Source organism: Streptosporangium becharense (genome assembly GCF_014204985.1).
GTDB classification, from domain to species: Bacteria; Actinomycetota; Actinomycetes; order Streptosporangiales; family Streptosporangiaceae; genus Streptosporangium; species Streptosporangium becharense.
In genome coordinates this window covers 2,525,719-2,756,404 of sequence record NZ_JACHMP010000001.1, presented here as the reverse complement: position 1 = coordinate 2,756,404, position 230,686 = coordinate 2,525,719, and the positions used below count along the sequence as shown (strand labels likewise).

Genomic DNA, 230,686 nt, shown 5'->3' with positions numbered 1-230,686 from the left:
GCAGGAAGTCGACGAGGTCGGCGCGGGTGGCGACGCCCAGGGCCCGCCCCGCGATCCGCGTCAGGCGGGTGACGCACTCGGTGTCGGACGGCTCCTCGGCGAGCAGGTGCGCCGGGAGCGCGCGCTCGGCCAGGTCGTAGACGCGGCGCCAGCCCACCCGGCGGGTGCAGACGACCTCGCCGGTGTCGAGCAGCCACTCGATTGCGATCTTGGAGTCCGACCAGTCCCACCAGGGGCCGCCGTTCTTGGCGCCGCCGATGTCGGCGGTGGTCACGGGCCCCTCGTCGCGGACCAGTTGAAGGATCTTGTCCACGCTGTCGGGCACGTCGTGCCAGCGGAACTTCCGGTCGCGGTAGTAGCGGCGCCGGAACGTGTACAGCGGCCAGTCCTCGATCGGCAGGACACAGGCCGCATGGCACCAGTACTCGAACGCCCGGGCCGGGTCGTCCCAGTAGGCCCGCTCGATCTTCTGCCTGCCGACGGCGCCGAGGCGGGAGTAGGCGACCAGCTCGTGCGAGCGGGCCAGCACCGAGATCGTGTCGAGCTGGACCGCTCCCAGCCTGCGCAGCATCGCGGGGGCGCCGCCGCGGCGGGCCTCCGCGCCGAGGAAACCCTGGGCGCGGAGGATGATGCGGCGGGCCTCGTCGGAGGAGAGGGCGAGCGTCATGCCCGCCCCCGGGGGAAGCAACACGTCAACATGAGGCCGAGATTAACGGCTCGAACCGACGAAAGGGCTACGGCGGTGTCGGTCGATCCTGGTCGGGGCGGTCCTGGTCGGGTCGGTCCCGGTCCGGTCGGTCCCGGTCCCGGTCCTGGTCCGCTCGGTCCCGGTCGGTGTCGGTCGGATCCGGCGGGTCCGGTCCCGTGCCGGGCCGCGTCCACCGGAGGGCGTGATTCCCCCTCCCGGTTCGCCGACCGGCCGGATCCGGTGCCGATCCGGTCCCGCCTGCCCGCCGGACCCGGCCTCCTCAGCCGGGCGTGTTCCGGCTCGTCCCGGCGTGCATCGTGCGGGGAGCGTCGAGGACAACGTCCTGGAAGACCCCGAAGACCAGCACGAGGATTCCGCCCATGGCGCAGGCGCCGGCCCCCATCCAGAACACGAACCAGTTGGGGCCCATGCACAGGGCCACCCCCGCGATGCCGAAACCCAGCAGGAGGACGGTCACGGCCAGCCAAGACGACGCCCTGCCTCCGTGGTTGACGTTCGCCTGCCGCGTGTCGTCCACCATTGCGGCCACTCCTTCCGAACACGGCGACGCGCCCGCGCGGTGATTTCCGCGCGGGCGTGCCGCGGGCGACATACCCCTTGAATCTGGTCGTACTCTCTCAAAAAAGGGGGCAAGGAACTCCATTCGCGACCGGAGCGTCATCGAGGGTGGCTGTGTCAGGCGGTGGAACCGCCTACGATGGCAGCGGAGAACCATGTCTCGTCCTCAGCCGGGCGGTCCGGCCTCGGAAGACCTGCGAGGAGCTTTAGCTAAAGTGCCAGCCTTTCTCGACAAGATTCTTCGCGCAGGCGAAGGCAAGCTTCTGCGTAAGCTCAAGCGGATCGCCGACCAGGTCAACTCCATCGAAGACGACTTCACGAGTCTGACCGACGCCGAACTCCGCGCGCTGACCGCGGAGTACAAACAGCGTCACGCCGACGGAGAGTCTCTCGACGACCTGCTGCCCGAGGCGTTCGCCACCGTTCGTGAGGCCTCCCGGCGGGTGCTGGGCAAGCGCCACTTCGACGTGCAGCTCATGGGCGGGGCCAACCTGCACATGGGCAACATCTCGGAGATGCGCACCGGTGAGGGCAAGACCCTGACCTGTACGCTCCCGGCCTACCTCAACGCCATCTCGGGCAAGGGCGTCCACGTCGTCACGGTCAACGACTACCTGGCCAAGCGCGACGCCGACGAGATGGGCCGCATCCACCGCTTCCTCGGCCTGGAGGTCGGCGTCATCCTGGCCAACATGCCGGCCGACGAGCGCCGCAGGCAGTACAACGCCGACATCACCTACGGCACGAACAACGAGTTCGGTTTCGACTACCTGCGCGACAACATGGCGTGGTCGCTGGAGGAGTGCGTCCAGCGCGGCCACAACTTCGCCATCGTCGACGAGGTCGACTCCATCCTCATCGACGAGGCCAGGACGCCGCTGATCATCTCCGGCCCCGGCGAGCAGTCCGGCAAGTGGTACGCGGAGTTCGCCAAGATCGTTCCCAGGCTCCGCCGGGGCGTGGAGGGCAAGGACGGCGAGGAGAACACCGGCGACTACGCCGTCGACGAGAAGAAGCGCACCGTGGGCATCTTCGAGGCCGGCGTGCAGAAGGTCGAAGACTGGCTCGGCATCGACAACCTCTACAAGCCCGAGCACACCCACCTGGTGGGCTTCCTCAACAACGCGTTGAAGGCCAAGGAGCTCTACAAGAAGGACAAGGACTACATCGTCGTCGACGGCGAGGTCCTGATCGTCGACGAGTTCACCGGTCGCGTCCTGCACGGCCGCCGCTACAACGAGGGCATGCACCAGGCCATCGAGGCGAAGGAAGGCGTCAAGATCAAGGACGAGAACCAGACTCTCGCCACGATCACGCTGCAGAACTACTTCCGCCTCTACGAGACGCTCTCCGGCATGACCGGTACCGCCGCCACCGAGGCCAACGAGTTCCACCAGACCTACAAGCTCGGCGTCGTCCCGATCCCGACGAACCGGCCGATGGTCCGTAAGGACCAGGCCGACGTGGTCTACAAGACCGAGGACGCCAAGTTCCTGGCGTGCGTGGAGGACATCAAGGAGCGCTACGAGAAGGGCCAGCCGGTCCTGGTCGGCACCACGAGCGTGGAGAAGTCCGAGCGCCTGTCCAAGGAGCTCAAGCGCAAGGGCGTCAAGCACGAGGTCCTCAACGCCAAGAACCACGCGCGTGAGGCGGCGATCGTGGCCGAGGCGGGCCGCAAGCACGCGGTCACCGTCGCCACCAACATGGCCGGTCGAGGCACCGACATCATGCTCGGCGGCAACCCCGACTTCCGCGCCGACCTGGAGCTGCGCAACCGCGGCCTCGACCCGGTCGAGACCCCGGAGGAGTACGAGAAGGCCTGGCCCGAGGCGCTGGAGAAGGCCAAGGAAGCGGTCAAGGCCGAGCACGACGAGGTCACCGAGCTGGGCGGCCTCTACGTCCTGGGCACCGAGCGCCACGAGTCGCGGCGCATCGACAACCAGCTGCGCGGCCGTTCCGGCCGTCAGGGCGACCCGGGCGAGTCCAGGTTCTACCTCTCGCTCGAGGACGACCTGATGCGCCTGTTCAACTCGGCCAGGGTCGAGATGATCATGACCAGGCTGAACATCCCGGACGACGTCCCGATCGAGTCGGGCATCGTCTCCAAGGCCATCGCCTCCGCACAGCACCAGGTCGAGCAGCAGAACTTCGAGATCCGCAAGAACGTCCTGAAGTACGACGAGGTCATGAACCGGCAGCGCAAGGTGATCTACGCCGAGCGCCGCCGGGTGCTGGAGGGCGCCGACCTCCACGAGCAGATCCGCGGCTTCGTCAACGACGTGATCGACGACTACGTCGCGGGAGCCACCGCGGAGGGCTTCGCCGAAGAGTGGGACCTCGACAAGCTGTGGAAGGCCCTCGGCCAGCTCTACCCGATCAGCATCACCGTCGAGGACGTCGTCGGCAAGGGCACCGTCGAGGAGCTCACCGCCGAGCAGCTCGGTGAGCAGATCAAGGCCGACGCGGGCGCCGCCTACGACCGTCGCGAGGAGGAGCTCGGCGCGGAGGCCATGCGCGAGCTGGAGCGGCGGGTCATCCTGTCGGTCCTCGACCGCAAGTGGCGTGAGCACCTCTACGAGATGGACTACCTGCAGGAGGGCATCGGCCTGCGGGCGATGGCCCAGCGCGACCCGCTGATCGAGTACCAGCGTGAGGGCTTCGACATGTTCTCCCAGATGCTGGAGGGCATCAAGGAGGAGTCGGTCGGCTACCTGTTCAACCTCGAGGTCGAGGTGCAGACCAACCCGATCGTCGAGGAGACGGAGACCGGCGAGGACGCGGCGATCGCGGAGACCCGTTCGATCATCGCCCGCGGCCTGCGCGGCCCGGAGCGTCCCGCCGAGCTGGAGTACACCGCGCCCGGTGAGGGTGGCGAGGTCGAGCACACCAGGGTCAGCAGCCGGGCCGAGCGCGACGCCTACGGCAACGTCGAGCGCAATGCCCCGTGCCCCTGCGGTTCGGGCAAGAAGTACAAGCGCTGCCACGGCGATCCCAAGCACACCGAGGTGTGACCACACCCGCAGGGCCCGCACTCCGGTGCGGGCCCTGCGGCATTTCCGGCCTCCCGCGGTCCTCGTCGGCGGCTGCGGCCTCCATGGTCCTCGGCATCCGCGGTCCCCACGGCCCTGTGGCCCTGTGGTCCACAGGCGCACGGCCTCCGGCCCTGTGGTCCCCCGGCCTTGTGGCCTCCGCACCCCCGGCGTTCACGGTCCCCCGGCCCTGTGGCCTCCGCGGCCCCCGGCCCTGTGGTTCCCGTGGTGCCCGCCCTGTGGTCCCCAAGCGACAGCTGGCGCGTGTGCTCAGGGCGCCGTCTCGACGTCGGTGCACAGCCAGCGCACGCCCCTGCGTTCCAGTCTCAGCGCGAGCACGCGCGAGCGGTCGCCGCAGTCGACCACGGCGCACATCTCGATCACCCCGTCTCCGGGCTGGGAGACGTGCACCCGGCCGGCCCGCGGCGGCCGGGTGCTGTCGATGACCTTTCCGCTTCTGACCAGTTCGGCCTGGGCCCGGCCGGTCAGATGGCAGGCGACGCTCGCCGGGGGCCGCCTGCCGGAGAGGGTCTCGGCGACGGCCTGGACCAGGGCCCGCAACCGCCGCTCGTCGGGGGGTGAACCCGGCGGGCCCCAGATCAGCGGATGCCGGGCGTGCCGGACCGCCGCCGGGGAGCCGCCGGCGGGCCCGGGGCCGGGGGCGGGGCCGGGGTCTATGGCGAGGGCGAGCGTCCCCTGGACGTACGGCGGGGCGGCCGGGGTGTGACCAGCCGCGCGATCGTCGTCGTAGGGAGGTTCCGCGGCAGGGGAGGGGGCGACCCGGGGGAGCGATACCGGCCGTCGAACGGGCGACATGGGCGACTCCGATGGTGCTGAACTGCTGGTTGGCATGAGTGATGGTTAAGGAGTTTCCGGTCCGTCGTCCGGATACGTACTCCGCCAACTTCTGTGGAAATCCCGGTTGGTTCGCCCGCTTGGAGAGGAAGATGACCTCCACTTGGAGTGGTTCGCCACCGTGGACGGCGGGTTCCGGCCGGAACGGTGAAAACCGGCGGCCCAGCCGAAACGCGACTCAGGAGGTGGCCGGACCGGTCTCCGGCCCGTCCTGCGGTGTACCGGTCCGTCCCGGGGGAGGTTCCGCGGATGTGGTGCCCGCGCCGGATCCGGTGCCGGACGTTCCGGGCGTGTCGGGCAGGGTGCCCGTGCCGGACGCGGTGCCCGTGCCGGACGTGCCGATGGGGGTTTCGGCGTCCTCGGGCTCACGGCCGGGGGTGGCGAGGCCGAACTTCCTGATCATGAACGTGAACAGCAGGTAGTAGATCACGAAGTAGAGCACGCCGTAGCCGATGATCAGCCCGAGCCCCCTGGTGTTGGCCTTGCCGGCGTTGAGGAGCATGTCGATCGCGCCGGCGGAGAAGGTGAAGCCGAGGCGGGCCCCGAACTCGGCCATCAGGGCCATGGACAGCCCGGTGAGGAGCGCGTGCACCACGAACAGCGCCGGGGCCACGAAGACGAACGCGAACTCGATCGGCTCGGTGATCCCGGTGACGAAGGCGGTCAGTCCCGCCGAGAGCATGATGCCGCCGACGGCCGGGCGGCGGTGCGGCGGCGCGGCCCGCCAGATCGCGATCGCGGCGCCGAGCAGGCCGAACATCATCACCGGGAAGAAGCCGGTCATGAAGATCCCGGCCCCTTCCTGGCCGGCGAAATAGCAGTTCAGGTCGCCCGCCGCGTTCCTGGTCGCGCCGTCGACCCCGGCCTGGCACTCGGGCAGGGTGAACCAGACGATCGTGTTCAGGAAGTGGTGCAGGCCGATGGGGATGAGGAGCCGGTTGGCGACGCCGTACACGCCCGCCCCCAGGGTGCCGTGGACGGAGAGCCAGTCGCCCACCCCGGCCAGCCAGTCGCCGACCGGCCGCCACAGCAGCCCGAACAGTACGCCGAGGAGCAACGCGACGACGGCGGTGACGATCGGGACGAACCTTCGCCCGCCGAAGAAGGCCAGCCAGGAGGGCGGCTTGAACCGGTAGTACCGCTGCCAGAGCAGGGCTGCGGTGATGCCGATGACGATGCCGCCCAGGACGCCGGTGGGGTTCTGCACCCCCAGGTTGAGCGTGGGCACGGCCTGCCCGTCCGGGCCCACCACGTTCTGGGTGACCTTCTTGTAGACCTCCGACTCCGGCGCGGCGGTGAAGAAGACCGTCCGGCTGACCCGGTCGAAGACCAGGTAGCCGACGAGCGCGGCGAGCGCGGTGGAACCGTCGGCCTTGCGGGCGAACCCGATGGCCACGCCGATCGCGAACAGCAGCGGCAGGTTGTCGAACAGGGCCCCGCCCGCGGCGGCGAAGATCCCCGCCACCTGGTCGAGGAAGGCGTTGTCGGTGCGGCCGAGCAGGTCCTCCTGGCCGAACCGGAGCAGCAGGCCGGCCGCGGGCAGCACCGCGATCGGCATCATGAGGGAGCGTCCGACGCGTTGCAGGACCGCGAAGGCGGACGACCAGACGCTCGGACCGCGCTCCGCCGCTGCCGTGCTCATCCTCGACCCCCCGGGATGCCGTGCTCTGCGGGGGATGAACGGTATGTACCACCCGGTGCGCCGAATACACAACGGTGACCGGCCTGTCGCCGTGGGACGCCCGTCCCGGCCGGTATGTGCGGTGAGGCGGCGGGAGAGCCCGCGTCCGCCGAGGAAGAACTCATCGGACTTTCCTCCAGAGGCTGGGAAGAGGGAGGAGGCCGGGTACGCGGAGACGGCCTCGGCCCGGGTGGGGGACGGACCCGTGCCGGCAGGTGCGGCGGGGCGGGCGCCCCGGGGTCAGGACCGGCGGGTCGGGATCTCCAGGATCGTGCGGAGCTGGTAGCGGTCGGCCCGGTAGGTGGAGACTCCGAGCTCGGCGCAGACGCCGCCCGCGAAGGAGCGGCGTTGCAACAGCAGCACGGCCCCGCCGCGCGGCAGCTTCAGCAGGTCGGCGTCGCCGGGGTCGGCGACGCCGCCGTCGATGGTGAGCTCGCCCGCGTCCAGCACCAGGCCGTAGCGGGTCTCCAGGAGGGCGTACAGGGAGCGGCCCGTCAGGTCGTGGGTGTCGAGGTCGGGTGCGAGGGAGACGGGGATGTGGGCCCGCTCGATGCACATCGGCTCTCCGGCGGCGGTCCGCAGCCGCTCGATGAAGTGCACCTCGTCACCGGGCCGGATACCGAGCTCCCTGGCCAGGTGGGCACTGGCCCGGACCACCCGGCGGTCCAGGTCGCGTGAGCCGGGTTCCATGCCCCTGGCGCGCATCTCGTCGCTGAAGGAGGTGAGCCGGAGGGCCATCTCGATCTTCGGCCGGGCGACGAAGGTGCCCTTGCCCGCCACCCGCTGCAACCTGCCCTCGGAGACGAGGTGGTCGACCGCCTGCCGCACGGTCATCCGGGACAGGCCGAACCGCTGGCAGAGCTCACGCTCGGACGGGATCGCCGTACCGATCGTCAGCTCGTTGCTTTCGATGAGGTCGAGCAGGATCTCCCGCAGTTGGAAGTACTTCGGCACCGGGCTGTCCGGGTCGATCTGGGCCATGGGATCTCCTCCCCTCGATCTGAGCTGTGTCATGGGTTATGGTTCGTACTGGTCTAGTCCGGACTAGACCACAGGCCGGAAAAGGGTGTCAATGTGCGGACCGGCGACGGATCGATAACGGCCCGATCTCGTCCATCCTCACCGGAGTCCGTTCGAACCGAAGGATGAGCGCGAGATGACCACCAAGATGCGCAGCGAGATCGTCGAGCAGCCCGCGGCGCTGCGAGCCACACTGGACGCCCTCCTCCCCCGGGTCGGCGAGATCGAGCGGCTGGCGGGGCAGACCCGGCAGCTGTTGTTCATCGCCCGCGGAACCTCTGACAACGCCGCAGTCTACGGCCGTTACCTCGTCGAGACGCACGCGGGACGACTCTCCACGCTCGCCGCGCCTTCGGTCGCCACCACCTACCGGCGCAGGCTCGACCTCGACGGGGTCCTCGCCGTCGGCCTCTCCCAGTCGGGACGGACCGAGGAGATCGTCGAAACCCTCACCTGGGCCAAGGACTGCGGCGCGAAGACCGTGGCCATCACCAACGGCGGAGAGCGGAGCCCCCTGGCTCAGGCCGCCGACCTCGCCCTGTGCACCGTCGCCGGGGAGGAGAAGGCCGTCCCCGCCACCAAGACCTACACCACCCAGCTCGCCGCGCTGGCCGTGCTCGCCCTCGGCCTGGGGGCGGACGTCGACGTCGACGGCCTGCGCCGGGCGCCGGACGCCGTGGAGAAGCTGATCGACGACCCGGGCGACCTGGAGGCGGTCGTCGAGGGCCTGGCCGACAAGCCCGGTGCCGTGGTCTCCGGTCGCGGCCTGGCCTTCTCCACCGCCCTGGAACTGGCGCTCAAGCTCAAGGAGGCGTGCTACCTGCACGCGATGGGCCTGTCCTACGCCGACCTGCTGCACGGCCCGATCGCCGTGGTGGACGAGGACACCCCGGCCATCCTGGTCGCGGCGGGCGAGGGCCCGACACTGGCCGGAACCGTCGCGCTCGCCGAGCGGGTCACCGGCGCGGGCGCCGCCGCCTTCACCGTCGGCGGCGGAACCGCGCTGTCCGCGGCCGCCACCGCCGCCCTGAACGGTCCCGACCTGCCCGAGTGGGTCGCGCCGCTGGGCCTGATCGTCCCGGGGCAGCTCCTCACCGAGGCCCTCGCGCGCCGGCTGGGCATCGACCCCGACGCCCCCCGCGGCCTGAACAAGGTGACCCAGACCGACTGATCGCACCACGTCCCTTAGCCTAGTCATAGCCCTGGAGAAAGGGCTGGTCACAAGTGGGAGGGCCAGATGGCGGCCGACGCTGACGCGATCATCGCCGGACTCGGTGGCGCGGACAACATCATCGAGATCGAACCGTGCATCACCCGGCTCCGCACCGAGGTGCGCGACGCCTCCAAGGTCGACCAGGAGGCGCTCAAGGCCGCGGGCGCGCACGGCGTGATGGCGGCGGGGAACATCGTCCAGGTGGTGGTGGGGCCCGAGGCCGACACACTCGCCGACGACATCGAGGAGATCATCGGCTGATGGGGCCGGGGGGGCGTCCCCGCCCTCTGCGGCGGGGACCTGCCGAGGGGGGTGCGATGACCACAGTTCTGGCACCGGTCGCGGGGGCGGCCGTGGGGTTGGAATCGGTGCCCGACCCGGTCTTCGCCGAGGGCCTGGTGGGGCCGGGCATGGCGATCGAACCCGACCGGGCGCCGGGCCGGGCGCTCTCCCCCATCACGGGCACCATCGTCAAGCTGCACCCGCACGCGTTCGTCGTCGTGGACGACGACGGCCGCGGAGTCCTCGTCCATCTGGGCATCGACACCGTCCAGCTGCGGGGCGAGGGGTTCGAACTGCTGGCCGCCGAGGGCGACCGGGTGAGCGCGGGCCAGCCCGTCGTGGCCTGGGACCCGGCGCTGGTCGAGGCGGGCGGGCGTTCCCCGGTCTGCCCGGTCGTCGCCCTGGACGCCCCGGCGGGTGCCGTCACCGGCCTCGCCGAAGGGTCGGTGGACGCGGGAAGCGAGCTTTTCGAGTGGAGATGACCTGATCCAGGAGTCAACCGTGTGGAATCGGTGAGGACTCAGGACAGAATCATGATCACGACAACGGCACGGAGGCTGGTTCGGGCATGGACGCGGCGGCGCTCTTCGATCTCGACGGCACACTGATCAACACCGAGCGGCGGAGCCTCGCGATGTGGGCGATGCTGCTCGAAGCCCACGGGATCGTCCACGACGAGGCCGAGCTGCGGGCGTTCATGGGGCGGCGCGGACGCGACGTCCTGGCGGAGAAGGCGCACCTGTTCCCCGGCAGGGAGATCGAGGACCTGATCACCCAGGTCTTCTCCTTCAACGACCATCCCGACCTCCCCGACATCGTGCCCGTCCCGGGGGCCGCGGAGCTGGTCCGCCGGGTCGCGGCCCACGGGTCGCCGGTCGCGGTCGTCACCTCCGCCGGACGGGACTGGGCGGAGGAACGGCTGACCGAGGTCGGGGTGCGCGACCTGGTGGACACGCTGGTGACCGCCCAGGACGTGACCGTGGGCAAACCGCATCCCGAGGGTTTCCTGCTCGCCGCCGCGCGGCTGTCCGTCGATCCGGCACACTGTGTGGCGTTTGAAGATTCAATCGCCGGGATCGCGGCGGCCAAGGCGGCGGGCATGTCCTGCGTGGGAATCGCGACGACCCACACGGACGCCGAGCTCACCGGGGCCGATCTCGTGGTCGCGGACCTGACGGGGGTCGACTGGCCCCTGTCGACCCGACAATGAACCGGGCGGTCCAGCCGTCCGGCCGACTCTTCCAGGAGGATTCCGTGGCCGAGCGCCAAGTCACCGTTGCGTCCGAGGTCGGCCTGCACGCCCGCCCCGCGGCCACCTTCGTGCAGACCGCCGCCAAGGCGTCCCTGGACGTCACCGTCGCCAAGGGGAGCGGCAAGCCGGTGAACGCCAAGAGCATCCTCGCGGTGCTCTCACTCGACGTCCGCCAGGGCGACACCGTGGTGATCAGGGCGGAGGGTGAGGGAGCCGACGACCTGGTCGACCAACTCGCCGGTATCGCATCGGCACCATGACCGCGCTCACGGGGGTGGGGGTCAGCCCGGGGGTGGGCGTCGGCCCGGCGTACGTCCTGTCGTACGAGGTCGTCGTCCCGTCCCCGGACGCCCGGCACGACGGGGACGCCGCGGCGGAGCGGGCCAGGGCCGGGGCGGCGCTGGAGCGGGTCGCGGCCGACCTGGAGGAGCGGGGCGTGCGGGCGGGCGGGGAGGCCGAGGGCATCCTGGGCGCCCAGGCCATGATGGCGCGTGATCCGGGCCTGGCCGCCGAGGTGGCGCAGTCGATCGACGGGGGTGCCGCCGCCGCCCGCGCGGTCTACGAGGCGTTCGGCCGTTACCGTGAGGCGCTCGCCGGGGCCGGGGGGTATCTCGGCGCGCGCGTCGCGGACCTGGACGACGTCAGGGACCGGGCCGTCGCGGTCCTCGAAGGGCGGCCCCTTCCGGGTGTGCCCGCCCGCGCCGCCGAGCCGTACGTCCTCGTCGCCCACGACCTGGCGCCCGCCGACACCGCGCTGCTCTCCCGGGACGTGGTCGCGGCCTTCGTCACCGAGGAGGGCGGGCCGACCAGCCACACCGCGATCCTGGCCCGCGCGATCGGCGTGCCGGCGGTCGTGGCCTGTCCCGGGGCGACCTCGATCGCGGCGGGCACCCGGGTGCTGGTCGACGGGACCGGCGGCGTCGTCCGCGCCGGGCCCACCGACGGCGAGGTGGCCGGGGCACTGGCCGCCGCCGCGGCGTGGGGGGCCGCGCTGGCCGCCGCCACCGGGCCGGGAGCCACCTCTGACGGGCACCGGGTGCCGCTGCTGGCCAACATCGGCGGGCCGCGCGACGTGGCCGCCGCGCTGGAGCACGGCGCGGAGGGCGTCGGGCTCTACCGGACCGAGTTCCTCTTCCTCGACCGGGCCTCGGCCCCCTCCATGGAGGAGCAGGAGGCCGCCTACCGGGAGGTGCTGAACGCCTTCCCCGGCGGCCGGGTGGTCGTGCGGACGCTCGACGCGGGCGCGGACAAACCCCTCGCGTTCCTGCCGCCGGGGGGCGATGAGCCGAATCCCGCGCTGGGGGAGCGGGGGCTCCGGCTCTTCCGGACGCACCCGGAGATCATGGACACCCAGCTCACCGCACTGGCCCGAGCGGCTTCCGGAGCCCCGTCGAGAGTCGAGGTGATGGCGCCGATGGTGGCCGGTGTCGAGGAGGCCGCCTGGTTCGCCGCCGCCTGCGGTGCGGCGGGGTTGCCCTCGGCGGGAGTGATGGTCGAGATACCGTCGGCGGCGCTGCGGGCCTCCGACCTGGCCGCGACGGTCGACTTCCTGTCCCTCGGCACCAACGACCTGGCCCAGTACGCCTTCGCCGCCGACCGGCAGGTGGGTGCGCTGGCCGCGCTCCACGACCCCTGGCAGCCCGCGCTCCTCGACCTGGTCGCGCTGGCCGCGGAGGGGGCCGGGGAACACGGCAAGCCCTGCGGCGTGTGCGGTGAGGCCGCCGCGGACCCGGCCCTCGCCTGCGTGCTGGTCGGGCTGGGCGTCACCTCGCTGTCGATGTCCCCGCCCGCGCTGCCCGCCGTCCGGGCCGCGCTCTCGCGCCACAGCCGCGAGGAGTGCGTCCTGGCCGCCCGCGCCGCGCGGGGGACCGCGTCGGCGGCGGAGGCCCGCGCCGCGGCCCGCTCCCGCCTGCCGGGACTCGCCGCCCTGGCCCTGTGACGGGGCTCCGGCTCCTCCCCGGGATCCGGGCACGACGGGGACGCGGACGGCGGGGGGTGGCGTGTCGGGTCGCCCGCGCGGATAGCGTGGGAGTCATGGCTCGGTGGATGCGTGCGACGGGGATGGCAGTTATCACGACCGTGGTGGCCGGGTGCGCCGCGTCGGGAGCGGCGGCTCCGGCCGCGTCCGGTCCGGCGAGGAAGGACCGCGCCGCGGACGCGGCGGTGACGTCCGCCCCCGCGGCCCCCGCCACCCCGGCGGCGCCCTCGACGCCCAAGCCCTCCGGGGTGGAGGCGGTGCTCGCCTCGATGAGCGTGGAGGAGAAGGTCGGCCAGCTCTTCATGCCCGTGCTGTACGGGGCGGCGGCCGAGGAGACGTCGGGGGAGAACCAGGCGCGCTTCGGGGTCGGCACCCCGGCGAAGATGATCGCCAAGTACCGTCCGGGCGGCGTGATCCTGTTCCCCTGGGCGGGCAACGTCAAGAACGTCCGGCAGGTCGTGGCGCTGACCAACGGGTTGCAGAAGGCGTCGCCGGAGATCCCGCTGCTGATCGCCGCCGACCAGGAGAACGGCCGGGTGTCCCGGCTCGCGCCGCTGGTCAGCGACCTGCCGGGGGCCTCGGTGATCGGCTCGACCGGTGACCCGTCGCTGGCCCGCAGGGCCGCCGAGGCGACGGGGGTGGAGCTGCGTGCCCTGGGGGTCAACCTCGACTTCGCCCCGGTCGCCGACGTCAACGTCAACCCGCGCAACCCGGTGATCGGCCCGCGCGCCTACGGCTCCGACCCGCGCAAGGTCGCGCCGATGGTCGCCGCCGCGGTGCGCGGCTTCCACGACGCCGGCATCGCCTCCACCGCCAAGCACTTCCCCGGACACGGCGACACCTCCGTCGACAGCCACACCGGCCTGCCGGTGATCAAGCATTCCCGCGCTCAGTGGGACAGACTCGACGCCCCGCCGTTCGCCGCCGCGATCGCCGAGAACGTCGACGCGATCATGAGCGCTCACGTCGTCATGCCGAAGCTCGACCCGTCCGGTGATCCCGCCACGCTGTCCAAGCCGATCCTGACCGGGCTGCTGCGCAAGAAGCTCGGCTTCGACGGGGTGGTCTCGACCGACGCGCTGGACATGGCGGGGGTGCGTGAGAGGTACGGCGACGGTGAGGTGGCCGTGCGGGCGATCCTGGCCGGGGCCGACCTGCTGCTCATGCCGCCGGACTACCCCAAGGCGTACCGGGCGGTGCTGGAGGCGGTGAAGTCCGGGAGGATCCCCGCCGACCGGCTCGATGAGTCCGTCCGGCGCCTGCTGACGCTCAAGGACGCCCGCGGCCTGCTGGAGAAGGCCCCGGTGGCCGACCCGGCCGAGGCCGAACGCGTGCTGCGCTCGGAGGAGCACCGCAAGCTGGCCCGGCTGATCAACTCCCGCGCCCGCTGATCGACTCCTGCGTCCGCTGACGGCGTGCCCGGCTTCGGGACGCGCCGTCAGCGGAGCCCCCGGGACCCCAGGGAGAGGTCCCGGGGAGTCCCCCAGGAGTCCTAGGAGAGGTAGGGCTTGAGCTCGCGCCGGGCGACGGTGCGGATGTGCACCTCGTCCGGGCCGTCGAAGATGCGCATCGCGCGGGCCTGGGCGTACATCATGGCGAGCGGGACGTCGTCGGAGACGCCCATGCCGCCGTGGACCTGGATGGCCCGGTCGATGACCTCGCAGGCCATCCGGGGGGCGACGACCTTGATGGCGGAGATCTCCGAGGCGGCGGCCCTGGTCCCGACGGTGTCGATCATCCAGGCGGCCTTGAGGGTCAGCAGCCGGGCCTGCTCGATGGCCAGGCGCGACTCGGCGATCTGCTGCTGCACGACGCCTTGCTGGGCGAGCGTCTGGCCGAACGCCACCCGGTTGGCGGCCCGACCGCACATCAGCTCCAGGGCCCGCTCCGCCATGCCGATGGCGCGCATGCAGTGGTGGATGCGGCCGGGGCCCAGGCGGGCCTGGGCGATACGGAAGCCGTCGCCCTCCTCGCCGACCAGGTTCGCCGCGGGCACCCGGACGTCGGTGAACACGATCTCGGAGTGCCCGTGCTGGTCCTGATAGCCGAAGAGGGGCAGATGCCGGACGATCTCCACGCCGGGGGTGTTCACCGGAACGAGGATCATCGACTGCTGGCGGTGCGGTGGCGCGTCCGGGTCGGTCTTGCCCATCACGATCATGATCTCGCAGCGCGGGTCGGCCGCCCCGGTGATGAACCACTTGCGGCCGTTGATCACGTACTCGGAGCCGTCCCGCCGAATGGAGGTGGCGATGTTGTTCGCGTCGCTGGAGGCCACCGCGGGTTCGGTCATCGCGAAGGCCGAGCGGATCTCGCCGTCGAGCAGGGGCCGCAGCCAGCGCTCCCGCTGCTGCGGCGAGCCGAACATGTGCAGGACCTCCATGTTCCCGGTGTCGGGCGCGGCGCAGTTCAGCGCCTCGGGGGCCAGATCGATGGAACGGCCGGTGACCTCGGCCAGGGTGGCATAGTCGAGCACCGACAGGCCGGACTCGTCGGGCAGGAACAGGTTCCACAGGCCGCGTGAGCGTGCCTCGGCCTTGAGTTCCTCCACCACGGGGGGCAGTTCGTGGTTGTCGTGGCCCTTGTCGCGTCGCCACGCGTGGTACACCGGCTCCGCCGGGTACACATGCGCATCCATGAAATCGGTCAGGTTGGCGAGGTATTCCTGCGCCTTGCTGCTGAGCGCGAAGTCCATGGCGGCCAGTCTCGCACCACCCCCTCCGCGGTCCTGCACCGGCCACGCCTACTCTGGAACCCGTTCCATCGAGGAGGCGGGATGCTCAAGGGAGTGCTGATCGACTGGGGCGGGGTGCTCACCGTCGGGCTCTCCGAGGCCGTCGCGGAGTGGATCGCCGCCGAGCGGCTCGACCCCGACCACTACCGGGGGGTGATGCGCGAACTCGTCGCGAACGCGTACGAGGGCTCCGCCGAGGGGGAGAACATGATCCACGCTCTGGAGCGCGGTGAGATCTCCGCACTGGACTTCGAACGCGGCCTGGCCGCGCGGCTGGTCACCATGGACGGCGTGCCACCGGTCGCCGAGGGGCTGCTGGCCAGGATGTTCTCCCGGTTCCACCGGGTCGAGCCGATGTACGAGATGCTGCGCGAGGCCCGCGCCGCCGGGGTGCGGACCTGCCTGCTGTCCAACTCGTGGGCCAACGAGTACCCCCGGGACGGCTGGGACGACGTCTTCGACGAGGTCGTCATCTCCGGGGAGGTGGGCATGCGCAAGCCCGAGCCGAGGATCTTCCGGCACGCGCTGGGCAGGATCGGCCTGTCCGGGCGGGAGTGCGTGTTCGTCGACGACGTCGAGGCCAACGTCCGCGCCGCCCGCGGGCTCGGCATCGTGGGTGTGCACCACCGCGACCCCGAGACGACCATCTCCGAACTGGAGACCCTTCTCCGCGTCCCCCTGCGCTGACGGCGGGCGGGTGAACGCCTCCCGGCGGGGGCCGCCCGCCGGGAGCGGAAGACCTCTCGCAGGGAGGGGCGGTCCGCCGGGCGTGCGCCGCGGCGGGCCGGTGAGTGTGCGCCGCGGCGGGCCGTCCGCCGGGCGTGGGCCGCGGCGCGCGGGCAATCTCCCTGCGGGGCCGCCGGGGCTGGCACACTCGTGGGTGAATCGGCGCCGAACCGGCGCCGATCGTGGAGAACAAGATCGAGGCATGGATGCGCGTCTACCTGCCGTGTACGCTCCCGGCGCTGGCCCGCGTGGCCGCAGCGGGGGAGGTGGGCCCGGCCCCGTTGACCGGTTACGCGGTGACCCCCGCGTTGATCGAGTGGTACGTCTCGGGTGACACCGAGGAACTGGAGTACGTCGCCCTGACCGAGGCGGCCAGGGAGTCCCTGCGGCTGATCGCCGCCGACCGCGCCGACGGGGCGGAGGTGGCCGCGCGGCGGGTGGTCCTCGCGGCCGACGTGCCGGACGGCGACGTCAGCGGCGGTGTCGACCTGGAGGAGCGGGCCCGGGTGCGGCTCGCGGCGCCGGTGCCGATGGCGAAGATCGCCGCGGTCCACGTGGACGACCCGTCGGCGGTCAAGGACGTCGAGGCCGCCGTCGCGGCGCTGCCCGCGGCCGACCTGGGCGACGACGACGCCCGGTTCACCGTGGACGGGGCCGAGGCCAACGAACTGCTGTGGTACGCCACCCAGGAGATCCCCGACCTGGTCGGCTGATCCCGGACGGCCCCGTGGGGACCGGCCGGAGACGGATCAAGCACTTTAAAGATAGCTATTTCGCCATTTTTACGATCAAGTCCTTTTGGGGTTCCTCGGGCGGTTTCATCATGGGGACGTCGGTGTCAGAAGGTCCAGGGCTGTGACCGTGGGAGCGGTGGCCGTCCCTGGGCCTCCGCGTCCGGCGCCTTGTGTGTCGTATGCGGCGGTTGGCTACGCTTGAGGGGATATGACTAAGCACATCGTCTGGGACTGGAACGGCACTCTCTTCCACGACATCGAAGCCGTGGTCGGGGCGACGAACATGGTGTTCGAGCCCTACGGGCTGGGGTCGTACGACGCCGACGGGTTCCGCGCCGTCTACACACGCCCGATCTGGGCCGCCTACGAGCGCATGCTCGGCCGCTCCCTCTACGAGGGGGAGTGGGAGCGGCTCGACTTCGCCTTCCACGAGCACTACCACCGGCTGATGCTGGAGTGCGGGCTCGCCGCCGACGCGCTGGCGAGCCTGGAGAGCTGGAAGGACGCCGGAGGTCGGCAGTCGCTGCTGTCCATGTGGGCACACGAGCGGCTGGTTCCCAAGATCACCGAGTTCGGCATCGACCACTACTTCACCCGCGTCGACGGCCTGCGCAGCGCCACGGGCGGGCCCAAGGCCGAGTGGATGGTCGCCCACCTGGCCGCGCTCGGCGTGGACCCGGCCGACGTGGTGGTGATCGGCGACAGTCTGGACGACGCGCACGCCGCCCAGCACGTCGGAGCGCGTGCCGTCCTCTACAGCGGGGGCATGACGAGCCGGGCGGACCTGCTGGCCTTCGGAGGGCCGGTCGTCGACACCCTGGCCGACGCCCTCGACTACGCCGCCTAGGAACCACCGGCGGCGCCGTCCGGGAACACCCGGCGCAGGCCTCTCCGGCCGGTGCGGCATCGGGCGGGGTCGCCCCGGCAGGCCCGGACCAGACGGTTCCGGCATCGATGGTGATCCCGGCGCGTGCCGCCCTTACCCTGGGCATCCCCCCTCACCCCAGGAGGCCATGATCAACCGCCTCGTCCTGTGGAACATCGATCTCACCCTGGTCGACGTGTCCATCGTCACCCGTGAGGCGTACGCGGAGGCGTTCCGCGAGGTCACCGGCAGGCCACTGGTCAAACTGACCCCGCCGAACGGACGACCGGACTCGGAGATCGTCTTCGAGATGATCGCCCTCAACGGGATCGTCCCCGACGACGACCACCTGCCCCGGTTCCTGCACGCCCTGGCCCGTTCCTTCGGGGCCCGGCGTGAGCGCCTGGCCCGGGACGGCCGGATGATGGCCGGGGCCCGCGAGGCGTTGCGGGCCGTGGCGGAGCTCGACGGCACCGCCCAGTCGGTGCTCACCGGCACGATCAGGAGCAACGCGGTGCACAAGCTGGCCGCCTTCGGCCTGGACGGGTACGTCGACTTCGAGATCGGCGGTTACGGCGAGGAGGTCTACCCCAAGGCCACCCTGTTGCAGGTCGCGCAGGGCCGCGCCGGGCGGAGGCACGGTGTGGTCTTCGACGGCGGCAACACGGTGCTGATCGGCGACTCGGCCCGCGACGTCCAGGCCGCCAGGATCGCCGGGGTCGCGATGATCGGGGTCGCCTCCGGACGCTCCCTCCCGGCCGAGCTGCGCGAGGCCGGCGCCGACCTGGTCCTGCCCGACCTGGGCGACCCCTCCCGGGTGGCCGCCGCCGTCGTCGCTCTCACCTCCCCCGCCCGCGCCACCGGCCACGGCTCCGCCTAGGAGGCTGTCCGGGAGTCCGGATCATGAGGCTGCGAACGCTCCGGCGCGGTGATGCCCGTTGTGTGGGAGGGCCGCCGGGGCGTGCGTGGCCGCTCCACACCGTTCACGGGGAGGGTGTGTGGGTGCGGGGGATGACATTCCCGGCGGGCGCCGAGAGGATGGGGCCATGGTTGAGGAAGGTGCGCTGCTCTGGGAGCCCTCTCCGGAGGTCGTGAAGAACGCCAGGATCACCCGCTACGCCGAGTGGCTCGGCCGGTCGGCCGACTACGAGTCGCTGTGGCGGTGGTCGGTGGACGCCCCCGCCGAGTTCTGGACGTCGATCTGGGACTACTTCGGCGTCGTGGGGGAACGCGGCGACGGCCCGGTGATCTCGGGTGAGATGCCCGGCACCCGGTGGTTCGAAGGATCGACGCTCAACTACGCGGCCAACGCGCTGCGCGGGGCCGCCGCCGACCCCGACCGGCTCGCGGTCGTCTCCCGTGACGAGGCGGGCGGGCGGCGCACGCTCACCCTCGGCGAGCTGGCCGAGGAGGTGGCGCGGGTCCGCGCCGGCCTGGCAGCCCTGGGCGTCGGGCGGGGCGACCGGGTCGCCGCCTACGCGCCGAACATCCCCGAGACGCTGGTCGCCTTCCTGGCCACCGCCTCCCTGGGAGCCGTCTGGTCGTCCTGCTCGCCCGACTTCGGAGCCCCCAGTGTGATCGACCGCTTCACCCAGATCGAGCCGAAGGTGCTCGTCGCGGTCGACGGCTACGATTACAACGGCAGACGGTTCGACCGCGCCGAGGTCGTCCGCGACATCGCCTCCCGGCTGCCTACCCTGGTCGCCCTGGTGCGCGTCGGCGGGCCGGACGCGGCCGGGCGGGACGCGGAGCGGGAGTCCGGCCCCGAGGGCGGCGTCGCCACGGTGTCCTGGGAGGAGTTGCGGGCGGACGCCGGGCCGCTCGACTTCGAGCCGGTGCCGTTCGGGCACCCGCTCTGGATCGTCTACTCCTCGGGCACCACCGGGCTGCCCAAGCCGATCGTGCACGGCCACGGCGGCGTGGTCCTGGAGCACCTCAAGGCGCTCTCCTTCCACCAGGACCTGGGCGAGGACGACGTCTTCTTCTGGTACACCACCACCGGCTGGATGATGTGGAACTACCTCGTCGGCGGCCTCCTGGTCGGCGCGACGGTGGTGCTGTACGACGGGTCGGCCACCCACCCGGAGACGGACGCGCTGTGGCGGCTGGCCGCCGAGGAGGGCGTGACCTACTTCGGCACCGGCGCGCCGTACCTGATCGCGTCGATGAAGGCGGGGCTCGAACCGGCGGGCCTCGACCGGCTGCGCGGGCTCGGCTCGACCGGTTCCCCGCTGCCTCCGGAGGGGTTCGCCTGGGTGCACGACGCGCTGCCCGACGTGCAGCTGGGTTCGTTCTCCGGGGGCACCGACGTCTGCACCGGCTTCGTGGGCGCCGTCCCGCTGCTCCCGGTCCGGGCCGGGGTGATCCCGTGCCGCTGCCTGGGGGCGAAGGTGGAGTCGTTCGACCCGTCGGGAGCGCCGCTGGTCGGCGAGGTCGGCGAGCTGGTGCTGACCCTGCCGATGCCGTCGATGCCGGTCATGTTCTGGAACGACGCCGACGGGTCACGCTACCGGGAGAGCTACTTCGCCGAGTTCCCCGGCGTCTGGCGGCACGGCGACTGGATCAAGATCCTGCCCGACGGGGGCTGCGTGATCTACGGCCGTTCCGACTCGACGCTGAACCGGGGCGGCGTCCGCATGGGCACCAGCGAGTTCTACCGGGTGGTGGAGCGCTTCGAGGAGATCGCCGACAGCCTGGTGATCGACACCGGCCAGCTCGGGCAGGAGGGCAGCCTGCTGCTCTACGTCACCATGGCCGAGGAGGCGACCCTGACCGACGACCTGGTGGCGCGCCTGCGCGCTGACCTGCGGGAGGCGCTCTCCCCGCGCCACGTGCCGAACGAGATCATCGAGGTGCCGGGCATCCCCCGCACGCTCAGCGGCAAGAAGCTGGAGGTCCCCGTCCGCAAGATCCTCCTCGGTGTCCCGCCGGAGAAGGCCGCCAACCTCGACGCCATGGCCAACCCCGAGGTCCTGCCCTACTTCACCCGGGGAGACTGAGGACACCCGAACGGTCCCGATGCGGCCGGGTGTCCCCGCCGGGGAGACCGGAGACACCCGGCCGGCCTGTCCCGGTCCGGGCGGGCGTTCCTCCCGGGAAGAGGGGGACGATCGCCCGAGCGTCCCGGGACGGGTTGCCGGTTGGCTGGACGGGTGTTGAGAAAACCTGACGCGTTTCGCAGGGTGGCCGCCGGGGTCGCCCTGTTCGCCTGGCCGGCGCTGGCGTTCCTGGCCTTCCTGACCTCGCCCCCCGGCGCCGACCACGACCCCGGGATCTTCCGGACGCACGCGACGACCGTGCAGGTCAGCGCGCTGCTCTACATCTGGGCGACACTCGCTCTCATCCCGGTCGTCCTCGCCCTCGGGCACCTGCTGCGTGAGCGGGCCCCGGTCGCGGGCGGGATCGGGGTGGTGTTCGGGCTGATCGGCGCCGGCCACGGGCTGACGCTCTTCACCACCGACTTCTACGACCTGGCACTGGCCCTGACGCTGCCCGATGAGCAGGCCGAGGCGGTGACGGAGCGGGCCGGGGAACTGCCCGGTTTCCTGTTCGGCATGCTGCTGCCTGGCTTCCTGCTCTACGTCGGGCTGTTCCTGTTGCTCATCACGCTGGTCATGGTCCGGACCATCCCCTGGTGGGTGCCCGTCGTGGCGCTCGCGGGAACGGTGGTGCCGTTCATGACCAAGGAGCAGCCGCCCGTCGTGCAAGCGATCGGCCCGCTGGTGCAGCTGGTCGCCTACGGCTGGATCGGGCTGCGCGTGCTGCGCATGTCGGACGCCGAGTGGCGTGACGGGATCAGAGGCCCGCTTCCCGCGCACGCATGATCGCCTGTGCCCGGTCGGTCACCTGGAGCTTGGTGAGGACGGCCGACACGTGGTTGCGGACCGTCTTCTGGCTCAGCCCGAGCCGGGTCGCGATCTGCTGGTTGGTCAGGTGCCCGGCGAGCAGCCCGAGGATCTCCCGTTCCCGCCTGGTCAGGTCGGGCAGCGCGGGCTCGGCGCGCTGCCCGGCGGAGAAGTAGCCCACCAGCCGGGAGGCGAGGGCGGGACCGAAGACGGCACCCCCGTCGGCCACCGTCTGCACCGACCGGACGAGCTCGGCCCTGCGGGCGCCCTTGAGGACGTACCCGCGGGCCCCGGCCCGCATGGCGGCGAACACCGAGTCGTCGTCGTCCGACATGCTGAGCACGATCACCTTGATGTGCGGGTGGTCGCGGGCCAGGTGCTCGATCGCCGCGATCCCGCCCATGCCGGGCATCGCCAGGTCCATCAGCACCACGTCCGGCTGGGCCGACCCGACCAGCGCGAGTGCCTGCTCTCCGCTGCCCGCCTCGTCACGGACCTCGATCCCCTCGGCCGTCGACAGGAGGGTCCGCAGCCCCGCGCGGAACCCCGGGTGGTCGTCGACCACCAGGACACTGATCACTGCGGTTCCTCCTCTCACCCGCGGGCAGTTCCACCCTGACGAGTGTCCCGCCTCCCGGGCGTTCCTCGAACGTGCACGACCCGCCCAGCTCCACGGCCCGTTCGCGCATCGACGCCAACCCGACCCCGGTGCCCCGGGGCCCGGCGTCCCCGGCCCCGGTGCTCCCGGCTCCGGTGTCCCCGATCCCGGCATCCCCGGCCCCCGTGCTCCCGGCTCCGGTGTCCCCGATCCCGGCGTCCCACGACCGCGCGGCAAGCCCGTGCGGTCCGATCCCGCGGCCGTCGTCGGAGATCTCCAGCCTCAGCGTCCCGTCCACGGCCTCGATCCGCAGCTCCGCACGGGTCGCGCCGGCGTGCCGACGCGCGTTGGCCAGCGCCTCGCCCGCGATCCGGTAGGCGGCGACCTCGGTGGCGGCGGGCAGTGCGGGCAGGTCGTCCGGGGCGTGCACGTCCACCCGCAGCCCGGACGGCTCCCGGGTCGCGTGGACGCGCAACGCCCCGGTCAGCCCCAGGGAGTCCAGCGCGGGCGGGCGGAGCCCGTCCACCAGGGTCCGCACGTCGGCCAGCGCGGCCTCGGCGTCACCGACGATCTCGGTGAGCAGCCGCCGCGCACGCTCGTCGGCGACCAGGTCGTGCGCCGCCTCGGCCCGCATGGTCAACGCCGCCAGGGTGGGGCCGAGCCCGTCGTGCAGGTCGCGCCGGAGCCTGCGCCGCTCCTCCTCCCGGGCCATCACCAGCCGTTCCCGGGAGCGCCGCAGGTCGGCGGAGAGCCGTACGGCGTGCACGGCCACCGCCACCTGCCGGGCCAGGTCGCTCAGGACGCGCAGGTCGCGGGTGCCGAAGCGGCTCTCACCCGGCCGGGGTGACAGGACCAGGGCACCGACCCGCTCGCCGTTGTGCGTCAACGGCAGTCGCACCGGGCCCGCCCCGGCCGCCTCGGCGAGCCCGGCCGTGCCGTGCGCGTACCGGTCGCCCCCGGCCGTCTCCACCGCCGCGTACGGCAGTCGCAGCGCCTCGGCGACCGAGCGTGCGACCCCCGGCAGCACGGTGTCGGGGTCCGCGGTGCTCTCCAGCCTGCGGCCCAGGCGGGTGAGCGCCGCGTACGGGTCGTCGCGCTCGCCGTACACCAGCAGGTTGACCCAGCTCTGCAGCCGCCGCCGCAGCGGCGCGAAGACCAGCGCCACCAGCCCGGCGGCCAGCACCGGGACCGTCGGGCCGCCGGTGGGGAGCACCGTGCCCAGGTAGCCGACCGCGAGGACGTAGCCGCCGGTCACGCAGCCCGACAGCAGCCCGTAGACCAGCGTCCGGTTGATCACCAGGTCGATGTCGAAGAGCCGGCGGCGCAGGACGGCCGCGCAGATGGCGACCGGGATGAGGGTGGCCCCCGAGGCGCCGACCAGTTCCCAGACGATGTCGGTCGCGGGCCAGACGGCGTCGGGGACGTCGTCGGTGAGCCCGGCCGTCAGCCTGGCCCCGATCACGGCCGTCTCGATCGCGACCACGTAGACCAGCCACACGATCTGGCGGCGTCCGATCTCCCCGCTCCGCCACGCCCGCACGGCCAGGTCCACGGCGCCGGTGACGAACACCAGCGGGAGCAGGACCGTCAGCACCGCCTCGGGGATCGGCGCGAGGCCGGCGAGGGCCGGCACACCGAGCGGGTTGGGCAGGCCGGTGCCGACACCGACCTGGTGGTTCTCGCCGGGGGTTAACGCGCTCACCGTCGCGGCCGCCGCCGCGACGGCGACCGCCCCCGCGACCAGCGGACGCAGCGCGGGGGAGGAGAGCCGGCCGCCGGGGAAGAACAGCGGGATCAGGGTGGGCGCCAGGTTGGCCGGCACCCAGAGCCAGGTCTGCGGCCAGGCCAGCGCGCCGGTGAACGGCAGTCCCGGACGGGCGAGGCCGAGGAGCGCGTAGTGCCCGCAGGCCTCCATGAGCGCGAAGCAGAACGCGCTCAGCGCGAGCAGCCGGCCCACCGCGTGCCCGGGGCGGTGCGCGCAGACGAGCCCGCCCGCCAGCGCGCAGGCCGCCACGAACAGCAGGTGGACCACCGACAGCGGGGCGGTCCCGTCGGCCGTGGCCAGGGCGACGGCCGCCGCCGCGAGGGCCAGGGTCAGCGCGCACCACGACCACGCGAGGCGTGCCGCTGTCACCACTGTCCCTCCCGAGCCGGTCGCCACACCGTACCCGCCCGCCCGCACCCGCCCGCCCGCGTCCGGGCGGTGCCGGTCAGACGGCCTGGGGCATCCGGAACAGGCGGCCGGGGTCGTAGGCGGCCTTGACCCGGGCCAGGCGGGCGGCGTTGGGCCCGTAGTAGGCCGAGCGCCAGCCGGAGAGCCCGGCGTCGATGTAGTTGACGTAAGCGTGGTCGCCGAAGTGGGGCCGCATCGCGGCGCGCGCGTTCCGGGCCCAGCGGGCGGCTCCGGCCCGGTGGGCGTAGTACTGCACGCTGTAGAGGGCGGCCCGGTGCGGGAAGGCCGTCGCGTCCGGCCGGACCCGGCCGACGGCGCCGCCCAGGGCGTCCAGGAGCACGGTGTGGTCGCCCGCCCGGGAGACCTCGGCGACCAGGGTCCTGATCCCCGTCTCGGAGAGCGGCCGGTAGGCCAGGTGCGACGTGGCGGCGAAGGTGTCGCGGGACAGCCGGCCGGCGCGGGTCTGCCCCGGTAGGGAGCCGCCCAGGTGGCACTGGGCGACCGAGAGCGAGCCGCAGCCCGCCATGAGCATCATGGCGTGCCGGTAGGAGGTCTGGTCGACCGTGCTCCGCGACGGCGACCCGGCGGCGGCGGTCAGCCGGTCGAGCAGCCGTTCGCAGTCGGCCCGGCCGCCGAGGTGGAGCCCGACGACCTGCACGTCCGTGCCGTTCTCGTGGGTGAGGTGCATGCCCGACCACAGGGCGTCGGGGGCCGAGGGGCCCCACGCCTGCCAGGCGCGCAGCACCCTGGCCGCCTTCGACCAGGGCCAGTGCAGGAAGAACACCGTGACCTCGCGGACGGGGTGGGTGCGGAAGCCGAAGGAGACCGCCACCCCGAAGTTGCCCCCGCCGCCACCCCGACAGGCCCAGTACAGGTCGGCGTCGTGGTCGGCGTCGCAGGTCAGCAGCCGTCCGTCGGCGGTGACGATCTGGACCGACTCCATGACGTCGCAGGTCAGGCCGTACTTCCTGGACACCACGCCGATCCCGCCGCCCAGCGCCAGCCCGCTCACCCCGACCGTGGCGCAGGTCCCGGCCGGGATGGAGACCCCGTCGGCGGCCAGGCGATCGTAGACGTCGACGAGCTTGGCGCCCGCCCCGACGATGGCCCGTCCCGAGGAGTGGCGCACCGAGCTCATCGGGGAGACGTCGACGACCAGGCCGGTTCCGGTGGACCAGCCCGCGTAGGAGTGCCCGCCGGACCGCACGGCCAGCGGCAGCCCCGTCCGACGGGCGAAGGTGACGCATTCGGCGACGTCGGAGGGGTTGGCGCAGTACGCCACGGCCGCCGGGCGTACCGAGTCGTAGGCCGGGTTGAACAGCCGTCGTGCCCTGTCGTACGCGGCGTCGCCGGGTCTGACGAGCCTTCCCTCCAGCCCGGCGCCGAGAGCGCGCCAGTCGCCGGGGCCGGGAGCGCTCCGGGCACCGGACGCGCCGGCCGCACCCGCCGCGTGCGGAACGGATGCGCGCGCGGCGGGGCCGTTCGCACCCGTCCCGGCGGATGCGGGCGTGCTCGCGGCGGCCGGGCGGGCGGTGGCCCCGGCGCTCCCGGCGCCGGCGGCCAGGACGGACAGGCCGCCGATCCTGAGGAACGCCCGCCTGTCCGGAGGGGTGCTCATGCTCGTTCTCCCTCGGAGGTTCTGTCACGTCTGCCCGGTGAGACGCGCGGGCCGCCCGTCCGGTTGGTAACGGTCGGGTCACTCTTCGGTGCCCGGCGCGGACGGTCGCGGGAGGGAGCGGCGGACGCCGCGAGGTCGGCGGACACGTCCTCCCGGGTGGCCGTACGATGGGCGTGGCGGCGGAGATTCCCGTTGACGTTTCGCGGCTTTTCAGGTGATATCAGGAACGGTGGCATGCTTCGCTGCGGTCAACGGGGACCGGAGCAGTCGGCCACTGGAGGTGTCGTGCCGCGGGCCATGCCCGACGGGCGGGACGCGTGCCGGACGGCCGTCCCCGCCCTGCCGTGTGCCGAGGTCGGCGAGCCCAGACTCGCCCGGCCGAACCGCGGCCTTTCCGGGCCCGCCCTGTGGGATGATTGCCATACCGCCCCCTCCCAGCGCGAATCCGCTGTCTCCGACCACGAGACCTGCCGTTTCCCGCTGACGGCGGCGCCCGTTCCGGGCGCCCGGGCACGAAGGGCGCTCGCGCCCGCATCACCTCCTCCTCCACGGGAACTATGAGTTTTAGCCGTAGATCCCACCAAATGTGCAAAATCCCTCACAAAGGAGTGAGAGCGACATGCCGCTCGACGAGGCAAAGGACGAGCTGCTGAGGAGTGCCGCGGAGATGTGCGCGCACACACCTGGCAGCGATCACGTGAGCGTGGAGGAGGCGCTCGGCTTTCTCAGGCTCTACTACCGGCATGTCGCCCCGGAGGACCTGCTCGACCGCAATCCGGTGGACGTCTACGGCCCGGCGATGGCCCAGCGACAGCTCGCCGACCGGCGGCCCCAGGGCCGGGCCCTGGTGCGCGCCTACACCCCCAGCCTGGAGGAACACGGCTGGGACCCGGGATTCTCCGTGGTCGAGATCGTCACCGACGACATGCCCTTCCTGGTCGACTCGGTGACGATGGAGCTCGACCGCCACGAGATCACCACTCACCTGGTCGTCCACCCGCAGATGCGCGTGCGCAGGGACATGACGGGCAAACTGCTCGACCGCGGGCAGGAGGACGTCACCGGTCAGATGCTCGCCGAGTCCTGGATGCACTTCGAGATCGACCGGCAGGCCGACTCGGCGAGGCTCAAGGAGCTGGAGGGCGACCTGCAGCGGGTGCTGGAGGACGTGCGCAGCGCCGTCGAGGACTCCGCCAAGATGCGCGCGCTGGCGCTGCGGACCGCCGAGGACGTCTCGGCCAACCCGCCGCCGCTCGACCCCGCCGGAGTGGAGGACAGCCTGGAGCTGATGCGCTGGCTGGCCGACGGTCACTTCACCTTCCTCGGCTACCGCGAGTACAGCCTGGAGGAGAGCGAGGAGGGCGACCGGCTGCGTCCGGCACCCGGAACCGGGCTGGGCATCCTCCGTCACGACCGGCCGGGCTCCGACAGCTTCGCCGCGCTCTCCCCCGAACTGCGCGCCAAGGCCCGTGAGAAGCAGCAGATGCTGATCATCACCAAGGCCAACACCCGCGCCACCGTGCACCGCCCCGCCTACCTCGACTACGTCGGCGTCAAGCTCTTCGACGCCGCGGGCGAGGTCGTCGGCGAGCGGCGTTTCCTCGGCCTGTTCACCCACGTCGCCTACAGCGAGTCGATCTCCCGCGTCCCGGTGCTCCGGCGCAAGCTGGCCGCCGTGCTCGACCTCGCCGGGCTGGCCGCCGACAGCCACGACGGCAAGGATCTGATCGAGATCCTGGAGACCTTCCCCCGCGACGAGCTCTTCCAGACCTCCGTCGAGCAGCTGCTGCCCATAGCGCTCGGCGTGCTCAGGCTCCGTGAGCGCAAGCAGGTCAAGCTCTTCCTCCGCGCGGACGACTACGGCCGCTACATCTCGTGCCTGATCTACCTGCCGCGCGACCGCTACACCACCAAGATCCGCATCAGGATGCAGGAGATCCTGCTCAAGGCGCTCGGCGGCACCTCCCTCGACTACAGCGCCATGATCGGCGAGTCGGCCCTGGCCCGGCTGCACGTGGTCGTCCGCGGCGAGCGGGGCAGGCCGCTCGACGGGGACGCGGTGAACGTGGAGGAGCTGGAGGGCAGGCTGGCCGCCGCCGCCCGCTCCTGGGAGGACGACCTGGCCGCCGCGATCACCGAGCTGAGCGCCGAGGACGAGGCGCCGGGCCTCGTGCGGCGCTACGCCTCGGCGTTCCCCGAGGGGTACAAGGCCGACTTCCCGGCCCGGATGGCGGTGGCCGACCTGCGCCGCCTGGAGGCGCTGGCCAACTCCTCCGACGAGATCGGGATGAACCTCTACGAGCCGTACGATGCGCCGGAGGGCGAGCGCCGCTTCAAGCTCTACCGCATCGGCGCTCCCGTCTCCCTGTCGCGCGTGCTGCCGCTGCTGCAGCGGATGGGCGTGGAGGTGGTCGACGAGCGGCCGTACGAGATCGACCGCGACAACATCCCGGAGACCAAGGACGCCTGGATCTACGACTTCGGCCTGCGCTACAAGCCCTCGCCCGAGGTCGACCGGGACGAGTTCAAACGGCTCTTCCAGGACGCCTTCGGAGCCCTGTGGACCGGCCGGGTGGAGAGCGACGGGTTCAACGCGCTCGTCCTGGCCGCGGGGCTGACCTGGGAGCAGGCCGAGATCCTGCGCGTGTACGCCAAGTATCTGCGCCAGGCCGGCACCACGTTCAGCCAGGAGTACATCGAGCGGGTGCTGCTGGGCAACGTGCGGCTCGCGCGGCTGCTGGTCCGGCTCTTCGAGGCCAGGCTCGACCCCCGGCGCCCGGAGGAGGTCCGCGCCGAGCTGGCAGACGCGCTCCAGGAGGAGATCCTCGGCGCGCTCGACGACGTCGCCTCCCTGGACGAGGACCGGATCCTGCGGGCCTACCTGGAGATGATCCGCGCCACGCTCCGGACCAACTACTTCCAGACGGTCGACGGCCGGCGCAAGCCGTACATCAGCCTGAAGTTCGACTCGCCGTCGATCAGCGTGCTGCCGCTGCCCCGGCCGAGGTTCGAGGTGTTCGTCTACTCGCCGCGGGTCGAGGGCGTGCACCTGCGCTTCGGCAAGGTCGCGCGCGGCGGCCTGCGCTGGTCGGACCGGATGGAGGACTTCCGCACCGAGGTCCTCGGCCTGGTCAAGGCCCAGATGGTGAAGAACACCGTCATCGTCCCCACCGGTTCCAAGGGCGGCTTCGTGGTGAAGAACCCGCCCAGGTCGGGTGCGCGCGAGGACGTGCTCATCGAGGGCATCGCCTGCTACCGGACGTTCATCTCCGGCCTGCTCGACATCACTGACAACCTCGTGGACGGCGAGGTGGTCCCGCCCGCCGACGTGGTCAGGCACGACGGCGACGACACCTACCTGGTGGTCGCCGCCGACAAGGGCACCGCCACCTTCTCCGACATCGCCAACGGGGTGGCCAAGGAGTACGGCTTCTGGCTGGGCGACGCCTTCGCCTCCGGCGGCTCGATCGGCTACGACCACAAGGCCATGGGCATCACCGCCCGCGGCGCCTGGGAGTCGGTCAAGTACCACTTCCGCACGATCGGCGTCGACATCCAGAGCACCGACTTCACCGTGGCCGGAATCGGCGACATGTCCGGTGACGTGTTCGGCAACGGGATGCTCCTGTCCCAGCACATCCGGCTCGTCGCCGCCTTCGACCACCGGCACGTCTTCGTCGACCCCGACCCGGACGCCGCGCGCGGCTACGCCGAGCGTGCCCGGCTGTTCGCGCTGCCCCGCAGCTCGTGGGCCGACTACGACGCCTCGCTCATCTCCAAGGGCGGCGGCGTCTGGCCGCGTACGGCCAAGTCGATCCCGGTGTCCCCGCAGATGCGCACCGCGCTGGGCATCGCCGACGACGTGACGTCGCTGGCTCCCAACGACCTGATCAGCGCCATCCTGCGGGCCCCGGTGGACCTGCTGTGGAACGGCGGCATCGGCACGTACGCCAAGGCGACGAGCGAGTCGCACGCCGACGTCGGCGACAAGGCCAACGACGGCCTGCGGGTCAACGCCTCCGAGCTGCGCTGCAAGGTGATCGGCGAGGGCGGCAACCTCGGGTTCACCCAGCTCGCCCGGATCGAGTTCGCGCTCAACGGCGGCCTGGTCAACACCGACTTCATCGACAACTCCGCCGGGGTCGACACCTCCGACCACGAGGTGAACATCAAGATCCTGCTGGACCGGGCCGTCCGCGACGGCGAGCTGACCGACAAGCAGCGCAACCAGCTCTTCCTCGACATGACCGACGAGGTGGCCCAGCTCGTCCTGCGTGACAACTACGACCAGAACGTGGTGCTCGCCGCGGCCCGCGCGCAGGCCGCCGACATGCTGCACATCCACGCGCGCCAGCTGCGCAAGCTGGAGCGCGACGGGCTGCTCAACCGGGGGCTGGAGTTCCTGCCGTCGGACAAGACGCTGGCCGAACGGCGTCAGGCGGGGCTCGGGCTGACCGCGCCGGAGTTCTCGGTGCTGCTGGCCTACACCAAGCTGGTGACGGACGCCGAGATCCTCGCCTCGGACCTGCCCGACGACCCCTACCTGGTCTCCTGGCTGGTGTCCTACTTCCCGTCGGCGCTGCGCGAACGGGTGCGCTCCTACATGGACAGCCACCCGCTCCGCCGGGAGATCATCACCACCGGCGTGGTGAACGACCTGGTCAACTCCAGCGGGACCACCTTCATGTTCCGGCTCGGCGAGGAGAGCGGCGCCTCCGCCCCGGACATCGTCCGCGCGTACCTGGTCACGCGCGAGGTCTTCGACCTGCCCACCCTCTGGCGCCAGATCGAGGAGCTGGACAACAAGGTCGACACCGCGACGCAGATCGCGATGGAGCTGGAGGCCCGCAAGCTCGTCGAGCGGGGCACCCGCTGGCTGCTGGGCAACCGGCGGGCCCCGCTGGACCTGGCCTCCACGGTCGGCTTCTTCGCCAAGGGCATGAACGGGCTGCTGCCCCACCTGCCCAAGCTGCTGGCCGGCGCCGACCTGGCCGCGTTCGAGGAGCGGCGGGACGGGTTCGTCGCCCGGGGCGTCCCGCCGGAGCTGGCCGAGCGCGTCGCCGCCATGGTGCCCGCGTACTCCACCTTCGATCTGGTCGAGGTGGCCTCGCGCACCGGCCGCCCGGTGCACGAGGTGGCCGAGGTCTACTTCGACATGGCCGACCGGCTCCAGCTCTCCAGGCTGCGCGAGCGCGTCGTCGCGCTGCCCCGCAACAGCCGCTGGAACTCCATGGCGCGGGCCGCGCTCCGCGACGACCTGTACGCCGCGCACGCCGCGCTCACCCACGACGTGCTGGTGCACAGCACGCCGGGGCTGCCGCCAGAGGAACGCCTGGCCCGCTGGAACGAGGCGAACGCGGCGGCGGTCTCCCGGGCCCGGCAGACACTGTCGGAGATCTGGGAGAGCGACACCTTCGACATCGCGACCCTGTCGGTGGCGCTGCGCGCGATCCGCACGCTGGTGGCCAACATCAACCTGCCGCGCGACGAGTCGTGAGGGCGGCGGGCCGGGCGGCGACGCCCGGCCCGCGGGTCCGCCCGTGGCCCGGCCCCTCGCGGTCCGGGCCACCCGGCGCGGGGCACCCGGTGCGGCCCCTCCCGGTGCGGGCCACCCGGCCCGGCCGGCTGAGCGCCGGGCCCACCCGGGGCGGTCTCAGCTCGCGGTGACCTTGGTCAGCCCGCCGAGGTAGCCGATGACCCTGGCCGGGCGCCCGCTGTCCTTGGGCGGCACCGTGCTGACGTACTGCTGTGTCTCCACCGTCCGCAGCTCCTTGCGGATGAAGTCCTCAGAGGTCAGCTTCCGCGCGTCCGGCGGGATCCGCACGTCGGACGCGCACGGCTCGACCTTGATCGTCCGGGTCGTGGTCCTGATCAGGGAGTACAGGACGAGCGCGCCGCCGTCGGCGGTGCGCAGCGCGTGCACCGGGTAGTTGCTCGCCGCGAAGATGGAGTCGTAGCCCAGGCACTCGCTCTTCTCGTTCAGGCGCCGCTCGGCGATCTCCTCGGCGTAGCCGGTGGTGTGCGGGCCGTCCCCGATCAACCCGGCGGCGAACCCCCGGTCGCCCTCCTCCGCGGAGGTGGCGTGCAGCGGGGCCATGAGCCGCGGGCTGATCGCCACCGTCATGTCCTCGCCGCCCAGGGCGGTGGCGTACCCCTCGGCGTCCTTGGCGACCTGCGGCATCCGCTCCCCCTCCTCCAGCAGGGCGGTCGAGCTGAGCCGCCAGCCGTCCCCGCTCTGGCGGACCAGGGTCAGCACGGCGGTGCGGGTCTCTCCGGCGGGATCCCGGCGTTCGGCGACCGCGGCGAACCAGGCGGGCTCCCGCGGCGGGTCGGGCAGGCGCGGCACCAACAGCTCGGGCGTGCCCCAGGTGTAGCCGGAGGGCGGCGCCTCGTCCGAACCGTTGAAGGCCGCCGTGGTGAGCGCCAGCTGGCCGTCGCGGGTCTGCGCCAGCATGTTCCTGCGGTCGGCGTCCACGCGCGGCGTCGCCGCACCCAGCACCCCGTCGGCGTTCATGACGCCCGCCAGCACCTTCGCCGCCTCGGCCAGGGTGACCCCGGGCGTGGCGGTGGGGGACGGCGTGGCGGTGGGGGACGGGCTCCGGGTGGGGGCGGCGTCACCGGCGCCGGAGCACGCGGTGACGGTCGCGGTCAGCGCCGCGGCGAGCGCGAGCAGCCCTCGCCGCGCATGTCCTCGCACGTCCGCCTCCCCGATGCTCCCCGATGCGGGCAATGCTAGCCACGGCGGGGTGCGGGGCGTACACCACAGGGCTCGGAGGTCGCGTACCCTTTACAGACGTGGCACTCATCGACCCGGCAGAACAGATCAACGAGCTTACCGGCACGCTCAACGGCATCAAGGACGTGCTCGACCTCGGCGCGATCCGCAAGCAGATCGAGGAGCTCGAGGATCAGGTGGCCGCACCCGACTTCTGGAACGACCAGGAGCGGGCCCAGAAGGCCACCAGCAAGCTCTCCTACCTCCAGGGCGATGTCAACCGGATCGAGTCGCTGGGGCGGCGCCTGGAAGATCTCGCGGTCCTGTACGAGCTCGCCGCCGCCGAAGACGACGCCGACACGCGCGAGGAGGCCGACCGGGAGCTGGAGGCCCTGCGCGCCGACATCGACGCGCTGGAGGTCCGCACGCTCCTGTCGGGCGAGTACGACGCCCGCGAGGCGGTCGTCACCATCCAGTCCCAGGCCGGTGGCGTCGACGCCGCCGACTGGGCGCTGATGCTCCAGCGCATGTACATCCGGTGGGCCGAGCGCAACGGCTACCCGACCGAGATCTACGAGACCTCCTACGCCGAGGGGGCCGGCATCAAGTCGACCACCTTCGCGGTCAAGGCGCCCTACGCCTACGGCACGCTCCGCGGCGAGCACGGCACCCACCGGCTGGTCCGGATCAGCCCCTTCGACAACCAGGGCCGCCGCCAGACCTCCTTCGCGGGCGTCGACGTGGTCCCGGTCGTCGAGACGACCGACCACATCGAGGTCAACGAGGACGAGGTGCGCGTCGACGTCTACCGCGCCTCGGGGCCGGGCGGCCAGGGCGTCAACACCACCGACTCGGCGGTCCGGCTGACCCACCTGCCCACCGGCATCGTCGTCTCCTGCCAGAACGAGCGTTCCCAGCTGCAGAACAAGGCGACCGCGATGGCGGTCCTGCAGGGCAAGCTGCTGGAGCGCAAGCGGCAGGAGGAGGCCGCGGCGCTGAACGAGATCCGGGGCGAGGCGACCACCTCGTGGGGCACCCAGATCCGCAACTACGTGCTGCACCCGTACCAGATCGTCAAGGACCTGCGGACGGGCGCCGAGGCGGGCAATCCCAGCGCGGTGCTCGACGGCGAGCTCGACGGCTTCATCGAGGCCGAGATCCGCTGGGCCCGCCGTCAGGAGTCGGGGGCCGACGCCTGACCCCGGGGCATGGGCGGCCTGCCGTGCCCTGCCGTGCAGGGGCGGCGGGATGCCTGCCTTCCCGGTCCTTCGCCGCGCGGCCCGTGCGAGCCGCCGGGCCCGCGGCCGGTGTCCGGCCGCCGCGACGCGGGTCGGCGCCGCTCTGGGCCGGTCAGGTTCCGGTGAGGTGCCTCAGGGCCAGGGTGAGGAAGAACAGCGCGATCAGTGCCAGCGAGACGAGCGCGGGGGTCATGCCCCCCAGCCCGTTCTGGTGCATCCGCTCGCGGTTGGCGCGGCACATGGGGCAGCGGCCCTCGGCGACGGGGTGAGCGCACCCCGCGCAGACCAGGTCCTCACAACTCATGATGTCCTCCCTCTTCGAGGTCAGAACCACTTTATGTGGTCGTTACCGGGCGCCGAATCGTTTTGTTTCCGTTATGGACGTTCCATGCCAGTCTTCCCCCTAGACTGGGCTCCGGCCAACCGGAACGTCGATCATTGGTAAAGAGCGGCGCTCTCCGGCCGGCGAGAGGCGGAAGTGGCCCTCTGCCACTCCTGCGACCGTCCTAACCCCTAGACTGGCATGCCGTGATGCGCCCGTGATCCATTTTGATAATGTCACCAAGGTCTACGCGAACCAGAACCGGCCCGCGTTGGACCACGTCAGCGTCGATGTCGACAAGGGCGAGTTCGTGTTCCTCGTCGGCCCCTCGGGCTCTGGGAAGTCGACCTTTCTCCGGCTGGTCCTCAAGGAGGAGCGCCCCGACTCGGGCGCCATCCATGTGGCCGGCAAGGATCTCGCCCGACTGTCCAACTTCAAGATCCCGCACTTGCGCCGCCGGATCGGCTGCGTCTTCCAGGACTTCCGGCTGCTCCCGAACAAGAACGTCTACGAGAACGTCGCGTTCGCGCTGGAGGTCATCGGCAAGCCCCGGCGGTTCATCCGTAAGGTGGTCCCCGAGGTCGTCGAGCTCGTAGGCCTGGAGGGCAAGGCCCACCGGATGCCCGACGAGCTGTCCGGTGGTGAGCAGCAGCGGGTCGCCATGGCTCGCGCGTTCGTCAACCGGCCGATGATCCTGCTGGCCGACGAGCCGACCGGGAACATCGACCCGGCGACGAGCATCGGCATCATGAAGGTGCTCGACCGAATCAACCGGACCGGCACCACGGTCGTGATGGCCACGCACGACGCGGCCATCGTCGACTCCATGCGCAAGCGCGTAGTGGAACTGGAGGACGGCAAGATCGTCCGCGACCAGTCGCGTGGCGTGTACGGCCAGGCGTACTGACCCCAGGACCGGAAACAGCGACAGGAAGAGCATGCGGGCAAACTTCATCTTCTCCGAGGTCTGGATCGGCCTCCGCCGCAACCTCACGATGACCATCGCGGTCATCGTGACCGTGGCGATCGGCATGGCCCTGCTGGGTGTCGGTCTGATGATCAGCTCTCAGATCTCCAGCATGAAGGACTACTGGGCGGACAAGGTCGAGGTCTCGGTCTTCCTGTGCAGCAAGAACAGCCCGTTCCCCAGCTGCAAGGGCAGCGGCGGCGTGACCGCGAAGGAGCGCGCCGACCTGGAGGCGACCATCAAGGGCATGCCCCAGGTGGAGTCCGTCCAGTTCGAGAACGCCGACGCCGCGTACAAGAACTTCCAGGAGCAGTACAAGAACAACACGGTGTTCCTCTCCGCCATCCAGGTGGAGGACATGCCGGAGTCGTTCCGGGTCAAGCTCAAGGACCCGGAGACCTACGGGGTCGTGATCGAGGCGCTCTCGGGCGCCCCCGGGGTCTCGAACGTGGTCAACCAGAAGGAACTGCTGGAGAAGTTCTTCGACCTGCTGGAGAAACTCCGCTGGGCCGCCCTGGTGATCGCGATCATCCTGGTCTTCGCGGCGACGCTCCTGATCGGCAACACCGTCCGGCTCTCGGCCTACAACCGCAGGCGCGAGACCGGGATCATGCGGCTGGTCGGCGCCTCCAACCTCTACATCCAGCTGCCGTTCGTCATGGAGGGCGTCATCGCCGGTCTCATCGGCGGTGTGGTGGCCGCGGTCATGCTGATCGTCAGCAAGGTCTTCCTCTTCGACAGCGTCCAGCTCAGCCTGGCCGCCACCGGTGAACTGTCGTGGGAGACCCTCGCCTCGGTGATCAGCCTCACCATGGTCATCGGCGTGCTCATCTGTGTGCTCGCCTCGTTCTTCACGCTCCGCCGCTACCTGCGGGTGTGACGGGCCCGTGATCCCGTTCGCCGTGCCCGCCGGGGGCTCCGTGCCCCCGCCGGGCACGCCCGCGCCGCGCCACACGCCCGTCTCGTCCGGGTTCTCGGGCGCGGCTCGCGGTTCCGGTCCCCGGTAGGCTCCAGGCATGCCACGTGAGACCGGGCGGAAGGTGATCGCCCAGAACAAGCGTGCCTGGCACGACTTCCACATCGAGGACACCTACGAGGCGGGGCTCGTGCTCCAGGGCACGGAGGTCAAGTCCCTGCGGCTGGGCCGTGCCTCCCTTCTCGACGGGTACGCCGTCGTCAAGGACGGCGAGGCCTGGCTGATCAACATCCACATCCCCGAATACACCATGGGGACGTGGACCAACCACGCCGCGCGACGCACCCGGAAGCTGCTGCTGCACCGCAAGGAGATCGACAAGCTGGTCGCCAAGACGAAGGAGACCGGCCTCACCCTGGTGCCGCTCTCGTTGTACTTCAAGGACGGCAAGGCCAAGGTCGAGATCGGCCTGGCCAAGGGTAAGAAAGACTGGGACAAGCGGCAGACGCTGGCCGAGAAGCAGGCCAAGCGGGAGATGGCGCGCGCGCTCAGACACAGGAACAGGTGACCGTGACGGGGAAGGCTCGGCGCGCCGTCGCCGCCGCGCTCGCGCTGGCGGCGACGGCTCCCATGCTGTCGGCGTGCTTCGAGGAGCCGTCGGCCCACGAGGCCGTGCGGGACTTCCTCGTCGGCTGGCAGACGGGCGACTACGCCGCCGCGGCCAGGCGCACCGACGGCGACGAGAAGGTCGTCAGGAAGGCCCTGGAGGACGCCAAGCTCCAGCTCGACGCGGCCTCGTTCCGTTTCGACGTCAAGGGCATGCGGCGCGCGGCGGACGAGGTCGAGGCCGACTTCGAAGCGGAGGTCGACCTGGGGGAGAACAACCCGCTCTGGGAGTACGAGGGCAAGCTCCCCCTGCACCTCGTCGACGGCCGGTGGAAGGTGCGCTGGTCGCCCGGTGTGCTCCATCCCCGGCTGCGTGAGGGCCAGCGGTTCGCGGTGGAGGTCGTCTCCAAGGGGCGCCAGCCGATCCTCGACCGCACCGGCGACTCGCTGCAGCAGGAGGCGACCCTGCATGTGGCGTACGTGATCCCGGCGAACCTGAAGAACGCCGACGAGTTGTGCGAGCGGCTCGCCAAGGTCACCGGCTTCCCGCAGGACCGCCTGCTGAGCCGGATCCGCTCCGCCCCACCCAACGTCCAGGTGCCGCTCGTCACCTTCGGCCGGACCCGTTTCGCCCAGCTCCGCGACCAGCTGACCGCCATCCCCGGCATCCAGCTCACCGAGCAGAAGCAGGCTCTGGCCCCCGACTCCCCCGAGCAGATCGTCGGCACCGTCACCGCGGTCACCGCGGAGGCCGTGCAGCAGCTCGGCGGGCCGCAGCGGGCCGGAGACACCGTGGGCCGGACCGGCCTGCAGAAGGCGTACCAGGAGCACCTGACCGGCTCGACCGACACCCGCGTCATCACCGTCGACCTCAAGACGATGCAGAAGACCGAGCTCAAGAAGTGGGAGCCCGGCCGGTCCACCTCCTCGATCCGCACCACGCTCGACCGGGCCACCCAGCGGGCCGCCGACACGGCGCTGACGGCCGGGGCGTCGCCGGGCATGCTCGTCGCGGTCCAGGCCTCGACCGGCGAGGTGATGGCCGTCTCCAGCACCAAGGAGTACCACCAGGAGAAGGACGCGCTGGCGGGCAGGTTCTCCCCCGGCACGGCCTTCTCGATCATGTCCGTCGAGGGCATGCTCAAGGCCCGGCTCAGCCCCAAGCAGAAGATCGCCTGCCCCGCCGAGCGGAGCGTCGCCGGGGCCGGTTTCCGTCAGGTGGGCTCGCCCGCGGGGATGACCCCGACCCTGCAGGCCAACTTCGCCACCGGCTGCGTGACCGCGCTCACCTCGCTGGCCCGCAGGATCGACGGCGCCGACCTGGAGGCCAGCGCCGCCAGGTTCGGCATCGAGTCGTCGTGGACCCTCCCGCTGAAGGGGTTCAGCGGTTCGATGAAGCCGCTGAAGAACGACGCCGCCACGGCACAGGCCATCGCCGGGCAGAACGTCTCGGTCAGCCCGCTGTCCATGGCCCTCGTCGCCGGAGCCGTCGCCAGCGGCACCTGGCGTCCGCCGGTGCTGGTCACCGACCCGCAGACCTTCGACCCCTCGGCCGAGGTCGACCCGGCCAAGGCGGTCAAGCAGCCCAACCCCGTCAAGATCCCCGAAGAGACGGTCTCCACGCTGCGGACCTTCATGCGGGCCGGTGTGGTCGGAGGCTCCGCGCGGGCCGCCGCCGCCCCCGGCGACCCGGTCCACGGGATCACGGCCGCCGCGGCGGAGGGTCAGAAACCGCTGGCCTGGTTCGTCGGCTGGCAGGGGGACATCGCGGTGGCGGTGCTGGCGCAGAGCTCCGACCCCACCGCGGGCGCGGCCGTTGCCGGCCGGTTCTTCCGGGGGCTCAACGCCGATCTGTGACCCTTCGGGTTATTGTTCTCACCCTGAGCAACCATCGGGCGTCTGTTTGGCGTCTTTCTCAGTGACCGGGCACCGTTTGGGGGTTGCGGGCCCGGTCGTTGTGGCGGGACAGGGCCTCATCTCGGGGGAAGCCCTGACCGCCCGGACCGGCTCGACCCTGCCGGTCAGCCCCGGGGACGCGTGCCGTCGCACGCGTCCCCGGGGTCGTGTTCCCCGGGAATTCGATTGGCGTCAGCCCCGTTGTAACAGGTATCTTCGGATCGCTCACCCCTTCGGGGGCGGGTTGACAACTCAACAGGGGGGTGACTGGTTTCGACTTTGACTTTGCAAGTCAGGGGAAGCGGGTCGAGGACTGCGGACATAACCTCGTTAACACTGTGACCGCGACCAATAAGTGCCAATAAGACGCACTCCGAAGTCAGCCAGGGCAACCTGGCCCTCGCCGCCTAAGCAGCGAGTGACTTCTGCCGGCCCGGGAGCGCCTCCGGCCCGGATCCGGCATCGCTAGGAGGCTCAACCGATCGACCCGGCCACGGGGGCGATCGGGAAAACTCACAGTGGCTGAGCCCGTCGGCGACTCGCCTGTGTGATCGCCGGGGCTGAGAAAAGCACAACAGGCTGCACCCGGAGAAGCCCTGTCTTGGAGTTGAAGGACGCGGGTTCGATTCCCGCCACCTCCACCCCCGTTCCGCGGCGAACCCGCGGAACAGATCGTCGAAGGGCGGTCGGGCCGGCGATGTCGCCGGCCCGACCGCCCTTGGTCTTTCCGGGTGACACCGCGTCCGGTGGAGGCCGTACCCTCGTGTCCCTGTCGCCGCCTGCCGTGTCCTGGTCGCCCTCGGTGGCTATCCGCCCAGCGTCCGGAGCCGTTTGGCGATCTCCGCCACGTCGTCCAGCTCCCCGGTGGTGACGGCGATCACCACGGCTTCGGCCGCGTCGGCGTCGGTTCCGCTCAGTGTCTCGCCGTTCAGTTCCAGGAAGACCACGGCGGAGGTCCAGCCGAGTCTTTTGTTGCCGTCCACCAGTGGATGGCCGATGATCAGGCTCTGCATCAGGGCGGCGGCCTTGGTCCAGAGGTCGGGGTAGGCGTCCTCGCCGAACACGCTGGTCTGCGGCCGGAGCACGGCCGCGTGCAACTGGCCGCCGTCACGCAGGCCGACCGTCGGCAGGATCTCCTCCGCGATGGCCAGTATGTCCGTCTTGGTGAGGTGGCCGGTCACTTGGAGAGCCGGTCCAGCAATTCGGCGTCACGCTTGGCCACCTTGCGGGCGATGGCTCGCACGGCGCTGGTCTGCCTGCGTTCCAGGTATTCCTCGATGGCGACGACGATCTCGGCGTTGAGGCTGGTGTCGTCCTCGTCGGCGACGGCGCGCAGCCTGCGGTGGGTCTCGTCGGGCAGTCGGAGTCTGAGGTCCATGACGCGATGGTATCAGCAAGTGGTACCGGAAAGTGGTGCCAGACACGGCGGCCAGCGCGGTCGTCTCGGCCACGACCGGCCGGGAGACGGGCACGCCGAGCAGGTCGGCCTGGATCTGCATGCACAGGTCGTTGGCGGTGACGCCGCCGTTGTCCTCGACCTGCCGGGCGAGCGACTCGCTCTGCGCCGCCCCGGAGATGATGCCGAGCTGGTCGCGTATCGGGTGAGACTCCTCGCCGCCCAGCTCTCATCTGGGGCGGGTCACCGGGATCACGGCGACAAGATGATCCAACCCTTTGAAGTCCTTCGGGTTGCAGGTGTAAAGGGGAAGCCGGTTGGCGATGGCCACACAGGCGATCATCAGATCGGCGGTTCTGGGGCGGGGTTTCCGTCCTGAGGCCATGACGGCGGTCCAGAGCCGGCCGTACTCGCGAGCGGCGGCATCGTCGAAAGGCAGTGGGTCGAACTCGGCCTCGACGGTCTGCAGGATCTTCATCCGCTGGGCGAGTTCCTGAGGTCCCGACGCGACCAGCACGCCCACTGACAGTTCCGCCGTGGTGATCGCACTGATCATCATCTCGTCGGGTGGTTCGTCGAAGTCGATGCCCGCGCGCAGGATGAGGATGTCGGTGTCGAGCAGCCCTTGGGAATGAGTCACTGCGCGTCCTCGGCGAACTCACCTCTACCGTAGGCCCGGTCGTAGGGGTCGTAGAGGCCGTCGTCGGCATGGCGATCCATGTCCTCGCGGTACTTCTCGTCGTCCAGGCGTGGCATGCCGCGGGAGACGGCGGCGAACTCGGCGCGGGAGACGGCCCGTCGCCGGCGGCGGATGGGCATCAGATCGCCGATGTGCCGGCCGTGACGGATGACGGCGAACCGCTCTCCGCGTTCCAGGCCATCCATGATCTCCGCTGACCGGTTGCGCAGGTCACGCTGGGAGACCTGATGAGGAGGATCAGGCTGGGAAACGCTCATGGACTTAACTGTGGGCCGATTGTGCTACATGGTGCTACCGGATAGCACTCATTCCTTGCCCGGTGCGGCGGCCGGGTGCGGGGCGTCTCCCAGCCCGCACCCGGCCACGCGCGTCGGGAGGGCTCAGGAGACGTCGACCCAGTCGAGGGTGCGGCTGACGGCCTTCTTCCAGCCGGCGTAGCCGGCCGCCCGCTGCTCGTCCGACCACTGCGGCTCCCAGCGCCGGCCCTCCTGCCAGTTCTGCCGCAGTTCGTCGGTCGACTTCCAGAAGCCCACCGCCAGTCCGGCCGCGTAGGCGGCGCCCAGCGCGGTCGTCTCGGCCACGACCGGCCGGGAGACGGGCACGCCGAGCAGGTCGGCCTGGATCTGCATGCACAGGTCGTTGGCGGTGACGCCGCCGTCGACCCGCAGGACGTCGAGGGTGACGCCGGAGTCCTGCCGCATCGCCTCGACCACGTCGCGGGTCTGGTAGCAGATCGACTCCAGGGTGGCCCGCGCGATGTGCGCGTTGTTGTTGAAGCGCGACAGGCCGACGATGGCACCCCGGGCGTCGGAGCGCCAGTACGGGGCGAAGAGACCGGAGAAGGCGGGCACGAAGTAGACGCCGCCGTTGTCCTCGACCTGCCGGGCGAGCGACTCGCTCTGCGCCGCCCCGGAGATGATGCCGAGCTGGTCGCGCAGCCACTGCACGGCCGAGCCGGTCACCGCGATCGAGCCCTCCAGCGCGTACACCGGCGGTTCGTCGCCGAAGCGGTAGCAGACGGTGGTGAGCAGGCCGTGCTTGGAACGCACCGGCTCGGTGCCGGTGTTGAGCAGCAGGAAGTTGCCGGTGCCGTAGGTGTTCTTGGCCTCGCCGACCGCGAAGCAGACCTGCCCGACGGTGGCGGCCTGCTGGTCGCCGAGGTCGCCCGCGATCGGGACCTCGCCGCGCAGGGGACCCGCGGCCCGGGTCGTGCCGTAGGCGCCGGGGTGGGAGGAGGGCACGATGGCCGGCAGCATCCGGCGCGGAATGCCGAAGAACGACAGCAGCTCGTCGTCCCAGTCGAGGGTCTCCAGGTCCATCAGCATCGTGCGGCTGGCGTTGGTGGGGTCGGTGACGTGCAGGCCGCCGTCCGTGCCGCCGGTGAGGTTCCACAGCAGCCACGTGTCGGTGGTGCCGAAGATCGCCTCCCCGGCCTCGGCCGCCTCACGCACCCCGTCGACGTTCTCCAGGATCCACTGGACCTTCCCGGCGGAGAAGTAGGTCGCCGGGGGGAGCCCGGCCCGGCGGCGGATGACGTCGCCTCTGCCGTCGCGGTCGAGGGCGGCGGCGATCCGGTCGGTGCGGGTGTCCTGCCAGACGATCGCGTTGTGGTACGGGCGGCCGGTGGTGCGGTTCCACACGACCGCGGTCTCGCGCTGGTTGGTCACGCCGAGCGCGGCGAGGTCGGAGGCGGACAGGTCGGCCCGGTTCAGCGCGGTCTCGATCACCGCCCGGGTGCGCTCCCAGATCTCCGTCGGGTTGTGCTCGACCCAGCCGGGCCGCGGCAGGATCTGCTCGTGTTCGAGCTGGTGGCGGGCGATCTCGTTGCCGCCGTGGTCGAAGATCATGAATCGGGTGCTCGTCGTTCCCTGGTCGACTGCTCCGACGAAGTCAGGCATGGGCGGGCGCCTCCTTGTGCGGGCCTCTGTGCGGGGGTCGTGCCGCGGGCTGGTCCGGGTGGTCGTGCGGTGTGTTCAGCCGGCCTGGGCCGGGTGGTCGTGCGGTGCGTTCAGACCGCCTCGTAGTCGGTGCGGGACGGCACCCGCCCCGCCTCGGGCTCCTCCTCGGCCGGCAGGAACCTGGCCACCATGATCTGGTATACGGCCGCGCCGATCAGCCCCCCGATGAGGGGGGCCACGATCGGAACCCAGAAGTAGAGCTGCCCGTGCTGGTCCTGCCAGGCGGTCTCGTACCCGGTGAGGAACGAGGCGAGCCTCGGCCCGAAGTCGCGGGCCGGGTTGATGGCGTAGCCGGCGTTCGTCCCCCAGGCCATGCCGATGGCCACGACCACCAGTCCGACCACGAAGGGGGCCAGGTTGGCGGCGGGGGCGGAGTTGCGCGCGTCCGAGACGGCCAGGATCAGCAGGAGCAGGATCGCGGTTCCGATCACCTGGTCGCGGAAGGCGCCCCAGGTGCCGACGGGCAGGGTCCCGTTGCCCGGCAGGGTCGAGAAGACCCCCTGTGTCTTGATCGTCAGTCCGGGGTCGGCCGTGGTGAGCACCTCGGCGTAGTTGAGGCGGACGATGAGTGCCGCGACGAACGCGCCCGCGGTCTGCGCCAGGGAGTAGGGCAGGACCTTGCGCCACGGGAAGCCCTTGAAGGCCGCGAGCGCGACCGTGACGGCGGGGTTGAGGTGGGCCCCGCTGATCCGGGCCGCGACGTAGACGCCGAGGGTCACCCCGAGCCCCCAGGCCCAGGCGATGCTGTCGTGATCACCGATTCCGGCGGCGGTGACCTGGGCCACCACCGCCACCCCGAACAGAATCAGGATCATGGTTCCCGCGAACTCGGCCGCCATCTCGCCGAGCAGTGCCCGCCGTTTCGGGCGTTCCGCCATGTCTCCTCCTCACCGTGCCTCCGGCTGTCCGGGACGGTAGGCGGGAAACGGGGGCCGGTCAACGGCCGCATGACGACACCTCCGGACTCTGGTCAGGGACGCCTGTCGGTAGTACCATCCGCCGGTCCCGGGGGTCGCGACCGGCCGATACGGTACGAACCTTTGCCCGGAGCGGAGGTCGTTTCGAAGATCGGCAGGGGATGAGAGAGACCTAGGTCGGCGCGCGGGGAGGATGCGATGGGCCGTATCAGTGTGGCTGGAGCGGGTGCGGTGGCGATCGCGGCGGGGGTCGCGCTGGCCGGATGCTCGGCGGGGCAGGAGCAGGACGACCAGGCGGCCAGGGTCGCCGCCGCGGTCAAGGCGTCGGCCGACGCGGCGGCGCAGGCCGACCTCCGCAAGGCCAAGGTGGCGGCGGCGGCCAAGGTAAAGGCCAACGAGCTGGGGCAGATCCCCGTCCTGATGTACCACCGCGTGGTCGACAAGCCGACGACCCAGGACGACCGCACCCCCGAGCAGTTCCGCACCGAGCTGGAGCGGCTGGCGAGGGAGGGGTACGTCCCGGTCACCGCGGCCGAGTACGTCACCGGACGCATCGACATCCCTGCGGGCAGGCACCCCGTCGTGCTCACCTTCGACGATTCCTCACCCTCGCAGTTCGACCTGGACGGGACGGGAGCACCCCGGCCCGGCACCGCCGTCGCGATCCTCCAGGAGGTCGCCAAGGCCAACCCCGGCTTCCGCGCGGTCGGCACGTTCTACGTGACGCGCGACCTGTTCGGCAAGGCGACGCCGGAGGAGAAGGCACAGATGCTCCTGTGGCTCGGCGAGCACGGCTTCGACGTCGGCAACCACACCCGTGACCACCTCAGCCTGCGCGGCAAGCCGAAGAAGGCGGTCAACGCCGAGGTGGTGGCGGGCCACCGGCTCATCACCGACCTGACCAAGACCGACCCGGTCACGCTGGCGTTGCCGTACGGCAACCAGCCGGACCGCAAGGAGTGGGGGCTCAAGGGTTCCTCGGGAGGTGTCTCCTACGACTACGGCGGGGTGTTCCTCGCCGGTTACACCCCCGCGGCGTCGCCGTTCAACAAGAACTTCGACCCGGTGGGCATCCCGCGGATCCGCTCGATGGACAAGACCGGCGACTGCGCCAAGTTCTGTTCCACGGCCTGGCTCGACTGGCTGAAGGCGAACGCCGACGAGCGCTACACCTCAGACGGGGACCCGAAGACGGTCGCCTTCCCGAGCTTCAAGAAGCCCTTCCTCGCCAAGCGCTTCACCGACCGCGTCCTGGCCTATTGAACCCGGCCCGCCCGCCGCCCGGTCACCCCGGGCGGCGGGCGGTCGCGTTCCGGCCGCCCGGTGTTCCGCGTCGTCGGGGGCGGCCGACCGATCACCCGTGGGCCGGCCGGTCGGGGTGGCCGGCCGGTCCGTGGGTGATCGGCCCCGGGGAGCCGTTCCGGGCGGTCAGCCGCCGGGGAGCTCGCCGAGGGTGACGGCGACGGTGTCGGTGGAGCCGCCGGGGCGGAGGATCTCCACCTTGGCCTCGTCTCCGGGCCGCAGGGCGGCCAGCGCCTCCGACAGGTCCTGGGTGGTCGGGGTGGGCCTGCCGTCGACCGAGGTGATCACGTCTCCGGCCTCGATCCCGGCCTTCGCGGCGCCGCTGCCGCGTGACACGCGCACCACGCCGACCCCGGCGGGCCTCCCGCTCGTGTCGATCACGGTCCGGACGGTGACGCCGAGGGCGGCCCGGCGGGTGTTGACGACCCGGCCGTCCCTGATGATCTGCGTGGCGACGTCCTTGGCGGTGTTGGACGGGATCGCGAAGCCGATGCCCGGTGCGGGGGCGTTGCCCAGCTCGGGATTGACCGCGGTCAGGGTCGGTACGCCGATCACCTCACCGGCCAGGTTGACCAGCGCGCCGCCGCTGTTGCCCGGGTTGATCGACGCGGAGGTCTGGATGGCGCCGGCGATCGTCGCCCCGGGTGAGTCCCCGTCCGAGGGTTCACTGACCGTGCGGCCCAGCGCGGAGACGATGCCCTGGGTGACGCTGCCGGACAGGCCCAGCGGGTTGCCCATGGCCAGGACGATCTGGCCGACGCGGAGTCTGGAGGAGTCGCCCATGACGGCGGGGGTGAGCCCGGCCGGGTCGTCCACCTTGATCACGGCCAGGTCGCCCGCCTCGAACGAGGCGACCAGCCGGGCCGGCCGGGGGGCGCCGCCGGTGGCGAGTGTCACCTCGAACCGCTCGGACTCTCCGACCACATGTGCGTTGGTAATGATGTGGCCGTCTTTGTCATAGATGATCCCTGAGCCCAGGCCGCTGCCGGTGGTGATCTGCACGATGGACGGCAGCACCCGGTTGATGACCTGCTCATAGGCCCGCTCCAGGTCGGCCGGGGCGCCCCCGGGCCCGGCCGCCTCCCCCGGCGGGGAGGCGGGGGTGGCGGGGGCGGCGGTGGAGGCGGCAGGGCCGGTCGGGGTGGCCGGGCCGGCCGGCCCGCAGCCCGCGAGTGTCACGGCGACCGCGGCCAGCAGCGCGGCGCCCGCTTTCGATGCCCACATGCGGGAGTACCTTCCCCGCCGGGGCCGACTCAGGCCGGCAGGTACGCCTCCCGCAGGCTGCTGCGGCTGAGCTTGCCGGTGGGCGTGCGCGGCAACCGGTCGCGGTACTCGACCGTGCGCGGGTGCTTGAGCCGGGCCAGCCGGGACGCGCAGTGCGCCAGCAGCTCGGCGGTGAGACCGGGACCGGGCTCCACGCCCGGCGCGGGCTGGACGAGGGCCACGACCCGTTGACCCCACTCCGGGTCCGGCACGCCGATCACGGCCACGTCGGCCACCGCGGGGTGCTCCAGCAGCACCGCCTCGATCTCGGCGGGGTAGACGTTGACGCCGCCGGAGATGATCAGGTCGGTGCGCCGGTCGCACAGGAACAGGTAGCCGTCCTCGTCCAGGTAGCCGATGTCTCCCGGGGTGTAGAGGCCGTCCCGCATGGTGCCGGCCGTCTTGGCCGGATCCCCGTGGTACTCGAAGCGGTTGACGCCGCCGATGTAGACCAGGCCGGGCTCGCCGGGCGGCAGCTCGGCGCCGTCGTCGCCGAGGATCCTGAACTCCAGGCCGTCGATCGCCCGGCCGACCGTGCCCGGCCGCTCCAGCCACTCCGCCGAGGAGACCATGGTGGCCACCGCGGACTCGGTCGAGCCGTAGTACTCCCACAGCACGGGCCCGAGCCAGTCGATCATCGCCCGTTTGACGGCGGGCGGGCAGGGGGCGGCACCGTGGTACAGGTGCGTCAGAGACGACAGGTCGTGCCCGGTCCTGGTCGCCTCGGGCAGGGCCAGCAGCCGGTGGAACATGGTCGGCACCATGAACGCGTTGGTCACCCGGTGCCGCTCGACCAGCTCCAGGGTCTCGGCGGCGTCGAACCGCTCGGTCACCACGACGGTGTGGCCGAAGTTCAGGGCCATCATCGTCTGGCCGTACGGCGCGGAGTGGTAGAGCTGGGAGAGCAGCAGGTGCACGCCGTCGAACGGCAGCCCGAAGTGCCGCCAGCCCTTGCGCATCAGGATCGGGTAGAGGTCCTCGGGGCTCAGGTCGAGCAACCGCCGCCGCACGCCCTTGGGCCTGCCGGTGGTGCCCGAGGTGTAGAGCATCATCGACCCCGCCCGGCGCCCCTCGGGCGGGGTGACCGGTCGTCCCCCGGCGAGCTCGCCGGGTTCGGTGAAGCCGCCCGGCACGGCGTCCCCGTACCGTTCGGTGGCGACGACCGTCCGCGCGTCGCAGTCGGCGACGATGTAGCCGATCTCCTCGGCGGTGTAGTGCCAGTTCACCGGGACGTGGTAGGCGCCGATCTGATACGTGGCCAGCATCATCGTGACCGCCTCGACGCCGTTGGGCAGGACCGTGACCACCGGGTCGCCCGGGCGGACGCCCCGTGCCAGAAGGCCGTGGGAGACCTGGTTGACCCGTTCGTGCAGCTCGCCGTATGTCACGGTGCCGTCCGTGACGACGGCGGCCCGTCCGGGATCGGCCGCCGCGATCTCGTAGAAGCCCCTCATAGCCGCGACCTTACAGAGCGAGATTCTGTTCGGGGAAGGCGAGGCGTCATGGACTGGGCTGATGCACAGCCCGTAGCCGAAGCGTAATAACCCCCGATGCGTCGAATCTTCCCCAGGTGACATAGCCTGACGCCTATGGCGGACGTCGGCGACAACTCCTCCGGGGGTTCTGACGAGGGATACATCCCGTCCTACGAAGCACCCACGGCTCCCATACCCGTCGTTCCCGCCGCCGACGGCTCGGGCATCGGTTCCCGGGTCCCCCGCGGGTTCCCCATCGGCGACGGCGAGGAGACCCCGTTGGTCTCCCGGACCAAGCGGCCCGGACCGTTCCCCCCGCCCTACGAGTCGGCCGCCGCGCAAGGCGCGGCGGCCGGTCAGGACGACGGCGTGGACGATCCGACGCCGCCCTTCGGGCGCCCGCAGGTGTGGGAGTCACGGGGCCCGGGAACCGTGCCGTTCCGGCAGGTGGGCGGGGCGAGCCGCCCGTGGTCGGAGCGGGCCGGGGCACCGGGTGCGACGGAGCGGCGGGCCGGAGCGTCGGGTGCCGCGGACGTGGAGAGCCCTTCCGCTCCGGCGGACCCGCCCGGTACGGCGAAGCCGTCCACTCCGGCGGGACCGGTCGGTGCGGCGAGGCCGTCCGCCGCGGTGGGGCCGGTCGGCGCGAGGAGGACCTCGGCGCTGGCGGGCCTGGCCGGTGCGGGCGACCGCCCCGGTGCGCCGGATGCGGGCGGGCGGCGCGGCGGGCCGGTACCGGCGGGTGCTCCGGGGGCGTCCGGCGTGGGCCCGGCGGGCGTGGCGAGTCCTTCTGGCATGCCCGGGGCCGCGACTCCGCCGGGAGCGCCGGGCCCGGTGGGGGTGACCGGCGCGAGCGGTTCGGCCGCTCCGCTGGGGCCCGCGGGCCGGCCGGGAGCGACCGGGATGCCCGCGCCGTCCGGCGGGCTGCTGGCGCGGATCGGCGACATCCCGATCCGGGTGGCCTACAGCCTCGGTGCCGCCGTGGTCACGGCCGTCATCGTGGTCCTCATCTTCACCCTGTTCTCCGGTGACGAGCCGGCCGACCCGGTGGTGAGCTCGCGGGCCGACACCTCCACCGCGTCCCCGCCGCCGGTCACGCTGCCCGACCTGCCCGCGGCGACGGCGCTGAAGGTCCTGGCGGGCACGCCGAGCACGGTGATCGGCACGGTGACCGACTCCCGGTCCGCGATCACCTACTCCAGGCTGGGCAAGCCGTGGGCGACGAAGAAGGCGGCCCCCCTCTCGGCCGCCCAGCAGGCGGGTGCGGACGGCCTGCCGCGCACGTTGATCGCCTCCGGCCCGCTCCCGGGCGCGGCCAGGGCACCGAAGACCGACGCCGAATACCGCAAGGTCGCGCTCAGCGCGGTCAGGTGGACGATCCGCCACCACCACCCGGCGGGCAGCAAGGTCACCTGGACCGCGTCGCAGCGCCCGGTGGGAGGCGTCAAGGGCTGGGTCCTCGGCTACCAGGTGGCGTACGAGATCGACGGCAAGGCGCGCACCTCCCAGGCGGCGCTCGCCCTCCTCGACGTCGGCCGCAGCAAGCCCGCGATGCTCTTCGTGACCGTGCCCGACTCGCAGAAGCAGCTCTGGGCCGACATCGCCCCCCTGATGAGGAGTGTCCGCACCCTGTGAGCCATGCGTTGTGCCTTTGGGCCATGCGTTGTGATGGAAGCACCTTCTAGAATATGGTTCTGCCAAGAATCGTGTCTGGAGGGTGCTATGGCCATCGGGTTGAGCGAGGAGCACGAGGCGCTCCGGGAGTCGGTGACCGGCTGGGCGGAGCGGAACATCCCGGCCCAGGTCGTACGGGCCGCCGTCGCGGCCGACGCTGAGGAGCGTCCCGGCTTCTGGTCCGGGCTGGCCGACCAAGGGCTGCTCGGCCTGCACATCCCCGAGGAGCACGGCGGCAGCGGCTACGGCCTGCTGGAGGCCGCCGTCGCCGTCGAGGCCCTCGGCGAGTACGCGGTGCCCGGCCCGTACGTCCCGACCGTGCTCGCCGGCGCGGTGATCCTCGCCTCCGACGGCAAGGCTCACGCCGAGCTGCTCCCCGCCCTCGCCGACGGCACCCTGACCGGCGCGGTCGCGTTGACCGGCTCGATCACCGCCACCCGCGGCGAGGACGGCGCTCTGACGGTCACCGGCACCGCCGAACCCGTCCTGGGCGGCTCCCTCGCCGACGTCCTGGTGCTCCCGGTGAGCACCGGCCAGGGTGAGGAGTGGGTCGCGGTCGACGCCTCGGCGGCCACCGTGACCCCGGTCAAGGCACTGGACCTCACCCGTGGCGTGGCCAGGGTCGAACTGGACGCGGTGAGCGTGCCCGCGGGGCGGGTCCTCGGCGGGCTCCGGCGCGCCGACGTCCTCAACCTGGCCGCGATCCTGCTCGGCGCCGAGGCCGCCGGCGTCGCGTCGTGGTGCGTGACCGCCGCGGCGGAGTACGCGAAGATACGCGTGCAGTTCGGCCGCCCGATCGGGCAGTTCCAGGGGGTCAAGCACAAGGCCGCCCGGATGCTCGTCGCCCTGGAGCAGGCCCGCGCGACCGTGTGGGACGCCGTCCGCGCGGCCGAGAAGCGGGCCGAAGGCGACGCCGCCGCCCGCGAGTTCGCCTACGCCGCCGCGATCGCGGGTGTGACCGCGCCGGACGCCGCCGTGCTCTGCGCCAAGGACGCCATCCAGATCTTCGGCGGCATCGGCTACACCTACGAGCACGACGTCCACCTGTACTACCGTCGCGCGCTCACCCTGCGCGCTCTGCTCGGCGCGTCGACCGAGTGGGCCGAGTCGGTCGCCGGGCTGGCGCTGGACGGCGTGCGCCGGGACCTGGAGATCGAGCTGCCCGAGGACGCGGCCGGGCTGCGCGAGACGATCCGGGCGGAACTCGCGGAGATCGCCACCCTTGAGGGCCGGGAGCAGAAGCGTGCCCTGGCCGCCGCCGGGTACGTCATGCCGCACCTGCCCAGGCCGTGGGGACGCGACGCCAAGCCGCTGGAGCAGGTTCTCATCTTCCAGGAGCTCAAGGCCGCCGGCCTCAAGCTGCCTCAGATGATCATCGGTGCCTGGGTGGTGCCGTCCATTGTCACCTACGGCACCCCCGAGCAGCAGGAGCGCTTCCTGCCGCCCACGCTGAGCGGTGAGATGATCTGGTGCCAGCTCTTCTCCGAGCCGGGGGCCGGCTCCGACCTCGCCTCCCTGCAGATGCGCGCGGAGCGGGTCGAGGGCGGCTGGCGGCTCAACGGCCAGAAGATCTGGACCTCCGTCGCCCATGTCGCCGAGTGGGGCATCTGCATCGCCCGCGACTCCGCCGAGGGGTCCAAGCACGAGGGCATCACGTACTTCCTCGTCGACATGAAGGGGCTCGGCGTCACGGTGCGGCCGCTCACCGAGATGACCGGCGAGAACCTGTTCAACGAGGTCTTCCTGGACGACGTGTTCGTCCCGGACGAGCTGGTCGTCGGCGAGGTGGGCCAGGGTTGGAAGGTCGCCAGGAACACCCTGTCCAACGAGCGCGTCTCGCTCTCCTCCGGCTCGGGCGGCACCGGCGCGTCGGTCCCCGACCTGCTCGGCCTGGCCGGGCGCCTCGGCCGTGAACTGACCGCGGCCGAGCGGCAGGAGGTGGCGCGCGTGGTCTGCGAGGGGCACTCGATCGCCGCCCTCGGCCTGCGGGTGACGCTGAAGCAGCTGACGGGGGCCGAGCCCGGAGCCGACGCCTCGGTCCGCAAGCTGCTGTCCACCTCGCACGCCCAGCACGTCTCCGAGTGCGCGGTCTCGCTGCTCGGGCCCGCCGCCGTCACCGCCGCCGACATGCGGCTCGGCGACGCCGGCTACTGGAACCGGGCCGTGCTCTCCACCCGTGCCATGACGATCTACGGCGGTACCACGGAGGTCCAGCTCAACATCATCGGCGAGCGCATGCTCGGCCTGCCCCGCGACCCCGAGCCGGGTAAGTAGGACGGGCCCCGCGGGTCCGCGGCCGGTCGGCGGCGGACCCCCGGCGGGTCCGCCGATGATCCGGGGGTGCCCTCGGGGGCCGGTGCGCAGTTGTGCTCCCCGGTCCCGTACCGGGCCCGGCGCTCGTTAGGGTCTGGCGATATGCGGGCGAAACGGGGTGAGACGGCGGGGCGGTTCGCGTCCGTCGCGTCCGTCGCGCCCGTCGCGCCCGCTGTGCTCGGGCTGCTGCTCGGGCTGCTCGCCCTCGGCCCCGCGCTGGGGCCGGGCTTCGTGCTCCGCTACGACATGGTCTTCGTGCCCGACCCGCCGCTGACGCTCCCCGGGGAGGGCTTCCCCAGGTCGGTGCCCAGCGACCTGGTGGTGGCGCTGCTCGCGCAGGCGGTTCCCGCGCAGGTGGTGCAGAAGGCGGTCCTGCTGGGCGTCTTCGTGCTGGCCGCGTCCGGGGCCGCCGCGCTGGTCCCCTCGGACCGGCTCGGGCCGCGCCTGGCCGCGGCGGCCTTCTACGCCTGGAACACCTACCTCGCCCAGCGGCTCCTGCTCGGCCAGTGGGCCCTGCTGCTCGGCGTCGCCGCTCTGCCCTGGGCGGTACGGGCGGTGGTGCTGGGCGGCCGGCTCCGGCTGGTCGCGGCGCTGTTGCCGGCGGCGGCCGGCGGGTTCCAGGCGATGCTGCTCTCCGCCCTGACCGTCCTGGCGACCGCCGTCACCGCCCCCGCGGGGGCGGTGACCCGGCTGCGCCGTACGGCGGAGGCCGGGGTGGTGCTCGGAGCGCTGAGCCTGCCGTGGCTGGTTCCCGCGCTTCTCAGCGGGGCCTCGACCGATCCGGCGGGAGTGACGGCGTTCGCGGCCAGGGCCGACGGGCCGTTCGGCACGGTCGGCAGCCTGCTGTCGCTCGGCGGGGTCTGGAACGCCCACGCGGTCGTCCCCGGGCAGCAGGGGTGGTGGTCCGCGAGCGTCCGGCTGGTCCTCGCCGGGGTCGCGGTCTGGGGGTTCGTCCGGCTCCGCGGCGGCCCCGCCGGACCGGGCCCGGCGGTGGCGACCGGGATGGGCTCGGCGGTGGCCGGTACGAGTCCGGCGGCGACGGCCGGAGTGGGTCCGGCGGTGACAGGCGGACCGGCTCCGGCGGTGGCTGGACCGGGCCTGGCGGCGGTGGCCGGGATGGGCCCGGCGGTGGCGGCCAGGGCGGGGTTGGCGGTGGCGGCCGGAGCGGGGCTGGCGGTGGCGCTGGCCGGCGCGTTCGCTCCCGGGGTGCTGGGCGGACTGATCGCCTGGTGGCCGGGGTTCGGGCCGTTCCGCGACGGGCAGCTCTACCTGGCGCCGTTCGCGCTGCTTCAGGCGGTGGGCCTGGCCGGGGCGGTCGCCGGGTGGCACTCGCGGGCGGTGGCGGCGGTGGCGGTGGCCGTGCCGGTGCTGGTGCTGCCGACGTTCGCGCTGGGGGCGTTCGGCCGGCTGGCGGCGGTCGACTACCCCGGCGAGTGGCGGCGGGTGCAGGCGATCGTGAACGCCGACCCGGCCCCGGGGGCGTTGCTGTCGTTGCCGTGGGGTGCCCACCGGGCCTTCGCCTGGAACGGCGGGCGGGTGGTGCTCGACCCGGCGACCAAGATGTTCGCCCGTCCGGTGGTCTGGAACGACGCGCTGGTGGTGGGGCTGCCCGGCGGCGGGAGGCTGCGGCTGGCCGCGGAGAGCCCGCGGGCGGCGCGGGCGGAGGCGGCCCTGCGGGCCGGCCCGGACCTGCGGGCGCGGGCATTGGCGGGGCTCGGTATCCGCTATGTGCTGGAACAGTCCAACGAGAACAAGTTCTATGATGGCGTGGTCGTTTTCCAAGGTCGTGAGCTGCGTCTCTTACGCCTCTCCGGTTCGGAATGATCGCTGTATAACTGCAGCTCCTGGCAGTACCTAACGGTAACTTCTTTTGTCACGGTTTTACTAAAGCTATGGCTTATGGTGTGTATCGCGTTCTAGTCTCGACGCACTGTCCAATAGCTGGAGGGAGAGCTCAGTGATACGAGTTATCGCTGCCTTGGCCGTCGGAGCCATCCTGGCGGTGGGGGCCTCCGTGGCAGTGGTGAACGTGGCCTCGCCCTCGCCGGAGCCGCCGAACCGGCCGCTGTACAACTACGGCGACAGGTGACCCGCAGGGTCTGCTGACCGGGCCCTCCGGGCCTTCTTCGCCGGCCCGGACGGGCCGGCCACCACTCGTCGGAACGGGACGCGGCTCCGCCGTGTCCCGATTCAAGCGTGCGTCGCCGTAGCGGACCGAGGAGAGAGCGTGGTTCTGTCCAGTGGCAGTACGAGCGCCGGGTCCCGTTCCCTGCCGCCGTCCCCGGGGCCGGCCACGGGGCCGGACGCGGCGGTTCACGGGGAGCCCGAACCGGCCCTGGCCGGGGTGCGGGTGGCGGTGCTGAACTTCCGCGAGCCGCAGCAGTCGGCCGCCGGAGGCGCGGAGGAGTACGCCTGGCAGGTCAGCCGGCACCTGGTCGCCCAGGGTGCCTCGGTGCACTTCCTCACCGCCCGCGAGCCCGGTCAGACGCCGGCTGAGCGGCGCGACGGCATCGAACTGCGCCGGATGGGCAACCGCTACCTGGTCTACCTGCTGGTGCCGCTCTGGCTGCTGTTCCACCGTCGCCGCCTCGACGTCGTCATCGACTCCATGAACGGCATCCCCTTCTTCTCCCCGCTCGTGGTGCGCCGCCGCACGGCGGTCATCTGCCTGGTCCACCACGTGCACGACCGGCAGTTCCACGCCTTCTTCCCCACCTGGCTGGCCAGGACCGGCTGCTTCGTGGAGAGCCGGGTGGCGCCGCTGCTCTACCGGAACCGCACGACCGTCACGGTCTCGGAGTCGTCCCGCGAGGATCTGCGTACCCGGCTGCGCTGGCTCGCCCCCATCCAGGTGGTGCCCAACGGCAGCCCGGCGGAGCGTCCGGTCGCCCCCCGCCCGGTGCCCGGCGACCCGGCCGTGGTCTACCTGGGCCGGCTGGTCGGTCACAAGCGGGCCGAACGGGTGGTCGCCCTCGCCGCCGACCTGGAGGGCACCCGCCCCGGCCTGCACGTGCACGTCGTCGGGCGTGGTCCGGAGTCCGCCGCGCTCGCCGCCCGCGCCGCCGAGCTGGGCGTCGCCGACCGGGTGCACCTGCACGGGTTCCTCGCCGAGCCGGACAAGAACGCGGTGCTCGGCGCCGCGCTGCTCAACGTGACCGCCTCCGAGTTCGAAGGCTGGGGGCTGACCGTGATCGAGGCCGCCGCCTTCGGTGTGCCGACCGTCGCCTACGACGTCGCCGGGCTGCGGGACTCGGTCAGGGACGGGGTGACCGGCTGGCTGGTGCGCGACGGCGAGGAACTGGCCGACGTGGTCGACCGCGCCGTCGAGGAGCTGTCCGACCCGGTGCGGCGGGCCGAGGTCCAGCGGGCCTGCCGGGCCTGGGCGGCCGAGTTCACCTGGGGGAGAACCGGCGCTACGATGACCAGGCTCGTCGCCGCGGAGCTCCCCTCGGACGCCACCGCCTCGCCGGCCAGGACCCCCGATCTCCGTCTCGCCGTAGGTGAGACCGACCCCACTTGAGCGCCGCATTGACCCCTGACCGCACCGACACCGGGCCCGCGCGGTTGCGGCACCGGCTGCGCCTCCTCGCCGGATGCCTCCTGCTGGGGGCCGTGGCGTTCAACACCTCGCCCGGCCAGGTGATCGCCGAGACCAAGCTCGACATGGCGCTCAACCCGCTGGGGTTCCTGTCCCGCGCGCTGCACCTGTGGGACGGGGCGTTCTTCGGCCACCTGCAGAACCAGGCCCACGGCTACCTGTTCCCGATGGGCCCCTTCTACGTGCTCTTGCGCGCGCTGGACATGCCCCCGTGGAACATCCAGCGGCTGTGGATGACCGTCGTGCTGTGCGCGGCGTTCCTCGGCGCCGAACGGCTGGCGCGGGCCATGGGGATCGGCACCCCCGGCACGCGGATCGTGGCGGGGCTGTCCTACGCGCTGGCCCCGCACGCCCTGGCGCTGATCGGCGTCAACTCCTCGGAGTTCCAGCCGAGCGCGGTGCTGCCGTGGATCATGCTGCCCCTGGTGCACGGGACCCGGCCGGGTGCGAGCCCCCGCCGGGCGGCGGCGCTGTCGGCGCTGGCGTTCCTGTTCGCCGGGGGTGTCAACGCGGTGGCCGAGTTGGCCGTACTAGTCGTCCCCCTGCTCTACCTGCTGACCCGGCGCGGCGGGCCGCGCGGGCGGCGGCTGATCGCCTGGTGGCTGGGCTGCGTCGCGGCGGTGTCGATGTGGTGGCTGCTGCCGCTGCTGCTGATGGGCCGCTACATCTTCTCCTTCCTGCCGTTCATCGAGACGGCGGACGCCACCACCGGGGTCACCTCGCTGCTGAACGCCCTTCGGGGCACCTCCAGCTGGATCTCCTTCCTGCCGGTGGACGGCCGGCCGTGGCTGCCGGCGGCCTTCGAGCAGGCGACGGCGCCGGTGATGATCGTGCTGACCGCGCTGGTCGCCGGGCTCGGCATCGCCGGGATCGCCCGCCCGGCCACCCCGGAGCGGGGGTTCTTGACCCTGTCCCTGGTGGCCGGGGTGGTGATCGTCACGGCCGGGCACGCCGACGCGCTCGCCCACCCGTGGACGGGGCAGGTCAGGGACCTGTTCGACGGGCCGCTCGCCGCCTTCCGCAACCTGCACAAGTTCGACGCGCTCATCCGGCTCCCGGTCGCGCTCGGCCTGGCGTCCCTGCCCCTGGCCTGGCCCGCCCGGCTGCGGCGTCCGGTCCAGGCCGTCTGCGCCGGGCTGGTCGCGCTCACCGCGCTGCCCGTCGCCACCGCCGGGGTCACTCCCGCGGGCGCGTTCGCCGACGTGCCCGCCCACTGGCGCGAGGCCACCGCCTGGCTCAACCGCAACGCCGGGGACGGCATGGTGCTGGCCGTGCCCGGATCACGACGCGGTGAGTACCTGTGGGGCCGGCCGATGGACGAGCCCATGCAGTCGCTGCTCACCGTGCGCTGGGCCACCCACACCAACGTGCCCTGGGGCTCGCCGGGGCTGGCCCGGTTGGTCCAGGCGGTGGACGAGCGTTTCGCCACCGGCCGCGGCTCGCCCGGCCTGACCGCCGCGCTGCGCCGGATGGGCGTCAGCCACGTACTCGTCCGCAACGACCTCGCCCGGGAGACCTTCGGCACCGCCTGGCCCGCCCGGGTCCACGAGACGCTCGCCGAGTCCACCGGCCTGCGGCGGGTCGCCGCCTTCGGGCCGGGGGTGGGCGTGAGCCCCTCCACCACCGCCTCCGGCTGGGTCGACCAGCCCTACCCCGCGCTGGAGGTCTACGCCGTCCCCGACCCCGCCCCGCTGGTCGCGACCGTGCCGAGGGAAGACGCGTTGCGGGTCACCGGGGCACCCGAGGCGACGCTCGCCCTCGCCGAAGAGGGGCTGCTGGCGGACGACCGGCCCACCCTGGTGGGCGACGAGCCCGGCGCCGCCGCCACGCCGCCCTCCGCCACGGTGGCCACCGACACGCTGCGCCGTCGCGAGATCGTCTTCGGCGACCTGCGCCGCATCGCGACCGCCACGCTCACCGAAGATCAGCCGCCGCAGCGCGACGGGCCCTCCGACCTCACCGACCCGGCCTGGACCCCGGCCACCGTCACCGCCCGCTACACCGGGATCAACGACGTGCGCGCCTCCTCCTCCGAGGCGGGCGTCACGGCGGCCGTGGGGGCCCGCGACCCGGGCCGGGGGCCGTACGCGGCGCTGGACGGCGACCCGCGCACCGCCTGGCGCTCCGACGGCTGGAACGGCGCGGTCGGCGAGTGGCTGGAGATCCGTTTCGTCGCGGGCGTCGACATGCCCGCCGTCACCGTGGCGTTCGAGAAGGCCGGTCTCGGGCCGCCGGTGGCGGAGGTCGCCCTGGAGACCGCCGCCGGCACCCGCCGGGTCCCGGTCGCCGACACCGCCGACCCGCAGTATCTGCGTCCGCCCGAGGGCAGGACCACCTGGTTGCGCGTCCGCGTCACCAAGCTCGCCTCCGAGCCCAGGTCGCCGGTCGGCACCCGGGTCGGGATCAGCGAGATCGCCGTCCCCGGCGTGCGGGCGACGCGGACCCTCGATGTGCCCGCCGCCGGCGAGGAGGACCCCGGCACGGTGCTGCTCACCCGGCAGGGGTCCGCGTCCGCCTGCATGCGCGGGTCCTTCGCGTGGACCTGCCGCCCCTCCCTGGAGATCCACGGCGAGGACGGCTCCGGCTTCGACCGCACCTTCGTGGTGCGCCGGGACGGCGAGCGCGTCGTCACCGGCCGCGCCGTGCTCACCGACCCCACCTCGGCGCGGCTGCTCACCACCGTTCCCGGCGTCTTCCCCCAGGTCACCGCCTCCTCCACGGCGGTGGACCACCCGGCCGTGCTCGGCCGGGCCGCCATGGACGGCGACCTGGCCACCGTCTGGTACGCCCAGCCGTTCGACCGCAGGCCCACCCTCACCGTCCGGCTCGGCAAGAAGACCAGGATCTCCCGGATCATGGTGTTGTTCCCGGACTCGTTCCTGGGCCGGCCCCCGGTCCAGGTCAGCGTCACCGGCGGCGGCCGGACGACACGGAGCTGGGTCGGCCCGGACGGGCAGGTCGAGTTCGCGCCGATCCGCACCGACCGGCTGGAGATCGCGTTCACCGCTCCCGCCTCACGTGCGATCGAGGTCGCCGAGCTGACCATCCCGGGGGTCGAGCCGCTCGGCTCGCTCGCGTCGTTCCCGCTCCGGCTGCCCTGCGGGTACGGCCCCACGTTCACCGTGGACGGCAACAAGGTGCACACCGAGGTCGTCTCGGGCACGCTGGACGACGTGGTCAACGGCCGTCCCGTCGGTTACCGCGCCTGCGAACCGGTCGAGCTGAGCATCGGCCGGGCGCGCTTCGCCGTCGCGCCGAGCGACGCCTTCCGGGTCGAGTCGGTCGTCGTGCGGACTCCCGGACGGGCCTCGGGGGACGCCGGGAGCGCGAAGGGTTCGGGAGGCGCCGGGAGCGCGGAGGGCTCCGAAGACGCCGGGAACACCGTGGACGCCGAGGACGCCGTGGTCACCGCCGTGCCCGCCGTCACGGAGGCGTGGGGGCCGGGGGAGCGCCGGGTGCGCGTGTCCGCCGCGCGGCCCTCGTATCTCGTGGTGAACGAGAACCACAACGCGGGCTGGCAGGCCCACCTGGGCGGCACCCGGCTGAAACCGGTCCGGCTGGACGGCTGGCGGCAGGCATGGGAGCTGCCCCCGGGGCAGGGGGTGGTCACCCTGCGCTACGAGCCCGACGCCCTCTACCGCGCGTCCCTGGCCGCTGGAGGGCTGCTGGTGCTGCTGGTGCTCGCGCCGGCGTTCGTCCGCGTCCGGCCGGTGCCGCTTCCCGGGGCCGGACCGGCCCGGCTCCGCCGATCCTGGGCCTGGCCGCTCGCCCCGCTGGCCGGGCTCTGGGCCGGCGGGTTCGCCGGTGTCGTGATCCTCTCCGCCGCGGTCCTGCTGCTCGGCTGGCTGGGCACCGTCGCCGAGGCCAGGCACGCCCGCTCCGGCCCGCTCCCCAGGGCGGCCGGCGCGCTCACCGCGCCGTGGGTCCCCGCCGTGCCGCTCCTCCTGGCAGGTCTGTCCCAGGCCGCCGGCACCGCGTACGGGGGGACCGGGCAGCTCGCCGGGGCGTTGGCGGGTGTCGTGCCGCAGGTGCTGTGCCTGCTCGCGGTGGCCTGGCTGCTCGCGACCGCCCCCGAGCGTTCCCCGGCGCCTCCTGCCCCGCTCCGGACGTCGCGGGCCCGGCCGGAACCGCTGGCGGTGGGGCGGTGAGGCGGCCGCGGATCTCCCGCGTCGCCGTGCTCGCCGGCGTCGGCGCGTTCCTGCTCACCTTCGCCGCCCTGCTGCGCTTCTTCGTCTACGAGGGCGTCCTGGCCCTGCCGTTACAGCACAACAGGACGTACCGCCTCGAATCTCCGGTGTCGACCTTTCTCGACACCGGCACCCTCGTCTCCTACGACCGCGTCCCGCTGGTCTCCACCACGACGCTGAGCGGCGACGCCGCGGCAGGGGACGGGAACGTCGCGGTGTGGACCGAGTTCACCACGCTCGACACCCCCTTCGGCGAACGCGTCGCCTACCACGAACGCCGCACGGCCTTCGACCGTCGCACCGGCCTGGCGGTCGACTGCTGCGACGGGTACGTCGACGACGATCCCGGTGCCCGGCAGACCGGCCTGGCCTTCCGCCTGCCGTTCCGGGCCCAGCCGCGCGTCTATCCGATGTACGACACGGTGCTGCGCCGGCCGGTCCCCCTGCTGTTCGAACGGGAGGAGGAGGTCCGGGGCCTGCGGACCTACCGCTACGCCTACCGGACCGGCTTCATCAAGATCGAGGACCTGCCGGGGAAGCTCCCCGGCAGGCTGCTGGGCCTGCCCGGGACGCGCTCCGTCGCCGTCGCCCGGTACGCGCAGGTCAGCCGGACCCTGTGGGTCGAACCGGAGAGCGGCCTGACGGTGCGGGCACAGGAGCAGCACCGCCAGGAGTTGCGCACCTCCGACGGCCGGGGCCGCCGGGTGAGCCTCCGGGCGGACCTGGTGACACCGGCCTCGGAGGTCGCGGGCATGGTGGCCGAGGCCCGTGCCTTCACCCGGTGGGTTCTCGTCGTCCGCGACGCGCTGCCCGGCTTCCTCTTCGCGGTCGGCCTGGTGTTCCTGCTCCTGGCCGTGCGGCCGCTCGAACGCCTGCGCCGGACCTCCTCCACCCCCGGCCCCGAGCCTGACCCCGAACCCGCCCGCGAGCCCGATGCGGAGCCCGGTCCCGAGCCTGACCCCGCATCCACCCCCGAACCCGGCTCCGGAACCGGGGCCGATTCCCCTCCGAAGTCCGAAACCGGCCCCGAGCCCGGCTCCGGAACCGTCCCGGAGCGGGCGGGGGCATGAGCGGCGGGACACGCCGTACGGGACGGTCAGCGCTTGCGCAGCACGAGCAGCAGGTTCCAGCTCACGATCTCGCGCAGGCCCGGGACGTGGATGACCGGGGCGGCCCAGCGGGGGTGGTAGCGGGGCAGGGCGTCCAGCACCGTGACGTCGGCCCGGCGCCGTGCCCAGCGCAGCGCGGCACCGATCGAGACCGGGTGGAGGCTCTCGCCGTAGAGGTTCTTCGGCCGCCTGCCGTGCACCCGGGTGTAGCGGGCCGCGGCCCGGTGCCCGCCGAGGTAGTGCCAGGGGGAGGTCTCGTGGCCGCCCCACGGCGACAGCCAGTTCGTGAACGACAGGTAGACCACGCCGCCGGGCCGGGTCACCCGGACCATCTCCGCACCCATCCGCCACGGGTCGGGCACGTGCTCCAGCACGTTGGAGGAGAAGCACACGTCCACCGAGCCGGTGGCCAGCGGCAGGTCCAGCGCGCTGCCCAGCACCGCCCCGTCCGGGGCCGCGCCGTGGCGGGCCATCATCTCGCCGGCGTCGCAGTCGACGCACACCGGCCGGGCGCCGGCCGCGCGCAGCACGTCGGTGAAGTAGCCGGGGCCGCCCCCCACGTCGGCGACCAGCGCTCCGTCCAGCTCGGTGTAGGAGGCGAGCTGGGCGACGGTGTCGCGGGCCAGCATGCCGTAGAAGAAGTCGGGGTCGGTCTGCTCCTTGCGGAAGGCGCCGAACAGTCGTACCGACCTGCCCAGGGTCGCCCGGAACGGTGCCTGCGGAGTCTCCAACGCTGCTCCTCACCGGAGGGGAACACGACGGGTGCGCCGGAGCATAACACCGCATTGCTCGCTTTCTTCTGGATCCCATACGGTGTTCGCCCGTGACGGAGGGAGAATCCCGGTGAGGTTCGGCGCACTCCCGCGTGTCCCGGCGGTGTCCGGCGCGTTCCTGCGCAGCCCGGTGACACTCGGCGCCACCCTGCTCGTCGTGGCGTCGCTGGCGTTGCGGGTGCTCATCCTGCGCGACTCCCACTTCGTCGAGGACGACCTGCTGTTCGTGGGCGACGCCTACGAGAACGATCTCACACTCGGCTTCGTGACGCGGGTGCACAAGGGCCATCTCATGCCCGGTGCGATCGCGCTGACCTGGGTGCTGTCGCGTCTCGCGCCTTACGACTGGCTGCTGGCGGCGGGTGTCACCCTCGCCGCCCAGGCGCTGCTGTCGGTGCTGGCGTTCCGGCTGTTGCGGCTGCTGTTCGGCGACCGCCCGGCGATCCTGCCGCCGCTGGCGGTGTTCCTGTTCTCGCCGCTGACGGTGCCGGCGTTCGGCTGGTGGGCGGCGGCGATCAACGCGGTCCCGTTCCAGCTCGCGCTGGTGCTCGCGCTGACCTGTCAGGTCCGCTTCGCCCGCGGCGAGGGCACCCGGTACGGCTGGCGCGCGCTGGGCTGGACCGTGTTCGGCATGGCCTTCAGCACAAAGGGCGTGTTCGCGGTCTTCCTGCTGTTCGCGCTGACCACGGCCTTCCTCGGTGACCGGGAGGCCGGCTGGGGCCGGTCCGTGCTGCGCGAGGTGCGGCGGAACCGGCGCCTGTGGGCGGCGTACCTGGCGGTGATCGCCGCCTACACGACCGTCTACCTCCTGCGGGCGGGGGCGGCCTCCACCGACCGGCTTCCGGCGCCGAAGGTCGATGTCGCCCTGGACCTGGCGGGGCGGCTGCTGGGCCGCACCTTCCCCGGCGGCGCGGTCGGCGGGCCGCTCACCTGGTCTCCGGTGACCCCCACCGGGGGCCTGGCCGGGCCGTCCGACGCCGTCGTGGCCGTCGCCTGGGCGGTGCTGGCGGCGGTGGTGCTGGTCAGCGTCGTCCACCGGCGCCGGGCGGTACGCGCCTGGATCGTGCTGGCCGCCTACCTGGTGTTCGCCGACACCGTCCCGACCGTGATCGCGCGGGGTGGCTACACGTCGCTGGTGGGGGCGGAGACCCGCTATGTCGCCGACGCCGTGCTGGTGCTGGCGGTCGTGCTGGGGCTGGCGCTGCTGCCGCTGCGGGGGGAGGAGGACGCCTACCGCAGGCCGCTGCCGCGGCCCTCGTGGCGCGTCCCGGTCGTCGTGATCGTCACGGGGGCCTACCTGGCCGCCTCGGTCGTCTCCGTCGAGACCTACCGGCAGACCCTCAGCGGCGACCGGGTCCGGACCTACCTCGGCACGGTGGCGCGGCAGCTCGCCGCCGCCCCGGACGACGTGGTCATCTACCCCACCCCGCTGCCCGACGACATCGTGCTGCCGCTGAACGGGGACCGGCGGCTCAGCCACCGGTTGCTCGCCCCGCTGGCCCGTCCGGGACTGCGGATCAGGATGGCCTTCCCGCAGCCCTCGTACGACGCCCGGGTCTTCGACCGGAACGGCCGGCTCGACCGGATGAGCGTCTTCGGCTTCCTCGGCGCGCCGCGGAACGGCGAGCGTTGCCTGCCCGTGGCCGACGGCGCGCTGCACTTCCCCGACGCCGTCTCGTTCGGCGGCCCCGCCACCGCGGGTGCGATCGCCTACGCGGCGGAGCGGCCCGTCCCGGTGACCGTCGAGGTCGGCGAGGAGCGTGTCCTGCTCACCCTGCGGGCGTCGGACGGCGGGCTGATCCACTTCCCGGTGCGGGGGGTCAGCCGGGGCATGCGGATCGTCCTGGACGACCCGGCGGCGGAGGTGTGCGTGACGGGCGTGGCCCTGGGCGCCCCGATCGCCGAGAGCGAGCAACCCCGCTGACCCGCGGAACCGGCCGGGCCCGTCACGGGTGTACGCGGCCGGGTCAGCGCACCAGGCGGTTCAGGCGGAGGGCGGGTCTCTCGACGTACCGGTGGGTCAGGACGGCCAGGAGCAGGGTGAGGGCGGTGATCGGCACCAGGTTGAGCAGGAAGCCGCCGGTGAAGGGCCGCTGCCCGGTGAAGTCGTACCACAGGTGGATCGCCACGAACTGCCACAGGAAGACCCCGTAGGAGACGCGGCCCAGGAAGCCCATGACGCGGTTGCCGAGCACGCGCCTGAGCGGGGAGTCGCCGGGAGGCGGCAGGGTGGCCGGGACCAGCAGGCACACGGCCACGACGGTGTACAGGACGATCTCGAAGACGCCCGACCAGAGGCCGTCGACGCCGAAGAAGCGGGTGCCGGTGACGGGGGAGGCGGCGACCGCGTACGCCAGCGCGCCGACCAGCAGCCAGGAGCCCGGCGAGCCCTCGACCGCGCGGCGGAAGCGGCGGGCCGGGGAGTCCTCGTCCGGGTCGGCCTGGATCCAGGCGACCACCACGGCCATCGCCATCCCCGCGGCGAAGAAGATCGCCGACCGGGGCGGCCAGATGTTCAGGTAGGGCCGGTGCTCGGGGTAGTAGGTCAGCACCGTCCAGGGCAGCGACACCGCCCCCACGGCGCCGACGCCGGTCAGCAGCCGGTGCGCGCGGCGGCGCACGTCGTCCCCGCCGCGCCGGGCGAAGGCGGCCAGCCCGGCGGCGATCAGCGGCAGCAGCAGGTAGAAGGCCGCCTCCACCGACAGGCTCCACATCTGCACCAGTCCCTTGGGGCCCAGGGCGTACCACCAGGGGGTGAGATCGTAGTTCTGGCCGAGAAGCAGCAGCTGGATCCAGGTCCACGCCTCCGAGACGTGGTCACGCGACCACAGGAGCATGGCGGTGACCACCACCAGCCAGTACGCGGGTAGGATGCGGACCGCCCGCCGCCACAGGTAGGCGCGGACGCGCACCGGCGGGCCGCCGCGCAGCGCGTGGAGCGCGTACGGGCGGTAGAGCAGCAGGCCGGAGAGCGCGAAGAAGATCGGTACGGCCACGTCGCCACGGGCGAGCAGAGCGCCGGCGAAGCCCTCCCGGAGGGAGGTGGCGGTCTCGGCGGCCACGTGGAAGACGAGGACCGCGAAGGAGGCGATCGCGCGCACGCCGTCCAGGGTGTCCAGATGTCCGCCCGGTCCGGCCCCACCCCGCGCGGGGGCGGCGACGGAAGCTGAGGTAGAACCTGTTTCGGTCACTTTTCCGCATTCCCTGATGACGTGGGTGATCGGCCTCATTAACATACTGGCCAGTAGCACGTGATTTAAGTACATTTCACCCCCCATGAGAACCTGCCTTCAGCGGGAGCTCCCCCCCAGGAGGATCAATGCGGCGCATCGTCGGAGTCGTTCTCTTAGCCGTCGGGGCCTTCCTCGTCGTCCTCGCCCCGCTCGTACGCTTCCACGTCGCGGACCAGCTGATCGCCGCGCCCGCCAACCAGTACAGCGTCACCACCCTCCAGGCGGACGACGCCCAGTACTTCAACCGGGGGAAGCTGAAGGTGCTCACCGGCGATCTGTCCATCACGGTGACCACCCGAGGTGACGTCTCGCAGGCGTCCGGCAACCGGGTCGTCTGGGACGAGGTCGTCGCGGTCAACGACGTCACGAACGCCAGCCCGCTGGTCTCCCTCAACGAGCGCCGCAGCGCCTTCGACAAGTACACGGGCGTGGGCATCGACTGCTGCGCCGTCAACGTCGACAAGAAGCCGGTGAGGATGGAGGGGCAGATCTACAAGTTCCCCTTCGACGTGGAGAAGAAGACCTACAAGTGGTTCAACTCCGTCACCGGCGCGGCCTACGACGCCAGGTTCGTCGGCGAGGACGTCGTCAACGGGCTGCCGGTCTACCGGTTCGAGCAGACCGTGCCGGCGACCACGACCGAGACCATCGCCGCGCCCGCCTCGGTGCTCGGCATGGACGAGACCGGCGACGTCCAGGTCGACCGGGTCTACGAGGGCACCAACACCGTCTGGATCGAGCCCGTCTCCGGCTCCCCGGTCAAGCAGGAGCAGCGGCGCAACGAGGTCCTCAAGACCCAGGACGGCATCGAGCGCTCCAAGGCGTTCGTGGCCACCGCCAAGATGACGCCCGAGAGCGTCGACACCCTGGTGAAGAGCGCCGTCGAGGCCAAGGGCCAGATCACGCTCATCAGGACCACGATCCCGCTGGTGCTGCTCGTGGTGGGCGTCATCCTGCTGGTCGCCGGTTTCCTCGTGGTCCGCGCCTCGGGGCGGGTACGGTCCTGAACCGTGGATGAGGCCGCGGTCGCACGGCCGCCTTCGGACCCGTCGGCGGACCCGTCCCCGGATCCGCCCCCGGACCCGCCGGCGGCCGTGCGCGGTGGGCCCCCGGACCCGCCGGCGGCCACCCGCGCGGACCGTTCCTCGGACCCGGCGGAGGACACGCCCCCGGACCGCCCCTCGGATCCGGCGGGGGACACGCCCCCGGGCCCGCCGGCGGCCGTGCGCGCGGACGGGGTGCGGCCGGCCGCGGTCCGGATGGCAGTCGGATTGCTGCGGGCCTGCCGCCCCCGCCAGTGGCTGAAGAACGTCCTGGTCTTCGCCGCCCCCGCCGCCGCGGGCGTGCTCGGCTCCGCCGAGGGGGTGCTCGCCGCGCTCGTCGTCTTCATCGCGTTCTGCGTGGCCTCCGGCGGCACCTACCTGCTCAACGACGCGGCCGACGTCGAGGCCGACCGGCGGCACCCGCGCAAGCGGCACCGGCCGGTCGCCGCCGGGCTGGTCCCCGTGGCCGTCGCCCGGGTCGCCGGCGTCGTCCTGATGGCGGCCGGTCCGGCGGTCGCCTGGACGGCCGGCGGCTGGCGGCCGGCGGCCGTCGTGACCGGGTACCTCGCGCTCACCCTCGCCTACACGTTCTGGCTCAAACACCAGGTGGTGGTCGACCTGGTGGCGGTGGCGGGTTGCCACGTGATCCGCGCACTGGCCGGGGCGGTCGCGGTGGACGTCCCCGTGACCGCCTGGTTCCTGATCGTCGTCTCGCTGGGCTCGCTCCAGCTCGTGGCGGGCAAGCGCGAGGCCGAGCTGCGGGCGCGGGGTGCGGGCGACAACGGCACGCGGGCGATCCTGGCCGCCTACACTCTCGGCTACCTCGCGAACGTGCGGGCGATGTCGTCCGGGGCGATGATCGTGACGTACTGCCTGTGGGCGCTGGAGGAGCATCCGGGGCTGTTGCGCGGGCTCAGCATCGTGCCGTTCGTGCTGGTCGTGCTGCGGCACAACCTCCTGGTCGACCGGGGGGTGGGGGAGGAGCCCGAGGAGATCGCCCTGCGGGACCGCCCTATGCTGCTGTCCGTCGTCGTTCTCCTCGCTCTCGTACTCGCTGGGATCTACCTGCCATGACCTTCCTGACCGGCTGGGGCCGCACCGCGCCGACGCCCGCCCGCGTGATCCGCCCGCGGTCGACCGGGCAGGTGGCCGAACTGGTCGGCGGGGCGGGGGGCCGGGGAGTCGCGGCCCGGGGTCTCGGCCGGTCGTACGGGGACGCCGCGCAGAACGCCGGCGGCCTGGTGCTCGACTGCACCGGCCTGACCGGCTGGACCCTCGACGAGACGACCGGGACGGTCACCGCCGCCGCCGGCGTCGGCCTGCACGAACTGCTGGCCGGGCTGGTGCCGCGCGGCTGGTTCCTCCCGGTCTCACCCGGCACGCGGCACGTCACCGTGGGCGGGGCGATCGCCGCCGACGTGCACGGCAAGAACCACCACGTGGACGGGTCCTTCGGCGCGCACGTGCGGTCGCTGACCCTGGTCACGGCGGACGGCGCGAGCCGCACGCTCGGGCCGGACGACCGGCTGTTCTGGGCGACCGTGGGCGGCATGGGGCTGACCGGGGTGATCACCGAGGCCGTGTTCCGGTGCGTGCCGATCGCGACCTCGCGGATGCGGGTGGACGTCGAGCGCACTCGTGATCTCGACCACACCCTGGAGACGATGACGGCCACCGACGACCGGTACCGCTACACGGTCGCGTGGATCGACCTGCTGGCCCGCGGCGCCCGGACCGGCCGCAGCGTGCTCACCCGCGGCGACCACGCCGCCCCGGGCGAGCTGCCGCGCGGTGCCGATCCGCTCGCCTACGCGCCGTCGGCCCGCCTGGCCGCTCCGCCGTGGGCACCGAACGGCCTGCTCAACCCGGTGACCGTGCGGGCCTTCAACGAGGTCTGGTACCGCAAGGCGCGGCCCAGGACCGGTCTCGTCCAGCGCATCGCGCCGTTCTTCCACCCGCTGGACGCGATCGACGGCTGGAACCGGATGTACGGTTCGCACGGGCTGGTGCAGTACCAGTTCGCGGTGCCGTTCGGCGGGGAGGGGACGCTCCGCAGGGTCGTCTCCCGGCTCTCGACGGACGGCGTGGTGTCCTTCCTGACGGTGCTCAAGCGCTTCGGGCCGGGCACGCCGGGGATGCTCTCGTTCCCGCTCCCCGGCTGGACCCTGGCCCTGGACATCCCGGCCGGATGGCCCGGACTGGCCGGGCTGCTGCGCGAGTTCGACGGGTGGGTCGCCGAGAGCGGCGGCCGGGTCTACCTGGCGAAGGACTCGCGGATGTCGGCCGCCTCGGCCGCCGCGATGTACCCGCGGCTGCCGGAGTGGCGTAAGGTCCGCGACGAGGTGGACCCGGACGGGGTCTTCCGCTCGGACCTGGCGAGGAGGCTCGCGCTGTGAGCGACGCGCGGGCGGGGAGGCTTGCACCGTGAGGAACGCCCTCGGCGAAGTGGACACCGTGCTGCTGCTCGGCGGTCGCAGTGAGATCGGCCTGGCGATCGTGGAGCGCCTGCGGCCCCGCAGGGTCGTGCTCGCGATGCGCGGCGGGGACGAGCCGCCCGTGTCGGCCGGAGCCGAGGCGCACGTGCCGGCCGGGACCGAGGTGCATGTGCTGGAGTTCGACGCGGCCCGGCCGGAGACCCACGCCGGGGTGATCGAGGCCGCCGCCGGGCTGGTCGGCGACCTGGACGTGATCATCCCGGCCTTCGGCGTGCTGGGCAGCCAGGCCGTCTACGACGCCGACCCGGTGGCCGCCGCCGAGGCGGTCGCCGTCAACTACGGCGGGCACGTCTCCGCCGGTCTGGCCGCCGCCCGCAGGCTGCGCGAGCAGGGGCACGGCACGCTGGTCGTGCTCTCCTCGGTGGCGGGCGTGCGGGTGCGCAGGGCCAACTTCGTCTACGGCTCGGCCAAGGCGGGCCTGGACGGCTTCGCCCAGGGCCTGGGGGACGCCCTGTACGGCAGCGGGGCCCGGGTGATGGTCGTGCGGCCGGGTTTCGTCATCGGCCGGATGACCCGGGGCATGACGCCCGCCCCGATGGCCACCACCCCGGCCGAGGTCGCCGCCGCAGTGGCCGCCGGGCTCGCCTCCGGAGCGGAGGTCGTGTGGGTCCCCGGGCGGCTGCGCGTCCTCTTCGCGGTGATGCGGATCCTGCCCCGCGCGATATGGCGGAGAATGCCGCGTTAAAACACGTTCTTATTATTGTTACTAGCCAGTACATATCGAATATTCCGCACTAGAACCTGTTGCAGTTAGCGGATTCGGGATCGTACCGTGAGCGCATGCGGACACGTGTCACCGACATGCTCGGTATCGAGTTCCCGATCTTCGCCTTCAGCCACTGCCGGGACGTCGTCGCCGCGGTCAGCCGCGCCGGCGGGATGGGCGTACTCGGCGCGCTCTACTTCAGTCCCGAGGAGCTGGAGACGGAGCTCAAGTGGATCGACGACCACGTCGACGGCAGGCCGTACGGCGTCGACGTGGTCATGCCCGCCTCCTACGCCGGGGCCGACCTGGACGTCGACTCGCCGGAGGATCTCGTCCAGCGGCTCCAGGGAATGATCCCCGAGGGCCACCGCAGGTTCGTCGAGGACCTGCTGGCCGGGCACGGTGTGCCGCCGCTGTCGGGCGACGGCGACGCCGGGAAGGTGCTGCTCGGCTGGACCGACGCCACCGCCCGTCCGCAGGTCGAGGTCGCGCTCAGACACCCGATCGCGCTGCTCGCCAACGCGCTCGGCCCGCCCCCGGCCGACGTGGTCGAGGCGGCCCACGCCAAGGGCGTGAAGGTCGCCGCGCTCGCCTCCACGCCCCGGCACGCGACCAAGCAGGTCGAGGTCGGGGTGGACATCGTCGTCGCGCAGGGCACCGAGGCCGGCGGCCACACCGGTGAGATCTCCACCATGGTGCTGGTCCCGCAGGTCGTGGACGCCGTCGACGTACCCGTCCTGGCCGCGGGCGGCATCGGCGACGGCCGGCAGATGGCGGCCGGGCTCGCCCTCGGCGCCGAGGGCGTGTGGACCGGCTCGATCTGGCTCGCCGTGGAGGAGGCCGACACCCCCGTCCTGGCCAGGGAACGGATCCTCCGGGCCACCTCGCGTGACACCGTCCGCTCGCGCTCCTGGACCGGCAAACCCGCGCGACTGCTCAGGAACGAGTGGACCGACGCCTGGGAGTCGTCCGAATCCCCCGGCACACTGCCGATGCCCCTGCAGTTCATGCTCGTCTCCGAGGCGCTCCGCCGCATCGGCCGCTCGGACGCCGCGGAGCTGGCGACCTTCCCGGCCGGCCAGATCATCGGTGCCGTGAAGCGGGTCAGGGCGACCAGGGATGTGATGTTCGACCTGGTGGAGCAGTACGTCGAGGCCAAGGAGCGGCTGGATCGCATCACCGGTGCCTGACGGCCGGGTCCGGGTCCGCCGGATCGGACCTGGATCCGGCAGACCGGACCGCCCGGACCTGCGGCGGGCCCGGCGACCGGGCCGGGGGGGCGACCGGTGCAGGGCTCTGCGGGGTCCGGTCCGGCCGGAGTACGGCGAACCGGGTCGTACGCGGGTCGTACGCGGGTCGTACGCGGGTCGCGCGCGGACCGGAACGGGTCAGGCACCCCGGTAGACCGCCGGACGCTTCTCCCGGAAGGCGCGTGCCCCCTCCTTGGCGTCCTCGGAGCCGATCACCGGCCAGCCGATCCCGTCGGAGACCTTCAGCGCCTCGGGCTCGGGCAGGCCGACGGTCTCCCGGTAGGTGCGCAGGATCGCCCGCACCGCGAGCGGGCCGCACTCGGCGACCCCGGCGGCGAGCTCCAGGGCGACCGGCAGGGCCTGGCCGTCGGGGACGACCCGGTTGACCAGGCCCATGGTGAGCGCCTCCCCGGCGGTGACGGCGCGGCCGGTCAGCAGGAGGTCCATGGCAAAGGCGTACGGGATCTGGCGGGGGAGCCGGACGGCGGAGCCGCCCATCGGGAACAGTGCCCGGCGCGCCTCGAACAGGCCGAGGGTCGCCGACTCGGCGACCACGCGCAGGTCGGTGCCGACCAGCAGCTCGGTGCCCCCGGCCACGGCGTACCCCTCGACCGCGCACACGATCGGCTTCGTCGGCAGCGCGCCGGAGTCGCGGAGCAGGCCCTTCCAGTGGTAGTCGGGGATCGCCGCGGCCCGCTCCCTGACCCGGGGGTCCGCGGACGGAGAGCCCATGGCCTTGAGGTCGGCGCCCGCGCAGAACGTCCCGTGCGCACCGGTCAGCACCGCGACGCGGACCTCCGGCTCCGCGGAGACGTACGCCCACGCCTCGGCCAGGCCGACCAGCATGTCCGTGGAGAGGGCGTTCCTGGCCTCCGGCCGGTCCATGGTGACGACGACGACGTGCCCGTCGCGCTCGATCCGGCAGTGCGGGGTGCTGATCGGCAGAAGCTCCATGGACTACCTCCGCTAGTTAGCCAAGCGCTTGTTGGGTAATCCTAGATCTCGCGACGGGCCGCCGCACCTCAGATCTCCTTGAGGAACCCGGAGTCGACGGCGAAGTCCGCTCCGGTCGTGCTCGCCGAGCGGGGCGAGACGAGCAGGGCGACCACGTCGGCGACCTCCCGCGGCTCGACGAGGCGCCCCGTGGTCAGCGCCATCATCTCCGGCGCGACATCGTCCATCACGGTGTCGCGGTCGGTGCCGGTCACGCCGGCGAGGATGTCGGCCGCACCGCCCTCCTCGGTCCACCACGCGGTGCGTACCGGGCCGGGGGAGACGGTGTTCACGCGGATGCCCCGGGAGGCGAACTCCTCCGACAGCGCCTTGGTGAGGTTGTTCATGCCGGCCTTCGCCGCGTTGTAGTCGACGTTCATGGGGGCCGGTCGGCGGGCGCCGCCCGAGGAGACGTTGACGATCGCGCCGCCTCCGCGCGCGAGCATCGCCGGGATGGCGGCCCGGATGGCGCGCACGGCGGAGAAGAGGTTGAACTCGAACATCGCCCGCCAGTCGTCATCGGTGGGGGTCAGGAACGACATGCGCGGCAGGCTCACCCCGGGCGGCGGGCCGCCGGCGTTGTTCACCAGGATGTCCAGCCCGCCGAAGACCTCCGTCGCGCGGGCCACGACCAGGCCGGGCGCCTCGGGGTCCGTCAGGTCGGCGGGGACGTGGACTAGGTCCGGCCCGGCGAGGGCGTCGAGTTCGGGGCTGCTGCCGCGGGAGGCCGCCACGACCTGGGCGCCTTCCTCCAGCAGCGTGCGGGTGACGGCCAGCCCGATGCCCTTGGAGGCGCCGGTGACGACTGCGACGCGTCCGGAAAGCTGCAGATCCATGATTTTCCTTTTCGTGGTCTCCTTTCCGGCCGACGGGACGGAAAGGAGAGGGCTTCGACGTGTGTTCGAAACTAGTTCGAATGGAGGGCTGGGGCTGGCGGGATCCGGACCGGCAGTTCCAGCGGAATTCGGCCCCGCAAAAGGCGGTTCGCGATCATCCAGGCGGAGTACTTCGGCGGTGTCGGCGGTCAGTGGGCCGCGGCGTTCGCCGGTGAGAGACGGCTGACGGCCGACGGGGCGTCGATCAACGAGGCGCTCGCCGCACTCGGCGTGCGGGCGTCCGCTCCGATGGACGAGTTCGACACGATCGGTCTCGGCACGTTCCGGAGCAACCCGGATCACCGTGACCGCTACATCGAGCTGTGTGACGAACTCGGCGTCTGAGGGTCCGCCCGGACGGGCACAGGCGGCCAGTACGGGTTCGAGGGGCGGCCGGAGCGGCCGGGCACAGGTGGACGGTACGGGTTCGAGGGGCGGCCGGCGCCCCGGCTCGCCGCAGACCGTGACCGCCCGCCGGCCGCGCGACCGGTAAGCGGGGGCTCCATGTCGGGGGGCCCAGTTTCAGATCAAGCGATTGCTCGGTATGCGGCCACGGGTTAGTCTGCCCATGCGTACGAGAACAGATTCTCGTTTCATCCCTCCCGTACCACCGGGCCTTGTCTCGAAATAGAGAACGTGATTCAGTCCGGTGGGCGGGGCCTTCGAGCGGAGGGGATCGTCGATGGGCACGCTCGGTTTCTGGCGACTGACGCAGGCGGACCCCGAGTGGATCGCCGCCGTGGATCCCGACGGCACCGAACACCGCGCCGGAGACCTGCTGGAGCGGGCCAACCGCCTCGTCCACGGGCTACGGGAGCTGGGCCTGCGAACCGGTGACGGAATCTGCGGCCTCGTCCCCAACGGCGCCGACGGGCTGCTCCTCTACCTGGCCGCCCTCCAGGCCGGGTGGTACTACACCCCGATCAACTGGCACCTCACCGGTCCCGAGATCGGCTACATCGTCGCCGACAGCGAGGCCCGCGCGTTCTTCGTTCACGAACGCCACGCGGAGGAGGGGATGCGCGGGGCCGTCGGGTCGGGCATCGCCGCCGACCGCGTCTTCGCGTTCGGGCACGTGCCCGGAGCGCGTCCCGTCACCGAGCTGACCGCGGGCCGTTCCGGCGCCGCCCCCGCGGACCGGACGGCCGGCGCCACCATGCACTACACCTCGGGCACCACCGGCAGGCCCAAGGGCGTGCGCCGGCCGCTGAGCGGCATGGACCCCGACGACGCCGCCGAGCTGATGACGTTCCTGCTCACCCTGTTCGGCATCACCCCGGGCAGGGAGAACGCCCACCTGGTCACCTCGCCGAACTATCACACGGCCGTCACCCAGTTCGGCGGGACCGCCCTGCACATGGGCCACACGCTCGTCTACATGGACCGGTGGGACGCCGAGGAGATGCTCCGGCTCTGCGACAAACACCGTGTCACCAACTCCCACCTGGTCCCCACCCACTTCAAGCGCCTGCTCGCCCTGCCCGGCGAGGTGCGGGCCAAGTACGACCTGTCCTCGCTGCGGTGGATGATCCACGCCGCCGCGCCGTGCCCCGTCCCCGTCAAGTGGGCGATGCTCGACTGGTGGGGCGACTGCGTCTACGAGTACTACGCGGCGACCGAGGGCGGTGGCACCATCGCCACCCCGCAGGACTGGAAGAGGTATCCGGGCACGGTCGGCACCGCCTGGCCGATCAGCGAGATCCTCGTCGTCGACGAGAACCTGGAGCCCGTCCCGGCCGGAACCCCCGGCACGATCTACATGAAGATGCGGGGCGTCGCCTTCGAGTACAAGGGCGACCGGGCCAAGACCGAGGCCGCCCGGCTGCGCGACCACTTCACCGTCGGCGACATCGGCTACCTGAACGAAGAGGGCTTCCTCTTCCTCTGCGACCGCAAGGCCGACATGATCATCTCCGGCGGGGTCAACATCTACCCGGCCGAGATCGAGAACGAGCTGATGGTCCACCCCAAGGTCGCCGACGTGGCGGTGTTCGGCGTCCCCGACGACGAGTGGGGCGAGCAGATCAAGGCCGTGGTCGAGCCGGCCGCGGGTCTCGCCCCCTCAGCCGAGCTGGCCGAGGAGATCCTCGGCTCGCTCCAGGGCCGCCTGTCGCGGATGAAATGGCCCAGATCCATCGACTTCATCGCGGAGATGCCGCGCGAGCCCAACGGCAAGCTCCTCAAACGCAAACTGCGCGACCCGTACTGGGAGGGACACGACCGTGCCATCTAGCCCATCCAGCCCGCCGACCGGCCGGTCGTCCGGCGGGACCGAGGCGCCCGGAAGGCGCCGATGACGCCGGACGTGCGGAACACGCAGGCCGAGCACACGCTGGAGTTCCCCGGCGGCTACACCCGCAGCACCGGACCGGTGATCGGCCGCTTCCTCACCGAGTTGCGCGACGGGCGCCTGGTCGGGGTGCGGACGGCCGCCGGGCGGACGCTCGTGCCGCCGCTGGAGTACGACCCGGAGACCGGCGACGCCGTCACCGGCGAGTTCGTCGAGGTCGGCCCGGCCGGGACGGTCGAGAGCTGGGCCTGGGTGTCCTCCCCCCACGCCGGCCACCCCCTGGACCGGCCGTTCGCATGGGCCCTGATCCGGCTGGACGGCGCCGACACCGCGCTGGTGCACGCCGTCGACGCCGGGGACGCCAAGGCGATGCGTCCCGGCATGCGCGTCCGTCCCCGCTGGCGGGCCGAGCGCGCCGGGCACGTCACCGACATCGAGAGCTTCGTCCCCGACGTCACCATGATCATCTCGAAGGTCCGCACCGAGTACCGGGTCAAGCCCGGCCTGTCGCTGGCCCGGTTCCTCGAAGGCGTCGCCGAGGGCGTCCTCGTCGGCTGCCGGTGCGGCTCCTGCGGCAAGGTGTACGTGCCCTACCGGCTCTCCTGCCCCGAGTGCGGGGTGGCCGTCACCGAGGAGGTGACGCTCCCGGACACCGGAACCGTCACCACCTTCGCCATCAACAACCTGCCCGACCCGCGAGCCCCCGAGGTGCCGTTCGTCTCGGCGTACATCCTGCTCGACGGCGCGGACATCCCGCTGATCGCCCTGGTCGGCGGGGTCCCCGCGCACGAGGTGCGGCAGGGCATGCGGGTGCGGGCGGTGTGGGTCCCCGAGGAGGAACGGACACCGTCGATGTCGAACATCAAGTGGTTCGCCCCCACCGGCGAACCGGACGTGGAGCTGTAGATGCCGGACACCCGGACGGGGAGCCGCGGATGCGCCAGGTAGCGGTCGTCGCGTTCGCGCAGACCCGGCACAGCGCCGACGACGAGGGGCTGAGCGAGCCCGAGATGATCCTGCCGGTCCTGGACGAGGTCAGGGAGCGGACGGGCCTGCGCAGGTTCGGCTTCACCTGCTCGGGGTCGTGCGACTACCTGGCGGGAGCGCCGTTCTCCTTCGTGTCCGCGCTCGACGCGCTCGGCGCGTGGCCGCCGATCTCGGAGAGCCACGTCGAGATGGACGCCGCCTGGGCGTTGTACGAGGCGTGGGTCCGGCTCCAGCACGGCGACGTCGACTCGGCCCTGGTCTACGGGTTCGGCAAGTCGTCCCAGGGTGACCTGCGGGAGATCATGACGCTTCAGCTCGACCCGTACTACCTGGCGCCTCTCGGCCTCGACCAGGTCTCCTTCGCGGCCCTCCAGGCGCACGCGGCCGGCGCGGACCGGGCCGCGCTGGACGGGATCGTGTGGCGCAGCCGCCGCGACGGCCGGGCCAACCCGTACGCCCTCGACCTGCCGGACCCGGAAGGCGAGGAGCCCGAGGTCGGGCCGCTGCGGCCCTACGACATCGCGCCGATCACCGACGGCGCCGCGGCGGTGGTGCTCGCCGCCGGTGACCTGGCCTGGGAGCTGTGTGAGAGACCGGCCTGGATCTCGGGCATCGCCCACCGCATAGAACCCCATTACCTGGGCATGAGAGACCTCGCCCGGTCGGCCTCCGCCGCCGATGCCGCACGAGCGGCGGGGGTCGGCAAGGGTCATGTCGACGTGGCCGAGCTGCACGCCCAGTTCAGCCACGAGGAGATCATCCTGCGCGAGGCGCTGGAGCTCCCCGACGGCACGGCCGTCAACCCCAGCGGCGGTCCCCTGGCGGCCAACCCGGTCATGGCCACCGGCCTCATCCGGATCGGCGAGGCGGCCCGGCGCATCCTGGACGGCACCGCGGGCCGCACCGTCGCGCACGCCGCGAGCGGCCCCTGCCTGCAGCACAACCTCGTCACCGTCATGGAGGGCCAGTCGTGAGGCGAGTCAGGAACGGTGAGCGACCATGAGCGGGAATCCGTGTGCGGTCATCGGGGTCGGCCAGACCCGTTACACGACCAGGCGGCGTGAGGTCTCCATCGCCGGGCTGGTCCGCGAGGCTGCGCTGCGTGCCCTGGAGGACGCGGACCTGACCTGGAAGGACATCGACGCGGTCGTCATCGGCAAGGCCCCCGACCTGTTCGAGGGCGTGATGATGCCCGAGGCGTACCTGGCCGACGCGCTGGGCGCCGCGGGCAAACCCGTGATGCGGGTGCACACCGCCGGATCGGTCGGCGGGTCCACGGCGCTGGTCGGCGCCTCGCTGATCCAGGGCGGCGTGCACGACCGGGTGCTGGTGGTGGCCTTCGAGAAGCAGTCGGAGTCGAACGCCACCTGGGCGCTCTCCACGCACCTGCCGTTCAACGCCTCGCTGGTGGTCGGCGCGGGCGGCTACTTCGCCCCGCACATCCGCGAGTACATCCGCCGCTCCGGCGCCCCCGCGCACGTCGGCCATCTGGTGGCGGTCAAGGACCGGCGCAACGCCCTGCGCAACCCGTACGCCCACCTGAGGATCCCCGGCATCACCGTGGAGATGGTCGAGTCGACCCCGATGCTCTGGGAGCCGATCCGCTACCTGGACACCTGCCCGTCCTCCGACGGCGCCTGCGCGATGGTCCTGGCCGCCGGGCACCGGCTCACCGGCGGCACCCCGGCCTGGGTCCTCGGCGCGGCGATGCGCTCCGAGCCGATCTCCCGCGCCGACCGCGACACGGTCAGCCCGCAGGCGGGCAAGGACTGCGCGGCGGACGTCTACCGGCAGGCGGGCGTCACCGACCCGCGGCGGGAGATCGACGTCGCGGAGGTCTACGTGCCCTTCTCCTGGTACGAGCCCATGTGGCTGGAGAACCTGGGGTTCGCCGCCGAGGGGGAGGGCTGGAAGCTCACCGAATCCGGGGCGACCGCCCTGGACGGCGACATCCCGTGGAACCCGTCGGGCGGCGTGCTGTCGAGCAACCCCATCGGCGCCTCCGGGATGATCCGCTTCGCGGAGGCGGCGCTCCAGGTCAGGGGCATGGCAGGGGAACACCAGGTGGACGGGGCCCGCCGGGCCCTGGGACACGCCTACGGGGGAGGCGCGCAGTTCTTCGCGATGTGGATGGTCGGCAGCGACAGACCCTGACCTCTCGGAGGGACCCGATGGAGTTCAACCACGCAGATCTGTTCGAGGGCCTCGCGGACGCCATCGGGGAGCGGACCGCCGTCGTCTGCGGCGACCGCCGCCTGACCTACGCCGAGCTGGACGCGCACGCCAACCGGCTCGCCCACCACCTCGAAAGCCGCGGGGTGCGGGCCGGGCAGCACGTGGGCGTGCACCTGTACAACGGCGTCGAGTACGTCGCCGCCCTGCTGGCCGCCCTCAAGATCCGGGCGGTGCCGGTCAACGTGAACTACCGCTACGTCGAGGCGGAGCTGCTCTACCTGTACCGGGACTCCGACATCGTGGCCCTGCTGTTCGACGTGGAGTTCGACGACCGGGTGGCGGCGGTCGCCCCGCGGGCCCCCGCGCTGCGGCACCTGATCGCGGTGGGCGGCCCGTCCCGGGTCGAAGGCGCGGTGCCGTACGAGGAGGCGCTGGCCGGGCAGCCGGAGACGCGCGGGTTCCCCCGCAGGTCGGGCGACGACCTGTACATCATCTACACCGGCGGCACGACGGGCATGCCCAAGGGCGTGATGTGGCGGACCGAGGACCTGTTCTTCGCCTTCGGCGGCGGGAACCCCTACGGCGAGCCGCGTTCCACCCCGCGCGAGGTGATCGAGGCGGCCGCGGCCTCGGGAGAGATGACCATGCTGGCCGCCGCCCCGCTGATGCACGGCGCCGCGCAGATGGCGACCTTCATCACCTGGTGCCTGGGCGGCACGATGGCGTACGTCCGCACGTTCGACGCGGCCGAGGTGCTGCGGACGATCGACCGGGAGCGGGTCCTCACGGTCAACATCACCGGCGACGCGATGGCCCGCCCGCTGGCCGACGAGATCGCCACCGGCGCCTACGACCTGTCGTCGCTGGTGGTGCTCAGCTCCACCGGCGCGATCCTCACCGGTTCCGTCCGCGACCGCCTGCTGGAGCTGCTGCCCGGCCGGATGATCGTCGACAGTTTCGGCTCCACCGAGTCGGGCTACACCGCCTCGGCGGTCCCGGGCTCGTCCCCCGAGACGGGGCTGAGGTACCGGGCCAACCCGCACGCCGGTCTGGCCGTGCTCAACGAGCTCCTGGAGCCGGTCGAACCGGGCTCGGGGGAGCTGGGCACGGTCGCCAAGGCCGGCCGCATCCCCTTCGGCTACTACAAGGACGAGGCCAAGACCGCCCGCACCTTCGTGACCGGCAAGGACGGCGTGCGCTGGCTGCTCACCGGGGACATCGCCAAGGTCGAGGAGGACGGCACCATCACCGTCTTCGGCCGGGGATCGGTGTGCATCAACACCGGCGGGGAGAAGGTGTTCCCGGAGGAGGTCGAGGCGGTGCTCAAGGGGCACCCGGCGGTCTTCGACGCGGTGGTCACCGGCATCCCGGACGAGCGGTGGGGCAGCAGGGTCGCCGCCGTGGTCGAACTCCGCCCCGGCGCGACGCCCTCGGCCGGGGAGCTCGACGCGTACTGCCGCAGGAGCATCTCCGGCTACAAGGTGCCGCGGACCTTCGCCTTCGTCGAGGAGATGGTCCGCTCCCCGGCGGGCAAGGCCGACTACCGCTGGGCCCGCCAGGTCGCCGAGGCGGCCGCTCGGGCCTGATCGCCGTAGCTTGGCCCGATGGCCTGCACGGATGCGCGGAGTCGGCATAAGGTCTTCGCGGCATGCCTCGATGTGGACGGGCCGCATCCGGGACTGCGAGACGGGGAGAGGAGGCCACAGGCGTTCGGAAAATCGCCTTGTTCAGTTGCCGATGGACGTATGGTGTTTCCTGAACATGGCGAGAGTGAGGCTGGCATGGAGGCATTGCCAAGACCGCAGAATGAGGCGGATGCTCTACGAGCAGGGATGACCGTGCTGGTCAGTCGGCTGCCGGCTGGCTGGACGATCCAGCCGTTGAAGGACACGGCGCTTTCCGATCACGGTGTCGACGCATCTGTGACGGTAATGGCACCAGACGGGGCCTCGGCCATCTTGGTGCTGGAGGCCAAACGCGTGGTGGAGGGGCGTGATGTCGTTGCCGTCCGAGATCGGCTGGCGCGCTTCACACGGCGGGCGCCCGGCAGTCGCGGCGTGGTCATTGCCGGGTACCTGTCGCCACCGGTACGCAAGCGCCTCTCTGACGCGGGTCTGTCCTATATCGACGCGACGGGGAACGTGCTTCTGGATGTGTCTCGCCCCGGACTGTACATAGCGACTCAAGGGGCCGACCGTGACCCGTGGCGTGGTCCCGGCAGGCCGCCGGGAACTTTGAAGGGCGCTCCGGCTGCGAAGATCGTGCGCGCATTGCTGGACTACGACAGAGCGTGGAGGATTCGCGAACTGGTCGACGCCGCCCGTGTTTCCACGGGATCGACCTATCGCGTGATTGAGTTCCTGAAGAGTGAAGGGCTGGCGGTGCGCGGCGAATCGGGCATGGTGACCGTCCCTGACTGGGTCGCCTTGCTGCGGCGCTGGAGCGGCGACTACGGGTTCGTGAGAAACAGCCGTGTCACGCGATGGATAGCACCGAGAGGGCTGCCGGACATCGTGAAGCGTGCCGCAGGCAGCCCCGTCCGATATGCCGTGACAGGGACTTTGGCCGCCGCTGAATGGGCTGCATACGCGCCGGCTCGCTCTGCGATGATCTACACGGCGGATGCCGGACGGACTGCACAGCTATGGGGGCTTCGTGCAGCCGAAGCCGGGGCGAATGTGATGCTGGCCGAACCCGGTATCGACGTCGTCTTCACACGTACCGTCGTCACCGCGTCCGATCTCACGATTGCGGCCCCGGCGCAGGTCGCCGTCGATCTCATGACCGGCCCCGGGCGTAGTCCGTCCGAAGCCGAAGAACTCATCGAATGGATGATCCGGAATGAATCCTCCTGGCGTAGGTAACAGGGATCTTCTCGTCCGATCCCGCTCTGCCCTTCTCGACGCGCTGGAAGCACTGGACGCTCATCGTGACGCAGTGATCGTGATCGGTGCTCAGGCTATATATCTACACACCGTAGGAACCCCCGTCGCGCTCGCCGAGGCGACCAAGGACAGCGATCTCGCGCTCGATCCGAGGAAGCTCGATGACGATCCACTCGTGGAGGAGGCCATGAGCAGTGCGGGCTTCTACCGTGACACCGCTACCGGACAACCTGGTGCATGGCTGAACGCCGAAGGAGTCCCCGTCGACCTGATGGTGCCCGAAGCCCTGGCTGGGCCAGGTTCGAAAGACACGCGTGGAGCCCGCATACCACCGCATGGCCGCCGGGTCGCCCGCCGTGCCCGCGGTCTCGAAGCTGCCATGGTCGACAACGCGGTCATGGAGGTCGCCGCCCTTGACCCGGACGATCCACGTACGTACCGAGCCAGGATCGCGGGGCCCGCTGCGTTGCTGGTCGCCAAGCTCCACAAGATTTCTGAACGCGCCACCGGGTCACCGCACCGGTTGCATGACAAGGACGCCCACGACATATACCGCATCCTGATTGACGTCGACACCGTCGAGTTGGCATCTTCCTTCAACCTTCTGCGCCGTGCCTCCGTCAGCAGTGAGACGACGGGCCAAGCCGTCAAGCACTTGGTTGACTTGTTTGCGACCGGACCGGACGCGCTCGGTGCGTCAATGGCCGGACGTGCGGAGGAGGGAATCGGTGAACCCGAGACGGTCGCCCTGTCGGTGTCCCTCCTGGCAGCCGATCTCATTCAGGCGCTGGAGCATGTCCGATGAGCGGCTGATCGTTGCCCGACGGCGTCGGTACCCGGCCTTGTGACATCTGGTGGCGGTAGACGTAACCTCACTGCGAAAAGCGCTTGTCGTCTCCGCGAGAAAAGCCTCAGCCGGTGTACGGCGGGAACAACCGCTCGGCCGCCTCGCTCAGCCGGGCCACCTCCTCGGCGCTCAGCCGGCCGGTGCCCCGGGTGATCCAACCCCGCACCTGGGAGGCCCGCAGCAGCGGCACACCCTCCACCCGGATGACCCGCAGCAGGGGGACGTTCGGGCCGTGGATCGCCAGCAGCGGGGTGACGTCGACCGGACGGCCGGTCGCCCGGCCCAGTACCTCGGCGACGCGCCGCGACTCGTACCGGACCGACCGCACGGCCTTGTCCCCCCAGGTCCCCCCGATGTGGACGTACCGGCCGCGCCGGGTGACCCGCCTGTCCTTCCTCCAGTTCTTTGTGTCCACGACGAACACGCCCGTGCTCCCGATCACCAGGTGATCCACGTTCGCTCGGGACGACGGCAGGGCCCGATCGTGCAGCACCGTGTATCCGCGCCGCCGCAGAGGCCGCAGCATCCGCGCGGTCCTGCGTTCCCCCTGTGCGCCTTTGCGCCATGTCCGCACCGCCTCATGGCTCCGCCACCGGTGCACGGTGTCGGCCAGGGCCACGACCGCCGCGACCACCGCGGCCGCCCACCAGTTCCACAGCCATCCCACCACCAGGAAGGCCGCCAGGGTCAGCGCCGCCCGCACGACGAGTCGCCGGCGGCGGCCCTCGGCCCACAACTCGCGGTAACGCTCCTGCGCCGAGCTTCCGGCGCCGTCGGAGAGCCCGGGACGGGAAACGGCCATCGGTCGACCTCCGGAGGGGAACGGAGACGGGCACGAGGGAAGCACTTCCACAAGCACCTTCACCGTACGCGCCGACCTCCGGCGCCGCGGGTCCGGCCGCTCTTCGTCCGGATGCGGCCACCGCCGGAGCGGGTGACGGCCGGCTGTCCCGCATTCCGGATCGGGCCGGGTGGCCCTCGCGAAAAGTCGTACCGTATGGGGGTGATTCAGCACGCGTCGGCGTGGTCGTAGACGGTGATGAAAGGCTCTTTCCTTGATCCACTCATTCAATCCCCGAACCGGCGAGTCCTTCGGAGACCCGTTCCCCCTGACTTCGGACGACGAGGTCGACGCGACCGTCGCGGCGGCCCTGACCGCGGGCGCGGCCTGGCGGTCCGCGGACCGGGCCGCGACGCTCGACGCGGTGGCGGCGGTGCTGGAGGCGAACGTCGAGGAGCTGTGGCAGACGGCCGACGCCGAGACGGCGCTGGGCGAGACCCGGCTGCGCGGTGAGGTGGCCCGTGCCGCCGGGCAGTTCCGGCTCTTCGCCCAGGTGCTGCGCGACGGCGGCTACCTGGAGGCCGTCATCGACCACGCGACACAGCAGCCGCCCGTCCCCGACCTGCGGCGGATGAACCACCCGTTGCCCGGGGTGGTCGGCGTCTTCGCGGCGAGCAACTTCCCCTTCGCCTTCTCGGTCGCGGGCGGTGACACCGCCTCCGCGCTGGCCGCCGGATGCCCGGTGGTGGTCAAGGCCCACGACGGTCACCCGCGCACCTCGGAACTGTCGGCGGAGATCGTCCGGGGAGCGCTGCCCGACCCGGCGCTCCTCGGCATGGTCCGGGGGCTCGACGCGGGCAAGCGGCTGGCCCGGCACCCCTCGGTGGCGGCCGTCGGGTTCACCGGTTCCATCCCGGGCGGCAAGGCCATCCAGGAACTCATCAACGAGCGCCCCGATCCCATCCCCTTCTACGGCGAGCTGGGCAGCGTCAACCCCGTCGTCGTGCTGCCCTCGGCCTCCCGCGACGGCCTCGCCCAGGGGTTCGCCGCCTCGCTCACCCTCGGCGTGGGCCAGTTCTGCACCAACCCGGGGCTGGTGTTCGTCCCCGACGACGTCGAGCTGCTGACCTCGCTCGCCGAGGCGGTCACCGCCACCACCGGCGGGCCGATGCTGACCGAGCGCATGCACGGCGGCTACCTGCGCGGCCTGACCAGGCTCGGCAAGCTCACCTCCCTGGCCGAGGGGCAGCCGGGTGAGGGGGCGTTCGCGGTGGCCCCGCAGGTGTTCGTCACCGACCTGCCGTCGTTCGCCGCCGACATGGCCGAGCTCGCCGAGGAGTGCTTCGGCCCGGCGGCGGTCGTGGTGGTCTACGGCGACCCGGCGGAGCTGCCCGCCGTCCTCGACCGCCTGGACGGGTCGCTGACCGCGACGATCCACGCGACCGACCCGGACGAGGCGCGCGCGTGCGCCGAGGTGCTGCTGCGCAGGGCGGGCCGGCTGATCTGGAACGGCTGGCCGACCGGCGTCGCGGTCCGCTGGGCCATGCACCACGGCGGTCCCTGGCCCGCCAGCACCGCGGCCGCGCACACCTCGGTGGGCGCCGCCGCGATCCGCAGGTGGCTGGTCCCCACCACCTACCAGGACTGGCCGGCCGAACTGCTCCCGCCCGCCCTCCGCGACGACAACCCCCTCGGCATCCCCCGCCGGGTCGACGGAGCCCTGGCCGGCTGAGCCCGGACGCGGCACTGACATGGTGATGTATCGTCTGAGACAAAGATGTCTCAGACGATGCGGAGCTGTCCGATGGCTGTGAGCCGCGACCAGATCATCGCCGCGGCGATCCACCACCTCAACCGAGATCCGGCCGCGTCGATGGCCGAGCTCGCCGAAGCGGCCGGGGTGAGCCGTGCCACGCTCCACCGGCACTTCGCCGGTCGGGAGGAGCTGCTGCTGGCCCTCGGCCGCCGCGCGCTGGACCGCTGGGAACAGGCCCAGCGCGTCGCGGGGGTCGAGGAGGCCGCGGCCTCGCGCGACCCGTCCCGCATCTCCGCGGCACTGGGCAGGATGCTGGTCGAGCTCATCGACGAGGCGGAGGAGTACGACTTCGCGCTCACCGACATCGCGATGAACGAGGCGCCCGAGCTGCGGGAGCGCAGCGACGTGCTGGAGGCCAAGGAGCTCGAACTGTACCGGGCGGCGCAACAGGCCGGTGTGCTCCGGCCGGACCTGCCCGTCCGGTGGATCAGCAACACCGTGTACGGCCTGCTGCTCGCCGTACGGGACAGCCTGCGCCGTGGCGACGTCGCCCGGCGGGACCTGCCGCAGGTGCTGCACGAGACCTTTTTCCACGGCGCCGCCGCCCGTGACACGCGGGACGTTGCCCGTGACACGCAGGACGTTGCCCGTGATGCGCGGGACGCCGTCCGTGACACGCGGGACGGGGGGACGGCATGACGCTCGCCTCGGCGGCCGGGCCGGTCACCGGCCCGGCAGCGCCGCACCCCCGGCGGTGGGCCGGGCTGGCCGTGCTGTCGGCGAGCCTGCTGCTCGTGGTCATGGACATGACCATCCTCAACGTCGCCCTGCCCGCGATCTCCGCCGACCTGCGTCCCGGCGCGGTCGAGCTGCTGTGGATGGTGGACGTCTACAGCCTGGTGCTGGCCGGCCTGTTGGTCACGGCGAGCGCGCTGGGCGACCGGTGGGGCCGCAAGAAGATGCTGCTCACCGGCTTCGCGATCTTCGGTCTGGCGTCCACGACGGTGCTCTGGGCCGGTTCGCCGGCCCAGGTGATCGCCGTGCGGGCACTGCTCGGCGTCGGCGGCGCGATGATCATGCCGTCCACGCTCTCCATGATCCGCACCCTGTTCCCGGACGCGCGGGAACGGGCCACCGCGCTGGGCGTCTGGTCCGCCATGGCGTCGCTCGGCGCCGCGCTCGGGCCGATCCTGGGCGGGTTGCTGCTGGAACACTTCAGCTGGCACGCCGCGTTCCTGGTCAACGTGCCGGTGATGGCGGTGGCGGTCGCCGCCGGTCTCTTCCTCCTCCCCGAATCGCGCAACCCCGCCCCGGGCCGCTGGGACGCGGCCGGTACGGTGCTCTCGATCGCCGGTATGGTCGCGCTGGTCTACTCGATCAAGCAGTTCGGCAAGGAGGGCGTGGCCGTCCCCGGAGCCTGGGTCGCCCTGGGCGTCGCGGCGGTCACCCTCGGCTGGTTCGCGCGGCGCTGCCTGACCCGGCCCGACCCGTTGCTGGAGGTACGCCTGTTCCGCAGCCGCCCGTTCAGCGCGGGTGCCCTGGTCGCGGTGACCACCTCGGTGGCGATGGCGGCGATGATGCTGCTGATGGCCCAGTGGATGCAGCTCGTCCAGGGGTACTCCCCGCTGGAGACCGGGGTGCGGCTGTTGCCGACCGCGGTGGGTGCGCTGCTGGTGTCACCGGTGGCGCCGGCGCTGGCCTCCCGGATCGGGACGCGCGCGGTGCTGTCCGGTGGCCTGGCGGTGTCCGGGCTGGGCTTCGGGATGCTGGCGGTGGCGCCCATGACCTACCCGTGGGTCGCGGCGGCGCTGTTCCTGGTCGGCCTCGGCATGGGGTCGCTGGCCATCGCCTCGGCGGCCATCATGGCGGGTGCCCCGCCGGAGAAGGCGGGCAGCGCAGCCGCGGTGGAGGAGACCTCCTACGAGCTGGGCGGCCTGCTCGGCGTCGCGGTGCTCGGCAGCGTCGCGGCCGCCGTCTACCGAGGTTCGCTGCCGCAGGCGCCCGTGGAAGGCGTCCTCTCCGGTGCGGCGGCCGACGCGGTCCGCGAGTCGCTGGGCGGCGCGCTGGAGGTCGCCCAGCGGGCCGGGACGGCGGGGGCGGAACTGGTCCGGCAGGCGAAGGCGGCCTTCAGCCTGTCACTGGAGGTGACCGGCCTGGCCGGAGGCGGGCTCATGCTGGTCGCCGCGCTGGTCGTCTGGTGGCTCGTCCCCCGCGACCTCGACGTCACCGCGGGCCACCACTGAGATCTCGCCGCGGATCACCACCGGGCGTCGCCGCGGGTCACCACTGAGACGTCGCCGCGGGTCGCCACCGAGCGCCACCGCAGACCGTCGCGGCCATCACCGCCGGGAGGCGCCGGGAAACGCCAGGCCAACACCGGAACGCCGCCGAGCCGCCGGGCCGGCGGGCCAACACCGCAACACCGCCGAGTCGCCGGGGTGGCGGGGACTCACCGTGAGCCCTCCGCCACCCCGGGATCGCGCTAGCGGATCTCGCCGACGCCCGCGTGGCGGGAGACGGACCGGCGCACCGACTCGGCCGGGTCGATCCCGGTGTGCAGGGTGGGCGTCCAGCCCGCGTCGGCACCGAGGTCGGGGTCGTTGGCCGCGTTGTAGACGGCGACCAGGTCGATCGGGCCGACCTTGCCGCCGACGCGCAGCACGTCGCCGCGCGCGGTCAGCGAGGTGCCGCCCCAGTTGTACAGCAGCTTCGCCGGGTCCACCGCCCGGCTCAGGCGGAAGAAGTTGTTCTCGGCGAAGATCTGCGACTGCACGCCCACGCCGAGCGCGTACTCGAACGTCGAGGCGTCCGGGATCTCGTAGTAGTTGTTGTAGACGTGCACCTGGCCGAAGCGCACGCGCGGCAGCCGCTGGAGCACGTCGTCGAAGTGGTTGTGGTGCACGGTGACCTTCAGCTTGCCCGCGTCGGTCGCCGGGTTGTTGGTCGAACCGATCAGCATGGTCTTGTCGTGGCCGGAGAACCGGTTCCACGAGGCCGTGACGTAGTTGGACCCGGAGGTGATGTCCAGCTGCCCGTCGTGCACCTGGTACGGCCGGCCGAAGTGGAGCGGCTGACCGGAGTCGGGGTTGTCGCCGTCGGTGAAGGTGTTGTGGTCCACCCACACGTGCGTGGAACCGGTGACGGAGATGTTGTCGTAGAGGGAGTTCCAGTTGCCCTCGGCGCCGTCGGTCGGGTCCCACTGCGGGAAGCAGTCGGCGGAGTCCTCGAAGGTGATGTTGCGGATGATGACGTTGTCGGCCTTGTCGACGTGCAGGTTGATCCCGCGGATGACCGCGTTCCCGCCGAGGCCGACGATGGTGGTGTTCGAGCGGACCTTGAGCTTGATGTCCTTCGTCTGGTTGGCCGCGGAGGCGGCCCGCGCGTCCTCCAGCGGGCCCGACGGCTCGGCGTCCCTGCCCCACACCGCCGGGTCGTAGGCGGCGAGGTAGGCGTCCAGGCTGTAGCCGGCCGCCGTGTAGTCGGCGCAGGTCTTGGCAGGCTCGACCGTCCCCTTCACATAGATGATCTTCGGTGACGGGGCGGCGAGCGCGGCGGCCAGTTCGTCCCGGGTGGACACGGTGTACACGTTCGACGCGGGTGCGGCGGAGCCACCGGTGGTGCCGGTGCCCTCGGCGGCCCAGCCGTCGTTCGCGGGCAGGGTCCGGCGGCCGAGGTCTGTGCCCGGTCCGCCTGCGGAGAGGCCCGGGGGGAGGGGATCGGCGGAAGCGGAAGCGGCCGGGGCGGTGAGGACCGCGAGAGAGAGCAGGGTGGTGAGCGCGACGGCTCGTTTCATGGGGGGTTCCTCCGCTGGTTCAGGTGGGGAGGGAGAGGCTCGGCGCGGCCTCTGGTTCAGGTGGGGAGGGGAGGACTCGCGTGGCCTCCCGGAAGGCGGAGGCGGGCACGCCCGGTCAGGAGGGAGCGCCCGCCCACGGCTCAGGTGCGGCTCAGGTGCCGCTCAGCCGCCGTTGCGCTGCTTGTACGACGCCTGCGCCTCGGTCAGCTTGGCCGCGAAGGCGTCCAGGAACGCCTTGGCGGTCAGGTTGCCCTGCAGCACCTTCTGGAACTCCGGCTCCATGTCGGTCTTGGTGATCGCGTTGAACTCCGGCAGGTGGTAGGGCATCTGGACGACCTTGGTCGCCGGGTCGTTGAGCACCTTGACCGCCGTGGAGATGTGCTGCAACCCGTCGATCCACGGCTCGTCGTTGACCTCGGTGTTGGCCGGCAGCACACCGGTCTTCTCCGCCCAGTAGCTGTTCATCGCCTTGGAGGCGGCGAACTCGGCGAACTTGTACGCGGCGTCCTTCTTCTCACCGGCCGCGAACACGCCGATGCCCGAGACCGGGTTGGACAGGATCGCCTGGACGCCGTTGTCGGCCTTGGGCACGGCCATGGCCGCCACCTTGTCCGCGCCGAGCGTCTTCAGGTGGTCCTGGTACGACCCCAGGTTGTGCTGCATGATCCCGATGTTGCCGCCGTCGAACTGGGCGACCATCTTCGCGTAGTCGTTGCTCACGTCGGCCTCGGGCGTGACCTTCTTGTACAGGCCCGCGAGCCGCTCCAGGGCCGCCACGTTCTTCGGGTCGTTGACCGTGGCCTTGCCGGAGGCGTCGAAGATCTCGGTGATGCCCGACTGGCCGTACACGACCTCCAGCATCTGCGCGATCGAGCCGGCGCCGCCGCGGATGGTGAAGCCGTACCGGTTCTTGGCGGTGTCGGTCAGCTTCTCGGTGGCGGAGAAGAAGTCGTCCCAGGTCTTGGGTGCTTCGAGCCCGGCCTCCTTGAACCAGTCCGTCCGGTACCAGAAGATCCCCATGTTGGTGGACATCGGCACCATGTAGGTCTTGCCGTCCGGCACGGTCGCCTTGACCGTGTTCACGACCTGCTCGTTGAGCTTGCCGTTCAGCGCGCCGCCGGAGATGCGGTCGTCCACCGGGTCGAGCGCCTTCTGCGCCACCAGGCTCGACAGCATCGCGGTGGAGACGCCGCCCACGTCGGGCAGGCCGCCGCCGGCGATGGCGGTGTCGTACTTCTGCTGGACCTGGGCGATCGGGATGCCGACGTACTTGACCTCTATCGTGGGGTTCGCCTTCTGGAACTCGGCGATGATGTGCTGCCACACCGGGGTCCGCGCGGGACCGCCGTTGTCGTCCCAGAAGGTGATGCTGGTCTTGCCGCCGGAGGACCCGCCGTCCGACTCCCCGGAGCCGCAGGCGGCCGCTCCCGAGCCGAGCAACAGTGCCGTGGCCAGGACCGCCAGGCGCTTCGAGCGTGTCGTCATTGCTCTCTACCTCTCTGTGTCATGTCCCCCGACTCCGCTGTGACGGTGAATCCGCCGAACTCCGCGTGGTCTGTCGTGCCGTCGGCGAACAGCGCGAGCACCGCCCCCACCCAGGCGCCAGGGGTGGCCCGGAAGGCCGGGCCGATCTCCCCCCGGTCGGTCCCGAACCGGCAGAGCGCGCCGGGCCCGACCGTGACGCTCAACCGCGCCGCGGCCTCCGGCACGGGGATCGGCGGCGCGAGGTCCGCTCCGTCCGCCCGGCAGACCAGCCGGGGTCCGCCGGGCGTGTTCTCCAGGCCCACCCAGGCGTAGGTCCCGCCCAGTACGGCGAGTCCGGCGCGCTCGCCGGTGAGCCGCAGCGTCGTGCTCGCCGTGAACGTCTCCGCGGGGAAGCGCTGGGTCAGCACGTCCCCGCGCAGCCGTGGATCCTCCGGGCCGGGGCGGCACTCCAACCGGAGCCTCCCGCCGTCGAGCGCCCACCCGGCGGGATCGGGATCGGCGTTCCAGCTCCACTGGAGCCCGAGCCCCGGCCCGGAGAAGTCGTCGTCGGTCTGCGGCGCGGTGACACGCCCGCCGGCCACCGGCTTGCGGTACCCGGCCACCGGGCGGCCGCGGTCGCCGATCACCGGCCAGCCGTCCTCGTCCCACCGCATCGGCTGCAGGTGGACCACCCGCCCGTACGGCCCGCGGTCCTGGAAGTGCAGGAACCAGTCGGTGACGGGCCCGCCGCCGTCCGCCGCCGGGTGCCCGGCGTCCGCCGTGCCGGGCGCCAGGGTGACCCACCCGCCCTGGTGCGGCCCGTTGACGCCGGTGTCGCCCTGCTCCAGCACGACCCGGTGCTCGTAGGGGCCGGTGATGCGACGGGAGCGGAACGCCGACTGCCAGCCGGTCGCCACCCCGCCCGCCGGGGCGAAGATCCAGTACCACCCGGCGTGCCGGTAGACCTTCGGGCCTTCGAGCGTGTGACAGCCCGGGATCAGTTCGCCGTCGACGACCACCTCCCCGTCGTCGAGCAACCCGGCGGCGTCCCCGGTCATCCGGTGCAGGGTGAGCCGGTTGTTCACCCCGGCGCGGCTGCGTGCCCAGCCGTGCACGAGGTAGGCCCGGCCGTCGTCGTCCCAGAACGGGCACGGGTCGATCAGGCCCCGGCCCTTCTTCAGCAGGTGCGGTTCACGCCACGGTCCGGCCGCGTTCTCGGCCGTGGTGACGTATATCCCCTCGTCGGGGTCGCCGTAGAAGATCCAGAACATGCCGTCGCGGTACCTGATCGACGGCGCCCACACCCCGCGGCCCGGCCTCGGTTCGGCGGGGCCCCGCAGCAGCGCGTGACCGATGATCTCCCAGTTGACCAGGTCCCGCGAGTGCAGGATCGGCAGCCCGGGGACCTTGGAGAAGCTGGAGGCCGTCAGGTAGAAGTCGGTGCCCACCCGGATCACGTCGGGGTCGGAGAAGTCGGCGTTCAGCACCGGGTTGCGGTAGGTGCCGTCGCCGTTGTCGGCGACCCACGGCCGGCCGGTCACCACGGGACCTCCGCCGCGAGCGCCGCCGCACCGGCGCGGTCCAGCGGCCCGTCCACGACGACGGTGACCACCCGCCGGGTCAGGGTGTCCCCGACGAGCAGCGGGGTCTCCCAGGCGAGCGCGGGGCCCACGCCCGGGTAGTCGGTGACCCGGACGAACCAGGGGTCGATTCCCCCGCCGGAGAAGGCGGCTACCCCGTCGGCCTCCGGCCGCGGGCCGCCCCCGCCCGGGGCCGGTGGCTGGAGGAAGAGCAGCGTCCACTCCGGCGACGTCATGGCCAGCCAGGGGGCGGTCGAGCCGTGCACCGCGTCCTCGCCCTCCGCGTCGCGGGTGAGGACCCGCCGCTCTGGCGCGGACCCCGGCGCCCGCCAGAAGAAGCCGCCGTACCCGGCGCCGGCCCGCCCCTTGGTGGCCGAGCTCCTGACCGGCAGCGGCCGGCCGGTGAGGTTCGTCAGGGTGAAGGAGACGTCGAGTGCCCAGCACCCGTTCAGCTCCACCGCCCGGACGGTTCGCTCCTCGCGGGCGATCTCGGTGCCGTCCGGCCCCTCCCAGGCCAGCGACGCGCCGAACCCCGAGTCGTCCCGCCAGGAGAATCCCAGGTGGCGCTGGGTTCCGTGGTCGCCGAGCCAGGCCGGTCCGCGGTCGCGGACGTACGTGCGTCCGCCCCAGAAGTTGCTCCCGCCCAGGTCGGAGATCGCGATGCCGGCCCCGAGGTGGTGCACGTGGTCGGCGGGGGCGACCTCGGTCACCACCGTCCCGCCGAGCGTCCGCACCGGGTGCAGGTACGGCCGGGGGGAGGACGTCCGCGGCACCTCGGGTGCCACGACGTACTCGGCGACCGGCCGCCCGTGCGCCAGCAGCACCGGCCGCGGCGACCTCGCGCCGCCCGCGCCGCCTGCGCCGCCCATGCCGCCCGCGCCGCCCGTGTCGGCGACCCCGGGCAGGTCGCGGGTCCACGGGACACGGAGCTCGGAGTAGAGCGCCAGCCGTTGCGCGCTGGCCGCCGTCACCTCGGCGATCCTGGGCAGCACCCGCCGCTCGTCGCCGATCTCCTGGAACAGGTCGGGGATGCGCCGGGGTGCCGGCGCGAGCCGCACCGCCTCCAGCACACGCATGAAACCGGCCGTCCGCTCCAGCGGGACGAGCAGCTCCGCCCCCCGCCGGACATGCGCGACGAGGTTCTCCAGCAGGTCGGTCCTGGGGTACACCGTGGAGGTCCCGGCGAACTCGACCCGGTCCTCGGTGTAGGTCAACCGGATCCGCCCGGTCGTACCGTGCACGATCAGGTACGGTTCGTGCCGCCGGTCCGCGCACAGGGAGACCGCGACGGTCACCGTCGTCCCGTCGTTCAGGCGCACCCGCGCGCACGAGGTGTCGTCCGCCTCGATGTCGTTGGCGCGGTAGAGCTCGACCCGGACGTCCGCGACCTCGGCGCCGGAGACGGCCAGCGCGGTCGCCGTCGCGTGCGCGAGCGGGTTGGTCAGCACGCCGTCGACCACGGGCACGCCGTCGATCTCGCGCCGTCCCGCCCAGGGCACCCGGCCGTAGTAGGAGTAGGGACGCTCCCACGCCCCCGCGGCCCCCACCCCGGTGACCTGGCCGATCACCCCGTCGGCGACCATCTTCCTGATCGCCGGGATCGCCGCCGAGCCCAGGCTCTGGAACCCCACCTGGCAGGCAAGCCCGGTCTCCCGGACGGCCGCGGCGATCCGCTCGTAGCCGGCGTACGTGGCGGCGGGCGGTTTCTCCAGCAGCAGGTGCGACCCGGCGCGCAGCGCCCGCTCCGCCAGGTCCGCGTGGGTGTGGATGGGTGTGCACAGGATCGTCACCTCGGCGCGGACCCGTTGGATCAGCCCGTCCAGGTCGCCGTCACCGGTGAACTCCACCCCGGCGGGCAGGTCGTCCACCGGCCGCACGTCGCACACCCCGGCCAGCTCGACCAGCCCGGCCTCGGACAACCGCCGCAGGTTGTCCAGGTGCCACCAGCCGTGCCCGTGTGCCCCGGCCAGCACCACGCGAACCGGTTCCATCACACCGTCTCCCATCGAAGTCCCAGGCCGCGGTGGTCGCCGGCGCGCAGCTCGCCCGCCTTCACCGAGATCGGATACGGCTCGGAGATCAGGCCGAGCGCCGCGAAGGACGCGTCCTCGACCTCCTCGGCCATGCACGGCAACGGCAGGGCCAGGGCGAGCTGCCCGGAGACCTCCGGCAGCAGGTGCGGGTAGACCGGCACGCCGAACGTCCTGGCCAGCTCGGCGATCCGCAGCAGCGGGGTGATCCCGCCGACCCGCACCACGTTCGGCTGAAGGATGTCGCACGCCCCCGCGGTCAGCAGGTCCCGGAAGTCGTAGACGGAGTAGGCGCTCTCCCCGACCGCGATCGGCACCCCGGCGGTGGCCCGCAGCCGGGCGTGGCCCTGCACGTCGTCGGCGGGCAGCGGCTCCTCCACCCAGTGCAGCCCGAACTCCGCCAGCGCCGCGATGGCCCGCCGCGCCCGGGGCAGGTCCCAGCGCTGGTTGGCGTCCACCATGAGCAGGGTGTCCGGCCCGATCACCTCGCGTACCGCGGCGACCCGCGCCACGTCCTCCTCCAGCGCGTCCCGGCCCACCTTGACCTTGACCGCCGGGTAGCCCGCGGCCCGCCACCGGCCCGCCTGCGCGATGAGCTCCTCCAGCGAGTAGTGCAGGTTCACGCCGCTGCCGTACACCGGCACGCTGTCCCGGCGCCGGCCGAGGGTGTCGACCAGGCCGTCCTCACCGCAGCGCAGGTCCCACAGCGCCAGGTCCACCCCGGCCATCGCGATCGTGGTCAGCCCGCCGCCGCCCGCCTCGCGCAGGTGCCGCCAGAGCCGGTCCCAGACGACCTCCGGATGCGGCTCCAGACCGACGACGGCCTCACGGATCTCGCCGTCCAGCAGGGCCCGCACGGCGCGGGCCCCGATCTGCGGGGTCCACGAGAACCCGGTCCCGGTGCGCCCGTCGGACAGGGTCAGCGTGACGACCACGACGTGGTTGGCGGGCACGTCGGCCCCCCACGGCCGCGGCAGCGCCACGGTCCGCGCCGTCGTCTCCAGCGCGGTGATCACCGGCCGCCCACCGCGCACCGCCCGTCCGCTGCTCACCGCCCGTCCACCGCCCGTCCACCGTTCATCGGCCATGTGCCACTCACCGGCCGTCCGCCGTTCTCCGGTCGCGCGCCGTTGCCCGCCCGTCCGCCGTTCACCGCTCTACCAGCGCCAGCCCGGCTTTGATCAGGCGGGCGAGTTCCTCCTCGTGCTCCGGGGAGGGGTCCACCAGCGGCGGGCGGACCCCGCCGACATCGAGGCCGCGCTGCCGCACCCCGGCCTTGACCAGGGAGACCGCGTAACCGGGCACCTTGCCGCGGAGCCGGACCAGCGGGGCGTAGAACTCCTCGATCAGGCGTTCGTCGCCGTTCAGGTAGGCGGTGGCGATCTCAGGGGCGAAGCAGAAGACCGCGCTGGAGTACAGCTCCACACCGATGCCCCGGTAGGCGGGCATGGTCAGCTCGGCCGTCGGCAGGCCGTTGAAGAACAGGAAGTCCGGCCGCTCCGCGCGCACCGCCAGCACCGTGCGCTGCATGAGGTCGATGTCGCCGATCCCGTCCTTGATCCCCACCACCCCGGGCAGGTGGGCCAGCTCGACCGCCTGCTCCGGGTCGAGCACGACCGAGCCGCGCTGGTAGACGATCACGGGCAGCACCTCGGCGACCGCCGCCACGTAGGCCGTGTACCCCTCCCGCGGTCCGGCGGCCAGGTAGGGCGGCATCAGCAACAACCCGTCGGCGCCGGCCTCCCTGGCCGTGCGGGCCTGCGCCAGCGCGGTGCCGATGGGCCCGCCCGCCCCCGCGAGCACGGGCACCCGGCCGTTCACCGTCTCGGCCGCGACCCACACCGCCTCGGCGTGCTCGGCCTGCGACAACGCGGAGAACTCACCGGTGCCGCAGGCCACGAAGACCCCGCCGGGACCGTGTTCCAGCCCGCGCCGCAGGTGTTCGGCCAGCGTGTCCGCGGCCAGTGTCCCGTCGGCGCGGAACGGGGTGACCGGAAAGAACAGCACTCCACTCAGGTCCATCACACGGCTCCAATCTCTGTGCGCCAGCTCCTCTTCGCCTGCCAGCCGAGCAGTCGTCCCGCTTTGGCGGAGGAGAAGGCCGGCGCCGTACCGGTCAGTCCGGCGGCGTGATCCGCGGTGGCGGGGTTGGTACGGGGGAGGAGCTCGGCCAGCGGCTCACGGGCCAGGGCGTCGGCGGCCCCCGCGAAGAACACCTCACCGTTGGGAAGTTCGGGCAACCTGTTCAGCAGGGTCAGCACCAGGTCGGCGGCGTCGCGGGCGTCGATGTAGTTGAACAGCGACACCGAGGCGAGCTCGGGCCGGTCCAGCCGCTCCAGGATCGTGTGCCCCGACTGGGTGGGGGCTCCCGCCCACTCCTCGGGCGGGACGACGAAACAGGGCCGCACGGCCGCGAACCTCGTCCTGGAACTGCGCGCGAACGTGGCCATCACCTGCTCGCAGACCAGCTTGGACAGGCTGTAGGCGTTCCACGGGGCGGCCGGGTGCTCCTCGTCGATGGGCAGGTAGGAGGGGGCCCAGCCCTCCGTGCCGTACCCGATGACCGTGGGGCTGCTGGCCACCACGACCCGTTCCGTCCCGACCCGGCTGGCCGCCTCGCAGACGTTGAAAACCAGCTGGGTGTTGACCCGGTAGGTGAAGGCGTCGGTCCGGCTGAACGGCGTGGCGATCGCGGCCAGGTGCACCACGGCGTCCGGACGGAAGCGCGACATCACCTCGAAGGCCTCGCCCAGGTCGGTCAGGTCGGCGGGCAGCACCTCGGCGGCCTCCGCGGGGGTGCCCGGGGCGGTGTCCACGCCGATCACCTCGTGCCCGGCGTCGGCCAGCGCGGTGACCACGCTGCGGCCCAGCCGTCCGGCGCTCCCGGTGACGAGAGTTCGTGTCATTGCTCGCTCAGCGCTCCTTCTCCATCGCTCGGTCCGTCCCCGGACGCGTCAGACGCCCCTCGCCGATCACCCGGTCCGTCCTCGGACGTACCAGGACCGTCATCCCTTCACGGCTCCCGCCGACAGGCCCTGGACCAGGTACCGCTGGATGACGGCGAAGACGAGCACCACCGGCACCGCGGCCACGACGCCTCCGGCGGCCAGCGCGCCGAAGTCCACGCTGAACTCGCCGAGCGTGTACGACAGGCCGACCGGCACCGTGAACTTCTCCTGCTCGCTGACGAACATCAGCGCGAACAGGAAGTTGTTCCAGCTGTGGATGAAGGCGAACGAGCCGACCGCCACCAGCGCCGGCCGCAGCAGCGGCAGCACCACGGCGAAGAAGCCGCGCAACCTGGTGCAGCCGTCCACCCAGGCGGCCTGCTCCAGCTCCACCGGGACGTTCTTGATGAAGCCGCTGATCAGGATGAGGGAGAGCGGGAGCTGGAAGACCGTCTCGGCGATCACCAGGCTCCACAGCGAGTTGACCAGGCCGAGGGCACGGAAGATCTCGAACAGCGGGATCAGCATCATCGCGCCGGGGATGAACTGGGTGCAGAGCATCCCGATCATGAACAGCCGCTTGCCGCGGAACTCGTAGCGGGCCAGGGCGTAGCCGCCCGCCAGCGCGACCACCGTGGTCATGACCAGTGAGGCGATGCCGACCATCAGGCTGTTCTTGAAGAACAGCGCGAAGCTGAGGTCGTTCCAGACCGTCTCGAAGTTCTCGAACGTGATCGGCCACGGCAGCAGCGACGTCGATCCCCGGGGCCGGAAGGCGAACACCAGCATCCAGTAGAAGGGGACCAGCGTGAACAGCAGGTAGAGCGAGAGCGGGACCCAGATCTGCCAGCGGCTGACCCGGTCTCTCTCCTTGCGGCCCGTCCGCGGCACCTGCGCGGTCGGGGCCAGGCGTGGCCTCTCGGCCGTCTGGAGTGTCATGTGGTGGCTCCGAACTTGCTCAGCCGCAGGTAGGCGATCGAGAAGAAGGTCAGGATCAGGAAGGCGGCGGTGGTGAGCGCCGAGCCGTACCCGAAGTCGTGCGACTGCACGGCCTTGGCCGCCACGTACAGCGGCAGCGTGGTCGTCGCGTGCGCCGGGCCACCACCGGTGAGCGTGTAGAGCAGGTCGACGTTGTTGAACTCCCACACGCAGCGCAGCAGCGTGGACAGGATGATCGCGTCTTTCAGGTGGGGCAGCGTGATGTGGATGAAGCGCCGGCGGCGCGAGGCGCCGTCCACCGAGGCCGCCTCGTAGAGCTCCTTGGAGATGCTCTGCAGGTCGGCCAGGAGCAGGATCGCGAAGAACGGCACCCCGCGCCAGAGCTCGGTGAGCACGGCCGCCCAGAAGACCGTGTCGGGGTTGGCCAGCGGCGCGGCGCCGTACTGCATGAGCCCCAGGTCGGCGAGGTAGCGCGAGACGCCGGTCGTCGGGTTGTACAGCAGCACCCAGATGCCGGTGGTCAGCACCCCCGACACCGCCCACGGGGAGAAGACCATCGCCCGCGCCAGACCGCGGCCGACGAAGGTCTCGTTGACGATCAGCGCCAGTGCCAGGCCGAACAGCAGCTGGAGGAAGACCTCCACACCGACCCACTTCACGCTGAAACCGAGACTCTGCCAGAACAGCGGGTCCTCGAACAGCAACCGGCGGAAGTTGTCCAGCCCGGCGAAACCGTTGTCCCAGGGCTTCGTGACGTTGTAGTGCTGAAGGCTGTAGTAGAGGACGCTGGCCATCGGATAGACGAGAAAGCCCAGCATCGCGATCACCGCGGGGGCGATCAGCAGGTAGGGGGTCCTGGCGGCGCGGCCTGGACGGCGGCGGACCGGGAGATCCGCCGTAGTGATTGCCATAGCCGGCAACTCCTTCCGATTCGGCGTCACGGGCTGCAACCGGTTGCATGAAACATTGCGGACATCCCTGCGCAACGTCAAGGGCTCAATTTGGTAAACGCTATCCGGGCGGAAATTCATCGCTATTCGCGCCTTCTGAGCCTTGCAAGCGGTTCCAGTGTGCTTCGATCGTCAAGGGCTGGCGTTGACAGAGCTGCAACCGTTTGCACTAATGTGCTGGAAGAAGCGATGAAGGAGCAGCGTGGCAGCGACGATCAGAGACGTGGCGCAGGCGTCGGGAGTGCACGTCTCGACGGTCTCCCGCACCTTCTCGGCGCCGCACCTGGTGAACCCCGAGACCCGCAACCGCGTGCTCGCCGTCGCCGAGGACCTCGGCTACCGGCCCAACCGCGCCGCGCGGGCGCTGACCACCGGCCGGACCCACAACATCGGTCTGATCGTCGCCGACATATCCAACCCGTTCTTCCCCCCGCTCATCAAGGCGGCCCAGGCGCAGGCCAGGGCCCGCGACTACCACGTGTTCGTCGCCGACACCGACGAGGACCCGCAGGTCGAGGAGGAGCTGATCCAGACCCTCACCAAGCAGGTCGACGGGGTCCTGCTCTGCAGCCCGCGGCTGTCCAACCGGGCCATCGAGAGGCTCCACGCCGACGTGCCGTTCGTGGTGGTCAACCGCAGGGTCAAGGGCATGCCGACCGTCCTGATGGACGTGGGCCAGGGGGCCCGGCTGGCCATCGACCACCTGACCGGGCTCGGGCACCGCAGGATCGCCCTGGTCTCCGGCCCGAGCGGCTCGTGGACCAGCGGCGAGATGCGCGCCGCCGCGACCGCGGTGGAGGGCGTCGACCTGGTCATCATCGGCCCCAATGCCCCTACCGAGCAGGGCGGCCTGGCCGTCGCCGCGGAGGTGGTCGCCTCCGGCGCGACCGGTGTCCTCGCCTACAACGACCTGGTGGCCATCGGCCTCATCGAGGGCCTGTACGAGCGGGGCGTGCGCGTGCCCGGCGACGTCAGCGTCGTCGGCGTCGACGACATCGTGCCCGGCCGGCTGAACCGGCCCAAGCTGACCACCGTGGCCATGCCCGCCGTCGCCGCCGGGCGGATGGCCGTGGACCTGCTGCTCCAGTCGGTCTGCGACGGCGCCGCCCCGACCCTGGCCACCCTGGAGACCAGCCTGGTCGTCCGCGAATCCACCGGAGAGGTGCGAAAGTGAGCTTCGGAACCGCCCCGTCGGGCGAGCAGGTCGAGCGGCACGTGCTGACGGACGGGCGGATGCGCGCCGCGATCCTCAGCTACGGGGCCGTCCTCCAGTCGCTGGAGGTCTCCGGCGTCGACGTCGTCCTCGGCTACCCCGCCCTGGACGACTACCTGACCCGCAGCCGCTACTTCGGCGCGGTCGTCGGCCGCTACGGCAACCGCATCGCGGGCGGGCGGTTCACCCTCGACGGCGTCACCCACCGGCTGCCCGTCAACAACGGCCCCAACAGCCTGCACGGCGGCGTGAACGGGTTCGACAAGCGGGTCTGGCGGGTCACCGACGTCTCCGGCTCCGCCGTGACCCTGGAGTACGTCAGCCCCGACGGCGAGGAGGGCTACCCCGGCACGCTCACCGTCCGCCTCACCTACACGCTGACCGGTGACGCGCTCCGCCTCGACTACCGGGCCACCACCGACGCCCCCACCGTGCTGAACCTCACCAACCACTCCTACTTCAACCTCGCCGGGGGCGGCGACGTGCTGGGGCACGTGATCCGCATCGACGCCGACCACTACCTGCCGGTCGACGCCACCCAGATCCCGACCGGGGAGCTGGCCCCGGTCGCCGGAACCCCGTTCGACTTCACCACGCCGCACCCGATCGGCGAGCGGATCGCCGACCCCCGGCTCGGCGCCGGCTACGACCACTGCTACGTCCTGCGCGGCGACATCGAGGTCACCGACCCGGCCGGCGGGCTGACCATGCGGGTCACCACCACCGAGCCGGGCGTGCAGTTCTACACCGGCAACCTCCTGGACGGAGTCGCCACCGCCTTCGGCAAGCACGCCGGCCTGTGCCTGGAGACCCAGCACTTCCCCGACTCGCCCAACCGGGAGCACTTCCCCTCCACGGTGCTGCGGCCCGGTGAGGAGTTCACCTCCACCACCATCTACCGCTTCTCCTCCCTCACCGAGCCGGTTCAGGGCGTGACGGGCCAGAAGTAGAACGTCAGGCGGGGGCGCCGCGGGTCGCCTCCCACCGCGATCAGGCCCAGCCTGACCGCGACCCCGTGGGCGGCCGTCGCCTCGCGCAGCCGCAGCAGCGGACCGAGGTCGTGGTCGAACTCCCGGTGCAGCAGGCCCAGCAGCGCCGAGAGCCCGTCGGGACCGTCCCACCCCCATGCCGAGCAGAAGAAGAACACCTTCTGCCGCGTTCCCGCCGGGCCGTGCGTGACCTGTAAGAAGAGCGACCGGTCGGAAGGACGCGGCCGTGCCGCCGAGACGAAGCGGTCGTGCACCCTCCGGGCGGGCAGCAGGTCGGGGTGCGTCCCGGCGAGGTCGCCGAGATCGCGGCCCGGCGCCGCGGGAAGCCACCGGTAGCTCTTCCAGCTCGTCAGCTCACCGTCCACCAGGTCGTAACCCAGCACCTCCACGCTCGCCGGCAGCCCGCTGCCGTACCGGTGGTCGGCCTCCCGGAGCGTCTCCATCCGCAGCGGGAGCCGGGCGGCGAGCTCGTCCGGATCGAGCCAGCTCGTTCTGAAATAGACCGTTCCGCGGCTGCGTCCCCCGGTCCCGTGGCCGAGACCGAGCATCACCGGCGCCGGCAGGTCGGCCGGCGCGCCGGTCAGGTGCGTCCGGAACAGGTCCGCCAGGCAGGCGTCGTGCTCGACGGTGCGGCAGCCGGTCACGGAGCGGGCCTGCTCCAGGGAGGGCCCCCAGTCGTCCGGCCGGTGCCCGAGCAGGTCGACGACGCAGCGCAGGGACGGCGTCCCCCGCTCGTCGAGTTTCACGGAAACCTCAACCGGCACGGCGGAGTCGGTGAGAATGGAGTGCCGGTGCGGCTCCCCGGTGATCCGCAGCAGCTCCTCCGCCGTGGTGGCCGGGTCGTCGCGGACGCCCAGCCGTACGGCCAGGTCGCCGAACGCGGCGGCCAGCCGCGTCGTCGGGGTGGGGTTCGTGGCGGCCACGGTCGTCTCCTTCGGGCAGGTCGATCAGGTGGTGCGGCGCCCGGCACGGGGCACGGCGAAGCGGAGGCGGGCCGGGGCCGATGTGCCGGGTCGGGCCCGGTACGGAGTGCGGTGCAACGGAGCGGGCCGGGACGATCCCCGGCCGACGGGCGTGCCAGGACGTGGCCGGGGTGCGGGGCCACAGGCCGGACGAAGGGCGGGTGGGGACGCGATGGCGGCCGGAGCGACCGACGTGGTGGTCATCGGAGCCGGCGTCGCCGGGCTCGCCTGCGCGCGGGAGCTCGCGGCACGCGGCCTCGGCGTCGCGGTGCTGGAGGCGCGCGACACCGCCGGCGGCAGGGTGCGCACCCTCCGGGCGAGTCCGGGCGACCTGGTGGAGCTGGGTGCCCAGGTGGTGCACCGGGTGGACTGCGACGCCTTCGACGACCTGCTCGGCCGGGCCGGCATCACCACCGCCCCCATGGAGACGGGCACCGGGCTCGTCGTCGTCTCCGGCGGCGTCCACTGGGACCCCGCCGCCCTCGCCGCGCGGGTATGGCCGCTGCCCTGGGTCGTCGAAGCCGGCCTGTACACCGCCGGCCCCTTTCCAGGCCCCTCTTCGGGCCCCTTTCCGAGCACTGTCGACCGGGCACTGTCCGGTCTCGCCCCGCGGGCACGCGCGCTCGCCCGGTGCTGGATCGAACAGGTGGTGGGGGAGGACCCGGCACTGCTCGACCTGGCGGCCCTGGCCACGACCTACCACGGCCGGGGACGGGGCGGTGAGCGCGTCGTCGCCGCCGGGTTCGACGGCGTGGTCCGGGCCCTCGCCGAAGGGCTCCCGGTCCGTACGGGCTCCCCGGCCGAGCTGGTGCGCTGGAGCCCGGCCGGGGTGGAGGTCGTGACCCCCGCGGGCACGGTCCGCGGGCGCGCCGCCGTCGTGACCGCCGCCCCCTCGGTGGTCACCGGGGGCGGTCTCGTCTTCGAGCCGCCCCTGCCGCCGGGCAGGACCGGTGCCGGGGCCGTCCTCGCCTCGTGTGACGCGGTCGCGGTCGTCCTGGTCACCGCCCGCCCGGCGCCGCGCTCCGGCTGGCTGCTGCTGGCCGACCCGCCCGGCGGCCTGTGGACCGTCCGGGCCGGTTCGCGCCTGGTGACCGGCCACGTCAAGGGCCCCTCGGCGGAAACGGCCCGCCGGCCGGGCTGGGAACGGGACCTGCTGCGGATCCTCCGCCCCCGCCTCGGAGCCGTGGACGACGTGCTCGTCACGGACTGGGGACGCGACCCCTGGGCCCGCGGCGCCTACAGCGTGCCGGTTCGCGGCGCCGACGACGCCTCGGCCGTGTGGGCCGCCCCGCTCGGCGGGGTCGTCTTCTTCGCCGGGGAGGCGTCGGCCCCGCCCGGGCTGCGCGGTCTCGTCCAGGGAGCGCTGGCCAGCGGACGCAGAGCCGCCGAAGAGGTGGCGCTCGTCCTGTCGGGACATGACGGGACGGGGCACGACCGGTGCGGTGGCGGTGACGCCTGACCGTACGGAACGGGTCACGGTGACGGACCGCGGCCGCGGGAGACGGGTCACGACCAGCGCAGCGGCAGTGACGCGTAGCCGCGCGGCACGGTCCCCGGCCGGTGGAACGCGGGCCCGCCCCCGGGCCGCGGTTCGGCCGTGCATTCCCGCACCGCGGTGACCAGCAGCCGGCCGACCATCCGGACGAGGGGAGCGCCGAGGCAGGCGTGCGGGCCCGCTCCGAAGGACAGGTGCGGGTTGACGCGGCGGCGCAGGTCGAGCCGGCCGGGCCTGGTGAACCTCGCCGGGTCGCGGTTGGCCGCGCCGAGGAGCGGCACGACCCCGTCACCGCGGCGGATCGACCGGCCGCCGACGACGAGGTCCTCGGTGGCGGTGCGGGCGGTGAACTGGATCGGCGGGTCGATCCGCAGGAGTTCCTCGGTGGCCGTCCTGGCCGGTGCCGCACCGCTGCCGGCCAGGTCGCGCCACCGCCCCGGGTCGGCCAGCATCGCCGCGACGGCGTTGACGATCATGTCGCCGAGTGGTTCGACGCCGCCGACGACGAGCAGGCCGGCCGTGGCCATGGCCTCCGCCGGGGCGAGGGTCCCGTCGGAGCAGGCCCCGGCCAGCACGGTGAACGCGTCCGGCCGGGGGGCGGTGAGCCTTGAGAACAGGTGGTCGGCGAACCGGTCACACATCGCCGCCATCGCGGCCTCCCCACCCCCGGCGGGGGCGGCGAACGGGTCGAGGTTGCCCGCGACCGCGCCGGCCCAGCCGTCGAAGTCCGGCAGGTCCTCCTCCGGCAGCCCCAGGAGGCCGGCGACCACCCGCAGCGCCAGGGGACGGGCGAACTCGGCCGCGAGATCGACCTCGCGGCCCGCCCGCGCCGCCTCGCGGACCCGGCCCATCCACGCGCCGACCAGCGGGACGAGCCAGCGGCCGTGCTCGCGCAGCGCCCGGGGACGGAACGCCGGCGCCGCGGCCCGCCGGAGCCTCGTGTGATCGGGCGGATCGGTGTTCAGCATCGAGGTGGGCAACGCCGTGTCACGCCGCCGCAGCCGCTGCCCGTGCCGCGCCGAGAGGCGCGGGTCGCAGAGCACCGCCAGGCAGTCGCTGTGCCGGGTAAGGAACCACACCCGGGCGCCCGGCACGAAATGCACCGGATCGTGCTCCCGCAGGGCCTCGTAACCGGGGTAGGGGTCGGCGTGGACCCGCGGATCGCGGGGGTCGTAGGAGAGGCTTCCCATCGGCGTCAGTGCATGGTCAGGCCACCGTCGACCGTGAGCACCTGGCCGCTCATGAACTCCGACTCGGCGGAGCAGAGGAACAGCATGGTGCCCACCAGGTCACGGGGGTGCTGGTGCCGTTTGACCGACTGGTACTGCAGGATCTCCTCGACGGCCTCCCTACCGGCCGGGCTGAGCCGCCGATCGGGCAGGTCGGGCACCACCGCGCCGGGGGCCAGCGCGTTCACCCGGACACCGTGCTCGCCGTACTCGCGGGCCAGCGCCTTGGTCAGCCCGATCACGCCCGACTTGGCGGCGATGTAGTGGGCCATGTTGGCCAGCCCGGACCACACCAGGTTCGTCGCCACGTTGACGATCGCCCCGCGGCCCTGCTTCACCATGACCGGCAGCACCGCCCGGCAGCAGAGGAAGACACTGTCGAGGTTGAGGGTGATCACCCGCCGCCAGGCGTCGTGGTCGATGTCCTCGAACGCCACGTGCGGGTAACTGCCGGCGTTGTTGACCAGTACGTCGATCGCGCCGAACCGGGCCATCACGGTGGCGGCCATGTCGGCGGTCCGCTCGGGTGAGGTGACGTCGACGCAGAGGGGGTACGCGCGTTCCGCGCCGGCCCGGTCGTTGAGCCAGCCGGCGAAGTCGGCCGCGCCCGGCCCGTCGATGTCGCACACGACCACCCGCGCACCCTCCAGGGCGAGCGCGGTGCAGTACCACCGGCCGATGCCGTTGGCCCCGCCCGTGACGATCACGACGTTGTCGTCCAGTCTGCCCATCAGATCTCCTCCCGGTGATCCGGCTGGTAGAACATCAGCCGGTTGCCGTCGATGTCGCACGCCTCCAGGAAGCGCGCGACGCCCGCGACGGCGCGCATCCGGGCAGGCGGGGTGGCCGTGTCCCGGTCGAGCAGGTCGCGGGTGTGTTCCAGGTCGTCCACCTGGAAGTCGAGCACCGCCCCGCCGGTCACCCCGGGGCTGGGGACCTCCGACAAGCCGATGCTCACCCCGGGCACCGGGGAGTCCAGTTCGATCCAGCCGAACTCCGGGATCGCCGCCAGCACCCGGCAGCCGAGCACCCGCCCGTACCACTCCGCGGCCGTCCGGGCGTCCGCCACGGTCAGCACGCACTGGAGCCTGCGGTCGTCGTCCCCGGAGACGGCGGAGGCGGTCTGCGCGGCCATCCGCGTGGCGGCGGTGCCGGCAAGGCCGCCCGGGGAGCCGGAGGCCGCGGTGGCGAGCAGGGCGGCGAGCTCATCGCCGTCCAGCGGGAGCGCCCGCAGCTCGGCGATGAGCTCCTCGCGCCGGTCCAGCAGGAAACGGGCGGCCTCACCGGGATCCCCACCGGAGGCGGGGATCCCGGAGCGCCACGCCTCCCGCTCCCGCAACCGGGATCCGGCGGCGTCGGTGAGGAGCCTCAGCACGTCCGCCGGGGCGAAGGAGATGTTGACGGCCAGGGAGTGGCCCACCGCCTTGGCGCTGTGCCAGGTCCCCGCCGGCAGGCACAGCACGTCACCCGGGCCGAGCAGGATCTCCGCGAACTCCTCCTCGACGATCTCCGGGCGTTCCCACGGCCGCACCGAGCTGGGAGCGCGGCCGATGTAGCGGACGTTCCCCTCGGCGTCGGCGAAGGCGTTGCCGAGGGGGAACGGCACGCCCGGCGTCCGTGACACCCGCCACCGTTTGTGCCCGTCGAGCTGGAGCGTCGTCACCACGTGGGCGTCGAAGTGGGTGTTGAAACCGTAGCCGTGCGGCGACAGGTAACACTTGACGCCGGTGTCACCGTGGTGACCGAGCTCGCTCTTGAGGCGGGCGGCCAGCTCCGCGACGCGGGGTGCGGCCCGCTCGATCGGCTCCACGCAGATCGAGGCGCCGCGTCGCAGGTGGGCGGCCACGTCGGGGGCCTCCACCGCGACGTGTGCCCCGGCCGCTCCGCCGTCGCCCTCGTGGTCGCCGCTGACGCGGATGAGCAGGCCGAGCTCGTGCTGGCGGGCGATCGCCTCGCGCAGGTCCGCCATGGTGAACAGGTCGCGGAAACGGTCCGGTGGCCCCTGGACGTGCAGCGGCCTGCGCTGCCAGTACGCGGTGCGGAAGGCGCCGGGGTCGATCGGATGCACCAGCGAGGCCAGCGCGGAGGCGTCGTCCCGGGCGGGCCCGGGGGCGGTGACGGTCAGCGGCCACGCACCGTTCACCCCAGGTGGCGGGACAGCGGTCACTCCGGCTCCCGGGGGCCCAGCAGGAGGGTGTAGACGACCGACTCGTGCAGCCCGTCCAGACCCATCAGCGCGTCGAGCTCGCGGTCGAAGTAACCGCCGACCGGCACCGCCGCCAGGCCGCGCCCGCACGCGGCGAGCACCGCGTTCTGCACAGCGTGCCCGGCCTCGATGAGCACGAAGCGGTAGCCGCGCTCACCGTACTTGTAGGCGGAGCGCTGGAAGATCGCCGACACCAGCACCACGGCCGGTGCCGCGGCGACCAGGTCCTTCTGCACGAAACAGCCCCCGGCCTCGAACGGGCCCAGGTCGTGCAGCTCGTGCGTGGTGGGGTCGTAGTGGTGGAGCCCGCGGCCCAGCCCGGTGACGTCACGTGCCCAGACGTACAGTTCCAGGGGGTAGAGGGCTCCCCCGGACGGGACGGTACGGAAGGGACGGGGGTAGGTGCCGTCGGCGTTGGACCTCGTCACGCCGTACGCGCAACGCAGGACCTTCGCCACGTCCGCCGTCGCGATCGGCCCGGGGCCGAACCCCCGGGCCGACTCGCGGCCGGTCAGCGCCTCGTCGAGGTCGATCTCCGAGCCCGGCAGGTCGTAGGGGAGGGCGATCCGGGGGCGGTCGCGGTGCGGTTTCGTCTCACGCAGCCGGTTCATCATCGCCACGACCGTGCTGTCGGAAGGGTGCCGGTCGAAGTACAGGTGCGGGGTGGCACGACTCGTCTTGGAGTTCTCGTGGTAGCTCTCCCAGACGGCCTCCTCGCTCTCCTCCAGCAGGAACGCGTCAACCGGATGCATGACGGCTTTCCTCTCCGTGGGTTCTCCCTCGCCGGGGCCCGCGGACCCCGGCGGGTGACCGGGGTTGCGCGCGGGACGTTCCGGGCGTCTCCCGTCAGGGGAACGGGTGGGGGTGGGGGTTGTCGGTGGCGGGTGACCAGCCGGGGACCGCCGCCAGCCGCCGGCCGCCCGTCGCCCGGTTGGAGTGACCCATGTGCAGCGGGTGCAGGCCCGGCACGACCACGCGCACCACCGACAGGCCGAGCTCGGCGACGTCCGGTGTGGTCAGGTCACAGGCGACGACGTCCTCGCCGGTCGCGGCCACCGCCGAGACGAGCGCGGCGAGGGAGAGGTCGCGACCGGCGGAGAGGTCGAGGTCGACCTCGTCGGTGCAGGCCCAGGCGAAACGGGCGTACTCCTTGGACTCCTGCGGACAGTAGTAGCGCAGGTGGGCCCGCTGCCCGTCGACGGCGGGGTGGCCCGCCTCCACCTCGACGGGGACCGGCGGCAGGTAGTCCATCACCTGGACGGAGAACTTGCGGGTGTGCGCCAGTTCCTCCAGGCTCTTGTGGCAGGCCACCTCGGCGTCCGGATGGGAGGCCGCCGCGAACGCGAGCGCGGGGGACGTCGGGGTGAAGCCCTCCGCGATCGTCATGACGGACGGGCACCCGATGTCCGTGCCGATGTCGACCATGTGGACGACCAGCCCCACGGCCTCGAACCGCCGCACCAGGTCGGAGAGCGAGTCGGGCAGGCTGTCGAGGCGGATCCGGGGAAGACTGCGCCGCCCCTGCCACATGAGCGTGAACGCGTCGCGCTCGACGACCTCGCACAGCGCCGACAACGCGGCCTCCTCGGCGGACGCCCCGCAGGCCAGCCCCGTCGAGATCGGCTGGCCGATCGGGGTCTCGCTCCGGTAGTGGTAGGGGACGTAGACGAAGGCCGCGGGGACGAGGACCTCCTCCCCGGTGACCAGGGAGCGGCCGGGAGTCCACGACACCCGGCTGGCGGGCGTGAACGGCCGCCAGGGGAAACCCGGCGCGTCGTACTGCTCCGGCCGGTACAGGGCGTAGGACCCCGGAGGGGTGGCCGGCCGGTCCAGTTCCTCGTACGACGCCGTCACGAGGTCGCCGGGGGAGAAGCAGGCCGAGCAGTACCGCTCGACGGCCTCGCCGATCGCCTTGGCCAGCGCCCGGCGCCGGTCCGTGGCGGCTCCGCCGTTGTTGCCGAAGTTCTTCAGGAAGCCCATCGCCTCCGTCGAGCAAGCCTCGGACAGGTAGTGGACGAAGCGCGGGTCGTCGTCGTCGATCCGGAGCTCGGTGATCTCGCGGACGATCCCCGTGCGGGGGTCCACGAGATCCGCCCACAAGTCGAGCAGGTCCATCGGCCTCTCCTTTCCGTCTCCTCCGCACCGGCGTCGCCGCCCGCGCGCCACCGGGTCAGTCGACGAGCTGTGAACCGTGACTGATCACGGGGGCGCCCTGGCGGGCGGTGCCGCTGCAGTCGGGGCAGCGCGGCACGCGCAGCACCCGGCGGACGGCCGAGTGGAACGGCACCAGGCTGACCTCGATGACGCGACCGCAGGCGGTCACCGGTAGGCCCGCGAGGTGCTTGACGGCCTCGGTGGCCGCGATCTCGCCGGCCACCGCGGGGAGCGGGGGCAGGAACCCGGCCCCCGGCGACCACTGCGCTCGCAGCAGCGCGTGAGCCTCGCGCCAGACGTCACCGGAGTCGGCCCGCATGAGGTAACAGCGCAGGCAGGCGGTGTCGAAGGGGTGGGTGAGCGGGCCGACCCGGACGACGAGGTCGTCGATCCAGACGGGCAGCAGGGGGGCACGCGCGTCGAGCGCGCGCCGCGCCACGTCGACGAGCTCCGGGTCCGCGGGGCCGTCGGCCGCGGCGCACCACAGATCCCAGCCGTCCTCGCCGGTCCGCGGGGTGGGCCGGGTCTCGACCCGGCCCACCCCACAGGCCGCCAGTGACCGGGCGAGCGCGTCGGCGACCCGGCCGGTGCCGGTCACCAGCACCGCCGACTTCGCGACCTGGCCCGGACCGTCGGGGGACAGCCGGGCCATGCTCGCCCAGAACCTCGCCGTCGGGTCGTCTCCCGCGTCGTGACGGAGCAGACCCCGGGACCGCAGGGTGGTGACCAGCTCGCGGGCGTCCTCCCGCTCCCCGGGCGGGAAGGCGCCGACGACGTCGTCCGGTGAACGCGATCCGTCGGCGAGCGCGACGACCCGCGCCAGCAGGGCGTCGATGCCCGGGGCGGCCAGCCGCACCTCCGTCAGCCCGCGTTTCACCACGACCTCGTCCGGGCCCAGGCGGGCCACCCGGAGCTCCCGTGCGCTCAGCGGCTCTTGGGTCGCCAAGGCCCTAGGACCCCGTGTGGGACATGTCGGCCGCCGCGCACGAGCAGCAGGGGGTGCAGCAGCAGCACGAGACGTCGACGCTGCTCACCGAGGCGCCGCGGGTGACGAGGTCTCTGCCGACGGCGCGCTTGAACTCGAAGAACACGCCCTCCAGGTCCTGGAGGTCGTCGAGGGTGAGCTCGGCGACGCGGCGGTTGTTGGTGGGGATGCCGCTGAACTCGGCGGCGAGGTCGTTGAGGTCGTTGATCGTCAGGTCACGGACCTTGGGGTTGCTCTCCAGTTGCTCGGGGGTCGCCAGGCCGAGGTCGGCGACGGTCCGCAGCTGTTCTTCCCTTTTCAGGTTCGTCGCGCGCTGGAGGGCGTCGGGCCCCGTCTCCGAAACACCGGACAGATCTTTGAACGGATTGCTGTCGGTCATCTGAACCACCTCTTTCGGCTGGGCGTTCTGCCTGTACCATAAACTTCCGGAACCCGGCAGGCAATGGCGAATAATTATTCGACAAACCGTTTTCCATGGCGGTCATCCGCCGCTTCGGGCTCAGGGAAAGGGGCGGGAATTGTCGATCTGTTCGGGGTGGGCACAGCTGGCCTTCGACGCCGATCTCAAAGGCGACGTCACCGTTCTCGACATCGCGGAACGCCCGCTGATCGCGGTGCGAAGCGGCGATGACCTGGGAGTATATGATGCGATATGTCCACACAGGGGTGCTCATCTCGGATATGGGGGAAAGTTAGCCGAAAAAGCGCTTATTTGCCCATTTCATGGACATCGCGTTCAGCTGGGATGCGACACGCCCGGCCGATTCCGGGTCGCCCACCACCGCTCGACGGCCCGCGCCGGCGGGCTTTTCGTATTACTTGATCAATCGTGCGACACGGGTCTGGAAGATTTCCTGGCGCGCCTGGAGAAAAGTCATCGGATCGTGTCGGGATTCACATTCCACGTCAGGGTCCCGGCGGAATACGTCATCGAGAACGTCTTCGACGCCGATCATTTCGCCCCGGTCCACGGCCTCGACAGACGCCCCCGCCTCCGCGTCCGCCCCACGGAGGGCGGGGCCCTGTGCGTCGAGGGCGATCTCGACATGGTCCGCCCCAACCGCTGGCAGGCGGGTGAACCGGGAGGCGACCCCGCCACCGCGCGGTTCCGTGCCCTGGTGTTCAGCCCGAACCTGGTGGCGACCGAGCTGGGCCCGCCGGACGAGCCCAACGTCGTCATCACCGCCGCCACCCCGGCGGCCGAGGGCGCCTGCGTGGTCAGGGTGACGATCGCGGTCCCCGCCCGCAGGGCCCGCGGCCCCGCCACCGTCCGCGAGGTCGCCTCCCTGGTGAGCGGGAGCCGCACCGCTTTCGAGCAGGACTCGGTGATATGGGAACACCTCGACACCTCCGTCGTCCCGCGCTACACCGAGGGCGACGAGCTCGTCCGCGCCTACCGCGCTTACTGCGACCGGTTCGGGGGTGCCCGTTGACCGGTGAGCGGCCCGGCGCGTCCGAGGGTGGGGAGCGCCGGGCGGGCGGCCCGGCCCCCGAGGCGGTCCCCGGCCCGTCCGGCGACTGGGACGGGCTGGCGGTCACCGGCGGGAGGGGCGACGGGCCCGGAGTGCTGTGGCTGCACGGCTACACGATGAGCTCCGAGATCTGGCCGCCGCTCTGGGAGCACCTGCCCGGCTACCGGCACCTGGCGGTCGACCTCCCCTGGCACGGGCGGTCCAGGCCGCTGCGCGCGCGGGAGGATCGCGCCGCGCTCGCCGACCTGCTGGCCGGCCACGCGCTGCGGGCCGGTGTCCGGCACGTCGTGGCGTTGTCCTTCGGCACCGTGGTCGCCCTGGAGATGGCCCTGCGCCACCCGGACGCGTTCGACTCCTGGACCCTCGCCGCCCCCTCCTACGCAGGCGGACCCCAGGAACCCGCGGTCGAGCGCCACTACCTCGACCTCACGCTCCTGCACCGGCGCACCGGCTCGCCGGAGCTCACGACCGCGCTGTGGATGTCGTGCCGCCCCATCTTCGGCGGCGTCGCGGTACGGCCCGCCGCGCGCTCCGCGCTCGCCGCCGTCATCGGCGGGCACGCCTGGGACGAGCTCGACGGCACCGGCATGCGTCCCCTCCTGGAACCCCGGCAGCCGGTGACCCGGCTGTGCGCGGTGCCCGTCCCCCTCCTCGTGCTCGTGGGTGACGGGGAGATCCCGGCGCACCACGCCTGCGCCAGGACGATCGCGGCCGCCGCCCCCGGCGGTGTCCTGCGCGTCCTGCCCGGCACCGGGCACCTCGCCCTCCTGGAAGAGCCGCGCGCCGCCCTCGAGGTCGTCGCCGCCCACCTCGACCGCGCCTCCTCCCACCGATCGCAGGACACCGGGCAGGCCGGCCGCTGCCCCTGAGAGCCGGCCGGGCCTCGGGGGCGGTGACCGGTCCGCCGGGTCAGCCGCTGACCCAGCGGACCAGCCGGGTGAGCACCCGCATGCCGTCGTGTGGGCGCCCCGCGTATCCGTGCTCCGCCGCACCCAGGGGGACGACGTTGTCCACTCCGTGGGCGGCGATGGCGTCCCGCAGCGCCAGCCGCGTCTCCTCCGGGGCCACCCCGACCGTCGAGACGGCCGGTCCCAGCCACGGCAGCGCCCGGCGCAGATCGTCGACCGCCCGGACCAGGACGAGCCGGGAACCGGGGTGGTGCGCCAGATCGAAGGAGCCGTCGACCAGCGCGACCGCCGACGACACCTCGGGCCACTCGCCGTTGACGTACCAGCGCGCCGTGCCGAGCAGGCCCCTGCGCAACCGGGTGAGGTGCCCCTGCGCCTGCCGTGAGGGCCGGTGCGGCAGGGCCCGGTCCCAGCCGGCGAGCACCCGGGCGAGCGCGCGGGCGTAGCCGTCGGCCGTGGCGGCGTCGCCCTCCACCACGTGCAACAACGAGGACGTGCAGGCGGCCTGGTTGGCGATCAGCGAGTCGACCGCGGCGCGCTGCGCCGCCCCCTCCGGGTCCGACCGGGCGAGGGACCCCCCGATGAGGCTGAGCGAGAACCGGGGCCCCATGACCAGGGTGTCGGTGGTGCCGCCGCGGGCCGTCACGCTGCGCACGGTCTCGGCCGACCCCCACACGACGCGCCGGTCGAAGGCCCCGTCGGCGAACAGCGCCGTCTCCATCCACGGGTCACCGCCACGCCAGTAGGCGAGCGTGGTGTGCCTGGCCAGCGGATGACGGGGGTCGGCGGCCCGCACCGCGGCACCGAGCGCGGCGACGAGCGCCGCGGCCTCCGCGGCGGGTTTGACGACGGCGGCGCCCTTCGTCGCCCACGCCCACAGCAAGGAGACCACCGCGACCACGGGGGCGTTGCCCGCGGTCAGATGGAGCTGCCTGGTGGGCATGGCGCGCAGCGCGGGCGGCGCCGGGCACGACTGGCCGGCGAAACGCGCGGTCATCCCCGGCACGGTCGTCTCCCCGACCCGCTGCCAGGAGTCCAGGGGAGCGGAACCGAGATCGCGTTCGATCATCCGGCCGACGGCGTCGCCGTCGAAGAGCGAAGGAAGCTGGGCGAGGAAGGCGCGGTGTGCCCGGTCGGTGACCAGCGAGGTCGCCGACAGCAGCGTCCCCGCTTCGGCGGCCTGCGCGGAACGCGACCGCAGCGCCTCCCCGACCGCCTCCACGAAGGAGAGCACCTCCGGCAGCGGCAGGCGCGCGAGCTCCAGCAGCGCGCCCGCCGGATCGGGTTCGAGCAGGAGCGCCGCGTCCGGTGCGGGCAGCACGAGCACCTGCGTCTCGCCGGTGAGGCCGAGGGTGTCACGGTCCACCACCGGCCGTCCGATCACATGGCAGCCGTGGCCGTCCCGCCCTTCGACACGGTGCGGCCCGGGTTCGGCGACGGCCCGGCGGACGTCGGCCACCCGGGGCCAGGGCGGCATGACGATCTCTCCGCGCACCACGGCGGGCAGACGGACGAGCTGGGTGCCGGCGATCGTACGAGATTCGATCATGGAGCCGTTCCTCCCGGGGGGCTTCCCCACGTGTCGTCTGAGATGCTCGTGGCGTTCTCCGGGGGAATGTCCGGCGTGTCGCCCACGGTGGCGCATCCGCGCTGCCCGGCCCCGGCGGCACGGACGATCGGCGCGGCGAGCGTCGGCCCGGACAGGCCGCAACCGCAGGAAGTGCGGCGGAGCCGGACGGCGTCACCGGTCACCACGAACCCGGGGTAGGAGAGCGCGAACGGATCCAGTACGGCGAGTCTGCCCTCCACGTCGTCGCCGGGCACCGGGGTCAGCAGACCGTCCACCACGATCGGCTCGACGCACGGCGGGACGTGGTAGCGGCCCGCGGCACAGCTGAGGAAGACCGTGTTCAACTCGGAGGTGGAGTAGGCGTCGACGTACCGCCCGGGGGGCACCCCGAGCCGGTCGGCGACCCCCGCGACGAGGTCGTCCCAGCGGACCGCGGTGCGGCCCTTCCAGCCGCCGCCGGTGACGACCTGGCTGCCCGGGGGCAGGGACAGGCGTGTCCCCGCCGCCGAGAGGTGGGCGACGAGGTCGGCGACCCCGGAGGGTGTGCCGAACACGAGCACCGGCCGGGCGGCCTTCCGGAGGAAGTCGGCGGCGGCCTCGTGGTCGGGGGCACCGGGAGCCTCGTGGCCGGGGGCACCGGGGGGCACCGGTCCCGTCGCGTGCCCGGGGTCGTCGCTCCGCCCGGCGGGGGAGTCCCGCTCGCCGGGGCGTGCCCCGGGGCCGGACCCACCGGACAGGGAGCGCAGGTCGAACGGGGTGGCCCGCAGGCGGTGAACCCGTACCGCCCCGGCGGCCAGGCCGGTCGCCCCCGACTGGATCCCGAGGCCCAGGCCCGGCGGGACGAGTTGCAGGAAGTCGTAACCCCCCGTGCGGGGAGCCCAAGGGAGGCGCACCCCGGAGCCGGCGCGCAGCGCCGCGAGGGTGAGGGGGTCGCGCGGCACCAGGGAGGGCCGCCCGCCGGTGCCGCTGGAGAACGTGACGTACACCCCGTGCCGTTTCAGCGCGGCCCGCCACCCGTTGACGTCGCCGGCGGCGTGGTCGAGGCCGAGGTCGTCCAGACGCTCGGTGAAGATCGATCCGAGCCAGCGGGACAGTTCGGGCAGGTCCTCCGCCAGCCAGGCCGGGTCGTAGCTCTTGAAGAGCTCGTCGGTGACGAGGAAGCGCTCGCCGATGTCGGCCACGGTGATCGCGGAGGCGGAGGACATGCCCTCGGCCAGCGCGGCGTAGGCGGGGATGTCCGCGGTGTAGCGATGGTGGTTGCGGACGAGGGCGGCGTGCCGGAGCAGGGCCGCCGCCTCCTCGTCGATCGGGGCTCCCGTGGACCAGAGCCTGGTGCAGACGAGCAGCGCCTGCACCTCGGGGACGGCCGTCAGCCGTGAATTCTGACCGGGCACCGTTCGATGGTCGCTCGTATTTCCCGGACTGACCACCCGGAATGGTGGATCGTCTGCCGATGTTCTCTGTCACGGCATATTTAAATCATTATTAATGGGCTTATTTACTGCGAATCATCCTGGGAGGGTTCACCGGGGTGCACGGGTCGGGGCGACCGGTGTCCGGAGGCTTCGAGCCAGGATGTCTTCCCGGCATGTCTTCCCGGGGAGGACCGGCGCGGTGCGCCGGAGAGTCCCGGCCCATCGGCGGCCCCGCCGGCGGTCGGTGAACGGGCCCGGTGGTCTTCGCGGGAACCGACGTCGAGCGGCCGCCCGCGGCCGGTGGCCGATTCGTCATCAGCGGAGGATCGGCACCACGAACTCCAACGCGACGGCGATCCAGAGGAACAAACTGACCGCGCTGATCCCGTACCCGACCGCCCGCGCCGTCGTGCCCACCCAGATCGCGTTCACGGCCAGCGCGATCAGGGCGAGGTTGGCCAGCGGGCCCACGACGACCAGTGAGGTGACAACGACGCCGCAGACATCCGAGCCCCTGCAGAGGTCGCCGCCGAAGGCCGCGACCAGCGGGCACCAGAACGCCGAGAACAGGCCCAGGCCGACGACGATCACAGTGGCCACAGTACGTGCAGTACGCATGGCAGCCAGGATGGCCCCGTGTGGTTGGAGGCGGCTTGGAACCCACTGTCCCCGAGGTGGTCGCGTGCACGGACGATCACGCCGGGCGGTCACGCGCGTGCCGGCAGGATCGGTGCCGGGGGTCGGCATCCGACCCGTGCTCCGGGTTCGACACGTCACCTCGCCGGCCATGAGCGCCTTCGGCCGCCGGAGCGCCGCGCTGCGGACAGCCGGCGGGTGGGTGGTTCGCGGTCTGTGCCGCGGGGTCACTTCGCCGGTCAAGATGCCGTTGACATCAAAGGGGGGTAAACGTAAAGTTAAATCCGTTGGGAAAGCGCTTTCCGCAGCGCTCAGCCTGGCCGGAAGGTGGCGGTGCCATGGCCGATCGGTAACCCTGACGTTTCTTCTCGTGAGTGCGGTGGTCGCCGTGCGACCCGCACCGGGCCGCCTCTCACGCTTCGTGCCGCACCGGACGCCGCATCCCGGGCCTTCCACCCGGTGGCCCGGTCGCGAGCACCGCCGCGGACCGCACCCCTCCCGCACGACCCGCGCGCCGGTTCCCTGACCGGATCGGAGCATGCCGGGCGGTGAGCTGCGCGCACCGCGAAACCCCCTCCCTCCCGGTCGTGGGCCGTCCCGGCGCGCGTCCGGAGCGCAGCGTGCGCGGGGGATCCCGACGCGCGGAAAGCAGAGCGATCCATGACATCCAGAGTCACCCCCGCCGCCTCGCGGCATCTTCGCAGGGCCCTGCGCGCGCTGGTCGCGTTCGCCGCGGCCACCGCCCTCGTCACCGTCGCGCAGGGGGCCTCGGGTGCCGCCTCCGTGCCGGCGGAGGCGGCGCACACGGACCCGGTCGACGCCATGGTGGGGTTCGCCACCGTCAACGCGCTGGGCCAGAACGGCACCACCGGTGGCGCCGGGGGACCGGTCGTCACCGCGACCACCACCGCGCAGTTCCTCGACTACATCTCCCGGCCGGGGCCATACGTCATCCGGGTCTCGGGCCGCATCACCCTGCCCACCGGTTCCTCCGACGGCATGCACAACGTCACCTCGGACAAGACCATCATCGGTGTCGGCGCGAACGCCGCCCTGGTCGGCGGTGGGCTGAACATCGGGGTCCCGGTCGACGACGACGTCACCTCACCCCCGGCCGACGCCGTGCACAACATCATCATCCGGAACATCTCGTTCTCCGGCGCCACCGACGACATGATCAATGTGCAGATGTTCAGCCACCACGTCTGGATCGACCACAACGACTTCTCCAACGGGGACGACGGCGCGGTGGACATCAAACGCGGCTCCGACTTCGTGACCGTCTCGTGGAACAGGTTCCACGACCACGACAAGACGCTGCTGCTCTCGCACGACGAGGACGCCGGACCCCAGGACATCGGGCGGCTGCGCGTCACCTACCACCACAACTATTTCGACGCCTCCGACCAGCGGCACCCGCGTGTCCGGTTCGCGAACCTGGTGCACGTCTACAACAACTACTACCGGGACAACAGCTACGGCATCGCGTCCACCTACGACGCCGGCGTCCTGGTCGAGAACAACTACTTCTACAGCGTCAACAACCCCGGGCGGGTGAAGTTCAGCGGTGACCTCGGCCGGCTGGTCGAGCGCGGCAACATCCTGGTCGACTGCAACCACCCGATCGAGACCCGCGGCACCGTGACCGAACCGAGCACGTACTACTCCTACAGCGCGGACCCGGCGGCCGACGTGCCCGCCATCGTGTCCGCCGGCGCCGGCGTCGGAAGGATCTGAGACGGATGAACGGCATCTTCCACCTCCGGAGGCGGCCGGCGGCCGCTCTCGCCACCCTCCTGTTCGCCGCGCTCGCCGGCGCGGGCGGCGCGGCACTCGCCGACGCCCCCGCGGCGGTGCCGGCGGCCCTCGCGGCGGCGGACTGCGCCGGCACGCCGGTCGGGTTCGCCTCCGTCAACGCGCTGGGCCACAACGGCACCACCGGTGGTGCCGGGGGACCGGTCGTCACCGTCACCACCGCCGCGGCCCTGAAGGACTACGCCGGACGGCCCGGCCCGTACGTCATCCAGGTCTCCGGCCGGATCCAGCTCGGCGGCATGATCACCGTGGTCGCCAACAAGAGCATCCTGGGTGTCGGCACGACCGCGGAGATCACCGGCGGCGGGCTCCAGCTCGGCTCGACGACCCGGCCGGGCAACAACGTGATCATCCGGAACATCCGCTTCACCAACGCGTCGGACGACTCCATCAGCGTCACGAACAAGGCGCACCACGTGTGGATCGACCACAACGACCTGTCCGACGGATACGACGGCCTGCTCGACATCAAGCGGGAGTCGGACTTCGTCACGGTCTCGTGGAACCGCTTCCACAACCACAGCAAGTCGGCGCTGCTCGGCCACTCGGACAACTACACCGCCGACATCGGCAAGCTGCGCGTCACCTACCACCACAACTACTTCGACGGCACCGACCAGCGGCACCCCCGGGTGCGCTTCGCCGAGCCCGTCCACGTCTTCAACAACTACTACCGCGCCAACGCCCTCTACGGCGTCGCGTCGACCGAGAACGCCGGCGTGCTCGTCGAGGGCAACTACTTCCAGGACGTCGCCCACCCGATCTACGTCGGCTACGACAAGAGCGGCCCCGGCCGGGTGGTCGAGCGGAACAACATCTACGTGAACTCCGGCACCCCCCAGACGGCCGGCACGGTCGTCGAGCCGGGCACCTACTACTCCTACACCGTCGACGACCCCGCGACCGTCCCCGCGACGGTGACCGCCGGGGCCGGCGTCGGAAAGATCGGCTGCTAACACCGCGGGCGCCCGCCCGCGATCTCCGCGCCCGCCGCGACCACCACGCGCGCGGCGGGCGTCCGGGCACGTCGTGCCACCGTCACGCGTTCTCCCCGCGGCCGAGGCCGGGGGTCCCCCCACCGGAGGAATTCGATGATCAAGCTCGTCGCGGGCCCCACGGTCCGCCGGCGCGCGGCCCTCGCCGTCGCCACCGCCATCAGCCTGGCCGCCACCCTGTTCGGCTCCGGCACCGCGGCCCGGGCGTCCGCCCTGGCCGACACGCCGGTCGGATTCGCCTCCGTCAACGCGATGGGCCAGAACGGCACCACCGGCGGAGCCGGCGGCCGGACGGTCACCGCGACCAACGCCGCCCAGTTCCTGGAGTACATCGACAGCAAGGAGACGCTCGTCATCCGGGTGGCGGGCACCATCGCGATCACCAGCAAGCAAGGGGTGCGCCCGAACAAGACGATCATCGGTGTCGGTACGTCGGGCCACATCACCGGCGGCGGGCTGGACTTCTACCGGTCGTACAACGTGATCGTCCGCAACATTCGGTTCACCGACGCGGAGGACGACGCGATCAACGTCGGCCGGGAGTCACACCACATCTGGATCGACCATAACACCTTCTCCGGGGCGGTCGACGGCTCGATCGACGTGGTCCGGGGCGCCGACTACGTCACCGTGTCGTGGAACCACTTCGACCACTCCGACAAGAGCATGCTGATCAGCCACTCCGACGGCGCCGCGGGCACCGACGTCGGCCACCTGAAGGTGACCATCCACCACAACTTCTTCGACAACAGCAGGCAGCGTCACCCCCGCATCCGGTTCGGCGAGCCGGTGCACGTCTTCAACAACTACTTCCTGGGCAACGAGCTCTATGGCGTGGCCTCGACCGAGAACGCCGGCGTGGTGGTGGAGGGCAACTACTTCAAGGACGTCCCGCACCCGCTCTACTCGGCGAGCGGGTACGCCGACAGCGGCCCCGGCCGGGCGGTGCAGCGCAACAACATCTACGTGAACTCCGGCACCCCGGAGACGGCCGGCACGGTCGTCGAGCCGGGCACCTACTACTCCTACACCGTCGACAACCCATCGACCGTCCCCGCGACGGTGACCGCCGGGGCCGGCATCGGGGCCCAGTGGGGAGCGAGCTGACCCGGCGGGACCGGTGCCGAGCCTGACCGGGCGGGACCGGTGCCGGGCCTGACCGGGCCCCGACCGTCCGGGCCCGGTCAGGCTTTCGCCGCGCCGCCCTCCCCGCCGAGGGCGGCGAAGGCGCCCATGCCCAGGTAGACGAAGCCGCTGGTGAGGTCCAGGCGCCGGCGAGCACGGGCCGAGCGGCGCAGCCGGCCCGCCATGGCCGAGGAGAGCAGGGCGTAGGCGCCGTCACTGACCATGCCGAGCACCGTCCAGATGAGACCCAGCAGCACGATCTGCGGGGCGATCGGCCCGGCCGCCGGGTCGGCGAACTGCGGGAGGAAGGCCAGGAAGAAGATCGCGGTCTTCGGGTTGAGCACGTTGACCACGAAGCCCTCCCAGAACAGCCGGGACGTGCTCGCCACGGGCGGCTCGACGACCCCGTCCCCGCCCGGCCGGGCCATCAGCTTGCGTATGCCCAGGTAGACCAGGTAGGCCGCACCCAGATACTTGACGATCGTGAACGCCGTCGCGGAGGCCGCCAGCAGAGCGCTGACCCCCAGCGCCGCCGCGGCCACGTGGACCAGCGAGCCGAGGTGGATGCCCAGCACCGACACCAGCCCGGCGGACCGTCCCTGGGTGACACTGCGGGTCACGATGTAGAGCACCGCGGGCCCCGGCACGAGCAGCAGCGCGAGGGTCGCGACGACGAAGAGGGCGACAGTCGCCAGATCCGGCATATTCGGATGGTAATCCGGCGCTCTCCCTGATCGCCGCAGGTTTTCGCCCGATGCCCCGGCTCGATGCCCCGGCACGGTGCCCCGCTTGATGCCCCGGCCTGATGCCTCGGCCTGATGTCCAGGTACGGTAGCTTCACGGTCCCGCGGCCGTGACCAGGGCGGCCAGCAGGGCGGTGGTGGCGGGCGGGTCGGGAGGTTCGCCGTAGGCGGCGGCGTGGACGTGGCGGATCGAGCCGGGGATCTCGGTCGCGCTGACTGCGGGGTGCCGGTGGGCCCACAGGGCGAGACCGGGCAGGACCGTCACCCCGATCCCGGCGGCGACGAGGGCCTGGACGGCGACGATGTCGTCCGTCGTGAAGGAGATCTCCGGTTCGAAGCCCTCCCTGGCGCACAGCTCCAGCAGGTGGCTGCGGCACCGCTCGCAACCCCCGATCCACCGGGAACGCCGATGCGCGGCCAGGCCACCGGCTCGATGCGCGGTCAGATGACCGCCCCGATGCGCGGCCGGGTCACCGGTCCGATGCGTGATCGAGCCGGCGGCCGGGTCCGCGGCGATCAGGTAGCTGGGGTCGTCCAGCAGGTGGGTCAGGCGGATGCCGTCGTCCTCCGGGGCGGTGTCGTCATAGCGGAAGATCACCGCCACGTCCACGTGACCCGCCCGGAGCATGCGCAGCGCGTCGGGGGGTTCGGTCTCGGTCAGCCGCAGCTCCAGGCCGGGGTGTCGTTCGGTGAGGGCGGCGGCGGCCCGGGGCACGAACGTCCCCAGCGCCGAGGGGAAGGCGGCCAGCCTGACCCGGCCGGCGTGCAGGCCCACGTGCGCCGACAGTTCGGCGGCGGCCGAGTCGACGCGGCCGATGATCTCGGTGGCCCGCTCGGCCAGCAACCGGCCCGCCTCGGTCAGCCGGATGCCCCGGCCGACCCGCTGGACCAGCTTGGCCCCGGTCTCGGCTTCGAGCCTGGCGAGGTGGTGGCTCACCGAGGGCTGCGAGTAGTGCAGTTCCCTGGCCGCCGCGGTCACCGAGCCGTGCCTGGCCACCGCGGCCAGGACGCGGAGCCGCACGATATCAAGCACTCATCAACCATAACTATGGATGAGGTGGAAAGTCGGCATTAGACCCTATGGGTGGTCCGGCGCACCCTGGAACCATGACAACGATGACGCTCACCCGCCCGGGGCTGGCGGAGCTGGTCACGGAAGTCAGAAAGCTCCTCAGCCCGTCCGCCCGCCCCAGGGAGACGGCCTTCGCCGTCGCCGGCCTGCTGCGCCGGCGGCTGCCGTCCCCGGAGATCCTCACCGAGGAGGAACGTCTCGGAGACCCCGGCCACTATGTCGGCCACACCCTCCATGCCGAACCGGCCTTCTCGATCATGGCCGTGGTCTGGCGGCCGGGTCAGAAGACGGTGATCCACGACCACATCACCTGGTGCGTGTTCGGCGTGCTCCAGGGCGTGGAGTACGAGACGCTCTACCGCGACCACGGCGACCATCTCACCGAGATCGGCCGCGCCGCCAACCGCGTCGGCGAGGTCAGCGGCTTCGCCCCGCCCGGTGACATCCACCGGGTGCACAACACGGGCGAGGAGACGGCCATCTCGCTCCACGTCTACGGTGCCGACCTCCGCGCCGTCCGTAGCAGCGTCCGCCGCGTCTACGACCTGCCGGTCCTGCCCGTCGCCGGCTAGCGGCGCCTGCCCGCCACCGCTACCGGGCGACCCTGCCGTGCAGGAGGTCGGTGAGGGTGGCGTGGACCTGCTCGACCGGCCGGTCGGGGTGGAGGGCCCGGCGTTCGATCGAGACGGTCAGCACCATGCCGAAGACGGCGGTCGCCGCGGTTTCCACGTCCAGGTCCTCGCGGACCAGCCCGTCGGCGACCGCCCGCCGCAGCACGTCCGCGTAGACGCCGAGCGCGCGTTCGCGCAGCCCGGCCACCGCGTCCTGCCAGGCCGTACGCCACATTTCGGTGAGGAGCACCCGGGCGAAGGCGCCGTACTCCTCGAAGAACCGCAGCTGCGCCAGGACGACCGCGTCCAGCGCGTCCAGCGGGGCCGGGGCGCCTGCGGCGGCCTCACCCAGCGCGTCGGCCATCCGGCCGATCCCGTGTTCGAGCAACGCCGAGAAGAGCGCCTCCTTGCTGCCGAAGTTGTAGAACACGGTGCCCTTGGCGACTCCGGCGCGCTCGGCGATCGCCTCGACCGTGGCCGAGGTGTAGCCCTGCTCCGCGATCACCTCCACCGCCGCGGTGAACACCCGGAGCCGTGTCCCGGCCCGCCGCCCGTCCCCCCTGTCGCCCCGCGCGTTCGCGTTCGCGGGGCCGGTCCGCTGCTGTGCCATGGGGGTAACCGTAGTCACAACGCCAGTTCCGGATGGAGGCGGCGCATCGACCAGGTGCGGCCCCGGTGCACGGCGTGGACGCTCAGCGCCAGGCCCAGCGCGGTGAACGCGGTCAGCACGCCGCACGCCTGCCAGACCACGGTGAGGTCGCCGCCGCTGATCAGCCGCCGCAGTGCGCTGACCACCCAGCTCATCGGGAGCCACGGGGAGATCGTCCGGAAGAAGCCCGGCGAGGTCTCGATCGGGTACGTCCCGGCGGCCGAGGTGAGCTGGAGCATCAGCAACGCCAGCACCACGATCCTGCCCGGCGGGCCGAGCAGCGCGTTGACCGCCTGCACGAGCGCGGTGAACGCCGCCGCGGCCAGCAGCAGGAACCCGGCGACCCCCGCCCAGTGCGCGGCCTCCATGCCGAGCCCGAACCGGATCACCGCGAGCAGCACCCCCACCTGGGCGGCGGCCAGGGCCAGCGCGGGCAGCCAGCCGCCCGCGACGATCCGCCAGGCGGGCGCCGTACCGGCGAGCAGGCGTGGGTTGAGCGGACGCAGCACCATGTAGGCCACCATCGCGCCGACCCAGAGCGCCAGCGGGACGAAGAACGGCGCGAACCCGGTGCCGTAGTCGGGCACCTCGTTGAGGATCCGTTCGTCCAGCCGGACGGGGTCGCTCATCACGCCGGCGCGGCTCGCCCGTTCGTCCCCGTCGTAGTCGGGGATCTCCCCGGCGCCGTCGCCGAGCTTGTCGCTCAGTTCCCTGGAGCCGTCGGCCAGCCTGCCGATGCCCGCGCTGAGCTCGTCCGCGCCGGTGCGCAGCCGGCCGATGCCGGTGTCCACCCGGGCGGCGCCGTCGTTCAGCCTGACGATGCCGCCGCCCAGCTGCGCCAGCCCGTCGCCGAGCCGTGCGGACCCGTCACCGAGCCGGGCGAGGCCGGAGGTCAGGGTGCCGCCCGCCGTGCCGGCCTTCGTCAGGCCCGCGTGCAGTTCGGCCGACCCCTCCGCCAGTGTGCCCAGGCCCTTGTCCAGTTCGTCGAGCTTCCGCCTGGCCTGGTCAAACCGGTGCCCCAGGCCCGGGACGACCTCCGCGGTGCGGCCCGCGAGCTCGGAGATCCGCCGGGCGTCGTGCCGCAGCCGGTCCGCGGCCCCGCCGTCGGCGGCTCCCGTCAGGTTGCCGGCCACCTGCCCGGTGGCGGAGGCGAGCCGGTCGGCGATGGCCCGCAGCTCCGGGTCGGCCTCGGGGTTGGCGTCCAGCCACGCCCGCAGCCGCCGGGACTGTTCCGCGGACTGCTCGGCCCCTTCCCGGAGCCCGGCGGGCAGCGTTCCCGCGCCGTCGGCGACCAGGTCCACGCCTTGCTCGACGGCCCGTGCGAACTCCTGGATCCGTGCCCCGTCACGCTCCAGCACGCCGGTGACGTCGTCGGCGACCCGGTTCACCGCCGCCACCTGGGAGTGGACCTGCCGGTACGCCTGCGCGTTGCCGTCGGCGATCCGCTCGGCGCCTTTCCGCAGCGCGGCCAGGCCCCGGCCCAGCTCGCGTGAGCCGTTCTCCGCGCGGCGGAGCCCCGAGGTCAGCTCCCGGGCCCCGGCCGACAGCCTGCCGACGGCGGTGTCGGCGCTGCCGAGGCCCACGGCGAGCCGGTGGGCCCCGTTCCCGGCCTCGCCGAGACCCTCACCGAGGGTGGCGGCGCCCCTGCCGGCCTTGGCGGTGCCGTCGTGCAGTTCGTCCGCGCCGTCGGCGGCCTGGACGGTGGCGTCGTGCAGCTTCCCGAAGGAGACGAAGACGCTGTCCCAGTAGTCCTTCAGCGCGGTACGGCTCGCGGCGGCCTTGACCTCGGCGAACACCGCGTCGGAGATGGACCCCATGATGTAGCTGCGTCCGGTGTCCACCTGCACGCCCAGTTCGGCGGGGACCGGGGTGCCGTCGCCCGCGGGGGAGGCGAGCCGGGCGCTGAAGTCGGCGGGGACGGTGAGGGAGAGATAAAAGCTGCCGTCGTGCACGCCGTCGGCCGCCTGCCGCGCGTTCACCGGGTGCCAGTCGAAGGTGCCGCGCTCGCGTAGCTCCTCGGCCAGCTCGCGGCCCGCGTCGACCGTCGTGCCGTCGACGGTCGCCGGCCTGTCCTCCACGACCAGCGCCACCGGGACGCGGTCCAGGTGTCCTTGCGGATCCCAGAAGGACCACAGGTACAGTCCCGCGTACAGCAGCGGCAGCATCACCACCCCGGCGAGTGCCGCCCGGGTCAGCCGTGACCGGGTGAAACGCCGCAACTCCAGGGTGGCTGCCCGCAGCGGTCTCATCGCCCTCCCCCCTCGTCCCGGTCGTCCCGCCGCTTCCCGTCCCGGTCGTCCGCGCCGTGCCCCGGTTCAGTCTCCTCCGGTCCGGGAGGACCGGGCCGTGCACCGGGGACGCGGAGAGGGGGCCCGGCGTCGGGGGAGGAGTGAGGAGGGTCGGCGTCGGGGCCAGGGGGTTCGGTGTCGGGAGTGGGGTGGGGAGGCCCGGCGTCGGGGGAGGGAAGACGGACCTGCTCCGGCAGGTCGCTCTCGATGCACGACAGGACGACGGTCAGGCCCCGGCCGGCGAGGTCCCGCAGGGTGGCGGTCAGTGCCGCGCGCCGGTCGCGGGACAGGCCGGTGTCGACGTTGTCGAGGACCAGCAGGCCGGGCCGGTCGAGCAGGGCGAGCGCGATACCCAGCCGGATGCGCCGCTCACGCCCCAGGTGCCGGGCGAGCGTCCGGTCGCCGGGGGACAGGTCGAGGTCCGCCAGGGCGAACGCGGCCTCGGCCCGCTCGGACCGGTGGCGGTTCCACGGCGGGGACGGTGTCCGTTCACGGACGTGTTCGCGGACCGAGAGCGCCGCGTCCAGGTCGTTCACCCCATCGACGAGGCCGAGCGCGGCCAGCCGCCGGATCACCCTGGGGGTGGTGGCGCCGCCGACGGTGAGCGTGCCCGAGGTCGGCTTCATCCGCCCCGCCAGGGTGAGCAGCAGGCTGGTGCGGCCGCTGCCGGCCTGGCCGGTGACGGCCGTGAGGCTGCCGGGGGCGGCCGCGACGGTCACGTCGCGGTAGGCCCATCCGTGCTCGCCGCGCAGCGACAGTCCGGTCGCACGCACCTCCACCCCGTCGTACACCGCGTCCCTCCCGCATCTCTTTAATCTGACCGGTCAGTACAAAAAGTAGCAGCCGGACGCCCTGCGGGTGAAATGGGAGGCGGATGGTCCCGCACGTCGAAGCGGTGGAAGCCCACGGAGGGCGGAGGTCGACGGAGGGGGGAAGCCCGGAAGAGCCGGTGGGGGTGGGCGGAAGCCCGGGGGCCGGAAGCAGACAAAAAAGGCACCCTCCTCCCGGGAGGGCGCCTCGGACGGGCGGGACGGCCCTTCGGGTTTCGCGCGTGACCTGAATCCACGCGGAACCCGAAGGGCCGGTGCGTCAGGAGGTCGCGGAGGCGTACTCCTGGAGGAAGAGCGCCTCGGCGAGGACCGTGCGGTGCAGCTCCCCGAGGTCGACCCGCTCGTTGGGTGCGTGGATCGAGGCGTCGTCGTCCTCGGCGCCGAAGAGCAGGATCGTCGCGGCCGGGAACTGCCTGGCGAACGTGGAGACCAGCGGGATCGACCCGCCGGCGCCGACGTCGCGCGGCGGGCGGCCGAAGGCGTGCTCCATGGCCCGGTTCAGCGCGGTGCGGGCCGCGCCGCCGCTGTCGGCCAGATAGCCGGAGCCCACCGTGTAGTCGCCGACGTCCACCTGCACACCCCACGGGGCGACCTGCCGCAGGAAGTCGACCACGGCCTCGACGGTGGTCTTCGGGTCACCCGCCGGGGGGACCCGCACTGTCACCCGTGCCCGGGCGACCGACTGGACCGCGTTGATGGCGCCGGAGACCGTGGGCACGTCCAGGCCGGTGACCGTGATGGCGTAGGAGGCCCACAGCCGGTCGGCCAGCGAGCCGGAACCGACCAGGGACACCCCGTCGAGCACGCCCGCGGTGGCCCGGAACTCCTCCTCCGACGGGCCGGAGCCGAGGAAGGTGCCCCGGGGCAGGCCGGGGACGCGGATGTCACCGTGGTCGTCGTGGAGCGCGGCGAGCATCCGGATGAGCGCCGCGAGGGCGTCCGGGGCGGCGCCGCCGAACGAGCCGCTGTGCAGCGACTCCTTCAGGGTGCGGACCTCGACGGTGAAGGCGCCCATGCCGCGGAGCGAGGTCGTGACCGACGGGTCGCCCACCTTCGGGTTACCGGTGTCGGCGACCACGATCGCGTCGGCGCGCAGCAGCTCGGGGTTGCGCTCGACGAACGCCTCCAGACGCTCGCCGGCGTACTCCTCCTGGCCCTCGATGATGACCTTGACGCCCACCGGGAAGCGGCCCTGGAAGGCGCGGAGCGCGGCGACATGGGAGATGACGCCCGACTTGTCGTCGGCGGCGCCGCGGCCGTAGACGGCGCCGTCGATCTCCGTGGGCTCGAAGGCCGGGGTGCGCCAGAGGGCCGGGTCGCCCGCCGGCTGCACGTCGTAGTGCGCGTACAGGAGCACGGTGGGGGCGCCGGGAGGCGCCGGGGCCTCGGCGTAGACGGCGGGGAAGCTGCCGTCCACCGGGATCCGGCGGACGTGGGGCAGCCCGGCGCTGCGCAGCAGCTCCTCGGTCATCGCGGCGGCGGCGAGCACCGGCTCCTCGGGGTGGCCGGGGAAGGCCACCGAGGGGATGGCGACGAGCCGTTTGAGGTCGTCGACGGCTCGGGGCATGCCGGCGTTGACGGCGTTCTCGATCTCATCCGGAGTCACGACTTCCCCCGTATCTCACTGTGTGGTCGGTCCTATTTGATCACAGCGGCCGGTGGCGGTTGCGGGCCGCGGCGCCGAGTATCCGCACGATTCCAGCACAACGGGATTCCGGCAAGCGGGGCGGGTGGCCGGCCGGGCCGCTGAGCCGCGAAACCTGCCTCCGGATTTCGTTGTTGTTACATCTGGAGGTTGCGGATTCCGAGGTTCTTGCAGTCTGTTGCCACGCTTTCACTTGTCAGGAGAGATTAGGACAGGCAAACTGTGGGGAGCCCAGCTCACCGAGGGAAGATCGTGATGACGCACCCTGAAAACACCGACGTGACCTCGCTCATGAAGGCCGCCCAGGACAACCTGTGGATGCACTTCACCCGGCACAGCTCCTACGAGGGGGCGGAGGTGCCGATGATCGTGAGGGGTGAGGGCTCCTACATCTACGACGTCCACGGCAAGCGCTACATCGACGGGCTCGCCGGCCTGTTCGTGGTCCAGGCCGGCCACGGCCGCAGCGAGCTGGCCGAGGCCGCCGCCAAGCAGGCCCAGGAGCTGGCGTTCTTCCCGCTGTGGTCGTACGCGCACCCCAAGGCCGTCGAACTGGCCCAGCGCCTCGCCGCGGAGACCCCCGGCGACCTCAACCGGGTCTTCTTCACCACCGGCGGCGGCGAGGCCGTCGAGACGGCCTGGAAGCTCGCCAAGCAGTACTTCAAGGTCACCGGCAAGCCGCTCAAGCACAAGGTCATCAGCCGGCAGATCGCCTACCACGGCACCCCGCAGGGCGCCCTGTCGATCACCGGCATCCCGGCCTTCAAGCAGATGTTCGAGCCGTTGGTCCCGGGCTCCGTCCGGGTGCCCAACACCAACCACTACCGCGCCGACGAGATCACCGGCGTGCCCGGCATGACCCCCGAGCAGTACGGCTACTGGGCCGCCGAGCGCGTCGCCCGCGCCATCGAGATGGAGGGCCCCGACACGGTGGCCGCCGTCTTCGTCGAGCCGGTGCAGAACGCCGGCGGCTGCTTCCCGCCGCCGCCCGGATACTTCCAGCGCCTGCGTGAGATCTGCGACGAGTACGACGTCCTGCTCGTCTCCGACGAGGTCATCTGCGCCTTCGGCCGCCTCGGCACCATGTTCGGCGGGCAGAAGTTCGACTACGTGCCCGACATCATCACCTGCGCCAAGGGCATGACCAGCGGTTACTCCCCGATCGGTGCCATGATCGCCTCCGACCGGCTCTTCGAGCCGTTCAAGAACGGCACCGAGATGTTCGCCCACGGCTACACCTTCGGCGGTCACCCCGTCTCCTCGGCCGTGGCGCTGGCGAACCTCGACCTCTTCGAGCGCGAGGACCTGCTCGGCCACGTGACCCGCAACGAGCCGGTTTTCCGCGGCACGCTGGAGCGCCTCCTCGACCTGCCGATCGTCGGCGACGTGCGCGGCTCCGGTTACTTCTGGGGCATCGAGCTCGTCAAGGACAAGGCCACCAAGGAGACCTTCAACGCCGAGGAGTCCGAGCGCCTCATCCGCGGTTTCCTGTCCGGGGCCCTGTACGAGGCCGGCCTGTACTGCCGCGCCGACGACCGCGGCGACCCGGTCATCCAGCTCGCCCCGCCGCTCATCTGCGGACCCAAGGAGTTCGACGAGATCGAGTCCATCCTCCGCTCCGTGCTCACCGAGGCGTGGAGCAGGCTCTGATCCCGTCGCCGGGCACGGCCGCCGAAGCGTCGAGTCGCCGTCCGTGCCCGGCGCGACCCGCATCGAGCGACCATGCCCGCCGACCCCGGGCTGTGACACAACCGCTGGAACTCTGAAAGGAAACCGCATGAAGATCGGCGTGCCCGCCGAGGTCAAGAACCACGAGTACCGCGTCGCCGCGACCCCGGCGGGCGTGCACGAGCTGGTCCGCCACGGCCACGACGTCTACGTCCAGCGCGGCGCGGGCCTGGGCTCGCACCTCCCCGACGAGGAGTACCTCTTCGCCGGTGCCAAGATCCTCGACACCGCCGACGAGGTGTGGGGCGAGGCCGAGATGATCCTCAAGGTGAAGGAGCCCATCGCGGAGGAGTACCACCGCATGCGCTCCGGCCAGGTCCTCTTCACCTACCTGCACCTCGCCGCCGGCCCCGAGTGCGCCGACGCCCTGCTCAAGCAGCAGGTCACCGGCATCGCGTACGAGACCGTCCAGGTCGGCGGCACCCTGCCGCTGCTCGCCCCGATGTCCGAGGTCGCGGGCCGCCTGGCCCCGCAGGTCGGCGCCTACAACCTGATGCGCTTCAACGGCGGCCGCGGAGTGCTGCCCGGCGGCGTGCCCGGAGTGGCCCCGGCCAAGGTCGTCGTCATCGGCGCCGGCGTCTCCGGCCTCAACGCCGCGCAGATCGCGGTCGGCATGGGCGCGGACGTCACCGTCCTGGACCTCAACGTCGACCGCCTGCGCTTCATCGACGCCGTCTACCAGGGCCGCATGAAGACCCTCGTCTCGAACTCCTACGCGATCGAGAAGGAGGTGCTGGAGGCCGACCTGGTCATCGGCGCGGTGCTCATCCCCGGCGCCAAGGCCCCGACGCTCGTCTCCAACGAGCTGGTCTCCCGCATGAAGCCGGGCTCCGTCCTCGTCGACATCGCCATCGACCAGGGCGGCTGCTTCGAGGACTCCCGTCCGACCACGCACGCCGAGCCGACCTACCAGGTCCACAACTCGATCTTCTACTGCGTGGCCAACATGCCCGGGTCCGTCGCCAACACCTCCACCTACGCGCTGACCAACGCCACGCTCCCGTACGCGGTGAAGCTGGCCGGTCTGGGCTGGCAGTCGGCGCTCCAGCAGGACCCCGCCCTCGCGCTGGGCCTCAACACCCACGCGGGCCGGCTCACCAACGAGAAGGTCGCCGACGCCCTCGGCCTGCCGTTCACGCCGGTCTCCCAGGTCCTCGCCGGCTGACCCCCTCCGGACGGCCCGCGGCCCACGCACCCCGGGCCGCGGGCCGTCCGGTTCTCCCTCACCGTCACGGCTTTCCCCAGCGTCACGGCCTTCTCTCACCGCCACGGTTTTCCCGGCGTCATGGCTTTCCCCGCGTCACGGTGCCGAGCCGGAGCGGAGTGCACGGGCGGTGACCAGTACGTGCTCGACCTCGGCGGGTGTCGGCCACGGTGCGCCGCCGGGACGCAGCAGCGTGTCCCGCACCGCGGCCAGGTGCTCGATCGCCGCCCGGGGCACGCCGGTCCGCTCGGCCAGCAGGGTGACGACGTCGCCGCGGTCGCCCAACGGCCGGGTGACCAGATCCCAGGTGCTCAGGATCTCGGCCAGGTCGTCGGTCCGCGGTGGAGCGGCACCCCGCCGGGCGACCGCGGCGGCGGCCAGCTCGGCGCGGGCGGCGAGCTCGGGCTCGGTGCCGGGCCGGTCACGCGCCGGGGCAGGCGGACTCGCCGGCCACCGCTCCGCCTCGTCCGGTGCCCCCGTCACCGCCGGTAGCGCGGCCAGCTCGACCGCGGCCCGGTGGTGCCCGGCCCGCGCCGCCTTCCGGAACCAGTGCCGGCCGCCCTGAAGGTCGTTGTACTCGGCGATGAGCAGCAGGCCGAAGTTGAACGCCGCCTCCGGGTCGCCGTTCGCGGCGGCCCGGCCGAACCAGTGCCCGGCCCCTTGCGCGTCGCTCATCTCCACGCACACGAACCCGGCCGTCCGCTGGTCGTCGATCCGGCCGGTGTGGGCGGCCCGCTCGAACCAGGCGCGGGCGGTCCGCAGGTCGCCGCGGGACAACGCGATCGCGCCGAGCCGGGACGCGGCACCCGGATGCTCGTTCCTGGCGGCCAGCCGGTAGAACGCCTCCGCCCCCGCGAGGTCGCGGCCGGCCTGCAGGAGCAGGCCCAGATGGTAGGCCGCGTCGGCGTGCCCGCCACGGGCGGCCAGATCCCACCAGCGGACCGCCTCACCGTCGTCGCCGTGGGAGTAGGCGAGGAACCCCAGGTCGTGAGCCGAGGCCAGGTCGCCGGCGGTCGCCGCCCTGCGGTGCCACTCTCCGGCCTCCCCGGTCTCGCCGGAGTCCTCGCAGAGCAGCGCGAGCCGCCGCGCCGCGGCCCGTGACCCCGCCCCGGCCGCCGTCTCGAACCACCGGCGGGCCGACGGCACGTCGCCGAGCTGCTCCAGCAGGAGCGTCGCCAGGTTCAGCGCCGCCTCGGCGTCGCCGGCATCCGCCGCCAGCCCGTACCACCGGGCGGCCTCCGTCGGGCTGCCGTGCCTCTCGTGCCAGACACCGAGGTTGTAGGCGCTGTCGACGTTGCCGGCCGTCGCCGCGCGCTCCCACCAGTGCCGGGCCGCCGACTGGTCGCCCCGCTGGGCGAAGCGACGGCCGAGCAGATGCGCGGCGAGTGGGTCGCCGCCGTGCGCGGCCAGCAGCAGGGCGGTCTCCCCGTCGGTGTCGTTCTCGTGCTCCGTGCCGCGGGGGGTGGGCACCGAGACCGCGTTCATCCGCGGATCACCCCCCTGCCACCACCCCATGTCAGCCTCCCCGGACCATGCGTAACCGACAGCTCACAGGGTGACACGCGACGGCTTCATCACGGAGGGTAATCGACCACTTCCATATCGGATGCGCTGCAGGGAGGGGCCGGATCGGAGACGCGGGAGGAAGCCGCCGGGTCCGCCCGGCCCATCCGGTCCGCCGGGTCCGCTCGGTCCGCCGGGTGGAACGGCGGTGGATCACAGCCGCGGGGCGGCGATGGATCGGAGCCGCGCCGTCGGGGAAGGGGCTGACAAGGCTTACGGGCTGAGTCAAGCTGTCAGCGGGAGGTCATCATGATCTATCGTCGTTTAGCCGTTCCCCTCGCCGGGATGCTGGTGGGAGGGTCCACCGTGTTCGTCCAGCCGGCGGTGGCGTCCCCGCCGATGACGGCGTCCGCACCGGCGGTCGCACCGGCGTCCGCACTGACGGCTGTGCCGCCGGCCGGCCCGGCGGAGAAGAAAGCCGTCGCCGAGGGGTACGGCGGGGCGGTCTCGACCGTCGACCTCGACGCCAGCCGGGCCGCCCTGGACGTGCTGCGCGAGGGCGGCAACGCGATGGACGCGGCGGTCGCGGCGGCGGCGGTGCTGGGCGTGACCGAGCCCTACTCCGCCGGGCTGGCCGGGGGAGGGTTCATCGTCTACTACGACGCGCGCCGCAAGAAGGTGCACACCGTCGACGGCCGCGAGACCGCCCCCCGGGCGATGGGCCCGGCGTCCCTGGAGGGCATCCCGTTCGAGGAGGCCGTGACCAGCGGCCTGTCGGCCGGGGTGCCCGGCAGTGTGGCGCAGTGGGAGCTGGCGCTGCGCCGGTTCGGCACGCTCTCGCTGCGGCAGGCGCTGCGGCCCGCGATCCGGGTCGCCGAGAAGGGGTTCACCGTCGACCAGACGTTCCACGACCAGACCGCCGCCAACGCCGCGCGGTTCAAGGACTTCACCTCCACCGCCGGGCTCTTCCTGCCCGGCGGCGCCCCGCCGCCCGTCGGCTCCACCTTCCGCAACCCCGAGCTGGCCGGCACCTACCGCAGGCTGGGCAGGGAGGGCGGCGACTGGCTGTACGGCGGCACCCTCGGCGCGGAGATCGTGGCCACGGTCAAGAAGCCGCCGGTCGTCGCCGGGTCCACCCGCAACGTGCGTCCGGGGCTGATGGAGCTGTCCGACCTGCGGGCCTACCGCGCGCTCGAACGGCCGCCCACGAAGACGACCTACAGGGGCATGGACGTCTACGGCATGGCACCCCCCTCCTCGGGCGGGTCGACGGTCGGCGAGGCGCTCAACATCCTGGAGGCCCTGCCGGAGGTCGGCCCGCACGAGTATCTGGAGGCGTCCCGGCTCTCCTTCGCCGACCGCGGCAAGTACGTCGGCGACATCCCGGGCGTGCCGCTGAGGCAGCTGCTGTCGGACGGGTTCGCCAAGGAACGGGCCTGTCTGGTCGGTGAGCGGGCGATGTCCCACCCGGCCGCGCCGGGCACCCCCGACGGGACCTACGACCCCTGCCCGGCCGTGCCCACCGCGCCACCGGCGCAGGCCACCCCGGCGGCCGAGGAGGGGCCGGAGACCACCCACCTGGTGGTCGTCGACCGCTGGAACAACGTGGTCGCCTACAACATCACCATCGAGTCGACCGGCGGCAACGGCATCGTCGTCCCCGGCCGGGGTTTCCTGCTCAACAACGAGCTGACCGACTTCACCTTCGGTCCGGCCCCCGGTGACCCGAACCTCCCCGGGCCGGGCAAGCGGCCCCGCTCCTCGATGGCCCCGACGATCGTCCTGTCGGACGGCAGGCCGCTGCTCGCGCTGGGTTCCCCCGGCGGTTCGACGATCATCACCACGGTGCTGCAGGTCCTGTTCAACCGCTGGGAGCTCGGCATGACGCTGCCCGAGGCGCTCGCCGCCCCGCGCGCGACCCAGCGCAACACCGCCCAGACCCAGGCCGAGCCGGGTTTCCTCGACCGCTACGGCGCCGAGCTGACGGCCAGGGGCCACAGCTTCGCGCCGAACCCCGAGATCGGCGCGGCCACCGCGGTGGAGTTCCTGCGCGGCGGCATGCTCCAGGCGGTGGCCGAGCCGGTCAGGCGCGGCGGCGGCAGCGCGCTGGTGGTGCGGGAACACCGCTAGACGGCACCCACACCCGCCGCGCTGTTCCCGCCTCCCCCGCCGTGCGGATCAGTGGATCAGCTCGTACGCCTCGGGCTTCACCTTCCGGGTACGTGCCCAGTACTCGAAGGTGAAGCCCGGCCAGAGGGTGCGGTTGACGCCGTGCTCGTCCAGGTACCAGCTTCTGCAGCCGCCCTCGTTCCAGACCAGCCGCTCCAGGCGGCGGCGCAGGCGGTCGTTGTAGTGGCGTTGCGCCTGGGAACGGACGTCCAGGGCCCTCGCCCCGGTCCTCGACAGCAGGCGCAGGCACTCGATCACGTACCGGACCTGGGACTCGATCATGAAGACGACCGAGTTGTGGCCCAGGCCGGTGTTGGGGCCGAGCAGGAAGAACAGGTTCGGGAATCCGGCGGTGACGACGCCGTGGTACGCCTCGACGCCGTCCCGCCACGCCTCCTGGATCGTCCTGCCCGCCCTGCCGGTGATCCGCTGCTCGCCGAGCGCGTCGGTCACCCTGAAGCCCGTGCCGTAGATGATCACATCGATCGGTGTCTCCCTGCCGGTGGAGTCGACGATCGAGTTCTCCCGGATCTCCCGCACCCCGTCGGTGATCACCTCGACGTCGTCCCGGCACAGCGCCGGGTAGTAGTCGTTGGAGATCAGGACGCGTTTGCAGCCGATCGTGTAGTCGGGCGTCAGCTTGGCGCGCAGGACCGGGTCGGGCACCTGCCGGGTGAGGTGGCGCAGGGCCGCCTCCTGGTGGGCCCTCATCAGGCGCGGGTCGACGGTGAAGCCCAGCGCGCGGGTCTCCAGCACCCAGTAGATCGCGTTGCGCAGCGTGCGGGCGGCCCCCGGTAGGCGCAGCAGCCTCCTGGCCCGGGGGGAGAACGGGAAGTCGGGCTTGGGGTGGATCCACGGGGGCGTCCGCTGGAAGAGGTGGAGGCGGGCGACCCGCCCGGCGATCTCGGGAACGAACTGGACGGCCGACGCGCCGGTGCCGATGACCGCGACCCGTTTACCGGTCAGGTCGACCGAGTGATCCCATCCGGCCGAGTGGAAGGCGGGGCCGCGGAAGCTCTCGCGGCCGGGGATCTCCGGGTACGACGGCACGTGCAGCGCGCCGATGCCCGCGACGACCGCGTTGCTGGTGAGGGTCTCCCCGCCGGCGAGGCGGACCTTCCAGTCACGGGCCGCGTCGTCGTACGCCATCTCGACGAACTCCGAGCCCAGGCGCAGATGCGGTGCCAGGCCGTACTTGTCGACGCAGTCCCGCATGTACCGCCAGATCTCGGCCCGGGGGGAGAACATCCGCGACCAGCCGGGGTTGAGCTCGTAGGAGAAGGAGTACATGTGCGAGGGGATGTCGCAGGCGCAGCCCGGGTAGGTGTTGTCCCGCCAGGTGCCCCCTATCTCGGCGGCCTTCTCCAGGATCACGAAGTCGTGGTAGCCGGCTTCCTTGAGCTTGATCGCCATACCCAGGCCGGCGAAGCCGGAACCGATGATCGTGATCCCCGGGCGGGTGGTCATGCGGCCTCCTTGCTGGCTGTTCCGGCGGGGTGCGGGTGGTGAACCCCGTGGAGGGGAGCCGCGGCGCGCGGCCGGGGCTGGGCCGGGACGGTGACGCCCGGTGCGGAGGTGCGGTGCGGCGGCCGCTCGGGAGGGCGACGGCAGCCGGAAGAGCGGTGGTCGGAAGGGCGGTGGTCGGAAGGCGGTGGTCGGAAGGGCGGTGGCCGGTCGGGGAAATGCGAGAAGCGCCGAGGGCGAGGCCGTCGGCGCTGGCGGGTATCGGAGAACTAGAGCAGCAGGTAGGCGACCACGGCCACGACGACCAGCACCGCGACGACGACGGCCACCGTGATCGGCAGGGCGAGCGACTGCTTCTCGGGGGCGGCTTCCGGGTCCTTGCGCTCGGCGAACGCACGGAACGCCTGGGTGTTGCCCGCGGGGTCAATATGCTGAGGGTCAGACATGAGGAAGACTTTAGCGATATTCAGCGCTCTCCCGTCACCGGTTTGTGCCACTTTCGCGCCGGGTCGGCGCGGTGTTCCCACCTGACCGGTGACGGGTGAGCCTCCGACAGACGCGCGGGGCGGCGTCCGAGGCGGCCGGGGCGATCCTGAGCACCGGACCGCCCACCGCGGCGGATAGCGTGGTGTCATGCTCCGGATCCTGTTCTCGCCCCGCCTGGTGGCGCTCCACCTGCTCGCGATAGGGGCACTCGTCGTGTGCGGGTTGCTGGGCCGGTGGCAGCTCGGGGTCTTCGAGGAGTCGGGCAGGCCCCACGCGGTGCTCGACCCGGCGCCGGTGGCGGTCTCGACCCTCAGTCAGCCCGGCAGGCACCTGACCGCCGACGCGGTCAGCCGCCAGGTGACCGCCGAGGGCACCTTCGACGCCGCCAAGCAGCTCCTGGTGGCCGAGCGCGACGGGGGCCTGTGGCTGCTGACCCCGCTCGACCTGGGCGACGGCACACAGATCCCCGTCGTACGCGGCTGGGTGCCCGCCGCAGGAGACCCCGCGACGGCCGTGCCCGAGGGCAGGGTGACCGTCACCGGCCGGCTGCGGCCCTCGGAGAGCACCGACAGCGTGCAGCGCCGCGTCAGGCAGTTGCCGCCGGGACAGGTGCTGACCGTGTCGTCGGCCGAGCTGATCAATCTCTGGCCGGGGACGAAGCTGCGCAACGGGTTCGTGGTGGCCACCGCGCAGTCTCCGGCCCCCGTGGTCGCGGCCCGGCCGGTGAACGTCTCCCCGCCGACCGAGTCCGGCGTGCTCACCTGGCGAAACCTCGCCTACGCCGCCCAGTGGTGGATCTTCGGGTTGTTCGCGGTTTTCATGTGGTGGCACTTCGTCCGCGACGCCCTGCGCGGCCGGGCACAGGAACGAGACCCCGATCCCGAACCGGCCGCCGTCTGACCCCGTCCGTCCCGGTCGTCCCCCGGGCCCAGCCGCAAGACGTCCCCATTCAAGACCGAGGTAGATAACCGTGGAATCCGCTCTCAAACCCTTCCGCATCCTGGCCTACATCGTCGGCGTGATGCTGCTCGTCCTGGTCGTGTGCATCGTGCTCAGGTACGGGTTCGGCATCGAGGGGCCCTCGCAGTTCGTCTCCCCGATCCACGGCTTCCTCTACATGCTCTACCTCGTGGCGGTCATGAACCTGGGCATGAAGGCCCGCTGGTCCTGGCAGTACATCGTGGGCGTGATGCTCGCGGGCACGGTGCCGTTGCTCTCGTTCGTGTTCGAGCGTAAGGTCACCCACCGGGTCGAGGCCGAGCTCGCGGCGTCGGCCGCCTGAGTTCCCCACTGCGGGCGGTCGCGACGGACCGCCCGCGGGGCCTTCTCGCGGGGCCGCTCCACTGCCCCGCTCCGCCGGGGCCGTCCCGGGGCGGGGGCATGGCCTGGGGCGTCAGCGCTGGATGCCGCGCCTGCGGATCCGCTTGAGGCGCCGGCGCTGGGACGGGTCGAGCATCAGATAACCGACGACCGGGGCGGCGATGACGCCCAGCAGGACCAGCAGGGTCACGAAGCCGGGCATGAAGATCCATGACAGGAAGACCACTGCCCCGGCGCCGAGGGCGTACTTCTGGATGGGCGACATCCTCAACATCCTCCGAACGCGGGGCGGTCGCCCCGTCTGTAGTTCATTCTGCGTCGCTCAGTCAACGAGCGGGAGGCCCGCCGGGGTTCCATCCGAGATATATCGCAATTTATCGCCGTTTCAGTTCCCCGGCGACGAGCCGGGCGGTCCGCAGGGTGGTCCGGCGCAGCCCGGCGGTGAGGGGCCGGTCCGTCGCCGACAGGTTCACCTCGACCAGCAGGTTGCTGTACCGGAAGCGGAGCACGCTGGAGTTGATGTAGTCCAGCGAGGTCACGTCGTAGGTGAACGCCTCCTCGCCGACGCCGCGGACGTCCCTGAGCGGGTTCACCGAGCCCAGCGGGCCCTGCCCCGCGTCGGCCGCGATCCTGCTCCGCTCGGAGGCGAAGAAGGAACGCGCGGTCTCGGGGCCGTTCTTGCCGGGGGTCGGCCGGTGCGGGGTCAGGGAGACGCGGATCCTGAGGTCGCCGCCGGAGTCGTCCCAGGTGCAGGACGCCTCCTCGTCGCCCGTGGCCGGAATCCCGCGCGGGGAGGCACCGGGGATCACGGCCCCGGCCTGCGCGTCGGTCAGCAGGGAGCACGGGTCGGGGGCGGTGGCGAACCGTCCGGGATCGGCGGGGTTCGCCGGGGCCGCCGGGCCGGTCCGGCCCGTCGAGGTCGCGGGTTCCGTCGAGGCCGTGGGCCCCGCTGAGGTCGCGGGTCCCGCTGACGCCACCCGGCCCGCCGAAGCCGCGGGGTCGGCGTGGCCACCGCGGGTGGTCAGCAGTACCGTCGCGGCCACCCCGGCCGCCACCACCGCCAGCGCCGTTCCGGCGACGGCCCCGGTACGGCGTGGTCCGGCGGGCGAGGCGGCCCGCGTCCCCGCAGCGGGCACCGGCCGGGACTCCGTCCGCGGCTCCGCCTCCCGGTGTTCCGCCTCCTGGTGTTCCGTCTCCCGGGACTGCGCGGGCGGGGAGAGCGGCTCCACGGGCAGCCCTCGGGCGACCTGGTGCAGAGCCCTGCGCAGGCCGGGCCCGCCGGGACGGTGCCCGGGGTCCCTGGCCAGCATCGCCAGCAGCACCGGGGCCAGCTCCCCGGCGCGGGAAGGGAAGGGGGCCTCCTGCGTGAGCACCGCGCCGAGGGCGGCGACCGGGGTGGCGCGCTGGAAGGGACCCCGCCCCTCGACGGCCGCGTACAGGGTGGCGCCCAGCGACCACAGGTCGGCGCCCGGACCGTCACCGACGCCGCGCAGCCGTTCCGGGGCGATGTAGCCGGGGGAGCCGACCAGCGCGTCGGGCGAGGTGAGCTGGACGTCGCCCTCCAGGGTGGCGATGCCGAAGTCGGTCAGCAGCACCTCGCCGTCGTCCGACAGCATGATGTTGGCTGGCTTCACGTCGCGGTGCATGATGCCCCGGCTGTGCGCGAGGGTCAGCGCGTCCAGCACGGCCAGTCCGATCGAGGCCACCCGCCGCGGCGGCAGCGGTCCCCCGGCGCGGATCACCTGGTCCAGTGAGCGGCCCCTAACCAGGTCCATGACGATCCACGGCCGGTCGTCCTGGTCGACGACGTCGTGCACGGCCACGATGGACGGGTGGGCCAGCCGGGCGGCGGCGCGGGCCTCCCGCAAGGTGCGCTTCAGCGTCTCGGCGCGCTGCGCCTCGGGCAGGTTCGGATCGAGCCTGACCTCCTTGATCGCCACTTCGCGGTGGAGGAGTTCGTCACGGGCCCGCCAGACCACCCCCATTCCGCCCGCGCCGAGCTGTTCGAGTGCCCGGTAACGTCGGGCGAGCACGGGCAGCGGGCCGGTCGCGGAGTCAGTCATCGCTCTTCAGCGACGCGGTGAGCCAGCGCGCGGCCTGCACCGCACCCGCGGCGATCTTCCCGTCGGGGTCGTCCTTGACGCCACCCCGCTCGTACTCGACCTCGGCGATCAGGTTGCTGATCCGGAAGACCACGGTCGTCTTGTAGGACCCGCCGTACAGGTTGATGGTGCTGTGGCCGCCGGAGACGAACGCCTCCTCCCCGACCCCCCGCAGATCCTTGGGCGGGGCGGGTCGCGGAGTGGAGAGCAAGCCCTTGTCGAGCATGTCCTTCTTCTTGCCGGCCAGGTACTCCCTGGCCCGGGTGACCTCCGACCCGTTCTGCTTCTGGGCGATCAGCCGGACCCGCAGGTCGTACTTCTCGACGTTGGGGTTGCGCCAGTCGTGCCGGTTGAGCCAGTCGCACGCGGCGCGTTCGACCTCCGAACTGGTGAAGTTCGGTACGAGTTCGGCGGCCTGTTCGTCGCTGAGCAGGCTGCAGGCCCGGGGAGCCGACGCGAAGCGGCCCTTCGGACCGGAGGGCTCGGCGGCGAAGTCGTCCGAGCCGGCGATCACCGGGGCGAGCAGGACGCCGATGGTCACCGCCATGCCGAACAGCAGGACACCGGTCAGCGCCACGACCGGCCGGGGTACGAGCACGCCCGCGGAGCGCTCCGAACGCCCGGCCGGCTCCGTCGTCTCCTCCCGCGCCGGTCCGGTGGTCTCCTCCCGCGCCGAGTCGGTCTCGTGTGCCGAGTCGGTTTCGCGCGCCGTGTCGGTCTCGTGCGCGGCCCTGGGCCCGGCGGGCCGGTTCCGTGGTGGGAGGGCTTCCCGTGCCGTTTCGGGTCCGGCCGGCCGGTTCCACGACGGGCCGGCCTCCCGCGCCGCCTCGGACGGGATCATCGGTACGTCCGGAGCGGTGGCGGGCACGGCCGGCCGGGCGTCCGGTACGTCGGTGGGATGCGGCCCGGAGGGCGTGACGGCCGTCTGCTCGGCCAGGTGCTTCCTGACGGGGACCGTCGCCTCCGCCGCCGGAACGGGCGGAACCGGTGGAACCAGCGGAACGGGCGGAACGGCTCCGTCCCACCCGGGCCGTGCCGTCCCGGGACCGGAAAGGTGCGGCGCGGAAGGGCCCAGGGTCGAGGTGCGGGACGTGGGAGGAAGCGGAGGGACTGCGGCGGGGTGAGGTGAAGGAGGGGTGGGGGAGACCACGGGGTGATGGGGGGCGGCAGGAGCGGCGGAGCCGGAAGGGTGGGGGATGGGGGAGCCGGGAGGGTGGGGAATGGGGGAACCGGTGCCGTGAGGTGCTTGCCGGTCCGGAACGCGAGACCCGGGACCGGCCTGATCGGGAGCACCGGGAGCACCGGGGACACCGGAAGCACCGGAAGCACCGGGAGTATCGCGGGCCTCGGGGGCACGGTGGGCCGGCGACGCGGTGCGGTGGCGGGAGATGTCGAGCAGGGCGTTGCGCACGCCACCGGGGTCGGGGCGGTGCGCGGGGTCGCGTGCGAGCAGCCCGAACAGGAGCGAGGCGATCGGACCCGCGTTGTCCAGGGAGCCGCCGGGGGACGGTGGGCGTCCCTGGACGGCGGTGTAGAGGGTGGCGCCGAGGGACCACAGGTCGGCGGCGGGGCTGGTCACCCCCTCGGGAGAGGTGTAGGCCGGGGACGGCAGCGACGGGCCCGCGAGGACGACCCGGTCGTGGGGACCGAGCATCACGGTGCTCGGCCGTACGTCGCCGTGGAGCATGCCGCGGTTGTGCAGGGCCACGAGCTGGTCCAGCACGGCCAGGCCGATCACCGCGGCCCGCTGCGGCGACAGCGGCCCGGACCTGCCGACCACCTGTTCCAGCGAGATCTGCGCCGGTGCGTTCGCTCCCTCGGGTCCGCCCGTGCCGGATCCGGCGGACCCGGTACCGATCGGCCCGGTGCCCGCGGGACCGGTGCCACCGGCCGGTCCGGTGCCCGCGGTGCCGGATCCGGTGCCGGGGAGCTCTGGTCCGGCGAGTCCGGTGCCGGCGGGCCCGCCGGAGTGCCTGCCCTGCGACCGAGGGATGTCTGGCTGGTTCATCCGCCCGCCTTCTGCTTGTTCAGCGCGTTCGCGACCCAGGTTGCGACGGTGTGGGCGCCCTTCCGGATCGCGGGGCCGTCCTTACTGCCGTCCACCACGGTGTAGCCGATGTCGAGGACGAGGTTGTCCACGCGCATGACCACGTAGCTCTGTTCGAGTCTGCCGGTCTTCCGGTTCTCGTAGACGTCGTAGCCGAACGCCTCGTCCCCGGTGGATTTCACGGCCAGCGGACCCGTGGAGCGGGCGGATCGGACGCCCGCCTGGATGTCCGACCAGCTCCATGCGTTCTGTCCACTGGGGATGGTGCTGTTACGCCTGTTCACGAACAACTCGTGGGCCTGCCGAGGGCTCTTGCCCCACTGTTTGGCGTTGGAGAGCCTCACCTCCACCCCCATGCCCGTGGCCTCCCATCGGCAGCCTCCGTCGTTGGTCGGCTTGCCCTCGCCGGCCAGGGTCGGCAGCAGCTGTTTCGCCCTGCTCGCGGGGAACAGCCCGCACAGGTCGACCGGTGTGGCGAAGGCCCCCGGTCTCTCGCTGAACGCGACCGGCCTTTCCCGCACCGGTTCTCCTCGGAGCAGGAGGACCGCACCGAGGGTGGCGCCGGCGACCACTGCGACTCCCGCCACCTCGGCGGTGATCCACAACAGTGTGCGTCTGCTGTTCGGCGCGGGGTTCGCGGGTACCGGCCGGGGATGCTCCGAGGGGAACCGCGCGGTGGAGGAGAGCTCGGCGGAACCCGCGGAACCCATGGGGACGGAGCCTGCGGAAGCGGGGCCGGGGGAGGCGGAACCGGTGGAAACGGGGCTCGCGGTGTGACTCGCGACGGGACCGGTCGTGGCGGAGCCCGGGGTGACGGAACCGGCCGCGCGACCGGCGGTCAGCTCTCCCAGGGCATGGGCGACGGCGTCGAACGACGGCCGGGCTTCGGGCGCGGGGTCGAGCATGAGCATCAGCAGCGGCGCCAGCGGGCCCGCGCGTTCCGGCGGCCTGGGCGGCTCGGTCAGCACCCGGCCGATCGCCGCGACGGGGGTCGCCGCGGGATGCGGTGGCACGCCCTCGACGGCGAAGTAGAGCGTGGCGCCCAGGGACCACAGGTCGGAGACGGGGCCGCCACGCTCGCCCCGCAGGCGTTCTGGCGCGATGTAGTTGGGGGAGCCGACCAGGCGTCCGGTCCGGTCCACGGTGGCCTCGCCGTCGACCACGGCGATGCCGAAGTCGGTGAGGACGGCCTTGCCGGTCCTGGTGAGGAAGACGTTGCCCGGTTTGACATCCCGGTGGATCACCCCGGCCGCGTGGGCGGTGATCAGCGCGCTGAGGATGCCCGCGCCGACCCTGGCCACCTGGCGCGCCGGCAGCGGGCTCCGGTCACGGACGGTCCTGTCGAGGGAGGCGCCCGACAGCAGCTCCATGACGATCCACGGGCGGTCCTGCTCGATGACGACGTCGTGGACGGTCACGATCGAGGGGTGCTTGAGCCGGGCGGCCAGGTGCGCCTCCCGGAGTGCGGTGGTGGTGACCTCCTGCCGCCTGGCGGGGTCGAGGTCCGGCGGGAACCGGATCTCCTTGATCGCCACATCGCGGCCGAGCATTTCGTCGGCGGCGCGCCATACCGTGCCCGACCCGCCCTCACCGAGGGGGTCGAGCAGGCGGTAACGGCCCGCCAGCACTCGCGTCTCGATCCCGCTCACCCCGTTCCTCATCCCGTTGCGGACAGCAACATAGCCATTTAGCGGCATATGAACCAACGAACAAGCGGGTCTTCTCTTCCGCTGGTTCCGGGCTTCCACCTTCATGCCGCCGGTTCGCCCGCACGGTCCGTCACGACTCGCCCGTAGGGCTCCTGACGGTGTGCCCGTACGGCCCCGCACGGCGTGCCCGCGCGGCTTCTGACGGCGTGCCCGCGCGGTCTCTCACCACCCGGAAGAAAGGCCGGTAGGGCGAGGAGTGAGCTGGTTTGTGTTTCGGCATATGCGCAAAACCTTCACAATTTCCCGCCAGTCTTCTGCACAGCCCGGGTTTACGCTGCCCGACATGGCAACCCCTCAACAACGACGTGTCCTCGTGGTCGAGGATGACGAGACGATCGCGCGGGCCGTACGTCACCGGCTGACCGCGGAGGGCTTCGACGTCCGGGTCGTCGGGGACGGGGAGGCGGCGTTGGGCGTCTACGCGAAGATCGGCCCCGACGTGGTGGTGCTCGACCGGCTGCTGCCCGGCCTCGACGGGCTGGAGGTCTGCCGCCGTATGCAGGCGGCCCGGCCCGTGCCGGTGCTCATGCTCACCGCGCTGGGCGAGGAGACCGACCTGCTGGTGGGACTGGGGGTCGGAGCCGACGACTACATGGCCAAACCGTTCAGCATGCGTGAGCTGGTCGCGAGGGTGCACGCCCTGCTGCGCCGGGTCGAGCGGGCCTCGCAGCTCGCCGTGGACGACACGGTCATCCGCGTCGCCGACATCGAGATCGACACCTCCGAGCGCCGCGTCTACGTGCGGGGTGCCGAGGCCCAGCTGACCAGGACCGAGTTCGACCTGCTCTGCCGTCTCGCCGAACGACCGGGTCAGGTCTTCGAGCGGGAACGGTTGCTGGCCGACATCTGGGGCTTCTCCGAGGCGGCCGCCACCCGCACGGTCGACAGCCACGTGCGGGCCCTGCGCCGCAAGCTCGGCCCCGGTGTGGTGCGGACCGTCCACGGGGTCGGCTACGCCCTCGTCCGGGCGTGAACTCATGACCCGTTCTCCCACTCGAACACTCTGACGTCCTTTCCTCCAGCACCGCCACACCCCTGCTCACTACTTCACCGGGATGCGCCGACCATTGAGACCCCTCGACTTCCTCGGCCGGATCAAGGTCAAGCTCGGCATGGTGATCCTTCTGGCCGTCCTGGCGGCGTTCGTCGTCAACGAGGTCGGCATCAACGCCGGCTACTCGCGCGACGTCCGCGTCGCGGTGGCGGCGGCGTTCGCCCTGCTCCTGGTGCAGTTGCTCGCGCGGGGGATGACCAAGCCGCTGCGTGAGATGGCCGCCGCCGCGCAGACCATCGCCAAGGGCCGGTACGGGTTGCGGGTCACCGCGACCTCGCGCGACGAGGTCGGCGAACTCGCCCGCGCGTTCAACGCCATGGCCGCCGACCTGGGGGAGGTGGACCGGCAGCGGCGGGAACTGGTGGCCAACGTCAGCCACGAGCTCCGCACGCCGATCACCGCCCTGCGCGCGGTGCTGGAGAACGTGGTCGACGGGGTCTCCGATCCCGACCCCGCCACGCTCGGCACCGCGCTCGCCCAGACCGAACGACTGGGTCGGCTCGTCGCGCAGCTGCTCGACCTCTCCCGGCTGGAGTCCGGGGCCAGACGGATCGAGCTTGAGGACGTCGAGCTGCGCGAACTGGGAGAACAGGCCCTGCGTGAGGCCGTACTGGCCAGGGAGGGCGTCACCGCCCGCTGCGAGGTCCCCGCGGGACTGAGCCTGCGCGCCGACCCCGACCTGCTCGCGCAGGTCCTCGCGAACCTGCTGGACAACGCGGTACGGCACAGTCCCGGCGGCGGGGTCGTGGTGCTGGCGGCGAACGCCCGGGGCGACGGGGTCCGGCTCCGGGTCAGCGATCAGGGACCGGGCATCGCGCCAGAGGACCGGGCACGGGCGTTCGAGCGCTTCTCCCGTCTCGACGCCGGACGGACCGCCGACGCGGGCGGCGCCGGACTCGGTCTGGCCATCACCAAAGAGATCGTCGAGCTTCACGGCGGCTCCATCCGCTTCGAGGACGGCATCGGCTGCCACGTGGTGGCCGACCTGCCAGGAAGGATCACGATGAGCACCTCACCTCCCCCCGGTGCCGGCAGGGGGGCACCCGTCGTCCCACAGGACGGCGGGGTCGCGGAAGACCAGGCCCCTGCCCTCCCCGCTCCGGAAGAGACCGACCACCCCTCCGGGGCCCCGCAGCCCCCGGATACCGGCGATCCCTCCGGCCCCGGTACGGCACCCGCCCCCGGCAGGGCCGCCGCAGCCGCCGAGGCCGGCGCGGTGTCCGGCGGCGACGAGGACGGCGACGCCGGGGAAAGCACGGCGGCCGGCCGTGCGAAGGTGGAACCGGACGGCACGAAGGCGGAACCGGGTGGCGCGGAGACCGGGGATGCGGCCGGCGGCGCGAAGACGGGGGCGGGTGGTACAGAGGCCGGGGCCGTGAAGCCGGGTGGCGCGGAGGCCGGCGCGGTGTCCGGCGGCGCGAAGACGAGTCCGGGCGGTACACAGGTCGCCGGCCCTCCCACGCCGCCGGGCCCGTCGTCGCCGTTTCGTGCGGCCGGGGATGACCGGTACGGGCAGACATACGGGCAGACATACGGGCAGACACCGGTGCGGAACTGGACCGGGGCGGTCATCGGGCTCTTCCTCGGGGGCACCCTCGGCCTGATCTGCGCCGTGGTCGTCGGTATCGCGCTCGGGCGTGTGGACGAACTGCTGGGGCTGCTCGTCTCCATGGGCATCCTGCTGATCGGCGGGTTCGTCGGCACGGTCATCGGTGCCACCACCCCCTCCAACGACCTGTGGACCGGTCAGCAGGCACCCCCGCGACGTCACCCGGCGCGGGACCCCGGCGTACCGGCCGTGTCGCCGGCGGTGAACAAGCCGCCGGCGACGGTGACCGGACACCGCGCGGAGACGGCAGCGTCCGCGGGAGGGGGCACGAGCGGGGGCACGCCCGCGCGAGGGGTCTCATCCGCGGGGAGGACCGTACCGGTCAAGGCGACCGTGCCGGCCGGGAAGGCCGGGGCCGGCGGGAAGAACACGACCACGGGGGTGACAGGACCGGCTGAGAAGACTGTGTCCGCTGTGTCCGCTGTGTCCGCTGTTCCCTCCGGAGCCGCCTGGCCCGGCGGACCCGGCACGTATCAGGCGCCGCCGGTTCTTCCCCGGCCGGAACTGCCGGACACCCCGCGGTGGCTGCTTCCGGCGGTGGCAGCCGTCGGTCTGCTGGCCGCGTTCGCGATCCCGGACAGCAGGGCGGGGCTGGGACTCGTACTGGTGGCCGTGGCCATGGGGCTCGCGGTGCTCCCCGCGGTGCGCGACAGGATCACCCCGTGGTCGGCGGGCCTGGGGGCGATCGCGTACGGGCTGGTCGTGATGGTGATGTTCAGGGACGCCGACTGGCTGGTCGGCCTGCTCCTGCTCGCCGGGTTCCTCCTGGCCGCGCTGGCCCTGTCGGGGATCGGAAGCGGCTGGCTCGGGGTGCTCAGGGGCGGGGCGTCGATGATCATCGGGTTGCTGCCGCTGCCGTGGTTCCTCGCGGCGCCGCTGAAGGGGATGGTGAGGCGGAGGAGACTGGTCCCCGTACTTCTGGGAGGCGGGTTGACCCTGGTGCTGCTGGTCGTCTTCGGAGCGTTGTTCGCCTCGGCGGACGCGGTCTTCGCCGAAGCCGTCGAGCAGGTGCTCACCCCGCAGGAGTGGATGAGGACGCTACCGGTCCGCATCGTGCTGTTCGCGGTCTTCGCCGTCGCCGTGGCCTCCGCCGTCCTGGTGGCCCTGCGGCCCGCCGCCGAGCCCAAGTCGCCGGACCTGCGGATCGCGGTCAGCCGAGGGCTCTGGGTGACCCCGCTGGCCGCGCTCAACCTGCTGTTCGCCACGTTCGTGGCGATGCAGCTGACCACGTTGTTCGGCGGTGCCCAGCGGGTGGTGTCCGCCACGGGTCTCACCTACGCCGAGTACGCGCGCTCCGGGTTCTTCCAGCTCCTCATCGTCAGCGTGTTCGTCCTGGCCATCGTGGCGGTCGCCACCGGTGCCGTGGAGCTGCGCGACTCCGACCGGTGGCTGATGGCCGGGCTGCTCGGGCTGCTGTGCGCGCTGACCCTGGTGATCCTGTTCTCCGCGATGCACCGGTTGGGCCTCTACGTCGACGCCTACGGGTTCACCCGGTTGCGGGCCACGGTGGGGGCGGCCATCTGGTGGCTGGCCGGGGTGTTCGGGCTGGTCCTCGTCGCCGGCGCGGTACGCCTCACCCGGCGCGGTCACGCGGGCTGGCTGCCCAGGACCCTGGTGCTGATGACCGGTGTGTCGCTGCTGGCGTTCGCGGGCTGGAACCCCGACCTGCGGGTCGCGGAGACCCAGCTCGCCGTACGGGGGGTGAACCACATCGACCTGGCGTATCTGGCCGGCCTCGGGGCCGAGGCGGTTCCTGCCCTGGACCGGTTGCCGGAGCCGACCCGCAGCTGTGTGCTGCGGGAGGTGGTCGCGGCCAACGACCTCGACGGGACCGATCCGTGGAACAGCTGGAACCTGGCCCGGCGGCAGGCACGGGAACTGCTCGAACGGCGACCGGTCAAGGATCTCATCTGTCTCCCGATCGTGTCGCGGGACTGACCCGGGACCGGTGCGGCTCCCTTCCCGGGGGCAGGGAGCCGCACCGGTCCTTCCGGCGGTCTTCCCGGCCTTCCGGGGGCAGGAAGCCGTACCGGTCCTTCCGGGGCGGGCAACCGCACCGGCCGCGCGTCCCGCGCAGGCGGGGGTCACGGTGATCGGGCGGCCCGCCGCGCGCACCGCGGCGGACACGTCACCGTGTGCCGGGTCAGGGCACCCAGTGGTTGCCGGTCACGGTGATCATGACCTGGAGCTGGATGCTGGTGGAGAAGTAGTCGTCGGACGTGAACGGGGCGTTGAGCATCTTGTTCCACAGGGCGTCCAGCCACGCCTGGCTGCCCGGGTCGGTCATCGCCGCCACCGCGAACGGGGCGAAGTAGGCCGGTTCGCTGCCGCTGGAGATCTGGGAACCGCCGAGGGAGTAACCGATGCCGATCTTGTTCGGGTCGCCGCCGGTCTTGCTCTTGATCCAGGTGTTCAGCTTGCGCGCGGCGGCGAGTGACTTGGCGTCGCCGCTGGTCACCGCGTCGTCGCCGATCCGCCACGGGTCACGGCAGGCGTTCCACCAGTACTTGCCGTCGTTGGGGTCCTCCAGGACCTGCTTCGGCGCGGGTTTCGGGGTGGTGTTGGTGTCGACCACGAAGTCGGCCAGCAGGCCCGTGTTGGGGGCGTAGGTCGCCTGCTGGGAGGCGATCAGGTTCTGGTGGTTGACGCGGACGGTGTCCCAGGTCGCGTCGCCGGTGGCCTTCCGGAACGCCCGGAAGTGGTCGATCATCCAGTCCGAGGAGCGGCTGATCCAGTAGTACTCGTCGCCGGCGCTGGTCCAGTCGCCGAGCTTCATCAGCTTGGTCGTCGGGTTGACCTCGCCCGCCTTGATGGCGTTGATGCGGTCGACCGCGAGCTTCTTGTAGTTGTAGGTGCCGGAACTGCCCCACTGCCGGTCGGCCAGGAGCAGGCCGTAGGCCACGTCCAGGTCGCCGTCGGTGGCCGAGTCACTGCCGTTGACGCTCTTGCAGGAGGCGTCCTGCTCGGCGGCGAGCAGGCCGGGGGTGATCGACGAGGGGTGGGCCAGGACGTACTTCAGCAGGCCGTCGAAGATCTTCTTCGCGTCCGGGTCGGCCCCGGCCATCGTGGCGGTGATCACCATGCCGTAGCCCTGCGCCTCGGCCACGTACGGGTGGTCGGCGTCGGGGGAGATGATCTGGTACCAGCCGTTGCCGCAGTTCTGCTTGACGAAGGCGGACTTCCAGCGCCGGTAGTAGTCGACCACCTTCTGGTCGAGCGTGGCCTGCGCGCCGCTGGGCCGGAGCATTCCGGCCACGTACGGGATCTTGTGGGAGCCGAACGGCACGCCGGGGCCGCCGGTGGTCGGGGTGATCGTGGGGGTCGGGGACGCCCCCCCGGTGTGGCCGTAGACCTCCATCTCGTACAGCGAGTAGCCGTACGCGGTGCCGCGGGCCGTGCCGTACATCCGCACGTAGCGGCCGGTGCCGGACAGGGTCAGGTCGTCGGTGCCGCCGTCGCCGGCGGTGGTCGAGTAGACGGTGGTCCAGGTCGACCCGTCGGGGGAGGTCTCGATCCGGTAGGCCTTGCCGTAGGCCGCCTCCCAGGTCAGTTTGACCCGGGAGAGGGTGGCCGAGGCGCCGAGGTCGACGCGGAGCCACTCGGGGTCGTGACCCTCGGCGGACGCCCAGCGCGTGGCGGGGTCGCCGTCGAAGGCACCGGCTGAGTCCAGGGTGGCGTCCTCGTGGGAGGAGGACGTCGCCGGACGGCCCTGGGAGAGCAGGGAGTCGGCGGCGTGGCCGGGCAGGGCGGTCAGCACGCATGCCGAGGCGACCAGCGTCGATGTCAGAGCCAGAGCGGAGGCGGCGGGGAGGTGGAGGAGGCGCGGTCTCGCACGCACAGGGAGTTCCCTCTCTGCGATCATCTAGTTAGGAAAGGTTCCTAACTAGATGAGATGGCACCACCGTTGGCGCGCCACGGTCAAGAGGGTGAAGGCCGGAATTCCCGGAGATTCGGACGGGCGGCAGCGTGGAGCCATCGGACGGATGATTTCTCCTGATCCGAAATAGCCGTTCCGGAAGGTTATTAAGTCCTCTCCTGGGTGGCGTCGTGTTCTCGGACGTGGTGGTCGCGGTCCCGGGTGTGGTGGTCGTGTTCTCGGGCGTGGTGGTTCCGGATGCCCGGGACGCGCTCCGGCGGGGTGTCGTCCGGAAGGTCGGCGGGATGTCCTTCGGAAGGCCCGGTGGAGTGTCCTTTGGAAGGCCGGGCGGGATGTCGTTCCGAAGGCCCGCGGGGTGTCCTTCGGAAGGTGGATGCGGCCGGTGCGCTCCGGGTGGTTGAATCCGGGCATGTCGTTCGACGTGTTGATCAAGGGCGGCTGGGTGCTCGACGGCACGGGCGCCCCCGCCCACCGGGCCGACGTCGGTGTCACCGGCGACCGGATCGCCGCCGTCGGCCGCCTGGACGGCGCCGACGCCGCGACCCTGGTCGACGCCACCGGGCGTCACGTCATGCCCGGCCTGATCGACTGTCACGCGCACGGCGACGCCCTCGTCCTGGACAAGGAAGTGCAGCTCGCCGCGCTCCGCCAGGGGGTGACCACCTTCGTCCTCGGGCAGGACGGCCTGTCCTACGCACCCACGACCACCCCGGCGGCCTTCGCCTACGCCACCCGCTACTTCGCGGCCGTCAACGGTGTCCACCCGTCCGCCGACGGGCCGCTCGGCGTCGCGGAGCTGCTCGCCGGCTATGACCGGGCCACCGCGCTGAACACCGCCTACCTGCTGCCGCACGGCACGATCCGTTACGACGTGATGGGCGCCGCCGAGCGGCCGGCCTCCGCCGGCGAGCTGGCCGCCATGCTCGGCCGCGTCGAGCGCGGCCTGTCGGAGGGTGCGGTGGGGCTGTCCACCGGCCTGGAGTACGCCCCGGGACGCTACGCCGACGCCGCGGAGATCGCCGCGCTCTGCGCGCCGCTCGGCCGCCTGCCGTACGTGACGCACATGCGCGGGTACGGCGCCCGCGCGCAGGCGGGCATGGCCGAGGTGGCCGACATCGCGCGGCGGTCCGGCGCGGCCGTGCACGTCTCGCACTACCACGGCCCGGCGGCCACGTTGCTGCCGCTCGTCGACGACGCCCGGGGCCGGGGGCTGGACGTCACCTTCGACACCTACCCCTACCTGAGAGGCAGCACGATCCTGGCGATGGTCGCGCTGCCCCCGTGGATCCCGGCCGCCGACACCGACCGGGCACTGGAGCTGCTGGAGTCGGAACCGATCGACTGGGACGAAACCCTCTGGCCGAGGATCACCTTCTCCCACGTGCCGGGCGCCGAGTGGGCCGAAGGGCTGACGCTGCCCGAGGCCGCCGCCGAGGCCGCCCTGACGCCCGGGGAGTTCTGCCGCAGGGTCCTGATCGACACCCGGTTGGAGGCCGGGTGCGTGGCGGCCCGCCCGGACGAGGGCCCCGAGGGCGAGGAGTCGGTCCGGGCGATCCTGCGCCACCCCGCCCACACCGGCGGCTCCGACGGCATCTACGTGGGCGGCCACCCCCACCCTCGCGGCTACGGGGCCTTCGCGCGCATGCTCGGCCACCACGTCCGCGAGACCGGAGACTGGACGTTGGAGCAGGCCGCCGTCCACCTCGCCTCGCACCCGGCCCGCCGTTTCGGCCTGGACGGCCGGGGGCTCATCCGCCCCGGCGGGGTCGCCGACCTGGTCGTCCTCGACGCGGGCTCGGTCGCGGACCTGGCCACGTACGCCGTCCCGCGCACCCCGGCCACCGGGATCGACGACGTCATCGTCTCCGGCGTCCGGGTCCTCGCCGCGGGAACGCTCACCGGGGCCACCCCCGGCCGGGCGTTACGGTCCTGAGCGGAGGCGATCCCGGGAGCTGCGGGGATCCTGCGGGGATCCTGCGGGGATCACGGTCCCGGAGGCCATGGCGAAGCCCACGGCGAGGACCACGATCCTGAGGGATGCGGGGTCCTGGAGACAGGGATGCGGTCCTGGGGACAGAAGACGTGAAGGCTGCGGATAAGGTCCTCACAGTGACACCGGGGCCGGGGAGACCTCCCGCGCCGAGCAGAGGCCGTCGGGCACACCGGGTCGGGGACGTCGTCGAGAGGGATGAGACGTGAAGGGGATCGTGGATCCCGAGGGGGCGATCGGGTCCTCGCTGTTCGGCGGGGCGTTCACCTTCCCCGTGATGGTGGCGCGTCGCTCCGCGCTGGAGCACAACATCGCCACGCTCGCGGCCTTCGCGCGGGAGCACGGCCTGCTCTTCGCCCCGCACGCCAAGACCACCATGTCCCCCGAGCTGGTCAGGGCACAGCTCGACGCGGGCGCGTGGGGGATGACCGCCGCCACCCCGAGCCAGGTGCTCACCCTGCGGGAGTTCGGCGTCTCCCGGATCGTCCTGGCCAACCAGGTCTTCGACCCGGCCGGGCTCGACGCCATCGCCGCGCAGCTGGCCGCCGACGACTCCTTCGAGTTCCTGTGCTTCGCCGACTCGGTCGCCGGGATCGAGGCGCTCTCCCGGCACGCCGGGGCTCGGCCGTTCCAGGTGCTGGCCGAGCTGGGCCACCAGGGCGGGCGGGCCGGGAGCCGCACGCTCGGCGAGCTCCTGGAGGTCGCCGCCGCGGCCCAGGCCGCCGAGGGGGTGGAACTCGCCGGAGTCGCCGGATACGAAGGGGCGCTCGGGTCGGCCGGTGAGGTCCGGGCCTACCTGCACCGGCTGCTGGAGGCCCTCGAGCACCTGCGGGTGCGTGCCCCGATCCTGTCGGTCGGTGGCAGCCAGTGGTTCGACGTCATCGGCCGCGAGCTCGCAGCCTGCCAGGCCAGGATCGTGCTGCGCAGCGGCGCCTACATCTCCCACGACGACGGCTACTACCGCGAACGCACCCCGTACACCCGGATCGAGGGCGAGCTGCGGGCCGCGCTGGAGATCTGGGCACACGTGCTCAGCGTCCCGGAGCCCGGTCTGGCCGTCGTCGGGTTCGGCAAACGGGACGCCCCCTTCGACGAGGGGCTCCCGGTGCCGCGCGGGGCCGTCGCGGACGCGACGGTGCTCAAGGTCCAGGACCAGCACGCCATGCTGCGCCTGCCGCCCGGATCGCCGGTCAAGCCCGGCGACCTGGTCTGTTTCGGCATCTCCCATCCGTGCACCGCCTTCGACAAGTGGCGGGTCATGCCGGTGGTCGACGACGACTACGTGGTCGTCGACCTGATCAACACCTGTTTCTGATCCGGGCGAGTCCCGGTTCCCCCTCCCCTAGGAGCACGCAGATGAGCGACAAGCAGGAGCTGCGCACCGACGAGGGCGCCGCTCCCGTCGGGGCCTACTCGCAGGGCCTCGTGGTGGGCGACTTCGTCTACACCTCGGGCATGGGCCCGCTGAGCCCGGAGACCGGCGAGGTCGTCGGGGCCGACGTGGCGGAGCAGACCCACCAGGTGATGCGCAATCTTGGCGCGATCCTCGCCGCCCACGGGCTGGGCTTCGACGACGTGGTCAAGTCGACGGTTCACCTGCAGCACCTCAAGCGTGACTTCGCCGCCTACAACGAGGCGTACAAGTCCTATTTCACCCGCCCGTACCCCGTCCGCACGACCGTCGGCTCCGACCTGATGGACATCCTCGTCGAGATCGACTTCGTGGCGTACAAGGCGCGTTAGAGTCTGACCGACTTCGTGGGAAGGCGGCGGTGTGGACAGCTCGCTATACGTCTATGTCGAGGACGTACGCGGGGAGGGCCTGGAGGAGACCCTCGACCGGATCACCGGCTACGGCGTGGCGGGTGTGACCGTCGCCGCCGCCTGCCGTCACGCCCGTGACATCACCCCGCACGGCCGGACCCGCGTGACGATCCGCCGTGACGGCGTGCACTTCACACCGCCGGACGACCTGTTCGGTGGGCTCCGCCTCGTCCCGCCCATCCAGGACGGGGCCGATGAGGAGCCGCTGGCCGCCCTCCGCCTCGCCACCGCCCGGCGCGGGCTCGCCATGCACGGCTGGACCGTCTTCCTGCGGAACGCCACGCTCGGCCTGGCCGACCCGGACGTGACCGTGCGCAACTGCTTCGGCGACCGCGGCTCACCCGCGGACCTGTGCCCTGCCCACCCCGACGTCCGCCGGTACGCGGTCGCGCTGGGCAGGGCGGTGGCCAGGCAGGGCGTCGACAGTGTGGTCGCCGAGGCGCTGCACTTCGGCACCTTCGACCGGGGCCACCACCACGAGCGTGGTTTCGTCCCGCTCGGCCCGATGGACGTCTTCCTGCTGGGCCTGTGCTTCTGCGACTTCTGCATGCGCCGCGCCACCGAGCTGGGCGTCAACGCCGAAGTGGCGCGTGAGGAGTGCGCCAGGATCGTCGGCGGCGTGTTCGACGGCGACCCGCCCGTGCAGGGCGAGGTGACCCGCGCGGCGCTGACCGCCTACGCGGGGCCCGAGGTCGTCGCCTACGCGCGGGCCCGCTCCGAGGTGGTGACCTCGCTCGTCTCCGACGTCTCGGCGGCCGTCACCGGTGAGGGCTCCCGGCTGGTCTTCCTCGACGGCACCGGCGCGGTGAAGAGCTACGACGACGGCCCGCCCGCGCCGGGCCTCGCCGCCCACGAGGCCTGGCAGCTCGGCGTCGACCTGGTCGCGCTCGGTGACCTGGTGCCCTCGCTGGGCGTGCTCGCCTACACCCGCGACCCGGCCAGGGTCGCCGAGGAGGTGGCCGCCTACCGCCGGTCGACGGGCAAGGACCGGCAGTTGCGGGTGGTGCTCCGTCCCGGTCCGCCCGACACCGACACCGCCGGCGGCCTGGCCGCCAAGGTCCGCGCCGCCGGGGCCTCCGGCGCCGACGCGGTCGACTTCTACGCGTACGGTCTCATGCCCTACCCGGTTCTCGACCGCATCCCGGCGGCCCTCTCCGGCTGATCCGCGGCGCCGTCCAGGACGGCGCTCACCGCGCAGGCGGCGAAGCCGTCGTCCAGTGGTAGGCCGCGGAAGACCGCGCGCAGCCACACCGCGCCCGCGAGCAGGTCCATGATGAGTACGGGGTCTGCCGCCGCGGACAGCTCACCGCGTCCGCGGGCACGCTCGAAGACGATCTCCTCCCGGGCGAACCGGTCGGCGAAGAACGTCCGGGCGGTCTCGGCGAGCTCCGCGTGATGGACGGCGGCGCCGAGCGCGGCCACCGCGACGTCGGACGCCGGAGGCCGGGTGAGCAGCGCGGCGATCCCCCGCACCAGGGCCTCCAGATCTCCCCTGAGGCTTCCGGTGTCCGGCGGGTCCGTCGCGAGCAGGTCGGACTCGACCAAGGCCGCGGCGAGCAGCGCCGCCTTCGACGGCCACCAGCGGTAGATCGTGGTCTTGTTGACCCCGGACCGCTCGGCCACCCCCTCCACGGTCAGCCCCTGGTAGCCCTTGGCGGCGAGCAGTTCGAGCGTCGCCTGGAAGATCTGCTGTTCCTTGCGCGGTGCCATGGGTCCGACTATAACAACGCAACGGTGCGTTGTGTTTTAATCGTGGCAGTCAACCGGAGGTCCGACATGCTTCCCCTCGTCCTCGTGCACGGAGTCCGGGTCAGCGCGACCATGTGGAATCCGGTCGTCCCGCACCTCGGCCGTCCTACGGCGGCCGTCGACCTGCCGGGCCACGGCACCCGCAAGGGAGAGCCGTTCACCATGGGCACGGCGGCCTCCGCCGTCGCCGACGCGATCGACCGCCTCGGCGGCCGGGCGATCGTGGCCGGTCTGTCCCTCGGCGGGTACGTCGGCATCGCCGCCGCCGAGCGTTTCCCCGACCGGGTGGCGGGCCTGGTGGCGATGGGCTGCACGACCCGGGCTCCCCGCACGGGCGCCTCCGGCCCGGAGCACGGGGACACCCGGCCGGCGCCAGGCCGAAGCCGCCTTCGGGCGGTCCGGAGGCCGTCGTGGGCGGACGGCTACCGGATCGCCGCGTCGCTCGCCGCGCGCAACCCGTCCTTCGCCGACCGGCTCAGCGCGTACGCCCTGCGCCGCCTGTTCCCAGGCCCCGTCGGAGAGGCGTTCGTGGCGGGCGGACTGTCCTGCGAGGTACTGCCCCAGGTCGTCGAGGCCGTCACCGGTCACGACCAGCTCGCGGCGCTGGCCGCCTACCCGGGACGCGTGTGGCTGGTCAACGGCTCCCGCGACCCGTTCCGGGCGAACGAACGTGACTTCCTGCGGGCCTGCCGCGACGGAAGACTGATCCTCATACCCCGCCGCGGCCACCTGGGCGTGATGGCGGCCCCGAGACCGCTCGCCCGCCTGATCGGTGATCTGTGTGTCCAGGCGGAGGCGGCCTGAGAAGCCACCCCGCGGAGGCGCGGAGGTGCGAAGGCGCGGAGGCGCATGGTCAGGACCCCGTGAACCCGGTCGACTCCGTGGGCCCCGGGTCAGGGCTCTGTGGGCCCCGGTCGCTCCGTGAGCCCGGATCAGGGCCCCGTATGCCCGGTCAGGGCTCTGTGGGCTCGGTCAGGACCCGCTGCGCGTGGTCAGGGCCCCGTGGACCTGGTCAACCCGCTGTACCTGGTCAGGAGTCCGTGGGCCCGGTCAGGACCCGCTGCGCGCGGTCAGGGCCAGGTCGCGGACGACCTGGATGAGCTCGGCCGGGTCGAAGGGCTTGGTGAGGTAGGCGTCGACCCCGATGCCCAGCCCTCGCCTCCGGTCGTCCTCCTGTGCCCGCGCGGTGATCAGCACCACCTTGATGTGGCTGGTCTCCTCGCCGTTGCGCAGTCGGGTGGCGGTCATCCAGCCGTCCATCCGGGGCATCATCACGTCGAGCGTGATCACGTCGGGTTTCACGTCCAGCACCCGATCCAGGCAGTCCTGACCGTCGGAGGCGGTCTCCACCTGGAAGCCCTCCAACGTCAGATTGACCGCGATGAGCTGCCGGATGACGTCGTCGTCATCCACTACCAACACCCTGCCCAGATCCTCTCCCACGGCCGTGAGGCTAACTCCTCAACCACCGCCCATGCGCGGGTTTTCGCGAATGTGTACGTACGGCCGTCCACAGGCGGCGGGTTTTCCACAGAACGCCCTTCGGCTCCTCGGCGGCCGTCCCCTTCCGCGCATCCTGGGGCCCGGATCCCCGCCGACCCCTGGGAGGGCATTTATGATCACCACGTTCCTCGCCGTCACCGCCCTCTGGGCGACGCTCGCGGGAGGTTCGCCCACCTCCGAGTCCCGCCTCGCCCCGGAGGCCTGTCATGCCTGGGCCCGGCTGCTCCTCGCCGCGGGGTTGCCGGTCCTGCCGGTTCACCCGCCGTTCCAGTCGGCGGAGCGGGGCATCCCGCCCAGGTCGTCCGAGTGGGATCTCACGGGCCGGCCGCCCGGATGGATCCACACCGTCCTGGCCGCCGTCTGCGCGGCGTCTCCTGATCCGGCCTCTCCCACCCGGCCGGTGACTTCAGGGATGCCGGGTGATGCCCTCGGGATGCCGGGCGACGGGTGGCCCGGTGCGAGCCATCAACCGGAGAGCGTCCTTCCGGCATCTCCCACCCGGCCGGTCACCGGCGGGCCGGTCAACGGCGCGAGACGGAAACCCGGGAAACCGGTCCCGCCGGTCTCACCATCCTCCTCAGCCCCGCCATCCCCCTCGGCCTCGGAGCGGCGGTCCTCCGGCAGACGGGTCCCCGATGGGCGGATCCCCGGCCGGCAGGTCTCCGGCAAGGGGGCTCAACGCCCCGTGGCCGGGCGGGCGACCACGTCGCGCTTCACGGCTCCGCCGTCGCGGGGCGCCGCAGTCTCACCGGGTCAGGGGCGACGCGCGCGGGTCGCTCTCGCGCGGGGCCGGATCGCGGCGACCGCCGCCCTCCGCCAGGTCGGCAGGCCGTATGTCTGGGGCGGCGGTTCGAGCGAGGGCCCGACGGGCGGCGGCTTCGACTGCTCCGGTCTCGCCCTGCACGCCTGGGCCAAGGCCGGGGCCCGCCTGCCGCACTACACCGGCAGCCAGTTCAAGCGGGGCCGCCGCGTGCCCTTCTCCCGGCTCCGCCCCGGAGACCTCGTCTTCTTCGGCGGAGGCACCGGCGATCCCACTCACGTCGGCGTCTACGTCGGGAACGGGGTCATGGTCCACGCTCCCAAGTCCGGCGACGTCGTCAAAACCACTGACTTCGCCCGCTCGCCGTACTACCGCTCCCGCTACCGGGGCGCCGTACGCCCACTCTCCCGCTGACCTCTCCCACCGACCCCGTGGCCGGTCACGCCCCCGAAAGATCGCCCGCTTCTCGTTTCGAGTGTCGGTTCACCTCAGGATGCTGGTAATCTATTCAAGCGTTGGCCCCCTTAGCTCAGGGGATAGAGCACCGGCCTCCGGAGCCGGGAGCGCAAGTTCGAATCTTGCAGGGGGCACCAACTCCTGGTCAGCGGATCTACCCGTTGACCAGGGTGAATGGCGTAGAAACGGGCGGGTCTCCAGTCTCACGGAGTCCCGCCCGTTCTCATTGGCGCTCGCTGGCCGTGGACCAGTTGTGGACCAGATCTCACGGGGTCAGCACGGCCTCTATGCGGCGATTGTTCCCAGTGGTGGTGACCCGGTTCCATGAGGCGTCTCGGTTGCGCCGGGCCCGTCCGGGGGCCCTGAAGGCGGTCACCGACTCCCGCTGTTCGGAGTCGAACCCTGAAGGCGGTCACCGAATCCCAAAGGCGGTCATGGACTCCCGCCCGGCGTCGAACCCTGAAGGCGGTCACCGACTCCCGGTACTCCCCAGCTCCGCGGCCAGGTCGGCGAGGAGGTCGCCGAGGACCAGTTCCTCCTCGACCCGTACGGCGTGCCGTGCCATCGCCGCCGCCAGCGGAGGGTCCCACGGTGTCTCACGCGGACGGCCGGACAGCGCCGCCGCGGAGGTCACCGTTCCGGCAAACGAGGCCGCCGCTCCGGTCGCGGAGGTCACCGCTCTGGTCGTGGAGACCGCCGTCTCGTAGGAGGCGGCGTCGTAGCGCCAGGGCCGCCAGTTGATCCGTTCCCGGACGGCGCTCGCGATGGCGACCCCACCCCAGTCGAAGTCGCCGTGGTATGCGAACTCGCAGCCTCCGGCGGACAGCAGGTCGAGCAGCCGCCAGACGGCCGCCGACGGTCTGCCGCTCGTGCAGACCAGGGGAGGGCAGTGCGGTCCGAACTCGTCGGCGGCGGCGGCGACCACGACGGGGTTCTCGCAGATCCTGACCAGTCCCGCGGCGACGGGGGTGTCATGGCGCCTGAGCTGGCGCAGGGTGAGCACGCAGGGCTCACCCGCCGTCCGGAGCGCGGCGAGGACGCGTCCGGTGGCGGTGTCATCGTCTCCGGGCAGGCCGAGGCACAGGACGGACGAGGAGAGGTCGTCGAGATGGACCCCGACGGCGGCCCACGCGCTTCGCCGGGCGTCGGCGGTGCCGTCTCCGGCGTACGGCAGCCCGCTCAAGGCGCGGGCCGCCGACAGGGCCAGTGCGGCCAGGGGTTTCCCCTCGTCCAGGGCGTGCGCGTCCCCGCAGGACTCGGCGGACAGCCGGCCGATCGGGATGCCGGGATGCGGCAGCCGGAGTAGCAGTGCGGCCACCGTGCCGAGCAGGAGCCGGGCTTCGCGCGGGTCGCCGGCGATCCGCCTGACCAGGCCGGTCGACTCCAGCCACTCCCGCCAGCCGGACAGCTCCGTCCGGCCGGTGACGACCGCGTCCAGCTCCGTGTAAGCCTCCCGCCAGGCCGTCTCCCGCTCGGTGTTCTCCCGTCCGAGGTCACGGACCGGCCCCTGGAGCAGTACCACCGCGGTGGCCAGGCCCTCGGGGCAGGCGCCGCTGGAGCGCAGCATCCGGTCCACCTCGTCGAGGGAGACCGACAGTGAGGCGCCCGTGCCTGCTCTGCGTCCCAGCAGCCGCTCGATCGCGCGGCGCTGTTCCGGCGTGGCGGTGCCCAGGGTGACCGAGCCGCCCAGCGGTCTGCCCCGTTCGAGACGGTGGCGTACTCGGTCGACGAGCCACGCCGTCTCCGGCCCGCCCAGCAGGCGTGCCAGCCGCTCGCTCATGTGAACACGCCCAGCAGGCGTGTCAGCCGCTCGCTCACGTGAACAGCCGGTCCTGCTCCGGCCCGGGTGCGGCTGCCGCGGAGTCCCGTTCGGCGGGCGGCGTCGGGCGCGGGTCGGGCCGCTCGGCCCTGCGGCGCTTGTTCCCGTCCCACCGCCACGGGGTGACCAGCACCGCGTCGATGCCGTCGCGCCTGGACAGCTGGCAGATCGCCAGCCCCGGCACCTGCGGGTAGCAGCCCCACTCCCGTTCGCTGGTCATCACGACATCCATGTCGAACGTCGCGAGCAGGCCCAGGCACTTGGCCCGCGAGTCGTCGTCGACTCCCGCGAACGCCTCGTCGAGTGCGACGAGGCGAGGCGCGTACGGGTTGCCGGCGGACTTGTAGTGGGCCGAGGCGGCGGCGAAGAGCGGCACTGACGCGGCCAGCACGCGTTCGCCGCCGGAGGCCGGGCCGGTGGCCGATCGCCACTGGCCCTCCTGGAGGCGCTGGATCGCGAACTCGTGCCAGGTGCGGTAGTCGAGTGCCCGGGTCAGCTGCTCGGTCCAGCCTGCGGCGGAATCACCGGCGTGTTCCCTGGCGATCTGCTCCGCCAGGAAGGCGCCCACGGCCGCGCGGTCGGCGGTCGACCAGGCGTCCACGGTCTGGCGTAGCTTCTCCCGTACCCGGTTCAGTCCGTCGGGTGCGTTCCTGGCCGGCTTCCACACCAGGCGCAACCGCATGCCGGTGGAGGTCGGACGGGACTCCAGCTCGGCGTTCATGCCGCGCACCTCCTCCTCGGCGGCGGCGATCAACTCGTGCAGGGTGCCCGCCACCTCGTTGAGCAGGTGGTTCTCCAGGATCTCCCGTTCCCTGGCCGACAGCAGCCGTGCCCGGTGCCCGGTCTCCTCGGCGAGGGCCTCCGCCAGGCCGGGGATGTCACGGTTGTGGCCCTGGAACAGCACGTCCACCACCATGACGCCGTCACGCAGGACCAGCCCGACCGAGTGGCCGTGCCTGGCCATGGCGTCCGACAGCAGCTTGTGCTCCTCGGTGACCCGTTTCTGGGCCCGTTCCCAGGGGCCCTCACCGTCGTCCAGCTCCGCCAGCTCGGCGTTGACGGCGCGGGCCAGCAGCACGGCCGGGGTGGCCGCCCACTCGGTGGTGAGGTCGGGGACCTCCAGGTGGGGCAGGGCGATGCCGAGCAGCCCGGTGGCGGCGAAGGCGCGGAACTCGGCGACGGCGGCGTCGCGGAGCCGCTCGGCTTCCCCGATCTCGCGGCGGAGGGTGTTGCGTGCTCCCTCCGCCTTGCCGCGTTCGTCCAGGGCGACGCGCTCCCGGTCGCGGGCGGCGTGTTCTGCGGCGTCCCGTTCCGCCAAGGCCCGCCGCACCTCGTCGAGGCGGCGGTGGAGCTCCTCGACGGCGGCTCCGGCGGTCTCCGTCAGTGCCCGGTAGGTCTCCGCCGCCGCCTCCGCGTTCTCCCGCGCCGCCGCCGCCTCCTCGGCGGCCTCGATGTGCCGTTCCCGGGCCCGGGACAGGTCCTGTGCGGTCTCCTGAGCCGTCTGCCGGGTGGTGAGCAGCGCCTCCCCGGCGGGCCAGAGCCCGGCCAGCGTCAACCGGTAGTCCGCCACGCCGCCCCTGACCTCCGCGAGACCCGCCCGGTCTGGTGGCAGGCCGACGTCTCCGGCGAACTCCACGGCTTGTTCCCGGGCCCGTTCGACGTCACCGCGCCGGTCGGCCAGGGCACGGACGGCGTCGGCGCACGCGTCGTCCAGTTCACGCCGGCGGCCGTGCTCGGCGGCCAGCCTGACATGCGCCTCGCGCAACGGCGTGTCGGACGGCAACGCGCGGTGCTCGGCCGCGAGCCTGCGCTGCCGTACGGCGAGCGCCTCCAGTTCACGGTCCAGCTCAGCCAGCCGCTCCTCCACCCGGGCCAGCTCTTCGCGGAGCGCCGCCAGCCGGTTCCGTCTGGCGGCCTCCCGGGCCCCCTCCCCGATGTGAACGGCGCTTTCCTTGTGCCAGGCACCGCCGAGCACGCCGTTGGCCCAACGCCCGTCCACCGCGACCCAGGTCGGCGCGCCGGGACCGAGGCCGATCGCGGAGAGCACGGCCTGGACGGCGGAGTCGGGCAGCGCGGCCGCCGACGGATCCGCCCGGTCGACGGCCGGCCGCAGCACGGCGGAGCAGGAGAGCCCGGTGACGGGCGGGCCGGCCAGGATGACCGTGTCGTCCGCCGCGAGGAGCGTCCCGTCGGAGGTCACCCAGGCGTCCAGGATCCCGGCGGCCTCCAACGCCGCCTCAAGCCCGGCCCGGTGATCGGCGGGTACGGAGCCGGCGAAGTCGATCACCTTCCACAGCGGCGCGCCGGGACGGCCGTCCCGTACTCCGGGCGGACGGGTGTGCGGAACGGGTGGGGCGTCGTGGCCGCCCGCTTCGAGCCGTGCCGCCTCCTCCCTGAGGGTCGCGGCCGCCCGCCGCCGGTCACGCAGCTCGGCGTCCCGCACGGCCTCCTCGCGGCCGAGCTCGGCGGTGGCCGCCCGGGCCGCGTCGTCGACGGCCGAAGCCGCCGGGTTCTGCCCTTCGGCGGTGTCGGCCCAGGTCTCCAAGGCGGCGAGGACTCCGTCCGGGTCGGGAATCCGCAGCTCCGCCGCGCCGGTGAGGTAGGAGAGGTAGGCGCCGGTCAGGTGGTGCGCCTGTTCCCGGACGGCCTCCCCGGCCGCGTCGATCCGCACGGCGGCGGCCTGGGTCTCACCGGTGAGGCGGTCCACCTCGGCCCGGGCGGCCTCGAACCGGGCCTGGGCCCGGTCCGCGGCGGCGAGCAGCCGGTCGAGCTCGTCCGCCGCCTGGGACCGCCTGCCGGCCAGGGCCTCGGTGTCCCGGCGCGCTCCGGCGGGATCGGTCTCCCACCGGCCGGTGACCTCCAGGTGGGCGTGCTCGAACCCGGCCCGGCGGGCCGCGGCGACAGCCCGATCCCACACCTCGTCCAGATCACGCGCGGCCTGGTCGGCCCTGACCCGGGCGGTATCCGCCCGGATCTGGAGCCGGCGTGCCTCCGCGGCCAGGCCGTCCCGGTCCTTCTCCTTGGCGTGGGCGTGCCGGGCCTGCCGCTCGGCCTCCTCACCGGCCTGCTTCAGCCGCTCGGCGTCGCGCATCTCGGGGCTCTGCTGGAGCGCCTCCCTGCGGGCCTGCAACCGGCTCCGGGCCGCGACCAGCCCGGTGAGCAGCTCCTGTGTCTTCTCCAGCTCGATCTGGGCCCCGGCATGGCGTTTCTCGGCGTCGGCGAGATCCCGGCCCAGGTGCTCGTAGCGACTCTGGGTCAGGCGGGGGGCCGCGGCCTTGCGCCGGGCGGCGATTCCGGCGTACCTGCGGTAGTGGCCGAGGAAGTCGGTCGCCGCCTTGCGGGTCTCCTCCAGGGCCCGCAGGGCGTCGCGTTCCTCGTCGAGCCCGCGGAACGCCTCGGCCACGGTGGTGATCAGGGCGGGGCTCAGCGGCGGCAGCGCCTCGGTGAGGGCCCGGGAGAGCATCCGCTCGTCGGGTCTCTTCGACAGCTGCGGCTGGCGGAGCTGGATGAGCAGGTTGACCAGGGCCTCGTAGCGGTGCTCTCCCAGGCCGAACAGTGCCTCGTCCACAGCCCGGCGGTAGTCGGCGGCCCGGTCGTAGACCAGGCCGTGCCCGTCGACGGCCTCCCGCAGCTTCTCGCGGGTGAGCGCGACCCCGGCGGGCGACAGCAGGTCCAGCCCGGCGCCGATCCGCTGGCCGGTGACGAAGAACCAGTGCCTGACGATGCCCCGGTCCTTGACCGCCTTGAGGCCGCAGCCGAGGGTCCGGAACTCCGTGCCGCCGTCTGCGGTACGGCGGCCGAACTCCATCCAGGTGTAACCGAGCCGCTCGGGGTGCGGATGCCTGCCGCCCAGCAACAGGTTCCACTCCATTCGTTTCTGACGGTCGCCGTCGGGCTCGACGCGGTGCGGGGCGAGCTCCCCGTCGAGCAGGAACGGCAACGTCAGGGCCAGCACCTTGGACTTGCCGGTGCCGTTGTTGCCGCGGAGCAGCAGCCTCCCGTCGTGGAAGTGGAACTCCTCGACGTCGTAGTAGAACATGTCGACGAGCCCGGCCCGTAAGGGCTTCCAGCGCTCGGAGGTGGGAGTCGGGAGCATCACTGTCCTCGGATGACGGGTGTGCCGAGTGCGTACCGGGCGATGGCGGGCAGGCCGCGCACGCGGTCGCCGCGGACCTCGACCAGGCGGAGGGCGGTCAGCTTCTCCAGGGCCACGGCCAGCAGGCCGTCTTCGGCGCCCGGCTCGGTGACCCCTTTGCGCCAGAAGGAGACATGCGCGGCGGCGGCCTGCCGTACGAAGGCGCGCAGCTCCTCCATGGTCGCCCCGTCCCGGCCGGACAGGTGCTCGGCCACCAGCAGCGTGACGTGCCCGTCGGTGCGCTGTTCGGGCATGCGCACGTCGGTCAGCTCGTCGTCGGGGTCGACCATCGCGATCCCCTCGGCGCGGCTCTCGGCGAGCAGGCCCGTGGCCTCCTCGATCCTGCGGGTGATGGCGTGGCGCTGGGAGACGAGGTAGGCGCGTTCGGCGGCGTCGAGGTCGTCGTAGTAGACGACCGGGTCCTCCAGCAGCCTGCGGGTGAGCCGCCGCCGCATCGCCTGGTTGCGCAGGTCGTCGGTGTCGGCGACGGGTTCCGCGGTGAGCTCGGCCAGCCGCTCCTCGAAGGAGGCGGCGCCGATGGTGGACGGCCCGCGCGCCGGGGTGAGCAGGGTGGCGAGGACGGGTCTGCGGACGTCGTAGAGGACGTCTCCGGCGGCCGACAGATAGGCGTCCTCGTCCCCGGCGACCCTGCGCAGCACGCCCCAGTCGAGCAGCGTGCGTACCACGGCCACCAGGTCGGCCCGTTCCGCCCGGCTGTCCAGGGTGAACGCGAACCCGAGCTCCGGTTCGGCGGCGGAGTTCAGCACCTCCTCGGCGAGCCGGCCGAGCGTGGTCTGCGCGTCCGCCCGTTCGAGGACGGCCAGGGCCAGGCAGAGGACGACGTAACGGCGGCGGCCGAACCGTTCCCCGGACCGGCCGCGGGCCGGGTGGGTGGCGTCGTCGCCCGCGGGGACGGTCTTGAACAGCCTGGCGGTCTCCGCGTCGGCCGTCAGCCGCCAGCCGGTCTCCCTGGTGAGCCAGGCGCGAAGCTCGGCCAGGTGACGGCGGACGAGCACGAGCCTGTCCGGGTCGTGCGCGGCGGTGAGCAGCGGTCTGGCCAGCAGGGAGCGGAGTGCGGTCCGTCGCTGGGCGAGCTCCTCGGCGGGGATCATCACGCTCCCGTCAGGTCGGTGATCTCGATGAGGTGTTCGGGGCCGGTGAGGACGCCGTCGGCGGTGTGGATCTCGACCTGGCCCCCGTCCGGGACGAGCGACAGCCGCACCTCCATCGAACCGTCGCCGGTTACCGCCTTCACCTCGGACTCCCCGGGATGGCGGGCGGCCAGGGCGTCGCCGAGCAGGGTGAGGAAGAGCCGGAACGCACGGGGGTCGAGGACGTCCAGCTCGGACAGGAGCGTCGGGCCGCCGGTGCGCAGCCGGGCCCGCGCGGCGGCCGTCTCGGCGGCCTCCCGGTCGGCCTGCTCCAACAGGAGCCTGCGGGCCTGCGATCGGTCCTGGATCTTGTTCGGCCTGCCCCGGCGTTCGTAGGAGCCGGTCCTGCGTAGCTGGGGCGAGATCCGGACCGGCGGGGCGTCGCGCCACGGCGTGCCGGGGGGCAGGTCACCGTCCTTCCAGGCGGACACGGTCTCGGCGGTGACGGTGAGATGCCGCGCGGACGACAGGCCGAAGGCCGCCCGCCAGAGCCGGTGCATCGCCGCCTCGTCCGGCGCCTCGGCGAACCACCGGGCCAGGGTGCGGAAGTCGGCCGAGCGGTCGGACCGGCCGGAACGCCGTTCGTTGAGCAGGCCGACGGCGTCGACGAGCTGTTTGATGGCCGTCACCGCGGACTGTCGCAGGAGCCGGGCCTGCGACGGGCGGCCCGCGTCGCGGGAGACGAACCAGTCCTTGAGACCCTGCCAGCGGTTCTCCCAGGACGCGTAGGCCGCCGCCTCGGCCCTGCCGTACGCCTCAGCCTCGTCGGCTCCCTCCGGGACGGCGTCGGCGGCCTCGCGGCGGGCGGCCAGCCGCAGCAGCGCGCGGTGGTCACGGGCCTCCAGCTCGGTCAGGAGCGTCGCGATCCGGGCTCCGGAGTTGGCCAGGTCGGCGATGAAGCGGTTGATGTAGTCGATCAACCGCTCCTTGTAGGCGACGAACCCCTCCACGTCCCCGTCGGAGAAGTCGATCGCGCGGCGCAACGAGGCCATGAACGCCTGGGCGTTGTCGGCCAATGAGGAGAACCGCTCGGCCAGGGAGAGCAACAGGAGATGAACCTTGGCGGGATCGGGATCGGCGTGCCCCGCGAACACGACCAGCGACTGGAGCTGGTCGGCGATGTCGCTCAGCGCCACCGACTGCAGCACGCCACGCCGGCCGATCGCCTCCTCGTAGAGGGCGATGGCCTGCTCGGCGGCCTGCCCGGCGGCGGTCAGCTGGAACAGGAACCGCTTGCGGTGGAAGTCTTCGACGGAGGTGACCCGGCCGGTGTCAGCGTCGGCCCGCAGGTTCCCCCACTCGACGAGCTTCTCCAGCGCCTGGGTGAGCTGGTCGTCGCTCTCCCGGTTCAGCTCGGCCGCGACGTCCTCGGGCCGCAGGTGCACGACGAAGCGTTCCTTTGCGCGGGCGAACACGCGCAGCACCCGGCGGTAGAGGGACGCGTTCGGCGCACTCAGGTGAGCGAAGGGCTGGAGGCCCCGGTGGATCGCCTGAGGGAGGTCGGTCACCATGTCATCTTGCCCGATCGGGGCTCGCGCTCGGGGGAGAAAGGACGCTTCACCCCGTATGGCGCCGTTCCTGGCCGGGAACGGCCCGGGGCCGGTGGCGTCCGGGTCGGCGTGTACGGTCTCCGATGACCTCGGACGAACGCTGACGGTATCGGGCGATCCTGACGACCCTTCACTGTTTCGGGCGATCCATAACGATATCGGGCTATATTGGACGATCCTGGACTAACGCAGACGGTCTTGGACGCCACCGGACGACCGTGGACGGGCCGGAGCGGGAACGTGTCCGGACGGCCCGGCTCCGCTCAGAACGGCGGTCTCCGCTCAGAACGGCGGTCTCCGCTCAGAACGGCGGTTCGTCGTCGGCCCCGGGTTCGGCGAGGACGGCGGCGAGTGCCTCGACGCGGCTGTCCGGCCGGTCGGGGCTGGCCAGAAGCTCACCGGTGAGGGGGTCGAACGCGAGGCCGTCCGGGGAGTATGCGGCGTGCGCGGTGGAGCCGGAGGCGTCCGGGCCGTCCGGGTGGTCCACGCGGTCCGGGCACCAGCGCGACATCGGACAGAACCGGCACCAGGGGCCCGGGGTGGCGCGGAAGGCGACGTCACGATGCCAGGGCCGGACCCGGTCGAGGACGACCCGCCGGGCCGCCGACACCACCGCGGGATCGGCGGCGTCGAACGTGAGCACCTCGGCGGAGGCCGGGGTGAGCTGCTCCAGCTCCACCAGCCCGGTGGTGTCCCCGAAGACGCCTTCGGCGATCAGGCAGACCGCCAGGGCGAGCTGGGGAACCAGTTCCAGCGCGTTCTCCGCGACGATGCCGCGCGGCACCGCCGACGTCTTCTGCTCGCGGTAGACGAGGCGCCCGTCCACCCGGCGGAGGAGGTCGGGGTTGGCGAGCACCATCACGTCGGCTTGGGCGTCGTACACGGCGAGCTTCGGTTCGGGCCTGATCTCGGAGATCTCGCCCGGCCCGCGCAGCGGGCACACCGTCAGGTGCCGGAGCAGGTACGGCCGGGCCCGGCGGTACTCCTCCCGCTCCATCAGCCCGTCGGCGACACCGAGGTCGTCGGCGTCCGCCTCCGGAAGGTCCGCCGCGGCGCAGGGTCTCCCTCGGGCGTGCGCGACCTCAAGCCACGAATGCGCGTTCCGGCCGCGCTCGACCGCCGTGCTCGTCTCCCAGTCGCCGGGCAGCCGAAGCTCCCGCAGGTGAGCCTGGGCCGGGCAGACCTGGTAGTAGCGGGACGTCGTGATCGACCACGTTCGCCGGTGCGTGCCCCGGTCGTCGAGTCCGAGCAGGCCCGGGGCGTGCGTGACGGCGCCGCAGGAGAGGCGTGCCTTGCAGTCGGCGCAGTCGTGCCCGGGAACCGGGTCGCCACCGGCCAGCAGCCGGGCCGCCGCGGGCCTGACCTCGGAGGCGTACGCGTGGTGGATCTCCTCCAGGTCCGCGGTGTCGAGAAGGACCCGGTCCGCGGCGGTGGTCAACCCGACCTCCACCACCCGCACCCGCTGCGGCACGGGGACGGGCCGCACCGGGACGGGGACGACGGTGTACAGCTCCGCCGGGTCCGCCACCTGCTTACCCGCCGCGGCCACGTACGCCATCGCCTGCGTGGAGGGGACGTCCGCGGTGCCCAGCGGACGGCTCATGCGCATCCTGCGGAACTCCACCACCGCGCCGTCCGGCGAGCCGTACCACCGGCCCCACACGGTGAGGGAGCGCATCTCCGCGGGGGACCGGCCGCCCTGGACGATCCGGGGGTTGCGTTCCGGCAGGAGCTCGACCCCTTCGGCGGCGAGGGCGGCGGCCAGGCTCTCCGCCGTCTCCAGATAGGTGTGACAGGCGTGCCGCACCCAGGCGGCGACCCCGGGGTGCACGGTGTTGCGGGCGTCGCGCAGGGTTCGCGCCAGGGCGTCACCGACCGGTACGGCCTCGAACTCGACCGCGTTCAGCACGTCCATGACCAGACCGAGCGGGAAGGTCTCCCACGGCGCGTACCTGCGCTTCTCGTACACCGGCGGCCACAGTTGCGGGCGGGCCCTGGCCGCCGCGAAGTCTCCGCAGTCGCCGTCGCGGCGGTCGAGCAGGCTCGCCGACAACCGGACGACATGGGGGTTCCCGGTGAACCGGGTGCTGGGGGGCTGGCTCATCGCGTCCTTCTCGATACGGGGGTGCGGGGAGGGGTCCCCGTCTTCCGGATACAGAAGATCATGCTGTGATCATCGGCCACGACCGGTGGTCCCGGCCGGTGATTCCCCCGATCGCGGCCGTTTGCGTGCCCCGGGGTCGCTTCCGTGTCTCGTCTGCTCCCGGGGGCGGGCCGTCTCCGTGGTTTTCCTGTTGGTCGCCCGCTGGTCGGCGGGCGTGGGAGAGGCGGCGCGGCGGTCCGGGAGGGCCGCCGGCCGCACGGGTTTCTGACGCGTCCTGACGGGCCCTGCCACCGCGGGGCGGCCGATGATGCCCGCTTCGCACCTTTCCTGCTTGAACCACAGAAAGTAACACCAGGTGACTCAGGAAAATTGTGAACCATAACCCCTTAAAGGTCGTCGAACCGACCGGAACAGCTCGACCGTCATCACGACGCCGGGTAGCTGCTCCGCGAAGCCGAGACGCACAGGGTGCGGCGCGATCTAAGGGAATCGATGAGCAGAAGCCGACTGGAGACGGAACGTGGTTCGACGCGTGGCACGGTGACGCCACGATCGGCTTCTCTCTCGGTGAGGCGGGCGACGGTCGGCGCGCTCGCCATGGTCGGGATGCTGACCGCGGCGTGTGACGCCGACCCGGCGAAGCCCTCGGGCAAGGCCGGTGGGGAGACGGTGTCCTCCGATGTGCAGGAGATCGGAGGACGGCCCGAGCCGATCGCGACGGTGTCGCCGACCTGGATCGACAAGCTGACGGCCATGCGCGACAGCGGCAACGAGCGTGCCTGCACCTGGTCGACCGCCTACCCGTCGGTGCAGGACGCGGAGACGTTCACCACGGAACTCGGCCGCACGGTGGAGAACGAGCGCACCCGTTTCCTGGAGGAGGCCCGGAAGACGGGCTGCGACGATAACAAGCACAAGGCGCCGGAACTGAACGTCGACTTCAGCTTCCTCGCCGTCGCGGACGACGTGACCGGGGTGCGGTTCGTCACCCTCTACCTCGGCAACATGACCGGCGGGAAGTCAACCACCTCGGTCTGGTACGACGGCACGGCCAAGCAGGTCGTACCGGCGCTCTCCCTCGTCGACCAGGGCATGCGGAGCCAGCTGGGGACGGCGGTGAAGGACGCTCTCGCCGACCGCAAGAGCGTCGACACGCAGGCGCTGGACCGCGTGGCCGCGAACCCGGAGGCCGCCACCTTCGACGACCTCGCGTTCAGCGGCACCGGTGACCTGGTCGTGACGTTCGACGAGGGTGTCGTGGGGGCCAAGAGCACCGGGCAGGTCCAGGTCGTGCTGCCCCGCGCGACAGCGGAGCCGTTGCTGTCGGAGTTCGGCCGCCGCGCGCAGCGCCGGGCGCTGGAATCGGGGAAGAAGCCCGTCGTCGTGACCGCCACCTCGACGTCGTCCGGGACCGCGCCGTCCGACGCCTCCGCGAAACCCACCCCCAAGCCGGTCGACTGCCGCAAGGTCAAGTGCGTGGCGCTCACCTTCGACGACGGCCCCGGCCCGCACACCGACAAGCTCCTGGGCTACCTGGCGAAGTACCGAGCCCGCGCCACGTTCTTCGTCGTGGGACAGAACACCGCCATGAGCGGCGCGGTGGTGCGGCGGACGGCCCAGGCGGGGCACGAGATCGGCGGCCACAGCTGGTCCCACCGCGATCTGACGAAGCTCACGGCGGCGCAGATCGAGGACGACCTGCGCCGCACCGAGCGGGCCATCCAGGCCGCGGCGGGTGTCACACCGAAGATCGTCCGGCCGCCGTACGGCGCCATCAACTCCACCGTCCGCAAGGCGACCAAGCAGCCCATGATCATGTGGAGCGTGGACACCGAGGACTGGAGGTACCGCAACAGCAGCAGGGTGGCGCGCGTCGCCGTCAACTCGGTGAAACCCGGCGGGATCATCCTCTTCCACGACATCCACCCGACCTCGGTCGAGGCGATCCCGCGGGTGCTGAAGACCCTCTCCGAGCGCGGCTACCACTTCGTGACGGTCAGCGAGCTGTTCAACGGCAAGCCGCCGAAGGTCGCCTACAGCGCCGACCCGCCGGCCAAGGCCAAAGCATCCTGAGGCTCTCCGGGCGCCTCGCGGATGCGGCCGCCCGCGGCGGGCCCGTCGCGGGGGCGGCCGATTTTGTCGGTGGCGTCTGGCACGCTGCAGCGGTGATCTACTTCGGCTGCCGTACGCATCACCAGGGCCCGCTCGGGGAGCGGGCCCTCCGCCTGCCCGACGCGACCGTGCTCGGCTGGTTCCGCCGGGGGTGGAGCGCCGTCGTGGACGACGTCCTGAGCGACGCCGCCGCCTGGGTCGAGGCAGAGCTCGGAGGGGACGGGGCCGGGCTGGTCCCGTTCTTCGAGCGCGTCCGCGAACACCGCGTCCCCGCCCCGGAGTCCTGGGAGGGGCTGCGTGACGTCCTGCGGGAGCACCTGCCCGCCGGGGCGGAGCCGCGGGTGGACGCGCACAGCGTGCGGGTCCACTCCGCCGGGGCCGAGGCCGAGCCGCCCCTGTTGTTCTTCGCCGACGTGTTCGCGGCGGCGGACCTCGACCGGGTGGCCCGCCCGCTGTACGGGGAGCGGCGGCCGTCCGGGAGCGTGCTCACCGTGCCGAGGCCGGCGGGCGAGGCCGTCAGGGTGTGGCCGTTGCCCGTAGCCGGGGTGCCGCTCTCATCCGGCGCCGCCGGGGCGCCCGCCCGTCGCGGCGGTGGTGTCGCGGTCGGCGGAAGGCCGTGATCGGAAGGCCGTGAACCGGCGAAAGGTCGTGGCGGGCCGACGACCGCGAATCTGAGGCGAGTCGTGAACCGGTAGAAGGTCGTGATCGAGCGGCGGTCGTGATCGGGTGGTAGGTCGTGAGTGGCCGGAAGGCCGTGAGAACGGGGGAGCCGAAGCCCGTCCGGACGTGAGCCGCCCCGGACGGGCTCCGTTCCGCCTACAGCCGGGTCCGGGTTCGGGCACGGCCGAGCAGGGCGCCCAGGGCGACCATGCCCAGGCCGAGCACCAGGTGGAGCCAGTTGTCGGCGGAGTTGACCGGAATGAAGTTGGCCGGGCTGTCATGGCTGATCAGCAGGCCGTAGAGGAACAGCAGCAGGTAGATCACGCCGCCGCCGATCAGGTAGTTGCGGGCACCGGACCAGGTGCGGGAGAGCACGACGCCAGCGATGCCGAACAGCAGGTGAACGATGTTGTGCAGGATCGAGACCTCGAAGATCCCAAGCAGCATGGCGTCGGAGCCGTGCCCGGCCATCTCCAACTCGTCGGTGTTGGTGGTGACCCCCGGGATGAACCCCAGGATCCCCACGAGGAGGAATACGATCCCCACGACCAGGGCCGCGAGTTGCAGCGGCGATCGGCCGGTGTGCGTACGCGGTGTGTCCATGACGCCTCCCACGGGTAGTAGGCACTGGACCTCCGCTACCCCGGTGACGGGGTTCACACCTTGGCGAACCCCGTACCTTCTCCGTACCGCCTCGGGGTCCCCGTCTGCGGGCCTTCCGCACCGCTTCAGGCCTCAGGGCACCGTCCCGGGCCCTCGGCGGGGCTCCGGCGCGGCGGTGCGGGCGGGGCTCCGGCGCGGCGGTGCGTCGGCTAGAGGCGGCGCAGGGCGGGTAGGAGCTCCTTCTCCGACCAGTCGAAGAACATGCCCTGGTGTTCGTGCCCGATCTGGACCAGCGCGACGTGGGTGAAGCCGGCGTCGGTGTAGGCGCGCACCGCCTCCACCACCGCGTCCACGTCGGCGCCGCACGGCACCTTCGCCGCGACGTCCTCGGGGCGTACGGTCTCGGCGTAGGCCGCGAAGTTGACGGGACCCGGAAGCTCGGCCATGACCTTCCAGCCGGCGGCCGACCACCGCCACAGCCGGTGCGCTCGTTCTCTGGCCGCCTCCGGATCGGGGTCGTAGCAGATGGGGAGCTGGCCGTAGACGGGCTTGCCCGCGCCGCCCTCGTCCGCGAACGCACGTACCAGTTCCGCGTCCGGGTCCGTCGCCACCAGCGCGTCGCCGTACTCGGCGGCGATGTTCCCCGACCGTCCGCCCGAGGCGGCGATCGCCAGCTTCATCGGCTGCTCGGGACGGTCGTACAGCTTGGCCGAGTCGACGTCGAAGTACTCGCCCCGGTAGGTGACGTAGTCGCCCTCGAACAGCTCCCGGATGATCTGCACGGCCTCGGTGAACATGGCGTGACGGGTGTCGGCCGACGGCCAGCCCTGCCCCACCACATGCTCGTTGAGGTTCTCTCCCGCCCCCAGCCCGAGGGTGAAACGCCCCTCGCTCAGCGCGCCCATCGTGGCCGCCTTCTGCGCCACCACCGCCGGGTGGTAGCGCATGATCGGACAGGTCACGTACGTCATCAGCGGGAGCCGCCGGGTGGCCTGCGCGGCGGCTCCCAGCACTGACCAGGCGTACGGTGAGTGCCCCATCTCCTCCAGCCACGGGAAGTAGTGGTCGGAGATGACCGCGTAGTCGAAGCCGACCCGCTCGGCCGTGGCGACGTCCTCGACCAGTTGCCTGGCGGGCGTCTGCTCACACATCATCGTGTAACCGATCTCTGCCATGGTCGGCCCCCTACCCCGTGCCCGCCGGGTGTCGCCGGAGCGGCGAAGAATCTTGCGGCACTTTATGGTCCGGCGACGGTGCCGCCGTGGTCCGGCAATGGTTCCGCTGTGGTTCGGTGGCGGTTCCGCTGTGGTTCCGCTGTGGTTCGGTGGCGGTTCCGCTGTGGTCCGGCGGCGGTGCCGCCGTGGTTCCGTCGCGCTCCCGCCGTGCCTCAGCGGCTCAGGCCGTGCGGGCGTTCCAGAGTCTCGGAGTCGAGGGGGACGGCCGAGCCGCGGACCAGGTCGAGCTGGACGGTCTGGCGTGGCAGCAGGGTGTCGAGCAGCCAGTTCCCGGCGATGCGTGCCCGGCCGCCGGGGACGGCCAGCAGGTGGTAACCCCGGGTGACCACCTTGGCCGGCAGCCCGGACAGCGGCACCCCCAGCGGGTTCGCGGCGGCGTCGAGTCCGCCCAGGTCGACGACGAACCCCAGGTCGCTGTGCTTGTACGGCAGGAGCTGCCCGTGACCGTAGGAGGCGGCGATGTTGCGGGCGGCGCGCTTGCCCTGGCGGCCGGCGTGCTGGGCGGTCATGGCCGTGTACTGGCCGGGCCGGGCGAGGTCCGGCACCGCCGCCGCGTCGCCGCAGGCGTAGATCTCCGGGTGGCCGGGCACCCGGAGGAACTCGTCGACCAGCAGCCGCCCCCGCTCGGTCGGCAACCCGAGCGACTCCACCAGCGGGTCGGGGCGGACCCCCACGCACCAGATCAGCGAGCGGGTCGCCACGAACTCGCCGTCGGAGAGCTTGACGCCCTCGGCGGTCGCCTCGGCCACGCTCGTACCGGTGCGGATCTCCACACCCCGTTCACTCAGCGTCCGGTGCGCCGTCCGCGACAGGCGCTGGTCGAGCTCGGGCAGGATGCGCGGCGCGAGGTCGGCGAGGATCCAGCGGATCGGCTGGTCGCGCAGGCCGGACCGCTTCTTGCGGGCGTTCAGCGTGAGCAGCTGGCCCTGTGCCGCGACCTCGGTTCCCGTGTAGCCGGCACCCACGACCACGAAGGTGCAGCGGGCCCTGCGCTCCTCGGGGTCGTCGGAGGCGTCGGCCAGCTCGATCTGGCGGATCAGGTGGTCGCGCAGGTAGAGGGCCTCGGCGAGGCTGCGGAAACCGTGCGCGTGCTCGACCACACCGGGGACGGGGAGCAGCTTGTTGACGCTGCCGACCGCGATCACGAGACGGTCGTAACCGAGCTCACGGTGGTTGCCCTCGGCGTCGGTGCACTCGACCCGGCGTGCCTCGACGTCGACCTTGTCCACCGTGGCGAGCAGGTGCCGCACACCGGGACAGTTGTCCACCAGGGGAATCGCCACCTTGCGCGGGTCGAGGATCCCGGCGGCCACCTCCGGCAGCAGCGGCAGGTACAGGAAGTAGTCGGTCGGATTGATCAGGACGATCTCCACCGCGCCTTTGGCGATCTTGGAGAGGGTGCGCGCCGTGGTGAAACCCGCGAACCCGCCTCCGACGATGACGACTCGCTGTCGCTGGGCCATGACGAAACTCCCTTCAGTGGTCCGTTTCCAGCGGCCTGCCCGGTATGCGATCGACCAAGCACGAGAGATCACCCGGTTTCACGGTGAACCCCGCAGGCGCCGGGTTCGCATGGCCCGTCCGCCGTGGTGCTCGTCCCCGGCGCGCGACCTGCGGGCGTCGGGCCCGGCGTCAGGCGCCGGTGGGCTTCTCGTAGCCCTCGTCCTGCCCGTAGACCCGCTTGTCCGGGTCGTCCTCCGGCTGGTTGGCCGGGTCGGTCGGGGACGGTGCGAACTCCCCGGCGATGTCCGGTTCGGCGTGCTCCTCCGGCGCTTCCCGCCGGTCGGCGAGCGGCCTGTCGTCATCGGGCTGCGACATGTTTCCTCCTCGTTCGCGGGGCGGGACCACCCGGTCCTGGGGTCTGCCCACCGGAGGCGGGTTCATGTCCGCGCCGGAAAGGAGGCGCCGGGGGAGCGGGACATCGTCCCGGCGAGATCCTCACCGGTGCCATTGTTTTTCTTCCGGTCACCGAGGGCGGCGGATCGGGGACGAAGTAAAAAGATTTCCAGGGCGAGGGAAAGATAATTGAATTCGTCGGGGGAGGGGGCGGAGCGCGTCCGCGGCGGCCGGGCCGGTCCTGGCCCGCCGGGCACCGGTCGTGGAGCTTCCAGATCGCGGCCGAGCGGGCCGGAGGTGATCGAAGGGGTTCGCCGCCGACGCTTTTGACCTGGGAATGCGTGCTGACGGTGCGAGCGGGGTGGGCACTGGCCGGCGCCGTTCGGCAGGTGCCGGAAGGGGGCGGGGGCCCTCCGGAGGGCCCGGCGGACCCACGATTTACCATCGAATCAATGCGTCCGAATCAATGCGTCGGTGAAATGAAGCGATCGCATGACTGAAAACCGTCGTCGCGGGGATGGCCGGAGTTGGAATCCGGTACGGGCTGAATGCTTGCGGTTTCCACCACGACGGGCCCGGCGGGGGCCGGGTGCCGTGGGTTCCAGTGTCGAGAGCACCACGGTCGTTTCTCCCAGGCAGGGGTGATCATGAACTCACATCGTGACCCGCGGTCGTCCGTGAGCCGGCCGGTACGGCCCGTGGCGGTCTCCCGTGCCCCGGACCGGAGCGGTGCGGCCCGTGGGGCGGAAACGCGCGTTCCCGCGGGGAAGACCGTGGGAAGGCCGGCGGGGAAGACCGCGGGAAGACCCGTGGGCAGGACCGCGAAGACTCCGGGGACCGGGAGGAGTCCGGGAAGGACCGCGAAGGCTCCGGGAAGGGCCGCGGGGAGGACCCCGACGACCGCGAGGAAGACACGGGCCGCCGGCGGTGCGTCATGACGACCTTCGAGCAGTCGCGTCCGGAGCCGATGACCTCACCGCTGGCGCCGCGCCGGCAGTCGAAGGGTGCGGTCATCGTCAGCTGGCTCTCCAGCACCGACCACAAGGTGATCGGCTACCTCTACCTGATCTCGTCCTTCGTGTTCTTCCTGCTCGGCGGGATCATGGCCATGGTCATCCGGGCGGAGCTCGTCGCCCCGGGGCTGCAGGTGGTGAGCGCCGAGCAGTACAACCAGATGTTCACCATGCACGGCACGGTCATGCTGCTGTTCTTCGCCACCCCGCTGTTCGCGGGGTTCGCCAACGTGATCATGCCGTTGCAGATCGGCGCGCCCGACGTGGCGTTCCCCCGGCTCAACATGGTGAGTTTCTGGCTCTTCCTGTTCGGCGGCACCATCGCCATGCTCGGGTTCTTCACCAACGGGGGTGCCGCCGACTTCGGCTGGACCGGCTACCCGACGCTGTCGCGGTCGGCCTTCTCCCCGCAACTCGGCAGTGACCTGTGGGTGCTGGGCCTGACCATGTCGGGGCTCGGCACGATCCTCGGCTCGGTCAACTTCATGACCACGATCATCTGCATGCGGGCTCCCGGCATGACCATGTTCCGCATGCCGATCTTCACCTGGAACGTGCTGCTGACCGGTGTGCTCGTGCTGATGGCCTTCCCGGTGCTCGCCGCCGCGCTGCTCGCGCTGGAGTCCGACCGCAGGTTCGGCTCCCATGTCTTCGACCCGGCGAACGGGGGGCCGATCCTCTGGCAGCACCTGTTCTGGTTCTTCGGCCATCCCGAGGTGTACGTCATCGCGCTGCCGTTCTTCGGCATCGTCACCGAGGTGATCCCCGTCTTCAGCCGCAAGCCGATCTTCGGTTACATCGGCCTGGTCGGCGCGACCATCGCCATCGCGGGCCTGTCGATGACCGTGTGGGCACACCACATGTTCCCGACCGGCCAGGTGCTGCTGCCGTTCTTCTCGTTCATGACGTTCCTCATCGCGATACCCACCGGGGTGAAGTTCTTCAACTGGATCGGCACCATGTGGCGCGGCCACATCGCGCTCAAGACACCGATGCTGTTCGCCGTGGGGTTCCTGGTGACCTTCCTGTTCGGCGGGCTGACGGGGATCATCCTGGCCTCGCCGCCGCTCGACTTCCACGTGCACGACTCCTACTTCGTCGTCGCGCACTTCCACTACGTGGTCTTCGGCACCGTCGTCTTCGCGATGTTCGCGGGCTTCTACTTCTGGTGGCCGAAGATGACCGGCAAGATGCTGCACGAGGGACTGGGGAAGATCCACTTCTGGACGCTGTTCATCGGCTTCCACACCACGTTCCTGGTCCAGCACTGGCTGGGAGCCGCGGGCATGCCGCGCCGGTACGCCGACTACAGCCCCGCAGACGGGTTCACCGAGCTGAACGTGATCTCCTCGGTTGGCGCGTTCCTGCTCGGCGCCTCCACGCTGCCGTTCCTCTACAACATGTGGCACACCGCCCGGCACGCCCCCCGGGTGACGGTGGACGACCCGTGGGGATACGGCAACTCGCTGGAGTGGGCGACCTCCTGCCCGCCGCCGCGGCACAACTTCACCTCGCTGCCGGTCATCCGGTCTGAGCGGCCCGCGTTCGACCTGCACCGCCCGCATGCGGCGGCCGCGGCGCAGCCCCGCCAGCTCGATCCGGCGGACCCCGGCAAGGAGATCTGACGGCCGGGCCGTCATGACCGGTCACGGACGGGAGAACTGCCGGGGGCCTGCCGGGTGAGGGGTCCCGGCGGGGTCAACCGGTGGTGACGGGACGGCCGAGGGCGGTCCTGGTGGTCTCCTCGGGGTAGGGGGACAGGCGTACGGCCTCGTCCGGGGTCGTACGCCTGGCGGCGACCTCCGCGCAGAGATGGGCCACCGCGGTGATCTCGGCGTGCTGGGCGGTCACGAAGGCGCGGTCCACCGGGTCGCCGTGGCCGGGCACCACGACGTCGCACGGGTACCCCAGCAGGCCGGTGACCGTCGTGGGCCACTCCAGCGGGTAGGCGTCCTCGTAGGCCGGCGGGGCGCCGTTCTCCACCAGGTCACCGGCGAAGAGCACGCCGGAGTCGGGCAGGTGGACGACCAGGTCGTTGGCGGAGTGGCCGCGACCGAGGTGGGCCAGGGTCACGGGCCGTCCGCCGACGGTCAGCTCCGCCCGGTCCGTCACCAGACGGCCGGGCGGTGCGATCCCGGTGGCGGCGATGTCGGCCGCGATGTCGGGGCGTCCCTCGCGGCGGTAGTGCAGCATCCACTCCTGCCTCATCCGCTCGCCGTTGGCGGCGAGGTCGGCGCGGCAGTCCTCGTGTGCCCAGACGGGACACTCCAGGAACGCCCGGGTGCCGAAGCTGTGGTCGAAATGCGAGTGGGTGATCACCACCGTCCAGGGGTCGCTGGTGACACGGCGAACCTGCTCCGCCAGCTCGGCCCCCTGCCGTTCGTCCCCGCGCGTGTCGACGACCAGGCACCCGCCGTCACCCAGGACCAGCCCCACCGACAGGTCCAGTTCGGCGTACCGCCGCACCAGCACGCGGTCGGCCACCTCGATCCATCGCCCGTCTTCCACACCCCGCATTCTCCACGAGCACCTCCGCCGGCGGGCCGGGACCCGCGGCACCGGCCCGCCCGGCGGCCGGGCCGGGGGCGGCACCGGTGTCGCGGGTGCCGCCCGGGGACACGGCCGGTGTCACGGGTGCCGGGCCGATGCCACCGGCATCAGGCCAGCACGCGGCCGAAGACGCGGGCGTACATGCGGCCCGGGCTCGGCACCGAGGCCGGGTGCAGGAACCCCGGGAGCACCGGCAGGTCCACCACGAAGGGCTGCAGACGCTCGTACAGGACCTCGGCGGCGGCGGGACGGTTGTCCGGGTCCTTCTCCAGCAGGTCGCCGATCAGGCGGTTCAGCTCGGCCGGGACCCCGGGCACCTCGGGCGGGCGTTCCTTGACCTGGCGCTCGAAGACGGCGTACTCGGTGGGGCCGCTGAACAGCTGGCGGCCCGTCAGCATCTCGTGGATCACGCAACCGAGGGCGTAGAGGTCGCTGCGCGGACCGGACAGGCCGCGCTGGATCTGCTCCGGCGCCATGTACGAGGGGGTGCCGAGGAGCTGGCCGACCCGGGTGAACTGGGTGGTGTCGGCCTCGCGGAGCACGGCGAGGCCGAAGTCGAGCACCTTGACGCTCCCGTCCGGGCAGAGCATGAGGTTGGTCGGTTTCAGGTCGCGGTGGTAGATCGACAGGGTGTGCGCCGCCGCCAGCACCGCGCACGCCTGGGCGGCGATCGCCGCGGCCCACGGCACCGGCAGCGGCCCGTGCTCGCTGACCACGTCGGCCACGGTGACGCCCTCGATGAACTGCATCACCTGGAACAGCCGCTGGTCGAAGGTGCCGAAGTCGTACAGGACCGGGGCGCCGGGATGCTCCAGCTTCGCCAGGATGCGGGCCTCGCGCAGGAAGCGCCGCTTCTGCTCCTCGTCGGGGCCGGTGAGGAGCTTCAGGAACTTGACCGCCACCCGGCGGTCGAGATGCTTGTCGTGACCGGCGTAGACGGCGCCCATGCCCCCTGGCCCAGGGGGAGGTCGTCGAGCACATACCGGTCGCCGATGACCATCGACCCTCCCTGGACGTGCGGGTGTCACACCCCTTGGTCGCACGGCCGGAGATGGCCGTCGACCAGTCCGTCAAAGCCTAGCCGGATCAGTGTTTCCCCCAGAGCCCTCGTGTCACGCAGCCGGTCTTCCAGCTCGAACAGCTCACGGAACGCCGTGCCGTACCTGCGCTGGTCGGACAGCGGGAGCATCGGCACCCGGGCCCGCCGGACGTCCAGGCGGCTGGAACCGGGGTGCACCCGCGTCGCGTCGGCCGAACGCAGGAACCCGGCCAGGAACCCGGAGTCGAGCCGTTGCGGGTCGACCCGGTAGAGCGTGAGGTGCGGGCCGAGCGCCGCGCCGCTCTGAGTGATCAGCCGGACCGTTCCCAGCGCGCTCGCCACGACGTCACCGGGCATGATCATGACCAGTGCGGGGTCGAGGACGGTGCGGCCGGACGGGGAGGAGCCCATCGCGGTGTCGTCGGCGGTCAGCACCGGCAGCGGACCCTCGTCGGCGGACATCCTGGCCGGCGCCTGAAGGATCGTGATCAGCCCCGCCTTGGCCAGCTCACCGACCGTGGTGGTCGGCAGGTCGTTCCGCTCGGTGAGGAGCTCCAGGGCGGGGGTGGCGTCCGACAGCGTGGCCGAGGTCTCCTTGAACCTGGCCAGCGCGTCGGTGAACTCGCGGAGGAAGTCCAGTGAGCCCTGCTGGGGACGGTGCCGCGCCGGGGTCAGGTCGACCTCGTCGTCGAGCAGGTCGATGATCCGCACGGTGCGGCTCTCGCCGGACGGCTCCGCCTCGGGATCGGAGGCGTACGCCCGCCAGGCGGGCTCCACGACCGACAGGTCCTCGGCGGCGTCGATCACCAGGAGCCGGGACGGCGGACGCGCGCCGTCCGGGCGGCGGAGCACCCACAGGTCCGGGCCGCCGGGCGCCAGCGTCACCACCGCCCGCAGTGCCCCGGCCCGCAGCAGGTTGCTCCGGATCCGCTTGCCCGGACGCCGGCCGGCCGCGGCGGTGGGCATCAGGATCGCCACCAGGCCGCCCGGCCGCACGTGGGCCAGGCAGTGCTGCACCCAGGCGAGCTCCGGCTCCCCGCGCGGCGGCAGGCCGTACTCCCAACGGGGGTCGCCGGCCAGTTCCTCGTACCCCCAGGCGCGTTCGTTGAACGGCGGGTCACAGACCACGGCGTCGGCGAGTTCCCCGGCCAGGCCGTCCTCGCGGAGCGAGTCTCCGGCGACGATGCGCGCCTGGGCTCCGCGCAGCAGCACGCGGACCGCGGTGAGCAGCGCACTCGTCTCGCTGATCTCCTGGCCGAGCGGGGTGTCCGCGTGCAGCAGGAGCGTTCCGACACCGCACGCCGGGTCGAGGACGGCCCCCTTGTCCGGGGCCACCAGCCGGATCATGAGCGCGGCCACGTCGTCCCGGGTGACGGAGAGTTGGCGGGAGTGGGCCTCGACGTAACGCTCGAAGAGGAACTCGAAGGCGTCCAGCGGCCCGCGCTCGGCGGCCAGTTCGGTGAGCAGCCGGAGGAGGGCCTGGTCGTCCAGGCGGAGGTCGATCGATCCGGGCAGATCCGCGGTGACCGCTTCCATCCGGGCGAGAGACCCCATACCATGATCACGCCAGGCCGCCGGTTCACGGTGCAGGAAGAGCAGGAAAGCGCCGGCCTTGCCCACCAGCTCGCCCAGCCGCAGATCGTCAGCCGACGTGCGCATCCGCTGCCAGACCAGGTCTCCCAGCGAGACCTCGAACGACTTGCCGTTCGCGCGCAACCACACGGCGACTTCGGGCAGGGAGAACAGCGGGCTGGAGGCGGTGCCGCCCACGGGCTGGGGGAAGTCTTCGTGACGACGGCGCCAGTTGCTCACCGCTGCCCTGCCGACCCCGGCGAGCCGGGCGATGTCGCCCGCGTTCACGGTGATCTCCTGGCGCTCCTCCATATTGGGCCACAGTAGTTGACTGTGCCGCAACGGTCTACAACGACTTTGCTTGTGAAGTGCTTCAACCAGTGATTTACTGCCCTCATGGCACTGAACCAACCACTGGCACTGCGCTACGCGGCCCGCTCTGACGTAGGCGTCCGCCGGGAGGCGAACGAGGATTCGGGCTACGCGAGCGCGCGTCTGCTGGCCATCGCCGACGGAATGGGTGGTCATGCGGCTGGGGAGGTCGCCAGCTCACTTGCCGTCACCGCCGTGGCGGCGCTGGACGAGTCGCTCCCCGCCGACGGTGTCGACCTGCTCGCGGCGCTCAAGGACGTGGCACGGGACGTCAACCACACGCTGCGCGAGATGAGCGAGCAGGACCCGACGCTCCGTGGCATGGGCACCACACTGACCGCCATGCTGTGGGACGGCGCCACCTTCGCGCTGGCCCACGTCGGAGACTCCCGGGCCTACATGCTGCGCGACGGCGCGCTCTACCAGATCACCCATGACCACACCCTGGTGCAGTCGCTCGTCGACGAGGGGCGGATCACCCCCGAGCAGGCCGCCGAGCACCCGCGCCGGTCGATGGTGCTGCGGGTCCTCGAAGGCACCGGCGACGGCGAGCTCGACCTGTCGCTGCGCGAGGCGTATCCCGAAGACCGTTACCTGCTCTGCTCCGACGGGCTGACGGCCGTGGTCGGGCCCGAGACCCTCTTCAACACCCTCACCGAGGTCGCCGACCCGGACGAGGCCGCGCGCATCCTCATCGACCTGGCCAACCGGGGCGGCGGTCCCGACAACATCACCTGTGTCGTGGCCGACTTCGGGGCCCCGGCCGGTGCCGGGCCCGCGGCCCCGATCATCGTGGGGGCCGCGGTCGAGCGGCGGCTCGCCCTCTGACGCCCCGGGAGGGCCGTCCGCACCGGCCCTCCCGCACTCCGGGCGCCCGGCCCACCGGGGCCCGCGCACCGGACCCTCCCGCGACTGCGGGCGTCCGGCTCACCGGGTCCTTCCGGCAGGCGCCTCGTTCACCAGGTCTTCCCGGTGATGCGCTCGTACGCCTCGACGTAACGCGCACGCGTGGCCTCCACGACCTCGGCGGGCACCTCGGGAGCGGGCTCCTTCTTGTCCCAGCCGGTTCCGGTCGCCCAGTCGCGCACGTACTGCTTGTCGAACGAGAACTGCGTCCGGCCCGGCTCCCACCGGTCGGCGGGCCAGAAGCGCGAGGAGTCGGAGGTCAGCACCTCGTCGCCGAGCACCAGCGTGCCGTCGGCGGCCCAGCCCAGCTCGATCTTGGTGTCCGCGATGATGACCCCCCGCTCCGCGGCCAGCTCCGAGCCCCGCCGGTAGACCTCCAGCGTGATCCGCCGCAGCTCCTCGGCGGTCTCGGCACCCTCCCTGGCGACCACCTCGTCGAAGGTGACGGCCTCGTCGTGCTGCCCGAGCGGCGCCTTGGTGGTCGGGGTGAAGATCGGCTCGGGGAGCTTGGAGCCGTCGACCAGGCCCGGCGGGAGCGGCACGCCCGAGACCGAGCCGTGTGCGCCGTACTCCTTCAGCCCGCTTCCCGTCAGGTAGCCGCGCGCGATGCACTCCACCTGCACCATCTTCAGCCTCCGGCACCGGACGGCACGCCCCAGGAACTCGGCGGGCACGTCGGTGGCCGAGATCACGTGGTTGGGCACGACGTCCGCGAGCTGCTCGAACCACCACAGCGACAGCTGCGTGAGGATCTTCCCCTTGTCGGGGATGGGCGTGGGCAGGATCACGTCGTACACCGACACCCGGTCGGAGGCGACGAGGATGATGTCATCCCCGTCCTCGTACACGTCGCGGACCTTCCCGGAATGAAGAAGCTTCACTGCTGTCCTTGCTCTCGCTCTGTCTCGTGGCCGCGGGAGGGCCGCCGGTCGCCGACCGGCACCCGCTCACCGTATTCGACGTCGGCAACCATCCTCGCAGGCCCGGGGGACAGCCGGTCGGCCGCCCGCTCGATGGCGCTGCTCACCTGGTCGGCCAGGAGACCGACCGCGCCGACCGCGCGGTTCACCGGGTCGTCCCCGGAGCCGCCGAGGGCCCGCGCACGCAGGTAACCCGCCTTCACCTCCGCCCACCGCTCCGCCTGCCCGGCGGTCATGGTCCCCCGCAGCTCGGCCAGCTTCAGCAGGTTCGCCTCCGCCCCCGAGGTGAGGGTCTGGGCCTCGCCGAGGTAGTGATCGTCGATCACGGCCTCCAGCTCGGCGTCGTTCATCACCGGGACGACGCGCGCGGCCAGCTTGTTCATGTTCCGGTAGGAGCCCTGGAGCTGGAACGGCGGCTCGGTCCGCGACGCGTCCGACTGGGCGGCCGAGGCGATGTACGCCTGGTTGTTGGCCAGCACCACCCGCTGGATCCGCAGCAGCTTGCGCAGCACCGCGAGGATCTGCTCCAGCTCGACCGGTGAGTACGGGTGGGAGAGACGGTCCGCCCGGACCCCGGCGTCGCCCCGCGCCAGCCTGACCAGCAACCGGACGTCGTCGCGGTCCCGGGTGGACAGCGGCGCCAGGACCGGGTTGGAGGTCAGGGCGTTGTCGATGTAGCTCAGCGCGAACAGCTCCTCCCGGCCCGACAGCACCTCGCCGAGGTTCCACACGTCGGCGCGGTTGGCGAGCATGTCCGGGATGCGGAAACGCCCGCCCGACTCGGTGTACGGGTTGCCCGCCATGCAGACCGCGAAGCGCTTGCCCCGCAGGTCGTAGGTGCGCGACCGGCCCTCCCAGACGCCCTCCATCCGGCGCTGGCCGTCGCACAGCGAGATGAACCTCTGCAGCAGCTCCGGGGAGGTGTGCTGGATGTCGTCCAGGTAGAGCAGGACGTTGTTGCCCATCTCCAGCGCGAAGGAGATCTTCTCGACCTCCTGGCGGGCCGTCGCGTCGGGCGCCTCCGCCGGGTCCAGTGAGGTGACCAGATGGCCCAGCGCGGGGCCGTTGACCTTGACGAAGACCAGGCCGAGCCGGCTGGCCACGTACTCCATGAGGGTGGTCTTGCCGTAACCCGGCGGGGAGATGAGCAGCAGCAAGCCGTTCTGGTCGGTCCGCCGGGCGTCGCCGGCCGCGCCGAGCTGCTTGGCCAGGTTGTCGCCGATCAGCGGCAGGTAGACCTCGTCGAGCAGCTGGTTGCGGACGAAGGCGTTCATCACCTTCGGCCGGAACTCCTCCAGCCGCAGGCGTTCCCGCTCGGCCGCGATCAGCTCGTTGCGCCGTCGCTGGTAGGCGCGGTACGCCGGGGCGCGGTGCTCGCGGAACCACCGGGTCCTGGCGAGGAACTCGTCCAGGCGCAGCTCCAGCACGCGTCCGGCGACGCGCGGATGCGTGCCGAGCAGGCCCTCGACCGTGGTGATCAGGGACGCCTGCGACTCGTGCCGGGGCACCTCGCACAGCAGCGCGGCCACCGCCTCCGCCAGCTCGGGTGATCCCGTCCCCCGCGCCGGATCTCCCGCCGGATCTCCCACCGTGGCGGGACCGGTGGCGGCGCCGGAGACCGGGCCGGAGCCGGGGGAGGAGCCGGGGGAGGAGCCGGAAGCCGGGCCGGGACCGGTGGCGGCGTCGGCGACCCGGCCGGAGCCGGTGACCGAGGCGTCGAAGGCGCCGAGCCACGCCTCGGCCAGCCGGTACCGCCGGGCGAGGTCGTCGCCGAGCGCCCGCAGGTCGTCGTCGAACTCCCCGCGCGCCGGGCCGAGCGCGCGGTCGAACCGTTCCAGCAGCGACCGGGCCCCGGTGCTCGTGACGAACCCGAACGGCCGGGACGCGAGTTCCTCGAACAGGTACTCTCCGGCCAGCTCGAACACACCGGTGCCGTCCACGTCGCCGGTGTCGTTCACGCCGTCCGTACCGCCGGTGCCGCCGGTACGGTCATGCCGGGCTGTGGCCGTTCCGGCCGCCGTGGCCGCTGTGACCTTCCCGGCCTCCCCGGTCGTCGTGCCCGTTATGCCCGCCGCGTCGTCGCGCAGGCGGCGGGCGAAGGCGGCGATCGCCGCGCCGAGGGCGGCGCGGGTCTCCTCCACCGCGCTCACCCTGCCGAACAGGGTCCGGGCACGGGCGAGCGACGTCGCCCGGGTGGTCCATGCCACGCGGGCGGCCTCGTCGGTGCCGAAGGCCCAGAACAGCTGGGCGGCGGCCCTGGCCCCGGCCGGATAGCGGAGCAGCCCGGCACCCGAGTACAGGCGCAGCACGGCCCCGAGGATCGTCGCCGCGTCGTGGTCGTGGACGCCGCGCTCGTACCCCTCGTCGTAGCGGGTCTCCGCCACCCGGCGGACGATCTCCACGAGCCCGTCGCCGTCCGCCGCCTTGTGCAGCTCGCCGAGGGAGACCGGGTTCCCGCCCACGGTGAGGGTGCCGGACTCGGCCTCGGCCAGGATCGAGGCGGCCAGGTGCTCACCCCGGTAGACCTCCGCCGACTCCGAGACCAGCAACTGGTCCCAGAACCGCCGGGTGCCGGCGAAGTCCGGGTCGCGCACCGGTGAGCGGTAGTCGGTCCCGGTGATCGCGAAGGCGGGCCCGTCCCGGTGGGGGACGAGGGTCAGGTCGGGCGCCTGCGTGTTGACGGCGAACAGGTGCCGTCCGAGCCGGATGGTCTCCCCGCCGTCGGTGTAGAGGTCGAGCCGGTCGCGCAGGGCCCGGCCCGCCTCCTGGCGGGCCGCCGCGATCCGGCCTTCGAGCTCCTCGGCGCGGACCTGGTCGCCCAGCTCCCGCAGCTCCCCGGCCACGCCGCGCAGCCTGACCACCATCGCGTCGGACCCGAAGTAGGTGTTGACCTCGTCCAGGGACCCCAGCGTGGTCACCCGGCGCCGTACACCGGTCAGGATCCGCTCGGCGGACTCGGCGAGCCGGTCGGCCCGGCGGGCCCGCTGGTCGAGCAGCGCCTGGCGGCGGGAGGAGAACGCCTCGTAGACGTCCTCCCGTTTGACGGCCAGCCGCCTCAGGAAGTCGTCGAACTCGGCGAAGCGCGACTCCATGTTCTCCAGCTGGAGCATCAGGCGGCCCAGCTGCTCCTCGCAGCGCTCCGGGGTGTCGGACATCGCCAGCGCGCCGGTGATCGCCTGCCCCAGCAGCGCGAACTCGGCGGCGAAGCTCGCCCGGCCCTCGCTCGCCAGCAGCTCCCTGCGGCGGGCCTCCAGCGTGGCACGGGCACGGTTGACCCCGCCGAGCACCTCACCGACCCGTTCCAGGATGGCGGTGCGCGCGGTGGCGTCGGCGATGTCCAGCGTGCCGACCACCTCGACCACCACCTCCAGGCCCCGCGCCTGCCGGTCCAGCCGCTCGCCGACCGGCCCGGCCTCGGCCGTGGTCGCGATGGCGCCCGCCTCGCCGGCCAGCCGCCCGACCTCCGCGTGGTACCCGGCGAAGGCGTCCTCACCCTGCAGGAAGCCCACCGCGCGCTGCGCGGTGCCGTCGATCTCGGCCGTCAGCTCCGCGTCGAGCTCGCCGATCCGGCCGGTGTCGATGTGGCGCATCTCACCCAGGGTCACCAGGTGCCCCTGGGCCTGCCGCAGCTCCGACAGCCGCTCGATCCACCCCTGGGCGGAGCGCGGCGCCTGGGCTCGCGACTGCCGCACGAGGGCCGTGACGTCCGCCGCGGCGGCCTCCAGGGCGTCCGCCGCCTGCCGGGTGAGCGCCTGGACCTTCTCGAACTCCTCCAGCACCTGCTCGGCGGTGGCCCGTACGTCGGCCAGCGGGCCGCGCAGCCCGTGCTCGTCCAGCCAGTGGTAGCGGTCGGCCGCGCGGTCGCAGGAGGCGATCAGAGCCTCGAAGACCGGGACCGACGGCGCCATCTCGTCGGCCATCCGGGCCACCGACAGGCAGTCGGAGACGCCTCGGACCAGCTCGGCGTTGCCGATCCGCTCCAGCGGCCCGGTCCCGGTGGGCTGGGAGGCGGCGTGGACGTCCGAGTGGTACGGCGTCTGCCAGACCTGCATGGGGTGCACCCGGGTCGGCTCGTCGGAGACGGCCCGGAAGACCACCATCGTGCCGTCGTCGAAGAGTGAGTACCCGTGGCAGGACAGCGGCGTCGCCACCTGCTTGCGGATCACGTTGTACGGCAGCAGCAGCGACCGGCCCTCGGCGTGGGCGTGGAAGACGTAGAGCACGTCCTCACCGTTGGGCGAGCGGATGACCCGCTCGAACTCCAGCTCGGACACGTCCGCGTCGAAGGTCTTGGCGACGCCGGTGGACAGGTAGTAGCCGCCGGGGAAGATGATCCCCTGGTCCTCGGGCAGGCGCTGGCAGGCCTGCCCGATGCCGTCGAGGCGGACCACGGCCTTGGTCCTGGTGTTGAAGACCAGGTGCCGCCACTCGGTCTCCTTGTACGGCCGCACCCGCAGCAGGATCAGCGGGCCGATCCTGGCGTGGTGGATCTCCGCGTCGGCGAGGCTCTGCAGCGGCTCGGTGACCGGCTCGCGGTAGATGCCCTCCCCGGTCTCGGTGTTGTTCTCGATCTTGATGGTGAGGTCGCCGCCGACGGTCTCGACGAACACCTCGCCCTCGATGGAGACGTGCGGGTGCCGGCCGGGCACGTGGTCGTCCCGGGTGGCCGGAGTCCATTCGAAGTCGTGGGAGGGCGGGAAGGTGTGGTCGCGCTCGCCCCGGTCGTCGACGTAGGTGAGCGAGCCGTCCAGCCCGACCTGCCAGCGCAGCACGCGCGTGTCCTGCGGGCCGGTCCGGAAGACGGCCAGCAGCTTGCCCTCCACGCGGCGCAGCCGCGTCAGCCGGGTCTCCCGGTAGTACCGGTAGAGCTCGGCGAAGTCCCGCTCGAACCGCGGGTCGCGGAACATCGGCGCCGGGTCGAACCGGAAGCCGTCCTCCCCGTCGCCCGAGCCCCGGGTGAAGGTGTGCACGGAGAAGACGTCGTCGACGGTCGTCTCCGGCTTGAGCCCGATGAACACGTTGTAGCCGAAGAGCATGAGCCCGCCGATCGACACGATGTCACGGGGCACGCAGTTGTTCTCGGTGCGGATCCGCTCGGTGCCGATCAGCCTGAGCTCGGTGCCGCCGAACACCGCCAGGCGTTCGGCGTTGAGCGCGTCGGCGCGCGCGGCCAGCTCGGCGGCCTGCTCGCCGAGCCTGGCGCGGAGCACCTGGTAGGTGCCCGCGTCCAGCCCGGTCCCGCCGCCGGTGGCCTCGGTGACGGCCTGTGCCGCGGGTGCGGTCACCGCTGGACGGAGTCGAGCACGACGACGGGGGGCTCGACGGCGTCGGCGCCCCGGGCGTCACCCAGCAGGTCGCGCAACCTGTCGGCGTCCGGGCCGCCCTGCTGGATGAGCTTGACCAGCAGCGCCGACAACGAGAGGTTCCGCACGTCGGCGGTGTCGATCGAGCCGAGGACACGGGCCAGGTCGGCGGGCAGGCTCGCGGAGCCGTCCAGGTACGGCCCGGCCATCGCCTGGGCGACGTCGGAGTGCGCGACGAAACCGTCCACGGCCTTGCCCATGGTGATCGAGCTCATGAGCCGGTCGAAGAACACGCTGTCGCCGCCGACGATGTCGATGTTGGCCTTGGACAGGCCGGCGGAGAGCACGGACGCCTGCGACTCGGCGACCTTGAGCTGGGCGTTCACCCCGGCGAGGCGGATCTCCTTCTCCGCCTCCAACCGCAGGCGGTACTCCTCGTGGGCACGGGTCGCGTCGCTCAGCGCGGCCATCGCCGTCGCCTTCTCGGCGAGACCCTCGGCCTCGGCCTTGAGCTTCTCGCCGACCGCCGCCGCGGCGGCCAGCGCCTTGGCCTGCTCGCCCTCGGCCTCTGCCTTGAGCTTCTCACGCACCGCGGTGGCCACGGCGTGGGCCTTGGCCTGCTCGCCCTCGGCGACCGCCAGGGCCTTCTCCCGCTCCACGGCGGCCTCGGCGCGGCCGACCTTCTCGATCGCCGCGGCGTCCCGCTCGCGCACCTGCACCTCGGCCAGGCCGGCCGCCGCCACCTCGGCCTGGACGCCCTCGGCCAGGCGGATCTTGGCTCGGGCGTCGAGCTCGGCCGCCTGCTGCCGGGCCTCGGCCATCACCAGCGCCTCGCGCGCCTTGTGCTTGGACGCCGCCTCGGCCGCCTCGGCCGCCTTGATGTCCTTGACCAGGCTCTCCTGCGCCTCGGCCTCGGCCTGGATGATCACGGCCTGGCGGGTCCGCTCGGCCTCCTCGACGACCCGCAGGCGCTTGATGTTCTCCTCCTGCTCGGCGACCGTCTTCTCAACCATGATCCGTTCGCGGACCACCTCGGCGATGGAGCGCTTCTCGCCCTCCAGTTCCTTGTCCTTGGCGATGCGGGACAGCTCGGTCTCGCGCTCGCGGGCGATGACCTCCAGCAGGCGGTCCTTCTCGATGCGCTCACTCTCGATGGCGATGACCCGCTCACGGTTCTTCGCGGCCACCGCGATCTCCCGGGCCTGGTTCTCCCGCTGGACGCCGAGCTGCTCGTCGGTGCGCAGGCCGGCGGTCTGGGCCTTGAGCCGCTCCTCGGCCTGGACCTTGGCGGTCTCGGCCTCCTCGCGGGCACGCATGGTCTCGATCTCGCGCTTCTGCTTGGTCTCCGCGTCGACCTGGCGGCGCTCCAGTTCGAGGATGGCCTCGCGGGCGTCCACGTTCTGGCGGGTGATCTCCTTCTCCTCCCGCCGCTGGAACTCGTTGGTCCGCACGTGCTCGGCCGCGGTCAGCTCGGTGATCTTACGGATGCCCTGGGCGTCGAGGATGTTGGCCGGGTCGAGCTTGGAGAGCGGGGTCTGCTCCAGGAAGTCGATCGCCGCGTCCTCCAGGCTGTAACCGTTCAGGTCGGTGCCGATCACCTGGATGATCTGGTCGCGGAAGTGGTCGCGCTGGGTGTAGAGGTCGACGAAGTCGAGCTGCTTGCCGACGGTCTTGAGCGCCTCGGAGAACTTGGCGTTGAACAGCTCCTGCAGCGTCTCCTGGTCGCTGGCCCGGGCGGTGCCGATGGCCTGGGCGACCTTCACCACGTCCTCGACGGTCTTGTTGACCCGGACGAAGAAGGTGATGCGGATGTCGGCCCGGATGTTGTCCCGGCAGATCAGGCCCTCGTTGCCGGACCGCTCGATCTCGATGGTCTTCACCGAGATGTCCATGAGCTCCGCCTTGTGGAAGACGGGCAGCACGACCGCGCCGGTGAAGGTGACGTCTACCTTGTTCACCTTCGAGATGATCAGGGCCTTGCCCTGTTCGACCTTGTTGAACAGGCGGCTGATCATGAAGAGCAGCCCGATGGCGACGAGCAGGGCGACGGCGAGAAATATGCCGAAGCCGGTGGAGATGACGTCCATGTGGTCCCTCGGTTAGAGACGGTGGGGGTCGAGTTCCGCGTCGTACGGCATCACCCAGAAGAACTCGCCGGGGGCGTCATAGGCGAAGATCAGGGCGGTGCTGCCGGCGGCGAAGACGTCGTCACCGGTCTGGCGTACTTGAACGAGCGCGGAGGATCCGTCCGGCGAGGTGACCTCGGCCTGCCCGAAATCCTTTCCGACCCGGGTGGTGCGGACGACGCACATGCGGCCCACGAAGTCGGCGCGGGAGGGGACGCGCTCCTTCGGGGCGGTTCGGCGCAGCAGGGCGACGATCACGCGGGTGCACGCCCAGGCGCACAGCAGCGCCACGAGCAGCACTCCGACCAGGGCGGGGGTGCCGGTGAACAGCACACCGCCCACGAGGCCGGCGAACCAGGCGACGACGGTCAACGACGAGACGACCACTGCGACCGGGACCCCGCCGAGTCCCAGCCCGCCGAGGAACCCGCCGGTCCCCGCGGTGCCGGACGCGTCGGCCGTGCCGCCGAGGCCGGTGTCGGGGACGCCGGTGTCGGGGATGCCGCCGAGGTCACCGTCGAAACCGACGGCGCCGACCGCGACGAGCAGCCAGTACGCGATGACCACCAGCAGCGGGAACGTGAACAGGACGGTCGGGAAGGCCAGTGCGGCGTCGACGAAACGGCCCATCGGCGTGTGAGGTCCCCCTGCTGCTGCGTTCGATCGTGCTCCCCCGAGCACGTGTTTCCGTCTATGCAGGGACAAAGAATGATCGACAGAAAAAGTTCCCCAGATCCGGAATATTGTGAAAAATCATCGTTGACCTGGGATTCAGTCCGGGAACCGGCGGAGGCGGCGCCTCGAACCGGCGCGGCGGGAGCCGGGGGAGACGGCACTGCGAAGCGGCGTGCTGGGATCCAGGGGAGACGGCACTGCGAAGCGGCGTGCTGGGAGCCGGAGAAGGGGACACCCCGGACCGGCGGCGGGTCCGCCGGGCCGGTGACGGGTCCGCCGGGCCCGTTACGACGGGTTGGCCGAGCCGACCACCACCGGGTCGTCCACCATCGGCCCCTCGACCACGTCGGCGACCACGCACGTGACGTTGTCCGGGGCCCCGGCCTCGCAGGCGAGCCGGATCAGCTCCTGGGTCACCTCCTGGAGGTCGTCGACCTCGGCGAGCACGTGACGGAGCTGCTCGGCCTCGACCACCCCGGACAGCCCGTCGGAGCAGAGCAGGTAGCGGTCGCCGACCTCGGCGTCGCGCAGCGACAGGTCGAGCTCCATGTTCTCCCCGCCGTCGAGGACCTGGAGCAGGATCGACCGGTGCGGGTGCCTGGCGGCCTCCTCGGCGGTGATCCGGCCGTCGTCCATGAGGGTCTGCACCAGCGTGTGATCGTAGGTGATCTGGTAGAGGTCGCCGTCGCGCAGCAGGTACGCCCGCGAGTCACCGATGTGGGCCAGGGCGACCCGGGCGCCGTTCCAGAGCATCAGGGTCAGGGTGGTTCCCATGCCGGTCAGGGACGGGTCTTCCTCGACCAGTTCCCGCAGGCGCTGGTTGGCCTTGCGGACCCCGGCCTCCGCGGCGGAGGCCAGGTCGCCGGGGCACTCCTGGTCGAGCGAGGCGACGGTGGCGATCACCGCGGAGCTGGCGACCTCACCGCCCACGTGCCCGCCCATTCCGTCCGCGACCGCGAGGAGCCGTGGGCCGGCGTAACCGGCGTCCTCGTTGCCTTGCCGGACCCGGCCGACATCGGAACCTGCCGCATAGCGCAGTGTGATCATCTGCACACCACTGGATCGTCGAGTTGCACGAGATAGCCGCTTTCGTACAGTCGGGACAGGCGTAGGGCGGATCGAGATGTTCCACAATCCACTCAACACCATGGTGGCGCAAGCGGCCTGGGGAAGTGTTGCCACATCTGTTGACAGCCGTGGTGGCGCGTAAGCTGTTTCGGCGCCCCGCACAGTGCCGGGAGCTCCCTACCTTACGCATCCCGAGGAGACGAGGAAATGGCCGCGATCATTCAGGAGGCGGCACGCCGCCGTACGTTCGCGGTGATCAGCCACCCCGACGCGGGCAAGTCGACCATGACCGAGGCCCTGGCGCTGCACGCCTCGGCGATCAGCCAGGCCGGCGCGGTGCACGGCAAGTCGGGCCGGCGCGGGGTGACCTCCGACTGGATGGAGATGGAGAAGGCCCGTGGCATCTCCATCACCTCCGCGGCCCTCCGCTTCGAGTACCGCGGCCATGTCTTCAACCTGGTCGACACCCCGGGTCACGCCGACTTCTCCGAGGACACCTACCGCGTGCTGGCCGCCGTCGATTGCGCGGTCATGCTGCTCGACGCGGCCAAGGGCATGGAGCCGCAGACCCTGAAGCTGTTCGAGGTCTGCCGGCACCGCCGCATCCCCGTCATCACCTTCGTCAACAAGTGGGACCGGCCCGGCCGCGAGGCGCTGGAGCTGCTGGACGAGATCGAGGAGCGGACCGGCCTGAAGCCCACGCCGATCACCTGGCCGATCGGCACCGGCGGCTTCTTCCACGGCGTGGCCGACCGCGTCGACGACCGCATCGTCCGCTACACCCGCACCCCGGGCGGGGCCACCAAGGCCATCGAGACCGAGCTGACCCCCGAGCAGGCCCTGGCCGAGCTCGGCGGCGACTGGGAGCGGGCCAAGGACGAGGTCGACCTGCTCTCCGCGATCGGCGCCGACCACGACCAGAAGGCGTTCGAGGCGCACGAGTCGACCCCCGTGCTGTTCGGCGCCGCGCTGTCCAACTTCGGCGTGGGCCGGCTGCTGGACGCCATGGTCGACATCGCCCCCGCCCCGTCCCCCCGGCCGGACGCCCAGGACGACCCGCGTCCGCTGGACGAGCCGTTCTCCGGGCTGGTCTTCAAGGTGCAGGCCAACATGGACCCCTCGCACCGCGACCGCATCGCGTTCGTCCGGGTCTGTTCCGGCAGGTTCGAGCGCGGCATGGTGCTGACCCACGCGGCCACCGCCCGGCCGTTCGCCACCAAGTACGCCCAGTCGGTCTTCGGCCAGGAGCGCGCCACGATCGACGAGGCGTACCCGGGTGACGTCGTCGGCCTGGTCAACGCCACCGCGCTGCGTCCCGGCGACACGCTGTACGACGGTTCACCGGTCGAGTTCCCGAAGATCCCGAGCTTCGCCCCCGAGCACTTCGCCGTCGCCCGGGTCCGCGACTCCAGCCGGTCCAAGCAGTTCCGCAAGGGCATCGAGCAGCTCGACGCCGAGGGCGTGGTGCAGGTGCTCCGCTCCGACGTCCGCGGCGACCAGGCTCCGGTGCTGGCCGCGGTCGGCCCGATGCAGTTCGACGTGGTCAAACACCGGATGGCCGCCGAGTTCAGCACCGAGATCACCCTCGACCGGCTCGACTTCGGCATCGCCAGGCTCACCGACGCCGCTTCGGCGCCGGTCCTGACCCGCCAGCGCGGGGTGGAGGTGTTCACCCGCTCGCAGGACGGCGCGCTGCTCGCGCTGTTCACCGACGAGTGGCGGATGCGCGGCGTCATGCGCGACCACCCCGATCTCGTGCTGAACGCCCTGCTCGCCGACACGAGAGGCTGACCGGGAGGACCCACGAGATCGGTTCATGGTGAGATATGTCGCTATGAGTGCGATCAAATGGGGAATCCTGGCGACCGGCGGAATCGCCGCCACCTTCACCGAAGACCTGAAGCGCCTGCCGGACGCCGAGGTGGTCGCGGTCGGTTCCAGGACCGCGGAGTCCGCGCGGGCCTTCGCCGACCGCCACGGCATCCCCCGGGCCCACGGCAGCTGGGCCGAGCTGGCCGCCGACCCCGAGGTGGACATCGTCTACGTCGCCAACACCCAGAACGCCCACTACGACGCGGTGCGGACCTGCCTGGAGGCGGGCAAGGCCGTGCTCTGCGAGAAGGCGTTCACCCTCAACCGCGCCGAGGCCGCCAAACTGGTCGACCTCGCGCGCGAGCGCGGCCTGTTCCTGATGGAGGCCATGTGGATGCGGTGCATCCCGGCCATCCGTAAGATCATGGAGCTGGTCGAGGGCGGGGCGGTCGGCCCGGTCAACACCGTCCACGCCGACTTCGGCATCTCCGTCGAGGTCGGGCCCGGCCACCGGCTCCGCAGCCCGGAGCTGGGCGGCGGCTCCCTGCTCGACCTGGGCGTCTACCCGATCTCCTTCGCCTACCTGGTCCTGGGCGTCCCCGACCGGATCCAGTCGTGGGCACGGCTGACCCCCGAGGGCGTGGACGACAACACCGGCGTGCTGCTCGGCTACGACCGGGGGGCGGTCGCGCTGCTCTCCTGCGGCCTCGCCACCCACAGCCCGGTCACCGCGTCGATCTCCGGCCCGCTCGGCCGGATCGAACTGCCGCACCTGTTCTTCCGCCCCGACACCTTCACCCTGCACCGTACGGAGGGCGAACCGGAGACCTTCCACGTCCCCTACGAGGGCTCCGGCATGCTGCACGAGGCCGTCGAGGCCATGCGGTGCCTGCGCGAGGGCCTGGTGGAGAGCCCGCTGGTGCCCTGGGAGGCCACCCTCGACGTGATGGGCGTCATGGACGAGATCCGAGCCCAGGTGGGGGTCCGCTTCCCCGGCGAGTGAACGGCGGGCTCCGCCGGATACCCGGGGCCGGCCGCCCGCGGGCCGCTCCGGCCGGATCGGCCGCCCTCAGACCCGCTGCCACTCGTGGCGGTCGAGGAAGCCGCGACCACCGGCGGCGTACTCGGCGAAGGCGTCCCGGACCGCCTCCAGGGCCGGCACGTGGGTGCGGAGCATGAGGCCGCGCCGGCTGTCCTTGTACTCCAGCTCGTAGCCGCCGGCCTCGGGGGAGGCCTGGACGAAGTGCTCGCCGAAGACGACCAGCGCGGCGAAGGGGTTCTCCGGGGACAGGGTGGCCGGCACGTCGCGGACGAGCCCCAGGTCGGGGTCCGTCACGATCATCCCGTCGCCGGTGTGCAGCTGCATCCCCGGGTGGGCCCCCGCGGGGCCGGGGTTGTGCACGAGCCGGCGCTGCGGGTCGTAGCAGACCAGCCCGCACTCCCGGGCCAGCGCGAAGGCCGCCCCGGCGACCTCGTCGGCCCGCTCCACCTCCACGACGACCAGCGCGTGGGCGGGGGAGAGCAGCACCGCCTCGGGCAGCCGCGCCGCGAACGCCGCCACCCCCGGGGGTGCCTCCACGGCCGCGGAGGGCGTTCCCACGGCCGCAGACTGCGCCTCGGCCGCCGGGCCGGCGGCCCCGGGGTCCGCCGCCGCGGCCTCCGGCTCCCCGCGGCGGAGCGCCCGGTAGACGCTCTCCGCGTGTTCCCTGGTGATCGGCTCGGGCTCGTGCCAGACGGCCAGTTCGAAGCTCACGCTCCCATCATCCCGGAGGCCGGTCCGGCGGCCGGACCGGGGACCGGTCCCGGGCTTCGACCGGCCGGGAAGAGAACCCCAAGTGCGCGGTTCCACCGGCTACCAATGAGCTCCAAGTCGCGGACAAGTGCGGTGACGCACACTTCTGTCATCCGGCGTCCTCAAAGGAGGGGGACTCGCCATGGACGGGGTGACGGGAATGCGTGGAGGAAGGGAACGGCCGGAGCGGCCGGCGGAAACGGCACGGCGGCGGGCGGCGGGCCCCGGGCGCCTGGCGGGTCTGACACGCCTGGCGCGCAGGACCGCGGTCGCGGCGGGTCTCGCGGGCACCATGGTCCTCAGTTCGCTCGGCGGAGCGTGGGCGGATCCGGGCAAGCCGCGTGAGGTCGCGGTGGGCACCAAGCTCGCGGCCAGGACGCATCCGGCGGTGCAACTGCTCAACCTGAGCTACACGGCCAAGGTGACGGTGCCGTCCGCGGCCGTCCGCAAGGCGTTCACCAAGCTCTACGACGAGGCGGACAAGCAGGCGCGCAAGGGCCGCATCCCCAAGGACCGGCAGAGCAAGGTCAAGTGGGTGTTCCGGAAGGTCGCCGGCGACGTCGACAAGTACCTCCAGGAAGGCAAGCCGGTCCGTTCCGTCGACGGCGTGGCCAGCGCCTGGTGCACCGGCTGGTGGATCACCCCTGACGGCTACATGGTCACCGCGGCGCACTGTGTCGACCTGACCGACGCCGACCTGCGCACGTACTTCGCCACCCAGTCGATCACCGACATCAACGCCGGCGACGTCAAGGCGCTGCTCAAGTCCCTCATGGGGTCGGTCGAGCCCGACAAGGAGCTCACCGAGCTGGTGGAGAAGGTCTACACGACCTTCAACACCACCCACATGCAGGTCACGGACCTGAAGAAGTCCATGGACGTGATCTCCGCACTGCCCGGCGGTGGGATGGACCGGAGCGCCAAGAGGTCGCCCATCAGGCTCGTCGCCAAGGGCGAGGTCTACCCCGGCAGGGACCACGCGCTGCTCAAGCTCGACGGCGCGAGCAACCTGCCCGTGGTCACCCTCGGCACCGACGGGGACGCGCGGGTCGGAGACGTGCTGTACGTCAGCGGTTTCCCCGGGCTGGTCACCAACGCCTCGTTCGTCAGCCTGAAGTCGAAGCTGTACCCGGCGCTGACCGAAGGCGCGTTCAACGCCCGCCGGGAGACAGCCCAGGGCGTACCGTACATCCAGGCCCAGGCCCCCTCCTATGGAGGCAACTCCGGTGGACCGGTCTTCAACGCCGACGGCAAGGCGGTCGGCATCCTCGTCGGTGGTCTCCTCAGTGACATCGGCGAGTCCCAGGAGAACCAGAGCTGGATCCTGCCGGTCGGTGTGCTGCGCGAGTTCCTCGCCGCCCAGCAGGTCGTCGCGGCGCCGTCGGTGACCACCGTCCTGTACGACAAGGCGCTGGAGGACTTCTTCGCCGACCGCCACACCGCGGCGCTCACCGGCTTCCGGCAGGTCGCCGCGCTCTACCCGGCCCACCCGTACGTCGCCGAGTACATCGCCGACAGCCAGGAGGCCATCGCCGCCGGACGGGACCGTACCCCGCCGTCGGCGGGCGGCCCCGCTTCCACTCCCACTCCCACGCCTTCCGGCCTGGCGGGTATCGGCGCGGCCCCGGCCCCGTCGGGCACGGCCGCTCCCACCGGCACGGCCGCCCCCACCGGCGCAGCCGGTCTGACCGGCACCGGCACCGGCACCGGCACCGGCACCGGCACCGGCACAGGTACAGGCACCGGCACCGGTGCCTCCCCGGCCCCGGCCCCGTCGTCCGCGAACGACGGCGACGACAACGGTGACGGTGACGACGACGGCACGGCGGGGAACGCCGCCGGTGCGGATCCGTCGGCCACGGCGGAGCAGACTCCGGCCGCAGGCGAGGAGGCGGTCTCCCCGAACGTCACCCCGGTCGCCAACGACGAGCCGCTGATGAGCCCGCTCATGTTCGGCATCGTCGGCGGGTCGCTCCTGGTCGCCATGATCGTCATGGCCTTCGTGGTCTCCACCACCCGCCGCCGGAAGCTCCGCCAGAGCCAGGCCGCGCTCAGCGCCTTCCCGCCGCCGACGCCCTACCCCTCCTGGGAGAACCGGCAGCCGACCCAGCAGAACTGGCAGCCCAACACCCCGCCCGCCCCTCCCAGCTGGCAGTCCAAGAACTGAGCGTCCCGCCGGAAAGGCCCGGCCCGGTCGTCCGACCGGGCCGGGCCTTCGCCTTCGGCGGCGCTCGGCCCCGGCGGGGGCGGCGCACGGGGGCGTCACACCGGGGACGTCACGCGGGGAACGTCACCCGGGGATCACGCGGGGAACGTCACGCGGGCGGCCTGTCCGCGGCGGGGACGCGCGACAGCTCCACGGTGCAGAAGGCACAGCGCCGGGCGTCGATGGGGATGTCGCTCAGGCACTCCGGGCACTCCTTCTCGGTGGCCTTCTTGTCCCGGTCGAAGAAGGCGATGAGGCGGGTCATCGGCATGACGACCAGCCAGTAGATCACAGAGGCGATGATCAGGAAGCTGAGCAGGTGGTTGATGAAGTCGCCGTACATGAACTCGGCACCGTTGACGGTGAAGGAGTACTCGGAGAAGTCGGGGCCGCCGCCTCCGGTGACCGCGGCTATCAGCGGTGTGATCAGGTCTTTGACCAGGGCTTGGATCAGGCCGCTGAAGGTCGCTCCGACCACCACCGCGACGGCGAGTTCGACGAGGTTGCCTCGCAAAAGGAACTTCTTGAATCCACTCATCATGTGCATCCTCCTCGGCACGACCGCCGGCGACTACCCGGCTGTCCGCGCTCAAACGTGGCAGGCGCCGTCTTTCCGGGCCCGGTGTGAAGGCCCCCGGCGGTGATCCGGACGGGATGCGGGGGCCGGGATGATCGTAATGGGGCGGGCCGGAGCGGTGTACGGAAATCGCGGCGGGGCCGGAAGGGGTTACTATCTGCCAGATTCGCGAGCGAGGTGGCCGGATGGAGTTTCGTGTGCTGGGCCCCGTCGGAGCCATCACCGGCGACGGCGCGCTCCTGGAGATCGGCCCCTACCAGCAGCGGGTGGTGCTGACGCTGTGCGTCCTCGCCGCCCCGCGGCCGGTCGCCCCGAGCAGGATGATCGACGTGCTCTGGGAGGACGACGCCCCTCCTGGCGCGCTCAACACCGTCCAGGCGTACGTCTCCAAGCTCCGCCGCGTCTTCGAGCCGGGCAGGCGGCGGGACGTCCCGCCGACGGTCCTGGTCAGCAGGGCCGGCGGCTATGCCCTGAACGTCCCGGAGACGGCGGTCGACCTGGGCCGGGCGCGGGTGCGCGCCGCCGAGGGCGGGCGGCTGGCGGCCGCGGGCGACCACGGGGGAGCGGGCCGGGAACTGCGGCTGGCGCTGCAGGAGTGGCGTGGGGAGCCGCTGGCCGACTTCGCGGGGGCCGCCTGGGCGGCGGAGGAGATCGCGCGGCTGACCGAGTTCCGGCTGACCCTGGAGGAGGACCTGGCCAGGGCCGACCTCGCGCTCGGGCGCGGCGCGGAGCTGGCGGACGAACTGGCCCGTCTGGTCGGCGCGCACCCGTTCCGGGAGCGGTTGCGAGAGCTCACCGCCCACGCGCTCTACCAGGCCGGGCGGCAGGCGGACGCGCTGGGCGTGCTCGCCGAGGGACGCAGGCTGCTGGTGGAGGAGCTGGGACTGGACCCCGACCCCCGGTCCAGGGAGATGGAGCGGCGCATCCTCGCCCAGGACCCCGCGCTGACCCCGCGGCTCCGGGCCGAGGCCGTGCCGGCGGAGGAGGCCCCCCCGCTGGTGGGCCGCCGAGCCGAGGCCGAGGCGCTGGAGACGGCCGTCGCCGGTGACGGGCACCGGGTGGTGCTGCTCGCCGGTGAGCCGGGCATCGGCAAGACGAGCCTGGCGGAGCAGGCGGCGCGGGCCGCGCGGGCACGGGGTCACCGCGTGGTGTGGGGCCGCTGCTGGGACGGCACCGGAGCCCCTCCCTTCTGGCCCTGGACGCAGGCCGTGCGGGATCTGGTCGGCCGGGACGGGGAGCTGACCCGGCTGGCCGGGGCCGGGCAGTTCGAGCTGTACGAGGCGTTCGCCCGGCTACTGAACGAGCACGGGCGGGTCGTGGTCGTCCTCGACGACCTGCAGTGGGCGGACACCTCGTCGCTGCGGCTGCTGGAGTTCCTGGCCTCCACCCGGCTCTGCCCGGAGCTGACGGTGGTCGCGACGTACCGGGACACCGACGTGCGGCCGGGCGGGGCACTGGAGCAGGCCCTCGGCGCGCTGGCGCGGCTGCCGCACGTGCGGCGGCTCCTGCTGCGCGGCCTGGCCGAGGAGGAGATCCGCGAGTATCTGGGCCTGGCCGGCGCCGACCCCGGCCGGGCCGCGGAGATGGGCAGGCTGACCGCGGGCAACCCGTTCTTCCTGGGGGAGGTGCTCCAACTCGGTGAGACCCCGCAGGCGCTGTCCGACGTCGTACGGAACCGGATGAAGGGCCTGCCACCGGACACCGGGGAGGTGCTGTCCGTCGCGGCGCTGCTCGGCCGTGAGGCCGACCCCGACATCCTGCTGCGGGTGGTGGAGCTTCCCGGGGAACGGGTGCTCGACATCCTCGACGCCGCCGTCGGGGCCGGGCTGCTGACCGAGGGCGACGGGCCGGCCTGCCGTTTCGTGCACGACATCGTCCGCGACGTGCTGCGCGAGGCGTTGCCGCCGCTGCGGCGCAGGCGGTTGCACGCGCGGATCGCGCAGGTGCTGGAGGAACGCACCGGGACACGCCTGACCGAGATCGCCCACCACTGCCGTGAGGGCCTGGCGAACCCCCGGATGACGGGCAAGGCCATCGGCTACACCCGGCGTGCCGCGGCCCAGGCGACGGCGCAGTTCGCGCACGAGGACGCGGTGGAGCACCTGGAGAAGGCGCTCGCGCTGATCGACCGGCTGCCCCGCTCGGACGACGCGCTCCGCTGCGACCTGCTCCTCGACCTGGCGGAGGCGCAGGTGGCGGCGGGGATGAGCACCGCGGCCCACGCCTGCCTGGAGACCGCCGCGGAGATCGCCGAAGAGCTCGGCGACGACAACCGGCTGGCCAGGGCGGTGCTGGGCTTCTCCGACCCGATCCACCTGGCCATGTACGAGGAGATGACCGGCATCGACCGGCTGGCCGAGCGGACCGGGCGGGTGCTCGCCTCCGGCCTGGCCGAGGGCTCACCGTGGCGCGCGCGGCTGCTGGCCGCCGCCGCGCTGACCGGCTCGACCGGCCGCCCCGTCGAGCGCAGCGTGCGGCTCGCCGAGGAGGCGGTGCGGCTGGCCCGCCGTACCGGCGACGACCCGACCCTGGCCAGGGCACTCGTCGTCCTGGAGATCCTGCTGCGACCCGACCCCGACCACGCCCGCAGGAGCGCGGTCGCCGAAGAGATCGTGGAGATCGGCCGCCGCACCGGCGATCCGGTCACCGAGTGGGCCGGGCTGGAGAGTGAGTACGTCGAGCTGACCGCCCGGGGCGCCGCCGGGCGGGCGGTGGAGCTGCTGGCCCGGCTCCGTGAGAGCGCCGAGCGGCTCCGGCTCCCGTCGCTGGTCAGCCTGGCCACCTGGCAGGCGGCGGTGCACGCCTACCTGACGGGGCGGTTCGCCGACGCGCTCGCCGCCGCCGACGAGTCCGCCGCGGCCTACCCCGAGGGTGCGCTGGGCCGTGACGATGCCCGGCTGCGGCGGGAGGTCTTCCGCTTCCTGCGTCTGCGGGCGGCCGGTGCGGCCGGTGAGGCGTTCGCGCTGACCGGCGAGATGCTCGCCCACCGCCCCGGCCAGCGGCCCTGGCTGGTCCTGCGCTGCCTGGCCCTGCTCGACCTGGGCCGCACCGATGAGGCGCGGGTGATCTTCGCCGGTCTCGCCGCCGACGACCTGGCGCAGATCGTCCCGGACCTGGCGTACCGGTTCGTGCCGGACGCCGTCAGTGAGATCTGCGTCGCGCTCGGCGACCGGACGGCCGGCGAGGCGCTGTACGCGAGGCTCGCCCCGAACGCGGGCCGGTTGCTGGGCTGGTCGCTGACGGACCTGTGCCTGGCGCGGCTGGCCCTGCTCCTCGGTGACCCCGGCCGGGCCGCGGCCCACCTGCGGGCGGCCGGGGAGTTCGCGGGCCGGGCGGGGCTGCGCGTGTACGACCCCGCGCTGCGCGCGCTGGCGGAAACGCTCGGCGAGCGCGTCCCGGCCGAGGCCCAGGTCAACCCGCGGCATATCCCTGGTGCGAATTCCCCGATGTAGGACCCGGAATGTGTGCATGACCAGGAAAACAGGGGGCATATTTGTCCACCGCTGAAGGGCGGTGCAATGATCGAGATCTGGCCTGGAGACCCCTACCCGCTGGGGGCCACCTACGATGGCGCGGGAACCAACTTCGCGCTCTACACCGAGGCCGCTGAGCGCGTCGAACTGTGCCTGTTCGACGACGACAACCGGGAGAGCAGGGTCACCCTCACCGAGTGTGAAGGGTTCGTCTGGCACGGCTACCTGCCCGGCGTGGGCCCCGGGCAGCGGTACGGCTACCGCGTGCACGGTCCGTACGACCCGGCGCGGGGGTTGCGGTGCAATCCCGCCAAGCTCCTGCTCGACCCCTACGCCAAGGCGATCGAGGGGGACGTGAAGTGGGACGAGGCGGTGTACGGCTACCGCTTCGGCCAGCCGGACAGCCGCAACGACGCCGACTCGGCCGCGTTCGTCCCCCGGTCCATCGTGATCAACCCGTTCTTCGGGTGGGGCCACGACCGCCCGCCCGCGACGCCGTACCACAACACGGTGATCTACGAGGCGCACGTCAAGGGCCTGACCATCAAGCACCCGAAGATCCCCGAGCGGATCCGGGGCACCTACGCGGCGATCGGGCACCCGGAGATCATCGACCATCTCACGTCGCTCGGCGTGACGGCCATCGAGCTGATGCCGGTGCACCAGTTCGTCACCGACCACATCCTCACCGAGCGGGGGCTGGCGAACTACTGGGGGTACAACAGCATCGGGTTCTTCGCCCCGCACAACGCCTATTCCAGCACCGGGCAGCGCGGCGGCCAGGTGCTGGAGTTCAAGGCCATGGTCAAGGCGCTGCACGAGGCGAACATCGAGGTCATCCTCGACGTGGTCTACAACCACACCGCCGAGGGCAACCACCTGGGCCCGACGCTGAGCATGCGCGGCATCGACAACCAGGCGTACTACCGGCTGGTCGAGAACGACAAGCGCTACTACATGGACACCACGGGGACCGGCAACAGCCTGTTCATGCGCTCCCCCCACACACTCCAGCTGATCATGGACTCGCTCCGCTACTGGGTCACCGAGATGCACGTCGACGGGTTCAGGTTCGACCTGGCCGCGACGCTGGCGCGCGAGCTGCACGAGGTCGACCGGCTGAGCGCCTTCTTCGACCTGGTCCAGCAGGACCCGGTGCTGTCGCAGGTCAAGCTGATCGCCGAGCCGTGGGACGTCGGCCCCGGCGGCTACCAGGTCGGCAACTTCCCGGCCCGGTGGACCGAGTGGAACGGCAGGTACCGCGACACGATCCGCGACCTGTGGCGGGGCGAGCCCGCGGCGCTGCCCGAGTTCGCCTCCCGGCTCACCGGCTCCAGCGACCTCTACCAGGACGACAGCAGGCGTCCCGCGGCCTCCATCAACTTCGTCACCTGCCACGACGGGTTCACGCTCCAGGACCTCGTCTCCTACAACGGCAAGCACAACGAGGCCAACGGCGAGAACAACCAGGACGGCACCGACGACAACCGCTCCTGGAACTGCGGCGCCGAAGGACCCGCCACGCTGGCCGTCGAGTCGCTGCGCGAGCAGCAGAAGCGCAACTTCCTGACCACGCTGTTCCTGTCCCAGGGCGTGCCGATGATCTCCCACGGCGACGAGTTGGGCCGCACCCAGCGGGGTAACAACAACGTCTACTGCCAGGACAACGAGCTGAGCTGGGTCGACTGGTCCGACGTGCGGGAGAACTGGCTGCTGCTGGAGTTCACCCGGCGGCTGGCCAGGCTCCGCGCCGACCACCCGGTCTTCCGGCGGCGCCGGTTCTTCTACGGGCGGCCGGTGCGCGGGTCGGAGGACAACCTCAGCGACATCGCCTGGCTGACGCCGAAGGGGGAGAAGATGACCGACGCCGACTGGAACGTGGGCTACGCCAAGTCGCTGGCCGTCTTCCTGAACGGTGAGGCCATCACCGAGCCCGACCGCCGCGGCCGGCAGATCAGCGACGACTCGTTCCTGCTGCTGTTCAACGCGCACCACGACGTCATCCAGTTCACGCTGCCGAAGGACTACGGCGAGATGTGGCTGACGGAGATCGACACCGCCATGCCCATCACGGTGGACAGCCGGGTCTCCCGGGCCGGTGAGAGCGTGCCGGTGGCCGGCCGGTCGGTGCGGGTGCTGCGCCGTGTCTGAGCCACACGAGGTCCCCGCCGTGTCCGCTTCTGTGCCCATCGTCGTGCCCGCTTCTGTGCCCGCTCCGGGCTCCTCGCCGATCCGGTACCCGGCGCCGCTGTCCACCTACCGGTTCCAGCTCACCCCCGACTTCGGGTTCGACCGCGTGGCCGAGCTCGCCCCGTACCTGCGGGAGCTGGGGGTGAGCCACGTCTACCTGTCGCCGATCCTGCAGGCTGTGCCGGAGTCGCGGCACGGCTACGACGTGACCGACCACTCGCGGGTCCGCGCGGAGTTCGGCGGGATCGAGGGGCTGCGGGCGTTGGCGGCGACGCTGGCCGAGCACGGCATCGGCATCGTGGTCGACATCGTGCCCAACCACATGACGATCCCGGTGCCGGAGTCGGGCAACGCGCAGCTCTGGTCGGTGCTCAGGGACGGCCCCGCGTCGCCGTACGCGTCGTGGTTCGACATCGACTGGGCCGCCGCCGGCGGCAAGGTGAACATGCCGGTGCTCGGCGACGGCGAGCCGGTGCGCGACGGCGACGTGCTGCGCTACTACGACCACGAGTTCCCGCTGCCCGACACCCACTACCGGCTGGTCGACTGGCGCCGCGGGCCCGGCTACCGGCGGTTCTTCGACGTCTCCTCGCTCATCGGGCTGCGAGTGGAGGACCCGGAGGTGTTCGACGCCACCCACGCCGTCATCCTCTCCCTGGTCGAGGAGGGGATCATCCACGGTCTGCGGGTGGACCACCCCGACGGGCTCGCCGACCCGCGCGGCTACCTGGCCCGGCTCCGCGCGGCGTCGGGTGTGTGGACCGTGGCGGAGAAGATCCTCGTCGGCGCCGAGCGGCTGCCCGCCGACTGGCCGTGCGAGGGCACCACCGGCTACGACGCGCTCAACCGGATCACCGGGCTGTTCGTCGATCCGGCCGGTGAACGGCCGCTGGTGGAGCTGTTCACCGCGCACACCGGTGGCCCGGCCGACTACGCCACCGTGGTCCGCGAGTCCAAGGCGGAGGTCCTCGACCTGTTCTTCGGCTCCGAGATCGACCGGCTGCACGCCTCCGTCGGCTCCGACCGCCGCACGCTCGTGGAACTGCTCGCCGCCATGCCGGTCTACCGGGCCTACGCGGTGCCGGGGGAGCCGGTGCCGGAGGAGTCGGTCAGGATCGTCGAGGAGGCCGGCCGGATCGCCGCGGAGCGGCTGCCCGAGGACGCGCCGGTCGCGGAGGTCGTCCGGCGGGTGCTGGCCGGTCCGCCGGACGCGGTCGTCCGCTTCCAGCAGACCTGCGGCCCGGTGATGGCCAAGGGGGTGGAGGACACCGCCCTGTACCGGTGGTACCCGCTGTCGTGCCTGAACGAGGTGGGCGGCGAGCCGGACCGGTTCGGCGTTCCGGTGGCGGAGTTCCACGCGTTCTGCGCGGAGATGGCGCCGGGCACGATGACGACCCTGTCCACGCACGACACCAAGCGCTCGGAGGACGTACGGGCCCGGCTGGCCGTGCTGTCGGAGCTGCCCGAGGAGTGGGCGGCGGCGGTCGGCGAGTGGTCGTCGAAGGTCTCGTTCGACCCGGCGCTCGACTACCTGGCCTGGCAGAACCTCATGGCCTCCTGGCCGATCAGCCAGGACCGGTTCTTCGACTACCTGTTCAAGGCGGCCCGCGAGGCCAAGACCTCGATCTCCTGGGCCACCCCCGACCCCGCCTACGAGCGCGGCATCCGCGACTTCGTCAGCCGGGCCGTCGAGGAGTGCGGCTCCTCGATCGCAGAGTTCGCCGCCAGGATCGAGCCGTACGCCCGGTCCAACTCGCTGAGCCAGAAGCTCGTGCAGCTGATGATGCCGGGCGTGCCCGACGTGTACTGGGGCAATGAGATCACCGACTTCTCCCTGGTCGACCCGGACAACCGCCGCCCGGTCGACTTCCCGCTGCGCCGCCGGATGCTCACCGGAGCCGGAGCCGGAGCCGGAGCCGGAGCCGGAGCCGAGGTCGGAGCCGGGACCGGGGTGGAAGGTATGACTGAGGCCGGGGCCGGAGACGGGACCGGGAACGCGCCGGGTGCCCCGGCCGGCGGCGGCCTGTCGTGGGACGCCGCCAAGCTGCTGGTCACCACCCGGGCGTTGAACCTGCGTCGGCGGCTGGACCCGGCGGCGGCCTACCTCCCGCTGGAGGCCGACGAGCACGCGGTCGCCTTCGCCCGCGGCGACCGGGCGGTGGCGGTGGCCACCCGGCTGCCGGTCGGCCTGGAACGGCGCGGCGGCTGGGGGAGCAGGACGCTCACCCTGCCGCACGGCAGGTGGCGGGACCTGCTGTCCGGCGCCGAGCACACCGGGCGGGTTCCGCTCGCCCACCTGCTGGCCGTCCACCCTGTGGCGCTTCTGGAAAGGGATTGATCGATGTTCGAGGTCTGGGCGCCGGCGGCGACCGCGGTCGACGTGGAGATCGGCGGGGTCCGCTACCCGATGTCGGCCCGGCGGGGCGGTTGGTGGTCGGCGGAGGTGCCCGGCGCCGGGCACGGCACCGACTACCGGTTCCGGCTGGACGGAGGGGAGCCGCTGCCGGACCCGCGGTCCAAGTGGCAGCCGGAGGGGATCTTCGGGCCGAGCCGGGTCTACGACCACGGCCGGTTCGAGTGGAGCGACGACCTGTGGCGGGGACGCGACCTGCCGGGGGCGGTCATCTACGAGCTGCACATCGGCACCTTCACCCCGGAGGGCACCTTCGAGGCGGCCATCGGCAAGCTGGAGCACCTGGACGCCCTCGGCGTCGACTTCGTGGAGATCATGCCGGTGCCCCCGGTGCCGGGGAAGCGCAACTGGGGTTACGACGGCGTGGACCTGTGGGCCGTCACCGAGAACTACGGCGGCCCCGACGGGCTCAAGCGCTTCGTGGACGCCTGCCACCGGCACGGGATCGGCGTGATCCTCGACGTCGTCTACAACCACCTGGGCCCGTCGGGCAACTTCCTGGCGCCTTTCGGCCCGTACTTCCACCAGAGCGCCGCCTCCTTCTGGGGGCAGGCCGTCAACCTCGACGGGCCCGGCTCCGACGAGGTGCGCCGCTACTTCGTGGAGAACGCCATGCAGTGGCTGCGCGACTACCACATCGACGGCCTGCGGCTCGACGCCGTGCACGCCCTGCACGACAACCGGGCCGTCCACCTCCTGGAGGAGCTGGCCGCCGAGACGGACGCGCTGTCGGCGGCGGTGGGCAGGCCGCTGACCCTCATCGCCGAGTCGGACCTCAACGACCCTCGGCTGATGACCCCCCGCGAGGCCGGCGGGTACGGTCTCGCCGCGGCCTGGAACGACGACGTGCACCACGCGCTGCACGTGGCGGTCACCGGTGAGCGGCACGGCTACTACGAGGACTTCCACGGCGCGCTGCCCAAGGTGCTGGCCCGCGCCTACTATCACGACGGCACCTTCTCGTCCTTCCGCGGACGATCCCACGGCCGCCCGGCGGCGCACCTGCCCGGCTACCGGTTCGTGTGCTGCATCCAGAACCACGACCAGATCGGCAACCGGGCCGAGGGCGACCGGGTGGCGCCCGAGGCGCTGCGGCTGGCCGCGGGGCTGCTGCTGACCTCCCCGTTCACCCCCATGCTGTTCATGGGGGAGGAATGGGGGACGCGCACGCCGTTCCTGTTCTTCACCGACCACGTCGAGCCGCAACTGCGCGAGGGCGAGGGTGAGCGGCGGCGGCGGGAGTTCATCGGGTTCGGCTACGACGACTGGGCGGAGAAGGCGCCCGACCCGGGCGAGGAGCTGACGTTCCTGCGCTCGAAGCTCGACTGGAGCGAGCTGGATGAGGACGCGCACCGGGCCCACCTCGACTGGTACCGGGCCCTGATCGCGCTGCGCCGTGCCCACCCCGAGCTGACCGATCCGAGGCTCGACCGGGTCCGGGTCGACCACGGCGAGTCCTGGCTGGTGGTGCACCGGGGAGGGTTCCGGGTGGCCGCCAACCTCGGCACGGTTCCGATCATGGTGACGCTCGCACCCGGCCACGTCCTGCTGGCCTCCGACCCGGCGACGACCCTGGACGGGGCGGAGCTGTCGCTGCCGCCGCGTTCCCTCGCCGTCGTACGGCTCGACCGCCCCGGTGAGTGAGGTCGCTTCCGGATGCCGGTTCGCTCCGGGGAAGCCGGCCCGTTCCGGGTTACGGCGTCCAGGGGGGCGGCGTCCAGGGGTGACGGCCCGCTCCGGGGGCCGACCGGCTCCGGGGGTGGTGGCCCGGCTCCGGGGTTCGCTCCGGTCGCGGGGCCGGCCCGGTCCGCCGGGTCCGCGGCTCAGCCGGGGACGTGGTTGCGCAGCCGGAGCTCCTCCGGATACGGCGAGAAGTAGGTCTGGTCCCTGACGTACTCCGCCGCCTCGCCCAGCGCGTGGTGGCGGAGCAGGGTCACCGGCACGCTGAGCGGCACCCGTCCCGCCCGGTAGGAGGCGATGACCTCCGCCAGGTCGGCCCGCCGGGCCGGGTCGAGCGCGTCGTTCAGCATGCCGGTGCAGTGCTGCAGCACGTTGACGTTGCGGCCGACGGACGCCTTGGTGGCGAGGGCGGCGGAGAACACGCGGGTGTAGTCAGCGGCCAGTTCCCCGCGGGGACGCAGGCCCGCCCGGGCCACCACCCGCCCGGCCTCACGGTAGGCGGCCGGGTCGTGGGCCAGCAGCTGCATCTTGTGCCGGGAGTGGAAGGCGACGAGGTCACGGGGCCGCCAGTCGCCCCGCAGCAGCGCGCGCAGCCTGGCGTGGGCGAAGACCCGTTCCACGAAGGTCTCACGGAGCAGGGCGTCGTTCAGCCGCCCCTCGTCCTCCACGGGCAGCATCGGGTGCGTGTCGAGGATCAGGGCCGCGAACACCCCTCTGCCCCTGCGGTCGGCGGGGGCGTCACCCTCGTAGACCGGGATGCCGTGCGTCCCGCAGCTGGGGCTCCTGGACTTGAAGACGTACCCGTCCACGTCGAGGCCCTTCGCCCGCTCGGCGGCCAGGGCCGTCATCCGCGCGGTGAGGTCGGTCCGGGTCTTCCTGGCGATCAGGCGGGGGCCGTCGGGTGAGCGCTCCAGCCGCAGGGTCTCGCGCGGGGTGCCGAGGCCGATCTCCATCTCGGGGCAGACCCGCACCCAGTCGACGTGGGCGTCCAGCTCCCCGCTCAGGAACCGGTCGCGGCTGTGGCCCCCGTTGAACCGGACCGGTTCGCCCATCAGGCAGCTGGACACCGCGATCCTCGGACGGACGGCCGGGGTGGCCGGGGTGGCCGGGGTGGTCGGGGTGGTGCGGCCTTCGGCGGTGCGGCGGTCGGTGGCGTGGGTGCCGCCGGACGCGGCGGCGCGGGCGTTCACGCCGCGAACCGGGGGAGGAGGAGCGACAGGCGGCGCAGGCCGCGGGCCGTGCGCGCCTTGACGGTGCCGAGCGGGACGCTGAGCCGTTCGGCGATCTCCCGCTGGGTCAGCTCGCCGTAGTAGGCCAGTTCGATCGCCTGGCGCTGCGGTTCGGGCAGCTCGGCGAGGGCACGCCGGACCTGGTCGCGTTCCGCGAGGTCGTCGCCGTCGGCCCGGCCGTCGGCGCCGGCAGGGTCGGCCAGGGCGTCCAGCGGGACCGTGTTCGGCACGCGTGCCCGGAGGTGGTCGACCGCGCGCTTGTGCGCGATGCCGAGCAGCCAGGCGGGGAGGCTGCGTGCCGGGTCGAAGCGGTGCCGCGACCGCCAGACCTCGGAGAACACGACCTGCTGCAGGTCTTCGATGTCCTGCGCCGGGACGAACCGCCGCAGGTAGGAGCGGACCAAAGGCCCATGGGCGCGGAAGCACTCGGCCAGCGCCGCTTCGTCGCCCTCGGCGAGCCGGGTGTTCAAGTTGTCTTCCATGCCAACTCCCCTTGCCGAGAAAACCTACTCAAAACTTATTCATACTCCTCGATTCTCTGGCGCGCAACTGTGCGGAGTGCTCCGCGAGCTGCCCGTCACCCGCCCGGCCGTACGCGGCCGGGAGCGTCAGCGCAGGGCGGAGAGGATCCGGGTGAGGGCGTTCTGGAACGTGGTGACGTGCGGGATCGGCTGCGGGAGGCCCTCCCACCAGCCCGGCCCCCCGGCGACGATCCGGCTCGGCGGGCGGAGCGCGGGCAGCGACAGAAGCGGGGCGGGGTCACCGGTGGAGACCTGCTGCGACCAGACGAAGACGACCGACGGGCCGAGCCGCCGCATCGCGTCGGCCAGCGCCGAGTACGGGGTCCTCGCCCCCAGCAACCGGGTCTCCACCCGGTGCTCGGTGGCCAGCACGGCGGCCAGCGTGTGAAGCGGCAGGCTGTGCTGCTCGTCCTCGGCGCAGGCCAGCAGCACCGGGCTGACATTGATCGGATGCGCCGGGCGTTCGGCACACCGGATCAGCGCGGCCATCACCCGGTCGGAGAACAGATGCTCGACCTCGATGCTCGCCCCGCTCTCGACCTGACGCCGGACGATCACCTCGAAGACCGGCAGGACCAGCTCCTCCCAGGTCCACAGGACTCCGTGCCGGGCCAGCGCCGCACCGATCCAGTCGGAGACGGACCGGCTGTCCAGCGTGACCGCGGCCCGCGCCAGCATGTCCACCGTCGGGATCACCGGCCGGTGCGCCGCCTCCGGAAGCGGCTCGGCCGGCTCCGCGGCGACGGCCGGACGCCCGTTCTCCGGGGCGGCGGGTGCGGGGATCACCTGGATCCTGAGGACCTCGCGGGCGGCGTCCGCGGCCGGCACCCCGTTCTTGATGAGGCGGTTCATCTCCTGGAGCCGCCACAGGTCACGCGCGTCGTAGCGGCGGTGCCCCCCCGGGCTGCGGCGACTGGGGCCCACGCCGTAGCGCAGATTCCAGGTCCGCAGGGTGGGTGCGGGCACACCGAGACGCCTGGCCACGGCCCCGATGCCGTACCCCGGCTCCTCCTCGGCCGCCGCCTGACGCTGCTCGTCCATCCAGTCCACTCCAAGCCCGTGATCGCCGTACCAGCCTGCCAGGCGGTACCGGTGCCTGGTCATGCCTTCGGAACGCCGGTCACCCGCGGATGCAACCAGCAGAGCGTGACCTGGCGAAATGCCATTGTGATGGATACCGTCATCGTGTTGTTCAACCGCGACCTCCGGGTGCACGACCACCCCGCCCTCGCGGCCGCGTGCGACGAGGCGCGCCGGGTCGTCCCGCTGTTCGTCGCAGACCCCGCCATGCCCATGGGGCTCCGCCAGGGGTTCCTGGCCGAATGCCTCGCCGACCTGCGCGAGTCGCTCCGGGAGCGGGGCGGCGAACTCGTGATCCGCCGGGGTGACCCCGTCGCCCAGACGATGCGGGTCGCGGGCGAGGTGGCCGCCCAGGCCGTCTTCACCGCCTCCGACGTCAGCTCCCTCGCCCGGCGCAGGGAGGGGCGTCTGGCGAGGGAGTGCGCGACGGCCCGGATGGAGTTCCGCTGTTTCCCCGGCGTCACCGTCGTGCCGCCCGGCGCGCTCCGCCCCTCGGGCGGCGGTGACCACTACCGCGTCTTCACGCCCTACTGGCGGGTCTGGAAGGACCACCCGCGCCGCCAGGTGCTCAAGGCCCCCGGCATGGTCATCGTCCCCGACGCTCTGGCCCCCGGGCCGCTGCCCGTGCCGCGGCACGGGCCGCACGAGCTGTTCCGGGGCGGCGAGACGGTGGGGCGGCGCCGGATGACCCAGTGGCTGCGGCACTGCGTATCCGACTACGCCGACGGCCACGACGACCTCGCGGGCAACCGCACCTCCAAGCTCAGCCCCTACCTGCGGTTCGGCTGCGTGTCGCCGCTGGAGACGGAGGCGCTCGCCGAGGGGGGCGACGACTTCGTCAGGCAGCTGTGCTGGCGGGACTTCTTCCACCAGGTGGCGCAGGCGTTCCCGCGCGTCAACCGGGACGACTACCGCCCCCGCGGGCACGACTGGCGCGACGACCGGGACGCGGTGCAGGCGTGGCAGGAGGGCATGACCGGGGTGCCGATCGTGGACGCCGGGATCCGGCAACTGCTCGCCGAGGGCTGGATGCACAACCGGGCCCGGATGATCGTGTCGTCGTTCCTGGTCAGGAGGCTGCGGATCGACTGGAGGGTGGGCGCCGACTTCTTCGCCGAGCGGCTGCTCGACGGGGACGTGGCCAACAACTACGGCAACTGGCAGTGGGTCGCCGGGACCGGCAACGACACCCGGCCCAACCGGACCGTCAACCACCTGCGGCAGGCCAGGCGGTTCGACCCGGAGGGTGAGTACGTCCGGCGATACGTTCCCGAGCTGGCCGCGGTGCCCACGAGGTCGGTCCACGAGCCGTGGCGGCTGCCGGTCGGCGTCGGCGGTTATCCGGCGCCGCTGGTCACGATGGACTGAGCGCCGGTCGGACGGGCCGAAGGCCGGTCGCGACGGGCTGGGAGCCGGTCAGCCGGATCGGGCCCCGCCGGACGGCCCGGGCATCGGCCGGGCGGCTCCGGGAGCCGGTCGTGACGGACCGGACGCGACCGCCGACCGGTGGCGCGCGCAGGGTGCCCGCCGGTCGCCCGGCGGGCACCCTGCGTGGCGCTTCTCAGTGACCGTGACCGTGACCGGCGTGGTCGTGGTCGTCGTCTTCCTCGTCGGAGGGGCCCTCGGAGGGCTCCACGCCCAGCACGGCCTCGCGGGGCTCGATCTGGTCGACGTGCTCGATCAGACCCAGGACGTGGTCCGGCTCGATCAGCCACTGCAGCGCGGTGGCCCCGGTGTCGTCGGCGGAGACCAGCTCCGCCTGCTCCCTGCGCTCCTCGTCGTCCAGGTCGGCCTCAGGGTGGTTGATCTCCTTCAGTGCGGCGGCCTGCAGGGCGGCGATGTCCTGCACCTCCACCGTAAGCTCAACCGTAAGACGCAGATAGCGTTCAGTGCCCGATTCATCACTCATGGTAGAAATCCTAGTGCCTGGTGAGGTTGGATCAGCCTAGGGGAGCTTCCAGTCGACCGGAGCCGCGCCTTGCTGCTCCAGAAGCTCGTTCGTCCGGCTGAACGGCCGGGAGCCGAAGAAGCCGTTGCGGGCCGACAGGGGGCTCGGGTGGGCCGACTCGATGGCCGGGACGTCGCCGAGCATCGGACGCAGGTTGCGGGCGTCGCGGCCCCACAGGATCGCCACCAGCGGCTTGTCCCGGGTGGCGAGGGCCTTGATGGCCTGCTCGGTGACCTCCTCCCAGCCCTTGCCGCGGTGCGAGGCGGGCTTGCCCGGCATGACGGTGAGCACCCGGTTGAGCAGGAGCACGCCCTGCTCGGTCCACGGGGTCAGGTCGCCGTTGCTCGGCATGGGGAGCCCGAGGTCCTCGGTGAGCTCCTTGTAGATGTTGCGCAGGCTGCCCGGGATCGGACGCACGTCGGCGGCGACGGAGAAGCTCAGCCCGATCGGGTGACCGGGTGTCGGGTACGGGTCCTGCCCGACGAGCAGCACCTTGACCTGGTCGAAGGGCTGCTGGAACGCGCGCAGCACGTTCGGCCCCGCTGGGAGGTACTGCCTGCCCTCGGCCACCTCCTTCCGGAGGAAATCGCCCATCTGGGCGATCCTGTCGGCGACGGGCTCCAGGGCCTCGGCCCACCCGGCTTCCACGACTTCGTTCAAAGGACGTCCGGCCATACGGCTGACCCTATCGGGGTTTGAAACCCGGTACGGCTCCCGTCCGGAATCCGGCGCGGCTCCCGCCGGAAACCGGGGGAGCCGCACCGGGGCCGGGCGGTTTCCCCTATTTCACCGAGCCCGCGAGCATGCCCTGGACGAAATACCGCTGGAAGGCGAAGAAGAGGAGCAGCGGGATGATGAGCGATAGGAACGCCCCTGGCGCGAGGATGTCGACATTAGTTCCGAATTGCCGCATTTGTGATTGCAGTGCCTTGGTCATCGGCTGGTTCTCGGTGCTCGCGAAGACCAGCGACACCAGCAGGTCGTTCCAGACCCAGAGGAACTGGAAGATGCCGAGCGAGGCGATCGCCGGCTTGGCCAGCGGGAACACCACGGTCGAGAAGATCTTCCACTCGCTCGCCCCGTCCATCCGCGCCGCCTCCAGCAGCGAGCTCGGGATGCCCGCGAAGAAGTTGCGCAGCAGGAAGATGGCGAACGGGAGCCCGAAGGCCACGTGGAAGAGCACCACGCCGGCGATGGAGCCGAAGATGCCGATCCCGCCGTAGAGCTTCGCGATCGGGATCAGCGCGATCTGGATCGGCACCACCAGCAGGCCGACCACCACGAGGAACAACGTGTCGCGGCCGGGGAAGTCCATCCAGGCGAAGGCGTACGCGGCCATCGCCGCGATGCCGATCACCAGGAGTGTCGAGGGCACGGTGATGAACACCGTGTTCCAGAACGACGCGGTGAAACCGGTGGCCAGCAGGTCGGCGTAGTTCTTCAGGGTCAGCTCCGCCGGCGCGGTGAACGCCGTCCACCAGCCGCTGGAGTTGTTGGCCGTCTCGGTGCGGACGGAGACGACGAACAGGCCGAGGGTCGGCACCAGCCAGAACAGGCCGATCAGGACCAGCACCGCCTGGAGCAGGCCGCCGCCGATCCGGTCGAGGATCCGGCCGGCCGCGCCGCGCCGCGGGGCGCCGAGAGTGGCGGTCGTCACTGGTTGTCCCTCCTGAACCGGCGGATGTTGAGAATCATGAAGGGGAGGACCAGCACCAGCAGGAAGATGGCCAGCGCGCTGCCCAGCCCCTGGTTGCCGCCGCCGCCGAAGGAGACGCGCCACATCTCCAGCGCGATCACGTTGGCCTGCGGCTGCACGGACCCCGGCGCGATGATGAAGACCAGGTCGAAGACCTTGAGCGTGTTGATGATCATCGTGACGAACACGACGAGCAGCACCGGGGCGAGCAGCGGGACGGTGATCCGGCGGAACACCTGCCACTCGGTGGCGCCGTCGATGCGGGCCGCCTCCAGCGCGTCACGCGGGATCGCCGACAGCCCGGCCGCGATCAGCACCATCGCGAACCCGGCCCACACCCAGACGAACGCCCCGATGATCGCCGGGGTGATCAGTGTCGGGCCCAGCCAGGAGAGCCCGTTGAAGGGCGCCTGGAAGTTCGACTGCGGCAGCCGCACCTGGTAGTCGCCCGGTGCGAGACCGGGGAAGCGGAAGGTCCCGTCGGCCTCCGTGACGGCGGTGGCCTTGACGGCGCCTGCCTGCACCGCCTCCACGGTCACCCCCGCCAGGGCCTTCTCGGTCGGGTCCACCCGGTTCACCGCGCCGCCGCCGCCCTGGGTGAAGTCCACCCACACCGTTCCGGCCAGTTCTCCGGGACCCGGCTGTGCCGGCCTGGCCGCGGCGGCCGAGGTCAGGTCGCCGGGCTTGACGCCGACCAGCGGGACGAGCACCGCCGTGCCCGGCCGCGCCGGCTGTTTGGTCACCACCGCACCCTGCTGGGCGGCGACCGGCGCCTGGTCGTTCTCCCTGGGGCGGGCGTCCGGATAGCCGGCGCTCGACCCGAAGGCGTCCCGCACGGAGGTGATCACGGCGTTGGCCACGCCCCGGTCCGGGTCCTGCTCGTAGACCAGCCGGAAGATGACCCCCGAGGCCATCAGGGAGACGGCCATCGGCATGAACACGATCAGCTTGAAGGCGGTCGCCCAGCGGATCCGCTCGGTCAGCACCGCGAACATCAGGCCGATCGCGGTGACCAGGATGGGGGCCACGACGACCCAGATCAGGTTGTTCCTGATCGTGGTCAGCGTGGCGGAGTCGGTGAAGATGGAGACGTAGTTCCCGGCGCCGACGAAGGTGTCGCCGGTGCCGTCGTAGAGGCTGCGGAAGATCGAGTAGACGATCGGGTAGATCACCATCGCACCCAGCAGCAGCGCGCCGGGCAGCAGGAACAGGATCGCCAGCTTCGGTGAGGGGCCCAGCCTGCCCTTGGCGACGGGCTGCGGGCCGGAACCGTCACCGGGCGTGCCGTCACCGGATCGGGGGACACCGGGCCGGGCGGCACCGGACTCCCCGGGGCCCGCGGCGGCCCCCGCGGTCACGACCGGCGGGGCGGTGACGGTGGACCCGGCAGGCGTGGCGGGTGCGGTGGCGGTGGACCCGGGGCCCGCGGGGGGTTCGGAGGTCTCCGGGGACGCCGCGGCGTCCGTGGCCCGGACGTCGCCGGTTCCCGCGGTCCGGACGTCGCCTGCGTCCGGCGACGGGTGCGCGTCGGGCGGTTCGGGGGAGGACCCGCGGGCGTCGCCGCGCGGGCCCTGCGGGCCGTCCAGCCGTTCGGTCACGGCCGTGCTCCCTTACTTCCAGGCCTTCTTGGCCTCGTCTTCCAGCTTCTGCTGGACGCCCTTGACGTCGGAGGGGTCGCGCAGGAAGTCCTGCAGGAGCTTCCACTCGCCCTTGCCGTCGGTGCCGCCGAACGCGCTCGGCGCGAGGTCGGACATGTCGTAGCGGACCGTCTCACCGGCGGAGATGATCGTCTGAGCGAGCTGCTTGGTCAGCTCGGCCGGGTAGTTGTCGGGTGAGACGTTCCGGTTGGGCGACAGGTAGCCGGGCAGCTTTGCCCAGATCTCGCCGCCCTCCTTGGACGCGAGGAACTCAAGCAGCGCCATGGCGCCCTTGGAGTCCTTCATCGCCACCGCGATGTCACCGCCCAGCACGACCGGCGTGGTCTCGCCCGCCTTCGGGAACGGGAAGTACTTGGCCTCCTCGCCCAGCTTGGCACCCGACTCCTCGGCGGAGGTGGCCACGAAGTCGGCCTCGATCACCATGGCGGCCTTGTCCTGACCGTAGACCTGGGTGACGCAGGTCGGGAAGTCGGTCTGCAGGGCACCGGAGGAGCCGCCGAGCAGGAACTCCTTCTTACCCGCGATCTGCGCGATCTTCTCCAGGGCGGTGGTCACGCTGGGGTCGGTCCACGGGATCTCGTGCTTGGAGAGCTTGTCGTAGTTCTCCGGGCCCGCGGTGGACAGGTAGACGTTCTCGAACAGGTCGGTCAGCGTCCAGCCGGAGGCGCCGCACAGCGAGAACGGCGGGGTGCCGGAGTCGGCGATCGTCTGGGCGGTCGTGACCAGCTGGTCCCAGGTGGTCGGCGGCTGCGCGCCGGCGTCCTGGAACGCCTGGTCGCGGTACCAGACGAGCGACTTGTGGGCGGCCTTCACCAGCACGCCGTAGACCTGGTCGTCCGCGGAGCCGAGCTCCTTCCAGTACGGCGTGTAGTTCTCGTCGATCTGCTTCTGCACCTCGGGCGTGAGGGGCTTGAGCGCCTTCTGGTCCGCGTACTGCTGGACCAGGCCCGGCTGGGGGAGGATCGCGATGTCCGGCGGGTTGCCGCCCTGGATGCGCGGGCCCAGGTAGGCGCCGGTGTCCTCGCCGGTGGAGGCGTAGGTCACCTTGGCGCCGGTCTTCTCCTCGAACGCCTTGAGCACCTGCTGGAAGTTGGTCTGCTCCGGGCCGGTCCACTTGGCGGCGACCTCGATGGTCACGCCCTGGAGGGTCTTGGCCGCGGCCGGGGCGGAGGTTCCGGCGCCGGTGGTCGGCGACGACTGCGTCGCGGCCTCACCGCCGCACGCGGCCAGTGCCAGTGCCAGGCCCGCCGCCGTCACGACGGCTGTGGGTGTGCGCATGCTCAACAGACCTCCTCGGATCCCGGTTCTCCTCGTCTGTGGGGGGAGAGCCGGGAGGGTGATGGGGAAAAGGGATGAGATGTGAACCGGTTCCACCGGTCGAGCAGCGGCTGCAGGCAGGCCGTCGTGTCACGTCCGGGCGCCGGGGTGGCCGGGCCGGTCCCGCCGGGCCGTCCGGCCTGCCGCACGCCCGCTCCCGGACACCCGGCCGCGGCGGGCGGGCCCGGCGTGGCGGGGAGCGATCGACCCACGACTACCTCCTGTTTTCCACGCGGTTACATACATGTTAGGTATGTACATGCATGTTATGCATAGCGCTAACATCGGCGTCAACGCATACCCGCGTAACGAGCCTGTAACAGCACTCCGAGGAGGTGGAGCGTGCGGCTGCCGCTGCTGGCGCTCCTCGCGAAGGAACCTGCCCATGGGTACGAGCTCAAACAGGCTCTTGAACAGATCTTTGGAAGCGCCTACCCTTCGCCGAATATCGGGCAGGTCTACGTCACGCTCAGCCGGCTGGAGAAGGACGGCCTGGTGCGCGTCGTGGACGTCGAGCAGGTCAGCCGACCGAACAAGAAGGTCTACCACCTGACCCCGGCGGGACGCGCCGCCCTCGACGCGTGGGCGGACGAGCCCGCCGACGGGCTACGGGTCCGCGACGACTTCTTCATGAAGCTCGTGCTCGCCCCGATGGGCGGGGTCGCCGACAGGACGGCGTTGATCGACCGCCAGCGGCGCCACTACCTGGCGCTCATGCGCGACCTGAACGAGATCGCCGGGCGGACCGACCCCGGCGACCGCGCGGCGCTCCTGCTGGTCGAAGGCGCGGTGCTGCACCTGAAGGCCGACCTCGACTGGCTCGAACGCTGCCGGGAGGAACTGGGGTGACACCCGCCGGAGTCCGCCCCAAAGCCGTCGGGGTCGTCCCCGAATGGTGAGGACGACCCCGACGGATCATGTGAACAGCGGCCGGTCCTCTCCCGGATCCCCGCCGGTTCGCCGCCGTGCGGCGGGCGGGACGGAGGGGGACCCGGGGCGGACGCGGAGGAGGATCAGGGCTTCAGGGAGAACCAGTAGAAGCCGTAGCCCGGAAGAGTCAGCAGGTAGGGCAGGGTGCCCACGGCGGGGAAGCGCACCCCGCCCCTGGCCTCGACCGGGGTCATGCCCGCGAAGCGGCGCAGGTCGAGCTCGACCGGCTGCGGGTACTTCGACAGGTTGTTGACGCACAGCATCACGTCGTCCCCGTCCTCGCGGATGAAGCTGAGCACCGCCGGGTTGCTCGACCACAGCTCGTTGTAGACGCCGGTGCCGAAGACCGGGTGCGCGTGGCGGATCTGAAGCATCTTCCGGGTGAAGTGCAGCAGCGAGGCCGGGTTCTTCTGCTGGGCCTCCACGTTGACCGCCTGGAAGCCGTAGATCGGGTCCATGACGGCGGGCAGGTAGAGGCGCCCGGGGTCGGCCTGGGAGAATCCGGCGTTGCGGTCGGGGCTCCACTGCATCGGGGTGCGGACCGCGTCGCGGTCCTCCAGCCAGATGTTGTCGCCCATGCCGATCTCGTCGCCGTAGTACATGACCGGCGAGCCGGGCAGCGACAGCAGCAGCGCGGTGAACAGCTCGATCTGGTCGCGGTCGTTCTCCAGCAGCGGGGCCAGGCGGCGCCGGATGCCCAGGTAGGCGCGCATGCGCGGGTCCTTGGCGTACTCGGCGTGCATGTAGTCGCGCTCCTCCTCGGTGACCGTCTCGAGCGTCAGCTCGTCGTGGTTGCGGAGGAAGATGCCCCACTGGGCGGTGTCGGGGAGCTTCGGCGTCCGGGACATGATCTCGGAGATCGGCTCGCGGCTGCCGCGCCGCACCGCCATGAAGATGCGCGGCATGAGCGGGAAGTGGAAGGCCATGTGGCACTCGTCGCCGCCCACCGACGGGTCGCCGAAGTACTCCACGACGTCCTCGGGCCAGCCGTTGGCCTCGGCCAGCAGCACCCGGTCGGGGTAGAGGCGGTCGACCTCGGCGCGGACCTTCTTCAGGTAGGCGTGGGTCTCCGGCAGGCCGGAGCAGGTGGTGCCCTCACGCTCGAACAGGTACGGCACCGCGTCCAGGCGGAAGCCGTCGATGCCCAGGTCCAGCCAGAAACGCAGGACCTCCAGCATGGCCTCCTGGACCGCGGGGTTGTCGTAGTTGAGGTCCGGCTGGTGGTGGAAGAACCGGTGCCAGTAGTACTGCTTGCGGACCGGGTCGTAGGTCCAGTTCGACTCCTCGGCGCCGACGAAGATGATCGGCGCGTCGGGGTAGCCGGTCGGTTCGTCGGCCCAGACGTAGAAGTCCCCGTACGGGCCCTCCGGGTCGTGCCGGGACGCCTCGAACCAGGGGTGCTTGTCGCTGGTGTGGTTCATCACCAGGTCGGTGATGATGCGCAGGCCCCGCCGATGCGCATCCTCGACCAGTTCGATGAAGTCCGCGAGATCTCCGAAGTCGGGGAGGATCTTCATGTAGTCGGAGATGTCGTAGCCGCCGTCGCGCAGCGGCGACTCGTACAGCGGGAGCAGCCACAGGCAGTCGACGCCGAGCCACTGCAGGTAGTCGAGCTTCTGGATGAGGCCGCGCAGGTCACCGGTGCCGTCGTCGTTGGAGTCCTTGAACCCGCGGACCAGCACCTCGTAGAAGACCGCGCGCTTGTACCACCGGGGGTCGGCCGAGACGAAGTCCTCGGCGACCGTCTCCGCGGGGTGGGCGGGAGGCTGGGGGAAGGGGGATGCGTTCAACGTGTTCTCGCTCACGGTGATGGAGGGGAGGGAAGGACGAAGTCACCGGGTGCCCCGGCTGATGATGTTTGGTGACCGCGCCGGCGGGAGCCGTCATCCCCACGAGCTCCATGGCCTCGGAAGACCGAATTTGTGATTCGGGACCATCCGTTGTAGCGCTTTCTGCGCCGAAGACTACCAGCCGTGTGAAGCGCCGGAAGCCCCCTTCGCGGGGCGGTCCGATCCCCTTGCGCGAAATCCCCGTCCGTGTCGTGCCGGAGGCTCGTAATCGTCCCGTCGCTCAGCGTTTGCGCCGGTGGGAGGGGGTGCCCGCGACCGCTCCCACCGGCGGGCGGGCTTTCAGGACCAGGGGGGCGTGAGGTCGGCGACCCGGTCGCCGTGGTCGCCGAGCCAGGCGCCGAACAGGACCAGGCCGCGCACCCAGAACCGGTCGTTCCAGCCGTTGAAGCGGGCCAGTGCCTCCGGGCCCTCGGCGACCACCTCGTGCAGCCGCTCCGACAGCAGCGAGGGCACGCTCGCGGCGACCCGGGTGAGCATCCGGTGGCCGTACTCCCGGGCGGGAGCGGCGGCCGAGCGGAGCGGGACGCGCTGCAGCGGCTGCTTGACCACGTTCGTGGAGGGCAGCGCGGCCACCCGCGGGTTGGCCGCGTACAGGAGCTCCCGGTAGAACCGGCCCCCGTCCTTGCGGGCCACGCCGACCGACAGCGCCGCGTCGAAGAAGTCGGGGTGGATGAACGGGGCCGCGAACGACGTCTCCGGGCCCACCAGGCTGACCGGCGAGCGGGCGATGCCCCGGGCCGTGCGGGTGTGCAGGACCGACAGCGGCAGCTCCGCCCGGTGGCCGTTGAGCATGGAGGTCGACTGGGCGAACGCGGTCTCGACCGCGTCGGCGATCCAGGCGGCGGCCTCCTCCGACAGGAACGGCACGGACGGGGCGCCCAGCGACAGCGAGCCGAGCAGGGCGGCCTTGCGCTCGGCCTCGGTGGAGGCGTCCAGCGCGGCCCCGCTGACCATGAAGTTCTTCAGCAGCGGACCGCCGGCGAGCCCGTCCACCAGGGTCCGCCCCGCCTTGTGGACCTCACGGGCGAAGGGGGTGTACCAGGCGTGGTGCGGGGTGAGGAACTCCAGGCGGCGGGCGGCGGCCAGCGCGTCGTCGGGGTAGGCGGCGGCGTCCTGCGGGATCACCCGGTGCCGCACGCCCAGCTCGCGGGTGATCGCCTTGGCGAAGACGATGTCGGTGTCGGTGCCGTCGTCGGGGCTGGTCGTCCACGACTCCACGTCGGCGCCGCGCGCCACCGCGACCGAGCACAGCAGCCGCGAGTCGTAGCCGCCGCTGACCGGCACCAGCAGCGGGCGCCCGTCGAACTCCTTGTAGACCTCGTGCAGGATCTCCAGGAGCTCCCCGGCCGTGCGGCCCGAGTCGTAGGGCTCCTCGCGCAGCCAGCGGGGCAGTCTCCGCTCGGTGGAGATCCGGCCGGACCCCGGCTCGAAGATCAGCGCACTCGACCCCGCCAGCCGTCTGACCTGCGTGTAGGGGGTGTCGTCACGGAGCGGGAAGGTCAGCTGGATGATCGAGGCCCAGGCCTCCCAGTCGACGTCGTACGGCGTGCGCGCCAGCGACAGCAGCGGCTCCAGCAGCGAGGAGAAGTAGACCGCGCCGTCGCGGAAGAGGTAGTAGACGTCCACCAGGCCGAGCCCGCCCGCGTGCAGCGCGATCCGCTCGCCGTCGTGGATCAGGCCGGGCGTCTCGTACGTCTCCGCCACCGTGATCCACGGCGCCGCCTCGGCCGGCGTCCGCTCACCCCAGGAGAACGCCCAGGTGCGCTGCTCGTCCCGCTGGTAGGGCGGCAGCGGTGCGGAGCTGAAGAGCTCCGCCCCCGGGGTCTGCAACGCGGGCGTGACCCGCGGGCCGGCCGCCCGCAGCGTCTCCAGGACGGCCTGGTCAAGGTGCCCGATGCCGCCGCAGACATACGGCCTCACATTGAACGTCGGCCACTGCACCGTGCTGACTCCTCTGTGTCGCGATTGACCAAAGGGTATCCTTTCGCCCGGCTGAGAAAACGGAGGACGGCGTGGCGGGTGACCAACTCGAGAGCACACGGCAGGCACTGCGAGAGGCGGTGGCGCACGCGGAACGGGCCTCCGAGCTGGCACGCCTGCTCGACGCGGCGCAGGCCAGGATCGCCGAAGCGGAGCGTGCGGCCGAGGAACTGCGCGGTGTGCAGGAGCGTCTCGACGAGACCGAGGAGCGGCTCCGGGCCGCGAACGCGGCCGAGGAGAAGCTCCGCAAGGACCTGGCGGAGCAGCGCTACCAGGCGGACGTGGCCAAGTGGAAGCTCTCCTCGGTGCAGCTGGCCCGCTGGTCCCGGCTCGGCGACGCCATCAAGACCGGCAAGAGCAACCCGGTGCGCCTGGCGCGCGGCCTGCGAGGCGCGGCCAAGCCGGCCAAGCGTCCCACCGCACCCAAGCGCCAGCCCGTCCCGCGCAAGAACGCGGGCAACGGGCAGCAGCCGGTCCCCGGGGCGTCCTTCCAGGCCACCAGCTCCGTCCGGACCGTCGGCGGCAGGTCGGTCAAGCTCAAGCCGTACCGGGTGCCGACCGGCCCCAACACCCGCCCGCACCTGACCGCGGCCGTGATCGCCGAGCCGCACGCCGAGGCGCTGCTGCGTTACGAGTGGCGGCAGACCACCGGTTTCACGCCGCGTGACTTCTCCCGGGTGCTGGCCGCCGAGGTGCCCCACCTGCTGGTGGTCGAGTCGGTGACCGAGGGGCCGTGGGCGGAGGAGGTCCGCAGGCCGGGGCAGGGACTGCGCGCTCTGCTGTCGTGGTGCGCCGAGCGCGGCATCCGCACCGTCTTCTGGCACACCGGCGGCGAGGTCGAGCCTTTCACGGCCGCCGCGCGGCTGTTCGAGCACGTCGTCACCGCGCTGCCCAAGTCGGTGGGGCCGTGGGGCACCGCCCTGGCGTCGCACGACCCGGAGCCCGGACGCCGGGCTCCCTCGCTGGGCCTGCTGCCGTTCGCGATCCAGCCGCGCGTGCACAACCCGCTGCCGCTGGTCGGTGACCGGTTCGAGCGGGTGCTCACCCTGAAGGAGCTGCTTCCCGAGCACCTGTCGTACCCGGACGTGCTGACCTCCTACCGCTGGCCCGTCGCGGTCGACTGCCCGCCGGGGACCGAGCCCTGGCGGATGGCCGAGATCGCCGCCTGCGGCACCCCGATCGGCACCGAGCCCGACCAGGCCAGGGCCCACGTGGCGCTCCGCCAGGCGTACGCCTCCGGCACGATGAGCGACAAGGTCGACGACCTGCTGGACGCGATCGGCCTGCCCAGCGGCCGGGCCACCCTGAACATCTCGGTGATCATGATCGACCGGGGTGACCTCGACCACACGCTGGCCCAGGTCGCGCCGCAGAAGGGCGTCGTCCAGCTGGTGCTGCTGTCGGACGCTCCCGGCGCCGCCGAGCGGGCCCGCCAGGCGATGCCCGGCGGGGTGGACGTGGTGGTCCGCCGCAGCGACCCGGACGTGACCACCGGCGGCCTGCTCAACCGCGCTCTGGACCTGTGCCACGGCGACCTGGTGGCGGTCATGGACGCCCGCGACCAGTACGGCGAGCACTACCTGAACGACCTGCGCCGGGCCTTCCTGTTCTGCACCGCAGACATCGTCGGCAAGGCGGCCCACTTCGCCCACCTGCGCGACGTCGCGGCGACCGTGCTGCGCCAGCCCCAGGCGGAGTACTCCTACGTGCCCGACGTGGCCGGGGCCACCCTGCTGGCCCGCCGGACGGTCCTGCGCGGCATCGGCTTCCCCGACGTCTCCGACGGCTGGGGCGACGTGCTCATGCGCCAGTGCCGGGCGGACGGGATCAAGGTCTTCTCCGCCGACCGCTTCAACTACGTGTGCCTGCGCGACCGCGACCGGTGGCTGCTGGGCTCGGCCCAGCTGGTCGACTACGGCCCGGCCGACCCGTACGCCTTCGTGTAGCGGGTCCGGCTCCCCTAGGCTGCGCGGGTGACACCCGGCAGGCTCGGAGAGCTCCTCGGCATGCCGCCGATCCCCCGGGGGACGTGGGCCGAGGAGGCGCTCTACGTCTCCCCGGCCGCGGCGCGCCGGGGCGTGGACCCCGAGGAGACGGCGGCGCGGCTGCGCGCGCTGCCCGGTGTCGCGGCCGTGCGGGTGCGGGCCGGCGGTTTCCTGGAGATCGTGGTGGCGGTGCCGGGGGAACTCGTCACGGAGATCGGCCCGCCGCCCGGCGCGGTACCCCCCGGCGTAGTGCCGCCCGGTCCGCCGCCCCCCGGCGCGGTGCCGCCCGCCGCGACGCGGGCGCCGGCGTGGCCCGACCGGCCCAGGACGTGGGCCAACCCGGGGTTCGCGGTGCGGTACGCGCATGTGCGCGCGGTCGCCGTGCAGCGCTGGGCGGTGGAGCTGGGGGTCGGCGGGGAGTTCCGGCCCGAGCTGCTCGACGGCCGGTGGGACCGGGCGGTGCTCAGGCTGCTGGCCGAGCTGCCCGGCAGACGGGCGGGCCGCGACCCCGGGTGGGCCGCCTACGCCGAGCGGCTGGCCGGGGCCTACCACGACGCGTTCGAGCGGGCCGCCCCGCTGCCGGTGGGGGACGGGGAGCCGTCGCCGTTGCACGCGGCGCGGGTGCGGCTGGCGCGGGCCGTCCGGGACGCACTGGCCGGGACGTTGGCGGCACTTGGTGAGACGGCACCCGACAGGCTGTGATAGACCCTCCCAGAAGTGATTTTGGAGGGGTGGGTGAACGGTCCTCGGGACTGGCGGGCGCGCGAGCCGCGCCGCGCCGGAGTGATCCGGCGGATGCTGCCCACCGCGCTCGCCTTCGCGGTCGTCGTCGCCGGGCTCGGCTATCTCCACGGCGACCTGCGGGAACTCCTCGGCACCGCCCCCGGCTCGCCGCGTTCGGCGCTGGCCACGCACCGCGTGTACGACACCGGCCCCGTGCAGGCGCGCTGCGACACCCTGCCCCGGGACATCGACGCCGACATCCGCGTGACGCTGCGGGCGCTGACCGGATGCCTGGACCGGATGTGGGCCGCCACCCTCGCGCAGGCGGACATCGACTACACCCCTCCCGAGGAGGTCCGGCTGGTCGGCACGCCTGAGGAGGCCGCGTGCGGCATCGACGACTACGACTGGGCCGGGATCTACTGCCCCGGCGACCGGGTCGTCAACGTCCTGGTCGAGGACCGGCGGGCCTTCCCGATCATGTTCACCCTCGCGCACGAGTACGCGCACCACGTCCAGGAGGTCAGCGGGATCGCCGACCAGCGCGGGCCGGAGATGTTCGACGAGGCGTGGTCGCGGCGGCTCGAACTCCAGGCCGACTGCATGGCCGCGGCGACGCTGCGGATCGTCGAGCCGACCCGGCTGCGCGACCTGCGCCGGCTCGCCGGCGCGGCCGACGGGGATCCCGGCGCGGCGGGGCAGGAGGAGGCCTACCGGCAGTCGCACGGCTCGGGCGCCAACAGCGCCCGGTGGATGGCGCGCGGCGAGCGGGCCGGCACCGTCGGGGCGTGCAACACGTGGGCCGCTCCGGCGGAGCAGGTGTCCTGACCGCGACGGCCCCCTCCGGCGTGAAAATATTTGGAAAAAACCCTCAACAGCGTAAAAACTTCGCGGGTTACGGGGTTTCGGCGTCTCGATAGATGGTCACCCGTCTCAGTCGGATCACCGGGTCCGATAGCCTCGATCGGGTGAGTCGATTCGCCCACCCCGCCGGTGACCGGCATGCCGAGGTGCTGCCCGAGGAGCGTCCTCCGCACGCACCCGCCGATCTGAACACGCTGGACCCGACCATCTGGCCGCGAACGTCGCACCGCGCCGACGGTTCGATCACCATCGGCGGCGTGGACGTCAGGGACCTGGTCGCCGAGCACGGCACCCCGCTCTACGTGGTGGACGAGGAAGACTTCCGCTCCCGCTGCCGCGACTACGCCACCGCCTTCGCCGGCGGCGACGTCCACTACGCGGGCAAGGCGTTCCTCTGCCGCGAGGTCGCCCGCTGGATCATGCAGGAGGGGCTCGGCCTCGACGTGTGCAGCGGCGGCGAGCTCGCCGTCGCGCTCAGCGTCGGCTTCCCGCCCGAGCGGATCACCCTGCACGGCAACAACAAGTCGTCCGCCGAGCTGGAGCGGGCCGTCGAGACCGGTGTCGGGCACATCGTGGTCGACTCCTTCGAGGAGATCGCCCGTCTCGGCTTCCTCGCCGACAAGCACGGCAGGCGCCCCCAGGTCATGATCCGGGTCACCGTCGGCGTGGAGGCCCACACCCACGAGTTCATCGCCACCGCCCACGACGACCAGAAGTTCGGCTTCTCGCTGAGCGCGGGCGCCGCGGCCGAGGCGGCCCGGCGCATCCTGGCCCTGCCCCAGCTGGAGCTGGTCGGCCTGCACTCCCACATCGGCTCCCAGATCACCGACACCGCCGGGTTCGAGGTGGCCGCGCGCCGCCTGGCCACGTTGCTGGTGCAGATCAAGGAGGAGCACGGCGTCGTGCTGCCGGAGCTCGACCTCGGCGGCGGCTACGGCATCCCGTACGTCGAGGGGGACACCGCACCCGACGTCAAGGAGATCGCCGACAGCCTGCGCGAGATCGTCGCCAAGGTGGCCGAGAGCGCCGGGCTGCCGGTGCCCCGGCTCACCGTCGAGCCCGGCCGGGCCATCACCGGCCTCGCGGGCGTCACGCTCTACGGGGTCGGCACGATCAAGGACGTCGAGGGGCTGCGCACCTACGTCAGCGTCGACGGTGGCATGAGCGACAACATCCGCACCGCCCTGTACGGCGCCGAGTACACCGCGCGCCTGGCCTCCCGCGAGAGCGCCGCCGCGCCGATGCTCTCCCGGCTGGTCGGCAAGCACTGCGAGAGCGGCGACATGGTCGTCCGCGACCTGTGGCTCCCGGCGGACCTGGCCACCGGCGACCTCGTCGCCGTCGCGGGCACCGGCGCCTACTGCCGCTCGCTCGCCAACAACTACAACTACCTCCCCAAGCCTGCCGTGGTCGCGGTCAAGGACGGGGCGTCCCGCGTGATCGTCCGCCGGGAGACCGAGGACGACCTGCTGAGAGGACAGCTGTGACACGACCTCAGGCGGCGGGCCGCCCGGCCCGCGCGGCAGGCGGATCCGTCCACGAAGAGAAACCCGTCCAGCGGGTGAGCGAGAAGGGAAGTGTGACCGGATGGCACTGAAAGTCGCGCTTCTGGGATGCGGCGTCGTCGGATCCCAGGTGGTCAGGCTCCTGCACGAGCAGGCCGATGACCTCACCGCGCGGGTCGGCGCCCCGCTGGAACTCGCCGGCGTGGCCGTGCGCAGACTGGGCCGCAGGCGTGACGCCGACGTCGACCCGGCCCTGCTCACCACCGACGCCGAGGCGCTGGTCACCCGCGACGACGTCGACATCGTCGTCGAGGTGATCGGCGGCATCGAGCCCGCCAGGTCGCTGATCCTGTCCGCGCTGAACAGCGGGAAGTCCGTCGTCACGGCCAACAAGGCGCTGCTCGCCGAAGACGGCGCCACCGTCCACGCCGCGGCCCGCGCCAACAACGCCGACCTGTACTTCGAGGCGGCCGTCGCGGGCGCCATCCCGCTGATCCGGCCGCTGCGCGAGTCGCTCGCCGGCGACCACGTGGACCGGGTGCTCGGCATCGTCAACGGCACCACCAACTACATCCTCGACAAGATGGACTCCAGCGGAGCCTCCTTCTCCGACGCGCTGGAGGAGGCGCAGGCTCTGGGGTACGCCGAGGCCGACCCCACCGCCGACGTGGAGGGCTTCGACGCGGCGGCGAAGGCCGCGATCCTCGCCGGGATCGCGTTCCACAGCCGGGTGACGGCCGCCGACGTCCACCGCGAGGGCATCACCGAGATTACCGCCGCCGACGTGGCCAGCGCCAAGGACATGGGCTACGTCATCAAGCTGCTGGCCATCTGCTCCCGTTCCGAGGACGGCCGGTCCTTCGGCGTCCGGGTGCACCCGGCGATGATCCCCCGGACGCACCCGCTGGCCGGGGTCCGCGAGGCGTACAACGCGGTGTTCGTCGAGGCGCAGTCCGCCGGGCGGCTGATGTTCTACGGCGCCGGCGCCGGCGGCGCCCCGACCGCGAGCGCGGTGCTGGGCGACATCGTGGCCGTGGCCCGCAACATCCTCGCCGGCACGCGCGGCCCGGAGGAGTCCACCTACGCCGACCTGGTCGTGCACCCGGTGGGCGAGACCGTCACGCGCTACCACGTCTCCCTGGACGTGGCGGACAAGCCCGGCGTGCTCGCCCGGGTCGCCGACATGTTCGCCAAGCAAGACGTCTCCATTCAGACCGTCCGGCAGGAGGGCCTCGGCGCCGACGCCCAGCTCGTGCTGGTCACCCACCGGGCCACCGACGCCGCGCTCTCGGCGACCATCGAGGGACTGCGCGAGCTCGACATCGTCCGCGACGTGGTGAGCGTCATGCGGGTCGAGGGCGACGACGCCCCCTGACCTGCCACGTGGCATCGGCGGGGGACGTCCCGGGCCCGGGACGTCCCCCGCTGCCGCACACGGCCGGGGTGATATTCGATGACACCGGATCTGCGGGGTCGTAGGAGCTTGTAGGGTGCTCTGCGGTGATCGTCCGCCGCCGGGCCGCGTACCGGAGCGTGCCGCCGGGCCGGTCGCGGACGCGCGCCAGGAGCCGACCCACCCCGAAAGGACAGCTCACGGTGAAGATCGTTCGTCGGGCCGCGGCGCTGCTGGCGGCACTGGCCGCCGTGGCGCTTCCCGTTCCGGCCGCCCACGGCGAGGCCGCCGGTGCCCCGAAGGGCAGGACGGTGGTCGCGCTCACCTTCGACGACGGCGACGCCACCCACCTGGCGGTGGCCCGCATGCTCCAGAAACGGGGCATGCGCGGAACGTTCTACATCAACACCGACACCATCGGCCGCGACGAGAAGCTCACCCGCGACCAGGTCGCCGCCATCGCCAAGGGCGGCCACGAGATCGGCGGTCACACGCTCACCCATGTCCGCCTCACCGAGCTGACCCGTAACGAGCAGCGCCCGCAGATCTGCGACGACCGCCGAGCCCTCGTGGAGTGGGGATACCGGCCGACCACCCTCGCCTACCCGTTCGGCTCGGTGGACGGCGACGCCAAGGCCGTGGCCCGCGAGTGCGGCTACGACGCGGCCCGCGTGGTCGGCGGGCTCCAGCAGTGGTCGTGCCCCGGTTGCGTGGCCGCCGAGGACCTGCGTCCCAAGGACCGTTACGGGATCCGCACCCCGGGGTCGATCCGCGAGGACACCCTGCTGCGGCAGATGAAGCAGCAGGTCCTCAACGCGGAGAAGGCCGGCGGCGGGCTCGTCCCCATGGTGTTCCACCGCGTCTGCGACGACTGCGGCCTCTACTCGACCTCGCCGAAGACGATGAACGCCTTCCTCGACTGGCTCGTCACGCGCAAGGCCCGCGGCACGGTCGTCAAGACCCTCCAGGACGCCGTCGGCGCCCGCTTCCGCCCCCTGCCCGCGCGGGACGCCTCCTCCTGACGCCCACCGCCGCCCGGCGTGAGGGGTGCGGCGGCCCCGGGCCGGAGAGGACCCGCGCCGTGCCCTCTCCCGTGCCCTCTCACCGCCGTCTCCTCACCGTGAGCCGCCGTCTCCTCACCGTGAGCCACTGTCTCCTCATCGTGAGCCGCCGTCGCCGGGACGATACCGGTGCCCACGATGACCGCCAGTGCGATCGGTACCGTCGGGCCGGCCGTCACCGCCAGAAGCGTCGTTTACTGGGGCGTGGGCATCCGCGTTTACCTTCCATACCGCATCTACCGTTATCTATGGTTACCGAGTGATTGATAGGGCTATTTGCGGCCGTCCATAGTTCCAGAGAATATGTAAATAAGAAATTCCAAGGTTTCCGTGACCTGTGTGACTCCGGTGAGTGATCAACAGTGATCATCCCGGTCAAGGGTGAAGCGCGTGAGAAGCGATCTCCGGGCCTCGCTATCCTTCGCTGGTGCCTGCGCAGTCGAGTCCCGTCCCCATCTCCCCGCCCGCCTCCGCCACCCCCGCGGGCTTCCTGCGAACCCCGGCCGAAGGGCCCGGCGAGCTGACCTGGACGGAACGGGGGTGGCTGGCGGCCGGCGAACCGCTCGGCGACCGTCCCGGCGCCACCGAGATCGCCCGCCTGCGGCCGTTGCGGGGCCTGACCGTCCGATGGCCCTCCGCCGAGGTCCCGGTCGGCGCAGTCCTCGGCCTGGCCGCCGCCGGCGTCCCGCTGCACGCCGCGGCGTCGCCCGCCTGGGTGGATCCGGAACTGGCCCGCCTGCTCGCCGCCTGGACGCCCGAGGAGGACCGCGGCGGGCCGCGCTCGGTGACCGACCTGCGCCGGGAGGAGCACAGCGTGCGGCTGCGCCGCCTCGCGCTCCGGCGCCGGGAAGCGACGACGGGGGCGGCGGGAACGGCGGGGACGGCGGAACCCGAGGTCAGCGTCGTGATCTCCAGCATGCGGCCGCACCTGCTGGGGTCGGCGCTCGCCCAGATCACCCGTCAGCGCCTGGTACGGGCCGAGATCCTGCTCGGCCTGCACGGCGTCCCCGCCGGCCGCGAGGAGGTGCGCCGGGCGGTGGCCGAGTGCCCGCTGCCCGTCACCGTGGTCGAGGCGGACGCGGAGATCCCGTTCGGAGAGGTGCTCAACCTGGTCGCCGCCCGCGCGAGCGGTGAGTACGTCGCCAAGTGGGACGACGACGACTGGTACGGCCCAGAGCACCTGGCCGACCTGCTGCTGGCCCGCTCCTACGCCGGCGCCGACATCGTGGGCGTGGCGCCCGAGTTCTTCTACCTGGAGCCCCTGCGCACCACGGTCCGCCG

174 protein-coding genes, 1 tRNA gene, 1 other RNA gene and 2 pseudogenes (2 of these 178 running past the window's edge) are annotated in these 230,686 nt (G+C 72.2%); 88 read left to right on the top strand and 90 right to left on the bottom strand.

The window, feature by feature from the left end; all coding sequences use genetic code 11:
* Together F4562_RS11740 and F4562_RS11735 are read right to left on the bottom strand one after the other, a co-directional pair.
* Positions 1 to 691 carry the 5' portion of a winged helix-turn-helix domain-containing protein gene (locus F4562_RS11740; RefSeq protein WP_311733842.1) on the bottom strand. It extends 515 nt beyond the left edge of the window, so 691 of the gene's 1,206 nt are visible here — the first part of the coding sequence; its start codon is at positions 689 to 691; its stop codon lies beyond the left edge, outside the window.
* Positions 692 to 968: 277 nt separating this feature from the next.
* Positions 969 to 1,229, bottom strand: coding sequence for an HGxxPAAW family protein (locus F4562_RS11735; RefSeq protein ID WP_184538743.1), 261 nt, complete (start codon positions 1,227 to 1,229; stop codon positions 969 to 971).
* 253 nt (positions 1,230 to 1,482) lie between these two features.
* On the opposite strand from F4562_RS11735, the gene secA reads away from it, so the two are divergent.
* Entirely contained in the window at positions 1,483 to 4,278 is a 2,796-nt protein-coding gene (gene secA / locus F4562_RS11730; RefSeq protein ID WP_184538745.1) for a preprotein translocase subunit SecA, read from the top strand.
* Between the two features lie 288 nt (positions 4,279 to 4,566).
* Here the strand turns inward: secA and F4562_RS11725 are convergent, their stop codons facing one another.
* The 3 genes from F4562_RS11725 to F4562_RS11715 all read right to left on the bottom strand — a co-directional run bounded on the left by F4562_RS11725 (position 4,567) and on the right by F4562_RS11715 (position 7,813).
* Positions 4,567 to 5,112 (bottom strand): Rv3235 family protein, encoded by a 546-nt coding sequence (locus F4562_RS11725; protein WP_184538748.1) that lies wholly within the window; start codon positions 5,110 to 5,112, stop codon positions 4,567 to 4,569.
* Positions 5,113 to 5,329: 217 nt separating this feature from the next.
* Positions 5,330 to 6,793 (bottom strand): PTS transporter subunit EIIC, encoded by a 1,464-nt coding sequence (locus tag F4562_RS11720; RefSeq protein ID WP_184538749.1) that lies wholly within the window; start codon positions 6,791 to 6,793, stop codon positions 5,330 to 5,332.
* A gap of 279 nt (positions 6,794 to 7,072) precedes the next feature.
* Positions 7,073 to 7,813: a GntR family transcriptional regulator gene (locus F4562_RS11715; RefSeq protein ID WP_184538751.1), complete on the bottom strand. Its 741-nt coding sequence runs from the start codon at positions 7,811 to 7,813 to the stop codon at positions 7,073 to 7,075.
* 175 nt (positions 7,814 to 7,988) lie between these two features.
* Between F4562_RS11715 and F4562_RS11710 the strand changes: the two genes are divergently transcribed.
* From F4562_RS11710 to F4562_RS11680, 7 genes are all read left to right on the top strand, one after another.
* Entirely contained in the window at positions 7,989 to 9,023 is a 1,035-nt protein-coding gene (locus tag F4562_RS11710) for an SIS domain-containing protein (protein ID WP_184538753.1), read from the top strand.
* A gap of 66 nt (positions 9,024 to 9,089) precedes the next feature.
* Complete coding sequence (locus tag F4562_RS11705; protein WP_184538755.1) at positions 9,090 to 9,326, top strand: PTS sugar transporter subunit IIB; 237 nt, start codon at positions 9,090 to 9,092, stop codon at positions 9,324 to 9,326.
* A 56-nt stretch (positions 9,327 to 9,382) separates the two neighbouring features.
* On the top strand, positions 9,383 to 9,829 hold the full coding sequence (locus F4562_RS11700) for a PTS sugar transporter subunit IIA (protein WP_184538757.1): 447 nt from the start codon (positions 9,383 to 9,385) through the stop codon (positions 9,827 to 9,829).
* Positions 9,830 to 9,915: 86 nt separating this feature from the next.
* Positions 9,916 to 10,557: an HAD family hydrolase gene (locus F4562_RS11695; RefSeq protein ID WP_184538760.1), complete on the top strand. Its 642-nt coding sequence runs from the start codon at positions 9,916 to 9,918 to the stop codon at positions 10,555 to 10,557.
* A 44-nt stretch (positions 10,558 to 10,601) separates the two neighbouring features.
* On the top strand, positions 10,602 to 10,859 hold the full coding sequence (locus F4562_RS11690; protein ID WP_184538762.1) for an HPr family phosphocarrier protein: 258 nt from the start codon (positions 10,602 to 10,604) through the stop codon (positions 10,857 to 10,859).
* Complete coding sequence (gene ptsP, locus F4562_RS11685; RefSeq protein ID WP_184538764.1) at positions 10,856 to 12,538, top strand: phosphoenolpyruvate--protein phosphotransferase; 1,683 nt, start codon at positions 10,856 to 10,858, stop codon at positions 12,536 to 12,538. The genes F4562_RS11690 and ptsP overlap by 4 nt, the downstream gene beginning before the upstream one ends.
* A gap of 122 nt (positions 12,539 to 12,660) precedes the next feature.
* Positions 12,661 to 13,968, top strand: coding sequence for a glycoside hydrolase family 3 protein (locus F4562_RS11680; RefSeq protein WP_184538766.1), 1,308 nt, complete (start codon positions 12,661 to 12,663; stop codon positions 13,966 to 13,968).
* Between the two features lie 101 nt (positions 13,969 to 14,069).
* On the opposite strand, the gene F4562_RS11675 is transcribed toward F4562_RS11680, so the two are convergent.
* Positions 14,070 to 15,272 (bottom strand): acyl-CoA dehydrogenase family protein, encoded by a 1,203-nt coding sequence (locus F4562_RS11675; RefSeq protein WP_184538768.1) that lies wholly within the window; start codon positions 15,270 to 15,272, stop codon positions 14,070 to 14,072.
* Positions 15,273 to 15,353: 81 nt separating this feature from the next.
* Between F4562_RS11675 and F4562_RS11670 the strand changes: the two genes are divergently transcribed.
* The 6 genes from F4562_RS11670 (at position 15,354) to F4562_RS11645 (ending at position 21,460) form a co-directional block, all read left to right on the top strand.
* Positions 15,354 to 15,998, top strand: a complete 645-nt coding sequence (locus tag F4562_RS11670) for an HAD family hydrolase (RefSeq protein WP_184538770.1) — start codon at positions 15,354 to 15,356, stop codon at positions 15,996 to 15,998.
* Between the two features lie 245 nt (positions 15,999 to 16,243).
* Positions 16,244 to 16,750: a DUF6912 family protein gene (locus F4562_RS11665; RefSeq protein WP_184539586.1), complete on the top strand. Its 507-nt coding sequence runs from the start codon at positions 16,244 to 16,246 to the stop codon at positions 16,748 to 16,750.
* Between the two features lie 229 nt (positions 16,751 to 16,979).
* Positions 16,980 to 17,618: an HAD family hydrolase gene (locus F4562_RS11660; RefSeq protein WP_184538772.1), complete on the top strand. Its 639-nt coding sequence runs from the start codon at positions 16,980 to 16,982 to the stop codon at positions 17,616 to 17,618.
* 166 nt (positions 17,619 to 17,784) lie between these two features.
* Entirely contained in the window at positions 17,785 to 18,516 is a 732-nt protein-coding gene (locus tag F4562_RS11655; protein WP_184538774.1) for an HAD family hydrolase, read from the top strand.
* A 166-nt stretch (positions 18,517 to 18,682) separates the two neighbouring features.
* The gene (locus tag F4562_RS11650) at positions 18,683 to 20,635 is read left to right on the top strand and encodes an acetoacetate--CoA ligase (protein ID WP_184538776.1); all 1,953 of its coding nucleotides are present in this window, start codon (positions 18,683 to 18,685) and stop codon (positions 20,633 to 20,635) included.
* 156 nt (positions 20,636 to 20,791) lie between these two features.
* The gene (locus F4562_RS11645) at positions 20,792 to 21,460 is read left to right on the top strand and encodes a hypothetical protein (RefSeq protein ID WP_184538778.1); all 669 of its coding nucleotides are present in this window, start codon (positions 20,792 to 20,794) and stop codon (positions 21,458 to 21,460) included.
* Here the strand turns inward: F4562_RS11645 and F4562_RS11640 are convergent.
* The 3 genes from F4562_RS11640 to F4562_RS11630 form a co-directional block, all read right to left on the bottom strand.
* A complete protein-coding gene (locus F4562_RS11640; RefSeq protein WP_184538780.1) occupies positions 21,432 to 22,061 on the bottom strand; it encodes a response regulator transcription factor in 630 nt (209 codons plus the stop codon). The genes F4562_RS11645 and F4562_RS11640 overlap by 29 nt on opposite strands.
* Positions 21,970 to 24,213, bottom strand: a complete 2,244-nt coding sequence (locus F4562_RS36290; RefSeq protein ID WP_184538782.1) for a sensor histidine kinase — start codon at positions 24,211 to 24,213, stop codon at positions 21,970 to 21,972. Before F4562_RS36290 ends, F4562_RS11640 begins: the two co-directional genes overlap by 92 nt.
* 76 nt (positions 24,214 to 24,289) lie before the next feature.
* Complete coding sequence (locus tag F4562_RS11630) at positions 24,290 to 25,870, bottom strand: FAD-binding oxidoreductase (RefSeq protein ID WP_184538784.1); 1,581 nt, start codon at positions 25,868 to 25,870, stop codon at positions 24,290 to 24,292.
* 619 nt (positions 25,871 to 26,489) lie between these two features.
* Between F4562_RS11630 and F4562_RS11625 the strand changes: the two genes are divergently transcribed.
* Entirely contained in the window at positions 26,490 to 31,367 is a 4,878-nt protein-coding gene (locus F4562_RS11625; RefSeq protein ID WP_184538786.1) for an NAD-glutamate dehydrogenase, read from the top strand.
* Between the two features lie 156 nt (positions 31,368 to 31,523).
* On the opposite strand, the gene F4562_RS11620 is transcribed toward F4562_RS11625, so the two are convergent.
* Complete coding sequence (locus F4562_RS11620; RefSeq protein WP_184538788.1) at positions 31,524 to 32,567, bottom strand: DUF8094 domain-containing protein; 1,044 nt, start codon at positions 32,565 to 32,567, stop codon at positions 31,524 to 31,526.
* Positions 32,568 to 32,665: 98 nt separating this feature from the next.
* Here F4562_RS11620 and prfB point away from each other — a divergent pair, with 98 nt between their 5' ends.
* Positions 32,666 to 33,784 carry a peptide chain release factor 2 gene (gene prfB / locus F4562_RS11615; protein ID WP_184538790.1) on the top strand — a complete coding sequence of 373 codons (1,119 nt, stop codon included), beginning with the start codon at positions 32,666 to 32,668 and terminating at the stop codon, positions 33,782 to 33,784.
* A gap of 151 nt (positions 33,785 to 33,935) precedes the next feature.
* Here the strand turns inward: prfB and F4562_RS11610 are convergent, their stop codons facing one another.
* On the bottom strand, positions 33,936 to 34,127 hold the full coding sequence (locus F4562_RS11610; protein WP_184538793.1) for a hypothetical protein: 192 nt from the start codon (positions 34,125 to 34,127) through the stop codon (positions 33,936 to 33,938).
* Between the two features lie 235 nt (positions 34,128 to 34,362).
* On the opposite strand from F4562_RS11610, the gene ftsE reads away from it, so the two are divergent.
* The 5 genes from ftsE (at position 34,363) to ssrA (ending at position 39,174) form a co-directional block, all read left to right on the top strand.
* Positions 34,363 to 35,052, top strand: a complete 690-nt coding sequence (ftsE, locus tag F4562_RS11605) for a cell division ATP-binding protein FtsE (RefSeq protein WP_184538795.1) — start codon at positions 34,363 to 34,365, stop codon at positions 35,050 to 35,052.
* Positions 35,053 to 35,083: 31 nt separating this feature from the next.
* The gene (gene ftsX / locus F4562_RS11600; RefSeq protein WP_184538797.1) at positions 35,084 to 35,992 is read left to right on the top strand and encodes a permease-like cell division protein FtsX; all 909 of its coding nucleotides are present in this window, start codon (positions 35,084 to 35,086) and stop codon (positions 35,990 to 35,992) included.
* A 136-nt stretch (positions 35,993 to 36,128) separates the two neighbouring features.
* Positions 36,129 to 36,596, top strand: coding sequence for an SsrA-binding protein SmpB (smpB, locus tag F4562_RS11595; RefSeq protein ID WP_184538799.1), 468 nt, complete (start codon positions 36,129 to 36,131; stop codon positions 36,594 to 36,596).
* Positions 36,597 to 36,598: 2 nt separating this feature from the next.
* Positions 36,599 to 38,491: a penicillin-binding transpeptidase domain-containing protein gene (locus tag F4562_RS11590; protein ID WP_184538801.1), complete on the top strand. Its 1,893-nt coding sequence runs from the start codon at positions 36,599 to 36,601 to the stop codon at positions 38,489 to 38,491.
* A 298-nt stretch (positions 38,492 to 38,789) separates the two neighbouring features.
* Positions 38,790 to 39,174, top strand: a transfer-messenger RNA (tmRNA) gene (gene ssrA, locus F4562_RS11585).
* Positions 39,175 to 39,336: 162 nt separating this feature from the next.
* Here ssrA and F4562_RS11580 read toward each other — a convergent pair.
* The 7 genes and pseudogenes from F4562_RS11580 to F4562_RS11550 all read right to left on the bottom strand — a co-directional run bounded on the left by F4562_RS11580 (position 39,337) and on the right by F4562_RS11550 (position 43,462).
* Positions 39,337 to 39,711 carry a type II toxin-antitoxin system death-on-curing family toxin gene (locus F4562_RS11580; protein WP_184538803.1) on the bottom strand — a complete coding sequence of 125 codons (375 nt, stop codon included), beginning with the start codon at positions 39,709 to 39,711 and terminating at the stop codon, positions 39,337 to 39,339.
* On the bottom strand, positions 39,708 to 39,908 hold the full coding sequence (locus F4562_RS11575; RefSeq protein WP_184538805.1) for an Arc family DNA-binding protein: 201 nt from the start codon (positions 39,906 to 39,908) through the stop codon (positions 39,708 to 39,710). The genes F4562_RS11580 and F4562_RS11575 overlap by 4 nt, the downstream gene beginning before the upstream one ends.
* 46 nt (positions 39,909 to 39,954) lie before the next feature.
* Positions 39,955 to 40,128, bottom strand: a pseudogene (locus F4562_RS11570) (FGGY-family carbohydrate kinase); the annotation flags it as partial.
* Positions 40,129 to 40,155: 27 nt separating this feature from the next.
* A complete protein-coding gene (locus F4562_RS11565; RefSeq protein WP_184538807.1) occupies positions 40,156 to 40,566 on the bottom strand; it encodes a type II toxin-antitoxin system VapC family toxin in 411 nt (136 codons plus the stop codon).
* Positions 40,563 to 40,883: a type II toxin-antitoxin system Phd/YefM family antitoxin gene (locus F4562_RS11560; RefSeq protein WP_184538809.1), complete on the bottom strand. Its 321-nt coding sequence runs from the start codon at positions 40,881 to 40,883 to the stop codon at positions 40,563 to 40,565. Before F4562_RS11560 ends, F4562_RS11565 begins: the two co-directional genes overlap by 4 nt.
* A 123-nt stretch (positions 40,884 to 41,006) precedes the next feature.
* A complete protein-coding gene (gene glpK, locus F4562_RS11555) occupies positions 41,007 to 42,524 on the bottom strand; it encodes a glycerol kinase GlpK (RefSeq protein WP_184538811.1) in 1,518 nt (505 codons plus the stop codon).
* Between the two features lie 110 nt (positions 42,525 to 42,634).
* Entirely contained in the window at positions 42,635 to 43,462 is an 828-nt protein-coding gene (locus F4562_RS11550) for an MIP/aquaporin family protein (protein ID WP_184538813.1), read from the bottom strand.
* A 237-nt stretch (positions 43,463 to 43,699) separates the two neighbouring features.
* Here F4562_RS11550 and F4562_RS11545 point away from each other — a divergent pair, with 237 nt between their 5' ends.
* Positions 43,700 to 44,764 carry a polysaccharide deacetylase family protein gene (locus tag F4562_RS11545; RefSeq protein WP_184538815.1) on the top strand — a complete coding sequence of 355 codons (1,065 nt, stop codon included), beginning with the start codon at positions 43,700 to 43,702 and terminating at the stop codon, positions 44,762 to 44,764.
* A 165-nt stretch (positions 44,765 to 44,929) separates the two neighbouring features.
* Here F4562_RS11545 and F4562_RS11540 read toward each other — a convergent pair whose 3' ends face one another.
* The gene (locus tag F4562_RS11540) at positions 44,930 to 46,027 is read right to left on the bottom strand and encodes a S1C family serine protease (protein ID WP_184538817.1); all 1,098 of its coding nucleotides are present in this window, start codon (positions 46,025 to 46,027) and stop codon (positions 44,930 to 44,932) included.
* A gap of 29 nt (positions 46,028 to 46,056) precedes the next feature.
* On the bottom strand, positions 46,057 to 47,520 hold the full coding sequence (locus F4562_RS11535) for an AMP-binding protein (protein WP_184538819.1): 1,464 nt from the start codon (positions 47,518 to 47,520) through the stop codon (positions 46,057 to 46,059).
* A 135-nt stretch (positions 47,521 to 47,655) separates the two neighbouring features.
* On the opposite strand from F4562_RS11535, the gene F4562_RS11530 reads away from it, so the two are divergent.
* The 6 genes from F4562_RS11530 to pgfA (F4562_RS11505) all read left to right on the top strand — a co-directional run bounded on the left by F4562_RS11530 (position 47,656) and on the right by pgfA (F4562_RS11505) (position 60,380).
* On the top strand, positions 47,656 to 49,173 hold the full coding sequence (locus F4562_RS11530) for a hypothetical protein (RefSeq protein WP_184538821.1): 1,518 nt from the start codon (positions 47,656 to 47,658) through the stop codon (positions 49,171 to 49,173).
* An 87-nt stretch (positions 49,174 to 49,260) separates the two neighbouring features.
* A complete protein-coding gene (locus tag F4562_RS11525; protein ID WP_184538823.1) occupies positions 49,261 to 51,486 on the top strand; it encodes an acyl-CoA dehydrogenase family protein in 2,226 nt (741 codons plus the stop codon).
* Positions 51,487 to 51,627: 141 nt separating this feature from the next.
* Entirely contained in the window at positions 51,628 to 53,349 is a 1,722-nt protein-coding gene (locus tag F4562_RS11520) for a hypothetical protein (protein ID WP_184538826.1), read from the top strand.
* A 403-nt stretch (positions 53,350 to 53,752) separates the two neighbouring features.
* Positions 53,753 to 55,045, top strand: coding sequence for a glycosyltransferase family 4 protein (locus tag F4562_RS11515; RefSeq protein ID WP_184538828.1), 1,293 nt, complete (start codon positions 53,753 to 53,755; stop codon positions 55,043 to 55,045).
* Positions 55,042 to 59,271: an alpha-(1->3)-arabinofuranosyltransferase domain-containing protein gene (locus tag F4562_RS11510; RefSeq protein ID WP_184538830.1), complete on the top strand. Its 4,230-nt coding sequence runs from the start codon at positions 55,042 to 55,044 to the stop codon at positions 59,269 to 59,271. The genes F4562_RS11515 and F4562_RS11510 overlap by 4 nt, the downstream gene beginning before the upstream one ends.
* The gene (gene pgfA / locus F4562_RS11505; RefSeq protein ID WP_184538832.1) at positions 59,268 to 60,380 is read left to right on the top strand and encodes a cell envelope lipid trafficking protein PgfA; all 1,113 of its coding nucleotides are present in this window, start codon (positions 59,268 to 59,270) and stop codon (positions 60,378 to 60,380) included. Before F4562_RS11510 ends, pgfA (F4562_RS11505) begins: the two co-directional genes overlap by 4 nt.
* A 26-nt stretch (positions 60,381 to 60,406) precedes the next feature.
* Here the strand turns inward: pgfA (F4562_RS11505) and F4562_RS11500 are convergent, their stop codons facing one another.
* Entirely contained in the window at positions 60,407 to 61,150 is a 744-nt protein-coding gene (locus tag F4562_RS11500) for a class I SAM-dependent methyltransferase (protein ID WP_246473409.1), read from the bottom strand.
* A 112-nt stretch (positions 61,151 to 61,262) separates the two neighbouring features.
* Between F4562_RS11500 and F4562_RS11495 the strand changes: the two genes are divergently transcribed.
* On the top strand, positions 61,263 to 63,116 hold the full coding sequence (locus F4562_RS11495) for a hypothetical protein (protein ID WP_184538834.1): 1,854 nt from the start codon (positions 61,263 to 61,265) through the stop codon (positions 63,114 to 63,116).
* 43 nt (positions 63,117 to 63,159) lie between these two features.
* Here F4562_RS11495 and F4562_RS11490 read toward each other — a convergent pair whose 3' ends face one another.
* Complete coding sequence (locus F4562_RS11490) at positions 63,160 to 64,293, bottom strand: acyltransferase family protein (protein ID WP_311733843.1); 1,134 nt, start codon at positions 64,291 to 64,293, stop codon at positions 63,160 to 63,162.
* Between the two features lie 218 nt (positions 64,294 to 64,511).
* Here F4562_RS11490 and pgfA (F4562_RS11485) point away from each other — a divergent pair, with 218 nt between their 5' ends.
* The 5 genes from pgfA (F4562_RS11485) (at position 64,512) to F4562_RS11465 (ending at position 69,859) form a co-directional block, all read left to right on the top strand.
* On the top strand, positions 64,512 to 65,432 hold the full coding sequence (pgfA, locus tag F4562_RS11485; protein WP_184538838.1) for a cell envelope lipid trafficking protein PgfA: 921 nt from the start codon (positions 64,512 to 64,514) through the stop codon (positions 65,430 to 65,432).
* A 252-nt stretch (positions 65,433 to 65,684) separates the two neighbouring features.
* The gene (locus F4562_RS11480) at positions 65,685 to 66,542 is read left to right on the top strand and encodes a decaprenyl-phosphate phosphoribosyltransferase (RefSeq protein ID WP_184538840.1); all 858 of its coding nucleotides are present in this window, start codon (positions 65,685 to 65,687) and stop codon (positions 66,540 to 66,542) included.
* Positions 66,539 to 67,864, top strand: coding sequence for an FAD-binding oxidoreductase (gene dprE1, locus F4562_RS11475; RefSeq protein ID WP_184538842.1), 1,326 nt, complete (start codon positions 66,539 to 66,541; stop codon positions 67,862 to 67,864). Before F4562_RS11480 ends, dprE1 begins: the two co-directional genes overlap by 4 nt.
* A 28-nt stretch (positions 67,865 to 67,892) precedes the next feature.
* Complete coding sequence (dprE2, locus tag F4562_RS11470) at positions 67,893 to 68,648, top strand: decaprenylphospho-beta-D-erythro-pentofuranosid-2-ulose 2-reductase (RefSeq protein ID WP_184538844.1); 756 nt, start codon at positions 67,893 to 67,895, stop codon at positions 68,646 to 68,648.
* A gap of 95 nt (positions 68,649 to 68,743) precedes the next feature.
* Positions 68,744 to 69,859: an NAD(P)H-dependent flavin oxidoreductase gene (locus tag F4562_RS11465; RefSeq protein WP_184538846.1), complete on the top strand. Its 1,116-nt coding sequence runs from the start codon at positions 68,744 to 68,746 to the stop codon at positions 69,857 to 69,859.
* A 198-nt stretch (positions 69,860 to 70,057) separates the two neighbouring features.
* Here F4562_RS11465 and F4562_RS11460 read toward each other — a convergent pair whose 3' ends face one another.
* Positions 70,058 to 70,873, bottom strand: a complete 816-nt coding sequence (locus tag F4562_RS11460) for a crotonase/enoyl-CoA hydratase family protein (RefSeq protein WP_184538848.1) — start codon at positions 70,871 to 70,873, stop codon at positions 70,058 to 70,060.
* Positions 70,874 to 70,941: 68 nt separating this feature from the next.
* Positions 70,942 to 71,748 (bottom strand): SDR family NAD(P)-dependent oxidoreductase, encoded by an 807-nt coding sequence (locus F4562_RS11455; protein WP_184538850.1) that lies wholly within the window; start codon positions 71,746 to 71,748, stop codon positions 70,942 to 70,944.
* Positions 71,749 to 72,469: 721 nt separating this feature from the next.
* Here F4562_RS11455 and F4562_RS11450 point away from each other — a divergent pair.
* From F4562_RS11450 to F4562_RS11420, 7 genes are all read left to right on the top strand, one after another.
* Positions 72,470 to 74,020 carry an acyl-CoA synthetase gene (locus tag F4562_RS11450; RefSeq protein ID WP_184538852.1) on the top strand — a complete coding sequence of 517 codons (1,551 nt, stop codon included), beginning with the start codon at positions 72,470 to 72,472 and terminating at the stop codon, positions 74,018 to 74,020.
* Between the two features lie 60 nt (positions 74,021 to 74,080).
* On the top strand, positions 74,081 to 74,983 hold the full coding sequence (locus tag F4562_RS11445; protein ID WP_184538854.1) for a Zn-ribbon domain-containing OB-fold protein: 903 nt from the start codon (positions 74,081 to 74,083) through the stop codon (positions 74,981 to 74,983).
* A gap of 29 nt (positions 74,984 to 75,012) precedes the next feature.
* A complete protein-coding gene (locus tag F4562_RS11440; protein ID WP_184538857.1) occupies positions 75,013 to 76,038 on the top strand; it encodes a thiolase family protein in 1,026 nt (341 codons plus the stop codon).
* 25 nt (positions 76,039 to 76,063) lie between these two features.
* Complete coding sequence (locus F4562_RS11435; protein WP_184538858.1) at positions 76,064 to 77,218, top strand: thiolase family protein; 1,155 nt, start codon at positions 76,064 to 76,066, stop codon at positions 77,216 to 77,218.
* Positions 77,219 to 77,235: 17 nt separating this feature from the next.
* Positions 77,236 to 78,825: an acyl-CoA synthetase gene (locus F4562_RS11430; protein ID WP_184538860.1), complete on the top strand. Its 1,590-nt coding sequence runs from the start codon at positions 77,236 to 77,238 to the stop codon at positions 78,823 to 78,825.
* Positions 78,826 to 79,071: 246 nt separating this feature from the next.
* Entirely contained in the window at positions 79,072 to 80,103 is a 1,032-nt protein-coding gene (locus F4562_RS11425; protein WP_246473408.1) for a hypothetical protein, read from the top strand.
* A 73-nt stretch (positions 80,104 to 80,176) separates the two neighbouring features.
* Positions 80,177 to 80,929: a hypothetical protein gene (locus F4562_RS11420; protein WP_311733845.1), complete on the top strand. Its 753-nt coding sequence runs from the start codon at positions 80,177 to 80,179 to the stop codon at positions 80,927 to 80,929.
* Positions 80,930 to 81,035: 106 nt separating this feature from the next.
* Here the strand turns inward: F4562_RS11420 and F4562_RS11415 are convergent, their stop codons facing one another.
* Complete coding sequence (locus F4562_RS11415) at positions 81,036 to 81,773, bottom strand: nuclease-related domain-containing protein (protein ID WP_184538864.1); 738 nt, start codon at positions 81,771 to 81,773, stop codon at positions 81,036 to 81,038.
* Positions 81,774 to 82,026: 253 nt separating this feature from the next.
* Between F4562_RS11415 and F4562_RS11410 the strand changes: the two genes are divergently transcribed.
* The 3 genes from F4562_RS11410 (at position 82,027) to F4562_RS11400 (ending at position 85,751) form a co-directional block, all read left to right on the top strand.
* The gene (locus tag F4562_RS11410) at positions 82,027 to 83,484 is read left to right on the top strand and encodes an aldehyde dehydrogenase (NADP(+)) (RefSeq protein ID WP_184538866.1); all 1,458 of its coding nucleotides are present in this window, start codon (positions 82,027 to 82,029) and stop codon (positions 83,482 to 83,484) included.
* Between the two features lie 72 nt (positions 83,485 to 83,556).
* On the top strand, positions 83,557 to 84,207 hold the full coding sequence (locus F4562_RS11405; RefSeq protein WP_184538868.1) for a TetR/AcrR family transcriptional regulator: 651 nt from the start codon (positions 83,557 to 83,559) through the stop codon (positions 84,205 to 84,207).
* Entirely contained in the window at positions 84,204 to 85,751 is a 1,548-nt protein-coding gene (locus F4562_RS11400; RefSeq protein ID WP_184538870.1) for an MFS transporter, read from the top strand. Before F4562_RS11405 ends, F4562_RS11400 begins: the two co-directional genes overlap by 4 nt.
* A gap of 239 nt (positions 85,752 to 85,990) precedes the next feature.
* Here F4562_RS11400 and F4562_RS11395 read toward each other — a convergent pair whose 3' ends face one another.
* From F4562_RS11395 to F4562_RS11355, 9 genes are all read right to left on the bottom strand, one after another.
* The gene (locus tag F4562_RS11395) at positions 85,991 to 87,301 is read right to left on the bottom strand and encodes a pectate lyase family protein (RefSeq protein ID WP_184538872.1); all 1,311 of its coding nucleotides are present in this window, start codon (positions 87,299 to 87,301) and stop codon (positions 85,991 to 85,993) included.
* A 162-nt stretch (positions 87,302 to 87,463) separates the two neighbouring features.
* On the bottom strand, positions 87,464 to 88,786 hold the full coding sequence (locus F4562_RS11390) for an ABC transporter substrate-binding protein (protein WP_184538874.1): 1,323 nt from the start codon (positions 88,784 to 88,786) through the stop codon (positions 87,464 to 87,466).
* On the bottom strand, positions 88,783 to 90,309 hold the full coding sequence (locus F4562_RS11385; RefSeq protein WP_221206158.1) for a glycoside hydrolase family 43 protein: 1,527 nt from the start codon (positions 90,307 to 90,309) through the stop codon (positions 88,783 to 88,785). The genes F4562_RS11390 and F4562_RS11385 overlap by 4 nt, the downstream gene beginning before the upstream one ends.
* Complete coding sequence (locus F4562_RS36285) at positions 90,303 to 92,336, bottom strand: DUF6807 family protein (protein ID WP_184538876.1); 2,034 nt, start codon at positions 92,334 to 92,336, stop codon at positions 90,303 to 90,305. The genes F4562_RS11385 and F4562_RS36285 overlap by 7 nt, the downstream gene beginning before the upstream one ends.
* Positions 92,336 to 93,388 carry a mandelate racemase/muconate lactonizing enzyme family protein gene (locus F4562_RS11375; RefSeq protein WP_375782459.1) on the bottom strand — a complete coding sequence of 351 codons (1,053 nt, stop codon included), beginning with the start codon at positions 93,386 to 93,388 and terminating at the stop codon, positions 92,336 to 92,338. The genes F4562_RS36285 and F4562_RS11375 overlap by 1 nt, the downstream gene beginning before the upstream one ends.
* A gap of 136 nt (positions 93,389 to 93,524) precedes the next feature.
* Positions 93,525 to 94,397, bottom strand: coding sequence for a 5-dehydro-4-deoxyglucarate dehydratase (locus F4562_RS11370; RefSeq protein WP_184538880.1), 873 nt, complete (start codon positions 94,395 to 94,397; stop codon positions 93,525 to 93,527).
* Positions 94,397 to 95,281 carry an NAD-dependent epimerase/dehydratase family protein gene (locus F4562_RS11365; protein ID WP_184538882.1) on the bottom strand — a complete coding sequence of 295 codons (885 nt, stop codon included), beginning with the start codon at positions 95,279 to 95,281 and terminating at the stop codon, positions 94,397 to 94,399. Before F4562_RS11365 ends, F4562_RS11370 begins: the two co-directional genes overlap by 1 nt.
* A gap of 99 nt (positions 95,282 to 95,380) precedes the next feature.
* The gene (locus tag F4562_RS11360; protein ID WP_184538884.1) at positions 95,381 to 96,262 is read right to left on the bottom strand and encodes a carbohydrate ABC transporter permease; all 882 of its coding nucleotides are present in this window, start codon (positions 96,260 to 96,262) and stop codon (positions 95,381 to 95,383) included.
* Complete coding sequence (locus F4562_RS11355; RefSeq protein WP_184538886.1) at positions 96,259 to 97,173, bottom strand: carbohydrate ABC transporter permease; 915 nt, start codon at positions 97,171 to 97,173, stop codon at positions 96,259 to 96,261. The genes F4562_RS11360 and F4562_RS11355 overlap by 4 nt, the downstream gene beginning before the upstream one ends.
* 241 nt (positions 97,174 to 97,414) lie before the next feature.
* Between F4562_RS11355 and F4562_RS11350 the strand changes: the two genes are divergently transcribed.
* On the top strand, positions 97,415 to 98,386 hold the full coding sequence (locus tag F4562_RS11350; protein WP_184538888.1) for a LacI family DNA-binding transcriptional regulator: 972 nt from the start codon (positions 97,415 to 97,417) through the stop codon (positions 98,384 to 98,386).
* Complete coding sequence (locus F4562_RS11345; RefSeq protein WP_184538889.1) at positions 98,383 to 99,375, top strand: aldose epimerase family protein; 993 nt, start codon at positions 98,383 to 98,385, stop codon at positions 99,373 to 99,375. The genes F4562_RS11350 and F4562_RS11345 overlap by 4 nt, the downstream gene beginning before the upstream one ends.
* On the opposite strand, the gene F4562_RS11340 is transcribed toward F4562_RS11345, so the two are convergent.
* Positions 99,351 to 100,337, bottom strand: coding sequence for a hypothetical protein (locus F4562_RS11340; protein ID WP_184538891.1), 987 nt, complete (start codon positions 100,335 to 100,337; stop codon positions 99,351 to 99,353). The two genes, F4562_RS11345 and F4562_RS11340, sit on opposite strands and share 25 nt — an antisense overlap.
* 211 nt (positions 100,338 to 100,548) lie before the next feature.
* Between F4562_RS11340 and F4562_RS11335 the strand changes: the two genes are divergently transcribed.
* Entirely contained in the window at positions 100,549 to 101,835 is a 1,287-nt protein-coding gene (locus F4562_RS11335) for a flavin monoamine oxidase family protein (protein ID WP_184538893.1), read from the top strand.
* Between the two features lie 47 nt (positions 101,836 to 101,882).
* Here F4562_RS11335 and F4562_RS11330 read toward each other — a convergent pair whose 3' ends face one another.
* The 7 genes from F4562_RS11330 to F4562_RS11300 form a co-directional block, all read right to left on the bottom strand.
* Positions 101,883 to 103,061, bottom strand: coding sequence for a cytochrome P450 (locus F4562_RS11330; RefSeq protein WP_184538895.1), 1,179 nt, complete (start codon positions 103,059 to 103,061; stop codon positions 101,883 to 101,885).
* A 5-nt stretch (positions 103,062 to 103,066) separates the two neighbouring features.
* Positions 103,067 to 103,831: an SDR family NAD(P)-dependent oxidoreductase gene (locus tag F4562_RS11325; RefSeq protein WP_184538896.1), complete on the bottom strand. Its 765-nt coding sequence runs from the start codon at positions 103,829 to 103,831 to the stop codon at positions 103,067 to 103,069.
* Positions 103,831 to 105,267 carry a JmjC domain-containing protein gene (locus F4562_RS11320; protein ID WP_184538897.1) on the bottom strand — a complete coding sequence of 479 codons (1,437 nt, stop codon included), beginning with the start codon at positions 105,265 to 105,267 and terminating at the stop codon, positions 103,831 to 103,833. Before F4562_RS11320 ends, F4562_RS11325 begins: the two co-directional genes overlap by 1 nt.
* Positions 105,264 to 106,058, bottom strand: a complete 795-nt coding sequence (locus tag F4562_RS11315) for a SagB/ThcOx family dehydrogenase (RefSeq protein ID WP_184538898.1) — start codon at positions 106,056 to 106,058, stop codon at positions 105,264 to 105,266. Before F4562_RS11315 ends, F4562_RS11320 begins: the two co-directional genes overlap by 4 nt.
* Positions 106,059 to 106,152: 94 nt before the next feature.
* A complete protein-coding gene (locus F4562_RS11310; protein WP_184538899.1) occupies positions 106,153 to 107,421 on the bottom strand; it encodes a SagD/YcaO family ATP-dependent cyclodehydratase in 1,269 nt (422 codons plus the stop codon).
* A 55-nt stretch (positions 107,422 to 107,476) separates the two neighbouring features.
* Positions 107,477 to 108,406 (bottom strand): TOMM precursor leader peptide-binding protein, encoded by a 930-nt coding sequence (locus tag F4562_RS11305; RefSeq protein WP_184538900.1) that lies wholly within the window; start codon positions 108,404 to 108,406, stop codon positions 107,477 to 107,479.
* 4 nt (positions 108,407 to 108,410) lie between these two features.
* Entirely contained in the window at positions 108,411 to 108,824 is a 414-nt protein-coding gene (locus tag F4562_RS11300; RefSeq protein WP_184538901.1) for a hypothetical protein, read from the bottom strand.
* 139 nt (positions 108,825 to 108,963) lie between these two features.
* Between F4562_RS11300 and F4562_RS36640 the strand changes: the two are divergent.
* The 3 genes and pseudogenes from F4562_RS36640 to F4562_RS11290 all read left to right on the top strand — a co-directional run.
* Positions 108,964 to 109,167: pseudogene (locus F4562_RS36640) on the top strand (Rieske 2Fe-2S domain-containing protein); the annotation flags it as partial.
* Between the two features lie 162 nt (positions 109,168 to 109,329).
* Positions 109,330 to 109,878, top strand: coding sequence for a hypothetical protein (locus tag F4562_RS36280; RefSeq protein WP_311733847.1), 549 nt, complete (start codon positions 109,330 to 109,332; stop codon positions 109,876 to 109,878).
* Positions 109,875 to 110,786, top strand: a complete 912-nt coding sequence (locus F4562_RS11290) for an alpha/beta fold hydrolase (RefSeq protein WP_184538903.1) — start codon at positions 109,875 to 109,877, stop codon at positions 110,784 to 110,786. The genes F4562_RS36280 and F4562_RS11290 overlap by 4 nt, the downstream gene beginning before the upstream one ends.
* Positions 110,787 to 110,826: 40 nt before the next feature.
* Here F4562_RS11290 and F4562_RS11285 read toward each other — a convergent pair whose 3' ends face one another.
* From F4562_RS11285 to F4562_RS11275, 3 genes are all read right to left on the bottom strand, one after another.
* Positions 110,827 to 112,374, bottom strand: a complete 1,548-nt coding sequence (locus tag F4562_RS11285; protein WP_184538904.1) for an acyl-CoA reductase — start codon at positions 112,372 to 112,374, stop codon at positions 110,827 to 110,829.
* Complete coding sequence (locus tag F4562_RS11280; protein WP_184538905.1) at positions 112,371 to 113,789, bottom strand: LuxE/PaaK family acyltransferase; 1,419 nt, start codon at positions 113,787 to 113,789, stop codon at positions 112,371 to 112,373. Before F4562_RS11280 ends, F4562_RS11285 begins: the two co-directional genes overlap by 4 nt.
* Before the next feature lie 336 nt (positions 113,790 to 114,125).
* Positions 114,126 to 114,428 (bottom strand): hypothetical protein, encoded by a 303-nt coding sequence (locus F4562_RS11275; RefSeq protein ID WP_184538906.1) that lies wholly within the window; start codon positions 114,426 to 114,428, stop codon positions 114,126 to 114,128.
* Positions 114,429 to 115,106: 678 nt separating this feature from the next.
* Here F4562_RS11275 and F4562_RS11270 point away from each other — a divergent pair.
* The 3 genes from F4562_RS11270 to F4562_RS11260 all read left to right on the top strand — a co-directional run bounded on the left by F4562_RS11270 (position 115,107) and on the right by F4562_RS11260 (position 118,363).
* Positions 115,107 to 116,183, top strand: coding sequence for a pectate lyase family protein (locus F4562_RS11270; RefSeq protein ID WP_184538907.1), 1,077 nt, complete (start codon positions 115,107 to 115,109; stop codon positions 116,181 to 116,183).
* 5 nt (positions 116,184 to 116,188) lie between these two features.
* Entirely contained in the window at positions 116,189 to 117,217 is a 1,029-nt protein-coding gene (locus F4562_RS11265; RefSeq protein WP_184538908.1) for a pectate lyase family protein, read from the top strand.
* 135 nt (positions 117,218 to 117,352) lie between these two features.
* On the top strand, positions 117,353 to 118,363 hold the full coding sequence (locus F4562_RS11260) for a pectate lyase family protein (protein ID WP_184538909.1): 1,011 nt from the start codon (positions 117,353 to 117,355) through the stop codon (positions 118,361 to 118,363).
* 77 nt (positions 118,364 to 118,440) lie between these two features.
* On the opposite strand, the gene F4562_RS11255 is transcribed toward F4562_RS11260, so the two are convergent.
* Together F4562_RS11255 and F4562_RS11250 are read right to left on the bottom strand one after the other, a co-directional pair.
* Positions 118,441 to 119,085, bottom strand: a complete 645-nt coding sequence (locus F4562_RS11255) for a LysE family translocator (protein ID WP_184538910.1) — start codon at positions 119,083 to 119,085, stop codon at positions 118,441 to 118,443.
* Between the two features lie 133 nt (positions 119,086 to 119,218).
* On the bottom strand, positions 119,219 to 120,157 hold the full coding sequence (locus tag F4562_RS11250; RefSeq protein WP_184538911.1) for a LysR family transcriptional regulator: 939 nt from the start codon (positions 120,155 to 120,157) through the stop codon (positions 119,219 to 119,221).
* Between the two features lie 74 nt (positions 120,158 to 120,231).
* Between F4562_RS11250 and F4562_RS11245 the strand changes: the two genes are divergently transcribed.
* Positions 120,232 to 120,768 carry a cysteine dioxygenase family protein gene (locus F4562_RS11245; RefSeq protein WP_246473407.1) on the top strand — a complete coding sequence of 179 codons (537 nt, stop codon included), beginning with the start codon at positions 120,232 to 120,234 and terminating at the stop codon, positions 120,766 to 120,768.
* 19 nt (positions 120,769 to 120,787) lie between these two features.
* Here the strand turns inward: F4562_RS11245 and F4562_RS11240 are convergent, their stop codons facing one another.
* From F4562_RS11240 to F4562_RS11225, 4 genes are all read right to left on the bottom strand, one after another.
* Positions 120,788 to 121,417, bottom strand: a complete 630-nt coding sequence (locus tag F4562_RS11240; RefSeq protein ID WP_184538912.1) for a TetR/AcrR family transcriptional regulator — start codon at positions 121,415 to 121,417, stop codon at positions 120,788 to 120,790.
* A gap of 14 nt (positions 121,418 to 121,431) precedes the next feature.
* Positions 121,432 to 123,705: a YhgE/Pip domain-containing protein gene (locus F4562_RS11235; protein WP_184538913.1), complete on the bottom strand. Its 2,274-nt coding sequence runs from the start codon at positions 123,703 to 123,705 to the stop codon at positions 121,432 to 121,434.
* A complete protein-coding gene (locus tag F4562_RS11230) occupies positions 123,702 to 124,535 on the bottom strand; it encodes an ABC transporter ATP-binding protein (protein ID WP_184538914.1) in 834 nt (277 codons plus the stop codon). The genes F4562_RS11235 and F4562_RS11230 overlap by 4 nt, the downstream gene beginning before the upstream one ends.
* 298 nt (positions 124,536 to 124,833) lie before the next feature.
* Positions 124,834 to 126,180: a M20/M25/M40 family metallo-hydrolase gene (locus tag F4562_RS11225; protein WP_184538915.1), complete on the bottom strand. Its 1,347-nt coding sequence runs from the start codon at positions 126,178 to 126,180 to the stop codon at positions 124,834 to 124,836.
* A 294-nt stretch (positions 126,181 to 126,474) separates the two neighbouring features.
* On the opposite strand from F4562_RS11225, the gene F4562_RS11220 reads away from it, so the two are divergent.
* Together F4562_RS11220 and ald are read left to right on the top strand one after the other, a co-directional pair.
* Positions 126,475 to 127,869 carry an aspartate aminotransferase family protein gene (locus tag F4562_RS11220; RefSeq protein WP_184538917.1) on the top strand — a complete coding sequence of 465 codons (1,395 nt, stop codon included), beginning with the start codon at positions 126,475 to 126,477 and terminating at the stop codon, positions 127,867 to 127,869.
* 127 nt (positions 127,870 to 127,996) lie between these two features.
* A complete protein-coding gene (gene ald, locus F4562_RS11215) occupies positions 127,997 to 129,112 on the top strand; it encodes an alanine dehydrogenase (protein WP_184538919.1) in 1,116 nt (371 codons plus the stop codon).
* A 135-nt stretch (positions 129,113 to 129,247) separates the two neighbouring features.
* On the opposite strand, the gene F4562_RS11210 is transcribed toward ald, so the two are convergent.
* On the bottom strand, positions 129,248 to 130,666 hold the full coding sequence (locus F4562_RS11210; RefSeq protein WP_184538921.1) for an SEL1-like repeat protein: 1,419 nt from the start codon (positions 130,664 to 130,666) through the stop codon (positions 129,248 to 129,250).
* Between the two features lie 297 nt (positions 130,667 to 130,963).
* On the opposite strand from F4562_RS11210, the gene F4562_RS11205 reads away from it, so the two are divergent.
* Complete coding sequence (locus F4562_RS11205) at positions 130,964 to 132,784, top strand: gamma-glutamyltransferase family protein (RefSeq protein ID WP_184538923.1); 1,821 nt, start codon at positions 130,964 to 130,966, stop codon at positions 132,782 to 132,784.
* Between the two features lie 48 nt (positions 132,785 to 132,832).
* Here F4562_RS11205 and F4562_RS11200 read toward each other — a convergent pair whose 3' ends face one another.
* Entirely contained in the window at positions 132,833 to 134,290 is a 1,458-nt protein-coding gene (locus tag F4562_RS11200) for a flavin-containing monooxygenase (protein ID WP_184538925.1), read from the bottom strand.
* 266 nt (positions 134,291 to 134,556) lie between these two features.
* Complete coding sequence (locus F4562_RS11195) at positions 134,557 to 134,733, bottom strand: hypothetical protein (protein WP_184538927.1); 177 nt, start codon at positions 134,731 to 134,733, stop codon at positions 134,557 to 134,559.
* A gap of 187 nt (positions 134,734 to 134,920) precedes the next feature.
* Here F4562_RS11195 and F4562_RS11190 point away from each other — a divergent pair, with 187 nt between their 5' ends.
* Both F4562_RS11190 and F4562_RS11185 read left to right on the top strand, forming a co-directional pair.
* The gene (locus F4562_RS11190; protein ID WP_184538929.1) at positions 134,921 to 135,673 is read left to right on the top strand and encodes an SURF1 family protein; all 753 of its coding nucleotides are present in this window, start codon (positions 134,921 to 134,923) and stop codon (positions 135,671 to 135,673) included.
* Between the two features lie 70 nt (positions 135,674 to 135,743).
* Positions 135,744 to 136,055 (top strand): DUF3817 domain-containing protein, encoded by a 312-nt coding sequence (locus F4562_RS11185; protein ID WP_184538931.1) that lies wholly within the window; start codon positions 135,744 to 135,746, stop codon positions 136,053 to 136,055.
* Between the two features lie 111 nt (positions 136,056 to 136,166).
* On the opposite strand, the gene F4562_RS11180 is transcribed toward F4562_RS11185, so the two are convergent.
* From F4562_RS11180 to F4562_RS11165, 4 genes are all read right to left on the bottom strand, one after another.
* Positions 136,167 to 136,358 (bottom strand): tail-anchor membrane protein, encoded by a 192-nt coding sequence (locus F4562_RS11180; protein WP_184538933.1) that lies wholly within the window; start codon positions 136,356 to 136,358, stop codon positions 136,167 to 136,169.
* A gap of 109 nt (positions 136,359 to 136,467) precedes the next feature.
* Positions 136,468 to 138,156: a serine/threonine-protein kinase gene (locus F4562_RS11175; protein WP_184538935.1), complete on the bottom strand. Its 1,689-nt coding sequence runs from the start codon at positions 138,154 to 138,156 to the stop codon at positions 136,468 to 136,470.
* Complete coding sequence (locus F4562_RS11170) at positions 138,149 to 140,203, bottom strand: serine/threonine protein kinase (protein WP_184538937.1); 2,055 nt, start codon at positions 140,201 to 140,203, stop codon at positions 138,149 to 138,151. The genes F4562_RS11175 and F4562_RS11170 overlap by 8 nt, the downstream gene beginning before the upstream one ends.
* Positions 140,200 to 141,891, bottom strand: coding sequence for a serine/threonine-protein kinase (locus tag F4562_RS11165; protein ID WP_184538939.1), 1,692 nt, complete (start codon positions 141,889 to 141,891; stop codon positions 140,200 to 140,202). The genes F4562_RS11170 and F4562_RS11165 overlap by 4 nt, the downstream gene beginning before the upstream one ends.
* A gap of 343 nt (positions 141,892 to 142,234) precedes the next feature.
* Here F4562_RS11165 and F4562_RS11160 point away from each other — a divergent pair, with 343 nt between their 5' ends.
* Together F4562_RS11160 and F4562_RS35775 are read left to right on the top strand one after the other, a co-directional pair.
* Complete coding sequence (locus tag F4562_RS11160; RefSeq protein WP_221206159.1) at positions 142,235 to 142,924, top strand: response regulator transcription factor; 690 nt, start codon at positions 142,235 to 142,237, stop codon at positions 142,922 to 142,924.
* Positions 142,925 to 143,018: 94 nt separating this feature from the next.
* On the top strand, positions 143,019 to 146,552 hold the full coding sequence (locus F4562_RS35775) for a DUF4153 domain-containing protein (RefSeq protein WP_281402935.1): 3,534 nt from the start codon (positions 143,019 to 143,021) through the stop codon (positions 146,550 to 146,552).
* A 205-nt stretch (positions 146,553 to 146,757) separates the two neighbouring features.
* Here F4562_RS35775 and F4562_RS11150 read toward each other — a convergent pair whose 3' ends face one another.
* Positions 146,758 to 148,452: a glycosyl hydrolase family 8 gene (locus F4562_RS11150; RefSeq protein WP_311733848.1), complete on the bottom strand. Its 1,695-nt coding sequence runs from the start codon at positions 148,450 to 148,452 to the stop codon at positions 146,758 to 146,760.
* Positions 148,453 to 148,900: 448 nt separating this feature from the next.
* On the opposite strand from F4562_RS11150, the gene F4562_RS11145 reads away from it, so the two are divergent.
* The 4 genes from F4562_RS11145 (at position 148,901) to F4562_RS11130 (ending at position 153,467) form a co-directional block, all read left to right on the top strand.
* Positions 148,901 to 150,424 carry an N-acyl-D-amino-acid deacylase family protein gene (locus F4562_RS11145; protein ID WP_184538947.1) on the top strand — a complete coding sequence of 508 codons (1,524 nt, stop codon included), beginning with the start codon at positions 148,901 to 148,903 and terminating at the stop codon, positions 150,422 to 150,424.
* A 262-nt stretch (positions 150,425 to 150,686) separates the two neighbouring features.
* Entirely contained in the window at positions 150,687 to 151,796 is a 1,110-nt protein-coding gene (locus F4562_RS11140; RefSeq protein ID WP_184538949.1) for an alanine racemase, read from the top strand.
* 41 nt (positions 151,797 to 151,837) lie between these two features.
* Complete coding sequence (locus tag F4562_RS11135) at positions 151,838 to 152,224, top strand: Rid family detoxifying hydrolase (protein ID WP_184538952.1); 387 nt, start codon at positions 151,838 to 151,840, stop codon at positions 152,222 to 152,224.
* 31 nt (positions 152,225 to 152,255) lie between these two features.
* Positions 152,256 to 153,467, top strand: coding sequence for a hypothetical protein (locus F4562_RS11130; RefSeq protein ID WP_184538954.1), 1,212 nt, complete (start codon positions 152,256 to 152,258; stop codon positions 153,465 to 153,467).
* Here F4562_RS11130 and F4562_RS11125 read toward each other — a convergent pair.
* On the bottom strand, positions 153,425 to 154,015 hold the full coding sequence (locus tag F4562_RS11125) for a TetR/AcrR family transcriptional regulator (RefSeq protein WP_184538956.1): 591 nt from the start codon (positions 154,013 to 154,015) through the stop codon (positions 153,425 to 153,427). The two genes, F4562_RS11130 and F4562_RS11125, sit on opposite strands and share 43 nt — an antisense overlap.
* 66 nt (positions 154,016 to 154,081) lie before the next feature.
* On the opposite strand from F4562_RS11125, the gene F4562_RS11120 reads away from it, so the two are divergent.
* Positions 154,082 to 154,858 (top strand): alpha/beta hydrolase, encoded by a 777-nt coding sequence (locus tag F4562_RS11120; RefSeq protein ID WP_184538958.1) that lies wholly within the window; start codon positions 154,082 to 154,084, stop codon positions 154,856 to 154,858.
* Positions 154,859 to 155,104: 246 nt separating this feature from the next.
* Here the strand turns inward: F4562_RS11120 and F4562_RS11115 are convergent, their stop codons facing one another.
* Positions 155,105 to 155,476 (bottom strand): response regulator transcription factor, encoded by a 372-nt coding sequence (locus F4562_RS11115; protein ID WP_184538960.1) that lies wholly within the window; start codon positions 155,474 to 155,476, stop codon positions 155,105 to 155,107.
* A 766-nt stretch (positions 155,477 to 156,242) separates the two neighbouring features.
* Here F4562_RS11115 and F4562_RS11110 point away from each other — a divergent pair.
* The gene (locus F4562_RS11110) at positions 156,243 to 156,731 is read left to right on the top strand and encodes a C40 family peptidase (RefSeq protein ID WP_311733849.1); all 489 of its coding nucleotides are present in this window, start codon (positions 156,243 to 156,245) and stop codon (positions 156,729 to 156,731) included.
* A 104-nt stretch (positions 156,732 to 156,835) separates the two neighbouring features.
* Positions 156,836 to 156,910, top strand: a tRNA-Arg gene (locus F4562_RS11105).
* A gap of 332 nt (positions 156,911 to 157,242) precedes the next feature.
* Here F4562_RS11105 and F4562_RS11100 read toward each other — a convergent pair.
* The 5 genes from F4562_RS11100 to F4562_RS11080 form a co-directional block, all read right to left on the bottom strand.
* The gene (locus tag F4562_RS11100; RefSeq protein WP_184538964.1) at positions 157,243 to 158,553 is read right to left on the bottom strand and encodes a TIGR02679 family protein; all 1,311 of its coding nucleotides are present in this window, start codon (positions 158,551 to 158,553) and stop codon (positions 157,243 to 157,245) included.
* A 34-nt stretch (positions 158,554 to 158,587) separates the two neighbouring features.
* On the bottom strand, positions 158,588 to 162,688 hold the full coding sequence (locus F4562_RS11095; RefSeq protein WP_184538966.1) for a TIGR02680 family protein: 4,101 nt from the start codon (positions 162,686 to 162,688) through the stop codon (positions 158,588 to 158,590).
* The gene (locus F4562_RS11090; RefSeq protein WP_184538968.1) at positions 162,688 to 163,839 is read right to left on the bottom strand and encodes a TIGR02678 family protein; all 1,152 of its coding nucleotides are present in this window, start codon (positions 163,837 to 163,839) and stop codon (positions 162,688 to 162,690) included. Before F4562_RS11090 ends, F4562_RS11095 begins: the two co-directional genes overlap by 1 nt.
* Positions 163,839 to 165,386 carry a TIGR02677 family protein gene (locus tag F4562_RS11085; RefSeq protein WP_311733850.1) on the bottom strand — a complete coding sequence of 516 codons (1,548 nt, stop codon included), beginning with the start codon at positions 165,384 to 165,386 and terminating at the stop codon, positions 163,839 to 163,841. The genes F4562_RS11090 and F4562_RS11085 overlap by 1 nt, the downstream gene beginning before the upstream one ends.
* Before the next feature lie 343 nt (positions 165,387 to 165,729).
* Entirely contained in the window at positions 165,730 to 167,532 is a 1,803-nt protein-coding gene (locus tag F4562_RS11080; protein ID WP_184538973.1) for a PD-(D/E)XK nuclease family protein, read from the bottom strand.
* Between the two features lie 567 nt (positions 167,533 to 168,099).
* On the opposite strand from F4562_RS11080, the gene F4562_RS11075 reads away from it, so the two are divergent.
* Entirely contained in the window at positions 168,100 to 169,605 is a 1,506-nt protein-coding gene (locus F4562_RS11075; RefSeq protein ID WP_311733851.1) for a polysaccharide deacetylase family protein, read from the top strand.
* 92 nt (positions 169,606 to 169,697) lie between these two features.
* The gene (locus F4562_RS11070; RefSeq protein WP_184538975.1) at positions 169,698 to 170,264 is read left to right on the top strand and encodes a hypothetical protein; all 567 of its coding nucleotides are present in this window, start codon (positions 169,698 to 169,700) and stop codon (positions 170,262 to 170,264) included.
* A 196-nt stretch (positions 170,265 to 170,460) separates the two neighbouring features.
* On the opposite strand, the gene F4562_RS11065 is transcribed toward F4562_RS11070, so the two are convergent.
* The 4 genes from F4562_RS11065 to F4562_RS11050 all read right to left on the bottom strand — a co-directional run bounded on the left by F4562_RS11065 (position 170,461) and on the right by F4562_RS11050 (position 173,960).
* Positions 170,461 to 170,907, bottom strand: coding sequence for a DUF4383 domain-containing protein (locus tag F4562_RS11065; RefSeq protein ID WP_184538977.1), 447 nt, complete (start codon positions 170,905 to 170,907; stop codon positions 170,461 to 170,463).
* Positions 170,908 to 171,116: 209 nt separating this feature from the next.
* Positions 171,117 to 172,082, bottom strand: a complete 966-nt coding sequence (locus F4562_RS11060; RefSeq protein WP_184538979.1) for a TIGR03557 family F420-dependent LLM class oxidoreductase — start codon at positions 172,080 to 172,082, stop codon at positions 171,117 to 171,119.
* A gap of 212 nt (positions 172,083 to 172,294) precedes the next feature.
* Positions 172,295 to 173,605 carry an NAD(P)/FAD-dependent oxidoreductase gene (locus tag F4562_RS11055; protein ID WP_184538981.1) on the bottom strand — a complete coding sequence of 437 codons (1,311 nt, stop codon included), beginning with the start codon at positions 173,603 to 173,605 and terminating at the stop codon, positions 172,295 to 172,297.
* Positions 173,606 to 173,774: 169 nt separating this feature from the next.
* Positions 173,775 to 173,960, bottom strand: a complete 186-nt coding sequence (locus tag F4562_RS11050) for a hypothetical protein (RefSeq protein WP_184538983.1) — start codon at positions 173,958 to 173,960, stop codon at positions 173,775 to 173,777.
* Between the two features lie 952 nt (positions 173,961 to 174,912).
* Here F4562_RS11050 and ctaD point away from each other — a divergent pair.
* Positions 174,913 to 176,616 carry an aa3-type cytochrome oxidase subunit I gene (gene ctaD / locus F4562_RS11045; RefSeq protein WP_184538985.1) on the top strand — a complete coding sequence of 568 codons (1,704 nt, stop codon included), beginning with the start codon at positions 174,913 to 174,915 and terminating at the stop codon, positions 176,614 to 176,616.
* Between the two features lie 73 nt (positions 176,617 to 176,689).
* Here the strand turns inward: ctaD and F4562_RS11040 are convergent, their stop codons facing one another.
* The 3 genes from F4562_RS11040 to F4562_RS11030 form a co-directional block, all read right to left on the bottom strand.
* Positions 176,690 to 177,499 (bottom strand): MBL fold metallo-hydrolase, encoded by an 810-nt coding sequence (locus tag F4562_RS11040; RefSeq protein ID WP_375782455.1) that lies wholly within the window; start codon positions 177,497 to 177,499, stop codon positions 176,690 to 176,692.
* Between the two features lie 149 nt (positions 177,500 to 177,648).
* Positions 177,649 to 178,488: a serine/threonine-protein kinase gene (locus tag F4562_RS11035; RefSeq protein ID WP_246473405.1), complete on the bottom strand. Its 840-nt coding sequence runs from the start codon at positions 178,486 to 178,488 to the stop codon at positions 177,649 to 177,651.
* A gap of 77 nt (positions 178,489 to 178,565) precedes the next feature.
* Complete coding sequence (locus F4562_RS11030; RefSeq protein WP_184538989.1) at positions 178,566 to 180,464, bottom strand: N-6 DNA methylase; 1,899 nt, start codon at positions 180,462 to 180,464, stop codon at positions 178,566 to 178,568.
* An 84-nt stretch (positions 180,465 to 180,548) separates the two neighbouring features.
* On the opposite strand from F4562_RS11030, the gene F4562_RS11025 reads away from it, so the two are divergent.
* On the top strand, positions 180,549 to 181,352 hold the full coding sequence (locus F4562_RS11025; RefSeq protein WP_184538991.1) for a PP2C family protein-serine/threonine phosphatase: 804 nt from the start codon (positions 180,549 to 180,551) through the stop codon (positions 181,350 to 181,352).
* Positions 181,353 to 181,480: 128 nt separating this feature from the next.
* On the opposite strand, the gene F4562_RS11020 is transcribed toward F4562_RS11025, so the two are convergent.
* The 5 genes from F4562_RS11020 to F4562_RS11000 all read right to left on the bottom strand — a co-directional run bounded on the left by F4562_RS11020 (position 181,481) and on the right by F4562_RS11000 (position 191,501).
* A complete protein-coding gene (locus F4562_RS11020) occupies positions 181,481 to 182,311 on the bottom strand; it encodes a phosphoribosylaminoimidazolesuccinocarboxamide synthase (RefSeq protein WP_184538994.1) in 831 nt (276 codons plus the stop codon).
* Complete coding sequence (locus tag F4562_RS11015) at positions 182,308 to 187,635, bottom strand: DNA repair ATPase (protein ID WP_184538996.1); 5,328 nt, start codon at positions 187,633 to 187,635, stop codon at positions 182,308 to 182,310. Before F4562_RS11015 ends, F4562_RS11020 begins: the two co-directional genes overlap by 4 nt.
* A complete protein-coding gene (locus F4562_RS11010) occupies positions 187,632 to 189,740 on the bottom strand; it encodes a flotillin family protein (protein WP_184538998.1) in 2,109 nt (702 codons plus the stop codon). Before F4562_RS11010 ends, F4562_RS11015 begins: the two co-directional genes overlap by 4 nt.
* A gap of 12 nt (positions 189,741 to 189,752) precedes the next feature.
* A complete protein-coding gene (locus tag F4562_RS11005) occupies positions 189,753 to 190,409 on the bottom strand; it encodes an OB-fold-containig protein (protein WP_184539000.1) in 657 nt (218 codons plus the stop codon).
* 330 nt (positions 190,410 to 190,739) lie between these two features.
* Positions 190,740 to 191,501 (bottom strand): PP2C family protein-serine/threonine phosphatase, encoded by a 762-nt coding sequence (locus F4562_RS11000; RefSeq protein WP_184539598.1) that lies wholly within the window; start codon positions 191,499 to 191,501, stop codon positions 190,740 to 190,742.
* Between the two features lie 228 nt (positions 191,502 to 191,729).
* On the opposite strand from F4562_RS11000, the gene F4562_RS10995 reads away from it, so the two are divergent.
* Both F4562_RS10995 and F4562_RS10990 read left to right on the top strand, forming a co-directional pair.
* A complete protein-coding gene (locus tag F4562_RS10995) occupies positions 191,730 to 193,313 on the top strand; it encodes a peptide chain release factor 3 (protein ID WP_184539002.1) in 1,584 nt (527 codons plus the stop codon).
* A 43-nt stretch (positions 193,314 to 193,356) separates the two neighbouring features.
* On the top strand, positions 193,357 to 194,337 hold the full coding sequence (locus F4562_RS10990; RefSeq protein ID WP_246473404.1) for a Gfo/Idh/MocA family protein: 981 nt from the start codon (positions 193,357 to 193,359) through the stop codon (positions 194,335 to 194,337).
* A gap of 66 nt (positions 194,338 to 194,403) precedes the next feature.
* Here the strand turns inward: F4562_RS10990 and F4562_RS10985 are convergent, their stop codons facing one another.
* The gene (locus tag F4562_RS10985; protein WP_184539006.1) at positions 194,404 to 195,087 is read right to left on the bottom strand and encodes a hypothetical protein; all 684 of its coding nucleotides are present in this window, start codon (positions 195,085 to 195,087) and stop codon (positions 194,404 to 194,406) included.
* 181 nt (positions 195,088 to 195,268) lie between these two features.
* On the opposite strand from F4562_RS10985, the gene F4562_RS10980 reads away from it, so the two are divergent.
* Positions 195,269 to 197,293 carry a S1 family peptidase gene (locus tag F4562_RS10980; protein ID WP_184539008.1) on the top strand — a complete coding sequence of 675 codons (2,025 nt, stop codon included), beginning with the start codon at positions 195,269 to 195,271 and terminating at the stop codon, positions 197,291 to 197,293.
* 148 nt (positions 197,294 to 197,441) lie between these two features.
* Here the strand turns inward: F4562_RS10980 and mscL are convergent, their stop codons facing one another.
* Positions 197,442 to 197,870, bottom strand: a complete 429-nt coding sequence (mscL, locus tag F4562_RS10975; RefSeq protein ID WP_184539600.1) for a large conductance mechanosensitive channel protein MscL — start codon at positions 197,868 to 197,870, stop codon at positions 197,442 to 197,444.
* 224 nt (positions 197,871 to 198,094) lie between these two features.
* Here mscL and F4562_RS10970 point away from each other — a divergent pair, with 224 nt between their 5' ends.
* From F4562_RS10970 to treZ, 4 genes are all read left to right on the top strand, one after another.
* Positions 198,095 to 201,361: an ATP-binding protein gene (locus F4562_RS10970; protein ID WP_184539010.1), complete on the top strand. Its 3,267-nt coding sequence runs from the start codon at positions 198,095 to 198,097 to the stop codon at positions 201,359 to 201,361.
* A gap of 66 nt (positions 201,362 to 201,427) precedes the next feature.
* Positions 201,428 to 203,533 carry a glycogen debranching protein GlgX gene (glgX, locus tag F4562_RS10965; protein ID WP_184539012.1) on the top strand — a complete coding sequence of 702 codons (2,106 nt, stop codon included), beginning with the start codon at positions 201,428 to 201,430 and terminating at the stop codon, positions 203,531 to 203,533.
* A gap of 55 nt (positions 203,534 to 203,588) precedes the next feature.
* Entirely contained in the window at positions 203,589 to 205,910 is a 2,322-nt protein-coding gene (gene treY, locus F4562_RS10960; protein ID WP_184539602.1) for a malto-oligosyltrehalose synthase, read from the top strand.
* A 3-nt stretch (positions 205,911 to 205,913) separates the two neighbouring features.
* Positions 205,914 to 207,629 (top strand): malto-oligosyltrehalose trehalohydrolase, encoded by a 1,716-nt coding sequence (treZ, locus tag F4562_RS10955; RefSeq protein ID WP_184539014.1) that lies wholly within the window; start codon positions 205,914 to 205,916, stop codon positions 207,627 to 207,629.
* A 179-nt stretch (positions 207,630 to 207,808) separates the two neighbouring features.
* On the opposite strand, the gene F4562_RS10950 is transcribed toward treZ, so the two are convergent.
* The 3 genes from F4562_RS10950 to F4562_RS10940 all read right to left on the bottom strand — a co-directional run bounded on the left by F4562_RS10950 (position 207,809) and on the right by F4562_RS10940 (position 210,456).
* A complete protein-coding gene (locus F4562_RS10950) occupies positions 207,809 to 208,738 on the bottom strand; it encodes a YbgA family protein (RefSeq protein ID WP_184539604.1) in 930 nt (309 codons plus the stop codon).
* Between the two features lie 113 nt (positions 208,739 to 208,851).
* Entirely contained in the window at positions 208,852 to 209,376 is a 525-nt protein-coding gene (locus F4562_RS10945) for an RNA polymerase sigma factor (protein ID WP_184539016.1), read from the bottom strand.
* A gap of 126 nt (positions 209,377 to 209,502) precedes the next feature.
* A complete protein-coding gene (locus F4562_RS10940; protein WP_184539018.1) occupies positions 209,503 to 210,456 on the bottom strand; it encodes a MerR family transcriptional regulator in 954 nt (317 codons plus the stop codon).
* A gap of 129 nt (positions 210,457 to 210,585) precedes the next feature.
* On the opposite strand from F4562_RS10940, the gene F4562_RS10935 reads away from it, so the two are divergent.
* Positions 210,586 to 211,863: a cryptochrome/photolyase family protein gene (locus tag F4562_RS10935; protein WP_184539020.1), complete on the top strand. Its 1,278-nt coding sequence runs from the start codon at positions 210,586 to 210,588 to the stop codon at positions 211,861 to 211,863.
* Between the two features lie 193 nt (positions 211,864 to 212,056).
* Here F4562_RS10935 and F4562_RS10930 read toward each other — a convergent pair whose 3' ends face one another.
* The 5 genes from F4562_RS10930 to F4562_RS10910 all read right to left on the bottom strand — a co-directional run bounded on the left by F4562_RS10930 (position 212,057) and on the right by F4562_RS10910 (position 217,075).
* Positions 212,057 to 212,404 carry a hypothetical protein gene (locus F4562_RS10930; protein ID WP_184539022.1) on the bottom strand — a complete coding sequence of 116 codons (348 nt, stop codon included), beginning with the start codon at positions 212,402 to 212,404 and terminating at the stop codon, positions 212,057 to 212,059.
* Between the two features lie 36 nt (positions 212,405 to 212,440).
* Complete coding sequence (locus F4562_RS10925; RefSeq protein WP_184539024.1) at positions 212,441 to 213,118, bottom strand: uracil-DNA glycosylase; 678 nt, start codon at positions 213,116 to 213,118, stop codon at positions 212,441 to 212,443.
* Positions 213,119 to 213,224: 106 nt separating this feature from the next.
* Positions 213,225 to 214,100 (bottom strand): carbohydrate ABC transporter permease, encoded by an 876-nt coding sequence (locus F4562_RS10920; protein WP_184539025.1) that lies wholly within the window; start codon positions 214,098 to 214,100, stop codon positions 213,225 to 213,227.
* A complete protein-coding gene (locus tag F4562_RS10915) occupies positions 214,097 to 215,497 on the bottom strand; it encodes an ABC transporter permease subunit (protein ID WP_184539606.1) in 1,401 nt (466 codons plus the stop codon). The genes F4562_RS10920 and F4562_RS10915 overlap by 4 nt, the downstream gene beginning before the upstream one ends.
* Before the next feature lie 252 nt (positions 215,498 to 215,749).
* The gene (locus F4562_RS10910) at positions 215,750 to 217,075 is read right to left on the bottom strand and encodes an ABC transporter substrate-binding protein (RefSeq protein ID WP_184539027.1); all 1,326 of its coding nucleotides are present in this window, start codon (positions 217,073 to 217,075) and stop codon (positions 215,750 to 215,752) included.
* 381 nt (positions 217,076 to 217,456) lie between these two features.
* On the opposite strand from F4562_RS10910, the gene F4562_RS10905 reads away from it, so the two are divergent.
* Complete coding sequence (locus F4562_RS10905) at positions 217,457 to 217,963, top strand: PadR family transcriptional regulator (RefSeq protein WP_184539029.1); 507 nt, start codon at positions 217,457 to 217,459, stop codon at positions 217,961 to 217,963.
* A 164-nt stretch (positions 217,964 to 218,127) separates the two neighbouring features.
* Here F4562_RS10905 and treS read toward each other — a convergent pair whose 3' ends face one another.
* A complete protein-coding gene (gene treS / locus F4562_RS10900; RefSeq protein WP_311733853.1) occupies positions 218,128 to 219,849 on the bottom strand; it encodes a maltose alpha-D-glucosyltransferase in 1,722 nt (573 codons plus the stop codon).
* Between the two features lie 324 nt (positions 219,850 to 220,173).
* Positions 220,174 to 221,835 carry an adenine nucleotide alpha hydrolase family protein gene (locus tag F4562_RS10895; RefSeq protein WP_184539031.1) on the bottom strand — a complete coding sequence of 554 codons (1,662 nt, stop codon included), beginning with the start codon at positions 221,833 to 221,835 and terminating at the stop codon, positions 220,174 to 220,176.
* 71 nt (positions 221,836 to 221,906) lie between these two features.
* On the opposite strand from F4562_RS10895, the gene F4562_RS10890 reads away from it, so the two are divergent.
* From F4562_RS10890 to F4562_RS10860, 7 genes are all read left to right on the top strand, one after another.
* Positions 221,907 to 223,820 (top strand): glycosyltransferase family A protein, encoded by a 1,914-nt coding sequence (locus F4562_RS10890; RefSeq protein ID WP_184539032.1) that lies wholly within the window; start codon positions 221,907 to 221,909, stop codon positions 223,818 to 223,820.
* 27 nt (positions 223,821 to 223,847) lie between these two features.
* Positions 223,848 to 224,561 carry a DALR anticodon-binding domain-containing protein gene (locus F4562_RS10885; RefSeq protein ID WP_184539034.1) on the top strand — a complete coding sequence of 238 codons (714 nt, stop codon included), beginning with the start codon at positions 223,848 to 223,850 and terminating at the stop codon, positions 224,559 to 224,561.
* Between the two features lie 33 nt (positions 224,562 to 224,594).
* Positions 224,595 to 225,410, top strand: coding sequence for a neutral zinc metallopeptidase (locus tag F4562_RS10880; protein ID WP_184539036.1), 816 nt, complete (start codon positions 224,595 to 224,597; stop codon positions 225,408 to 225,410).
* Positions 225,411 to 225,550: 140 nt separating this feature from the next.
* Complete coding sequence (lysA, locus tag F4562_RS10875) at positions 225,551 to 226,933, top strand: diaminopimelate decarboxylase (protein ID WP_184539038.1); 1,383 nt, start codon at positions 225,551 to 225,553, stop codon at positions 226,931 to 226,933.
* 100 nt (positions 226,934 to 227,033) lie between these two features.
* Positions 227,034 to 228,326: a homoserine dehydrogenase gene (locus tag F4562_RS10870; RefSeq protein ID WP_184539040.1), complete on the top strand. Its 1,293-nt coding sequence runs from the start codon at positions 227,034 to 227,036 to the stop codon at positions 228,324 to 228,326.
* 221 nt (positions 228,327 to 228,547) lie between these two features.
* On the top strand, positions 228,548 to 229,366 hold the full coding sequence (locus tag F4562_RS10865; protein WP_184539042.1) for a polysaccharide deacetylase family protein: 819 nt from the start codon (positions 228,548 to 228,550) through the stop codon (positions 229,364 to 229,366).
* A gap of 466 nt (positions 229,367 to 229,832) precedes the next feature.
* Positions 229,833 to 230,686, top strand: partial view of a glycosyltransferase family 2 protein gene (locus tag F4562_RS10860; RefSeq protein ID WP_184539044.1) — the 5' portion only. 301 nt of this gene lie beyond the right edge of the window; the window shows 854 of its 1,155 coding nt (coding positions 1-854); the start codon lies at positions 229,833 to 229,835; its stop codon lies off the right edge, out of view.

What these genes read in the sequence shown, in the direction of transcription:
- F4562_RS11335 (WP_184538893.1), top strand. Translation starts at nt 100,549, where the DNA reads ATGGCGGCCGGAGCGACCGACGTGGTGGTCATCGGAGCCGGCGTCGCC.
- F4562_RS11025 (WP_184538991.1), top strand. Translation starts at nt 180,549, where the DNA reads ATGGCACTGAACCAACCACTGGCACTGCGCTACGCGGCCCGCTCTGAC.
- F4562_RS11455 (WP_184538850.1), bottom strand. Translation starts at nt 71,748, where the DNA reads ATGGATCTGCAGCTTTCCGGACGCGTCGCAGTCGTCACCGGCGCCTCC.
- F4562_RS11695 (WP_184538760.1), top strand. Translation starts at nt 9,916, where the DNA reads ATGGACGCGGCGGCGCTCTTCGATCTCGACGGCACACTGATCAACACC.
- F4562_RS11735 (WP_184538743.1), bottom strand. Translation starts at nt 1,229, where the DNA reads ATGGTGGACGACACGCGGCAGGCGAACGTCAACCACGGAGGCAGGGCG.
- ctaD (WP_184538985.1), top strand. Translation starts at nt 174,913, where the DNA reads ATGACGACCTTCGAGCAGTCGCGTCCGGAGCCGATGACCTCACCGCTG.
- F4562_RS11135 (WP_184538952.1), top strand. Translation starts at nt 151,838, where the DNA reads ATGAGCGACAAGCAGGAGCTGCGCACCGACGAGGGCGCCGCTCCCGTC.
- F4562_RS10945 (WP_184539016.1), bottom strand. Translation starts at nt 209,376, where the DNA reads ATGGAAGACAACTTGAACACCCGGCTCGCCGAGGGCGACGAAGCGGCG.
- F4562_RS11445 (WP_184538854.1), top strand. Translation starts at nt 74,081, where the DNA reads ATGACGCCGGACGTGCGGAACACGCAGGCCGAGCACACGCTGGAGTTC.
- F4562_RS11460 (WP_184538848.1), bottom strand. Translation starts at nt 70,873, where the DNA reads ATGGAGCTTCTGCCGATCAGCACCCCGCACTGCCGGATCGAGCGCGAC.
- F4562_RS11220 (WP_184538917.1), top strand. Translation starts at nt 126,475, where the DNA reads ATGACGCACCCTGAAAACACCGACGTGACCTCGCTCATGAAGGCCGCC.
- F4562_RS11315 (WP_184538898.1), bottom strand. Translation starts at nt 106,058, where the DNA reads ATGCATCCGGTTGACGCGTTCCTGCTGGAGGAGAGCGAGGAGGCCGTC.
- F4562_RS11100 (WP_184538964.1), bottom strand. Translation starts at nt 158,553, where the DNA reads ATGAGCGAGCGGCTGGCACGCCTGCTGGGCGGGCCGGAGACGGCGTGG.
- F4562_RS11710 (WP_184538753.1), top strand. Translation starts at nt 7,989, where the DNA reads ATGACCACCAAGATGCGCAGCGAGATCGTCGAGCAGCCCGCGGCGCTG.
- F4562_RS11235 (WP_184538913.1), bottom strand. Translation starts at nt 123,705, where the DNA reads ATGAGACCGCTGCGGGCAGCCACCCTGGAGTTGCGGCGTTTCACCCGG.
- F4562_RS11625 (WP_184538786.1), top strand. Translation starts at nt 26,490, where the DNA reads ATGCCGCTCGACGAGGCAAAGGACGAGCTGCTGAGGAGTGCCGCGGAG.
- F4562_RS11170 (WP_184538937.1), bottom strand. Translation starts at nt 140,203, where the DNA reads ATGAACCAGCCAGACATCCCTCGGTCGCAGGGCAGGCACTCCGGCGGG.
- F4562_RS11180 (WP_184538933.1), bottom strand. Translation starts at nt 136,358, where the DNA reads ATGTCGCCCATCCAGAAGTACGCCCTCGGCGCCGGGGCAGTGGTCTTC.
- F4562_RS11205 (WP_184538923.1), top strand. Translation starts at nt 130,964, where the DNA reads ATGATCTATCGTCGTTTAGCCGTTCCCCTCGCCGGGATGCTGGTGGGA.
- F4562_RS10940 (WP_184539018.1), bottom strand. Translation starts at nt 210,456, where the DNA reads ATGGACGAGCAGCGTCAGGCGGCGGCCGAGGAGGAGCCGGGGTACGGC.
- mscL (WP_184539600.1), bottom strand. Translation starts at nt 197,870, where the DNA reads ATGAGTGGATTCAAGAAGTTCCTTTTGCGAGGCAACCTCGTCGAACTC.
- F4562_RS11370 (WP_184538880.1), bottom strand. Translation starts at nt 94,397, where the DNA reads ATGGACCTGAGTGGAGTGCTGTTCTTTCCGGTCACCCCGTTCCGCGCC.
- F4562_RS11265 (WP_184538908.1), top strand. Translation starts at nt 116,189, where the DNA reads ATGAACGGCATCTTCCACCTCCGGAGGCGGCCGGCGGCCGCTCTCGCC.
- F4562_RS11200 (WP_184538925.1), bottom strand. Translation starts at nt 134,290, where the DNA reads ATGACCACCCGCCCGGGGATCACGATCATCGGTTCCGGCTTCGCCGGC.
- F4562_RS11145 (WP_184538947.1), top strand. Translation starts at nt 148,901, where the DNA reads ATGTCGTTCGACGTGTTGATCAAGGGCGGCTGGGTGCTCGACGGCACG.
- F4562_RS11655 (WP_184538774.1), top strand. Translation starts at nt 17,785, where the DNA reads ATGATCAACCGCCTCGTCCTGTGGAACATCGATCTCACCCTGGTCGAC.
- F4562_RS11330 (WP_184538895.1), bottom strand. Translation starts at nt 103,061, where the DNA reads ATGGGAAGCCTCTCCTACGACCCCCGCGATCCGCGGGTCCACGCCGAC.
- F4562_RS11670 (WP_184538770.1), top strand. Translation starts at nt 15,354, where the DNA reads ATGCTCAAGGGAGTGCTGATCGACTGGGGCGGGGTGCTCACCGTCGGG.
- F4562_RS11450 (WP_184538852.1), top strand. Translation starts at nt 72,470, where the DNA reads ATGGGCACGCTCGGTTTCTGGCGACTGACGCAGGCGGACCCCGAGTGG.
- F4562_RS11675 (WP_184538768.1), bottom strand. Translation starts at nt 15,272, where the DNA reads ATGGACTTCGCGCTCAGCAGCAAGGCGCAGGAATACCTCGCCAACCTG.
- ptsP (WP_184538764.1), top strand. Translation starts at nt 10,856, where the DNA reads ATGACCGCGCTCACGGGGGTGGGGGTCAGCCCGGGGGTGGGCGTCGGC.
- F4562_RS11415 (WP_184538864.1), bottom strand. Translation starts at nt 81,773, where the DNA reads ATGGCCGTTTCCCGTCCCGGGCTCTCCGACGGCGCCGGAAGCTCGGCG.
- F4562_RS11440 (WP_184538857.1), top strand. Translation starts at nt 75,013, where the DNA reads ATGCGCCAGGTAGCGGTCGTCGCGTTCGCGCAGACCCGGCACAGCGCC.
- F4562_RS10925 (WP_184539024.1), bottom strand. Translation starts at nt 213,118, where the DNA reads ATGGCCGGACGTCCTTTGAACGAAGTCGTGGAAGCCGGGTGGGCCGAG.
- smpB (WP_184538799.1), top strand. Translation starts at nt 36,129, where the DNA reads ATGCCACGTGAGACCGGGCGGAAGGTGATCGCCCAGAACAAGCGTGCC.
- F4562_RS11400 (WP_184538870.1), top strand. Translation starts at nt 84,204, where the DNA reads ATGACGCTCGCCTCGGCGGCCGGGCCGGTCACCGGCCCGGCAGCGCCG.
- F4562_RS10930 (WP_184539022.1), bottom strand. Translation starts at nt 212,404, where the DNA reads ATGAGTGATGAATCGGGCACTGAACGCTATCTGCGTCTTACGGTTGAG.
- F4562_RS11395 (WP_184538872.1), bottom strand. Translation starts at nt 87,301, where the DNA reads ATGAAACGAGCCGTCGCGCTCACCACCCTGCTCTCTCTCGCGGTCCTC.
- F4562_RS11240 (WP_184538912.1), bottom strand. Translation starts at nt 121,417, where the DNA reads ATGGCACAGCAGCGGACCGGCCCCGCGAACGCGAACGCGCGGGGCGAC.
- F4562_RS11365 (WP_184538882.1), bottom strand. Translation starts at nt 95,281, where the DNA reads ATGACACGAACTCTCGTCACCGGGAGCGCCGGACGGCTGGGCCGCAGC.
- F4562_RS11060 (WP_184538979.1), bottom strand. Translation starts at nt 172,082, where the DNA reads ATGGCAGAGATCGGTTACACGATGATGTGTGAGCAGACGCCCGCCAGG.
- F4562_RS11430 (WP_184538860.1), top strand. Translation starts at nt 77,236, where the DNA reads ATGGAGTTCAACCACGCAGATCTGTTCGAGGGCCTCGCGGACGCCATC.
- F4562_RS11390 (WP_184538874.1), bottom strand. Translation starts at nt 88,786, where the DNA reads ATGACGACACGCTCGAAGCGCCTGGCGGTCCTGGCCACGGCACTGTTG.
- F4562_RS11720 (WP_184538749.1), bottom strand. Translation starts at nt 6,793, where the DNA reads ATGAGCACGGCAGCGGCGGAGCGCGGTCCGAGCGTCTGGTCGTCCGCC.
- F4562_RS11195 (WP_184538927.1), bottom strand. Translation starts at nt 134,733, where the DNA reads ATGTCTGACCCTCAGCATATTGACCCCGCGGGCAACACCCAGGCGTTC.
- F4562_RS11715 (WP_184538751.1), bottom strand. Translation starts at nt 7,813, where the DNA reads ATGGCCCAGATCGACCCGGACAGCCCGGTGCCGAAGTACTTCCAACTG.
- F4562_RS11055 (WP_184538981.1), bottom strand. Translation starts at nt 173,605, where the DNA reads ATGGCCCAGCGACAGCGAGTCGTCATCGTCGGAGGCGGGTTCGCGGGT.
- F4562_RS11005 (WP_184539000.1), bottom strand. Translation starts at nt 190,409, where the DNA reads ATGGGCCGTTTCGTCGACGCCGCACTGGCCTTCCCGACCGTCCTGTTC.
- F4562_RS11190 (WP_184538929.1), top strand. Translation starts at nt 134,921, where the DNA reads ATGCTCCGGATCCTGTTCTCGCCCCGCCTGGTGGCGCTCCACCTGCTC.
- F4562_RS11210 (WP_184538921.1), bottom strand. Translation starts at nt 130,666, where the DNA reads ATGGGGTGGTGGCAGGGGGGTGATCCGCGGATGAACGCGGTCTCGGTG.
- F4562_RS11465 (WP_184538846.1), top strand. Translation starts at nt 68,744, where the DNA reads ATGCGGACACGTGTCACCGACATGCTCGGTATCGAGTTCCCGATCTTC.
- F4562_RS11355 (WP_184538886.1), bottom strand. Translation starts at nt 97,173, where the DNA reads ATGGCAATCACTACGGCGGATCTCCCGGTCCGCCGCCGTCCAGGCCGC.
- F4562_RS11080 (WP_184538973.1), bottom strand. Translation starts at nt 167,532, where the DNA reads ATGAGCCAGCCCCCCAGCACCCGGTTCACCGGGAACCCCCATGTCGTC.
- ald (WP_184538919.1), top strand. Translation starts at nt 127,997, where the DNA reads ATGAAGATCGGCGTGCCCGCCGAGGTCAAGAACCACGAGTACCGCGTC.
- F4562_RS11530 (WP_184538821.1), top strand. Translation starts at nt 47,656, where the DNA reads ATGGCGGACGTCGGCGACAACTCCTCCGGGGGTTCTGACGAGGGATAC.
- F4562_RS11630 (WP_184538784.1), bottom strand. Translation starts at nt 25,870, where the DNA reads ATGAGCACCCCTCCGGACAGGCGGGCGTTCCTCAGGATCGGCGGCCTG.
- F4562_RS11650 (WP_184538776.1), top strand. Translation starts at nt 18,683, where the DNA reads ATGGTTGAGGAAGGTGCGCTGCTCTGGGAGCCCTCTCCGGAGGTCGTG.
- F4562_RS11325 (WP_184538896.1), bottom strand. Translation starts at nt 103,831, where the DNA reads ATGGGCAGACTGGACGACAACGTCGTGATCGTCACGGGCGGGGCCAAC.
- glgX (WP_184539012.1), top strand. Translation starts at nt 201,428, where the DNA reads ATGATCGAGATCTGGCCTGGAGACCCCTACCCGCTGGGGGCCACCTAC.
- F4562_RS11520 (WP_184538826.1), top strand. Translation starts at nt 51,628, where the DNA reads ATGCGGGCGAAACGGGGTGAGACGGCGGGGCGGTTCGCGTCCGTCGCG.
- F4562_RS11550 (WP_184538813.1), bottom strand. Translation starts at nt 43,462, where the DNA reads ATGGCGGAACGCCCGAAACGGCGGGCACTGCTCGGCGAGATGGCGGCC.
- glpK (WP_184538811.1), bottom strand. Translation starts at nt 42,524, where the DNA reads ATGCCTGACTTCGTCGGAGCAGTCGACCAGGGAACGACGAGCACCCGA.
- F4562_RS11310 (WP_184538899.1), bottom strand. Translation starts at nt 107,421, where the DNA reads ATGGACCTGCTCGACTTGTGGGCGGATCTCGTGGACCCCCGCACGGGG.
- F4562_RS11665 (WP_184539586.1), top strand. Translation starts at nt 16,244, where the DNA reads ATGCGCGTCTACCTGCCGTGTACGCTCCCGGCGCTGGCCCGCGTGGCC.
- F4562_RS11480 (WP_184538840.1), top strand. Translation starts at nt 65,685, where the DNA reads ATGGCAGTCGGATTGCTGCGGGCCTGCCGCCCCCGCCAGTGGCTGAAG.
- F4562_RS10870 (WP_184539040.1), top strand. Translation starts at nt 227,034, where the DNA reads ATGGCACTGAAAGTCGCGCTTCTGGGATGCGGCGTCGTCGGATCCCAG.
- F4562_RS11540 (WP_184538817.1), bottom strand. Translation starts at nt 46,027, where the DNA reads ATGTGGGCATCGAAAGCGGGCGCCGCGCTGCTGGCCGCGGTCGCCGTG.
- F4562_RS10910 (WP_184539027.1), bottom strand. Translation starts at nt 217,075, where the DNA reads ATGCGCACACCCACAGCCGTCGTGACGGCGGCGGGCCTGGCACTGGCA.
- F4562_RS11545 (WP_184538815.1), top strand. Translation starts at nt 43,700, where the DNA reads ATGGGCCGTATCAGTGTGGCTGGAGCGGGTGCGGTGGCGATCGCGGCG.
- F4562_RS11095 (WP_184538966.1), bottom strand. Translation starts at nt 162,688, where the DNA reads ATGCTCCCGACTCCCACCTCCGAGCGCTGGAAGCCCTTACGGGCCGGG.
- F4562_RS11535 (WP_184538819.1), bottom strand. Translation starts at nt 47,520, where the DNA reads ATGAGGGGCTTCTACGAGATCGCGGCGGCCGATCCCGGACGGGCCGCC.
- ftsX (WP_184538797.1), top strand. Translation starts at nt 35,084, where the DNA reads ATGCGGGCAAACTTCATCTTCTCCGAGGTCTGGATCGGCCTCCGCCGC.
- F4562_RS11705 (WP_184538755.1), top strand. Translation starts at nt 9,090, where the DNA reads ATGGCGGCCGACGCTGACGCGATCATCGCCGGACTCGGTGGCGCGGAC.
- F4562_RS10935 (WP_184539020.1), top strand. Translation starts at nt 210,586, where the DNA reads ATGGATACCGTCATCGTGTTGTTCAACCGCGACCTCCGGGTGCACGAC.
- F4562_RS36285 (WP_184538876.1), bottom strand. Translation starts at nt 92,336, where the DNA reads ATGGAACCGGTTCGCGTGGTGCTGGCCGGGGCACACGGGCACGGCTGG.
- F4562_RS11725 (WP_184538748.1), bottom strand. Translation starts at nt 5,112, where the DNA reads ATGTCGCCCGTTCGACGGCCGGTATCGCTCCCCCGGGTCGCCCCCTCC.
- F4562_RS11245 (WP_246473407.1), top strand. Translation starts at nt 120,232, where the DNA reads ATGACAACGATGACGCTCACCCGCCCGGGGCTGGCGGAGCTGGTCACG.
- F4562_RS11120 (WP_184538958.1), top strand. Translation starts at nt 154,082, where the DNA reads ATGCTTCCCCTCGTCCTCGTGCACGGAGTCCGGGTCAGCGCGACCATG.
- F4562_RS11405 (WP_184538868.1), top strand. Translation starts at nt 83,557, where the DNA reads ATGGCTGTGAGCCGCGACCAGATCATCGCCGCGGCGATCCACCACCTC.
- F4562_RS11680 (WP_184538766.1), top strand. Translation starts at nt 12,661, where the DNA reads ATGGCAGTTATCACGACCGTGGTGGCCGGGTGCGCCGCGTCGGGAGCG.
- F4562_RS11255 (WP_184538910.1), bottom strand. Translation starts at nt 119,085, where the DNA reads ATGCCGGATCTGGCGACTGTCGCCCTCTTCGTCGTCGCGACCCTCGCG.
- F4562_RS11575 (WP_184538805.1), bottom strand. Translation starts at nt 39,908, where the DNA reads ATGGACCTCAGACTCCGACTGCCCGACGAGACCCACCGCAGGCTGCGC.
- F4562_RS11260 (WP_184538909.1), top strand. Translation starts at nt 117,353, where the DNA reads ATGATCAAGCTCGTCGCGGGCCCCACGGTCCGCCGGCGCGCGGCCCTC.
- F4562_RS11360 (WP_184538884.1), bottom strand. Translation starts at nt 96,262, where the DNA reads ATGACACTCCAGACGGCCGAGAGGCCACGCCTGGCCCCGACCGCGCAG.
- treZ (WP_184539014.1), top strand. Translation starts at nt 205,914, where the DNA reads ATGTTCGAGGTCTGGGCGCCGGCGGCGACCGCGGTCGACGTGGAGATC.
- F4562_RS11035 (WP_246473405.1), bottom strand. Translation starts at nt 178,488, where the DNA reads ATGGGCGCCGTCTACGCCGGTCACGACAAGCATCTCGACCGCCGGGTG.
- pgfA (WP_184538838.1), top strand. Translation starts at nt 64,512, where the DNA reads ATGCGGCGCATCGTCGGAGTCGTTCTCTTAGCCGTCGGGGCCTTCCTC.
- F4562_RS11700 (WP_184538757.1), top strand. Translation starts at nt 9,383, where the DNA reads ATGACCACAGTTCTGGCACCGGTCGCGGGGGCGGCCGTGGGGTTGGAA.
- F4562_RS11030 (WP_184538989.1), bottom strand. Translation starts at nt 180,464, where the DNA reads ATGGAGGAGCGCCAGGAGATCACCGTGAACGCGGGCGACATCGCCCGG.
- F4562_RS11560 (WP_184538809.1), bottom strand. Translation starts at nt 40,883, where the DNA reads ATGAGCGTTTCCCAGCCTGATCCTCCTCATCAGGTCTCCCAGCGTGAC.
- F4562_RS11435 (WP_184538858.1), top strand. Translation starts at nt 76,064, where the DNA reads ATGAGCGGGAATCCGTGTGCGGTCATCGGGGTCGGCCAGACCCGTTAC.
- F4562_RS11525 (WP_184538823.1), top strand. Translation starts at nt 49,261, where the DNA reads ATGGCCATCGGGTTGAGCGAGGAGCACGAGGCGCTCCGGGAGTCGGTG.
- F4562_RS11275 (WP_184538906.1), bottom strand. Translation starts at nt 114,428, where the DNA reads ATGCGTACTGCACGTACTGTGGCCACTGTGATCGTCGTCGGCCTGGGC.
- F4562_RS11010 (WP_184538998.1), bottom strand. Translation starts at nt 189,740, where the DNA reads ATGGACGTCATCTCCACCGGCTTCGGCATATTTCTCGCCGTCGCCCTG.
- F4562_RS11610 (WP_184538793.1), bottom strand. Translation starts at nt 34,127, where the DNA reads ATGAGTTGTGAGGACCTGGTCTGCGCGGGGTGCGCTCACCCCGTCGCC.
- F4562_RS11270 (WP_184538907.1), top strand. Translation starts at nt 115,107, where the DNA reads ATGACATCCAGAGTCACCCCCGCCGCCTCGCGGCATCTTCGCAGGGCC.
- F4562_RS11125 (WP_184538956.1), bottom strand. Translation starts at nt 154,015, where the DNA reads ATGGCACCGCGCAAGGAACAGCAGATCTTCCAGGCGACGCTCGAACTG.
- F4562_RS11160 (WP_221206159.1), top strand. Translation starts at nt 142,235, where the DNA reads ATGGCAACCCCTCAACAACGACGTGTCCTCGTGGTCGAGGATGACGAG.
- F4562_RS11090 (WP_184538968.1), bottom strand. Translation starts at nt 163,839, where the DNA reads ATGATCCCCGCCGAGGAGCTCGCCCAGCGACGGACCGCACTCCGCTCC.
- F4562_RS11000 (WP_184539598.1), bottom strand. Translation starts at nt 191,501, where the DNA reads ATGATCACACTGCGCTATGCGGCAGGTTCCGATGTCGGCCGGGTCCGG.
- F4562_RS10995 (WP_184539002.1), top strand. Translation starts at nt 191,730, where the DNA reads ATGGCCGCGATCATTCAGGAGGCGGCACGCCGCCGTACGTTCGCGGTG.
- F4562_RS10970 (WP_184539010.1), top strand. Translation starts at nt 198,095, where the DNA reads ATGGAGTTTCGTGTGCTGGGCCCCGTCGGAGCCATCACCGGCGACGGC.
- F4562_RS11660 (WP_184538772.1), top strand. Translation starts at nt 16,980, where the DNA reads ATGACTAAGCACATCGTCTGGGACTGGAACGGCACTCTCTTCCACGAC.
- dprE1 (WP_184538842.1), top strand. Translation starts at nt 66,539, where the DNA reads ATGACCTTCCTGACCGGCTGGGGCCGCACCGCGCCGACGCCCGCCCGC.
- F4562_RS11050 (WP_184538983.1), bottom strand. Translation starts at nt 173,960, where the DNA reads ATGTCGCAGCCCGATGACGACAGGCCGCTCGCCGACCGGCGGGAAGCG.
- F4562_RS11065 (WP_184538977.1), bottom strand. Translation starts at nt 170,907, where the DNA reads ATGGACACACCGCGTACGCACACCGGCCGATCGCCGCTGCAACTCGCG.
- F4562_RS11300 (WP_184538901.1), bottom strand. Translation starts at nt 108,824, where the DNA reads ATGACCGACAGCAATCCGTTCAAAGATCTGTCCGGTGTTTCGGAGACG.
- F4562_RS11175 (WP_184538935.1), bottom strand. Translation starts at nt 138,156, where the DNA reads ATGACTGACTCCGCGACCGGCCCGCTGCCCGTGCTCGCCCGACGTTAC.
- F4562_RS11285 (WP_184538904.1), bottom strand. Translation starts at nt 112,374, where the DNA reads ATGATCGAATCTCGTACGATCGCCGGCACCCAGCTCGTCCGTCTGCCC.
- F4562_RS11425 (WP_246473408.1), top strand. Translation starts at nt 79,072, where the DNA reads ATGACCGTGCTGGTCAGTCGGCTGCCGGCTGGCTGGACGATCCAGCCG.
- F4562_RS10980 (WP_184539008.1), top strand. Translation starts at nt 195,269, where the DNA reads ATGGACGGGGTGACGGGAATGCGTGGAGGAAGGGAACGGCCGGAGCGG.
- F4562_RS10990 (WP_246473404.1), top strand. Translation starts at nt 193,357, where the DNA reads ATGAGTGCGATCAAATGGGGAATCCTGGCGACCGGCGGAATCGCCGCC.